At 62.4% G+C, this 228591-nt stretch carries 198 protein-coding genes, 4 tRNA genes, 1 pseudogene and 3 riboswitches; of the genes and pseudogenes, 102 read left to right on the top strand and 101 right to left on the bottom strand.

What is annotated here, in order from left to right; translation table 11 throughout:
• Positions 1-668: 668 nt before the first annotated feature.
• On the bottom strand, positions 669-3485 hold the full coding sequence (locus Q0P52_RS07005; protein WP_293813685.1) for a valine--tRNA ligase: 2817 nt from the start codon (positions 3483-3485) through the stop codon (positions 669-671).
• A gap of 228 nt (positions 3486-3713) precedes the next feature.
• Between Q0P52_RS07005 and Q0P52_RS07000 the strand changes: the two genes are divergently transcribed.
• Positions 3714-4982 carry a diguanylate cyclase gene (locus Q0P52_RS07000; protein ID WP_293759931.1) on the top strand — a complete coding sequence of 423 codons (1269 nt, stop codon included), beginning with the start codon at positions 3714-3716 and terminating at the stop codon, positions 4980-4982.
• A gap of 286 nt (positions 4983-5268) precedes the next feature.
• Here the strand turns inward: Q0P52_RS07000 and Q0P52_RS06995 are convergent, their stop codons facing one another.
• Together Q0P52_RS06995 and Q0P52_RS06990 are read right to left on the bottom strand one after the other, a co-directional pair.
• The gene (locus Q0P52_RS06995) at positions 5269-5601 is read right to left on the bottom strand and encodes an SMR family transporter (RefSeq protein WP_293759933.1); all 333 of its coding nucleotides are present in this window, start codon (positions 5599-5601) and stop codon (positions 5269-5271) included.
• Position 5602: 1 nt separating this feature from the next.
• On the bottom strand, positions 5603-6058 hold the full coding sequence (locus Q0P52_RS06990; protein WP_293759935.1) for a multidrug/biocide efflux PACE transporter: 456 nt from the start codon (positions 6056-6058) through the stop codon (positions 5603-5605).
• Between the two features lie 93 nt (positions 6059-6151).
• On the opposite strand from Q0P52_RS06990, the gene Q0P52_RS06985 reads away from it, so the two are divergent.
• Positions 6152-7030 (top strand): LysR family transcriptional regulator, encoded by an 879-nt coding sequence (locus Q0P52_RS06985; RefSeq protein WP_293759937.1) that lies wholly within the window; start codon positions 6152-6154, stop codon positions 7028-7030.
• Here the strand turns inward: Q0P52_RS06985 and Q0P52_RS06980 are convergent.
• Entirely contained in the window at positions 7015-7848 is an 834-nt protein-coding gene (locus tag Q0P52_RS06980) for an SDR family oxidoreductase (RefSeq protein WP_293759939.1), read from the bottom strand. The genes Q0P52_RS06985 and Q0P52_RS06980 overlap by 16 nt on opposite strands.
• Before the next feature lie 127 nt (positions 7849-7975).
• On the opposite strand from Q0P52_RS06980, the gene Q0P52_RS06975 reads away from it, so the two are divergent.
• The 5 genes from Q0P52_RS06975 to Q0P52_RS06955 all read left to right on the top strand — a co-directional run bounded on the left by Q0P52_RS06975 (position 7976) and on the right by Q0P52_RS06955 (position 13244).
• Positions 7976-8209, top strand: a complete 234-nt coding sequence (locus Q0P52_RS06975; RefSeq protein ID WP_293759941.1) for an exodeoxyribonuclease VII small subunit — start codon at positions 7976-7978, stop codon at positions 8207-8209.
• A gap of 16 nt (positions 8210-8225) precedes the next feature.
• A complete protein-coding gene (locus tag Q0P52_RS06970; RefSeq protein WP_293760355.1) occupies positions 8226-9095 on the top strand; it encodes a farnesyl diphosphate synthase in 870 nt (289 codons plus the stop codon).
• Between the two features lie 19 nt (positions 9096-9114).
• The gene (gene dxs / locus Q0P52_RS06965; protein ID WP_293759943.1) at positions 9115-10965 is read left to right on the top strand and encodes a 1-deoxy-D-xylulose-5-phosphate synthase; all 1851 of its coding nucleotides are present in this window, start codon (positions 9115-9117) and stop codon (positions 10963-10965) included.
• 70 nt (positions 10966-11035) lie between these two features.
• The gene (locus Q0P52_RS06960) at positions 11036-12337 is read left to right on the top strand and encodes an MgtC/SapB family protein (RefSeq protein ID WP_293759945.1); all 1302 of its coding nucleotides are present in this window, start codon (positions 11036-11038) and stop codon (positions 12335-12337) included.
• A 55-nt stretch (positions 12338-12392) separates the two neighbouring features.
• The gene (locus tag Q0P52_RS06955) at positions 12393-13244 is read left to right on the top strand and encodes a DUF817 domain-containing protein (RefSeq protein ID WP_366061968.1); all 852 of its coding nucleotides are present in this window, start codon (positions 12393-12395) and stop codon (positions 13242-13244) included.
• Positions 13245-13253: 9 nt separating this feature from the next.
• On the opposite strand, the gene Q0P52_RS06950 is transcribed toward Q0P52_RS06955, so the two are convergent.
• Entirely contained in the window at positions 13254-14051 is a 798-nt protein-coding gene (locus tag Q0P52_RS06950) for an alpha/beta hydrolase (RefSeq protein WP_293759949.1), read from the bottom strand.
• A gap of 199 nt (positions 14052-14250) precedes the next feature.
• Here Q0P52_RS06950 and dsbD point away from each other — a divergent pair, with 199 nt between their 5' ends.
• The gene (dsbD, locus tag Q0P52_RS06945; RefSeq protein ID WP_293759975.1) at positions 14251-16065 is read left to right on the top strand and encodes a protein-disulfide reductase DsbD; all 1815 of its coding nucleotides are present in this window, start codon (positions 14251-14253) and stop codon (positions 16063-16065) included.
• 257 nt (positions 16066-16322) lie between these two features.
• Entirely contained in the window at positions 16323-17411 is a 1089-nt protein-coding gene (locus tag Q0P52_RS06940) for an AI-2E family transporter (protein ID WP_293759977.1), read from the top strand.
• Between the two features lie 94 nt (positions 17412-17505).
• Here the strand turns inward: Q0P52_RS06940 and Q0P52_RS06935 are convergent, their stop codons facing one another.
• Entirely contained in the window at positions 17506-18690 is a 1185-nt protein-coding gene (locus tag Q0P52_RS06935; protein ID WP_293759979.1) for an acetyl-CoA C-acyltransferase, read from the bottom strand.
• Between the two features lie 62 nt (positions 18691-18752).
• On the bottom strand, positions 18753-19142 hold the full coding sequence (locus Q0P52_RS06930) for a MerR family DNA-binding transcriptional regulator (RefSeq protein ID WP_293759981.1): 390 nt from the start codon (positions 19140-19142) through the stop codon (positions 18753-18755).
• A gap of 122 nt (positions 19143-19264) precedes the next feature.
• Here Q0P52_RS06930 and Q0P52_RS06925 point away from each other — a divergent pair, with 122 nt between their 5' ends.
• The 7 genes from Q0P52_RS06925 to Q0P52_RS06895 all read left to right on the top strand — a co-directional run bounded on the left by Q0P52_RS06925 (position 19265) and on the right by Q0P52_RS06895 (position 26659).
• Entirely contained in the window at positions 19265-20122 is an 858-nt protein-coding gene (locus Q0P52_RS06925; protein WP_293759983.1) for a 3-hydroxybutyryl-CoA dehydrogenase, read from the top strand.
• Positions 20123-20154: 32 nt separating this feature from the next.
• Positions 20155-21657 (top strand): CoA-acylating methylmalonate-semialdehyde dehydrogenase, encoded by a 1503-nt coding sequence (locus tag Q0P52_RS06920; protein WP_293759985.1) that lies wholly within the window; start codon positions 20155-20157, stop codon positions 21655-21657.
• A 72-nt stretch (positions 21658-21729) separates the two neighbouring features.
• Positions 21730-22890, top strand: coding sequence for an acyl-CoA dehydrogenase family protein (locus tag Q0P52_RS06915; RefSeq protein WP_293759987.1), 1161 nt, complete (start codon positions 21730-21732; stop codon positions 22888-22890).
• A gap of 222 nt (positions 22891-23112) precedes the next feature.
• Positions 23113-23895, top strand: a complete 783-nt coding sequence (locus Q0P52_RS06910; protein ID WP_293759989.1) for an enoyl-CoA hydratase — start codon at positions 23113-23115, stop codon at positions 23893-23895.
• A gap of 20 nt (positions 23896-23915) precedes the next feature.
• The gene (locus Q0P52_RS06905) at positions 23916-25034 is read left to right on the top strand and encodes an enoyl-CoA hydratase/isomerase family protein (protein ID WP_293759991.1); all 1119 of its coding nucleotides are present in this window, start codon (positions 23916-23918) and stop codon (positions 25032-25034) included.
• A gap of 35 nt (positions 25035-25069) precedes the next feature.
• On the top strand, positions 25070-25957 hold the full coding sequence (gene mmsB / locus Q0P52_RS06900) for a 3-hydroxyisobutyrate dehydrogenase (RefSeq protein ID WP_293759993.1): 888 nt from the start codon (positions 25070-25072) through the stop codon (positions 25955-25957).
• Positions 25958-26197: 240 nt separating this feature from the next.
• Entirely contained in the window at positions 26198-26659 is a 462-nt protein-coding gene (locus tag Q0P52_RS06895) for a hypothetical protein (protein ID WP_293759995.1), read from the top strand.
• An 82-nt stretch (positions 26660-26741) separates the two neighbouring features.
• Here Q0P52_RS06895 and Q0P52_RS06890 read toward each other — a convergent pair whose 3' ends face one another.
• From Q0P52_RS06890 to Q0P52_RS06880, 3 genes are all read right to left on the bottom strand, one after another.
• On the bottom strand, positions 26742-27614 hold the full coding sequence (locus tag Q0P52_RS06890) for a carcinine hydrolase/isopenicillin-N N-acyltransferase family protein (protein ID WP_293759997.1): 873 nt from the start codon (positions 27612-27614) through the stop codon (positions 26742-26744).
• 91 nt (positions 27615-27705) lie between these two features.
• Positions 27706-30117: an EAL domain-containing protein gene (locus Q0P52_RS06885; RefSeq protein WP_293759999.1), complete on the bottom strand. Its 2412-nt coding sequence runs from the start codon at positions 30115-30117 to the stop codon at positions 27706-27708.
• A gap of 2 nt (positions 30118-30119) precedes the next feature.
• A complete protein-coding gene (locus Q0P52_RS06880; RefSeq protein ID WP_293760001.1) occupies positions 30120-31907 on the bottom strand; it encodes a PAS domain-containing protein in 1788 nt (595 codons plus the stop codon).
• Positions 31908-32353: 446 nt separating this feature from the next.
• Between Q0P52_RS06880 and Q0P52_RS06875 the strand changes: the two genes are divergently transcribed.
• The 6 genes from Q0P52_RS06875 (at position 32354) to Q0P52_RS06850 (ending at position 40544) form a co-directional block, all read left to right on the top strand.
• The gene (locus Q0P52_RS06875; RefSeq protein ID WP_293760003.1) at positions 32354-33682 is read left to right on the top strand and encodes a hypothetical protein; all 1329 of its coding nucleotides are present in this window, start codon (positions 32354-32356) and stop codon (positions 33680-33682) included.
• A gap of 10 nt (positions 33683-33692) precedes the next feature.
• A complete protein-coding gene (locus Q0P52_RS06870) occupies positions 33693-33989 on the top strand; it encodes a hypothetical protein (RefSeq protein WP_293760005.1) in 297 nt (98 codons plus the stop codon).
• 20 nt (positions 33990-34009) lie between these two features.
• Positions 34010-36298 carry a type VI secretion system Vgr family protein gene (gene vgrG / locus Q0P52_RS06865; RefSeq protein WP_293760007.1) on the top strand — a complete coding sequence of 763 codons (2289 nt, stop codon included), beginning with the start codon at positions 34010-34012 and terminating at the stop codon, positions 36296-36298.
• A gap of 16 nt (positions 36299-36314) precedes the next feature.
• A complete protein-coding gene (locus tag Q0P52_RS06860) occupies positions 36315-38693 on the top strand; it encodes a hypothetical protein (RefSeq protein ID WP_293760009.1) in 2379 nt (792 codons plus the stop codon).
• Positions 38694-38705: 12 nt separating this feature from the next.
• Positions 38706-39461, top strand: a complete 756-nt coding sequence (locus Q0P52_RS06855) for a hypothetical protein (RefSeq protein ID WP_293760011.1) — start codon at positions 38706-38708, stop codon at positions 39459-39461.
• A 150-nt stretch (positions 39462-39611) separates the two neighbouring features.
• A complete protein-coding gene (locus Q0P52_RS06850) occupies positions 39612-40544 on the top strand; it encodes an IS5 family transposase (RefSeq protein WP_293760013.1) in 933 nt (310 codons plus the stop codon).
• A 406-nt stretch (positions 40545-40950) separates the two neighbouring features.
• On the opposite strand, the gene katG is transcribed toward Q0P52_RS06850, so the two are convergent.
• The 16 genes from katG to Q0P52_RS06770 form a co-directional block, all read right to left on the bottom strand.
• Positions 40951-43161, bottom strand: coding sequence for a catalase/peroxidase HPI (gene katG, locus Q0P52_RS06845; RefSeq protein ID WP_293760014.1), 2211 nt, complete (start codon positions 43159-43161; stop codon positions 40951-40953).
• A 359-nt stretch (positions 43162-43520) separates the two neighbouring features.
• Complete coding sequence (locus Q0P52_RS06840) at positions 43521-45530, bottom strand: methyl-accepting chemotaxis protein (RefSeq protein ID WP_293760016.1); 2010 nt, start codon at positions 45528-45530, stop codon at positions 43521-43523.
• 381 nt (positions 45531-45911) lie between these two features.
• Positions 45912-46382 carry an Lrp/AsnC family transcriptional regulator gene (locus Q0P52_RS06835; RefSeq protein ID WP_293760018.1) on the bottom strand — a complete coding sequence of 157 codons (471 nt, stop codon included), beginning with the start codon at positions 46380-46382 and terminating at the stop codon, positions 45912-45914.
• Between the two features lie 344 nt (positions 46383-46726).
• Positions 46727-47470, bottom strand: coding sequence for a hypothetical protein (locus Q0P52_RS06830; RefSeq protein WP_293760020.1), 744 nt, complete (start codon positions 47468-47470; stop codon positions 46727-46729).
• Positions 47471-47690: 220 nt separating this feature from the next.
• Complete coding sequence (locus Q0P52_RS06825; RefSeq protein ID WP_293760022.1) at positions 47691-48440, bottom strand: competence/damage-inducible protein A; 750 nt, start codon at positions 48438-48440, stop codon at positions 47691-47693.
• A gap of 95 nt (positions 48441-48535) precedes the next feature.
• On the bottom strand, positions 48536-49315 hold the full coding sequence (locus Q0P52_RS06820) for a YdcF family protein (RefSeq protein ID WP_293760024.1): 780 nt from the start codon (positions 49313-49315) through the stop codon (positions 48536-48538).
• A 16-nt stretch (positions 49316-49331) separates the two neighbouring features.
• Positions 49332-50042 (bottom strand): ABC transporter ATP-binding protein, encoded by a 711-nt coding sequence (locus Q0P52_RS06815; protein WP_293760026.1) that lies wholly within the window; start codon positions 50040-50042, stop codon positions 49332-49334.
• The gene (locus Q0P52_RS06810; protein WP_293760028.1) at positions 50039-50809 is read right to left on the bottom strand and encodes an ABC transporter ATP-binding protein; all 771 of its coding nucleotides are present in this window, start codon (positions 50807-50809) and stop codon (positions 50039-50041) included. Before Q0P52_RS06810 ends, Q0P52_RS06815 begins: the two co-directional genes overlap by 4 nt.
• Before the next feature lie 3 nt (positions 50810-50812).
• Positions 50813-51895: an ABC transporter ATP-binding protein gene (locus tag Q0P52_RS06805; RefSeq protein ID WP_293760030.1), complete on the bottom strand. Its 1083-nt coding sequence runs from the start codon at positions 51893-51895 to the stop codon at positions 50813-50815.
• Between the two features lie 19 nt (positions 51896-51914).
• Positions 51915-52844 (bottom strand): branched-chain amino acid ABC transporter permease, encoded by a 930-nt coding sequence (locus tag Q0P52_RS06800; protein ID WP_293760032.1) that lies wholly within the window; start codon positions 52842-52844, stop codon positions 51915-51917.
• A 911-nt stretch (positions 52845-53755) separates the two neighbouring features.
• Positions 53756-55102, bottom strand: a complete 1347-nt coding sequence (gene astB / locus Q0P52_RS06795) for an N-succinylarginine dihydrolase (protein WP_293760034.1) — start codon at positions 55100-55102, stop codon at positions 53756-53758.
• Entirely contained in the window at positions 55099-56559 is a 1461-nt protein-coding gene (gene astD / locus Q0P52_RS06790) for a succinylglutamate-semialdehyde dehydrogenase (RefSeq protein ID WP_293760036.1), read from the bottom strand. The genes astB and astD overlap by 4 nt, the downstream gene beginning before the upstream one ends.
• Positions 56559-57593: an arginine N-succinyltransferase gene (gene astA / locus Q0P52_RS06785; protein ID WP_293760038.1), complete on the bottom strand. Its 1035-nt coding sequence runs from the start codon at positions 57591-57593 to the stop codon at positions 56559-56561. Before astA ends, astD begins: the two co-directional genes overlap by 1 nt.
• An 11-nt stretch (positions 57594-57604) precedes the next feature.
• Positions 57605-58624: an arginine/ornithine succinyltransferase subunit alpha gene (aruF, locus tag Q0P52_RS06780; RefSeq protein WP_293760040.1), complete on the bottom strand. Its 1020-nt coding sequence runs from the start codon at positions 58622-58624 to the stop codon at positions 57605-57607.
• Between the two features lie 111 nt (positions 58625-58735).
• Entirely contained in the window at positions 58736-59953 is a 1218-nt protein-coding gene (locus Q0P52_RS06775; RefSeq protein WP_293760042.1) for an aspartate aminotransferase family protein, read from the bottom strand.
• A gap of 187 nt (positions 59954-60140) precedes the next feature.
• A complete protein-coding gene (locus Q0P52_RS06770) occupies positions 60141-60821 on the bottom strand; it encodes a Crp/Fnr family transcriptional regulator (RefSeq protein ID WP_293760044.1) in 681 nt (226 codons plus the stop codon).
• Positions 60822-60910: 89 nt separating this feature from the next.
• Between Q0P52_RS06770 and Q0P52_RS06765 the strand changes: the two genes are divergently transcribed.
• The gene (locus Q0P52_RS06765; protein WP_293760046.1) at positions 60911-62122 is read left to right on the top strand and encodes an NnrS family protein; all 1212 of its coding nucleotides are present in this window, start codon (positions 60911-60913) and stop codon (positions 62120-62122) included.
• Positions 62123-62195: 73 nt separating this feature from the next.
• On the opposite strand, the gene Q0P52_RS06760 is transcribed toward Q0P52_RS06765, so the two are convergent.
• From Q0P52_RS06760 to rimP, 8 genes are all read right to left on the bottom strand, one after another.
• Positions 62196-62489: a hypothetical protein gene (locus tag Q0P52_RS06760; RefSeq protein WP_293760048.1), complete on the bottom strand. Its 294-nt coding sequence runs from the start codon at positions 62487-62489 to the stop codon at positions 62196-62198.
• Between the two features lie 150 nt (positions 62490-62639).
• Complete coding sequence (gene pnp / locus Q0P52_RS06755) at positions 62640-64787, bottom strand: polyribonucleotide nucleotidyltransferase (RefSeq protein WP_293760050.1); 2148 nt, start codon at positions 64785-64787, stop codon at positions 62640-62642.
• 200 nt (positions 64788-64987) lie between these two features.
• Complete coding sequence (gene rpsO, locus Q0P52_RS06750) at positions 64988-65257, bottom strand: 30S ribosomal protein S15 (protein ID WP_293760052.1); 270 nt, start codon at positions 65255-65257, stop codon at positions 64988-64990.
• A gap of 85 nt (positions 65258-65342) precedes the next feature.
• On the bottom strand, positions 65343-66266 hold the full coding sequence (gene truB, locus Q0P52_RS06745; protein WP_293760054.1) for a tRNA pseudouridine(55) synthase TruB: 924 nt from the start codon (positions 66264-66266) through the stop codon (positions 65343-65345).
• The gene (gene rbfA / locus Q0P52_RS06740; protein WP_293760056.1) at positions 66263-66679 is read right to left on the bottom strand and encodes a 30S ribosome-binding factor RbfA; all 417 of its coding nucleotides are present in this window, start codon (positions 66677-66679) and stop codon (positions 66263-66265) included. Before rbfA ends, truB begins: the two co-directional genes overlap by 4 nt.
• Positions 66680-66811: 132 nt before the next feature.
• Positions 66812-69736: a translation initiation factor IF-2 gene (gene infB / locus Q0P52_RS06735; RefSeq protein ID WP_293760058.1), complete on the bottom strand. Its 2925-nt coding sequence runs from the start codon at positions 69734-69736 to the stop codon at positions 66812-66814.
• Between the two features lie 39 nt (positions 69737-69775).
• Positions 69776-71254 carry a transcription termination factor NusA gene (gene nusA / locus Q0P52_RS06730; RefSeq protein WP_293760061.1) on the bottom strand — a complete coding sequence of 493 codons (1479 nt, stop codon included), beginning with the start codon at positions 71252-71254 and terminating at the stop codon, positions 69776-69778.
• A gap of 59 nt (positions 71255-71313) precedes the next feature.
• Positions 71314-71739 carry a ribosome maturation factor RimP gene (gene rimP / locus Q0P52_RS06725; protein ID WP_293760063.1) on the bottom strand — a complete coding sequence of 142 codons (426 nt, stop codon included), beginning with the start codon at positions 71737-71739 and terminating at the stop codon, positions 71314-71316.
• Positions 71740-72046: 307 nt separating this feature from the next.
• On the opposite strand from rimP, the gene Q0P52_RS06720 reads away from it, so the two are divergent.
• The 7 genes from Q0P52_RS06720 to Q0P52_RS06690 all read left to right on the top strand — a co-directional run bounded on the left by Q0P52_RS06720 (position 72047) and on the right by Q0P52_RS06690 (position 80372).
• The gene (locus Q0P52_RS06720) at positions 72047-73726 is read left to right on the top strand and encodes a long-chain-fatty-acid--CoA ligase (protein ID WP_293760358.1); all 1680 of its coding nucleotides are present in this window, start codon (positions 72047-72049) and stop codon (positions 73724-73726) included.
• Between the two features lie 178 nt (positions 73727-73904).
• Positions 73905-75062 carry a PilT/PilU family type 4a pilus ATPase gene (locus Q0P52_RS06715; protein WP_293760065.1) on the top strand — a complete coding sequence of 386 codons (1158 nt, stop codon included), beginning with the start codon at positions 73905-73907 and terminating at the stop codon, positions 75060-75062.
• A 15-nt stretch (positions 75063-75077) separates the two neighbouring features.
• On the top strand, positions 75078-75428 hold the full coding sequence (locus Q0P52_RS06710; protein ID WP_293760067.1) for an arsenate reductase: 351 nt from the start codon (positions 75078-75080) through the stop codon (positions 75426-75428).
• Positions 75425-76552, top strand: a complete 1128-nt coding sequence (dapE, locus tag Q0P52_RS06705) for a succinyl-diaminopimelate desuccinylase (protein WP_293760069.1) — start codon at positions 75425-75427, stop codon at positions 76550-76552. Before Q0P52_RS06710 ends, dapE begins: the two co-directional genes overlap by 4 nt.
• Before the next feature lie 183 nt (positions 76553-76735).
• Positions 76736-77365: a MarC family protein gene (locus Q0P52_RS06700; RefSeq protein ID WP_293760071.1), complete on the top strand. Its 630-nt coding sequence runs from the start codon at positions 76736-76738 to the stop codon at positions 77363-77365.
• Between the two features lie 270 nt (positions 77366-77635).
• Complete coding sequence (gene ccoG, locus Q0P52_RS06695) at positions 77636-78982, top strand: cytochrome c oxidase accessory protein CcoG (RefSeq protein WP_293760075.1); 1347 nt, start codon at positions 77636-77638, stop codon at positions 78980-78982.
• Between the two features lie 16 nt (positions 78983-78998).
• On the top strand, positions 78999-80372 hold the full coding sequence (locus Q0P52_RS06690) for a PLP-dependent aminotransferase family protein (RefSeq protein ID WP_293760077.1): 1374 nt from the start codon (positions 78999-79001) through the stop codon (positions 80370-80372).
• Positions 80373-80578: 206 nt separating this feature from the next.
• Here Q0P52_RS06690 and recR read toward each other — a convergent pair whose 3' ends face one another.
• The 6 genes from recR to hrcA all read right to left on the bottom strand — a co-directional run bounded on the left by recR (position 80579) and on the right by hrcA (position 86137).
• Entirely contained in the window at positions 80579-81178 is a 600-nt protein-coding gene (recR, locus tag Q0P52_RS06685) for a recombination mediator RecR (RefSeq protein ID WP_293760079.1), read from the bottom strand.
• Positions 81179-81212: 34 nt separating this feature from the next.
• Positions 81213-81617: a GFA family protein gene (locus Q0P52_RS06680; RefSeq protein WP_293760081.1), complete on the bottom strand. Its 405-nt coding sequence runs from the start codon at positions 81615-81617 to the stop codon at positions 81213-81215.
• Between the two features lie 37 nt (positions 81618-81654).
• Positions 81655-81993, bottom strand: coding sequence for a YbaB/EbfC family nucleoid-associated protein (locus Q0P52_RS06675; protein WP_293760083.1), 339 nt, complete (start codon positions 81991-81993; stop codon positions 81655-81657).
• Position 81994: 1 nt separating this feature from the next.
• Positions 81995-83926, bottom strand: a complete 1932-nt coding sequence (gene dnaX / locus Q0P52_RS06670; RefSeq protein WP_293760085.1) for a DNA polymerase III subunit gamma/tau — start codon at positions 83924-83926, stop codon at positions 81995-81997.
• A 108-nt stretch (positions 83927-84034) separates the two neighbouring features.
• Positions 84035-85072, bottom strand: coding sequence for a lytic murein transglycosylase B (gene mltB, locus Q0P52_RS06665; RefSeq protein WP_293760087.1), 1038 nt, complete (start codon positions 85070-85072; stop codon positions 84035-84037).
• A 48-nt stretch (positions 85073-85120) separates the two neighbouring features.
• Positions 85121-86137: a heat-inducible transcriptional repressor HrcA gene (gene hrcA, locus Q0P52_RS06660; protein WP_293760089.1), complete on the bottom strand. Its 1017-nt coding sequence runs from the start codon at positions 86135-86137 to the stop codon at positions 85121-85123.
• A 178-nt stretch (positions 86138-86315) separates the two neighbouring features.
• Between hrcA and recA the strand changes: the two genes are divergently transcribed.
• The 19 genes from recA to Q0P52_RS06565 all read left to right on the top strand — a co-directional run bounded on the left by recA (position 86316) and on the right by Q0P52_RS06565 (position 105105).
• Positions 86316-87368: a recombinase RecA gene (gene recA, locus Q0P52_RS06655; RefSeq protein ID WP_293760091.1), complete on the top strand. Its 1053-nt coding sequence runs from the start codon at positions 86316-86318 to the stop codon at positions 87366-87368.
• 14 nt (positions 87369-87382) lie between these two features.
• Positions 87383-87841 carry a recombination regulator RecX gene (gene recX, locus Q0P52_RS06650; RefSeq protein ID WP_293760093.1) on the top strand — a complete coding sequence of 153 codons (459 nt, stop codon included), beginning with the start codon at positions 87383-87385 and terminating at the stop codon, positions 87839-87841.
• 135 nt (positions 87842-87976) lie between these two features.
• Complete coding sequence (alaS, locus tag Q0P52_RS06645; RefSeq protein WP_293760095.1) at positions 87977-90610, top strand: alanine--tRNA ligase; 2634 nt, start codon at positions 87977-87979, stop codon at positions 90608-90610.
• A 115-nt stretch (positions 90611-90725) separates the two neighbouring features.
• Positions 90726-91490: a transporter substrate-binding domain-containing protein gene (locus Q0P52_RS06640; RefSeq protein ID WP_293760097.1), complete on the top strand. Its 765-nt coding sequence runs from the start codon at positions 90726-90728 to the stop codon at positions 91488-91490.
• 258 nt (positions 91491-91748) lie between these two features.
• The gene (locus tag Q0P52_RS06635) at positions 91749-92516 is read left to right on the top strand and encodes an MBL fold metallo-hydrolase (protein ID WP_293760100.1); all 768 of its coding nucleotides are present in this window, start codon (positions 91749-91751) and stop codon (positions 92514-92516) included.
• A gap of 13 nt (positions 92517-92529) precedes the next feature.
• Positions 92530-94044, top strand: a complete 1515-nt coding sequence (locus Q0P52_RS06630) for a hypothetical protein (RefSeq protein ID WP_293760102.1) — start codon at positions 92530-92532, stop codon at positions 94042-94044.
• Between the two features lie 8 nt (positions 94045-94052).
• Complete coding sequence (locus tag Q0P52_RS06625) at positions 94053-95348, top strand: hypothetical protein (protein ID WP_293760104.1); 1296 nt, start codon at positions 94053-94055, stop codon at positions 95346-95348.
• A gap of 20 nt (positions 95349-95368) precedes the next feature.
• Positions 95369-95911, top strand: coding sequence for an ATP/GTP-binding protein (locus Q0P52_RS06620; protein ID WP_293760106.1), 543 nt, complete (start codon positions 95369-95371; stop codon positions 95909-95911).
• Between the two features lie 2 nt (positions 95912-95913).
• Positions 95914-96546, top strand: coding sequence for a peptidase M23 (locus Q0P52_RS06615; protein ID WP_293760107.1), 633 nt, complete (start codon positions 95914-95916; stop codon positions 96544-96546).
• 52 nt (positions 96547-96598) lie between these two features.
• Positions 96599-96961: a roadblock/LC7 domain-containing protein gene (locus Q0P52_RS06610; RefSeq protein WP_293760109.1), complete on the top strand. Its 363-nt coding sequence runs from the start codon at positions 96599-96601 to the stop codon at positions 96959-96961.
• A 379-nt stretch (positions 96962-97340) separates the two neighbouring features.
• Entirely contained in the window at positions 97341-98744 is a 1404-nt protein-coding gene (locus tag Q0P52_RS06605) for a circularly permuted type 2 ATP-grasp protein (protein WP_366061966.1), read from the top strand.
• Positions 98738-99670 carry an alpha-E domain-containing protein gene (locus tag Q0P52_RS06600; RefSeq protein WP_293760113.1) on the top strand — a complete coding sequence of 311 codons (933 nt, stop codon included), beginning with the start codon at positions 98738-98740 and terminating at the stop codon, positions 99668-99670. Before Q0P52_RS06605 ends, Q0P52_RS06600 begins: the two co-directional genes overlap by 7 nt.
• Before the next feature lie 22 nt (positions 99671-99692).
• Complete coding sequence (locus Q0P52_RS06595) at positions 99693-100481, top strand: transglutaminase family protein (RefSeq protein ID WP_293760115.1); 789 nt, start codon at positions 99693-99695, stop codon at positions 100479-100481.
• 114 nt (positions 100482-100595) lie between these two features.
• Positions 100596-101330, top strand: coding sequence for a proteasome-type protease (locus Q0P52_RS06590; RefSeq protein ID WP_293760117.1), 735 nt, complete (start codon positions 100596-100598; stop codon positions 101328-101330).
• 101 nt (positions 101331-101431) lie between these two features.
• Entirely contained in the window at positions 101432-102064 is a 633-nt protein-coding gene (locus Q0P52_RS06585) for a YecA family protein (protein ID WP_293760119.1), read from the top strand.
• A 92-nt stretch (positions 102065-102156) separates the two neighbouring features.
• On the top strand, positions 102157-103197 hold the full coding sequence (locus Q0P52_RS06580) for an alginate lyase family protein (protein ID WP_293760121.1): 1041 nt from the start codon (positions 102157-102159) through the stop codon (positions 103195-103197).
• A gap of 68 nt (positions 103198-103265) precedes the next feature.
• Entirely contained in the window at positions 103266-104093 is an 828-nt protein-coding gene (locus tag Q0P52_RS06575; RefSeq protein ID WP_293760123.1) for an undecaprenyl-diphosphate phosphatase, read from the top strand.
• Positions 104094-104272: 179 nt separating this feature from the next.
• Positions 104273-104746, top strand: coding sequence for an NUDIX domain-containing protein (locus Q0P52_RS06570; protein ID WP_293760125.1), 474 nt, complete (start codon positions 104273-104275; stop codon positions 104744-104746).
• Positions 104747-104748: 2 nt separating this feature from the next.
• Positions 104749-105105, top strand: coding sequence for a thioredoxin family protein (locus tag Q0P52_RS06565; protein WP_293760127.1), 357 nt, complete (start codon positions 104749-104751; stop codon positions 105103-105105).
• A 109-nt stretch (positions 105106-105214) separates the two neighbouring features.
• Here the strand turns inward: Q0P52_RS06565 and Q0P52_RS06560 are convergent, their stop codons facing one another.
• From Q0P52_RS06560 to folD, 3 genes are all read right to left on the bottom strand, one after another.
• Positions 105215-105820, bottom strand: a complete 606-nt coding sequence (locus Q0P52_RS06560; RefSeq protein WP_293813684.1) for a hypothetical protein — start codon at positions 105818-105820, stop codon at positions 105215-105217.
• Positions 105821-105829: 9 nt separating this feature from the next.
• Positions 105830-106693: a formyltetrahydrofolate deformylase gene (gene purU, locus Q0P52_RS06555; protein WP_293760131.1), complete on the bottom strand. Its 864-nt coding sequence runs from the start codon at positions 106691-106693 to the stop codon at positions 105830-105832.
• Between the two features lie 125 nt (positions 106694-106818).
• Positions 106819-107670, bottom strand: a complete 852-nt coding sequence (gene folD, locus Q0P52_RS06550) for a bifunctional methylenetetrahydrofolate dehydrogenase/methenyltetrahydrofolate cyclohydrolase FolD (protein WP_293760133.1) — start codon at positions 107668-107670, stop codon at positions 106819-106821.
• Positions 107671-107932: 262 nt separating this feature from the next.
• Here folD and Q0P52_RS06545 point away from each other — a divergent pair.
• The 5 genes from Q0P52_RS06545 (at position 107933) to Q0P52_RS06525 (ending at position 109175) form a co-directional block, all read left to right on the top strand.
• Positions 107933-108009, top strand: a tRNA-Pro gene (locus Q0P52_RS06545).
• A gap of 24 nt (positions 108010-108033) precedes the next feature.
• A tRNA-Arg gene (locus Q0P52_RS06540) sits at positions 108034-108110 on the top strand.
• A gap of 53 nt (positions 108111-108163) precedes the next feature.
• Positions 108164-108239, top strand: a tRNA-His gene (locus Q0P52_RS06535).
• Between the two features lie 48 nt (positions 108240-108287).
• A tRNA-His gene (locus Q0P52_RS06530) sits at positions 108288-108363 on the top strand.
• A 140-nt stretch (positions 108364-108503) separates the two neighbouring features.
• The gene (locus Q0P52_RS06525) at positions 108504-109175 is read left to right on the top strand and encodes a GntR family transcriptional regulator (RefSeq protein ID WP_293760135.1); all 672 of its coding nucleotides are present in this window, start codon (positions 108504-108506) and stop codon (positions 109173-109175) included.
• A 97-nt stretch (positions 109176-109272) separates the two neighbouring features.
• Here Q0P52_RS06525 and Q0P52_RS06520 read toward each other — a convergent pair whose 3' ends face one another.
• Positions 109273-110181 (bottom strand): LysR family transcriptional regulator, encoded by a 909-nt coding sequence (locus Q0P52_RS06520; protein WP_293760137.1) that lies wholly within the window; start codon positions 110179-110181, stop codon positions 109273-109275.
• A gap of 116 nt (positions 110182-110297) precedes the next feature.
• Here Q0P52_RS06520 and Q0P52_RS06515 point away from each other — a divergent pair, with 116 nt between their 5' ends.
• The gene (locus tag Q0P52_RS06515; RefSeq protein ID WP_293760139.1) at positions 110298-111140 is read left to right on the top strand and encodes a pirin family protein; all 843 of its coding nucleotides are present in this window, start codon (positions 110298-110300) and stop codon (positions 111138-111140) included.
• Positions 111141-111197: 57 nt separating this feature from the next.
• Positions 111198-112073, top strand: coding sequence for a pirin family protein (locus Q0P52_RS06510; RefSeq protein WP_293760141.1), 876 nt, complete (start codon positions 111198-111200; stop codon positions 112071-112073).
• Here the strand turns inward: Q0P52_RS06510 and Q0P52_RS06505 are convergent, their stop codons facing one another.
• Entirely contained in the window at positions 112074-113249 is a 1176-nt protein-coding gene (locus Q0P52_RS06505; RefSeq protein ID WP_293760143.1) for an ABC transporter substrate-binding protein, read from the bottom strand.
• Between the two features lie 176 nt (positions 113250-113425).
• Between Q0P52_RS06505 and Q0P52_RS06500 the strand changes: the two genes are divergently transcribed.
• Positions 113426-116068 (top strand): PAS domain S-box protein, encoded by a 2643-nt coding sequence (locus tag Q0P52_RS06500; protein ID WP_293760145.1) that lies wholly within the window; start codon positions 113426-113428, stop codon positions 116066-116068.
• A complete protein-coding gene (locus Q0P52_RS06495; RefSeq protein WP_293760147.1) occupies positions 116065-116682 on the top strand; it encodes a response regulator transcription factor in 618 nt (205 codons plus the stop codon). The genes Q0P52_RS06500 and Q0P52_RS06495 overlap by 4 nt, the downstream gene beginning before the upstream one ends.
• Positions 116683-116942: 260 nt before the next feature.
• Here Q0P52_RS06495 and alr read toward each other — a convergent pair whose 3' ends face one another.
• Together alr and Q0P52_RS06485 are read right to left on the bottom strand one after the other, a co-directional pair.
• Positions 116943-118010, bottom strand: a complete 1068-nt coding sequence (gene alr, locus Q0P52_RS06490) for an alanine racemase (RefSeq protein ID WP_293760149.1) — start codon at positions 118008-118010, stop codon at positions 116943-116945.
• 5 nt (positions 118011-118015) lie between these two features.
• The gene (locus Q0P52_RS06485) at positions 118016-119323 is read right to left on the bottom strand and encodes a D-amino acid dehydrogenase (RefSeq protein ID WP_293760151.1); all 1308 of its coding nucleotides are present in this window, start codon (positions 119321-119323) and stop codon (positions 118016-118018) included.
• A gap of 247 nt (positions 119324-119570) precedes the next feature.
• On the opposite strand from Q0P52_RS06485, the gene Q0P52_RS06480 reads away from it, so the two are divergent.
• The 5 genes and pseudogenes from Q0P52_RS06480 (at position 119571) to Q0P52_RS06460 (ending at position 122592) form a co-directional block, all read left to right on the top strand.
• Positions 119571-120068 (top strand): Lrp/AsnC ligand binding domain-containing protein, encoded by a 498-nt coding sequence (locus tag Q0P52_RS06480; protein ID WP_293760153.1) that lies wholly within the window; start codon positions 119571-119573, stop codon positions 120066-120068.
• Between the two features lie 154 nt (positions 120069-120222).
• Positions 120223-120474 (top strand): methyl-accepting chemotaxis protein, encoded by a 252-nt coding sequence (locus Q0P52_RS06475; protein WP_293760155.1) that lies wholly within the window; start codon positions 120223-120225, stop codon positions 120472-120474.
• Between the two features lie 227 nt (positions 120475-120701).
• Positions 120702-121475, top strand: a pseudogene (locus Q0P52_RS06470) (PAS domain-containing protein); the annotation flags it as partial.
• A complete protein-coding gene (locus tag Q0P52_RS06465; RefSeq protein WP_293813686.1) occupies positions 121473-122021 on the top strand; it encodes a methyl-accepting chemotaxis protein in 549 nt (182 codons plus the stop codon). The pseudogene Q0P52_RS06470 and the gene Q0P52_RS06465, both read left to right, overlap by 3 nt.
• Before the next feature lie 82 nt (positions 122022-122103).
• Positions 122104-122592, top strand: a complete 489-nt coding sequence (locus Q0P52_RS06460; protein ID WP_293760157.1) for a YbaK/EbsC family protein — start codon at positions 122104-122106, stop codon at positions 122590-122592.
• A 35-nt stretch (positions 122593-122627) separates the two neighbouring features.
• Here the strand turns inward: Q0P52_RS06460 and Q0P52_RS06455 are convergent, their stop codons facing one another.
• Genes Q0P52_RS06455 through Q0P52_RS06440 form a run of 4 tightly spaced genes read right to left on the bottom strand, consistent with a single transcriptional unit; the run spans position 122628 to position 126709 of the window.
• Entirely contained in the window at positions 122628-123593 is a 966-nt protein-coding gene (locus Q0P52_RS06455) for an ABC transporter ATP-binding protein (RefSeq protein WP_293760159.1), read from the bottom strand.
• Positions 123587-125125, bottom strand: coding sequence for an ABC transporter permease subunit (locus tag Q0P52_RS06450; protein WP_293760161.1), 1539 nt, complete (start codon positions 125123-125125; stop codon positions 123587-123589). The genes Q0P52_RS06455 and Q0P52_RS06450 overlap by 7 nt, the downstream gene beginning before the upstream one ends.
• On the bottom strand, positions 125118-125705 hold the full coding sequence (locus Q0P52_RS06445) for a GNAT family N-acetyltransferase (RefSeq protein ID WP_293760163.1): 588 nt from the start codon (positions 125703-125705) through the stop codon (positions 125118-125120). Before Q0P52_RS06445 ends, Q0P52_RS06450 begins: the two co-directional genes overlap by 8 nt.
• Positions 125702-126709, bottom strand: coding sequence for a thiamine ABC transporter substrate-binding protein (locus Q0P52_RS06440; RefSeq protein ID WP_293760165.1), 1008 nt, complete (start codon positions 126707-126709; stop codon positions 125702-125704). Before Q0P52_RS06440 ends, Q0P52_RS06445 begins: the two co-directional genes overlap by 4 nt.
• Before the next feature lie 58 nt (positions 126710-126767).
• Positions 126768-126860: riboswitch (TPP riboswitch) on the bottom strand.
• Positions 126861-127042: 182 nt separating this feature from the next.
• Between Q0P52_RS06440 and Q0P52_RS06435 the strand changes: the two genes are divergently transcribed.
• The 10 genes from Q0P52_RS06435 (at position 127043) to Q0P52_RS06390 (ending at position 140806) form a co-directional block, all read left to right on the top strand.
• A complete protein-coding gene (locus tag Q0P52_RS06435; protein WP_293760167.1) occupies positions 127043-127378 on the top strand; it encodes a hypothetical protein in 336 nt (111 codons plus the stop codon).
• Between the two features lie 77 nt (positions 127379-127455).
• Positions 127456-128898: a DUF1800 domain-containing protein gene (locus tag Q0P52_RS06430; RefSeq protein WP_293760169.1), complete on the top strand. Its 1443-nt coding sequence runs from the start codon at positions 127456-127458 to the stop codon at positions 128896-128898.
• Positions 128899-128917: 19 nt separating this feature from the next.
• Positions 128918-130123, top strand: coding sequence for a DUF1501 domain-containing protein (locus tag Q0P52_RS06425; protein WP_293760171.1), 1206 nt, complete (start codon positions 128918-128920; stop codon positions 130121-130123).
• A gap of 356 nt (positions 130124-130479) precedes the next feature.
• A complete protein-coding gene (locus tag Q0P52_RS06420) occupies positions 130480-131301 on the top strand; it encodes a hypothetical protein (protein ID WP_293760173.1) in 822 nt (273 codons plus the stop codon).
• 179 nt (positions 131302-131480) lie between these two features.
• Positions 131481-133172 carry an ATP-binding protein gene (locus tag Q0P52_RS06415; protein ID WP_293813683.1) on the top strand — a complete coding sequence of 564 codons (1692 nt, stop codon included), beginning with the start codon at positions 131481-131483 and terminating at the stop codon, positions 133170-133172.
• Entirely contained in the window at positions 133169-133540 is a 372-nt protein-coding gene (locus tag Q0P52_RS06410; protein WP_293760176.1) for a response regulator, read from the top strand. Before Q0P52_RS06415 ends, Q0P52_RS06410 begins: the two co-directional genes overlap by 4 nt.
• A 55-nt stretch (positions 133541-133595) precedes the next feature.
• Positions 133596-136634, top strand: coding sequence for a PAS domain-containing hybrid sensor histidine kinase/response regulator (locus Q0P52_RS06405; protein WP_293760178.1), 3039 nt, complete (start codon positions 133596-133598; stop codon positions 136632-136634).
• Positions 136635-136637: 3 nt separating this feature from the next.
• Positions 136638-137726 (top strand): HD domain-containing phosphohydrolase, encoded by a 1089-nt coding sequence (locus Q0P52_RS06400; RefSeq protein WP_293760180.1) that lies wholly within the window; start codon positions 136638-136640, stop codon positions 137724-137726.
• On the top strand, positions 137719-139620 hold the full coding sequence (locus Q0P52_RS06395) for a diguanylate cyclase (protein WP_293760182.1): 1902 nt from the start codon (positions 137719-137721) through the stop codon (positions 139618-139620). The genes Q0P52_RS06400 and Q0P52_RS06395 overlap by 8 nt, the downstream gene beginning before the upstream one ends.
• Before the next feature lie 67 nt (positions 139621-139687).
• Positions 139688-140806: a YHYH protein gene (locus tag Q0P52_RS06390; RefSeq protein ID WP_293760184.1), complete on the top strand. Its 1119-nt coding sequence runs from the start codon at positions 139688-139690 to the stop codon at positions 140804-140806.
• Positions 140807-141023: 217 nt separating this feature from the next.
• Here the strand turns inward: Q0P52_RS06390 and phhA are convergent, their stop codons facing one another.
• Positions 141024-141917: a phenylalanine 4-monooxygenase gene (phhA, locus tag Q0P52_RS06385; RefSeq protein ID WP_293760186.1), complete on the bottom strand. Its 894-nt coding sequence runs from the start codon at positions 141915-141917 to the stop codon at positions 141024-141026.
• 138 nt (positions 141918-142055) lie between these two features.
• Here phhA and Q0P52_RS06380 point away from each other — a divergent pair, with 138 nt between their 5' ends.
• Positions 142056-142535 (top strand): Lrp/AsnC family transcriptional regulator, encoded by a 480-nt coding sequence (locus Q0P52_RS06380; RefSeq protein WP_293760188.1) that lies wholly within the window; start codon positions 142056-142058, stop codon positions 142533-142535.
• A 7-nt stretch (positions 142536-142542) separates the two neighbouring features.
• Here Q0P52_RS06380 and Q0P52_RS06375 read toward each other — a convergent pair whose 3' ends face one another.
• Positions 142543-143445, bottom strand: coding sequence for an ion channel (locus Q0P52_RS06375; RefSeq protein WP_293760190.1), 903 nt, complete (start codon positions 143443-143445; stop codon positions 142543-142545).
• A gap of 129 nt (positions 143446-143574) precedes the next feature.
• Here Q0P52_RS06375 and Q0P52_RS06370 point away from each other — a divergent pair, with 129 nt between their 5' ends.
• The gene (locus Q0P52_RS06370; RefSeq protein ID WP_293760192.1) at positions 143575-144546 is read left to right on the top strand and encodes a succinylglutamate desuccinylase/aspartoacylase family protein; all 972 of its coding nucleotides are present in this window, start codon (positions 143575-143577) and stop codon (positions 144544-144546) included.
• A gap of 22 nt (positions 144547-144568) precedes the next feature.
• Here the strand turns inward: Q0P52_RS06370 and Q0P52_RS06365 are convergent, their stop codons facing one another.
• The 4 genes from Q0P52_RS06365 to Q0P52_RS06350 all read right to left on the bottom strand — a co-directional run bounded on the left by Q0P52_RS06365 (position 144569) and on the right by Q0P52_RS06350 (position 148822).
• On the bottom strand, positions 144569-145270 hold the full coding sequence (locus Q0P52_RS06365; protein ID WP_293760194.1) for an amino acid racemase: 702 nt from the start codon (positions 145268-145270) through the stop codon (positions 144569-144571).
• Between the two features lie 49 nt (positions 145271-145319).
• Positions 145320-146546, bottom strand: a complete 1227-nt coding sequence (locus Q0P52_RS06360) for a hypothetical protein (protein WP_293760196.1) — start codon at positions 146544-146546, stop codon at positions 145320-145322.
• Positions 146547-146696: 150 nt separating this feature from the next.
• A complete protein-coding gene (locus Q0P52_RS06355) occupies positions 146697-147938 on the bottom strand; it encodes an MFS transporter (RefSeq protein ID WP_293760198.1) in 1242 nt (413 codons plus the stop codon).
• A complete protein-coding gene (locus Q0P52_RS06350; RefSeq protein WP_293760200.1) occupies positions 147935-148822 on the bottom strand; it encodes a LysR family transcriptional regulator in 888 nt (295 codons plus the stop codon). The genes Q0P52_RS06355 and Q0P52_RS06350 overlap by 4 nt, the downstream gene beginning before the upstream one ends.
• A gap of 111 nt (positions 148823-148933) precedes the next feature.
• On the opposite strand from Q0P52_RS06350, the gene Q0P52_RS06345 reads away from it, so the two are divergent.
• Complete coding sequence (locus Q0P52_RS06345; RefSeq protein ID WP_293760202.1) at positions 148934-149656, top strand: SDR family oxidoreductase; 723 nt, start codon at positions 148934-148936, stop codon at positions 149654-149656.
• 328 nt (positions 149657-149984) lie between these two features.
• On the top strand, positions 149985-150611 hold the full coding sequence (locus Q0P52_RS06340) for a response regulator transcription factor (RefSeq protein WP_293760204.1): 627 nt from the start codon (positions 149985-149987) through the stop codon (positions 150609-150611).
• A gap of 171 nt (positions 150612-150782) precedes the next feature.
• Here Q0P52_RS06340 and Q0P52_RS06335 read toward each other — a convergent pair whose 3' ends face one another.
• Entirely contained in the window at positions 150783-153647 is a 2865-nt protein-coding gene (locus Q0P52_RS06335; protein WP_293760206.1) for an adenosylcobalamin-dependent ribonucleoside-diphosphate reductase, read from the bottom strand.
• Between the two features lie 125 nt (positions 153648-153772).
• Positions 153773-157078, bottom strand: coding sequence for a DUF748 domain-containing protein (locus tag Q0P52_RS06330; RefSeq protein WP_293760208.1), 3306 nt, complete (start codon positions 157076-157078; stop codon positions 153773-153775).
• Between the two features lie 201 nt (positions 157079-157279).
• Between Q0P52_RS06330 and Q0P52_RS06325 the strand changes: the two genes are divergently transcribed.
• The 5 genes from Q0P52_RS06325 to Q0P52_RS06305 all read left to right on the top strand — a co-directional run bounded on the left by Q0P52_RS06325 (position 157280) and on the right by Q0P52_RS06305 (position 161298).
• Entirely contained in the window at positions 157280-157432 is a 153-nt protein-coding gene (locus tag Q0P52_RS06325) for a hypothetical protein (protein ID WP_293760210.1), read from the top strand.
• Positions 157433-157449: 17 nt separating this feature from the next.
• On the top strand, positions 157450-158790 hold the full coding sequence (locus tag Q0P52_RS06320) for a glutamine synthetase family protein (protein ID WP_293760212.1): 1341 nt from the start codon (positions 157450-157452) through the stop codon (positions 158788-158790).
• A gap of 98 nt (positions 158791-158888) precedes the next feature.
• Positions 158889-160031 (top strand): elongation factor P maturation arginine rhamnosyltransferase EarP, encoded by a 1143-nt coding sequence (gene earP, locus Q0P52_RS06315; RefSeq protein WP_293760215.1) that lies wholly within the window; start codon positions 158889-158891, stop codon positions 160029-160031.
• Between the two features lie 57 nt (positions 160032-160088).
• Positions 160089-160652 carry an elongation factor P gene (gene efp / locus Q0P52_RS06310; RefSeq protein WP_293760217.1) on the top strand — a complete coding sequence of 188 codons (564 nt, stop codon included), beginning with the start codon at positions 160089-160091 and terminating at the stop codon, positions 160650-160652.
• Between the two features lie 106 nt (positions 160653-160758).
• On the top strand, positions 160759-161298 hold the full coding sequence (locus Q0P52_RS06305) for a DinB family protein (RefSeq protein ID WP_293760219.1): 540 nt from the start codon (positions 160759-160761) through the stop codon (positions 161296-161298).
• A 192-nt stretch (positions 161299-161490) separates the two neighbouring features.
• On the opposite strand, the gene Q0P52_RS06300 is transcribed toward Q0P52_RS06305, so the two are convergent.
• The 13 genes from Q0P52_RS06300 to cmk all read right to left on the bottom strand — a co-directional run bounded on the left by Q0P52_RS06300 (position 161491) and on the right by cmk (position 174985).
• The gene (locus tag Q0P52_RS06300; protein WP_293760221.1) at positions 161491-163338 is read right to left on the bottom strand and encodes a DUF3857 domain-containing protein; all 1848 of its coding nucleotides are present in this window, start codon (positions 163336-163338) and stop codon (positions 161491-161493) included.
• A 106-nt stretch (positions 163339-163444) separates the two neighbouring features.
• Positions 163445-164608 (bottom strand): cell division protein ZapE, encoded by a 1164-nt coding sequence (gene zapE, locus Q0P52_RS06295; protein ID WP_293760223.1) that lies wholly within the window; start codon positions 164606-164608, stop codon positions 163445-163447.
• Positions 164609-164841: 233 nt separating this feature from the next.
• Positions 164842-165756: a cysteine synthase CysM gene (cysM, locus tag Q0P52_RS06290; protein ID WP_293813682.1), complete on the bottom strand. Its 915-nt coding sequence runs from the start codon at positions 165754-165756 to the stop codon at positions 164842-164844.
• A 137-nt stretch (positions 165757-165893) separates the two neighbouring features.
• Complete coding sequence (gene rfaD, locus Q0P52_RS06285; RefSeq protein ID WP_293760227.1) at positions 165894-166895, bottom strand: ADP-glyceromanno-heptose 6-epimerase; 1002 nt, start codon at positions 166893-166895, stop codon at positions 165894-165896.
• Between the two features lie 13 nt (positions 166896-166908).
• Positions 166909-167490, bottom strand: coding sequence for a DUF924 family protein (locus tag Q0P52_RS06280; protein WP_293760229.1), 582 nt, complete (start codon positions 167488-167490; stop codon positions 166909-166911).
• A gap of 1 nt (position 167491) precedes the next feature.
• Positions 167492-168454: a D-glycero-beta-D-manno-heptose-7-phosphate kinase gene (rfaE1, locus tag Q0P52_RS06275; RefSeq protein WP_293760231.1), complete on the bottom strand. Its 963-nt coding sequence runs from the start codon at positions 168452-168454 to the stop codon at positions 167492-167494.
• Between the two features lie 7 nt (positions 168455-168461).
• Complete coding sequence (locus Q0P52_RS06270; protein WP_293760233.1) at positions 168462-169781, bottom strand: UDP-glucose/GDP-mannose dehydrogenase family protein; 1320 nt, start codon at positions 169779-169781, stop codon at positions 168462-168464.
• Positions 169778-170524 carry an orotidine-5'-phosphate decarboxylase gene (gene pyrF / locus Q0P52_RS06265; RefSeq protein ID WP_293760235.1) on the bottom strand — a complete coding sequence of 249 codons (747 nt, stop codon included), beginning with the start codon at positions 170522-170524 and terminating at the stop codon, positions 169778-169780. The genes Q0P52_RS06270 and pyrF overlap by 4 nt, the downstream gene beginning before the upstream one ends.
• Before the next feature lie 19 nt (positions 170525-170543).
• Positions 170544-171704, bottom strand: coding sequence for a lipopolysaccharide assembly protein LapB (gene lapB / locus Q0P52_RS06260; protein ID WP_293760237.1), 1161 nt, complete (start codon positions 171702-171704; stop codon positions 170544-170546).
• A 70-nt stretch (positions 171705-171774) separates the two neighbouring features.
• Positions 171775-172065, bottom strand: coding sequence for a LapA family protein (locus tag Q0P52_RS06255; protein WP_293760239.1), 291 nt, complete (start codon positions 172063-172065; stop codon positions 171775-171777).
• A gap of 142 nt (positions 172066-172207) precedes the next feature.
• Positions 172208-172522 (bottom strand): integration host factor subunit beta, encoded by a 315-nt coding sequence (locus Q0P52_RS06250; protein WP_293760241.1) that lies wholly within the window; start codon positions 172520-172522, stop codon positions 172208-172210.
• Positions 172523-172529: 7 nt separating this feature from the next.
• Complete coding sequence (gene rpsA / locus Q0P52_RS06245) at positions 172530-174221, bottom strand: 30S ribosomal protein S1 (RefSeq protein ID WP_293760243.1); 1692 nt, start codon at positions 174219-174221, stop codon at positions 172530-172532.
• 95 nt (positions 174222-174316) lie between these two features.
• Positions 174317-174985 (bottom strand): (d)CMP kinase, encoded by a 669-nt coding sequence (gene cmk / locus Q0P52_RS06240; RefSeq protein ID WP_293760244.1) that lies wholly within the window; start codon positions 174983-174985, stop codon positions 174317-174319.
• Positions 174986-175376: 391 nt separating this feature from the next.
• Between cmk and aroA the strand changes: the two genes are divergently transcribed.
• The 4 genes from aroA to Q0P52_RS06220 all read left to right on the top strand — a co-directional run bounded on the left by aroA (position 175377) and on the right by Q0P52_RS06220 (position 178524).
• Positions 175377-176663 carry a 3-phosphoshikimate 1-carboxyvinyltransferase gene (gene aroA, locus Q0P52_RS06235; protein ID WP_293760246.1) on the top strand — a complete coding sequence of 429 codons (1287 nt, stop codon included), beginning with the start codon at positions 175377-175379 and terminating at the stop codon, positions 176661-176663.
• A gap of 133 nt (positions 176664-176796) precedes the next feature.
• Positions 176797-177216, top strand: coding sequence for a nucleoside triphosphate pyrophosphohydrolase family protein (locus Q0P52_RS06230; protein ID WP_293760248.1), 420 nt, complete (start codon positions 176797-176799; stop codon positions 177214-177216).
• 88 nt (positions 177217-177304) lie between these two features.
• Positions 177305-177850: a cytochrome b gene (locus Q0P52_RS06225; RefSeq protein WP_293760250.1), complete on the top strand. Its 546-nt coding sequence runs from the start codon at positions 177305-177307 to the stop codon at positions 177848-177850.
• A gap of 254 nt (positions 177851-178104) precedes the next feature.
• The gene (locus tag Q0P52_RS06220; RefSeq protein ID WP_293760252.1) at positions 178105-178524 is read left to right on the top strand and encodes a VOC family protein; all 420 of its coding nucleotides are present in this window, start codon (positions 178105-178107) and stop codon (positions 178522-178524) included.
• A 194-nt stretch (positions 178525-178718) separates the two neighbouring features.
• Here Q0P52_RS06220 and Q0P52_RS06215 read toward each other — a convergent pair whose 3' ends face one another.
• Positions 178719-179702: a LacI family DNA-binding transcriptional regulator gene (locus Q0P52_RS06215; RefSeq protein ID WP_293813681.1), complete on the bottom strand. Its 984-nt coding sequence runs from the start codon at positions 179700-179702 to the stop codon at positions 178719-178721.
• Between the two features lie 232 nt (positions 179703-179934).
• On the opposite strand from Q0P52_RS06215, the gene ptsP reads away from it, so the two are divergent.
• From ptsP to Q0P52_RS06200, 3 genes are all read left to right on the top strand, one after another.
• On the top strand, positions 179935-182436 hold the full coding sequence (gene ptsP / locus Q0P52_RS06210; protein ID WP_293760256.1) for a phosphoenolpyruvate--protein phosphotransferase: 2502 nt from the start codon (positions 179935-179937) through the stop codon (positions 182434-182436).
• Positions 182433-183386 carry a 1-phosphofructokinase gene (pfkB, locus tag Q0P52_RS06205; RefSeq protein ID WP_293760258.1) on the top strand — a complete coding sequence of 318 codons (954 nt, stop codon included), beginning with the start codon at positions 182433-182435 and terminating at the stop codon, positions 183384-183386. The genes ptsP and pfkB overlap by 4 nt, the downstream gene beginning before the upstream one ends.
• Positions 183387-183463: 77 nt before the next feature.
• On the top strand, positions 183464-185173 hold the full coding sequence (locus Q0P52_RS06200) for a fructose-specific PTS transporter subunit EIIC (protein ID WP_293760260.1): 1710 nt from the start codon (positions 183464-183466) through the stop codon (positions 185171-185173).
• A 180-nt stretch (positions 185174-185353) separates the two neighbouring features.
• On the opposite strand, the gene Q0P52_RS06195 is transcribed toward Q0P52_RS06200, so the two are convergent.
• A complete protein-coding gene (locus Q0P52_RS06195; protein WP_293760262.1) occupies positions 185354-185992 on the bottom strand; it encodes a nucleotidyltransferase domain-containing protein in 639 nt (212 codons plus the stop codon).
• A 150-nt stretch (positions 185993-186142) separates the two neighbouring features.
• Here Q0P52_RS06195 and Q0P52_RS06190 point away from each other — a divergent pair, with 150 nt between their 5' ends.
• The 3 genes from Q0P52_RS06190 (at position 186143) to Q0P52_RS06180 (ending at position 189387) form a co-directional block, all read left to right on the top strand.
• Positions 186143-186730, top strand: coding sequence for an XRE family transcriptional regulator (locus tag Q0P52_RS06190; protein WP_293760264.1), 588 nt, complete (start codon positions 186143-186145; stop codon positions 186728-186730).
• 180 nt (positions 186731-186910) lie between these two features.
• On the top strand, positions 186911-188218 hold the full coding sequence (locus tag Q0P52_RS06185; protein WP_293760266.1) for an FAD-binding oxidoreductase: 1308 nt from the start codon (positions 186911-186913) through the stop codon (positions 188216-188218).
• A gap of 11 nt (positions 188219-188229) precedes the next feature.
• Positions 188230-189387 (top strand): type III PLP-dependent enzyme, encoded by a 1158-nt coding sequence (locus Q0P52_RS06180; protein ID WP_293760268.1) that lies wholly within the window; start codon positions 188230-188232, stop codon positions 189385-189387.
• 42 nt (positions 189388-189429) lie between these two features.
• Here the strand turns inward: Q0P52_RS06180 and Q0P52_RS06175 are convergent, their stop codons facing one another.
• From Q0P52_RS06175 to Q0P52_RS06165, 3 genes are all read right to left on the bottom strand, one after another.
• On the bottom strand, positions 189430-190467 hold the full coding sequence (locus tag Q0P52_RS06175; protein WP_293760270.1) for a DUF2157 domain-containing protein: 1038 nt from the start codon (positions 190465-190467) through the stop codon (positions 189430-189432).
• A 223-nt stretch (positions 190468-190690) separates the two neighbouring features.
• Positions 190691-191437: an SDR family oxidoreductase gene (locus tag Q0P52_RS06170; RefSeq protein ID WP_293760272.1), complete on the bottom strand. Its 747-nt coding sequence runs from the start codon at positions 191435-191437 to the stop codon at positions 190691-190693.
• Positions 191434-192327 carry a prephenate dehydrogenase/arogenate dehydrogenase family protein gene (locus tag Q0P52_RS06165; protein ID WP_293760275.1) on the bottom strand — a complete coding sequence of 298 codons (894 nt, stop codon included), beginning with the start codon at positions 192325-192327 and terminating at the stop codon, positions 191434-191436. The genes Q0P52_RS06170 and Q0P52_RS06165 overlap by 4 nt, the downstream gene beginning before the upstream one ends.
• Before the next feature lie 102 nt (positions 192328-192429).
• Here Q0P52_RS06165 and Q0P52_RS06160 point away from each other — a divergent pair, with 102 nt between their 5' ends.
• Complete coding sequence (locus Q0P52_RS06160) at positions 192430-192699, top strand: DUF4936 family protein (RefSeq protein WP_293760276.1); 270 nt, start codon at positions 192430-192432, stop codon at positions 192697-192699.
• A gap of 648 nt (positions 192700-193347) precedes the next feature.
• On the opposite strand, the gene pabC is transcribed toward Q0P52_RS06160, so the two are convergent.
• The 11 genes from pabC to Q0P52_RS06105 form a co-directional block, all read right to left on the bottom strand.
• The gene (pabC, locus tag Q0P52_RS06155) at positions 193348-194166 is read right to left on the bottom strand and encodes an aminodeoxychorismate lyase (protein WP_293760279.1); all 819 of its coding nucleotides are present in this window, start codon (positions 194164-194166) and stop codon (positions 193348-193350) included.
• The gene (locus Q0P52_RS06150) at positions 194160-194615 is read right to left on the bottom strand and encodes a GNAT family N-acetyltransferase (protein ID WP_293760282.1); all 456 of its coding nucleotides are present in this window, start codon (positions 194613-194615) and stop codon (positions 194160-194162) included. Before Q0P52_RS06150 ends, pabC begins: the two co-directional genes overlap by 7 nt.
• 7 nt (positions 194616-194622) lie before the next feature.
• Complete coding sequence (locus Q0P52_RS06145) at positions 194623-195912, bottom strand: aminodeoxychorismate synthase component I (RefSeq protein WP_293760285.1); 1290 nt, start codon at positions 195910-195912, stop codon at positions 194623-194625.
• A 94-nt stretch (positions 195913-196006) separates the two neighbouring features.
• Entirely contained in the window at positions 196007-197248 is a 1242-nt protein-coding gene (fabF, locus tag Q0P52_RS06140; protein ID WP_293760287.1) for a beta-ketoacyl-ACP synthase II, read from the bottom strand.
• 163 nt (positions 197249-197411) lie between these two features.
• Positions 197412-197651, bottom strand: coding sequence for an acyl carrier protein (gene acpP / locus Q0P52_RS06135; RefSeq protein ID WP_293760289.1), 240 nt, complete (start codon positions 197649-197651; stop codon positions 197412-197414).
• Between the two features lie 251 nt (positions 197652-197902).
• A complete protein-coding gene (gene fabG, locus Q0P52_RS06130) occupies positions 197903-198640 on the bottom strand; it encodes a 3-oxoacyl-ACP reductase FabG (protein WP_293760291.1) in 738 nt (245 codons plus the stop codon).
• A 68-nt stretch (positions 198641-198708) separates the two neighbouring features.
• Positions 198709-199638: an ACP S-malonyltransferase gene (fabD, locus tag Q0P52_RS06125; protein ID WP_293760293.1), complete on the bottom strand. Its 930-nt coding sequence runs from the start codon at positions 199636-199638 to the stop codon at positions 198709-198711.
• Positions 199639-199705: 67 nt separating this feature from the next.
• Positions 199706-200665: a beta-ketoacyl-ACP synthase III gene (locus Q0P52_RS06120; protein ID WP_293760295.1), complete on the bottom strand. Its 960-nt coding sequence runs from the start codon at positions 200663-200665 to the stop codon at positions 199706-199708.
• A gap of 6 nt (positions 200666-200671) precedes the next feature.
• Positions 200672-201709 carry a phosphate acyltransferase PlsX gene (gene plsX, locus Q0P52_RS06115; protein ID WP_293760298.1) on the bottom strand — a complete coding sequence of 346 codons (1038 nt, stop codon included), beginning with the start codon at positions 201707-201709 and terminating at the stop codon, positions 200672-200674.
• Positions 201710-201777: 68 nt separating this feature from the next.
• A complete protein-coding gene (rpmF, locus tag Q0P52_RS06110; protein WP_293760301.1) occupies positions 201778-201957 on the bottom strand; it encodes a 50S ribosomal protein L32 in 180 nt (59 codons plus the stop codon).
• 32 nt (positions 201958-201989) lie between these two features.
• Complete coding sequence (locus tag Q0P52_RS06105) at positions 201990-202493, bottom strand: YceD family protein (RefSeq protein ID WP_293760303.1); 504 nt, start codon at positions 202491-202493, stop codon at positions 201990-201992.
• A gap of 60 nt (positions 202494-202553) precedes the next feature.
• Here Q0P52_RS06105 and Q0P52_RS06100 point away from each other — a divergent pair, with 60 nt between their 5' ends.
• The 3 genes from Q0P52_RS06100 to pncB are packed head-to-tail and all read left to right on the top strand — an operon-like array spanning position 202554 to position 205056.
• Positions 202554-203132: a Maf family nucleotide pyrophosphatase gene (locus tag Q0P52_RS06100; RefSeq protein ID WP_293760305.1), complete on the top strand. Its 579-nt coding sequence runs from the start codon at positions 202554-202556 to the stop codon at positions 203130-203132.
• Entirely contained in the window at positions 203132-203836 is a 705-nt protein-coding gene (locus Q0P52_RS06095; protein WP_293760307.1) for an SAM-dependent methyltransferase, read from the top strand. Before Q0P52_RS06100 ends, Q0P52_RS06095 begins: the two co-directional genes overlap by 1 nt.
• Positions 203837-203841: 5 nt before the next feature.
• Positions 203842-205056 carry a nicotinate phosphoribosyltransferase gene (gene pncB / locus Q0P52_RS06090; protein WP_293760310.1) on the top strand — a complete coding sequence of 405 codons (1215 nt, stop codon included), beginning with the start codon at positions 203842-203844 and terminating at the stop codon, positions 205054-205056.
• On the opposite strand, the gene Q0P52_RS06085 is transcribed toward pncB, so the two are convergent.
• On the bottom strand, positions 205057-205911 hold the full coding sequence (locus Q0P52_RS06085; protein WP_293760313.1) for a Rossmann-like and DUF2520 domain-containing protein: 855 nt from the start codon (positions 205909-205911) through the stop codon (positions 205057-205059).
• A 142-nt stretch (positions 205912-206053) separates the two neighbouring features.
• Here Q0P52_RS06085 and Q0P52_RS06080 point away from each other — a divergent pair, with 142 nt between their 5' ends.
• The 3 genes from Q0P52_RS06080 to Q0P52_RS06070 all read left to right on the top strand — a co-directional run bounded on the left by Q0P52_RS06080 (position 206054) and on the right by Q0P52_RS06070 (position 208074).
• Entirely contained in the window at positions 206054-206626 is a 573-nt protein-coding gene (locus Q0P52_RS06080) for a LemA family protein (RefSeq protein WP_293760316.1), read from the top strand.
• A gap of 3 nt (positions 206627-206629) precedes the next feature.
• A complete protein-coding gene (locus Q0P52_RS06075; protein ID WP_293760319.1) occupies positions 206630-207553 on the top strand; it encodes a hypothetical protein in 924 nt (307 codons plus the stop codon).
• 62 nt (positions 207554-207615) lie between these two features.
• Complete coding sequence (locus tag Q0P52_RS06070; protein WP_293760322.1) at positions 207616-208074, top strand: BLUF domain-containing protein; 459 nt, start codon at positions 207616-207618, stop codon at positions 208072-208074.
• A 57-nt stretch (positions 208075-208131) separates the two neighbouring features.
• Here the strand turns inward: Q0P52_RS06070 and Q0P52_RS06065 are convergent, their stop codons facing one another.
• Positions 208132-209406: an aminotransferase class V-fold PLP-dependent enzyme gene (locus Q0P52_RS06065; protein ID WP_293760325.1), complete on the bottom strand. Its 1275-nt coding sequence runs from the start codon at positions 209404-209406 to the stop codon at positions 208132-208134.
• 611 nt (positions 209407-210017) lie between these two features.
• On the opposite strand from Q0P52_RS06065, the gene Q0P52_RS06060 reads away from it, so the two are divergent.
• Positions 210018-211067, top strand: coding sequence for a porin (locus Q0P52_RS06060; protein WP_293760327.1), 1050 nt, complete (start codon positions 210018-210020; stop codon positions 211065-211067).
• Positions 211068-211127: 60 nt separating this feature from the next.
• Here Q0P52_RS06060 and Q0P52_RS06055 read toward each other — a convergent pair whose 3' ends face one another.
• From Q0P52_RS06055 to Q0P52_RS06045, 3 genes are all read right to left on the bottom strand, one after another.
• On the bottom strand, positions 211128-212195 hold the full coding sequence (locus Q0P52_RS06055) for an ABC transporter ATP-binding protein (protein ID WP_293760329.1): 1068 nt from the start codon (positions 212193-212195) through the stop codon (positions 211128-211130).
• Positions 212188-213861, bottom strand: a complete 1674-nt coding sequence (locus Q0P52_RS06050) for an iron ABC transporter permease (protein ID WP_293813680.1) — start codon at positions 213859-213861, stop codon at positions 212188-212190. Before Q0P52_RS06050 ends, Q0P52_RS06055 begins: the two co-directional genes overlap by 8 nt.
• A 232-nt stretch (positions 213862-214093) precedes the next feature.
• Positions 214094-215191, bottom strand: coding sequence for an ABC transporter substrate-binding protein (locus tag Q0P52_RS06045; protein WP_293760333.1), 1098 nt, complete (start codon positions 215189-215191; stop codon positions 214094-214096).
• 121 nt (positions 215192-215312) lie between these two features.
• On the opposite strand from Q0P52_RS06045, the gene Q0P52_RS06040 reads away from it, so the two are divergent.
• Positions 215313-215981, top strand: coding sequence for a response regulator (locus tag Q0P52_RS06040; protein WP_293760335.1), 669 nt, complete (start codon positions 215313-215315; stop codon positions 215979-215981).
• Positions 215978-217387: a sensor histidine kinase gene (locus tag Q0P52_RS06035; RefSeq protein ID WP_293760337.1), complete on the top strand. Its 1410-nt coding sequence runs from the start codon at positions 215978-215980 to the stop codon at positions 217385-217387. The genes Q0P52_RS06040 and Q0P52_RS06035 overlap by 4 nt, the downstream gene beginning before the upstream one ends.
• 52 nt (positions 217388-217439) lie before the next feature.
• Here the strand turns inward: Q0P52_RS06035 and Q0P52_RS06030 are convergent, their stop codons facing one another.
• The 8 genes from Q0P52_RS06030 to gcvT all read right to left on the bottom strand — a co-directional run bounded on the left by Q0P52_RS06030 (position 217440) and on the right by gcvT (position 227971).
• Positions 217440-218111, bottom strand: coding sequence for a TetR/AcrR family transcriptional regulator (locus Q0P52_RS06030; RefSeq protein ID WP_293760339.1), 672 nt, complete (start codon positions 218109-218111; stop codon positions 217440-217442).
• Positions 218112-218306: 195 nt separating this feature from the next.
• The gene (locus Q0P52_RS06025) at positions 218307-218699 is read right to left on the bottom strand and encodes a GFA family protein (protein WP_293760341.1); all 393 of its coding nucleotides are present in this window, start codon (positions 218697-218699) and stop codon (positions 218307-218309) included.
• Positions 218696-219352: a TetR/AcrR family transcriptional regulator gene (locus Q0P52_RS06020; RefSeq protein WP_293760343.1), complete on the bottom strand. Its 657-nt coding sequence runs from the start codon at positions 219350-219352 to the stop codon at positions 218696-218698. The genes Q0P52_RS06025 and Q0P52_RS06020 overlap by 4 nt, the downstream gene beginning before the upstream one ends.
• A 127-nt stretch (positions 219353-219479) precedes the next feature.
• Positions 219480-221066: an ABC transporter substrate-binding protein gene (locus Q0P52_RS06015; RefSeq protein WP_293760345.1), complete on the bottom strand. Its 1587-nt coding sequence runs from the start codon at positions 221064-221066 to the stop codon at positions 219480-219482.
• 127 nt (positions 221067-221193) lie between these two features.
• Positions 221194-223185, bottom strand: a complete 1992-nt coding sequence (locus Q0P52_RS06010; RefSeq protein WP_293760347.1) for an EAL domain-containing protein — start codon at positions 223183-223185, stop codon at positions 221194-221196.
• Between the two features lie 305 nt (positions 223186-223490).
• Positions 223491-226343 (bottom strand): aminomethyl-transferring glycine dehydrogenase, encoded by a 2853-nt coding sequence (gene gcvP, locus Q0P52_RS06005; protein ID WP_293760349.1) that lies wholly within the window; start codon positions 226341-226343, stop codon positions 223491-223493.
• Positions 226344-226428: 85 nt separating this feature from the next.
• Positions 226429-226812, bottom strand: a complete 384-nt coding sequence (gene gcvH, locus Q0P52_RS06000) for a glycine cleavage system protein GcvH (RefSeq protein WP_293760351.1) — start codon at positions 226810-226812, stop codon at positions 226429-226431.
• A 70-nt stretch (positions 226813-226882) separates the two neighbouring features.
• On the bottom strand, positions 226883-227971 hold the full coding sequence (gene gcvT / locus Q0P52_RS05995; RefSeq protein WP_293760353.1) for a glycine cleavage system aminomethyltransferase GcvT: 1089 nt from the start codon (positions 227969-227971) through the stop codon (positions 226883-226885).
• A gap of 39 nt (positions 227972-228010) precedes the next feature.
• Positions 228011-228117, bottom strand: a riboswitch (glycine riboswitch).
• A gap of 9 nt (positions 228118-228126) precedes the next feature.
• Positions 228127-228216: riboswitch (glycine riboswitch) on the bottom strand.
• Positions 228217-228591 lie beyond the last annotated feature (375 nt).

Genomic DNA, 228591 nt, shown 5'->3' with positions numbered 1-228591 from the left:
TTTGCCCCGCTTCATCCAACTACTTCCTAGGTGACAAATCAACCACCACCCCACACGATTTGTACCAAATCGCTCAAACAAGCAGGCGCTTTTACCCGCGCCAGCGCCACCCGTCGGCATGCTTGAAGGGGATCGGTGGCATCTTGGTAAGGTTGGCCGAAAGGAAAAGCCATCCACGGGAATGATTGAATCCGTCTGGCAAAGATTTACCGAAGCGGGGCAGTTTCAAACTTCCAGACAATTTCGACTCACCCCTATCCCTTCGACGCGCGCCGGGCAAAACTGGCGGCACAGGTATTAAGCGGCTGCCTGTTTGAGCGCCGTTACGCAAGAACGGCGTGAGTTCAGCCGCGCCTGTGGCGACGGATTTTGCCCGGGGTTTCGCGCGACGCTGGGTCGCCTTTTCTTTGGGTACTTTCTTTTCGGCGAAGCAAAAGAAAGTACCTCGCCAGCGGGGCGAGACCCGCAAACTTGGCGGGTAGAGAACAGATTCGGCGGACAACGCCTTGGCGTAAGGTTGGCCGAAGAGACATGCCTACCAAGCTGCCGGATTGGTTTTGACCGTTGTTTATGCAGGCTTGGAGGCAGCTTCGCCCCTTCCGCGCGTCGGACGGGAAACGCTGTTGCAACTTGCAATAAAAAAACCCGCCTGCGGCGGGTTTTTCTTATCAAGCCAGCTTCACCAGCTGCGCCTTGATCTTCTCCAACTTATCCGTAAACTCCGCCACCTGCGCCCGGTCGCGCTCCACCAGATGCGCTGGCGCCTTGTCCACATAGCCCGGCTTCTCCAGCTTGGCGGTCAGCTTGGCCAACTCCGCCTCCACCTTGCCCTGCTCCTTGGTCAGGCGGGCCGTCTCAGCAGCCTTGTCCACCTCCACCTTCAACATCAGGCGAGCATTGCCAGAGAGGGCTACCGGCGCATCGTCCGCCGGCAGCGCGGCCACGATGCTGCCTTCGGTCAGGCGGGCCAGCAGCTTCAGGTAAGGGATGAAGTCCGCTACCGAGGCATCGCTGGTTTCGATAAACAGCGGCGCCTTGACGGCCGGGCCGATGCCCATTTCGCCGCGCAGGTTGCGCACTGCGTTCACCAGATCCTTGAAGGCGTCCATGCGGGCATTGGCTTCCGCGCTGATCTTCTCCGGCGCGGCTACCGGCCAGGCAGCCAGCATGATGGAGTCGGTCTTCTTGGCGTTGGCCAGCGGGGCAACGGTTTGCCACAGTTCTTCAGTGATAAAGGGCATCAGCGGGTGGGTGAGGCGCAGCGCCACTTCCAAAACGCGCACTACGGTGCGGCGGGTGGCGCGCTGCTGGGCTTCGTTGCCGTTTTGCAGCTGCACCTTGGCCAGTTCCACATACCAGTCGCAGTACTCGTTCCAGATGAACTCGTAGATGACCTGGGCGGCGATGTCGAAGCGGTAGGTTTCCAGCGCGTTGGTGACGTCGGCTTCGGCCTGTTGCAGGCGGCCGATGATCCACTGGTCCACAAAGCTGTATTCCAGCGGCAGGCTTTCGTCCTGACCGCAGTCCTTGCCTTCCACGTTCATCATCACGAAGCGGGTGGCGTTCCACAGCTTATTGCAGAAGTTGCGGTAGCCTTCGGCGCGCTTGAAGTCGAAGTTGACGCTGCGGCCCAGCGTGGCGTAGCTGGCCATGGTGAAACGCAGGGCGTCGGTGCCGTAGGCGGGAATGCCTTCGGGGAACAGCTTTTCGGTGGCCTTGGCGATGGCCGGGGCTTTTTCCGGGCGGCGCAGGCCGGTGGTGCGCTTTTCCACCAGCGGGGCCAGCGCGATGCCGTCGATCAGGTCAACGGGGTCAATCACGTTGCCTTCCGACTTGGACATCTTCTTGCCTTCGTGGTCGCGCACCATGCCGTGGATGTACACGTCGCGGAACGGCACCTTGCCGGTGAAGTGCTTGGTCATCATGATCATCCGGGCCACCCAGAAGAAAATGATTTCGTAGCCGGTAACCAGCACGTTGGAGGTGAGGAAGGCGTTGAGTTCCGGCGTTTCTTCCGGCCAGCCCAGCGTGGAGAACGGCACCAGCGCGGAGCTGAACCAGGTGTCCAGCACGTCCTGTTCGCGACGCAGCGTCTTGCCCGGGGCCTTGGCCTGGGCTTCCGCTTCGGTGCGGGCGACGACGATGTTGCCGTCTTCGTCATACCAGGCCGGGATCTGGTGACCCCACCACAGTTGACGGGAAATGCACCAGTCCTGGATGTTTTTCATCCACTGGTTGTAGGTGTTGACCCAGTTTTCCGGGATGAAGCGCACTTCGCCGGATTCCACCGCGTCGATGGCTTTCTGCGCGATGGACTTGCCGGTGGCGTCGCCCTCACCCACCTTGCTCATGGCCACGAACCATTGGTCGGTAAGCAGCGGTTCGATGACGGTGCCGGTGCGGTCGCCGCGCGGCACCATCAGCTTGTGCGGTTTGGTGTCCAGCAGCAGGCCTTGCGCTTGCAGGTCGGCCAGCATGGTCTTGCGCGCTTCAACGGTGCTGAGGCCGGCGTAGGCGGCCGGCAGGTCAATGGCGCCCTGGGCGCTGCCGTCAAAACCGAACACCTGGGCGCGGGCCAGGATTTTGGCTTCCAGGCTCATCACGTTGATAAGCTGGGTGTTGTGGCGCTTGCCGACTTCGTAGTCGTTGAAATCGTGAGCCGGGGTAATCTTGACGAAGCCGGTGCCGAATTCCTTGTCGACGTAGTCGTCGGCGATGACGGGAATGGTACGGCCGGTCAGCGGCAGTTGCAGTTGCTGGCCCAGCAGGTGCTGGTAGCGTTCGTCTTCCGGATTAATGGCCACGGCCACGTCGCCCAGCAGGGTTTCCGGGCGGGTGGTGGCGACAGTGACGAATTCATCGCTGCCCACCACCGGGTATTTGATGTGCCACATGTGGCCGTCTTCTTCCTCGGAAACCACTTCGAGGTCGGAGATGGCGGTGCCCAGTTTGGCGTCCCAGTTGGAGAGACGCTTGCCGCGATAGATCAGGCCTTGCTCGTACAGGCGGACGAAGACTTCGGTCACCACGTCGGCGCGCACGTCGTCCATGGTGAAGTATTCACGGCTCCAGTCCACCGAGCAGCCGACACGGCGCATCTGGCTGGTGATGGTGCCGCCGGATTTTTCTTTCCACTCCCACACTTTGGCGGTGAAGGCTTCACGGCCCATGTCGTGGCGGTTGACGCCTTGTTCGGCCAACTGGCGCTCTACGACAATCTGAGTGGCGATGCCGGCGTGGTCGGTGCCCGGAATCCACACCGTGTTGTCGCCCTTCATGCGGTAGTAGCGCGTCAGACCGTCCATGATGGTCTGGTTGAAAGCGTGGCCCATGTGCAGCGTGCCGGTGACGTTGGGCGGCGGCAGCTGAATGGCGAAGGAAGGCTTGGCGGTGTCCATGCTCGGCTTGAAATAGCCGGCCTGTTCCCATTGATCGTACCAGCGGCGCTCGATGTCGCCCGGTTCAAAGCTCTTGGCAAGTTCCATGGTGTGAATCGTGATTCTTCAGAATGGCGAAAAAATGGGTTGATTATACCGCGTTTCGCCGCTTTCTCATCGCGCCGCGCCGAGAATCCCCAGCGCGCGGCGCGCGGCATTCCCAGAACAACGGTTTGCCATCCGCCCTTTTACTCTGTCATTCATGATTTACACTGTCAGTGAGACACTGGAATATATGCCAATTGCAGACAATCAGAATTTGAAAGCCTCCACTACATGAGTACGACCCCACGCGTACTGGTCATTGAAGACAGCCTGATGTTGATAAGGCCGCTCTGCCGCATGGTGGCCAAGCAGGATTACACGCCGGTGCCGGTCACCACGCTGGCCGAGGTCAAGGCAGCGCTAGCGGAAAACCCCTCCTTCATGGCAGCGGTGGCCGACTATTGCCTGCCGGACGCCATCAACGGCGAGGTGTTGCCGGTGCTGCTGGAAGCAGGCATCCCCACCGTTGTGCTCACCTCGCACAACGACATGACCACCCGCGAGAAGGTGCTGGCTATGCCAGTGGTGGACTACATCCCCAAGGAAAGCCCTTCCGCTTTCGAATACGTGATGAAGTTGCTGCGCCGCATCCGGTTGAACCCGGCCACCAAGGTGCTGGTGGTGGACGACTCGCCCGCCGTGCGCACCTATCTGCGCCAGCAGTTGGCGCGGCATTTGTATCAGGTGCTGGAGGCGGAGCACGCAGAGCAGGCCATGGCGGTGCTGCGCGAGAACAAGGACATCCGGCTGATTCTGACCGACCACGACATGCCCGGCATGGACGGGGTGCGCATGACCAGCACCATACGCCGCTTCATGGACCACACCAAACTGGCCATCATCGGCATTTCCGGCAGCCAGGACCCCACCATGACCGCCCGCTTCATCAAGGCCGGAGCGGACGATTACCTGCAGAAACCCTTCAACTTTGAAGAATTTTTCTGCCGGGTGACACGCAATATCGAATTTGTGGAAAACCTGCAGGCACTGAAGGATTCCGCCAACAAGGACCCCTTGTCCGGCTTGTCCAACCGCCGCCACTTTTTTGAAAAAGTACAACAGCTGAACAGCGGCTACAGCGTAGCCATGCTGGACATCGACCACTTCAAGCGCATCAACGACAACTACGGGCACGACATTGGCGACGCGGTGATCGTGCATACCGCCCGCCTGATGGAAGCACAATTTCCTTATGACCTGGTGGCACGTTTCGGCGGCGAGGAATTCGTGGTACTGAGCCGCACCACCGACGCCGCCGCCTGGCTGCGCAGGCTGGACCAGCTGCGCGAATCGCTGGCCCATCTGGTGGTGGACACGCCGCGCGGCGAGTTGAACTTTACCGTCAGCATCGGCCTGGCTGGCAGCGAAACGCCGGACATCGTTCAGCTGCTCAAGCAGGCGGACGAACGGCTGTACTACGCCAAGCAGCGCGGTCGCAATCAGGTGTGCCAGAAGCGGCCGGGCGAAAGCGGAGACTGGGATGTCTCGCCGCTGACATGAGCGCCGGCGCACGCAAAAAGGGGGCGGATTATCCGCCCCCTTTTTCTTCGGCCAACCTTAGCCTAGCGCCCGCGATTGAAACCGCCGCCCAACCACCTCGACAAACCGGGCCAGGCAGCCCCGACGCGGCGGCGCACAAAGCAGGCGCAAGGCCGGGTCAAGGGAGGTGTGTCTTAGCGCGGCAGACAAAAATCAGCACACGACAGAGGCAAGGCGGGCCGACCCAAGCAGTACTGGAGTACGGCACGCTGGCGCAACGCAACATCAGGCATTTTGTTGGCCGCTCTTAATGCGCCGAAGCCCTGGAAAACAGGTTGATCACCGCCACGCCGCCCATGATCATGGCCATGCCCAGCACGGCAGGGGTGTCCAGCTTCTGGCCATACAACTGCCAGGCCACAATGGACACCAGCACGATGCCCACACCGGACCAGATGGCGTAAGCCACCCCTACCGGCACGCTGCGCAGCGCCTGCGACAGCATGTAAAAGGCCAGTACATAACCCAGCGTGGTCACGGCAGACGGCCAGAACCGCGTGAAACCGTCGGTCATCTTCATGGCCGAGGTGGCCACCACTTCTGAAACGATGGCCACGGCGAGAAATCCCCAGGCGTTCACCTTACTCTCCATTCATGCAAAGCCTGTCAGCATGCCGACGCTTCATGACACGTTGACGAAGCAGGTCGTAAACGAGATTGAAAACGTAGGTATACGGCAGGAAGAAAACAAAGAAACCGACATCCAGCAGGAACGCCTCCCACCAGGACACGTTCAGCCACCAAGCCGCCAGCGGCACCAGCGCAAACACCAGACCGCCTTCAAACAACAAAGCGTGAGCCACCCGCAGCAAGGGCGTGCGGCGCAGACCCCAAGCCTTTTCCGCCTTATCGAACAGGGCGTTGAACACCATGTTCCACAGCATGGCACTGCAAGACATCATGAAGGCCAGCCAGCCCATCTCGCCCATCCCCTTACCCATCAGCCATGCCGCCAGCGGCACCAGCATGATCATGGCGCAAACCTCATAGAGCACGGCGTGAAACACTCGCTCCATTAGAGTTTTATCCTGTTGCATGTGGCCTCCTTGCCGTATCGCGAATGTGGAATGGCTGACATTTTGATGGGTTTATCGGATAGTTATAAGATAAAACTCATCGGAGAAACCGATATGTCAGCATCAATCGATGCGCTGCAGGCCTTCAGCACCGCCGTAGAAACCGGGTCGTTTTCCGCCGCCGCGCGGCGCTTGGGAAAAAGCCAGTCCACCATCAGCGAAGCCATCGCCAACCTGGAAATCGACCTTGGAGTAGAACTGTTCAACCGCGCTGGCCGCCAGCCGGCACTGACCTCTGCCGGCCAGCAACTGCTGGCGCAGGCGCGGCAAGTGCTGCAAGCCAGCGACGGCCTGAACCGTCTGGCCAGCCTGCTTGGCGGCGGGCTGGAACCACGCCTGACGCTGGCGCTGTCAGAAACCTTCCAGTCCGCGCCTTTCGAGGCGGTGATACGCCGCTTTGATGAACAGTTTCCCGAACTGGAGCTGGAGTGCCTGGTGGCGGAAAAAGAAGACGTGATCGACCTCATCCAGACCGACCGCGCCCAACTGGGCTTTGTCTCTGCGCTGCCGGCCTATCCGGCAGGCATCGGGCACCGCCGCCTGCGCGAGGCCAGCCGCAGCCTGGTGTATGTGGCGCGCCATCACCCGCTGGCCGCAGAAACCGCGCTCACGCCAGAGAGGTTGGCCGAACACCGCGAGCTGCGGCTCAACACTTATTACGGCCCGCCCGCTCCCACCATCGGCACCCGCTGCTGGTCGGCCCCGAGTTATCTGTTGCTGCTGGAAATGACGAAGCTGGGCTTTGGCTGGGCTGATCTGCCGGAGAGTCTGGCCAACAGTTTCGGCGGCGGGGAATTGCAGGCGCTGGCGGTAGCGGGCTGGCCACGCCGGCTGGAGATCGACCTGGTGTGGTCGCAACGGCGCGCGCCGGGACGCGCGGCCGCCTGGATGCTGGACAAGCTGTTGTCAGAAGAGGCTCACACCGCCTTGTAAAGCGCCTTGTCGAACCAGCGCGTGGGCAACAGCCGCTTGAGATACCAGAACACCTTGGTAGGAGTGGTAACGCGATAGCGCGCCGCCGGGCGGCGGCTGGTCAGCGCACGGTAAACATCCGCCGCCACCGCTGTGGCCGGCAAGGTGAAGGGCGCTGCATGGCCTTCTTTCTTCAGGCGCGCCAGCTGCTGCCGGTAAGCCTCGCAATGCACGCTGGCCTCGGCGTCGATATTGGCGAGGAATTTCTGCAGCGCATTGGGACGGAAGCGGCTTTCAATCGGCCCTGGCTCCACCAGCGACACATACACCCCGCTGCCGGTCAGCTCCTGGCGCAGCGTGTCGCACAGGCCCTCCATGGCAAACTTGCTGGCGTTGTAAGCGCCGCGCCAGCGCATTGCGGCAAAACCCAGAATGGAGCTGTTGAACACGATGCGGCCATGCCCCTGCCGCCGCATCAGCGGCAACACGGCGTTGGTGAGTTCCCACGCGCCAAACAGATTGGTCTCGAACTGCTGGCGCATGGCGCTGCGGGAAACATCCTCCACCGCGCCGGGCTGGCCAAAACCGGCATTGTTGAACAAGGCGTCCAGCCTGCCGCCGCTCAGAGCCAGCACCGCATCCAGCGCCGCGCGGATGGAAGCGCTGTCGTCCACATCCAGCGTCAGGCTGTCAAAGCCCTCTTCGGCCAACCTTGCCGCATCCTCCGCCTTGCGGCAGGTGGCGAATACCCGCCAGCCGCGCGCCTTCAGATAATGCGCCGTGTGGTAGCCGATGCCGCTGGAGCAGCCGGTGATGAGCACGCAGGGTGCCTGAGCCATGATCTCTCCCGTTGTGGATGGTTTGCCGGCACACTACACCAATCGCACGTCGCCGACAAAATTGCCGGGCCGGCGGCGAAATGCACTAAAATGGCCGACTACCGATTTGACGCGCAAGGAACCCGCCATGGCGAAACCCGCCAAAGCAGCCGCCACTTTCGAGACGGCGCTGGCCGAACTGGAAGACATCATCCAGTCGATGGAAAGCGGCGACATGCCGCTGGAGACCGCGCTGGCCTCGTACAAGCAGGGCATCGAGCTGATCAAGCTCTGCCAGGGCAAACTGGCCGACGCCGAGCAGCAGCTGAAGATTCTGGAAAACGACGAACTCAAACCGCTGGACCTGCCGAATGGCCAATGACTCCTTCATCGGCTGGATGACCCGCATCCAGCAACACATGGAAACCGCACTGGCGGCTTTCCTGCCGCACGCCGACACCCTGCCCCCCCGCCTGCATGAGGCCATGCGTTACGTGACGCTGGGCGGCGGCAAGCGCGTGCGACCGCTGCTGGCTTTCGCCGCTGGTGAAATCACCGGCGCCTCGGAAGACAATCTGGCGCGCGTGGCCGCCGCGCTGGAAATGGTGCATGTGTACTCGCTGGTGCACGACGACATGCCCTGCATGGACGACGACGTGCTGCGCCGCGGCAAGCCCACCTGTCATGTCGCCTACGACGAGGCCACCGCCCTGCTGGCCGGCGACGCCCTGCAAACGCTGGCCTTTGAAACCATCAGCGCCCCCATGGCGGGCGTGGAGCCGGCCAACCAGCTGGCCATGACCCACCTGCTGGCGCGCGCCTCCGGCCACGCCGGCATGGCGGGCGGACAAGGCATCGATCTGGCCAGCGTGGGCCAGGCCCTCAGCCTGCCCGAACTGGAATTCATGCACATGCTGAAAACCGGCGCGCTGATTCGCGCCGCCGTGCTGTTGGGCGCGCTGGCGGGCAAACCGCTGAGCGCCGAAGAAAAAGACCGCCTGGACATCTTCGCCAAGCGCATCGGCCTCGCCTTTCAGGTGGTGGACGACGTGCTGGACTGCGAAGCCGATACCGCCACGCTGGGCAAGACCGCCGGCAAGGACGCCGCGCACGACAAACCCACCTACGTCAGCCTGATGGGCCTCTCCGCAGCCAAACGCTTTGCGCGCGAACTGCGCGACGAAGCCTTCGCCGCGCTGGAAGGTTTCGGCGCATCCGCCGACCGGCTCAAGGCCATGGCCGATTACATCGTGGCACGCTCGTTCTAACCGCAAGAAGAACAACAATATGTATCCGCTGCTTGAAACCATCGACACCCCCGCCGACCTGCGCAAGCTGGGCCGCCAGCAACTGCCGCAACTGGCCGCCGAACTGCGCCAGTTTCTGGTGGATTCCGTCAGCAAGACCGGTGGCCACTTCGCTTCCAATCTCGGCAGCGTAGAACTGACCATCGCCCTGCACTACGTCTTCAACACCCCGGACGACCGCCTGGTGTGGGACGTGGGCCACCAGACCTACCCGCACAAGATTCTCACCGGCCGTCGCCTGCGCATGGACACCATGCGCCAGAAAGGCGGGCTGGCGGGCTTTCCCAAGCGCGAGGAATCGGAATACGACACCTTTGGCGTCGGCCATTCCTCCACCTCCATCGGCGCGGCGCTGGGCATGGCGGCCGCCAGCAAGATGCTGGGCGCGGATCGCAAATGCGTGGCCATCATCGGCGACGGCGCGATGACCGCCGGCCAGGCCTTCGAGGCGCTCAACAACGCCGGTGCGATGGATACCGATCTGCTGGTGATCCTCAACGACAACGATATGTCGATCTCGCCCAATGTCGGCGCGCTCAACAACTATCTCGCCAAGCTGATGTCCGGCCGCTTCTATGCCGCCATGCGCGAAGGCTCCAGCAAGGTGCTGGGCATTGCGCCGCCGCTGCGCGAGATCGCCAGCAAAATGGAAGAGCACGTCAAGGGCTTCTTCACCCCGGGCACCCTGTTCGAAGAATTCGGCTTCAACTACATCGGCCCGATCGACGGTCACGATGTGGATGTGCTGGTGGATACGCTGAAGAACATCCGCAGCCTGAAGGGCCCGCAGTTCCTGCACATCGTCACCAAGAAGGGCCACGGCTACAAGTTGGCCGAAAACGACCCGGTGAAATACCACGGCGTCACCAAGTTCGACCCGCTCAACGGCCTGGCCGGCTCCAAGAGCGGCGGCAAGCCGCAGTACACGCAGATTTTCGGCGACTGGATCTGCGACATGGCCAAACTGGACCCGCGCCTGGTGGGCATCACCCCCGCCATGCGCGAGGGCTCCGGGCTGGTGCGCTTTGAGAAAGAGCACCCGGACCGCTACTTCGATGTAGCCATCGCCGAACAGCACGCCGTCACTTTCGCCGGCGGTCTGGCTTGCGACGGCGCCAAGCCGGTGGTGGCCATCTACTCCACCTTCCTGCAACGCGCCTACGACCAGCTGATCCACGACGTGGCGCTGCAAAACCTGCCGGTGATGTTCGCCATCGACCGCGCCGGCCTGGTGGGCGCCGATGGTCCGACGCACGCAGGCGCTTTCGATCTGTCCTTCTTGCGCTGCATTCCCAACATGACGGTCATCGCACCGTCCGATGAAAACGAATGCCGTCAGTTGCTGTACACCGCCTTCCGCATGGACAGCCCCACCGCCGTGCGTTACCCGCGCGGCGTGGGTCCGGGCGTGGAAATCCAGCAGGACATGCAGGCGCTGCCCGTCGGCAAGGGCGTGGTGCGTCGCCGCGGCAAGAAAATCGCCATCCTCGCCTTTGGCAGCATGGTGAGCCCGGCGCTGGCCGCCGCCGAAGCGCTGGACGCCACCGTGGCCGACATGCGCTTCGTCAAACCGCTGGACGCCGCGCTGGTGCGCGAGCTGGCCGACAGCCACGACGTGGTGGTGACCGTGGAAGAAAACGTGGTGATGGGCGGCGCGGGCTCGGCCTGTCTGGAAGCCATGCAGGCGATGGGCATTGCCCGTCCCGCCCTGCTGCTGGGCCTGCCGGACGACTACGTCGAGCATGGCGATCCGGCCATTCTGCTGGCCGATTGCGGCCTGAACGCCGCCGGCATCCAGCGCAGCATCGACAACTGGTTGGCCGAAGCCTGACGCAGCCGCCCGGTCCGGGCTCATGACGTGATGTGACAGACAACCCGCAGCGCCATGGGAGGCAACAACAATGAGCGGCATGGACCCGGCCAGCTGGATCACCCTCAAAGGCAGCCCCTTCGAAACCCTGCCGCTGTTCGCCACCAGCCTTGCCATCGGCCTGCTGATGGGCGTGGAACGCGAACGCAAGCGCCATGTACTGGCCGGCATCCGCACCTTTCCGCTGGCCTGCCTGCTGGGCACCCTGGCCGCGATGCTGGACGGCGTCGGCAATCTGCCGCTGTTGCAAACCGCCGGCTTCATCGCCGTCAGCCTGTTCGGCTTCCTGCCGGAACACAACGGCCACAGCGAACCCAATGAACCGCGCGAGCCGCGCACCACCACCATCGTCGCCTTGCTGGTGGCCTATTGTCTGGGCGCGCTGGTATGGCGCGATATGGGCGGCCTGGCGGTCGCGCTGGGCATCGTTACCACCAGCCTGCTGTATCTGAAACCCGAACTCACCGGTTTCTCCCACAAGCTGGATCGCCGGGACCTGCTGTCCCTGCTGCAGTTTGCCGCGCTGTCCTCCATCGTGCTGCCGCTGCTGCCCAATCGCGCCTTCGGCCCCTATCAGGCGCTCAACCCGCACCATATCTGGCTGATGGTGACACTGATCGTCGGCATCGGGCTGGTGGGCTACCTGGCGGTGAAAATCCTTGGCGAACGCATCGGCGGCCCGCTGCTCGGCCTGATGGGCGGGCTGGTATCCTCCACTGCCACCACGCTGGTCTACGCGCGCGAAGCCCGCACCAACCCGGCTTCGGCCAACCTTGCCGCCTCCGTCATCTTGCTGGCCAATCTGGTGTTGTTTGCGCGGCTGACCCTGCTGGCGGCGGTCATCGACCTGGCGGCGCTACCCAGCGTGGCGGCCATCATGCTGCCGGCGCTGCTCGCCGGACTGGCGGCGTCACTGTGGCAAACGCGACAGGCCGGCGCCGGGCAAAACCAGCCGGAACTCACGCTGAGCAACCCTTCCGAGCTGAAAATCGCCATCGGTTTCGGCCTGATGTTCGGGCTGGTGATGTTCTGCGCCGCCTGGCTCAATGCCGAATTCGGCAGCAAGGGGGTATACGTGGTGGCGCTGATTTCCGGCATCAACGATGTGGACGCCATCACCCTCACCTCGCTCAACCTGTTTGCCGAAGGACGGCTTGACGGTCAGCAGGTGGCCACCGCAGTGGCGCTGGCGGTGCTGGCCAACAATATCTTCAAATTCAGCCTGATGGCGACGCTGGGCGGCAAAGCGCTGGCGCGCCGCTGCCTGCCCACCCTGCTGCTGGCCACGTCCGCCATGCTGATAGCGCTGGCGGCGCTGCTCGCCGGGCACTGACAAGCGGCTGCTTTTTGGCCATCATGGCGCATTGCCATGCCAAGGCCATGAGATGATCGCCCGCACCCTTTCCTTGCTGGATCGCCGACTGCTGAGCTTTGCCCCCCGCGGCGGGCTGACCGGCACGAGCCGTTTTCTGGCCGAGTTTTTGGCCTTCGGCCTGAAAAACGCCCGCGCCTGCCTGTTTGTCGGCCTGTTCTTCGCCAGTGTGTTTCTGACGCCGCGCGCCGGCTTGTTCGGCATGGCCCGCTACGATTTGCTGTTGCTGGCCGCGCTGCTGATACAGGCCGCCATGCTGGCGCTCCGGCTGGAGACGCTGGACGAACTGAAAGCCATCATGCTGTTTCACGCAGTGGGGTTTGCGCTGGAAGTATTCAAGACCTCCTCCGGCATCCAGTCCTGGAGCTACCCGGACCCGGCCTTGACCAAACTGTGGGGCGTGCCGCTGTTTTCCGGCTTCATGTATTCCGCCATCGGCAGCTACATCATCCAGGCTTGGCGCTTCTTTGATCTCAGGCTGGAACATCATCCGCCCTACTGGATGGCCACCTTGCTGGCCGTGCTGATCTACGCCAACTTTTTTACCCATCACTTCATCGGCGATTATCGCTGGTATCTGGCCTGCTGCACGCTGGGCCTCTATGCCCGCGCCACCGTGGTATTCACGCCGCTGGACAGGCCGCGCCGCATGCCGCTGCTGCTGTCCTTCGTGCTGATCGGTTTTTTCATCTGGCTGGCGGAAAACATCAGCACCTTCTTCGGTGTCTGGCGCTATCCCAACCAGTTGGGCGCCTGGTCGGCGGTGCACATCGGCAAATGGAGTTCATGGTCGCTGCTGGTGATCATGACCATCACCATCGTCATTCACCTCAAGCACATCAAGGCCAGCATCCACATCCCGCGCTAAACAGGGCCTTCAGACCCGGCCGGCCATCTCGCCGATGGCGGCGTGAATTGCCGCCGCCGTGGCCTGCGGATGCTCCAGTGGAAACAGATGGCTGCCGTCCTGATGACGCACTGCCATGCCAAAATGGCGGCGCATGAAGGCGATGTCCGCCTCGCGCATCACCGAGGACGCCGTCCCGGCGATGAAGGCCGCCGGCACCTTTAACTGCCCGCGATACCTCGGAAAGTCGTGCGGCAAGGTAGCGTAAATGGCGTGCTCTACAACCGGGCGAAACCGCAAGCGGCGGCCACCTTGCCCGTTGTCTTCCGTGCCGTACCGGGCGTAATCGGCCAATACATCGGGATCAAACCGCGCAAAGGCCGGCTTGCGGGCGAAATAGTCGCGCACCATGTCCACCGACGCCCAGTTGTCGCGACGGCGCAGCGTATTGCCGCCGGGCGTGACGCGATCGATGAAGCCGAGCCTCTTGGCCAGCCAGATGCCGAAGGAGCGGCGCGGCCCCATCAAGGGCGAATCCAGAATCACCAAACCCTTGAAGAGATCGGGTCGCCGCAGCGCGGCATAAGTCATGATGAAGCCGCCCAGCGAATGCCCGACGCCGATGATCGGCAAGCGGTAGTGTTGTTCGATATACTGTAGGGCTTCGTCCACCAGCCTTGGCCAGCAATCGGTGACAGGAAACGCCGGGTCGTGTCCAATGGCGTCCATGTAGCCCACCTGGTAGTGGTCGGACAGCGCAGCCAGCATCTTCCGGTACACAGGCGCCGGAAAACTGTTGGCATGCGCAAAGTGAATGGTGTCTCGCATGATGTGATGTCAGCCTTTTATCGTGGCGCCGTCGGCGCATCTCCCGGTTTGGGGATGTGGCTTGGCGCAATGGCCAGTCGCTCTTGACGCTTTCCTCGTCGGACGATGGTAACGCAAAACAGGCTGCCGTCATGCGTTTGTCCCGGAACCCCACAGCCCCGGGCCGGTCAACCCTGCTCTACAACGCAAGCTGGAAATCATGTCGCAGTCCTTGAAAACCGCCTTCGGCCAACTCCTGCGCGCCCGCCGCCTGCTGACGGCGGCGCTGTTCGCCACCTTGTGCGCGCTGTCCGGACTGGCTGCCGCCACCGTCAATCAGGAAGACCTGCTGCCGCCGGAAAAAGCCTTCCCGGCGCGCGTGGAGCGCGACGGCGACCGTCTCGCCATCCATCTGGACATCGCCGACGGCTACTACGTCTATCGTGATCGCATCGCCATCAGCACCGAGCCGGCCGGCCTTGCCGGCACGCCGGTTTTACCCGCAGGCAAGGAAAAGCAGGACCCCTTCTTCGGCAAACAGGTGATCTACCTCGGCAAGCAAACCATCGCGCTGCCGCTCAAGCCCGGCGCGCCGGAAAAATTCCGCCTCGATTTCCGCCTGCAAGGCTGCTCCACCGCCGGCGTCTGCTACCCGCCCTACACCCATCATCTGGACATCAGCGCTACCGGCACCGCCGACAAAGCCGGCGGCTGGCTGGCGGAGGCTCAACCGCGGGGAAAGCCTGCTGCCGGCGGCAGTGATCTGGGCAAACAGGGCTGGTTGACTACCCTGGGCGCCTTTCTGCTGGCCGGCATCGGCATGGCGTTCACCGCCTGCATGTACCCCTTGCTCCCCATTGTTTCCTCCTTGATCGCCGGAGAAGGCCAGCACCTCACCCGGGGGCGCGGGTTCATCCTGTCTTTCGCCTATGTGCAAGGCCTGTCGGTGAGCTACGTGGCCATTGGCGTCATCGCCGGCCTGACCGGCTCGCTGCTGACCGTCTGGCTGCAACAGCCGGCGGTGATTTTGTCCGCCAGCGCACTGATGGTGGTATTTGCGCTGTCGATGTTCGATCTCTACAGCATCCAGCTGCCCTCCGCCCTGCAGTCGCGACTGGCCGACAGCTCCAACCGCCTGAGCGGCGGCAAACTGGCCACCGTGTTCGGCATGGGCGTGTTGTCCGCGCTCATCATCGGTCCCTGCGTGGCGCCGCCGCTGGCGCTGGCGCTGGGCTACATCGGCAGCACCGGCGACGCCCTGCTGGGCGGCGCGGCCCTGTACGCCATGGCGCTGGGGCTGGGCTTGCCGCTGATCCTCATCGGCACCTTCGGCGGCCATGTGCTGCCGCGCGCCGGCGGCTGGATGAAGGCGGTGAAATCGGCCTTTGGCGTAGTGATGCTGGGCGTGGCGGTATGGATGGCCACCCCCTTCCTGCCGGCTTATCTGGTGATGTTGCTGTGGGGCTCGCTGCTGATCGGCTCCGCCGTTTTCCTCAAGGCATTCGACACTCTGCCGGTCAATGCGCACGCGCTGCACAAGTTGGGCAAGGCGGCGGGGCTGCTGCTGTTCCTTGCCGGCACAGCGCAACTGGCTGGCGCTTTTGCCGGCGAAACCGACCCGCGCTACCCCTTGCGCTGGCTCTCCGGCCGCCCAGCCCTGGCGGCCGAAGCCGGCGCGCTGCCCTTCCAGCCCGTCAGCAGCATCGGCGATCTGGATCGCCGGTTGGCCGAAGCAGGTGCCAAAGGCAAACCGGTGTTGCTGGATTTCTATGCCGACTGGTGCGTTTCCTGCAAGGAAATGGAAGCCGACACCTTCGCCGATGCCAAAGTGAACGGGCTGATGCGCGGCTACACCCTGCTGCGCGCCGACGTCACCGCCAACCTGCCGGCGCATCAGGCCTTGCTCAAACGCTTTGGCCTGTTCGGCCCGCCGGGCATCATCCTGTTCGACAAGAACGGCAAAGAAGCCGACCGTGTGATCGGCTTCACCGATGCAGCCCCCTTCGCCGAACATCTGCGCAAAGCGCTGCCCTGAGCCCGACAGCCGGCGATAGAGCGCGCACGCTACTCAGGCTACAATGCTGGGCGGGTCGCAAGGTCCGCCCAGCATGTTGACACGCCCCCGCTCGCACCCCTGCAAGGCAAGAGCGGGGGATCGGGATCATAAACAAAGCTGCGGACTGCGCCAGCGTCATGACAAGGCCCGGCGTTGCCGGTACTTTGCAGGCGAACCGCTTCGCCGTGTCGGCATCGCAAGCTCCGCCCTTTTTCATTCGCTTCGGGATCGCCACGATGAGTTCCAAGCCCTTTACCGGCTTCAGCATCATGACTGTGGCCAGAATCGCCTTGCTGGCGATGCTGGTCATTTCCTGCCTCAAGGTCATTCAACCCTTTCTCGGCGCATTGACCTGGGCCGCCATCATCGCCATCTCAGCCTGGCCGCTGCACACCAAGCTGCGGACGCGTTTCAATGGCCGCGCCAAGCTGTCGGCACTGCTCATCGTGCTGTTGCTGGCGCTGACCCTCGCCATTCCCATCGGCCTGATGGCAATGACCCTGGCCGATACCGTGCCGCAGGTCAGCAATATCAACCAGGACTTGAGCGCCTTTCACCTGCCGGACGCCCCGCAATGGCTGAGCAACCTGCCCCTGGTGGGCAGCGGCCTGACCAAGTTCTGGCAAAGCGTGCAGGCCGATTTGCCAGGCTTCTTCGAGAAGATCCGCCCCACCATGAACAAGGCGGCGGTGTGGATTCTGGAAAGCGGCGCCAGCGCCAGTCTCAGCATGCTGGAAATCGTACTGGCCATCATCATCGCAGGGGTCTTGCTGATCAACGGCGACGCGCTGTGGGACGGTGCGGAACGGATCATCGTCAAACTCGGCGGCGAAACCGCCGACAAGCTGCCGGAAGTGATCGCCCGCACCATCCGCAGCGTCACCACCGGCGTGGTGGGCACGGCGCTGGCGCAGACGGTGCTGTGCGTCATCGGCCTGTTGATTGCCGGCGTGCCCGGCGCCCTGGTACTGGGCTTCCTCTGCTTTGTGGTGGCAGTGGCGCAGATGCCCACGCTGATTGTCTGGCTGCCGGCTGCCGGCTGGGTGTTCTATCAGGGCCATACCGGCATGGGCGTGTTCCTGCTGCTGTGGGGTTTCCTGCTGGTGAACACCATCGACAACGTGCTCAAGCCGCTGCTGATCAGCCAGGGCGCGCAAATGCCGCTGTCCATCATCTTCATGGGCGTTATCGGCGGCCTGCTGGCCTGGGGGCTAGTGGGCCTGTTCATCGGCCCTACCCTGCTGGCTGTCGGTTTCACCCTGTTCAAGCACTGGCTGGAGCCGGAAGATCAGGCCTGCGAACACCAGCCCGCAGCCGATCAATAGCACCGCCGCAAACCTTGCGCGCAAGAAAAAGCCGTGCCCCGCAAAGGGACACGGCTTTTTTTCGGCTTCGGCCAACCTTGCCCTGTGCGAGCGACTACAGCAGCTCCAGCGCCACTGCGGTAGCCTCGCCGCCGCCGATGCACAAGCTGGCCACGCCGCGCTTGCCGCCGCGCTGACGCAAGGCATTGAGCAAGGTGATGATGATGCGCGCACCGGATGCGCCGATGGGATGGCCCAGCGCGCATGCGCCGCCGTGCACGTTTACCTTGCCATGGGGCAGATCCAGATCGCGCATGGCGGCCATGGTCACCACGGCGAAAGCTTCGTTCACTTCAAAAAGATCCACCTCGGCCGCGCTCCAGCCGGTTTTGGCGAACAGCTTTTGCATGGCACCCACCGGGGCGGTGGAAAACCAAGACGGCTCATGCGCATGCGTGCTGTGACCCGCGATGCGGGCAATGGGCTTCAGGCCGCGCCGCGCGGCTTCGCCCGCGGTCATCAATACCAGCGCGGCGGCGCCGTCGGAGATGGAGCTGGCGTTGGCGGCGGTAACGCTGCCGTCCTTGCGGAAGGCCGGCTTGAGAGTGGCGATTTTGTCCAGACTGGCCTTGAGCGGTTGCTCGTCGGTGTCCAGCACCTCGTCGCCCTTGCGGCTCTTTACCGTGACCGGTGCGATCTCATCGCGGAACAACCCTTCGCGTATGGCGTTTTGCGCACGCGTCAGCGAGGCGATGGCGAAGGCGTCCTGCTCCTCGCGGCCAAAGCCGTAACGATCAGCGCACATCTCGGCGAACACACCCATCAACTGGCCTTTCTCGTAAGCGTCCTCCAGGCCGTCCAGAAACATGTGATCCTTGATTTCGCCATGTCCCAAGCGAAACCCGCCGCGCGCCTTGGGAATGAGATAGGGTGAGTTGGTCATGCTTTCCATGCCGCCGGCCACCATCACCCTGGCCGAGCCAGCCAACAGCAGATCATGCGCCAGCATCAGCGCCTTCATTCCGGAACCGCACATCTTGTTGATGGTGGTGCAGCCCGCCGATACAGGCAGCCCGGCCCCCAACGCGGCCTGGCGCGCCGGCGCCTGTCCCTGGCCGGCCGGCAGGACGCAACCCATGATCACCTCTTCCACGTCGGCCGCCGGCACGCCGGAGCGCTCCAGCGCGGCGCGGACGGCCACCGCGCCCAGTTCGGCCGCTTTCAGCGACGAGAACATGCCCTGAAAACCGCCCATGGCGGTACGGGCCATGCCGACAATGACAATGCTGTCCTGTTGCATCTCTGCTCCTTAAAAGTGGCTGATGGCGGATGGACTCCGCCGGATGCCGGGCATCGCCCGCCTCAAGCGTCGGGCAGGCGTTTATCCAGTGTCTTTTCGCATTGCGCGCGCAGCTGGCCGATCTCGCCCAGCACCACGCGGATGTCTTCCATTTGTTCCTGCAACTGCTGCTCCTTGCGCGCCAGAATGCGTACGAACTCCTGCAGCTGCGGCGCGTCGTCGCGGGCGGCGTCGTACAAATCGAACAATTCTCGGATTTCCTGCAAGGACAGGCCAATGCGCTTGCCGCGCAGGATCAGCATCAAGCGCACCCTGTCGCGACGACGGTACAGCCGGCGCTGGCCATCGCGCTCCGGCTCGATCAGACCCTGATCCTCGTAAAAGCGGATGGTGCGCGTGGTGACGTCGAACTCGCGCGCCAGATCGGTAATGCTGAATATCTGCTGCTTCATCGCCCCGCTCCATCCACTGTCGTCCGGTGTGCAACAACGCACACCCCCTGTACGGCATTGTGTGTTGACGTTGACGTTAACGTCAAGCTAAGGTGAGAAAAACCAGCCACGAAAGAAACGCGATGAATGTGCAACAAGTAGGCGTAATCGGCGCAGGCACCATGGGCAACGGCATTGCCCAGGTTTTCGCCATGAAGGGCTTCGAAGTCATCCTGGTGGACGTCAGCGACGCCGCCTTGCAAAAAGGCCTGGCCGCCATCGGCAACAGCCTGGGACGGCTGGTGAAAAAAGGCGCGTTGGCCGAAGGCGCGGTAGCCGGCATCCTGGCCCGCATCCGCCCCGCCACCGCGCTGGCGTCCCTGGCCGCCTGCCAGCTGGTGGTGGAAGCCGCCACCGAAAACCCGTCCATCAAAGAAAGCATCTTCCGCGAGCTGGACAAGGCGGTGCCAGCCGACACCGTGCTGGCCTCCAACACTTCCTCCATTTCCCTCACCCGCATCGCCGCCTGGGTCAGCCAGCCGCAACGCGTGGTGGGCATGCACTTCATGAATCCGGTGCCGGTGATGCAGCTGGTGGAAATCATTCGCGCCGTGCAAACCAGCGACGACACTTGGGCACTGGTGTACCAGCTGTCCGAAGCGCTGGGCAAAACGCCGGTGACGGTGAAGGACGGCCCGGGCTTTGTGTCCAACCGCATCCTCATGCCGATGATCAACGAAGCCGCCTTCGCCCTGTACGAAAACTTGGCCACGCCGGAAGACATCGACACCGTGATGAAGCTGGGCATGAATCACCCCATCGGCCCGCTGGCGTTGGCCGACCTGATTGGCCTCGACACTTGCTTGTCCATCATGGACATCCTTTATCACGAATTCCGCGACAGCAAATACCGCGCCTGCCCGCTCTTGGCGCAACTGGTGTCCGCCGGCCACCTGGGCCGCAAGAGCGGACACGGCTTTTACCAATACGACGCGGCCTGATCCGGCCGCGCCGGCACCCTGGAGGCATGCAGATGACCCAAGCCGTACCCACCGTGAAGTTGCTGATCAACGGCGAATTCGTCGAGTCCCGCACCAGCGAATGGCGCGAGGTGATCAACCCCGCCACGCAGGAAGTGCTGGCGCGGGTGCCGATGGCCACCGAGGATGAAGTGGAAGCCGCCATTGCCGCCGGCCGCGCCGCGTTCAAAACCTGGCGCAAGACCCCCATCGGGGCCCGCGCCCGCATCTTTCTCAAATACCAGCAGCTGATTCGCGAGCACATGAAAGAGCTGGCCGCCCTGCTTACCGCCGAACAGGGCAAGACCCTGGCCGATGCCGAGGGCGACATCTTCCGGGGCCTGGAAGTGGTGGAGCACGCCGCCAGCATCGGCAATCTGCAACTGGGCGAATACGCTGAAAACGTCGCCGGCGGCGTGGACACCTACACCGTACAGCAGCCGCTGGGCGTGTGCGCCGGCATCACGCCATTCAACTTCCCGGCCATGATTCCGCTGTGGATGTTCCCGATGGCCATCGCCACCGGCAACACCTTTGTGCTCAAGCCCTCCGAGCAGGACCCGATGGTCACCATGCGACTGGTTGAGCTGGCGCTCCAGGCCGGCATCCCGGCCGGGGTGCTGAACGTGGTGCATGGCGGCGAAGCCGTGGTGAACGCGCTGTGCGACCACCCCCACATCAAGGCGGTGTCTTTCGTCGGCTCCAGCCGCGTCGGCACGCATGTCTACCAGCGCGCCAGCCTGGCCGGCAAACGCGTGCAATGCATGATGGGCGCGAAGAATCACGCCATCGTGATGCCGGATGCCAACAAAGAACAGGCGCTCAATCAACTGGCGGGCGCGGCTTTCGGCGCGGCCGGCCAGCGCTGCATGGCGCTGTCGGTGGCGGTGCTGGTGGGCGAAGCAAGGTCGTGGATTCCCGAGCTGGTAGCCAAGGCGCGCAGCCTGACAGTGGGCGCGGGCAAGGACAACCCGGATCTGGGCCCGCTGATTTCCTGCGCCGCCCGCGAACGCGTGGCCAGCCTGATCGCCAAGGGCGTGGAACAAGGGGCGACGCTGGAGCTGGATGGCCGCGAGGTGACGGTGCCGGGCTTTGAAAACGGCAACTTCGTCGGCCCCACCATCTTCTCCGGTGTGAAAACCGGCATGGCTGTCTACGAGCAGGAAATCTTCGGCCCGGTACTGTGCCTGATGGAGGCCGACAGCCTGGAAGCCGCCATCGACATCATCAACGACAACCCCAACGGCAACGGCACTGCCATCTTCACCCAGAGTGGCGCGGCCGCCCGCCGTTTTCAGGAAGACATCGACGTGGGGCAAGTGGGCATCAATGTCCCCATCCCGGTGCCAGTGCCGTTGTTCAGCTTTACCGGCTCGCGCGGCTCCAAGCTGGGCGATCTGGGCCCCTACGGCAAGCAGGTGATCCTGTTCTATACCCAGACCAAGACGGTGACCAGCCGCTGGTTTGACGATGAAGCCAGCAGCGGCAAGGTGCACACCACCATCAGCCTGCGCTGACCCACGGGCCGCCTGCCGGCGGCCGCACTCGCCGGCGACGCTGTGCTGCGCGCCGGCTTGCGAGGACGATTCATGGACTTTGCACTCAACGAAGAACAACAAGCTTTTCAGGACAGCGCGCGCGAATTCGCCGCCAGCCGCCTCGCCCCTTTCGCCGCAGAATGGGATGCGGAAGAAACCTTCCCGGTAGACATCATCCGCGAAGCCGGCGACATGGGCTTTCTGGGCCTCTACACCCCGGAAGCCTACGGCGGGCTGGGGCTGTCGCGGCTGGACGCCGCCATCGTATTTGAAGAACTGGCCGCCGGCTGCACCTCCACCGCCGCCTACCTCACCATCCACAATATGGTGAGCTGGATGATCGCCAGCTTCGGCAAACCCCAGCTGGCCGAAGCCTGGGTGCCGCGCATGGTCAGCGGCGAGCTGTTGGGCAGCTACTGTCTCACCGAGCCGGGTGCCGGCTCCGACGCTGCCTCCCTCAAGACCCGCGCCGAGAAAAAGGGCGAGGTTTACCTGCTTAACGGCAGCAAGATGTTCATCTCCGGCGCCGGCAGCACCGATGTGCTGGTGGTGATGGCCCGCACCGGCGGCCCCGGCCCCAAGGGGGTTTCCGCCTTTGTGGTGCCGGCCAATGCGCCGGGCGTCCAGTACGGCAAGAAAGAAAAGAAAATGGGCTGGAACAGCCAGCCCACCCGCGCCATCACGTTCGACAATGTCGAAGTGCCGGCGGAAAACCTGCTGGGCGAAGAAGGCATGGGCTTTGCCTACGCCATGAAAGGGCTGGACGGCGGGCGCATCAACATCGCCACCTGCGCTGTGGGCACCGCCCAGGCCGCACTGGCCGCCGCGCAGCGCTATGTGCAGGAACGCCAGCAGTTCGGCCAAGCCTTGGCCGAATTCCAGACCGTGCAGTTCCGCCTCGCCGACATGTTGACCGAATTGGTGGCCGCACGTCAGATGGTGCGACTGGCCGCATTCAAGCTGGACAGCGGCAGCCCGGACGCCGGCGCGTATTGCGCCATGGCCAAGCGCTTTGCCACCGATCAAAGCTTCAACGTAGCCAACAACGCGCTGCAACTGTTCGGCGGTTATGGTTATCTGCGAGACTTCCCGCTGGAGCGCCATGTGCGCGACGCCCGCGTGCACCAGATTCTGGAGGGCACTAATGAAGTGATGCGCATGATTGTCGCCCGGCAGCTGCTGAAGGACGGCGCGCTGGAAAACCTGCGTTAAGAGCGGTAAACAAACCCTGATGCTGCGTTGCGCCCCCTGCCGTACTCAAGCAGCCTGCGTCGGCGCGGCTCAGGGTCCGCATCAAGTTTTGTCAGCGGCTCCAAAACACCCGGCACGGGTTTATCGACGCAGCCTGCGCGCTTCTTTCACCCCGCGTTCAGAACACAAAACCCGGGTCGCGCCGCCCCCCGCGCAGACCCGGCTCCAAGACAAAGGAAAACCATGACCGCTTACGCCCATCTGCAAACCGAACGCCACGGCCACACCGTACTAGTGACCATGGACAACCCGCCGGCCAACACCTGGAATCGCGCCAGCCTGTCCGCGCTCAAGCGCTTGGTGACCGATCTCAACGCCGACCCGGAAGTTTACGCGCTGGTGCTGACCGGGCAGGGCGAGAAGTTCTTCTCCGCCGGCGCCGATCTCAACCTGTTTGCCAGCGGCGACAAACTGGTGGCCACGGAAATGACCATGCTGTTTGGCGAAGCGTTTGAAGCGCTGTCGTCTTTCCGCGGCGTCAGCATTGCCGCCATCAACGGCTTCGCCATGGGCGGCGGGCTGGAATGTGCGCTGGCCTGCGACATCCGCATCGCCGAAGTGCAGGCGCAAATGGCGCTGCCGGAAGCCGCGGTAGGCCTGCTGCCCTGCGCCGGCGGCACCCAGCACCTGCCTTGGCTGGTGGGCGAAGGCTGGGCCAAGCGCATGATTCTCTGCGGCGAACGGGTGGACGCCGACACCGCCGAGCGCATCGGCCTGGTGGAAGAAGTCGTCGGCAAGGGACAGGCGCGCGAAGCCGCCTTGAAGCTGGCCGAGAAGGTGGCGCGCCAATCGCCCTCTTCGGTCAGCGTGTGTAAATCGCTGGTGCAACGCGCCCGGCTGGAACCGCCGGGCTACAACCTGATCCACGAGCGCGAGCAGTTCATCAAACTGTTCGACACCGAAGACCAGCAAGAAGGCGTGCAAGCCTTCCTCGACAAGCGCCAGCCGGCATGGCGCAACCGCTGACCCGCGCGACAGGACCCGATATGGACGACGCCGTACTGTTTCACGAAGTGGCCGCCAGCGGCGGCAAGGCCATCGCCGTGGCCACCCTCAATGCAGAGAAATCGCTCAATGCGCTGACCCTGCCCATGATCCGCCTGCTGCATCCGCAACTGGCGCGCTGGGCGCAAGACGCGCGCATCGCCGTCGTGGTGTTGCGCGGCGCGGGCGACAAAGCCTTCTGCGCCGGCGGCGATGTGCGCGCTTTGCGCAGCGCGCTGCTGGAGGACGACAGCTACCCCAATCCGCAGGCCCAGGCCTTTTTTACCGAAGAATACGCGCTGGATTACGCCATCCACCGCTTCCCCAAGCCCATAGTGGCATGGGGTGCCGGCATTGTCATGGGCGGCGGCCTCGGCCTGATGGCCGGCGCCAGCCACCGCGTGGCCACCGCCGCCACCCGCATTGCCATGCCGGAAATCACCATCGGCTTGTATCCGGATGTGGCCGGCAGCTGGTTCCTGCAGCGCATGCCGGCGCGTGTGGGGCTGTTTCTCGGCCTGACCGGCGCGCCGCTCAACGCCCATGACGCGCTGATCTGCAATCTGGCCGACCACGTGCTGCCGCGCGACGGCTGGCAAGCCATGCTGAGCGCGCTGGCCTCCGCCGACTGGTCTTCGGCCAACCTGGCGCACGGGCAGGTCAGCGCCATTCTGGAGCGGCTGGAAGAAAACAATCCCGACCCGCTGCCCGACTCCCCGGTGCAGCGCAATCTGCTGGCCGTTCACCGGCTGATGAATCACGGCGACGTGGCCGCCGTGTGCCGCGCCATCGCCGCGGTGGACACCAGCGACGACTGGCTGGCCGCCGCCGCCGCCAGCCTGCGTCACGGCAGCCCGATGTCGGCCGCCGTCACCTGGGAAATCTTCCGCCGCGCCAAACACTTGTCGCTGGCCGAGGTATTGCGCATGGAGCTGGCCCTGTCGCTCAACTTCTGCGCCCAGCCGGAATTCCGCGAAGGCGTGCGCGCCTTGCTGGTGGACAAGGACCGCCAGCCCCGCTGGTGCACCGCCTCGTTGGAAGAGGTGGACGCCGATACGGTAGCGCGGCACTTCCACTCGCCGTGGCCGGAGGAACAACACCCACTGGCGCAGCTCGCCTGATACCGGATAGCTGACAAGACACAGGAGACAACAGCATGGACAACATCGCCTTCATCGGCCTGGGCAATATGGGCGGCCCAATGGCGCTCAATCTGGTCAACAAGGGTTTCAAGGTCAGCGCCTTCGACCTCTCCGCCGAGGCGCTGGCCAAGCTGGCCGCCGCCGGGGCGCGCCCGGCAGCCAGCGCACTGGACGCCGTGCACGGCGCCGGCGTGGTGATCTCCATGCTGCCGGCCGGCAAGCATGTGGACGCGCTCTATTGCGGCGAGCACGGCCTGTTCGGCAAACTGCCGGCCGGCACGCTGGTGATCGACTGCAGCACCATTGCCGCCAGCGACGCCCGGCGGGTGGCCAACGCCGCAAAAGCTGTCGGCCTGCGCATGCTGGACGCGCCGGTATCCGGCGGCACGGCGGGCGCAGCGGCCGGCACGCTGACCTTCATCGTGGGCGGCGAGGAGGCGGATCTGGAGCAAGCGCGCCCGCTGCTTGAAGCCATGGGCAAAAACATCTTCCATGCCGGCGGCAACGGCGCGGGCCAGACCGCCAAGATCTGCAACAACATGATGCTGGGCATTCTCATGGCCGGCACCGCCGAGGCGCTGGCGCTGGGGGTGAAAAACGGGCTGGACCCGAAAGTACTGTCCGACATCATGAGCAAGAGCTCTGGCCGCAACTGGGCGGTGGAGTTGTACAACCCCTGGCCGGGGGTGATGGAGAACGCGCCGGCCAGCCGGGCCTACAGCGGCGGCTTCATGTCGGAACTGATGCTGAAAGACCTGGGTTTGGCCGAAGCCACCGCGCTGGACAGTCATGCCGCCACGCCCATGGGCTCGCTGGCGCGCAACCTCTACGAAACCCATGTGGCCGACGGCAAGGGCAAGCTGGATTTTTCCAGCATCCTGCAGTACTTCACAGCGGAGTAAGCCGCCCACTCACGCAACAAGGCCCGGCTTTGCCGGGCCTTTTGCATTGGCGCCCAGCCGCCATGCTTCCCCTTCCTGCCCATTGCCGCGGCGGATTTACAACAATTTCGAATTTCTGTTGCTGACAGGCCCTGACCAACACTCCGCAACGTTTTGCCCGCATCGCCCGTGCGCCGCTGATTAGCATCGAATCATTAGCGGCTGGCATCCAACGGCCGCCCGCCCAGGGAGTGATACATCATGAGCAAGATCCTGCTAGCCGGCGCGCTCGCCCTATGCGCTGCCCAAACCTTCGCCGCCGATGTCGGCATCAGCATCCAGATTGGCGAACCCGGCTTTTACGGTCAGCTGGACCTCGGCGACATCGTGCCGCTGGTCATCAACCCGCATCCGGTCATCATCAGCCCGGTGGTCGTGCAACAGCCCCCACTCTACCTGCGCGTGCCGCCTGGCCATATCCATGACTGGCGGCGCTACTGCGGCCGCTATCACGCCTGCGACCGTCCAGTGTACTTTGTGCAGGACCAGTGGTATCGCAACGAATATGCGCCGCGTTACCGACAGGAACATGCCGAGCGCTTCGGCAAACATGAAGAACATCGGGATGATCAGCGCCACCACGAGCAAGACCATCATGGCGATCATCGCGACAACGGTGGCGAACAGCACGACCAGCCGCGTTGGCCGGATCAGCGCAACTGAGCAGCCCATCGCGCGCGCGCCTGCAAGCGGTCGCCTGGCGACCGCATTTTCATGGTGTACGACAGTCCACGTCCAGCCAGCATCAAGGCTTGGCGGCAGGCAACAACAAGGTGTCGGCTTGACGCCAGAAAGCCGGCGTCAGCGCGATATCCGTACTCAGCTCCGGCTGGCCGGGGTTGGCCAGAATCAGATGCAGCCTGGCCGGCCCCTGCTGCGGCAAGGCCATTTGCCAGCTGGCCAGCGTGTACTCCTTGCCATGCCGCCACAGGCTGTTGTCCGGCCCGGCGTTCTGGTCGCGGCTGATACGGGTGAAGTCGGCCAGACGCCATGGCGACGCCCCCTGCGCCAGCAAGCTCTGGATGCGCGCCAGCCGGGTGGCGCTACTGATGCCCACCTGCTGCGGCTGATCCAGCAGCGCCACATCTTCATACTGATTGGTATGCGCGGTGGTGCCCTCCGCCACGCGGCGCAACTGGTAACGCCCCTGTTGCCCCACCTCCACCTGCATCAGTCCGCTCTTGTCCGCCAGCAGCAAAAATACCGGTTTGGCGGTGGGAAACACTTCGTCGGCGTGCGCCGCCACCTCATCCAGCGAGGCGAAGCGCTGCAGTATCTGCGTCATCACGCCATGGCGCTCGCGATCCTCCTCGCGCACGGCGCGGGCAAGACTGCTGGCGGAGGCGCTCACCACCACCAGGCCCGGCTGGTTCACCCCGGCCTTGATGCCCTTGAAACGGCCGTCATCGGCAAACAGGCCCACATAGCGATAGCCGGTTTTGGGCGTGGTCAGCCGCAGGGACTGCTGGTGATTGGGTGCCCAATCGCGGTTTTTCACAATCAGCGTGCCCTCGGCGCTGGCATCGCCGGCCGCGCCCCACAAGGTGCAGGCAGGGATCGAGGGAGAGGCAAGACAGGCAAGGCACAGCAGGCCGGTCAGCAAAGGTTGGCGAATCATGGCGGCGCGGCGTCAAAGTGGTGATGGCAGAGCCTAGCACGGCGACCGCCTGGCGCGCGGCGCCGCTTGCAAACATTCGTGAAGCCGGCTTTCAGGCGTCGGCGAAATAACGCTGCAGATAGTCGTGTAACTGCGGGTAGGCCAGCGGGCGCGAGTAGTAATAGCCCTGAATGGTGTCGCAACCGTTTTCGCGCAGATAGTCCCGCTGCTCCACCTCCTCCACGCCCTCGGCGGTAATGCCCAGCATCAGGCTTTTCGCCAGCATGATGATAGCCTTGCAAACGGCGGAATCTTGCGACACCTGCGGGATGTTGGCGATGAAGGAACGGTCTATTTTCAGCCGGTCCACCGCCAGGTCTTTCAATACCGCCATGGAGGAATAGCCGGTGCCGAAATCATCAATGGCCACCGACAAGCCCAGCGATTTGAGCTCGCGCAGGATGCGCTTGCTGTTTTCCAGCGATTGCAACACGGTTTCCGTGATTTCCAGCTCCAGCAAATGCGGCGGCAGGCGGCTTTCGGCCAACACCCCGGCCACGGCGTCCTTGAAACTGGGCTCGACAAACTGCATTACCGATACATTGACCGCCACCTTGATGGGATAGGCGTAGATTTCATTCCACACCCGCGCCTCTTCGCAGGCGCGCTGCAATACCCACATGCCCAGTTCCTGTATCAGGCCGCACTCCTCTGCTACCGGAATGAACACGTCAGGCGGGATCAGCGCCCCGGCGTCGTTCCAGCGCAGCAAGGCCTCGAAGCCGATCAGCACCTCGTCTTCCACGCGCACCAGCGGCTGATAGTGCAGCTCGAAGCTGTGCTCCTTCACCGCCAGTCGCAGGCGCTGCTCCAGCCGCATGCGCTCGTGCACCTTGTCCGCCATCGATTGATCGAAAGTGCGATAGCGGCGCTTGCCGGCCTCCTTGGCCTGATACATGGCGCTGTCGGCCGCGCTCAGCAGTTTTTCCACCGTGTTGCCGTGCGCCGGATACATGGCGATGCCGATGCTGCTGGTTACCACAATGGTTTCTCCACCGGCGAGAATGGGTTGCTCCAACCTCTCCAGCAAACGTTCCGCCACCGCCACGCAGTTGGCTTCGTCGCTGTGCGGGCAAATGATGAAGAATTCGTCGCCGCCAAAGCGGATGGGGATATCGGCGCGCCGCACCGTGTCGCGAATGCGCTGGGCGATCACCCGCAACAGCTGGTCGCCGGTGGCGTGCCCCAGACTGTCGTTGATCAGCTTGAAACCATCCAGATCGATAAACAGCAGCCCCAGCGGCGCATGACTCATCTCCGCCCGTTGCAGCTCGATCACCAGTTGCTCGTTGAGCATGTGGCGATTGCCCAGATCAGTCAGCGCATCGTAGAACGCCATCCGGTTGAGCTCCACCTCTGCCCGCTTGATGGAACTGACATCCGTGCAGCCAAAAATGTAGTGCTCGCTTTGCTGCTTGTCGTAAGACACCTTGCAAACGTGCTCCCAAGCGGGAAATGGCTCGCCGCTCTTGCGGCGACACATTACTTCGCCATGCCAGCTGGCGTCCGGCGATTCATCAATCTGCCGGTAGAAGTCGGGCGGATTTTTCTTGACGTGCAGAATCTCGTCGATATCGCAGCCGATGATTTCGAGCAGGCTGTAGCCGCTCATGCGCAAGAAAGCCGGGTTCGCGGACTTCACCTTGAGCTCGCCATCAGCCACCACGATGCCTTCCGCGGTGGACTGGAACACCGCGCCCGCCTGCTGCAGCATCTGCTCGGCATGAATGCGCTCGCTGATATCGCGCAACACGCCGATCTGCTTGGCGCTCTGCTGCCATTGCGGTTCGTACTCCTGCACCGACATCTCCACCCACACTGGCAGGCCTTGGTCCGGCGTAATGGTGGTGATCATGTCCACCCGGCCGCGTTCTTTCAGCAGGACATTGAATTTGCGCTGGTCCACCAGCTCCAGCAGTCGCAAGAATGGCGGCGTACGCTGCTTGCTCTCCCCCATTTCCAGCCCGGTAATACGGCCAAAATGGCCCTGACTGACAAACAGGGACTGTTTGCGGTCCCACTCCCAGATCCCTAGCTGCGCGGTTTCCACCGCCAGCTCCAGCAAGCGCTGCTGCTTCTGGGCCTGCACCTCCGCCTGCCGACAGGCCAGCGCCATACGGATGGTGGCATTCAGCTCGCGCAGCTCAAAGGGCTTGAGCAAGTACCCATAGGGCGCGCTCCGCTCCGCATCCTGCAGCACGTTCTCTTCGGCAAACGCGGTGAGATAGACCACTGGCAGGTCAAAACGCTGGCGGATGTGCAGCGCCGCCTCCGTGCCCGGCATGTCGCCGTCCAGATGAATGTCCATCAACACCAGGTCCGGCAGCAATTCACCGGCCAGACGAATAGCCTCGCCGCCGGACGCCACGGTACCCACCACGTCGAAACCCAGTCCCAGCAGCGCCATTTTCAGATCCAGCGCTACGATGCGTTCGTCTTCAACAATAAGGATGCGGAAAGACATATTCACTCCCGGCTGCATTCAGGCACGCGCAGAACAAAACGACAGCCCTGCCCCGGTGCGGATTCCACGCTCAACTCGCCGCGCAGTTGTTCGGCCAACATGGGCAGCAACTGGAAGCCCAGCGTGCTGGACGCGCCCAGCGCCACACCAGGCGGCAGGCCCCGGCCGGCATCCCGCACGGTGATGACCAAGGCATCGTCAAAGCGCATGACGATTTCCACCTCGCCCGCCTCGCCCGGACCGAAGGCGTGCTTGCAGGCGTTGACCACCAGTTCGTTAAGAATCAGGCCAAAGGGGATGCTGGCCTGCAAATCGAGATAGGCCTCGTCGCCGTCGCGGCGGAAACTCAGCTGCAACCGGCTGTTGTAGCCCGCCCCCACATCACGCAGCAAATGGAGCAATCGTTCGACATATACCGACACCGGTATGCGGGAAAAATCGTTGCGCTCGTACAGCAACTGGTGGATCAGCGCCATCGAACGCACATGGTTCTGACTGTCCAGCAAGGCCTGATGCACTTCGGGCGTGGTATTGCGCGCCTGCAGATTCAGCAAGCTGGAAATCACCTGCAGATTGTTCTTCACCCGGTGGTGCACCTCCCCCAACAGCACCGTTTTCTCCTGCAGCGCTTTTTCCAGCATCTGCCGCGACTGGTAACGCTCCGACACATCGGTCACGCAGGCCAGCGTCAGCAGCTCGCGCTCGGGCCCCACTCGCATGGGATTGAGGCCGATTTCGCAGGGAAAGCGCGTCCCGTCCCGTCGCAGGGCAAACAGCGGCCGGCGATTGGCCATGTCGCGCGCGGCGGGCTCGCGAAAAAAACCACTCACCAACCCGGCATGCTGAGGACGGGACTCCTCCGGCAGCAACATGCTCACCGGCTGACCCACCAAGGCCTCGCGCGTCGAGGCGAACATCTGCTCCATGCGCGAGTTGATCAGACGGATCACCCCGTCCTCATCCACTATCATCAGTCCATCCGGCGTGGATTCCACCACTTGCCGGAAATAGGTTTCGCTGACCTGCAAAGCCTCTTCATTGCGCTTGCGCTCGGTGATGTCGATGCCGGAGGCAATGAGGTTGCCGATACGGCCATCCTCGTCGCGCAGGGGTTTGAGCATAAAATCGATGATCATCCGGCTGTCTTGCTTCATGCGCACGGTAACGTCGTAACGCACCGTTTCGCCCTGCGCAGCGCGGGCCACTGCCGCCCGCAAATCAGCCTGCACCAGAGGATCGTGGCTCCACCAGTAGCACTCCCAGAACGGCTTGCCCTGCACGTCGGCCAGGTCAATGCCGCCCTGCTCCAGAGGCGCGCGGTTGGCCTCCTGCAACACGCCGTCGGTATCCAGCACCCCGACAAACGTGAACAGGGTGTCCAGCACCCGACGCACCCGCTCGCCGCTCTCGCGGATGGCCTGTTCGGCATGCCGCCTCAAGGTGATGTCTTCCACCATGGCCACGATGCCGCAAATCTCGCCCTGAACATTGCGGCGCGGATGATAACTGGCCCGCCACCAAGTAGTGCGGCCGGACCCAGGCGGTATCTCAGCGCTGGCTTCGAAATCGCACTCGGCCTGGCCACTGGCCATCACCTTGCGCATAACCCTCTCCAGGCCGGCGCCGATATCCGGCAGCACATCCGAAGGGCGCAAGCCAATGTGCCCCGCCGCCGTCGCGCCGTTGGAATCGGCCAGCACCTGATTGATGTACTCGTAGCGCAAATCCGCATCCAGCACGGCAATGCCGATTGGCGAGAATTCCAGCAAATCCGATAGAAGTCTTTGCATAAGACGGCCCATCAGCAAGAAGCTTGCGCGATTATTCATTATGGATACGCAGACATCGAATGCAAATCAGCCGCATCGGCAATTTGCATGATCCCCACACAATCGTTCTGTGTCCGCGCTCAATCACAACAAACATCCTGCGCCGGCCTGTATCGCTTCCGCACGCGATGAATGCCAGATAGCACCGGCAGACCATGTCGCAGCAATGCCGGCACGTTCCCACCCTGCTATCAGAAAACATTTTTTCAACAGCATATTCATGCAAATAGCATTGAAGAATGCTGACATTCAGATACTTCGATCGGTTGCGGCACGCGCATCGCATTTCTACCATGCCGGTTTTACTCTCCTGCGCAGCGCCCTGCCTCCATGCCAAAACCGCCCCATCAACAGCCCTCGCGCCCCGCCCGCTCGGTGGGTAGCGCCGTAGCGCAAGCTCGCCGCGCATGAGAAACACACCCAATCAGCCGCGGCTGGCACCACCCGCCACACCGCCCATCCATCTGCGTTACCTGCTGTTCAACGCACTGGCCGCCGCGCTCAGCATCCTGCTGCTGACACCAGCCGCCCGCGGCGGCGCACTACCGGCCCTGCTCCCGCTGTGGCAGGCGGCCTGGCCTGGCTTGCTCATTGCCGGCGCAATCACTGCCATCCGTTACTGCTTCTGGCTGCTCGACTGCAAGCTGGTATCCAACTGCAACCAGGCTGCGCTTGCCCATTGCCAGCGCGAGGAGGACCGCCGGCAAGAGCGGCTGCGCGTCACGCATTCTTTCCTGCTGGGCCCGGCCTGCGTCAGCCCGGACGACCGGCAAGCGCTGCTGGCGGCCCGCCGGCAAGCGCCCACGCCCTTTGCCGGCGTGCTGCGCGTACCGCAAAACCCGCAGCAAGACCCCGGCTACCGCGAGCCGGAACCGGCAACGCCGGCGGACAGTGCAGAAGAGGAGGATGAGCGGGAATGGATGGACGAGGACGACGGCCTGATGTTGGCCGAAGAGGATGCAGAAGCCCTGTGCTTGGCCGAAGAGGAGGAGGAGGACGAAGAGGAAGAGGAAGACAACGACGCAGAAGCAAGACCGACCTTCGACCCTCCCGCGCCGCCGCCCGAGCCGGCGGCAGCCTTCCTCGCCAACCGGCTGGCCGAAGCCGTCGCCCCCTGGTTCCAGCAACTGGACAAACTGCCACGCCGCGTCTCCTGGGCTGGCGACATGGCCCACTGGCCGCTCTTTCGGCAAACCTTGTCCACGCTGGGGGTGCAACTGGATGAGCAGCCCTACCCGGTTGCCGATGCCGATGAAATCGACCAGATCCTGGACGACCTCTACCGCAAAGACCACCCCAAAAACCGCCACCTGCTGCTGGGCATGACCGTGCCTACGCCGGACATCGACGCCGACGTCGATGCGCCGCCCAAGGCAGAAGCCGCCTTCGCCATCGCCGTCACCTATCAGGGCATGCTGCCCAAAATCTGCCGCCCGGCCCAAACCGACGTCAGCGACGACGTTGCGCTGGCCGAACGCAATGGCCGCAACCCGCCGGCGCCCATCGCTTACGTGCAAATACAGCGCCAACCCGCCCCGCCGCTGGCAGAGCGCCACTGGCAACAAGACCCGCTGGATCTGACCCCCTACTGGGGCGATACCGGCCCGCTGGCGCCCTGGATCACCCTGTTGAGCGCGCTGGATCTGGCCGAACACAAACAGTGCCCCATCGGCTGGGCCGCCGAACAGCAAGGCCGGCTATGGACCGGCATCGTTCATCCCGCCAGCCAAAAATAAAGGAAACCGCATGATTCGCTACGTCATTCGCCAAGGCTGCCGCATCAGCAGCGGCGGCATCGTCACCGAAGGCCATTCGCAAGGGCCCTTCCTGGGCGGCGTGCCCGTGTCCTTCATCGGTGCCGCCGCCGCCTGCCACGCCTGCGGACACACCGGCGTCATCGCCGCCGACGGCCCGCGCGGCGCGCTGGGCGAAGGCAACTTCAATGGCCGCACCCTCGCCCTCAGCGGTGATCTGGTGCTCTGCCGCTGCCCCACGCCGCCCCGCGTTCAACACGATTGCGAAGACTGGCGCGTTGCCGTCTAAGCCCTAACCGATTGTCAACCATGCAAAACCCCTATCGCCTCGACTTCCCCGCCCGCTTGGGCTTGTCCCTCTCCGTGCTGGAATTCCAGCTGGACGAAGCGCTGGACACCCCCTACCGCCTCAGCGTCGCCGTCACCGCCGCCGATCCCGACCTGCCGCTGGCCAGCCTCATCGACCAAACCGTCACCTTCACCATCCAGCCCCCGTCCTTCGGCCCCAATCTCGCCATCCCCGGCCTCGGCAGCCTCAACCCGCCGCCGCCCTCCCGCAGCTGGCACGGCGTAGTACGCAAGGCCAGTCGCGGCCGCAGCCACCGCGAAGAAACCCTCTACCGCTTCGACATCGCCCCCCGCATCGCCCGCCTCGCCGACCACCGCGCCACCCGACTGTTCCAGAATCAAACCATCCCCGCCGTCATCGAAGCCGTCCTGCGCCGCCACCAACTCACCGGCAGCGACTTCCAGTTTGCCCTCACCGACGACCACCCCGCCCACGACCACCTCACCCAGTACCGCGAGACCGACCTGCAATTCATCCAGCGCCTGGCCGCCCAGGCCGGCATCTTCTACCAATTTCGCCAAAGCAAAGACGGGCAAGACGTACTGTGCTTCGGCAACAACCTGGAACACTACGCGCGCGGCCAGCTCAAAAACCTCCCCCTGCGCGATCAGGCCGGGCTGGAAAGCGCCGGCGAGGAAGCCGTCAGCCGGCTGGAAGTAGCACACCAGCCCATGCTCAAACAAGTGCGCCGCCGCGACTTCAACTACCGCAGCGCCGGCTCGCCGCAAGACCACAGCGCCGGCTTCGGCGGCGACACTCCCGCCGCTCAAGGTGTGGACTACGACTGGGGCGAAGGTCAGCGCGACGCCATCCAGGGCGAACGCATCGTCCAGCTGCGCCACCAGCTCTCCGTCAGCCGCCAATGCCAGGCCCACGGCGAAGGCAACGCCCTGGCCACCCGCCCCGGCGAAGTCCTGCGGCTGGACCACACGTTTGCCGAAGCCCCACACGGCTGGCTCATCACCGCCGCCCACCACAGCGGCCGCCGCGACCAGGCCTACAGCAACCACTTCAGCGCCATCCCCGCCGACCGCGTCTGGCGGCCCGCCCTGTGCGACAAACCGCTGATCAACGGCACTCTGCCGGCCATGGTGGTCAGCCCCGGCGACAACAGCTACCGCTACCCCTTCCTCGACGAAGAAGGCCGCTACCGCGTGCGCTACCTGTTTGACCTGGACAGCTGGAGCCCCGGCGGCGACTCCCGCCCGGTGCGGCTGGCCAAACCCTTCGCCGGCGGCCGCTTCGGCTTTCACCTGCCTCTCCATGCCGGCACCCGGGTCAACCTCGCCTTTACCGGCGGCGACCCGGAGCGGCCGTATATCGCCTCGGTCATGCACGACAGCGTCAACCGGGACCACATCAACACCCAATGGCACAGCCGCAACGTCCTCCTCACCAAAGCGCACAACAAACTGCGCCTGGAAGACTTGCAAGGCAAAGAACACATCAAGCTGGCCACCGAATACGGCAAAACCCAACTCAACCTCGGCCACCTGGTAAACGCCGGGCGCGAACAACGCGGCGAAGGCTTCGAACTACGCACCGACCACTGGGGTGCCCTGCGCGCCGGTAAAGGGCTGTTCCTCAGCGCGGAAGCCGCCAGCCCCGCCGCCAGCCCGCAACTGGACATGGACCAGGCCCGCCGCCAACTGGAAGAAGCCAACCGGCTGGCGCAAACCCTGGCCAACGCCGCCGCCACCGCCCACGCCCTGCCGCCGGACGTGCAGGCTCAGGTAGACCTGTTGCAACACTCCCTCAAACAACTGGCCCGAGCCGGCATTCTCATCAGCGCCCCCGCCGGCATCGGCGTTGCCACCACATCCAGCATCCAGCACGCCGCCGGCGCCGCCTACGCCGTCACCGCCGGGCAACAACTCAGCCTCAGCACCCTGGACAACCTGGCCGCCAACGCCAACGGCGCCGTCAGCCTGTTTGCCCGCACCGGCGGCATGAAGCTCTACGCCAACGGCGGCAGCGTAGACCTGCAAGCCCAAGGCGGCCCGCTGCAACTACTCAGCGCCAAAGAGATGCACCTGGGCAGCAACCGCACCCTCACCCTGCACGCGCACGACAGCATAGAACTGGCCGCCGGCGGCTTTGGCCTGCGCATCAGCGCCAAAGGGCTGGAAGTGTTTGGCGACCTGACGTTGAACGGCACCATGCACAACGGCGGCAAGGCGGGGTTGGCCGGAGAAAGCGCCACCTTCCCGCAAACCGAACTGGACATCGGGCGCGGCCTGTCTTTGTAAAATCGAAGGAAAAACAATGATTATCAGCCCACCGACCCTCCACTCCCCCCAAGGCAATAAAACCGACGAGGCATGGCTTGACGCCTTGCTGCCAGATCAAACCCTGGGCGGCTACCCCGTCACCAGCCACTTTGAATGGCACGGCGGCTTGCATCTCAAGCTGGCGGGCACGGGCGAGGCCAACACCATCCGCGCCATCGCCAACGGTAACGTCATGCATTACCGCGATTGCGGCCTAGGGGAACTCAGCCCCCCGGACGACTCCCCGCTCAAACACTTAGGGCTGGATACGCCCGGCTGCGTCGTGCTGCGCCACGAAACAGAAATCGGCGCCGGCAAAGACGGCTGTGTCGTGTTCTACTCGGTTTATCAAAACCTGGGCAAACTGGACCCCGCCGTCATCACCGCCTACCAAACCGGCAAAATCCTGCCGCGCAAACACCCGTTGGGCAAAGCTGGCTACGCCGGCGGCATCGGCGGCTGCCACTTTGAAATCTTCTGTACCACCGAAAACCTGCGCCGCCTGACAGGCCGCACCGGTGGCGACCTGCCGCTCAACAAAAACGGCAGAGAGCACGTCCTGTTTGGCGACCTGCACTTCCACCTGCCCAGCGGCACGCCGTACTACCAGTTCAGCAACGACAAACCCAACCAAGGCCCCAGCCACGCCACTCTACCGCCCAGCGGCAAAACCACCGAAGCCCTGTATGTCGCCCTGCACTTTGCCGGCGGCAATATCAGCCTGCAAACCCGCCGCCATCAAGACGAGCAATACCCGCTGCTGCCCATCGCCGCCGCGCCCGTCTACTGGCAAGGCTACGAAATCGGCATGGCCGCCCGGGCAGACCACATCGCCGACCTCCACCCCGGCGTCTCCGCCAGCGTCGTGTTCGAACTACTGCGCTTTGGCCGTCTCATTACCAAAGACAATCACCACCCGCTCCCAGCTAGCGTGCCGCACTGGCACAAAATAGCCACCCCCTCCGGCATGGCCTGGGTCAACCTCAACACCCCGGCCATCACCAAATACAGCGACGCCGACTTCCCCCACTGGCTAGGCTGGCGCTTCATCAACGACGACCCCAGCGACGACGGCCTGTGCCAATCCCCCACCCTGCACAATTGGCTGCTGCCAGGCAACACCCCCAAAACCAAAGCCGCCTTGCTGGCCGCCCTGCCCAAACAACAATCACGTCTTGCCCGCGCCATCTGCCGCTTCCCCAGCGAGTGGGACCTCAACAAACTGGACGCCCGCTATGGCTGGACGCAAAAAGAAAGCCCGCTCAATCCGGCAGCCGACGTCCTCACCCCAGCCAGCTACGCCAAACTCAAAACCAAAATCAGCCTGCTGACTTTCTGGGAAAAAATCCGCGACCGCACCCAAGCCTCGCCGGCCAAACAGTACTACCCGGAAGAAGAAGCCCAGTACGACCGGACATTGGAAGACGCGGTTTGGCACTTCCACCCGCGCGAATTTATCAAACTGTTTCGCAAATGCCGCTGGCTGAACAGCGTGGAAATGGAAATGGTGATGCTGCCGCCGATAAACAGAAAACTCCCGCGCCGACACAAAGAATTAATCAAGCGCTATAAAGATTCTTTGAATTTAACGGTGCGCAAGTACCTGTTTGATATAGGCCACCGTAGCAGCCATTTTTATGGGCAGGGGCGTGTTGAATCTGGTGGATTAACCAGCATGGTCGAAACAGCGCAGATTCAAATCCCCGCACACGAAGAAGGCGGCAAGATTGTTAAAGCGAAGGGCGGCGACCCTATTCCAAGGTCATTAATAGCATATGAAATACGAGAACGCACGTGGTGGGGCAGCGAACAGAAAGACAGAAGTGATGTTTTTGATAAAGTAAGGAAAAATTCAGCAGGTGGTGATGCAGGCCCCCCGTATAGCTGGCTCTATGGCAATATGGATGACGAGGATGCGCAAAAATTTAGAGGGCGTGGATTCAAGCAATTAACATTCCGTGGCAATTATGTCAATTACTGGGTTTATCGAGGCTGGCTAAAGAAAAACTCATTTGACGCCAGCTGGTGGGACGACCCCGCGTATGCACGGAAAGATAAAAAAGCGATGAAGCGCCGGCCTGCCATTATTGACAATCCAGCCGTACTGGCTTATGACGCCCATGCCGCCATCGATAGCGGCGGATTTTACATGGCAGGCGAGCGAGCGGGTATTCAGCTTAAAATGGCGGCTGTCACGGCAAGCAGCATCACTGAGGTCACCCAAGCAATCAATGGTGGCACAAGGGCCTTGCCAGAAAGAAAAGCACATACTTTCCGTGCAGATTACATACTGAATGATGCGCTCACCCCTGTGGAAATTGAAAAAAATGCTCACCCCACCAAACAGTACAAAACCCAGTTTAATCTTGCTTAACAGGAAGACACGATGAGAACGATACCTTTGCTCACCTTATGCAGCCTGCTTGTGTCATCTCATGCGCTGGCAGGACGCTACTCCATAGCTGATATTTACATAAACAACAAAAAAATAGACCGCATAACTTTAAAACATTTTGAAGAACAATCACGAGATGGAGAAGATAACAAGAGTCAAACCACATTGCACATTAATGGCAAGACTTGCAAGATAAAGTCAATGAGCACTCTCGAAAAAGAAGGAATTTTTTTGAGTTCAGATGCGAATTTTTTAATACTATATGACTATTTTGTTGACATCAGCGACACCAGCTCTTGCGAAAAATTAAAACCAGAAAGAAAAAGCCTAGGGGGTTTTTTAGAAGACATCAACAAAAAAAAGGGGATAATGGTTTACACCGGCCCGTATGATCTGGATTGGCAGTGTGATATAACCACCATCAAACGTTTATCAGACGGTAAATATATGGACATTGCCGCAAAGCCGTTCTACTCTTCACGCAAGAGCTCTAAAAACCTGCATAGAAGCTCTTATGCCGCCCAGCCCAAGCTGTCGCCAGATGGCAACTATCTCGCCCTTTCTACCCCCTCCTTCTCCTGTCGCAAAGGGGCTTACCCAGGTGTTTACAACACTAATACGTGGAAACAAGTCATCTTTACCACGCCGGATGTTGATGCCAAATGCGCGGCGCTGTTTCCCAATCTGCCGCCACCAGATTTGACAATAGACCCCACCTGCAAAAATGGCATGGCAGTGCAATATTAGTAGCGGTCTATTTATTATCGATGCCGTGCACATTGCCTCTTCGGCCAAGCTTTATTTGAGCTAAAGGGGAGCAGAAGCTCTTATTGCAAATAATTCATAAGGGCGTTGTTGCACAAATCCGCCCGTCCCGCGGCTTGGTAAGATAGTGGCATGACCAAGCCTGCTCCAAAACGCTATCGAACGACCAACTGGAACGCCTACAACCAAGCCCTGATCCAACGCGGCTCTCTGTCCGTCTGGCTGGATACGGGCATGTCATGGCAGGCCACTCCTCAGGGCAAGCGCGGACGGACGCAGACCTATAGCGATGTGGCTATTCAGTTCTGTTTGACTATCAAGAACCTGTTTGGACTGCCTTTGCGGCAGACCATCGGTTTCATCCAAAGTCTGCTCAAGCTGGCGGGCTTGGGCTGGGGCGTTCCCGACTACAGCACGCTGTCAAGACGGCAGCAGACGCTGCAGGTCAACATTCCCTATCAGAAAAGTGCTGGCGCGCTGCATCTGCTGGTCGATAGCACCGGCATCAAGATGCTGGGTGAAGGCGAGTGGAAAACCAAGAAGCATGGCGCGGAATATCGCCGGCAATGGCGCAAAGTGCATCTGGGCATCGATGCGGAAACCCTGCAAATCCCGGCCATTGAAGTCACGGACAACCGCCAGGCCGATGCGCAAATGCTGCCTTCGCTATTGGCGCAAATCCCGGCTGATGAGCCGATAGGCTGCGTGAGCGGCGACGGGGCTTTCGATACCAAAGCATGTCATGAGGCGATTGCCGCGCGAGGCGCAACGGGATGCATCCCGACCCGCAAGAATGCGAGAGCGTGGAAAGGAAGTTCGCTGGGTGTGCTGGCTCGCAACGAGATTCTGCGGGCGACCAAGCGACTAGGCCGGACGATCTGGAAACGCTGGAGCGGCTACCATCGCCGCAGCCTGGTGGAAACCAAGATGCATTGCTTCAAACGGCTGGGTGAAAGGGTGATGGCTCGCCGCTTCGAGGGTCAAGTGGCAGAGCTGCAAGTGCGCGTTGCCATCTTGAACCGCTTCAGCATGCTGGGCCGTCCATGCACGGTGGCGGTGGTATAAGTCCGCTTGGGGAAAGGGAAAACTCGTCCTGTTCAGGATTTATGCAACAGCGCCGTGGAAAAATAAAAAAATTCGTTTGAAAGCGCAATACACATAAAAAATAAACCCTTCTATTGGTATAGCAGGTCAGATAAAAACCTGGCTCGATCTTTATTTGCTGGCGATACAGATCGCGCCATCTTCTCACCAGACGGAAACTATCTGGCATTATTAACAAGTGATATATCTTGCAAAAAAGGTGCCTACCCGGGTGTTTATGAAACCACACACTGGAAGCAGGTGATTTTTACTGGTCCGGATAGCGATGCCAAATGCAAAGCGCTTTTCCCTCAGCAGGCTCAGTAAACACAGAACCGCCGCTATCGCTTGCGCGACGCGGCGGTTTTCAGTCTGCTGATGATGCGACTTACTTGAGATCGAAACGATCCAGGTTCATCACCTTGTTCCAGGCGGCGACAAAGTCGCGCACGAATTTGGCTTGAGCGCCGCTTTGGGCGTACACCTCGGCCAGGGCTCGCAGTTGCGAGTTGGAGCCGAATACCAGATCCGCGCGGGTGCCTGTCCACTTCAGCTGGCCGGTTTTACGGTCCTTGCCTTCGTAGAGGTCCCGCCCCTCGCCCGCCGGCTGCCAGGCCACATTCATATCCAGCAGATTGACGAAGAAGTCATTGCTCAACACTTGTGGCCGCTGGGTAAATACGCCGTGTTGCGCATTGCCCGTATTGGCGCCCAGTACGCGCAGGCCGCCAACCAGCACCGTCATTTCCGGGGCGCTAAGGGTGAGCAGTTGCGCCTTGTCCACCAACAGGGCCTCCGCCGGGATGCGGTACGCTTGTTGCTGGTAGTTGCGGAAGCCATCCGCCTGCGGCTCCAGCACGCTGAACGACTCAACATCGGTTTGCGCCTGGCTGGCGTCGGTACGGCCCGGCGTAAACGGTACGGTGATGTCATGGCCGCCGGCCTTGGCGGCGGCTTCCACGCCGGCAGCACCGGCCAATACGATCAGGTCGGCCAGCGAGATGCGCTTGCCATCGCCGCGACCGCTATTGAAGGCTTGCTGGATGCTTTCCAGTACGGAGAGCACACGGGCCAGCTGTTGCGGCTCGTTGACGGCCCAGTCCTTCATCGGCGCGAGGCGAATGCGCGCGCCATTGGCACCGCCGCGTTTGTCCGAGCCACGGAAGCTGGAGGCAGATGCCCAAGCGGTGGCGATCAGTTCGCGCACCGGCAGGCCGGAGGCCAGCACCTTGGCCTTGAGCGCGGCGATGTCAATCTCATCCACCAGCTTGTGATCGACTGCCGGCACCGGGTCTTGCCAGATGAGTTCTTCCGCCGGGACTTCCGGGCCCAGGTACAGGCTCTTCGGTCCCATGTCGCGATGGGTCAGTTTGAACCAGGCGCGGGCGAAAGCGTCGGCGAAGGCTTGGGGGTTTTGGTGGAAGCGACGGGAGATCGGCTCGTAGATCGGATCGAAGCGCAGCGAGAGATCCGCCGTGGTCATCATCGGCGCATGCTTTTTGGCCGGGTTGTGCGCGTCCGGAATCATGTGTTCCGGCTTCACGTCCTTGGCCACCCACTGGTGCGCGCCGGCCGGGCTCTTGGTGAGTTCCCACTCGTAGCCGAACAGCATGTCGAAGTAGCCGTTGTCCCACTGCGTGGGGTTGGGTTTCCATGCGCCTTCAATGCCGCTGGTGGTGGTGTATTCGCCCTTGCCGTCGCCAAAACGGTTGATCCAGCCCAGGCCTTGCGCTTCCAGCGGGGCTGCTTCCGGCTCCGGCCCCACCAGTGTCGGGTCGCCCGCGCCGTGCGCTTTGCCGAAGGTATGGCCGCCAGCTACCAGGGCAACGGTTTCTTCATCGTTCATGGCCATGCGGGCGAAAGTTTCGCGCACGTCGCGACCGGAGGCCACTGGGTCCGGGTTGCCGTCCGGGCCTTCCGGATTCACGTAGATCAGGCCCATCTGTACTGCCGCCAGCGGATTATCCAGTTGGCGATCGCCGGAATAACGGCTACCCGGTTTGTCGCTGGTGGCCAGCCATTCGCTTTCTGCGCCCCAGTAGATGTCTTCTTCCGGTTGCCAGATGTCCTTGCGGCCCCCGCCAAAGCCAAAGGTTTTGAAACCCATGGATTCCAGCGCCACGTTGCCCGCCAGAATCATCAAATCGGCCCAGGAAATGTGGTTGCCGTATTTTTGCTTGATCGGCCACAGCAGGCGGCGCGCCTTGTCGAGGTTGCCGTTGTCCGGCCAGCTGTTGAGGGGAGCAAAGCGCTGATTGCCGGTACCGGCGCCGCCGCGCCCATCGGCCGTGCGGTAGGTGCCGGCGCTGTGCCAGCTCATGCGGATGAACAGGCCACCGTAATGGCCCCAGTCGGCCGGCCACCAGTCTTGCGAGGTGGTCATCAGCGCTTTGAGATCATTTTTGAGAGCTTGGTAATCAAGTTGGCCGAAGGCTTCGGCGTAGTCGAAATCGGCATCCATCGGGCTGGAGGCCGGAGCGTGCTGATGCAGGATGTTGAGGTTGAGCTGGTTGGGCCACCAGTCGCGGTTGGAGCGGGCATTGACTACCACCGGGTTGCCGGCGGTCTGGTGAAACGGGCATTTGGATTCGTTGCTCATGATGTACTCCCTCATTCGTTAAGTGGTTGGGGCGTTGTTCATCGATAGATTAATAAAATCGCAAATCACAATCCATTGAGTAATTTTAATTATCATCATGCCTTACAACTATCACCGGCATCGCTTCGGCAAACCTAGACTCCCGACGTCTTGTCACTGTAGACGATCAGGCGCGGCTCGCCCGGTGGGCACGGCGGACACGAATAGTCTGCGACCAGTTTGGCGGGGTTTTGTTGCAGCCTGCCTGGTGATGTGGACTCTGAGTACATGCAGGGAGAGCACGCACCAAAGCAAAGCCCCGCCAACACGGGGTGGCGGGGCTTTGCTTTGGTAGCGGCATGGCCGCCTGCGGCAAGGCGCTATACGCGGAAGCGTGCCACCGATTGCTGCAGCTGATGCGCCATGGAGGTGATGTCGCAGGCTACCAGCGAGGCATCGCGCGCCTTGTGGTGGTTCTGGTCTGCCTGCTGCGCCACGCGCTCCACATTGTGCGCGATGTCCTGGCTGGCGGTGTTTTGCTCGCTGAGCGCCTCGGCGATACCCACCACGGCCTGCTCTACTTGCCGCGCGCCATCGCGGATGCTTTGCAGACTGTCGCCGGCCTCGCTGGCGGCTTTCACGCCGGCTTCCACCTGGCTGGCGGCAGTGTTCATGCTGTCCACCGCGTCGCGCGCTTCAGTCTGGATGCGGGCGACGGTGTCGCTGATTTCCAGAGTGGACTGGGTTGTGCGTTCGGCCAGTTTGCGTACTTCGTCGGCCACCACGGCAAAGCCGCGGCCCATTTCACCGGCCCGCGCCGCTTCGATGGCGGCATTCAGCGCCAGCAGATTGGTCTGATCGGCAATATCGCGGATCACGGTTACCACTCGGCTGATCTGCTCGGAACGCTCGCCCAATTGCGTGACGGTGCTGGCGGTGGCTGACGAGGCCGAGGCGATTTCGCGCATGGTGGCGACAGTGCGGCTGACAATCACCTCGCCGGTACGCGACACCTGATCCGACTGCACCGCAAGCTCGCGCGCGCTGCCGGCATGGCTGTTCACCAGGCTGATGCTGTGCGTCATTTCTTCCACGCAGGCCGCCATGGCTGCCACGGCGGCGCTTTGCTCTTGCGAGCTGCCGGACACATCCTCGGACACCTTAGCCAGATTGTCGGCATTGCGCGCCAACCCTTCTACGCTCTGGTTCACTTCGCTTACCAGCTGGCGCAGTTCGCGGCACATGTCATTGCTGGCCGACAATACTTCGCCGATCTCGTCGCCGCGATCCACCGCCACCTGCACGGTAAGATCGCCCGCCGCCACGCGGCGGGTGGTATCCACCAGCCAGGACAGCGGCTGGGTCACCCAGCGGCGCATGGCGATGAAGGTGATGACCACCAGCAACAGAATCACCAGCGCAGTGCCGATCAGCATGCGCAAACGCACTTCATGCGGCTCCTTGACCAGTTCATCTGCATAGGCGCTGGTAGCCACCAGCCAGCCCCAACGATCAAAGGTCTTGAAACTGGCCAGCTTCTCGCGCACGCGGCCGTCCGGGTCCTGCCAGCGGTAGGAAATATCGCCGTTTTTGCCGTCCATCATGCTGCGGATGAAATCCTGGCCGTCCGCATCCTTCACCGCCAGCAGGTTCTGCCCTGCTTTGGCGGGATGAATCAGCATATCGCCGGGATGGCCGCGCGCATCCATTACAAACACATAGCCGGTATCGCCGATCCTGATCGACATCACTTTGCTCTTCAGCGCCTGCAGCCCTTCGGTGTAATCCACACCAGTAAAAGCGGCGCCCACCACCTGGCCGGCAGCGTCCTTCAAGGGGCGATAGTGCGTCATGTAATCACGACCAAACAGGCGCGCCGGGCCGGTGTACTCCTGTCCCTGTTTCAGCAAGGCGTAAGCCGGGTGACTGCTGTCCAGACTAGTGCCCACCGCGCGGCTGCCGTCTTCTTTCTTCAGGGAAGAGGCAATGCGCACAAAGCGGTCGCCATCGCGCACAAAGAACGTGGCGGCCCCATGCGTGGCCTGGGAGAAACGATCAACAGTCGCTTCATTGCCGTTAAGCGCGGTATCGCCAGCCATCAGCACAGGCGCAGCGCCTGCGGCGACATGCCAATTGCCCGGCAGAGAAGACAACATCAACGAGGTGCTGTCGGCGGCTTCGCGCTCCAGTCGAGACGCATAGGCGTCCACCATGTCGATCACTTGCCGATTGATGCGGGACATATTTTCCACCGCGTGCTGCTCCATGCGGGTGGAAAGCCAGTTGCTGACCAGAAAGCCTGCCAGCCCCAGCACGGTCAGCAATGCAATGCTGATCAGCACCGACAGCTTTTGCGCCAGGGAGAGGGATTTTGTTTTCGAAAATGACATTTCAGATGGTGGGTGGTGGTGGGATTCAAAATGAATGGCCCGACACATTGGCCGGGCCATGACATGGGCGCCATGATATAGACGCCCCCACCACTGAAATTTGATCGTCATCAAAAGCTGACTGGCTCACACCACTACCGCATCTCGCCCTTCGCCAAAACTGACAGCCCCATCCCCACCGGTACCATTGACGCGTTATTCCCCCGCAAATTCAAACAATTGCTTGATTTGCAAGAAATGTCAAAAACGATAGAAACCGCGCAATTAATTCTCATTTCTTACTCACAAAACTCACCAGGAAAGCGATTCATGCCAGCTGGCGACGCGCAGGCTTCAATCCTGCAAAACAACGGCGCGCTCTGGGCAATAAATGTCGCGACATCAGGCTTGCACTGACGGTGTGTACTTCATGCAACGCAAGGCAAACAACGATCTACTGTGGCGGATGCCGGAGATGCGATACAGCTTCTCGCGCAAGAAACGCTCGTAGCCTGCCGTGCCGTCCACCGCCACCTTGATGAGGTAGTCGTACTCGCCGGACACCAGATGCGCCTCCAGCACTTCCGGCAGGGCCGCCAGCTCCTCGCCGAAGCGCGCCAGCGTGTCCTCCTCATGCGCATTGAGTGTTACCTCGATCAGCACCGTATCCGGCAGCCCCAGCTTGCGCTGGTCCACCAGGGCCACATAACCGGTAATGTAGCCGCCCTCCTCCAACCGCCGGGTATGGTTCCAGCAGGCCGAAGCCGACATGCCGACCCGTTCGGCCAACTCCGCATTGGACAGCCGGGCATTTTTTTGCAGCTCGCGCAGGATCTTCCTGTCCAGGCTGCTTAAGGGCTCTTGATTTTCCATTTGCACATACCAAAAGAAGATTCATCACAATAAAGACAATATTGAAGAATAATCTTCTCATCAAGACTAAGCGACGCCTTATTTGAAAAGCCTCTTCCCATCTACTGCCCGTAAGCTGTTTGCAAGGACAAAGACACCGGCAGACAGCAGGCCAACCCGCCCGCTGACCACCGGCCGGCACTCACCCGGCTGGGCTGAACAGGGGCCTACCCGGCCCCGCCCCCGCGGCCACCCGCCTCCACGCTCCGGACAATTCAAACGGCCATCGGCCCACAAAGACAAACAGGGCGACATCCGCATCCGCGGAAGTCGCCCTGTTTATGTCAGATACTATCTGGTTTAATCTACTTGAAAACAACAGCTGAAAATCGTGAGTATTTGAATTTTACTTCAGAAGACCCAGATAATTGGTAAGACAAGACCAAAAACCAACCATATTGCTTAAGATAAGCACGCATCATAGTTAACCCCTGCAACCCAGCACACCGATACAAAAAAGCTGAACCACTCAGTCCATATCCAATATCCGAAGCCTTTACTTCCTTAACTTGCCTACAAGTTTCCTCTCGATACTCCCTCTCCGATGAAGCATTATTTCTTAACGCTTGCCGGTAGGAGAAAACATTTCCTCTTGATGAAACATTCAAATAATCAGTCCCATACACCGAAAAATCATCACGCCCCACCCCTCTAAACTCCGCGATAGAAACCAGCCCCAAAAGCGAAACATCATGCTGACGATAAAATCTATCTCCATCAAGTCTTAGATACTCACCACCGCTCGACCAAACCATAACCGGTTTTGGATATGAGTACTCGCCACCAGGGTTGGTCACTTGGTACTGATATGTAAATATATCGAACTTAGGCTGCACCTTTACACCATGCACTGATAGGTTGTACTGCAGCTGAAGGGTTTTATTTACCTTCAGAAAAGCCCCATACCCCCGCCAGAAGCTGACCTCACTCGGATCAGGCATCCAATTATAAAAACGGCTCATAACCAGTGAAAAATTTTCCGCCTTGCCGCCACCATCTCTTTCCGCATCCTCAAGTTGCTCCGCTATTATTTTCTCCGTAAGAGCCATAGCCCTCTCCTGAACTTCTGGAGAAACAGCTTCCGCAAAAACATGACTAGCAGCAAAACATGATAACAGGCAGATATTTCTCACCAAAACCAACACCTCGACAAATTAAATAAATTTGAATTTTCCAGCCAATAAAATTACAAATCAAACAAAAAATCAAAAGCAAACATATTGAAATTAACTATATTTACCCATATCCAAGAAATAAGAGTTTAGCCTCTTACTTCTCGCGCAACTCGTAGCCCATCTCCTGCAAGGCTTTGCGGAATTCACTCATGGCCATTTGCACCAGTGCGGGCTGCCCGCTGAAACCAAACTCGATATGCATCTGCGGAATGGCGTCATTGCCAAAATTGGGCAGGCTGGACAAACGCAGCGCCGGGTAGCGTTCGGCAAACGTCTGCATCAGCGTGATCAGATCGCCCTCGCGTGCGTTGACGGCAATGATGTTGGCCTCGACATCAGGCTGATCATTGCGCAAATGCGGGTAGAAGGTGTCCAACACCCACTCCACCATCGGCCAGGCCATGGAGGGAAAACCCGGCACAAAATGGACATGACCGTGTGAAAACCCCGCCATCTGATTCACCGGATTGGGAATCAACCGACTACCGATAGGGAAATTACCCATATTGATACGGTGCGGATAAGCCTCGGCGCCAAAGCGGCCTTCAATCAGCGCCCGCGCTTCCGGATGCACCTCCAGCGGCAAACCCAAGGCCTCGGCGGCGCAAGCGCGGGTGTGATCGTCCGGCGTGGCGCCAATACCGCCGAAACTGAACACCAGATCGTCGCCGGCAAAAGCACGCGCGAGGCTGGCAGTAATGCGCGCCGGGTCGTCGCCCACATACTCGACCCAACCGAGTTTCATGCCACGCGCCGCCAACAGGCGGATCAGCGTAGCCATGTGCTTGTCCTGGCGTTTGCCGGACAAGAGTTCGTCACCGATGATGATGGCGCCCGTCTGCATGGCGGATTCCTTACAGGCCAGCGGCCAACCGTCGTTGAGACATGCTGACAGTCCGCGAGCCGGATATGCTGAAAAAACGAAGAGACTTGCTGCGGCTAGAAGACGGCGCGCAACTTGTCGCGCACGCCATAGAACAGGATGCCCACCCACTCCCGCAAGGCGGAATGGCATTCCTGCATGGCGCGCCCTTGTGGAATGTACCAGAGCAGGCCCTCACCGTCATAACGCACAAAACCGGTGGGCGCAGGTAACACCGTCAGTCCCGTCTGTTCGAAAAACGGCTCGGCACGGCGTAAATGCCAACCCTGACTCACCAGCGCGATGCGGCCTATACCGTCCGCCGCCAGCAGGCGGGAGCTGAAACGCGCATTCTCCAGCGTGGTGGCGGATTGGTCCTCCACCCAACGCGCTTTGATGCCGTAGTCTTCGGCCAACGTCCTCGCCATCACGCGGGCCTCAGCCTCGCCACCGATTGGCGCGCCGCCGCTTACCAGCAAGGGCAAGCCGGTGCGTCGCGCAAGATGGGCGGCATAACGCAAGCGGGACAGCGTGTCCGCGCTGGGCTCGCTGCGACCATATTCCGGTGCGGGCTTTTTACCGCCGCCCAGCACAACGATAGCCTGTACCTTCGCCATTTCCTCCATCTGCACAACGGGATAGCGCTCAAGACCGGCACTAAGCCACATCGCGGTCCGGGGAATGGACAAGACATAGGCCAGCAAGATGGCAGCGGCGATAAACATCGCGCCGACGCGAGGCCGCCGACGCTTCAGCCACAGGCCAAACAGCAGCGGCAGCAGGAAAACGAAGGGGGGCAATAAAAAGGCCCCGAAGAGCTGGTGAACCAGTACTTCGGGGCTAATCGTTGCTGTCATTCAAGACTCTTTTGGCTTACTCACCGAGGTAGGCGTTGCGCACGCGTTCGTCGTCGAGCAGTTCGCGAGCCGGACCACTCATGGTGATCTTGCCGCTTTCCATCACATAACCGCGCTGGGAAACTTCCAGCGCCAGCTTGGCGTTTTGCTCTACCAGCAGCATGGTCACGCCTTCCTTGGCAATCATCTGGATGATCTCGAAGATCTTTTCCACGATGATCGGCGCCAGGCCCATGGACGGTTCATCCAGCAAAAGCAGCTTGGGCTTGGACAGCATGGCGCGGCCCATGGCCACCATTTGCTGCTCGCCGCCGGACAGCGTGCCGGCCAGCTGCTTATAACGCTCTTTCAGGCGCGGGAACAGTTCGTATACGCGCTCGATTTCACTCTGGATGGCTGCCGGGTCGTTACGGTAGTACGCGCCCATTTGCAGGTTTTCTTCCACCGTCAGCTTGGCGAAAATGCCGCGACCTTCCGGCACCATCACCAGACCATGGCGCACGTAATCGTACGAAGGGATCGTGCCGTTGGCCTTGCCATCATAAGTAATGGAGCCGCCGGACGGCTTGACCATGCCCACCAGGGTTTTCAGGGTGGTGGTCTTGCCGGCGCCGTTGGCGCCGATCAGGGTGACCAACTCGCCCTGGTTGATGTGAAAATCCACCCCTTTGACGGCCTGAATGCCGCCATAGGCCACTTGCAGGTTTTTGACTTCCAAGAGACTCATGCGTGTGCCGCTCCCAAATACGCCTCGATGACCTTCGGATTACGACGCACTTCTTCCGGTACGCCTTCGGCAATCTTCTTGCCGTAGTCCAGTACCGCGATGCGGTCGCACAGGCCCATCATGAGCTTGACGTCGTGCTCGATCAGCAGGACGGTAACGCCGCCCTTAGCGATCTTGCTCATCAGTTCCTTAAGCTCTTCGGTTTCGCGCGGGTTCATGCCGGCGGCCGGCTCGTCCAGCGCCAGCAGCTTGGGCTCGGTGGCCAGCGCGCGGGCGATCTCCAGACGACGCTGATGGCCGTAGGACAGGTTGCGGGCGCGCTCTTCGGCCACATCGGTAATGCCGACGTATTCCAGCAGCTCCCAGGCCTTCGCCTCAATGGCGCGCTCTTCTTCGCGGGTGCGACGATCGCGCAGCACGGCGCCCAGCGCCCCCGCCTTGGAACGGATGTGGCGACCCACCATCACGTTTTCCAGCGCGGTCATTTCGGCAAACAGACGGATGTTCTGGAAGGTACGGGCGATGCCGGATTCCACCACGATGTGCGGCTTGGCCTGAAACAGGTTCTTGCCGTCAAAGGTGAAAGAGCCTTCATCCGGCACGTACAGACCGGTCAATACGTTGAACAAGGTCGTCTTGCCGGCGCCGTTGGGGCCGATCAAGCCGTAGATTTCACCCTTGTTGATGGTGAGGCCCACGTCGTTCAGGGCGTGCAGGCCGCCGAAGCGCTTGTGAATGCCTTCGATTTTCAGCAGTACTTCAGCCATGACTTAACCTTTCTGCGCTGCGGCGGCTTTGGCGTCGCGGAATTCAGCCTTGCGGCGCTTGGACGGCAGCATGCCTTCCGGACGCACCAGCATCATTGCCACCATGGCGAGACCGAACAGCAGCATACGAGCGTTTTCCGGGTCGATCAGCATGCGGCCCATGGTCTTCATCTGCAGCGGACCGATCACGTCGCGCAGGATTTCCGGCGCGATGGTCAGCACCACGGCGCCCAGAATCACGCCGGCGATATTGCCCATGCCGCCCAGCACGATCATGGCCAGGATCATGATGGACTCCAGCAAGCTGAAGGATTCCGGCGACACAAAGCCCTGGAAGGCGGAGAACAGACCGCCGGCCACACCACCGGACAGCGCGCCCAGCGCAAAGGCCAAGAGCTTGATGTTGCGGATATTGATACCCATGGCGGAAGCGGCAATCTGGTCTTCGCGCAGGGCGACCCAGGCGCGGCCGATGCGGGAATGTTGCAGACGCCAGGCCATGATCACCACGATCACGGTCAGCACCAGGAACAGGTAGTAGTACAGATAGACCGGGGGCAGATTCAGCCCAAACAGGCTGATTGGCGTGCCCAGGTCGACGCCGGCCACATGGATCGGATCGATCAGGTTGATACCTTGCGGCCCGTTGGTGATGTTCACCGGGGCGTTCAGGTTGTTCATGAAGATCCGGATGATTTCACCGAAACCCAGCGTCACGATGGCCAGGTAGTCGCCTTTAAGTCGCAGCACCGGCGTACCCAGCAGGATGCCGAAGAAGGCGGCGAACAAAGCGCCCAGCGGAATCGTGATGTAGAACGGCAGGTGCAGGCCGAAGTGCGGCGAACTCAGCAACGCGTAGGTGTAAGCGCCCACGGCGTAGAAGGCGATAAAGCCCAGGTCGAGCAGGCCAGCGAAGCCCACCACGATGTTCAGGCCCAGCGCCAGCATCACGTAAAGCAGCGCGAAGTCGACGATGCGCACCCAGGAATTGCCCAGCGAGCCGCCCACGATGAAGGGCAGTACGCACAGAGCGATGGCGGACGCGATGAACACGCCGACTTTTTTGGAATCTTGTGCCTTGGTCATGTCTAGTTTCTCCCCCTGATCAGGCACGGTCGGCGACTTTTTCGCCCAGCAGGCCGGACGGACGGAAAATCAGCACCAGGATCAGCACCATGAAGGCGAAGATGTCCTGATAGTTGGAACCGAGGAAACCGCCGGTCAGTTGGCCGATATAGCCAGCGCCGAGACTTTCGATGATGCCCAGCAGAATGCCGCCGGCCACTGCGCCGCCCAGGTTGCCGATACCGCCAAGCACCGCCGCGGTGAAGGCCTTGAGGCCGATCATGAAGCCCATGTAGTAGTGGGCCTGATCATAGTTGGTGGCAACCATCACGCCGGCAACTGCGCCCAGCGCGGAACCCAGAACAAAGGTAGCGGAGATGATGGTGTTGACGTTCACACCCATCAGACCGGCTACGGTGGGGTTCTGGCTGGTGGCGCGCATGGCGCGGCCCAGCTTGGTTTTTTCCACCATCACCAGCAAGCCGGCCATGATCACCAGGCACATGACGACGATCACCACCTGCAGTTTGGTGATGGTAGCGCCGAAGATGTCGATGGTGTCGTGGTTGAGCACTTGCGGGAAGGGGATGTAGTTGCGACCCCAGATCAGGATGGCCACTTGCTGCAGCACGATCGAAAGACCGATGGCTGTAATCAGCGGAGCCAGACGTTGCGCGCCGCGCAGCGGGCGGTAAGCCACGCGCTCGATCACGAAACCAAGCAACATACATGCGGGAATGGCGACCAGCATGCCGATCAGCACAAGTGCGGGACCGGGCAGATTGACGCCTGCGTTGGTGAGAGCGGAAACCACCGAGATGGTTACCATGGCGCCAAACATCACGACTTCGCCGTGAGCGAAGTTGATGAGCCCCATGATCCCGTACACCATGGTGTAGCCCAGCGCAATCAGCGCATAAATGCTACCCAGCACGAGTCCGTTGAGGATCTGTTGGATAAAAATGTCCACGTGGGAGATCTCCTTTGAATGAACGACCCAGCGGCTTGGGAGGCTTACGCCCTTTTTTTGCCACCTGTAGTTGTTGACTGCCATCCAGTTGCTTGTTGGCTTCTGTCTGACAGCCGCACGGATTATGCGTGTGGATTCAATCGACTGTCAATCTCAAAAACCGGCAAAAAACAGGCAAAAATTAAATCATTTAAAATAATCTCAACTTATTGATTTTTATGTATTTTTTTCAAACAAAGGCGAAGGCGCGCTGAAGATAAAATTGGATATCTTCACTAGGAGCCCAGCGCCATTCGCTTACCAGCATTTTCACATTTTTGACATGTTTCTTACTGATTTTTTTCACTTTCGAACAGAAATGCTGGCCTGAATTCCAATGCGAACATACTATGTTCGTAGTATTTCGAATGTATACAATCTTCGGGATACAATTACAGCCATTACACTGCCGCATGCGTCGACAAAAAAAAATCATGGCTGCCCGATCTTCTGCCGAACTTGCAGCAAGCCGCACTGCCGCCCTTCAGCAATAACCGGGCCAGCTTCGCGGCCAGCTCAAGCGGCTCAAACGCGATCTTCCGCACCAGATTGCGGCATAAACCACTTCCTCGCACAACAACAAGGCGGCAATGCCACACAACGGCACCGACCATCAGGCATGCTTCGCCGCACCCTCCGCGCCTTCGGCCAACATGCCAGAACAAGGCCCAGGCGCATCGGCGCGCACCAGAGCACGCTGGTAATCATCCACAGCAAAGGCCAGCGCGCAGACTCAGCACACGCTGAACGTGACGGCCAAATAAGACGACACCTCCGCTGCAAACAACAACACGCCAGCGCCCTGCCGGGCCTGGCGTGTTTTTACGCAAAAAAGCCCGCAGACGCGGGCTTTTGTCATGGCTGCTGGCGGTTTACGCCAGCTGGAAGGGGTATACCGAGCCCAGCCCCATGATGCTGGTCAATTCATCCAGCGCGCCGCGACATTCGTCCAGCAAACACGGGTCGGCCAGATCATCCGCTGTCAGGCGGTCACGGTAATGGCGATCCACCCAGTCGTTCAGCGTGACAAACAGCTGCTCGCTCATCATCACACCCGGATTCACCGCGGCTATTTCGCTCTCGGACAGTGCCACGCGCAAGCGCAGGCAGGCCGGACCGCCTCCGTTTTGCATGGACTGTTTCAGATCAAACACGCGGATCTCGTCGATCGGGCCGCCGCTGGTGCTCATTTTTTGCAGATAAGACCACACGCGTTCGACATTGCGGCACTCTTCCGGCACCACGATGATCATGCCGCCCTGCGGCTTGGACAGAAGCTGGCTGTTGAAGAGGTAGCTTTTCACCGCTTCTTCCACCGTCACTGCCGATTCCGGCACTTCCACCGCGACAAACTGGCCACCCACGGCGGCAAGCTTGCGCGACAGCTCATCCAGTACGCGATCTTGCTGCAGGAAGGAACGCTGATGATGGAACAACACATTGCGGTTGCCCACCGAGATCACATCATTGTGAAACACGCCGGCGTCGATGGTGGCTGGATCTTGCTGGGCATACACCACGCCGGACTCGGACAGACCGTGCAAACGCGCCACGGCCTGACAGGCCTCCAGCGTTTGCCGCGCCGGAAACCGCGCCGGCTTCGGATAACGCTCGTCGAACGCCGCCGCGCCAAACACGAAAAACTCCACGCCCGCGCCGTCGTACTCCGCACAAAAACGGGTATGGTTGGCCGCGCCTTCGTCGCCGAAGTGCATTTGCGCCGGCAAGGCCTCATGCACCATGAAGCGGTTTTCGTCGGCAAACATGGCTTGCAGCAGACGACGCGTGGTCGGGTGCTCGATGGAGCGGTGAAACTTGTTGTTAAGATTGGCCGGGGTGAAGTGCACGCGCTTGTCCGCCGTATCGCCGGACGGGCTGACGGTGGCGGCGTTAGCCGTCCACATGCAGGATGCCGACGAGGCGGCCGCCAGTATGGCCGGCGCTTCCTTCGCCGCGCGCGCCACTACTTCGCCGTCACTGCCGGAGAACCCCAGGCGACGCAAACTGGCCACGTCCGGGCGCTCATGCGGCGCCAGTACGCCTTGTTTGAAGCCCAAGTCGTGCAGGGCCTTCATCTTGGCCAGGCCTTGCTTGGCCGCCAGCCGGGGATTGGACGCGGCGCGACCGTTGTTGGTGGAGGCCACGTTGCCGAAGGACAGGCCGCTGTAGTTGTGCGTCGGGCCGACCAGCCCGTCGAAATTCACTTCATGAGCGTTCACAGTGTCATCCCTGGAGAAAGTTGGGCGGGCACGGTCAGGCTGTCGCATTCGAGCGAGGCCACCGGATAGGCGCAGTAATCGGCTGCGTAATAAGCGCTGGGGCGATGGTTGCCCGAAGCGCCGATGCCGCCAAAGGGCGCGGCGCTGGAAGCGCCGGTCAACGGCTTGTTCCAGTTCACCACGCCGGCGCGGCTTTCCAGCAGATAACGCTCGTACAGTGCCCGATCATCGGACAGCACGCCGCCGGCCAGACCAAAGCGGGTGTCGTTGGCGATGGCGATGGCTTCGTCGAAATCGGCGTAGCGGATTACCTGGAGCAAGGGGCCGAAGAATTCCTCATCCGGGCGCGCCACGCTGGTGGTGTCGATGATGCCCGGCGTCAGGATGGCGGCGTTGTCGTACACGCGGCGCATGGCCAGCAGCACTTTGCCGCCGGCGGCTTCCAACGCTGCCTGCGCTTTGAGCAGCGCGTCGGCGGCGGCCTGGGAAATCACCGCGCCCATGAAGGGAGCCGGCTCTTCGTCGCAACGGCCGACGCGCAGCTTCGCGGTCACCTCCACCAGACGCTCAAGCAGCGCGTCGCCCCAGGCGCCGGACGGCACCAACAGACGGCGAGCGCAGGTGCAACGCTGGCCGGCGGAAATGAAAGCGGACTGGATGATGTGGTGCACAGCGGCATCCACTTCACGCACACCTTCCACGATCAGCGGATTGTTGCCGCCCATTTCCAGCGCCAGGATCTTGTCCGGCTGGCCGGCGAAGTTCTTGTGCAGGATATTGCCGGTGGCCGAGCTGCCGGTGAAGAACAGGCCGTCGATGCTGTGATGGCCGGCCAGCGCCACTCCCGTGTCGCGCGCGCCCTGCAGCAGGGCGATGACGCCCTTCGGCAAACCTGCTTCCGCCCACAGGCGCACGGTTTCCTGCGCCGTCCACGGCGTCAGTTCGGACGGCTTGAAAATCACGGCATTACCGGCAATCAGCGCCGGCACGATGTGGCCGTTGGGCAGATGGCCAGGGAAATTGTAAGGGCCGAACACCGCCACCACGCCATGCGGCTTGTGACGCAACACCGCTTGCGCATCGCCCATGGCCGCAGCGCGCTCGCCGGTGCGCTCATTGTGCGATTTGATGGAGATTTCCACCTTGTTGACCATGGTGGTCACTTCCGTCTGCGCTTCCCACAGCGGCTTGCCGGTTTCGCGGGCAATGATGTCGGCCAGCGAGTTCTTGTTGGCGGTCAGCAGCTCGCCAAAGCGGCGGACAATGGCCAGCCGCTCGTCGAAGGCGGTGCGGGCCCAGCCGCGGAAAGCCGCGCGGGCGGCGGCAACAGCCGCATCCACTTGCGCGGGAGAGGCCGCCGCGCCTTGCCAGATGACGCTGCTGTCGGCGGGGTTGTGCTTCTGCAGGGCCTCGCCCTCGCCGTCCAGCCACTGGCCATTGATAAACAGGGTGCTCATTACACTTTCTCCTTCGGCGACAAGGCCACGCAACGCAGATGGCCGCCGTCTTCAACATTCAGCGCGCGCGCCTGCTCGGGCGTGAGATGGAACTCATGGGTGGGGGCGATCGACTCCACCAACACCACGCGGAAACTGGTCAGCGAATCATTGGACACCAGATAATGACCGCGCTCGCCTTCCGGCAGCGGATCAGCCACGCGCGCCGTCACCAGGCGGCTATCCTTCACGGCGCGTATCTCGCTGACATACGCCTGTACCGTCGGGCCAGCGTCGAAGATATCGACATAGCCTTCGTAGCGGAAGCCTTCCGACTCCAGCATGGCCACCGCCGGGCGGGTGTTTTCATGGGTCTTGCCGATCACGGCCTGCGCCTCGGGCGGCAGGAAGTCGACATAGACCGGATGCTTGGGCATCAGCTCGGCGACAAAGGCCTTCTGACCGACGCCGGTGAGATAGTCGGCCTGGGCAAAATCGATGGAGAAGAAATGGCGGCCCAGCGCTTCCCAGAACGGCGAGCGTCCTTCAACGTCGGACACGCCGCGCATTTCCGCCACCACAGTCTTGCCGAACAGATGCGGGAACTGCGCCAGGAAGAGGAAGCGGCTCTTGGACAACAGCCCGCCGTTGCGGTTGACGCGGAAGTCCGGGTGCAAAAACAGCGTGCACAGTTCGGAGTAGCCGGTGTGATCGTTGGAAAGAAACAGGGTTTCGTGACGCGAATACACGCCCAGCTCTTCCGATGCATGCACGATAGTGCCCACCCGGTAGTTGTACCAGGGCTCTTTCAGGCCCACGGCCGCTTCCAGCGCGCAGATACCGCCCACTTGGCCGGTTTCGCTGTCTTCCAGCACAAACACATAGCCCTGATCGGCACGGTCCAGCTCGCCGGCGAAGGACAGCACGGAACGGCTGATGCGACGCGACAGGCGGTCTTCGTTGACCGGCAGCGAGGTGAGGCCCACGCCGGCGCTGCGAGCCAGGTTCATCAGGCCATCCAGATCGCTATGGGCGATCGGTCGGATAATCATCATGACTGGGCTCCTTATGCTTGCTGCAGACCGACAACGCGCACCGCGTCGCCGCTATTAACCGACAACGCCTTCGCGGCGTCCGGATTGATAAAGGCCACGCCGTCCACCACCGCCACTCGCACTGCGGCGGCGGCGAAGCCGTCCACCCGGTGGTTGGCGACGAAATACAGGCTGGCTTGCGACGGCAGGCTGGCGGACACCTCCACCGGGTAGCTGCGGTTGTCTTCCACCGTTTTCAGCCGGTCCAGCTCGGCAGTCAGCACAGCACCGCCGTCAAAGATGTCCAGATAGTTGTCGGCCTCGAAGCCTTCGCGGGTCAGCAACTGGCAAGGGCGCTCGAAATTGGGATGAATCTGGCCGATGGCATTCTGTGCTTCGTCGTCCAAGAGCGGCACATAAATGGGGTAGCTCGGCATCAGCTCGGCGATGAAGGTCTTGCTGTGGCTGACAAAGGCCTGCTCCACCTGCACGAAATCCATATTGAAGAAGCGGCGGCCGATGGCGTTCCAGAACGGCGACTGGCCGGCATCGTCATGAATGCCCTGCATTTCCGCGATCACGCGGCGACCAAAACGCTCGCGAGCGCCGGCCATGAACAACAGGCGGGCGCGGGACAGCAGTTCGCCCGCCACCGGTTCCAGCGCGGGGTCCACATAAAAGCCGCACAGCTGCACCATGCCGGTGAGGTCGTGGCAGATATTCAGCACATGCACGCGGTTGTTCACCTTCAGGTTGCGCGAGGCATGCACGAAGGTTTCGCTGCGATAGCTGTAGAAGGGCTCGTCAAAACCGGCACTGGCGCTGATGGAGGCGGTGCCGACCACCTCGCCGTCGTTCTCCAGCACGAACATATAGTATTCGCTGCCTGCTTCGGCGGTGGCTTCGTGCTCGAAACCCTGGATGGATTGCTGGATGCGTTCGAACAGCTTTTCCCGATTATTGGGCAGGCTGGTAACGCCGATGCCGCTGGCTTCGGCCAACCTTTCAACGGCGGGCAAATCGGCGGTGCGAACCGGACGTACGGTAAACATGGGTAACCCCCTGTCTTGGGTGGGGCGCGCCCGAGCGGGGCGCAGCCGGGCGCGCCGTTCGCTCCTGGGAGCAAACGGCGGGCTCATCTCGATACGGGAATGCGTAAGCGCTTACTTGCCGGCGGCGATCAGCTCGGCAACAGCGGCCTCGAAGCGGGCCAGACCTTCGTCGATATCCTTGTCTTCAACCACCAGCGACGGCGCCAGACGCACCACGTTCAGGCCGGCCACCAGCAGCATCAGCTGGTGCTTTTCCGCCGCCTTGACGAAGTCCTTGGCGCGGCCAGCGTATTCATCGGTCAGCACGCAGCCCAGCAGCAGGCCCATGCCGCGTACGGTCTTGAATACCTTGTGGCGGGCATTGATCGCGTTCAGGCCGTCGATCAGACGCTGGCTCTTGGCGCGCACGCCGGCCAGCACCTCGGGGGTATTGATGGTTTCAACCACGGTCAGCGCAACGGCGGCGGCCAGCGGGTTGCCTCCATAGGTAGTGCCGTGAGTGCCGATGGCGAAGCTCTTGGCGATTTTCTCGGTGGTGAGCATGGCGCCGATCGGGAAGCCGCCGCCCAGCGATTTGGCGGTGGACAGCACGTCCGGCGTCACGCCGTACTCCTGATAGGCGTACAAGGAACCGGAACGGCCCACGCCGGTTTGCACTTCATCGAAAATCAGCAGGGCGTTGTGCTGGTCGCACAGCTCGCGCGCGGCTTGCAGGAAAGCCTTGTCGGCCGGCAGCACGCCGCCCTCGCCTTGCACAGGCTCGATGACCACGGCGCAGGTCTTGTCGCTGATCAGCGCCTTGAGGGAGTCGATGTTGTTGTATTCGAAATGGCCGATACCGGCCGGCACCGGCGCAAAGCCCTCGGTGTACTTGGGCTGGCCGCCCACGCTGACGGTAAACAGGGTGCGGCCATGGAAGGAGTTCTTGCAGGACAGGATTTCATGCTTTTCCGGGCCGAAATGATCAGCCGCGTACTTGCGCGCCAGCTTGAAGCAAGCTTCGTTGGCTTCCGCGCCGGAGTTACAGAAGAAGGCGCGTTCGGCAAACGTGGCATCGGTCAGCGCGCGAGCCAGTTTCAGCACCGGCTCGTTGGTGAACACATTGGACACGTGCCAGAGCTTGCCGGCCTGCTCGGTCAACGCGGCCACCAGCGCCGGATGACAGTGACCCAGCGAATTGACGGCGATGCCGCCAGCAAGGTCGATGTACTCGCGACCATCCTGATCCCACACGCGGGAGCCCAGACCTTTCACCGGAATGAAAGAAGCCGGACCGTAGTTGGGAACCATGACCTGATCGAAATCGGCGCGGGTAACGTTGGTGCTCATCTTGATAGTTTCCTTCCTGCAGGAGTCCTGCCGCGGCCGAAACGGTCTGCCGGGCCGCGGAACATTGTTATGGTTTAATACCGTTGAAATGATTCTAATCGAATCGCCGGACGCGCCCATATCCGGTTTGCGACATGGCCTTATAAAAAACCTTGACCTATCTCAAATGCGCGCCGACGGAAAAAAGTCATGCAGGATCAAGCAGATCCGCCAATTTTCGTCGATCCGTGACGACAATGTCGCGTCCATCCACCCGGATGCCGCCGTCTTCGGCCAACCTTTGCAGGATGCGCGAGAAGGTTTCCGGGGTGAGATTGAGGCGCGAGGCGATCACCTGCTTGCTTACCGGCAGCGTCACGGTGCCGGCTTCCGCCTCGCCCAGCGCATTAAACAGATAGATCACCACCCGCTCTGTCGCCGTAGTGAGACTGTAGGTTTCCACGTCCTTGAGCAAAGAATGCAAGCGCATGGACAAACCCGCCAGCAAGCGACGCGACAGCATGGGGTCGCGCGCGCAAGCATCAAACAAGGGGCCGGCGGGCAAGAACAGCAACAGGCTGTCTTCCAGTGCATCGCCGTTGACCGGATACGGCTGACCAAGAAACATCACCGCCTCGCCAAGGCTTTGCCCGGCCTGAATCAGCTCCACCACCTTTTCCGCCCCCTGCCGCGCCAGGATGGACAGTTTTACCTTGCCCACCACCACCACATGCATGCCGCCGCACGGGTCGCCGCGACGAAACAACGCCTCGCCCTTGGCCACGCGGATTTCCTGCGCCTGCGCCGCCAGCTGTCGTCGCTCTTCCTCGCCGCAAGCGGCAAACAGGGGAATGTGCTGTAAAAAGGCGGCGGGAGACAAAGACGACATGCTTACCTCGGCGATTTCTTGATTCGGGTCATTCAGCCCGACACAGGCGATGCGCGACACTGGCGCACCACCCTCCGGAATACCGCATTATGCCCGACATTACCTCCCCCCCCGCCCTGTTTCGCGCGCCGCACCGCATTGCCTTCCTGCCTGCCGCCGTACTCATGCTGTTGTCGCTGGCGGGCTGGAGCCTGCTGCTATGGCAACGCCAAGTGGGCCATGCCGCCCCGCTGGCCCTGCCGGCATCGCAGGCCCATGCCTTTCTGATGCTGTATGGCTTTTTCCCGCTCTTCATGACCGGTTTCATCCTGACCGCCGGCCCGCGCTGGCTGGGCGTCCCCTCGCCCGCTCGCTCTCATTACCTGCCCATTCCCTTGCTATACGCCGGTGGACTGGTGTTGTGGCTGGCCGGACTGCTCGGCGGCACCGGCGCGCTGTTGCAAGCAGGCTGGCTGGCCATTGCCGCGGCCTGGACGCTGCTATGCGTGCTCTTCGGCCAACTGGTGCGGCAAAGCCGCGCCAACGATCGCTGGCACGCGCTGGCCGTACTCACCGCCTTCTTGCTTGGACTTGCCGGCCTGCTGGCCGCCGGCTGCTGGCTGTTCAGCGGCAATGGCGTCTACTGGATGCTCATGCGCTATCTGGCGCTATGGGGTTTCCTGCTCCCGGTATTCATTACGGTGTCGCACCGGATGCTGCCGTTTTTCTCCTCTACCGTCATCACCCCCTATACGCCATGGAAACCCTGGTGGCTGCTGATCGCGCTGCTGACCGGCAGCCTGGGGCATGGCCTGCTGGCGGATCTGCAACTGCCGACGCTGGCGGTGGATTTGCCGATGGCCACCTTGTGTCTCTACACCAGTTGGCGCTGGCAATGGCGACGTTCTCTGTCCGTGCGCCTGCTGGCCATGCTGCATCTGGCCTTTCTCTGGCTCGGCGTGGGTTTCGCCCTCTATGCGCTGCAAAGCGCCCTGCTGCTCTTCGGCCAAGCTGCATTCGCCTTGGCACCGTTGCATGCCATCACGGTCGGCTTTTTCATCAATATGGTGCTGGCCTTTGTCTCGCGCGTCAGCCTGGGGCACACCGGCCTGCCGCTGGAAGCCCGGCCCTGGTTGTGGCGACTTTATCTGTCCAGCCAACTGATGGCGCTGCTGCGCGTTGCCAGCGACCTCGCCCCGCAACATGCCGCATCGGCGCTGTTGCCGATCACCGCCGGCGGGCTGGCGCTGGGCATGCTGGTCTGGTGCCGTCGCTTCCTACCGGTGTACTGGCTGCCCCGCGCCGACGGCAAAGACGGCTGACGCAGGCTGCAGCTCCACAAAAGAAAAAGCCCACTCTACGCGGGCTTTTTCACTGATCAGTCAGCGGCCTTGCTTACACCTGCTTGGCCACTTCCACACCCCAGGAGGGACCGGCGTAGTCCCAGCCCGGACCGTGCGGCAGGTAACCGTTTTCCAGATAGTACTTGGCGGTCATCTTGTTGCCGATAAAGGCCATGACCAGATTGCTGATGCCCCAGGTCAGCATGCCGGCGATGATGAAAGCCACGGCGTGCAAGGGCATGCCTCGGAAGAAGAAGGGGAAACCGCCAAAAAAGAAGATGGTCCAGGAGAAGCCGACTTTGGCTTCGCGGATTACGCCGGCCTGGTTCTTGAATTGTACTTTCATGTTGTCACCAATAATTTTTATGAAATTCGCATCGCTATTTTATGGGTTCGTCATTCGGAATGAAATAGCCCGCAGTGACATTTCTCAAATCAGCAAAAGAAAAAGCCCGCTCAACGCGGGCTTTTTCTGACTCCACCAAATGGCCGGAGCTTACTGCTGGGTCTTCAGACCGAAGGAGTCTGCGGTTTCGCGAGCCACTTTGGACTCGTCTTCCAGCAAGGCCTTAATGGACAGGCGGATGCGACCGCGATCGTCCATTTCAATGGCCTTGACCTTGACGACTTGGCCTTCCTTCAGGTGGTCGGACACATTCTTGATACGCTCGTTGGCGATCTGGGAGATGTGCACCAGGCCATCCTTGCCCGGCAGGATGGAAACGATCGCGCCAACGTTGTTGTCGAGAATCTTGACCACGGTGCCTTCGTAAACCTTGCCCACTTCCACTTCGACGGTGATTTCCTCAATGCGCTTCTTGGCCGCTTCAGCGCCTTCGCTGGAAACGGAAGCGATGGTGATGGTGCCGTCTTCCTGGATGTCGATCTCGGTGCCGGTATCCTTGGTGATGGAGCGAATGGTTTCACCGCCCTTGCCGATCACGTCGCGGATCTTGTCCGGATTGATCTTCATCACGTGCAGACGCGGAGCATGAGCCGACAGCTCTTGCGGACCGTCAACGGCATCGCGCATCAGACCCAGAATGTGCATACGGCCTTCCTTGGCCTGCTCCAGCGCCACCTGCATGATTTCCTTGGTGATACCCTGGATCTTGATGTCCATCTGCAGCGCGGTCACGCCTTCGGCGGTACCGGCTACCTTGAAGTCCATGTCGCCCAGATGATCTTCATCGCCCAGGATGTCTGTCAGCACGGCAAAGCGGTTGCCTTCCAAGATCAGACCCATGGCGATGCCAGCCACGTGCGCCTTCAGCGGAACGCCGGCGGACAGCAGAGACAAGCAGCCGCCGCAGACGGAAGCCATGGAGGAGGAACCGTTGGATTCGGTGATTTCCGACACCACGCGCATGGAGTAACCGAATTCGGTTTCCGGCGGCAGCACGGCTACCAGCGCGCGCTTGGCCAGACGACCGTGGCCGATTTCACGGCGCTTCGGGGGGCCCATGCGGCCGGCTTCGCCGGTGGAGTACGGCGGGAAATTGTAGTGCAGCATGAAGCGTTCGGTGTACTCGCCAGCCAGTGCGTCGATGATCTGCTCATCTTGCTTGGTGCCCAGCGTGGTGACCACCATGGCCTGGGTTTCGCCGCGGGTGAACAGCGCGGAACCGTGGGTACGCGGCAGGACGTTGCTGCGGATGCTGATCGGGCGCACGGTGCGGGTGTCGCGACCGTCGATGCGGGATTCGCCGGCCAGAATCTGACCACGCACGATTTCCGCTTCCAGACCCTTGAAGATGCCCTTGATTTCGTTGGCCTTCAGCGTGTCGGTTTCTTCATTGATCAGCGCGGCCTTGACGGCATCCCAGGCTTCGTTGATGGCAACGGTGCGAGCTTGCTTCTGACGCAGACGGAAGGCGGCAGCCAGCTTTTCGCCGGCCACTTCGCGAATTTGAGCGATCAGCGCTTCGTCCTTGGCCGGAGCGGACCAGTCGAACATCACCGGGTTTACTTCGTCGGCCAGTTCGTTGATGGCCTTGATGGCGGCTTGCATCTGGTCGTGACCAAACACCACGGCGCCCAGCATCACCGCTTCCGGCAGCTCCTTGGCTTCGGACTCCACCATCAGCACGGCGCGCTCGGTACCGGCAACCACCAGATCCATCTGGGAAGTTTGCAGTTCGGTCTTGGTCGGGTTCAGGATGTATTCGCCGTTGGCGTAACCCACGCGGGCCGCGCCGATCGGGCCGGCGAACGGCAGGCCGGAGATGGCCAGCGCAGCGGAAGCGCCGATCATTGCCGGGATGTCGGAGTCCACTTCCGGATTCAACGACAGCACGGTAGCGACGATCTGCACGTCATGGTAGAAGCCTTCGGGGAACAGCGGACGGATCGGGCGATCGATCAGGCGGCTGGTCAGCACTTCTTTTTCAGACTGTTTGCCTTCGCGCTTGAAGAAGCCGCCCGGGATCTTGCCGGCGGCGTAGGTGCGCTCGAGGTAGTCCACGGTCAGCGGGAAGAAGTCCTGGCCCGGCTTGACGGACTTGCCGCCGACCACGGTCACCAGAACAACGGTATCTTCAACGGAAACAACGATGGAACCGGAAGCCTGACGAGCGACTTCGCCGGTTTCCAGGGTGACGGTATGGCGGCCGTACTGGAAAGACTTGGTGATTTTATTGAACACAGGGTATCCCTTTTGCGAGAGAAACAGATCATCACGCTGAAAACACAACGGGAACCCCTAAAAATTCAGACCACGATTCAGATCGGAATTTCTAGAGGCTCCCCCCGTTGCTACAGTAGTACAGCAGATGCTTGAAAGGCTGGCGGCACGCCAGCGTGAAAAAGTCGCAGCAAGCTGCGACTTTTCCAAACCTGAACCAATTACTTGCGCAGACCCAGACGGGCAATCAGGGCGCGGTAGCTGTCGGCGTCGGTGCGCTTGAGGTAGTCAAGCAGGCGACGGCGGCGGCTCACCAGCTTCAGCAGGCCACGACGGCTGTGGTGGTCTTTGGTGTTGGCCTTGAAGTGCGGGGTCAGATCGTTGATACGAGCAGTCAGCAGTGCAACTTGCACTTCGGACGAACCGGTATCGCCTTCCGCGCGTTGGAAGTCTTTAACGATGTCTGCTTTTTGGGCGGCGGTCATTGCCATGTGGAATTACTCCGAAATCATCAGGTTAGGGCCTTGCGACCCGTCGAGTGCAGCGAGCAGGCAAGCCAACCCATCCGCACTTCATTCAAGCGGCCGCCGATTTGACGGCCAGGAGCCTTACGGGGTGCAACAGACCTTCGTCGCGCACCTCGGCCAACCCCAAGAATTCTCGCGTCACATCGCTGTAAACGCGAAAACGCAGCATTCTCTCACACTTTGAGGGAAAACGCACGGCTTGACCATGCATGAAACGCCCCGCGTCCGCCTCTGGCAGATAAACGGCTTCAAGGTGTCGCACCAGCACATCAGGCGGCAGCAGCAAAGCCTCGCGCTCGGGCATGGTCATAGCTTCCATATCCGCCAGTTGATGAGCCTCTTCCAGACGAAAGCCGCCAGTGGCGTTGCGACGCAAACCGGTCAGGTGCGCGCCAGCGTCCAACGCTTCGCCAATGTCTTCGGCCAGCGTGCGCACATACGTGCCCTTGCTGCACAACACATCCATCACCGCCTCCTGACCGTCAAAGCTGATCAGTTCAAGCGAACGGACGGTGATGGCGCGCGGCTCGCGCTCAATGACGATGCCCTCGCGCGCATATTCGTACAGCGGCTTGCCTTGATGCTTGAGCGCGGAATACATCGGCGGCACCTGCTGGATTTCGCCAACGAAACCGGCCATTACCTGGCGCAAGCGCGCTTCGTCAAACAGCACTGCGCGCTCGCGCAGTACGTCACCCTCGATATCGCCCGTCGTCGTGGTGCGACCAAAACGCACCGTCGCGCGATAGCCTTTGTCAGCATCCAGCAGGAAAGAGGAAAACTTGGTGGCTTCGCCGAAGCACATCGGCAGCAAGCCGGTGGCCAGCGGATCCAGCACGCCGGTATGCCCCGCCTTGGCAGCATTGAGCAACCAGCGCGCCTTTTGCAGCGCATTGTTGCTGGAGATGTCGTAGGGCTTGTCGATCAGCAGCACGCCATCTATCGGGCGCCGGTTGCTGCGCGGCTTGCTCATGCGTCCTCGCCCTGCTCCGGCGCATCGCCTTCCTGCAGATCGCCAAAGCGCTCAGCATCTTCGCGCGCCACCTGGCCCAGCAAGCTGGTCATGTGCATGCCGCGCTCGACGGATTCGTCATAAACGAAATGCAATTGGGGAATGCTGAAAATCTTGATCGCGCGACCCAGCTCGCTGCGCAGATAGCCCGCGGAATCGTCCAGCGCTTCCTGCGTCACGGCACGGGTCTTGTCGTCCATCACGGTGTAATACACCTTGGCGTGCGAGTAGTCGCGGGTTACATGCACGGCGGTAATGGTAATCCAGCCGGCGCGCGGATCTTTCAAACCCTTGCGGGTCATTTCGGCCAACTCGCGCTGAATCTGCTCAGCAATGCGGTCGGACCGGGAGAAACCTTTTCTGGCTTTGGCCATGGTTGCCTTCCTGTCGCTTGTGTCGGCAACCCGATCGCCGCCGTTTGTCGGCGTGGCGCATTGGGCCGCCCGCAAAATACAAAAAGGCGAGCAGGGACGGGGTGCCGTCGCTGCTCGCCCGGGAATGACCGCTTACAGAGAGCGAGCCACTTCCACCACTTCAAATGCTTCCAGCTGGTCGCCTTCCTGGATGTCGTTGAAGTTCTTCAGCATCAAGCCACATTCGTAGCCTTGCTTCACTTCCTTCACGTCGTCCTTGAAGCGCTTGAGGGACTCCAGTTCGCCAGTATGGACCACGACGTTGTTGCGGATCAGGCGGACAGACGCGCTGCGCTTGATCATGCCGTCCGTCACCATACAACCAGCGATGTTGCCCACCTTGGAAACACTGATCACCTGGCGGATTTCCACCGTGCCGATCACTTGTTCCTTCTTCTCCGGAGCCAGCATGCCGGACAGCGCCGCCTTCACCTCGTCCACGGCATCGTAAATGATGCTGTAGTAACGGATGTCCACGCCTTCGCTTTCGGCCAACTTGCGCGCAGCCGCGTCGGAGCGGGTGTTGAAACCGATAACGATGGCCTTGGAGGCGATGGCCAGGTTGATGTCCGATTCGGAGATGCCCCCCACGCCGGAGTGCAGGATGCTGACGCGCACTTCATCGGTGGAGAGCTTCTGCAGACTGGTAGCCAGGGCTTCGTAGGAGCCTTGCACGTCGGCCTTGATGATGATGGAGAGGGTTTGCACCTCGCCTTCGGCCATCTGGGCGAACATGTTTTCCAGCTTGGCGGCCTGCTGCTTGGCCAGGCGCACATCACGGAACTTGCCCGCGCGGAACAAGGCGATTTCACGCGCCTTCTTCTCGTCGGCCAGCACCATGGTGTCCTCACCAGCTTGCGGCACGTCGGACAGACCCAGAATTTCCACCGGGATAGCCGGGCCGGCTTCGTCGATCGGCTTGCCGTTTTCGTCCATCATGGCGCGAACACGGCCGAAAGCCGTGCCAGCCAATACGATGTCGCCCTTGCGCAGGGTGCCGGACTGCACCAGCAAGGTAGCCACCGGACCGCGACCCTTGTCGAGGCGCGCTTCCACGATAATGCCCTTGGCAGGCGTATCCACCGGAGCGTGCAGCTCCAGCACTTCGGCTTGCAGCAGGATGGCTTCCAGCAGACCGTCGATATTGATGCCCATCTTGGCGGACACCTCGATGAACTGCGTGTCGCCGCCCCAGTCTTCCGGCACCACCTCATGAGACACCAGTTCCTGACGGATGCGCTCTACGTTAGCACCCTGCTTGTCGATCTTGTTCACCGCCACCACCATCGGCACGCCTGCAGCCTTGGCATGGTGAATGGCTTCAATGGTTTGCGGCATCACGCCGTCGTCGGCAGCCACCACCAGCACCACGATGTCGGTCGCCTTGGCTCCGCGGGCACGCATGGCGGTAAACGCCTCGTGACCCGGGGTATCCAGGAAGGTGATCATGCCGCGCGGGGTTTCCACATGGTAAGCACCGATGTGCTGGGTAATGCCGCCAGCTTCGCCTGCCGCCACCTTGGCACGGCGAATGTAGTCCAGCAGCGAGGTCTTGCCGTGGTCAACGTGACCCATCACAGTCACCACCGGCGGACGCGGCAGCATGGCCACTTCGCTCTCGCCCTCGGTCTTATCCAGGTAGGCTTCCGGATCGTCCGCCTGCGCAGCCATCGGCTTGTGGCCCATTTCTTCCACCACGATCATGGCGGTTTCCTGGTCCAGCACCTGGTTGATGGTCACCATCATGCCCATCTTCATCAGAGTCTTGATCACCTCGACGGCCTTCACGGCCATCTTGTGAGCCAGATCGGCCACGGAGATGGTTTCCGGCACCAGCACCTCATGCACGATCGGCTCGGTCGGAGCCTGGAAGGCGTGCTGGTTATTGCCCTTGTGCTTACCCTTGCCGCCACGGGACTTCCAATCGTTGCCGGCATCGCCGCCCTTGGTCTTCAGACCACGGCCGCCCTTCTTGCCTTCTTCCCAACGATCGCCGCCCTTCTTGGCGCCGCCCTTCTTAGCATCCGGACGACCGGCAACGGTCGCTGGCACGGCAGGCGCGCCTGGCGCACCGGCAGCTGCCGGACGCGGACCACGGTCACCAGCGCCAGCCGGGCGCGGGCCACGATCACCGGCACCTGCTGGACGCGGGCCACGATCACCAGCCGGACGCGGGCCGCGATCGCCCGAACCGGCCGGGCGTGGGCCACGGCCATCGGCACTGCGCGGACCACGATCGTCCGGGCGACGCTCGTCGCGGCGACCATCGGCTGCGCGCGGTTCAGCCGCGGCAGGCTTCGGCGGTTCCGGCGGACGTACCGGGGCGGCAGCTTGCTGCTGAGCAGCCTGGCGCGCGGCCTGACGGCGCTCTTCGCGTTCGATCTTTTCGCGCATCAGCGCTTCCTGACGGGCACGGAAGGCAGCCTGACGCTTTTCTTCCGCCTCTCGAGCCGCCACTTCTTCCGGCGACAGGATGGAGGCAACCGTGCGCGCCGGCGGCTCTACCTTGGCAGGAGCGGCTTCCTTGACCGGCTCCGCCTTGACGGGCTCAGCCTTGGGCGCTTCCACCTTCGGCTCGGGCTTGGATTCCACCTTGGGCTCCTCGACCTTTTTCGGCTCGGGCTTCACTTCCGGCTTGACCTCCACCTTCGGCGCGGCTTGCGGCGCCGATTCCGGCTTGACCGCCTCTTTCACCTCGGGCGCGGCGACCGGCTCTGCGGCCACAGGCGCAGCCGGCATGTCTTCCGGACGGACCACGCGACGCTTGCGCGTCTCCACGGTCACCGTGCCACCCGCCGTGCGGATTTCGCTGGTGGACTTGCGAGTCACCGTGATGCGAGATTCGTCACGGGCGCCATGCGAACGCTTCAGGTAGTCAAGAAGCTGGGATTTATCCTGCTCGGAGAGTGTATCTTCCGGCGCGCGCTTGGCCACCCCCGCCGCACGAAGCTGTTCCAGCAATCGTTCAGGGGAGAGGTTAAGCTCACCGGCAAACTGTTTTACATTCGTCAATACCATGCGTCTTCCCAAATTCCGTAAATACTTCCCGAAGAAGCCTTACTGGTTAAACCAGTGTTCGCGCGCCTTCATGATGATGGCTCGTGCAGCTTCAGCTTCCATGCCGGTCATTTCCACCAGATCGTCCACAGCCAGGTCGGCCAGATCATCGCGAGTGGAAACACCGTTTTCGGCCAACTTGCGCACCAGCTCGGCATCCAGACCCTCGATATCCTTCAGGTCTTCGGAAACGCCTTCGACTTTCTCTTCGGACGCAATGGCCTGGGTCAGGATGGCGTCGCGAGCGCGACTGCGCAGCTCGTTGACCATACCTTCGTCAAAACCGTCGATCTCCAGCATTTCGGCGATCGGCACATAAGCAACCTCTTCCAGCGTAGCGAAACCTTCCTGCACCAGAAGGGCCGCAACGGTCTCGTCAACGCCCAGATGGGTCACGAACAGGTTGCGCAACGCTTCGTCTTCCGCCTGGTGCTTCTCTTCCGCTTCGCCAACGGTCATGATGTTGAGGTACCAGCCGGTCAGTTCGGCGGCCAGTTTCACGTTCTGACCACTGCGACCGATGGCAAGGGCCAGTTGGTCCTCTTCCACCACCACATCCATGCTGTGATTGTCTTCGTCGATCATGATGCGATTGACTTCAGCCGGCGACAGCGCGTTGATCACGAACTGGGCCGGTTCCGGCGCCCACAATACGATATCAACGCGTTCGCCAGCCAACTCCTGCGTTACAGCCTGAACGCGGGAGCCGCGCATGCCGATGCAGGTGCCTTGCGGATCGATGCGCGCATCGTTCGCTTTTACTGCAATCTTGGCGCGCAGGCCAGGGTCGCGGACAGCTTCCTTGATCTCCAGCATGCCCTCTTCGATTTCCGGCACTTCCATCTCGAACAGCTTGATCAGGAAGTCCGACGAAGTGCGGGACAGCACCAGCTGCGGGCCGCGACCCAGACGGTCGATGCGCAGCAGGAAGGCCTTGACGCGGTCTCCCACGCGCAGGTTTTCCTTCGGAATCATCTGATCGCGCGGCAGCACGGCTTCCAGCTTGCCGCATTCGATGATGGCGTTGCCCCGCTCGATGCGCTTGATGGTGCCGGTCACCAGATGTTCGCGACGCTGCAGGAATTCGTTGAGCAGCTGTTCGCGCTCTGCGTCGCGGATGCGCTGCAAAATCACCTGTTTGGCGGTCTGAGCGCCGATACGGCCAAATTCAACCGCTTCCATCGGCTCTTCGATTACGGAACCAACAACCAGATTCGGGTCCTGATCCTGCGCGTCGGTGACGGTCAGTTCGCGGCTTTCGTCCTCGATCAGTTCGTTCTGCACCACCGTCCAGCGGCGGAAAGTCTGATACTGGCCGGTATGGCGATCAATCTCGACGCGTACGTCCATGCCGTCATCGGCAAACTTCTTTTTAGTGGCAGAAGCAAGCGCCAATTCCAGAGCGGTAAACACCACATCCTTGCTGACATTCTTCTCGCTCGCCAGGGCATCAACCAGCAGCAAAATCTCGCGACTCATGCATTCCTCCGAATTTTTGTCCTTTTGCGTGGCACCAGGGCCGCGCCAACTTCAATGCGTCAAAACTCAGGCTCGAGCCTGGCTTTGTCGATGTTGGCGAACGGAATCACCACGATGCGGCCATCCACTTCCAGCTTCACGGAGCCTTCTTCGACCCCGGCGAGACGACCGGCAAACTTCTTTTGCTGCTCGATGGGCATGCGCGTCTTGATCTTGGCCAGCTTGCCGGCGAAACGCACGAAATCGGCCTCTTTCTTCAGAGGGCGATCAAGGCCGGGGGAAGAGACTTCCAGTCGCTCGTAGTCGACGTTTTCAACCATGAAGAGGCGCGTCAGGTGATTGCTCACCAGAACGCAGTCTTCCACGGTGATGCCACCGGGCTTGTCCAGAAACACACGAAAACCGCCACCCTGGGTCATTTCAAAATCGACCAGCTCATAGCCGAGACCCGGCAGGGTGTTTTCAAGCAGCAAACGAACATCCATTGCTTTTTCCACAAATAAAAAATGGGCGAAACGCCCATCCCTAAACGGCGAGATTGTAACCCATTCCGTTAAAAAAGAAAACCGGCACTGTCAAGCCCCCAAGCTGGTCGCGGCCACCTGTCCGCGCCGATTCTTTGCAGGAGCATTTCGCTTCCTGTACATTAAGCCCCACCCGGCGACAGACCGGCACAACATGGCGCGGCGCAAGGCCGCGGCAACCATAGATAGATACAAAACCGAAGACGCTCGCTGCAGCATGGAGTCAGCGCGGCACTCTCGAACCAGCACGATGGAGAAACCTTTATATATGGAAAAGGTGTGGCTTAAGAATTACCAGCCCGGGGTGGCTCACGAGATCGACATCAACCAGTTCCAGTCGATCGTTGAAGTGTTTGACCGCAGCGCCAAGAAATTCCGCGATCGCCCGGCGATGGCGAACATGGACAAGGTGCTCAGCTACGGGGAGCTGGATGAACTGGCCACCCGTTTCGCCTCCTACCTGCAAAACACCCTCAAGCTGAACAAGGGCGACCGCGTCGCGGTGATGATGCCCAATGTGCTGCAGTACCCCATCGCCGTATTCGGCGCGCTGCGCGCCGGCTGCACGGTGGTGAACGTGAATCCGCTCTATACCCCGCGCGAACTTGAGCACCAGCTCAACGATGCCGGCGCGGAAACCATCGTCATCCTCGAAAACTTCGCCAACGTACTGGAAGACGTACTGGCCCGCACCAAGGTGCGCAATGTCGTGATCGCCTCCATCGGCGACCTGCTGGGCTTCCCCAAGGGCATGCTGGTGAATTTCGTGGTGCGCAAGATCAAGAAGATGGTGCCGGCCTGGAATATCCCCGGCCACACCCGCTTCAACGACGCGCTTTCCGCCGGCGCGGGCCATACCTTCCGCCCGGTTGCGCTTGGCCATGACGATATCGCTTTCCTGCAATACACTGGCGGCACCACGGGCGTCTCCAAGGGCGCCATGCTACTGCATCGCAACATCCTCGCCAACATGCTGCAAGCCGGGGCCTGGGTGAAGCCGGTAGTGCGCGAGGGCCAGGAAGTGATCATCACCGCCCTGCCGCTTTACCATATCTTCTCGCTGACGGCCAACCTGATGGTGTTCACCGAGCTTGGTGCCTTGAATGTGCTGATCACCAACCCGCGCGACATCCCCGGCTTCATCAAGGAGATCAAGAAATACAAGATCACCGCGATGACCGGCGTCAACACCCTCTTCAACGCGCTGCTGAACAACCCCGAATTCGCTACGGTGGACTTTTCCACCTGGCGCCTGGCGCTGGGCGGCGGCATGGCGGTGCAAAAAGCGGTGGCGGACAAATGGAAGCAAGTCACCGGCGTCACCTTGGCCGAAGCCTACGGCCTGACTGAAACCAGCCCGGCCGCCTGCATCAACCCCCTGTCCATCACCGAATACAACGGCACCATCGGCGTACCGGTGCCTTCCACCGACATCGAAATCCGCGATGCGCAAGGCAATGCGTTGCCGCAAGGCGAACAGGGCGAGCTGTGCATCAAGGGCCCGCAGGTAATGAAGGGCTATTGGAACCGCCCCGATGAAACCGCCAAGGTGATCGACGACAAGGGCTTCCTCGCCACCGGCGACATGGCCATGGTGACGCCGGAAGGCTTCGTCAAGCTGGTGGACCGCAAGAAGGACATGATTCTGGTGTCCGGCTTCAACGTCTATCCCAACGAAGTGGAAGACGTGGTGGCCTCCATGCCCGGCATCCTGGAAGTGGCCTGCATCGGCATACCGGACGACAAGTCCGGCGAGGTGGTGAAAGTGTTCGTGGTGAAGAAAGACGCCGCCATTACCGAGAAGGACGTCATTCATCATTGTCGCGAGAATCTCACCGGCTACAAGGTGCCCAAGATGGTGGAGTTCCGTCAGGAGCTGCCCAAAACCAACGTCGGCAAGATTCTACGTCGCGCGCTGCGCGATCAGGAAGTCGGCAAGAGCGCCTGACGCGCCGCCTGAAAAAGCCCGCCTCGGCGGGCTTTTTTGTTTGCCTCGAACAAATCGGCGCTTCACCTGCGCCGCGTGCCCGCTTATGATTGCAGCAGAATAAAATTCAACAAAGATATGGCACGGCGGGGCGCCGTACACATTACAGCTAGCCAACTTACGATCCGGGAACGCAACCATGCTGATGCTGCCGTTTTTCAAACTGATGGCCGATAAGAAAGCCAGCGATATCTTCTTTACCGCTGACGCCCCGCCGCAAATCAAGATCGACGGCGCCACCCTGCCGGTGAATGACAAACCCCTGAGCGCCGACATCGTCAAGCAACTGGCCTACAGCCTGATGGACGAGCAGGAAATCGCCACCTTCGAACGCGAGCTGGAAATGAACTTCGGCCGCCTGGTGGAAGGGCTGGGCAACTATCGCGTCAACATTTTCCGCCAGCGCGGCACCGTGGCCATGGTAGTGCGTTTCATTCGGCCGAAGATTCCCACCTTGAGCGAACTCAATCTGCCGGACAGCCTGCGTCCGCTGGTCCAGCAAAAACGCGGGCTCATCATCGTGGTGGGCGCCACCGGCAGCGGCAAGAGCTCCACCGTCGCAGCCCTGCTCGAGCAACGCAACCAGACCCAGTCCGGGCATATTCTCACCGTGGAAGACCCAGTGGAGTTCATCTATCGGCACGGCAAGTCCATCGTCAACCAGCGCGAAATCGGCGTGGATACCTTTTCTTATGAAAACGCCCTGAAGAACGCCATGCGCGAAGCGCCGGATGTGCTGATGATTGGCGAAGTGCGCGACTCGGAAACCATGACGCACGCCATCAACTACGCTCAGTCTGGCCACTTGTGCGTCACTACCCTGCACGCCAACAACAGTTATCACATGCTCAACCGGGTGATCAGCTTCTTCCCCACCGAAAGCCGCAATGCCTTGCTGATGGATTTGTCGGTTTCCTTGCGCGCCGTGATTTCGCAACGCCTGGTGCCAACCAAGGACGGCAAGCAGATTCCGGCGCTGGAAATTCTCATCAACACGCCGCACATTGCCGAGCTGATCCGCAATGGCGACGTGGACCAGATCAAGGAAGCTATCGAGAACAGTATGAGCGAGGGTGCGCAAACCTTCGAACAATCGCTGTTCAGGCTTTACCAGGACGGCGTGGTGGAGCTGGACGACGCGCTGAAAAACGCCGACTCGCCCACCAACCTCTACTGGCTGATCAATCACGCCAACAGCAAGAGCAACGACGACAACAAACCCAAGACCGGACCGGCGGAAACCGCCAAACCGGCCAACCCTTCCGCCAGTTTCGACGGATTCACCCTGGACGTTTAACCCGCACACAACAGCATGACGACTCTTTACGGCATTCCCAATTGCAACACGGTCAAGAAGGCCCGCCAGTGGCTGGCCGACCACCACATCGAGCACGTTTTCCACGACTTCAAGAAAATGGGCATCGACGAGCAGCGCCTGCGCCAATGGGCCGCCGCCGTGCCCCTGGACAAGCTGGTCAACCGCCAGGGCACTACCTGGCGCGCGCTCAGCAATGAGCAAAAAGCCACCGCCGGCTCGCTGGACGGCGCCGTTGCGCTGATGCTGGAGAAGCCCTCCGTCATCAAGCGCCCGGTACTGGAGCACGCCGGCAAGGTATCGGTTGGGTTTGCCGAAGCCGCGTGGGCGGAGGCTTTTTCCGCATGAGCCGCACATTGGAACTGACGCGCGCACTGGTATCGCGCCACTCCGTCACGCCGCATGACGCCGGCTGCCAGGCCCTGCTGGCCGAACGCCTGGCCAAACTCGGCTTCACGCTGGAGCCGATGCGTTTTGGCGAGGTGGACAACCTCTGGGCGCGCCGCGGCAGCGGCAAGCCCCTGCTCTGCTTTGCCGGACACACCGATGTGGTGCCCAGCGGCCCGGTGGACGAGTGGCATACCCCGCCCTTTGAACCGCGCGAGCGCAACGGCCTGTTGTATGGCCGCGGCGCGGCGGACATGAAGGCATCGCTGGCCGCCTTTGTCACCGCCATCGAGGACTTTGTCGCCACCCACCCCGATCACCCGGGCAGCATATCGCTGCTGCTGACCTCGGACGAGGAAGGCGTGGCGGTGGATGGCTCGGTAAAAGTGGTGGACGTGCTGGAAGCGCGCGGCGAGGAAATCGACTACTGCATCGTGGGCGAACCCACCTCGGACGCCGAGCTGGGCGACACCATCAAGAACGGTCGTCGCGGCTCGCTGTCCGGTCACCTGTTCATCCACGGCATCCAGGGCCATATCGCCTACCCGCATCTGGCCAAAAACCCGGTGCACCTGATGGCGCCGGCGCTGGCCGAACTGGCCGCCACGGAATGGGACCGGGGCAATGACTTCTTCCCGCCCACCAGCTGGCAGGTGTCCAACATTCACGCCGGCACCGGCGCGGTTAATATCATTCCCGGCCTGTGCGAAATCCGCTTCAACTTCCGCTTCTGCCCAGAAAGCACGGTGGCGTCGCTCAAGGAGCGCGTGCACGCGATTCTGGACAAGCACGGTCTGGGCTACGAGCTGCACTGGGCGCTGTCCGGCATGCCTTTCATCACGGCGCCGGGGGCACTGACCGAGGCGCTGTCCGAGGCCATTCGCGAGCAATGCGGCGTCGCCGCCACGCTCTCTACCACCGGCGGCACCTCCGATGGCCGCTTCATCAAACGTATCGCGCGGGAGCTGGTGGAGTTCGGCCCGGTCAACGCCACCATTCACAAACTGAACGAGTGCGTGGAAATCGCCCATCTGGAACCTCTGGCGGCCATCTACCGCAAGACGCTAGAAAAGCTGCTGCGCTGACAGGCGGCGGCCGGCACATTCGGCTATGCTTGGAACCGGCGGTTTCCCGCCGGTTTTTTTGCGTCATTCGCCGGCCAACAGGCGCGATTTGGCGGCTTGCCGACCCGCCACGGCGCAAAGCTGGCGCTTCGCGTCACCGCCTTGAACGCCGCATGCCAACATCACAGGTAAGATGATCCGCTTATGGAATTGGAAATCGCCAAAATATTCGTCGCGCTGCTGGTTCTGGTGAACCCGCTGGGCGCCATCCCCATCTTCATCAGCCTGACGCCCACCTCCAGTCAGCTGGAGCGCAAACGCATTGCGCAGACCACCGCCATCGCCGTGGCCGTGGTGCTGTGCCTGTTTGCCGTGGTGGGCGAAACCTTGCTGCACTTTCTCGGCATCAGCATCGGCTCCTTCCAGGTGGGCGGCGGTCTGCTGGTCATGCTGATCGCCATCGCACTGATGAACGCCAAGCCGGCCCCCACCAAAACCACCAAGGTGGAACGCGAAGAAGCCGAAGCCAAAACCAATATCGCCGTGGTGCCGATGGCGATTCCGCTTCTCACGGGCCCTGGCACCATTTCCACCGTCATCATTTACGCCTCAACCGCCCACTCCTGGGTGCAGGTGGTGTACCTGCTGGTGAGCAGTCTGCTGGTGGCCATCACCTGTTACGGCGCACTGGTGATGGCCTCGCCCATCAGCCGCCTGCTGGGTCAGACCGGCATCAATATCGTCAACCGCGTCATGGGCATGCTGCTGGCGGCGGTATCGGTGGAAATCATCGTGGACGGCCTGTATCGCCTGTTCCCGCAATTGTCGCGTTAAAACCCGTCTCGTCTGATCATTATCTGACGCGCTTCTGCTTACCGCCTTCGGCCAACCCTGATGTTGGCCGAAGGCTTTTTTGCGGCCGCTGTGCCGTTTCTGTTGCCGCATCGCCGTCTGTACCGTCGCGAAAAATCGGACACAGACAGAAAATTCCTTTTATTTCAATATATTGACGATCTGTCATCTTCAAAAGCAGCTCATCTGTACATTGGCTGTACTGATTCCCGGCAGTACAAACACGGTTATTCCCGTTTTGCCGGAGTCGTCATGAGCACCGTCAGCACCATCAAGATCCACCCCCGCCTGACCAGCGGCCGTTTCAACACCGTGCGCGTGGCGCTGGTGATCCTTACCCAACTGGTTTATCTCAGCCTGCCCTGGCTGCGCTGGGATGGCCGGCAAGCCGTGCTGTTCGACGTGGACAACCACCGCTTCCATGTCTTCGGCGCACAGTTCCTGCCGCAGGATTTCGTCTATCTGGCGGCGCTGCTGATGGTGTGCGCGCTGGGATTGTTTCTCTGGACCGCGCTGGCCGGTCGGCTGTGGTGCGGCTACGCCTGTCCGCAAACCGTGTACACCGAAATCATGATCTGGATAGAACGGCTGACGCTGGGCGACCACAAGGCGCGTCGCCGCCTGCAACAAGCGCCGCTCAGCGCGGCCAAGGCTGCCCGCCTGGCGCTGTCCCACGGACTGATGCTGCTGTTTTCCTTGTGGACCGGTTTTACGCTGGCAGCCTATTTCAGCCCTGCTAATGATCTGGCCATCCGCGCCGCGCACCTGGCGCTGGGCCCCTGGGAAAGCTTCTGGATTCTGTTCTACGCCGGCTTTACCTATTTGCTGGCCACGCATCTGCGGGAAAAAGTCTGTACCCACATGTGCCCCTATGCCCGTTTTCAAGGGGCGATGTTCGATGCCGACACACTGATCATTTCCTATGACACCAAACGCGGAGAACCGCGCGGCAAGCAGGTGGACAAACAGGCTGGTCATTGCATCGACTGCGGCATTTGCGTGCAGGTCTGCCCCACCGGCATCGATATCCGCAACGGCCTGCAATACGAATGCATCGGCTGCGCCGCCTGCATCGATGCCTGCGATCAAGTAATGGAGCAGTTGCAAGCGCCGCGTGGGCTGATCCGTTACACCAGCGAAAACCAGCTGAACTCTGCTAGGCCCGGCAGTGGCTTCGGCCAACACTGGCTCCGGCCGCGCGTGCTGGTTTACAGCGCCCTGCTGCTGACCATTCTCGGCCTGTCCATCGGCAGCTTCCTTAATCGCAGCCCCTATCGGGTAGATGTGCTGCGCGATCGCGCAGCCCTTGTACGGGAAAACGCGGAAGGCTGGCTGGAAAACAGCTACAGTATGCGACTGATGAACAACAGTGATCGCACCCAGCAACTGCAAGTGAGCGTGGAAGGCCTGCCCGGCATCCGGCTCGCCAATGCCGGCCTGGTGCAACTGCCGCCCTCGCAGGTGCAGACCATCGGCCTGAGCGTGCAAGTACCGCCCGAGCATGCCGGCAAGGGCGCGCATGATATCCGCTTCCTGATTCGCGCGCTGGATGGCTCCGGCCATGTGCTCAGCGAGAGCAGCCGCTTCATCGGCGAATGATTTCACACGAGCAAGCATGAACAAGACGGAAAAACTGGTCAGCCTCTACCGCCACGCCATTCTGGAGAAACAGCTGGCGACAGGCGACCGGCTGCCCTCCCTGCGCAAACTGTGCGACAGCCATCAGGTCAGCCTCACCACCGCCCAGCACGCTTACGCCGAGCTGGAACGGCAGGGGCTGATAGAGTCCCTGCCCCGTTCCGGCTTTCGGGTGCGCCAGCGCCCAAGCGAAGCGCGCACCGCGCCGCCGCAAACGGAAGACTGGCGCATGGAGCACTTCACCACCGCGCTGCCCATGCCTTGGGGCTGCCCCTTCATGAACCCGGCGCTGATCAACACCACGCCGATGAACCGCGCGCTCAGCCGCGTACTGCAGGATTACCGCCATGCGCTGTCGGCCACCGACCTGGAAGGCTACGACGGCCTGCGACGCGAGCTGGCGCTGCACTATCTGGCCCAAGGTATTCCCTTGGACAGCCGGGAACTACTGATCACCTGCGGCGGCATGGAGGCGCTAACGCTGGCCATTCGCGCCGTCGCCAGCGTCAGCGGCAAAACCGACATGCTGGTGCTGACGCCGGCGTTCCCGGCCGCGCTGGAACAACTGCGCCAGCAGGGCATGCGCATTATCAGCGTGGAAGCCCGCCCTGATGGCTCGCTGGATATGAATCGAGTGGAGAGTCTGCTGGCAGCCAAACCGGCCGGCATGCTGCTGATGAGCAATTTTCAGCACCCCACCGGGCAGGTGATGCCCGATGGACAAAAACAGGCGCTGGTCAGCCTGGCCGCCGCTCACGGTGTTTATCTGATTGAAGACGACACTTATCGCGAACTTTACTTCGGCTCCGCCGCGCCCAAGCCCTTGAAATCCTGGGACGACAGCGGCTGCGTGCTGCACTGCTCTTCATTCAGCAAATCGCTGGCGCCCGGCTATCGCGTGGGCTGGATCGCCGCCGGCAGACTGGGAGACACCCTCCGCGGACTCAAGCTTTACAGTTCGCTGGGCACTCCACTGCCCAGCCAGATGGCGCTGGCGCGGCTATTGGCTTCCGGCCAGCACAGCGACATGCTGGAGCGGCTGCGGCACACCCTGAGTGAACGCATGCAGGCTGTGCGACAGCAAGTAGAGCGCCACTTCCCGGCCCAGAGCGGGCTGAGCCAACCGCTGGGGGGGTACTTTCAATGGGTGATGTTGCCCGAAGGCTTCGATACCGGCGCGCTGCTGCCGCTGGCTATCGAACAGGGCATCCATTACGCGCCGTCGCGCCTGTTTCGCCCGGAGAACAGTGCGGCCAACGGACTCAGACTAAATGTCAGCTTCTACGACCCGGTGCAGCAACAGCACGGCATGGCTCTGCTGGGCGAATTATTGCGCCATGGGCCGAATTAGGGTGAACACGGAAAGGAAGAAAGCGCGGCATGGTGCGGCATTAGGGCCTGTCGGCGTGAGAGCGCCGGACACAAAGACAGCGAAGTAAATTGCACTGGCGGATAACGCGCGGAGAAAAGGCCCGCGGGCCGCATTGACGCTCCTGGCGCCGCACGGCGGCTCAACAACGGCAAATCAATCAGGCCCGGTCTTCGGCCAAGCTTGGGCTAATCCAGCTCGCGACGCTCGTACACCGCCTGCGCCAGCGTCACCGGATCCACATACTCCAGCTCGCCGCCCACCGGCATGCCGCGCGCGATACGCGATACCTTCAGCCCCTTGTCCTTGAGCAGCTCGGCAATCATGTGCGCAGTCACCTCGCCCTCGGCGGTGAAATTGGTGGCGATCACCACCTCCTCCACCTTGCCGTCCAGCGCCCGCACCATTAGCTTATCCAGATTCACCTCTTTCGGCCCGACATTGTCCATCGGCGAAATACGGCCCATCAGCACGAAATACAGGCCTTCAAAACACTTGGCCTGCTCTAGCATGATCAGATCAGCCGGCATTTCCACCACGCACAACTGATGCTGTTTGCGCTCTTCATCGGCGCACAAGCTGCACAAAGGCGTCTCGCTGAAGGTGTTGCAGCGTTCGCAATGCGTCAGATGCGTCAGCGCCCGCTCCAGCGCGCGCACCAGTTTTTCCGCGCCGGCCTTGTCCCGCTGCAGTAGGTGAAAGGCCATGCGCTGGGCGGTTTTGGGGCCGACGCCGGGCAATACCTTGAGCGAGGAGATGAGCTGGTCAAGCGCGGGCGGGTTTTTCATTGCGATGGCAAATCCGGGAAGAAAAGGAAGTACGTCACAGTCCGGGCGCGCCTTCGGGGTGGCGCGGCAAGGCGTCGGCGATGTCGAAACCGGGAATGGCGCTGCGCGTCCATTCGTGACACTCCGCCGGCAAGGCCTCCGGATGTTCCAGCGTGGGCACGGTGATCTCCAGCTGACCGGAACCGTCCGTGCATTCGTAAAACAGGGTGGAGCCGCACACCGGGCAAAAATGGCGCAAGCCCAGCGGTGAAGAGCGATAAGCGGTGGTGGCGCCTTGCCAGCTCACCGCCTCCCGGGGGTAGAGCGCGCCCAGATACACCGGCGCGCCGCTAGCCAGTTGGCAAGCACGGCAATGGCAGTAAGTCACCGCCAGCGGCTTGCCCCGGCACTGGTAACTGAGCGCGCCACAAAGACAATGCCCGTGCAAGATGTCTGCCATAGCGGCCTCCTTGCGGCGCGTCCGGGTCAGTTGCCAATCAGAATGGCAGCTTCATGCCCGGCGGCAGGTTCAGACCGGAAGTGAAGCCGGACATGCGCTCCTGCGTGGTGGACTCCACCTTGCGCGAAGCGTCGTTGAGCGCGGCGGCGATCAGGTCTTCCAGCATTTCCTTGTCGTCCTTGGCGTCTTCCAGCAGGCTGTCGTCGATGGACACGCGCTTCACATCGTGAGCGCAAGTCATCACCACCTTGACGAGGCCGGCACCGGACTGGCCTTCCACTTCCACTTTGCCCAATTCCTCCTGGGCTTTCTTCATATTTTCCTGCATTTGCTGGGCCTGTTTCATCAGACCAGCCAGGCCATTTTTTCCGAACATCTCACAACTCCTGAACAGGTTGAATCGTTTCGGCGATCAGCGTGGCGCCAAGGTCCTGCACCAGTTGTCTGACCACCGGGTCGTTTTCCAGACATTCGCGCGCCTTGACCAGTTGCTCCTGGCGATGGCGTGCATCCTGCATGGCAGGGGTTTCCATCCCCAGCTCTTCGATGGTTACCGCCAGATCCACCGGGCCGCCAAACTGCTCGGCCAGCGCGCCGCGCAGCTTGTCCTGGTAGTCCCGCGCCGCCATATGGCGGAAGCTGGCGGGCACGGCCAGTTCGAGACGCTTGCCGTTCCAGTGTTTCAATACCGCGTTGTGCGCCAGCATGCGGGCTGCGCCAAGGCGGGTGCCCAGCAGGCTGACCAGCGCGTGCCAGTCGCCGTCGAACTGCCAGGGCTCGTCCTCCAGCGGCGGCGCTTCTTGCAGATAAGCCGGCAGATCATCCTGCGGCGCGGCTTGCCAGTCGGTGTCTTCGGGCAACACATCGCCGGATTTGTCGTCTTCCTCTTCCGGCAAGGCCTCTTCCACCGGCCCGACAGGGGCTGCGCGCGGTGCGGCTGGCGGAGGCTCGACCGCCCTGGCAGAGGCAACGGCAGGCTGTACAACAGGCTGCGGCGCCGGCTCAGGCTCGGGAACGTGCCTCGCGGGCTCCGGGTCCGGCTCTGCAGCCGGGGCGGACTCTTGCGCGGCGGGACGCGCCGCAGGCTTGCGATTGGCGAGACCGGCCAGCAAGGCGCGGGCGGCGGCGGAGCCTTCATGCGCGTCCGCCACCGGCGCGGCGGCATTGCCCGGCGCGGGTTGCGCGGCCGGGCGGGCCGGCCTGGCGCTCTCCTGCGCCGGCGCGTTGGCCGGATGGAAGGCCAACATGCGCAGCAGCGTCATGTTGAAGCCTGCGTGTTCGTCAGGCGCCAAGGCCAGCTCTTTGCGGCCATGCAGGGCGATCTGATAGTAAAGCTGCACGTCCGGCGGCGAAATCAGCGTAGCCAGCGCAAACACCGCCTCGCGCTCGGGCTCGTCAGCGGGAATGGCTTCCGGCACGGTTTGCGCCAGCGCCAGCTGCTGCAGCAGCACCGCCAGCTCAGACAGCACACTGTCAAAGCCGATGCCGCGTTCGGCCAATTGCGTGGCCTCGGCCATCAGGCGCGGGCCGTCGGCTTGTGCCAGCGCGTCAAGCAACAGGAACAGATAGCGCCGGTCCACCGCGCCCAGCATGGCGCGCACACCCTCTTCGCGCACATCGCCCATGCCGTAGGCGATGGCCTGATCCAGCAGCGACAGCGCGTCGCGCATGGAACCGGCTGCGGCGCGCCCCAGCAGGGACAGCGCGGCGGGCTCGTTCGGCACGCCCTCCACCTGCAGCACATGGGCGAGGTGCCCCGCCACTTGCTGCGGCGTCATGTTGCGCAGGGAAAACTGCAGACAGCGCGACAGCACCGTCACTGGCACTTTTTGCGGGTCGGTAGTGGCAAGGATGAATTTGACGTGCGCAGGCGGTTCTTCCAGCGTCTTCAGCATGGCGTTGAAGGCGCTTTTGGACAGCATGTGCACTTCGTCGATGATGTACACCTTGAAGCGGCCGGAGGTGGGTGCGTACTGCGCGTTTTCCAGCACTTCGCGAATGTTGTCGATGCCGGTGTTGGACGCGGCGTCGATTTCCAGCAGGTCGACAAAACGGCCGGCGTCAATCTGGCGGCAGGCGGCGCATTCGCCGCAAGGCTCGGCCGTGGTGCCGGTTTCGCAATTCAGGCTCTTGGCCAGAATCCGCGCGATGGTGGTCTTGCCCACGCCCCGGGTGCCGGTCAGCAGATAGGCGTGATGCAGCCGCTCTTCTTTCAGGGCGTTGGAGAGGGCGCGCACCACATGCTCCTGGCCGACCAGATCGGCAAAGCGCTTGGGACGCCACTTGCGGGCAAGGACTTGATAGCTCATGGGGGCGGATTTTAATGGCAATTCGATTTGCTGGCGACTCATTTCGCCAGCGCGGCGCAGCCCGGCGGCGCGCCGCCGGTTGCTTCGGCCAACCTTGTCCGGCGCGGCTTATGGCGCCGGGTCGGCGGCGGGAGCCGGGGGTTGCGCCTGGGCGCGCGACGTCATATAGCGCAAGCGCAGCTCATCGGCCAGCTCTTGCGCCACCTTGGCGTAAAGCGTGCTCTTGTTGTAGCGGGTGATGGTGTAGAAATTGTTCAGCCCCAGCCAGTACTGGGTAACACCGGGCCCGGTTTCCAGCGGCACCAGCACCGCCTGCACACTGTCGGCCACCTGCGCCTGCGGCAGCACGCCCATGGTTTTCAACTGCCCCACGGTGTAATGCAGATTGAATTTGTCGGCCACCAACTGATCCACATTCACCCCGGGCTGGATGGCGGCGGGAATCACCACATCGTCGCCGTGCCGCCAGCCGTGCAACTGGAAGTAGTAGGCCACACTGCCGATGGCGTCATCGACATTGCTCCAGATATTGCGATGGCCGTCGCCGCTGAAATCGACCGCCCATTTGCGGAAGCTGGACGGCATGAACTGCGGCAGGCCCATCGCGCCGGCATAGGAGCCTTTCAGGGCCAGGGGGTCAATGCCCTCTTCCTTGGACAGTTTGAGAAACTCCGTCAACTCGCCGCGAAAGTATTCGGCGCGGCGCGGATAATTGAAAGCGATGGTGGACAGCGCGTCCGCCAACCGGAAGCTGCCGGTATTGCGTCCGTAATTGGTTTCAATCCCCAGAATGGCCACCACCATTTCCGGCGGCACGCCATAGGTGCGCTCGGCGCGCTCCAGCGTGGCCTGGTTTTGCTCCCAGAACGCCAGGCCGCCCTTGATCAGGCGCTCGTTATAAAAGGTGGGACGGAACTCATACCAAGGGCGGGAGGTAGACGGCTTGTCCAGAATCTTGATGATGTTGGGCTTGATTTCCACATTGGCGAACACCGCCTCCAGTTCGGGACGGTTGAACTGTCCGGTCGCCACCTGTTCGTCGATATAACGTTGCACATCGGGACGGGCGAGAAATTCGGCATCGGCCTGCGCGCCGCCGGACAATGCAGCGGCGGCAAGGCCGGCCGCCAGCAAGAATCGTTTCATGGGAGTGTTCCGTTTATTAAGTTTTTGCGCCCGCGCCGCGGGCGACAATCAATATGAGAGCGCGCTGGACACCAGCCGCGCGGTGATGTCGACGATGGGGATGACGCGCTCGTAGGCCATGCGAGTGGGGCCTACCACGCCCAGCGTTCCCACCACCTGACCATTGATGCGATAGGGCGCGGTCACCACCGAGCACTCATCCAGCGTTACTACGCCAGACTCCTCGCCAATGAAAATGTTCACCCCTTGCGCCTCGCGCCCCTGCTGCAACAGCTTGAGCAGCTCGGTCTTGCGTTCAAACACAGCGAAAAGTTCGCGCAAGCGGGACAAATCTTCCGACAGGTCGCGCACATTGAGCAGGTTCATCCCGCCGGAAATCACCACTGCGTCGCCCGGGCTGCCCAGACCGTGTTGGCCGAAGCGCACCGCCGCCGACATCAGCTCGCTGATATCGCCCTGCAACTGGCGCAACTCCCCGGCCAGATTGGCGGCAATCACCGACAAGCCCTGCCCCGAGTAGTGCTGACTGATGAAGTTGCCGGCTTCCACCAGCTCCGACGGGGTGTAGTCGCGCTCGGTGGCCAGCAAGTGGTTTTGCACATCGCCGTCCAGCGTGACAAGAATCATCAGAATGCGGCGTTCGGACAAACGCAGGAATTCGATCTGGCGGAAAGCCACGTCGGAGCGCTGCGGCGTCACCACCACACCGGCGAAATGCGTGAGATCGGACAGCAAGCCCGACGCCGCCTGCGCGATGCGTTGCGGGCTGTCGGGCTGCAGCGAGCTCTCGATTTCCTTCATGGCCAACTCTTCCAGCGGCCGGATGGTCAGCAGCTGGTCGACAAACAAGCGGTAACCCCTGGCAGTGGGTATGCGGCCGGCCGAGGTGTGCGGCGAGGCGATCAGGCCCATGTCTTCCAGATCCGCCAGCGTATTGCGGATGGAGGCGGAGGAAAGCTCCAGCCCGGATAAGGCGGAGAGGGTTTTCGACCCTACCGGCTGACCGTCGGCGATATAGCGCTCGATCAGCGCTTTCAGCAGTCGTTGTGCGCGCTCGTTCATCATGCCCCCATTGTACACAGACCCCGCGCGCTGGCGAGCGGCGCCGGGTTTCCATACTGATGATGTGGGTTCCGACCCGGACATTTCAAGCGCCCGGCATCGCGCCTTCGCATTTGTGGCGGCTTGCCTTTGTGAGATAATCCCCCATCTATTGGTCCCACTACACGCAATTGGAGACAGCATGGCGTCAGAAGACAAGAGCCGCGCACTCGCGGCTGCCCTTGCCCAGATCGAAAAGCAGTTCGGCAAGGGTTCGATCATGCGGATGAGCGACAACCAGATCGCCGAAAACCTGCAAGTCATTTCCACCGGTTCGCTGGGCCTCGACCTGGCGCTGGGCGTGGGCGGCCTGCCGCGCGGCCGCGTCGTGGAAATCTACGGCCCGGAATCCTCCGGTAAAACCACCCTGTGTCTGCAGGTGGTGGCCGAAGCCCAGAAACTGGGCGGTACCTGCGCCTACATCGACGCGGAAAACGCGCTGGACCCGATCTACGCCCAGAAGCTGGGGGTCAAAGTGGAAGACCTGCTGGTTTCCCAGCCGGACACCGGCGAACAAGCGCTGGAAATCTGCGACATGCTGGTGCGCTCCAGCGGCGTGGACATCATCGTCATCGACTCCGTCGCGGCCTTGGTGCCCAAGGCTGAAATCGAAGGCGAGATGGGCGACAGCCATGTCGGCCTGCAAGCCCGCCTGATGAGCCAGGCGCTGCGCAAGCTGACCGCCAATATCAAGCGCACCAATACGCTGGTGATCTTCATCAACCAGATCCGCATGAAGATCGGCGTAATGTTCGGCAACCCGGAAACCACCACCGGCGGCAATGCGCTGAAGTTCTACGCCTCCGTGCGCCTGGACATCCGTCGCGTTGGTGGCATCAAGAAGCAGGACGAAGTCATCGGCAACGAAACCCGCGTCAAAGTGGTGAAAAACAAGGTGTCGCCGCCGTTCCGTCAGGCTGATTTCGACATCCTTTATGGCGAAGGCATCAGCCGCGAAGGCGAAATCATCGAACTGGGCGTCAAGCACGGCTTTGTTGAAAAGTCCGGCGCCTGGTACAGCTACGAAGGCCAGAAGATCGGCCAGGGCAAGGACAACACTCGCGAGTGGCTGAAGTCCAACCCGGCCGTAGCAGCCGAAATCGAGCGCAAGATCCGTGACGCCGTGGGCATCAAGGTGGAAATCACCGATGGCCAGGCGGACGAGGACTACGCCGAAGACGCGCTGGACGTGTAAACCGGATCACCCGCATGGAGAAAAGCCTGCGGGCGCGAGCCGTCGATCTCCTGTCCCGCCGCGAGTACACGCGGCGGGAGCTGGAGCGGCGGCTCGCTCCTTTTGCTGAAAGCGTCGAGCAACTGCAAAGCCTGCTGGACGAGCTAGCGGAACGCAGCTGGCAATCCGACAGCCGCTTCGCCAGACAGTTTGCCGAAGCGCGCGGCGCCCGATACGGCAGCCGCCGACTGGCGCAGGAAATGCGTCAGCGCGGCGTGTCCGGCGAGGAAATCAGCGCCGCGCTGGCCGGGCAGGACGATTTGGCCTCGGCCCGCCGTCAGTGGGAAAAGAAGTTCGGCAAACCGCCCGAATCGCCGGAGGAGCGCGCCAAACAAATGCGTTTTCTCGCCGCGCGCGGCTTTCCGATGTCCGTCATCCGTCAAGCCATGCAAGGCCTTGCCGATGAAGAGGATTTTCCGCTGGACGACGACTGAGCACCGCCCCGGCCGCGCGCCTTGTCGCATTGCAGCGCGAAACCCTTGCCAGCCCCGCCCCGGCTTGCCACAATCGATAGTTGACCCCGCAGTCTGCGCCAGACTGCCGCCGATTTCCAAATTGATGAAAACGACATGAAAACCTCCGAAATTCGCCAGAAATTCCTGGATTTCTTCGCCTCCAAGGGCCACCAGGTAGTGCCGTCCAGTTCGCTGGTGCCGTGGGACGATCCCACCCTGCTGTTCACCAACGCCGGCATGAACCAGTTCAAGGACGTCTTCCTCGGTTTCGACAAGCGTCCCTACAGCCGCGCCACCACCAGCCAGAAATGCGTACGCGCCGGCGGCAAGCACAACGACCTGGAAAACGTCGGCTATACCGCGCGTCACCATACTTTCTTCGAAATGCTGGGCAATTTCAGCTTTGGCGACTATTTCAAGCGCGACGCTATCCACTTCGCCTGGGAATTCCTCACCGGCCCGCAATGGCTGGCGCTGCCGAAGGAAAAACTGATGGTGACGGTGTATGCCACCGACGATGAAGCCTTCGATATCTGGAACAAGGAAATCGGCGTGCCGGCCGAGAAGATCGTCCGCATCGGCGACAACAAGGGCGCCCCCTACGCTTCGGACAACTTCTGGCAAATGGGCGACACCGGCCCCTGCGGCCCGTGTACTGAAATTTTCTACGACCACGGCGACCACATCTGGGGCGGCCCTCCGGGGAGCCCGGAAGAAGACGGCGATCGTTTCATCGAAATCTGGAATAACGTGTTCATGCAGTTCAACCGCGACGAAAACGGCGTGATGCATCCGCTGCCGAAGCCGTCCGTGGATACCGGCATGGGCCTAGAGCGCATCTCGGCCGTGCTGCAGCACGTGCACGCCAACTACGAGATCGACCTGTTCCAGAACCTGCTCAAGGCCGCCGCCCGCGAAACCGGCGTGGCCTTCAGCATGGACGTGCCGTCACTGAAAGTGATCGCCGACCACATCCGCGCCTGTTCCTTCCTAATCGCCGACGGCGTGATGCCGTCCAACGATGGTCGCGGCTATGTGCTGCGTCGCATCATCCGTCGGGCCATCCGCCACGGCTACAAGCTGGGTCAAAAGGGTCTGTTCTTCCACAAGCTGGTGGCGGACCTTGCGGCCGAAATGGGCGATGCCTACCCCGAACTGCGCGAGAAGCAGGCTCTGGTGGAAGACGCGCTGCGCGGCGAAGAAATCAAGTTTGCCGAAACCCTGGACAAGGGCATGGCCCTGCTGGAAGGCGCGCTGGAAGGCGGCAAAACCCAGCTGGACGGCGATACCGTCTTCAAGCTGTACGACACCTTTGGTTTCCCGGTGGACCTGACTGCCGACATCTGCCGCGAACGCAATGTGGAAGTGGATCTGGACGGTTTCGAGCGCGCCATGGAAGCCCAGCGCGAACGCGCCCGTGCCGCCTCCTCCTTCAAGATGACCGGCAACCTGGACTACAGCGGCGCCGACACCAGCTTCCACGGTTATGACAATGTAAGCACCGATGCCAAGGTGCTCGCCCTCTACAAGGGCACCGAAGCGGTCGATGCGCTGAACGAAGGCGACGAAGGCGTGGTAGTGCTGGACAACACCCCGTTCTACGCCGAAGGCGGCGGCCAGGTGGGCGACTTGGGCGAAATCTCCGCCGCTGGCGGCGTGGGCGCGCTCTTCGACGTGGCCGACACCCAAAAGGTGCAAGCCGCCGTGTTCGGTCATAAGGGCCGCCTGGCCCGCGGCGCGCTGAAGGTAGGCGACAGCGTGACCGCCACCATCGATCTGCACCGCCGCGCCGCTACCGCGCGCAATCACTCTGCTACCCACCTGCTGCATGCCGCCCTGCGTCATGTCCTGGGCGATCATGTGGCGCAAAAGGGTTCGCTGGTCAACGCCGAACGCACCCGTTTCGACTTTGCCCACAACGAACCGGTCACCGCCGAGCAAATTGCCGAGATTGAACGCGTGGTCAACCGCATCATCATCCACAACGTGGCCGTGAGCGTTGGCCACATGTCCTACGACGACGCCATCCGCGCCGGCGCGATCGCTCTGTTTGGCGAGAAGTACGGCGATACCGTGCGCGTGCTGAAGATGGGCGACTACTCCACCGAACTGTGCGGCGGCACCCACGTGCAACGGACCGGTGATATCGGCCTGTTCAAGGTGGTGGCCGAGTCCGGCGTCGCCGCAGGCGTGCGCCGCATTGAAGCCATGACCGGCGAAGGCGCCGTGGCGCTGGTGCAAGCACAGGAAGCCGAGCTGAAAGCCGCCGGCGCCATTGCCCAGGCCCAGCCCGGGGAATTGCTGGCCAAGCTGGAAAAACTGCAGGCCGAGTTGAAGTCCGCGCAAAAAACCGCCCAGCAATTGAAGAGCCAGTTGGCCTTCACCCAGCTGGACGATCTGGTGAGCGTCAACCTGCGCACCATCAACGGCGTCAAGTGCATCGCCAGCCGCCTGGACGATGTTGACGGCGCTGCGCTGCGCGAACTGTCGGACAAGATCATGGACCGCCTGGAAAGCGGCGTGGCCCTGCTGGCCGGCGTCAGCGACGGCAAGGTCAGCCTGATTGCCCGCGTCTCCAAAGACCTCACCGGCAAGGTGAAGGCCGGCGACCTGGTGAATCAGGTAGCCAGCCAAGTGGGCGGCAAGGGCGGCGGTCGTCCGGACATGGCCCAGGCCGGCGGCACCCAGCCGGAAAATCTGCCGGTAGCGCTGCAAAGCCTGCAAGGCTGGCTGGAAGCCAAGCTGTAACGCGATTCCGTCATGCTGAAGGCCGTCCGGCTTGCCGGGCGGCCTTTTTAATTTCCTGTCATTTTTGCCAGGCAACTGCTAGAGACAAATCATCACTTCCTCACTCGCCACCACCATGTCGCCCGCCGCCATCCTTCGCGTCTGCCTGCTCGCTATGCTGCTTGGCGTTTTGTGCGCCCTGCCGCCGGCTCAGGCTGCGCCATCCTTGCTGGTGGTGACAGAGGACAGTTCCTGGCTGGCCTATCTGGACGCCAACGGCAATCTGGCTGGCCGCAATGTCGAGACAGTGCGCGCGCTGCTGATCCGGGCCGGGCTGAAAAGCGATATTCAGGTCATGCCGTGGGCGCGAGCCTATGCGCTGGCGGAGAAGCGGCCCAATACGCTGATTTTTTCCATCGCCCGCACCCCGGAGCGTGAAAAACGCTTTGTCTGGCTGGGGGTGCTGGCGCGCATGCAGCGTACTTTCTTCCGCCTGCGCGACGACGGCTCCCTGCCCCCGCAATCGCTGGACGAGGTGAAAAGCTGTTGCAAGGTGTGCGTCGGCAATCGGGACGTCAACGAAGAGTTCCTGCGCAAAGCCGGCTTTGAAGAAAACATCAACTTCATCACCGCCGACCGCGTCGCCGACTGCCCTCGCCTGGTACAGTCCGGCGCGGCGCAATTGCTGCTGGGCGACCCGGAGCAGATTCACAGCCAGATGCGCCGCCAGCGTCTGCCGGCAGACCAACTGCAGAGCGTGCTGACGCTGCCTTCGGCCAACGATCTTTATCTGGCCGCCAACCCGAAAACCGACCCCGCCACCCTGCAAAGCCTGCAACAGGCCTATCGCAACCTCATCGATCCCGCCACCGGCAAGCCGCGCGCCCCCCGCAGCAACTGAGCCTCATCGCCAATGTAAAAGTCATTCTTTGTCACGACAAGACGCGTCGCGGACTACCACTAATGGCGCATTGACAAAAAATCCCGACATCATTGACTCATGTCAAAACCATTAACAGCCATTTCAAAATAATAACGGGATTATCAATAGTCATTTGATGCCGATAGCGTACTACCCGCCAGGGACGCGCGCGAAACCCGTCATGCAAGGCATTGGCGTCTCGTTTCATCGGCAACGGAAATCCAGCAAGGAATCGCCATGGCTCTGGTGCTTTACGATGACGGCAATCACAAATGCGTCGCTTTCACTGAACTGGTGCAAGGCGAAGGCATTCAATCCAATCAATTCGCCATTATCGACAAGGGTGACGGCATGCTGCTCGACCCGGGCGGCAACCTCACCTACAAACATCTGATCGCCGAACTCGCGGATTATTTCCTGCCCTCGCATACGCAATACATCTTCGCCTCCCATCAGGACCCGGACATCATCGCTTCGGCCAACGGTTGGCTGCTGATCACCGACGCAAAGATCATCATCGCACAGGAGTGGGTGCGGTTCTTGCCGCACTTCTGCATTCGCGGCGCCACCGAAGGGCGCCTGATCGCCATCCCGCCGCGCGGCATGGACATCACGCTGGGCGGCTCCACCTTGAAAATCGTGCCGGCCCACTATCTGCACACCGTTGGCTTCTTCCAGGTGTACGACCCCATCAGCAAGATTCTCTTCTCCGGCGACATCGGCGCTTCGCTGATGGACGGCCACGACGCAGGCAAGCCGGTGCAGGATTTCGACAAGCACCTGATCCAGAGCCACATGCTGGGTTTCCACAAGCGCTACATGACCAACAACAAGGCCTGCCGCTTGTGGGTGCAGATGATTCGCCAACTGGACGTGGAGTGGATCGTTCCCCAGCACGGCGGTTCGTTCAAGGGCAAGGAAATGGTCAACCGCTTCCTTGACTGGTTTGAAACCCTGGAGTGCGGCACAGACCTGATCACCGCCGCCGACTTCACTCTGGACTGAAGCGAACGCCATCATGAACGACTGGTTGTCCCTGCTGGAAAGCTCGCCGGAAGGCATCATCGCCGCCATCGCCATGCTGCTGGTGGCGGGACTGGCGCTGGGCGTGCTGCTGCGCCGACCCGCCGCCGCGCAAAAAACCGCCGAAACAGCCACCACGCCGACAGACAGCAAAGCGCCGCCCCGCGCAGTCGCATCGCCCGCGCAAGCGACGATGCCGGACGATGCGGACGCGGAGTTTCCCGCTACCGCGCCTCAGGCGTCCGGCTTGGCCGAAGCGCCCGCTCCGGAAATGGCGGCCGACGAGGAGTCGCTCTCCTACGAAGTGGACGATGTGGATGTAATGACGGAAATCGACGTCTTCATCCAGTTCGGCTACCTCGAACAGGCTGCCCGCTCGCTGCGCCAGCATGTCGATCACTCGGCACGCCACTCCAGCGCGCAGCTGGGTCGCCTGGCATCGCTCTATCTGCAGCTGGACGACATCGACAACTACGCCGAGATCGTCGAGCGTCTGCACGATTACAGCCTGCTGACGCGCGAGCAATTGCAGGACGCCGTACTGGAAGGTTTGCGCGTCGACCGCGCCAACCTTGGTCTGCGCGTGCTAGCCGACGAGCGCCTGGGCCTGGGCGTCAGGGAGATCGCCGACATCCTTGGCCCGGAAGAAACGCCGGCCGCCTTATCGCACTGGTTGCAACCGGAGGCGGGACAACGCGACGCCGCCGAGCCCCCCGACATCGACGCGCTGTCCGCGCGCCATCTGGAACGCCGGGCCCTGCTGGAAGGGCAAGCCGTGCTCAGTCGTCTGAGCTCGCGCGAGATGCACCTGATACGCCATTTGCTGCCGCCGGATCGCGAACTGCGCATCCTGCTCTCCAACCAGGAGCCGATGGCGGCAATGGACGCGCTGGAGCGCCTGCTGCAAGATGCGCCCGCCACGCCTTCGCGCCTGCTGGACGGCATCCGCGCCAGCTATATGGCGCGCCGCCTGCCGCAGTTCTGCCGCTATCTGTGGCAGTTTTACGTGGCGCTGGGGCAGTCCGGGCTCGAACTGAAACAGAAACTGCTAAGCATGGGCCACGAACTGGGCGAGCACCCGGCGCTGGAGGCGCTAGAGCGCATGCCGGATCGCGTGAAGCTGGAAGCCGTCGGCCGTCATCTGGGTTACATCAAGACGCCGTCGCTGCCGGAAAAACGCCTGACGCTGGTGGAAAGCCGTCGCAACGACAGCGACGCCGATCTTGCCGTCGACGCCTTGAGCGAGGCCGAGCAGTTCATTGAATACGGCCAGATCGACATGGCCGTGCATACGCTGGAAGCCGCCATTCTGGCCAATCCGGTCGACCTGCAGCTGTATCCGCCGCTGCTGTCCCTGTATGAACGCCTGAACGACATGACCCGCTTTACCTGGTTGACGCGCCAGATTCGCGACCGGCTGGACAATCCGCCGGAAGAAGTCACCCAGATGATGAGCCGCTTCGTGCAAAGCATGCAGCAACGACAGCACCAACAGAAAATGGCCGCCTGAGAACGCAGATGACCACCAGCAACCCAACGCCATCCAAGGTTGTCACCGTCATGCCGGTGGGCATGGACCCGCGCAAGCTGTCGGTATTCCGCATGGCTTTTCGCATGCATCATTCGCACCAGCATTTCCAGTTGATGGACGAAGCCCCCGGTTTTGCGCCGGATCTTGCCATTGTCGATGTCGACAGCGTGGAAGGCTGGGGCGCCTGGGACAGCTTTCGCGAGCGCCATCCCCAGCTGCCGGCCCTGATCGTCACTACCACGCCGCCAGCCGATGCGCCCGCCGCCGTCATCCGCAAGCCGGTGCGCGTGGAAACTCTGTTCCCGCAAATGCGCCAGCTGCTGAACAACGAGCGCGACGTTACGCCGCCGGTGCTGCGCCCGGCCGTGAAGGAAGCCATGCAGCAAGCCGCGGCTCTGGCCGCCGCGTCGGAGCGGCAAAGCGCTCCGCAGCCGGAAGAAGACGTTGCCGTACTGGAGCGCCCGGTAGCGCCGCCTCCCGCACCCAAGCCTGAGCCGGTTGCCCCACGCATGGAAGCGCAACGACAACAGGCGCAAGCGCCGGTCGCCGCGCCGGTGCGAGTCAACTTTGAGCGCTTTGACCCGCAAGCCGGGCTGTTCGGTTTGCTGGTGCGTCTGTATCGCCTGCGCGGCAATGCCGTCATCACGCTCAACGAGGAGCCGCTGCTGGTCATTCAGCCCGCACAAGACCGCGCTCTGCTGTTGCAGCCACTGACATCCTTGCAAGCACTGTGCGAACTGCCGTCGTCGGTCTTCGGCCAACAGCCCTGCGCCGAGCCGCCCGCCGTCTTCGACAGCGAAGTGAAACTGCAGAATCTGGTCTGGCAGATCGCCATCTGGAGCAGCAAGGGCCGGCTGATGCGCGGCATGAGCACGGAGACGCCGCTGCGTCTGCGTTACTGGCCCAATCTGACACGCTTGCCGCCAATACCGGACGCCATCCGCATCACCGCCTTCCTTACCAAGACGCCGGTCAACCTCAAGCTGATCACCCACATGCTCAAGGTACCTCCGGAAAGCCTGTTCAGCTTCCTTGCCGCCGCCTGGGGCGTGGGCATTCTGGACATGCCGCTGCGCAGCGGCACCCTGTCGGTGATTTCCACCGAACCGGTGCGGCCGGGCGCCCGGCCGCCTGCGGCGGAAGCACTGCCAGAAACGCCGAAAATCGTCGCTGCGGAACCCGTTGCCGCGCCGACGCCGGCGCCCTCCCCCATTGCCGCCCCGGCATCGCGTCCGCAAAGCGGTCTGCTGTCGCGGCTGCTGAAAAAAGTTATCGGTCTGTAAACAGCGAGACATATTTCGACATGCGAGCCTACGACAACAAAATCATCTTCGCCGGCCCGGTAGGCGCCGGCAAGACCACCGCCATCGGCGCCATCAGCGATATCGAGCCGGTTACCACCGACGCCAAGGCCTCGGACATGACGCTCAACCGCAAAGGCCATACCACGGTGGCGCTGGATTACGGCGTGCTGAAGCTGGATGAGGACACCAAGGTGCACCTGTACGGCACCCCGGGGCAGGAGCGCTTCGACTTCATGTGGGACATCCTCAGCCAGGGCGGCATCGGCCTGATCCTACTGCTGGACAACAGTCGCCCCAGCCCGGTGAAGGATTTGCAATTTTTCCTCAACGCGTTTCGCGACATGCTCAAGATCGCGCCGCTGGTGATCGGCATCACCAAGACCGACATCAAATCCAGCCCCAGCATCGAGACCTACGCCGGGCTGCTGGAGAAGTTCGACATGCGTCCGCCCATCTTTGAAATCGACGCCCGCTCTCGCGAAGACGTCAAGGAACTGGTGCTGGCGCTACTGTTTTCCATCGATCCAGGTCTGGAAGGCTGACCATGTCATCAACCCTTTCGCTCAAAGGGCCGCTGTACCCGATCACCAGCCCGGCAGGCGCCTACTACGCGGTGTCCAGCCGCGAGCAGGACGCCGCCCGTTCGCTGCTCACCCAGATACTCCGCCTGGGGCACACCGTGCCGCTGACCGAGGAGTTGCTGGCCGAGTGGTGCGACAACGATCTGGACAAGGCGCTGGAAACCCTCTATCGCCTGCAGCGGCTGGATTTCGTGCACGGCACGGCGGAACCGCGACCCGCGCTTTCGGCCAACCTTGAAACTCAGCTGCCGGCACTGCTGGCAGAACTGTCGGAAAACGGCCGCGCGCTACTGGCCGACGACAACGGTCTGTATTACGCCACGGCGGGCTTCCACCACGAGTCGGCCGAAGAGATCGCCGCGCTGGCGGGCGACATCATGTCGCTCAACCGACGCCACGCCCTGCTGTTGAAAAACAATCTCAACATCAGCAGCTCCTCCTGGGCGGTGTGCAATCCAGCCGGCACCAGCGAGCTGGGCTTTTATCCCCTGCACGTGGGGCAACAGTCTTTCGTACTGGTGATAGGCGGCACGCCGCGCCTGCAGGAACCGCATTTCGTGACGCTGGTAGAGCTGCTCAGCCGCCGTTACGCCTGAACAAGAACATGCCGGCCCGGGCCGGCAAAGACATGCATTTTTGGAGAAAACCATGCGTGAACAAATGCTCAAGTCCATCCTGAGTGACCTCAACGGCGCATCGGCGGACATCGAGGCTTCGGCCATCATTTCATCCGACGGCCTGACCATGGCCGCCTTGCTGCCGCAGGACGTGGACGAAGACCGCGTGGGCGCAATGGCTGCGGCCATGCTGTCGCTGGGCGAACGCACCGCCCGCGAACTGTCGCGCGGCGAGCTGGAGCAGGTGATGGTGAAAGGCGACAACGGCTACATCCTGATGAGCCATGCCGGCCGCGACGCGGTGCTGACCGTCATCGCCCGCCGCGAAGCCAAGCTGGGCCTGATCTTCCTCGACGCCAAACGCGCCGCCAAGAACATCGAAGAGATCCTCTGAGACCCGCTGCGCGCCGTGCCACGGCGCGCCCTGTCTCCTTGAGGACGCCGCCCAACCGGCGTCTTGCATCGCCGACGGCACCTCTTGGCGACAGTAAGCACCAATTCGGCGCATCCCCCGCACCACGCCCTGTCCAGCACAGGGCGTTTGTCGTCCTTGCCGGCAGCCGCTCGCGGCCTCGCCACAAAATACTTGATGCTGTTTAAACCACAAACCCAGCAACAAGCCCATCATCCTGCGGAAAACCCCGCCAGCTCCTGCCGCTGTTTCCTGTTTCACTGCCATGGGCATGTAATTTGCCTATACCCGACACAGGGACATCACGCAGGAGAAGCCCATGCACTCCATCAAGGCACTGGACCTGTCGCACTACGACGAAATGCTGGTCGACGGTCAATCCACCCGCGCATCCTACGCCCGCTTCGCCGACTGGCTGCACCAGGCGCCGCTGGACTGGCTGCGGCAAAAGCAGGACGAAGCCGACACCCTGTTCCGCAAGATCGGCATCACCTTCGCGGTATACGGCGATGAGAGCGGCGCAGAACGGCTGATCCCCTTCGACACCATTCCGCGCATCATCTCCGCCGCCGAATGGAAAACACTGGAAGCCGGCTGCGTACAGCGCGTCACTGCGCTCAACCGCTTTTTGCACGACATCTATCACGAGCAGGACATCCTCAAGGCCGGGCTGATTCCGCCCGAGCAAATCCTCACCAACGCCGGCTACCAGCTGGCCATGCAGGGCATAGATCTGCCGCGCCGCATTTACGCGCACATCGCCGGGGTGGACATCATCCGCCACCGAGACGGCGGCTTCTACGTGCTGGAAGACAATCTGCGCACCCCGTCCGGCGTCAGCTACATGCTGGAAAACCGCAAGATGATGATGCGCCTGTTTCCCGAGCTGTTCGCCCGCCACGACATCACGCCGGTGGAGCACTACCCCAATCTGCTGCTGGACACCCTGCGCGCCGTGGCGCCGGTCGAGGTGGACAACCCCACCGTCGTGGTACTGACGCCCGGGCAGTACAACAGCGCCTATTTCGAGCACGCCTTCCTCGCTAGCCAGATGGGAGTGGAGCTGGTCGAGGGGCAGGACCTGTTCGTCAAGAACGGTCACGTGCATATGCGCACCACTGCCGGTCCGCAGCGGGTGGACGTAATCTACCGTCGCATCGACGATGCCTACCTCGACCCGCTGGCCTTCCAGCCTGACTCCATGCTGGGCGTGCCAGGCCTGATGTCGGTGTACCGCGAAGGCCGCGTCACCGTTTGCAATGCGGTGGGCACCGGCGTGGCCGACGACAAATCCATCTACCCCTACGTACCGGACATGATCCGCTTTTACCTCGGCGAAGAACCCATCCTGCACAACGTGCCCACCTGGCAGCTGCGCAAGCCGGAGGATCTGGCCTACGTGCTGGCGCATTTGCCGGAACTGGTGGTGAAAGAAGTCCACGGCGCGGGCGGCTACGGCATGCTGGTGGGCCCGGCCGCCAGCCAGGCCGAAATCGAGGCCTACCGGCTGCGCATTCTGGACGACCCGGCCAACTTCATCGCCCAACCCACGTTGTCGCTGTCCACCTGCCCCACTTTCGTCGAAGCCGGCATCGCGCCGCGCCATATCGACTTGCGCCCCTTTGTGCTGTCGGGCGACAAAGTGCGGCTGGTGGCAGGCGGCCTCACCCGCGTTGCCCTGCGCGAAGGCTCGCTGGTGGTGAATTCCTCGCAGGGCGGCGGCACCAAGGACACCTGGATCCTGAAGGAGGACGCGACATGCTGAGCAGAATGGCGGATTGCCTGTACTGGATGGCCCGCAATATGGAAAGGGCTGAAAACACCGCACGCCTGCTGGACGTCAGCCTGCAGATGTCGCTGCTGCACGCATCCTCGCAGGATGATCTGCTGGTGCCGCTGGATGTCACCGGCGTCACCGCCGACTTCCTCTCGCGTTGGCCGAAGCCGGATGCCGGACGCGTGCTGGACTACCTGGCGCTGGACCCGTCCGTGCCCGGCAGCATCTACAACTGCATCCGTCTGGCGCGCGAGAACGCCCACGTGGTGAGGGTGAAAATCACCGGCGAAATGTGGGAGCAGATCAACGGCACCTGGCTGGAAATGCGCGACTGGCAAAAACGCGGGCTGGACGCACGCACCGCCTCCGCCTTCCTGGACTGGGTGAAAGAGCGTTCGCACCTGTTCCGCGGCGTCAGCTACGGCACCATGCTGCGCAACGATACCTTTCACTTCTCGCGGCTGGGCACCTTCATCGAGCGCGCCGACAACACGGCGCGCATCCTGAATGTGAAAACCCGCCAGATTCGCGATCACGAACCGCAGGCGGAAAACATCCTCGATTACTACCAGTGGGCCGCGCTGCTGCGCTCGGTTTCCTGCTTCGAGGCCTACCGCGACATCTACCGCGACCGCATCACCCCGGAACGGGTGGCGGAGCTGCTGATCCTGCGGCCGGACATGCCGCGCAGCCTGCGCGCCTGCTTCGAGGAAATCAGCCAGGTGCTGTCGCATGTGGAAGGCCAGGCCGGTCGCTCGGCGCGCCGCCTTGCCAGCGAAATACGCGCCAGGCTCACTTACTCGGACATCAGCGACATCTTCGCCGAGGGGCTGGAAGCCTCGCTGGACAGCCTGATCGCCGACATTCACCGCCTCGGCAGCGCCATTCACGACAGTTATCTGGAAGCAGCCTGACATCCACCAAGGGAGTTTCATCATGCGCCTCGCCATCAGCCACGAAACGCTCTACCGCTACGACAGCCCGGTGCGACACAGCACCCAATATTTGCGCCTTACGCCGCACAACGGTCGCGGCCAGCACATCCTCAACTGGCAACTGGACCTGCCGGCCAGCGCGCGCTGCAGCACCGATTCCTACGGCAACATCCTGCATGTGCTGACGCTGGACTACCCGCACCAGGAAATCCGCATCCGTGCGCACGGCGTGGTGGAAACCGACAATATCGACAGCGACGACGACAATTTGCCGCCGCTGTTCTTCCTGCGCCAGACGGCGCTCACCACCCCGGATGCGGCGCTCAGTACGTTTGCCGAAGACTTTCGCCGTGCGGAGCCCAGCCGCGCGCAACTGGCCGCGCTGATGGCCGCCATCCGCGAACGCATGCCCTTCCTGCCCGGCGAAACCCAAAGCCATACCCCGGCGGCGCAAGCCTTCGCCAAAGGCGCCGGCGTTTGCCAGGACCACACCCACGTCTTCCTCGCCTGCTCGCGTCAGCTCGGCATCCCCGCCCGCTATGTCAGCGGCTACGTCTACTCCCCCGGCCACGCCGACAACCATGTCTCCAGCCATGCCTGGGCGGAAGCCTGGGTGGACGGCGCCTGGTTCAGCTTTGATGTGGCCAACGGCACGCCCGCCAACGACCACCACCTCAAGCTGGCCATCGGCATGGACTATCTGGATGCCTGCCCGATTCGCGGCGTGCGCTTTGGCGGCGGCGGCGAAAACCTCAGCGCCCAGGCCCGGGTATGGCTGCAGGATCAATAACAAGCCGCCCCGAGGCCGCCGGCATGCATGGCTGCTCCCGAAACCCGACCGGGATTGTCCCGGCCGGGCTTTACGGCTAGATTGCCCTTATCACCCACCGAATCCGTTTGCGCCATGACTTACTGCGTCGCCATGAATCTCGCCTCCGGCATGTTGTTTGCGTCCGATTCGCGCACCAACGCCGGCGTTGATCACGTCTCCACCTTCCGCAAGATGCAGCTGTTCGAACGCCCCGGCGAGCGCCTGCTGGTGCTGCTGTCCGCCGGTAATCTGGCCACCACCCAGAGCGTGGTCAGCCTGCTGCGCCAGCGCGCGCGCGAAGAGCGGGAAAGCGGCCATATCCTCAATGTGCCCTCGCTGTACGAGGCCGCCTGTCTGGTAGGCGAAACCCTGCGCGAGATCGCCCATCGCGACGGCCCGGCGCTGAGCCAGTCGCATATCGAAGTGGGGTGTTCCTTCTTGCTGGGGGGGCAGATCAAGGGCGAAGCGCCGCGCCTGTTCAATATTTACCCGCAAGGCAACTTCATCGAATCCACCACCGATACGCCCTACTTCCAGATTGGCGAGGCCAAGTACGGCAAACCCATCATCGACCGCGTCATCCAGCACCACACCCCGGTGGAAGATGCCGCCAAATGCGCGCTGATCAGCTTTGACTCCACCATGAAGAGCAATCTGTCGGTGGGCCTGCCCATCGACATGCTGCTCTACGGCCGCGATGCGCTGGACGGCGGCACCCACAAGCGCATTACCGAACACGACGCCTACTTCCAGTCGCTGCACGAGGGCTGGGGCCGCGCGCTGCGAGAAGCCTTCGCCGAGCTGCCGCCCATGAGCTGGGACAAATAAAACCCGACCGCCCCCCCGACGCGCCGCCCGCGAAGGCGATATGGCATGTCACAAGCGCAAAAAACGGGGGATAATGCGGTTTTTCCCGCAAGGCCGCCGCCATGTCCCCCTCCTCTCCGCTGACCGACCGCGACTACCAGCGCCTGTCCGACACCCTGCAACGCTTTCAGTCCGCCGGCTGCATGAATCTGGAACAACTGGACGGCTTTTTCACCGCCCTGCAGGCCGGCCCCGACATCATCCGTCCGGAAGAGTGTCTGCCGCTGATTCTGGGCGAAGCTTTCGACGACGAGCGCGCCTTTCCCTCCGGCAAGGCTTTGGAGCACTTTGTCGGCCTGCTGCTGGGCCACTGGCAGGACATCGCCCGCTCACTGGCGCGTCAGGAAGGCTTCCAGCCCTGGCTGGAAGAAAACGAACTGGGGGAAGTGAAGGGCAATGACTGGGCGGAAGGGTTTGCCGAAGCCATGCAACTGATGCAGGACGACTGGAATCTGCTGTTCGACGACGAGGACAACGCCAGCCTGCTGGAGCCCATCATGCTGCTGGCCTTCGAACGCCACCCCGACCCGGACATGCGCCCCCGCTTCGACAATGGCCAACTGGAAGAGCGCGATCAGCTGCTAGCCGCCATCTCGCCCTCGGTACACGGCATTCACGCTTACTTCTCCCGCCTGCGCGCGGCGATGGAGGCCGAACTGGCCGCCGAAGAAGCGGATCAGACTCGTCCCGACTGAGAGACGACAGGCGCATGAGCCCGGCAGCTCCCACCATTGCGTTTGCGGCGGCAGCTGCCATGCTGAAAGGATTCACCAACCGGACAGGGGCCATGCGCCTACTCACCACACTCTCCGGCCTGCTCGCTTTGCTGGCGGGCAGCGCTTCCCCGTGCTACGGCGCCAGCCCCGTAGAGTGGTGCACGCTTGCGCCGGGCAAGCCCGACGCCGCCTGGCTGCGCAAGCTGGATACCCAACTGGTGCTGCCGCCCGCGCCGCTGCCGCGTCTGCATACGGAAGGCACGCTGCCGCATCAGGGTATTTACGACGCCAGCGTGGCGGCCAAGCGCGATCTGCCGCGCATGCGCCAATTCGCCCTGGCCTGGAGACAAACCGCCGACGGTCGCTATCTTGACGCCGCCAGCAGCTATCTGGATGCCTGGTCGCGCACCTACCAGCCCTCGCTCAACCCGATCGACGAAACCGACCTCGATGCGCTGATCGACACCTACGCCATTACCCGTCACGCACTGAACGACAAACTGCAAAACCAGCTCACGCGCTTTATCCGCGACTGGGGCGCCGCCTACATCGCAGACATCAAGAGCGCACGCAAGCCACTCAAAACCACCTACATCAACAACTGGAACAGCCACCGCATCAAGTTGCTCACCCTGTCCGCCGTAGCTTTGAACGACAAGGCCATGTTTGCCGAAGCCCGACGCCTGTACCGCCAGCAACTGGACAACAACATCGACGCAACCGGCATCACGCAGGACTTCCAAGAGCGCGATGCCCTGCATTACGTCACTTACGATCTGGAACCGCTGGCGCGCGCCGCCATCGCCGCCCGCGCCATGGGCGAAGACTGGCTGCCGCTGACCGGCGCGCGCGGCGGCAGTCTGGACAAAGCCTTGCGCTGGCTGCAACCGTTTGCCGAAGGCCGGGTGACGCACATGGAGTTCGTCAACTCTTCCGTCCGCTTCGACGCCGTGCGCCGCGAGGCCGGGCTGCCGGGCTTCTCCGGAGAATGGCAACCCGCCAATGCCCGCAATCTTTATTCGCTTGCCGCCGTGCTGTCCGCCAGCTGGCGTGAACTGGCCCTGCGGCTGGGCAATCCGCCGGATTGGGTCCGCCTGTGCTGGGCGCACTAAGGCCTTCATTTTTTCTTAAGATTCCAGCGGTATGCTGAGTCCTTTTTTCCTGCTCGAGAATCAGCTGCATGAATCCACTTGAATCCATCCTGTTCGCCATGATTCAAGGCGTCAGCGAACTGTTCCCGGTCAGCAGCCTTGGCCACGGCATCCTGATTCCGGACTGGTTCGGCTGGGCGCTCAATCGCACCAGCGAAAGCTTCCTCCCCTTCATGGTGATGCTGCACCTGGGCACCGCCGCGGCCCTGCTGCTGTACTTCCGCGCGGACTGGCTGTCCCTGCTGCGCGGCCTGATCCAGGCTGGAGGCAAGCCGGCCAACCCGGAGGCCCGGCTGATGTGGCTGCTAATGGTGGGCACCATTCCGGCCGGCCTGCTGGGTCTGCTGCTGGAAAAGCATTTGCGCGTGCTGTTCGCCAATCCCACCGCCGTGCTGGCTTTTCTCGCCATCAACGGCCTGCTGCTGCTCTGGGGCGACAAACTCAGCAAGAAAGCAGCGCACAAAACACTGGATGAACTGAGCTTTGCCGGCGCGTTCAAGATCGGCGCCGGCCAGGCCCTGGCCTTGCTGCCGGGCATTTCCCGCTCCGGCGTCACGCTGATCAGCGGCCTTGCGCACGGACTGGACTACGCATCTTCCGCCCGGCTTTCTTTCTTGCTGGCCACGCCCATCATCACCGCAGCCGGCATTCTGGAAGTGCCGAAACTGGCGCATACCCACGCCCCCACGCCGTGGGGGTTGATGCTGGCTTGCGGCGTGGTGGCCGGCGTCTGCGCCTACGCCAGCACCTGGTTCCTGATGCGCTATTTCAAGAAAACCGAAATCGAATCGCTCAAGCCCTTTGGCTATTACTGTCTGGCGCTGGGATTTGGCGGCTTGCTTTTTAAAACCATATGATTTTTATAGTTTTAATTAAAATAATAAACCAAAAAACCGATATGAATGACTTGTTGATTTGTATACAATGATCGTCATTTTCCAGTGCATCCGGTTTGTCGTCGGACAGCGCTTCGCCTAGAATGACCAGCTTGAAACGGGCCGCCGCTGCGGCCCGTGATCTTTGTATCCAGGGATAAATGAGAACTACGGATGACAAGAAGCCAGATCAGCGCCTGCCTGCGGATCTGGCCCGGCGTGCCACGGCCATCATCGAGATGCCGGACGGCGTACTGGTCACCGCCCCGCGCGGCGGTCGCTTCAACCTGCCCGGCGGCAAAGCCAACCGTGGCGAGTTGCGTTCGCAAGCCCTGATTCGCGAGATTCGCGAAGAAACCGGCTTGCGCATCAACTCGATGCTCTACCTGTTCGACCACATCACGCCGCACAACGCCCACAAGGTTTATCTCTGCATTGCGCAGGGCCAGCCCAAACCCATGGGCGAAATCGAGCGCATCACGCTGGTTTCCTCGCCGGAAACCGATGTCGACCTCTATGTTGAAGGTCGCGCCATCCTGCGTCGCTATGCCCGCCTGCGCAATGAGGAAACGCCCAAGGGGCAAGCGCTGCGCGCCATCCTCGGCCTGGCCCGTTACATCGCCAAGGTAGACTGAATATGCCCCCGCCGGCTGATCGCCGCTGGCGGCTGCTGGACGAGTTCGGCTTTCATCACGCACTGGACGCCCTGCCGGGCGTCACACTGGTGCTCTTCGGCCAACCTGGCTGCGGCGCCTGTCGCAGCTGGCAGCGCTTTCTCAGCGAATGGTCGCCCGCCCGCATCGATCACCTCTGCCAGGTGGATGTCCAGCAAAGCATGGCGCTGGCCCGCGCTTACGATATTTTTCACCTCCCCGCCCTGATCGTCTTCTGCGACGGCCGCTTTCACGGCTTCCTGCATTGCCCGCCAACGCGACAGGCGATGGCCACGGCACTGGACGCCCTGCTGGCTGCGCCGCCGGCGGAAGAGCCCTGACCCGGGCACCGGCCCCGCCGGCGGTACGCCGATGCAAGATCTTGCCGGCAGTGCATGATAAAAGGCGGGAGATCATCCCGCCTTTCTGGTCCGACCCGGCTTTCCAGCGCTACAGATCCGACTTATCCTCCGCCGCACTCGGCAAAGTCGCCGACTCCTGACTGGCGCTGGCTGCAGGATTCATGATGTCCTCCGGCACAGAAATCCATTTCATGCTCACACCCACCTGCAGCGACAGCACCATGGCGATCACCGCCAGCGGCGAAAACATGATCAGCCCCAAAGCCACCCGCAAACGCCCCACGCCGCTGACGGTCGCCAGCGCATGCACCAGTATCGCCGCCCACCACAAGGACATGAGCAACACCAGGCCCGCCTCGACATCGTCCGGCAACCAGCTGGCCAGCGGCTCGATGAACAGCACGCCCTTGGTCAGTACTATCAGGCCAAAAAGCGAGCCGTCCGGCTTCCAGTGCGCCATGCGCAACCAGACGCCCATGAATTGCACCAGCAGCAAAATGAACAGCCAGGTAAACAACAGGGTGAACAGAATACGCCCCACCACATTGCTGCCCATTTCGGCGGTGTTGGCGCTGTCGAACAAGGCCAGCACCGTCAGCAGCAAGGCGCAGGCCCAGCGCGGGTACTGATAGTGCGCCAGCGACGCCGGTCGAAAACGCGCCACTGCCAGCAAATCATCAATCACGCGATACACGGCGCGCACTCAGTCGAAAACAACGGTCTTGTTGCTGTAAGAGAGGATGCGGTCATCCACATGCCAGCGCACCGCGCGGGACAGTACTACCTTTTCCAGATCACGGCCCTTCTGGATCAGATCTTCCACATCGTCGCGATGGGAAATGCGGGTGACCTCCTGCTCGATGATCGGACCCTCGTCCAGATCTTCCGTCACGTAGTGACTGGTAGCGCCGATCAGCTTCACGCCGCGCGCAAAAGCGCGATGATACGGCTTGGCGCCGTCGAAGGCCGGCAGGAAGCTGTGATGGATGTTGATGACGCGATCAGGGTAACGTTTGACGAACTCGCCGGACAGCACCTGCATGTAACGGGCCAGCACGATGAAATCCACGCCCGCCTCTTCCAGCAGGCGAAACTGTTCCGCCTCCGCCTCGGCCTTGTTCTCGCGCGTCACGGGGACCACATGAAAAGGAATGCCGTTGAACTCCACCAGACGGCGGCAATCCTCATGATTGGAGATCACCAGCGGGATATCGCAATTGAGTTCGCCAATGCGGTAACGATGCAGCAGGTCCACCAGGCAGTGTTCATACTTGGATACAAAAATGGCCATGCGGGGCTTGCGGCTGGACAAGGATACTTTCCAGGTCATGCTGTGCTCGGCCGCGATGGGCTGAAAGGCGGCTGCGAAAGCGTCCATCGGCAGGGTGAAACCGTCCAATTCCCACTGGACGCGCATCAGAAACAGGTTTTCGCTCGTATCCTGATGCTGGTCGGCATGCATGATGTTGGCGTTGTAGGTCATCAGGAAGTTGGCGATGGCCGCCACCAGTCCTTTTTTGTCCGGCGCACTGATCAACAGCGTGGCCGATTGTTTGGCATGACTCATTGTTTTATCTCTTTATCCAGCGAAACCTTCGGCGACAGTTATCCGTCGCCGCAATAACAAACGCCACAGCCTGCGGGCTAACTGCTCCCGCCGGCTGTGGCGCCCCAATCCTGTCTTGCTCCGGGTCAGGCGTTGAGATTGGCCGAATCCAGCGTATTCTGCAAGAGGGTGGCCACCGTCATCGGACCGACGCCGCCCGGCACCGGGGTGATGAAACTGGCGCGCTCGGCGGCGGCGGCGAACTCCACGTCGCCGGCCAGCTTGCCGGTATCCAGGCGGTTGATGCCCACGTCGATCACCACCGCGCCCGGCTTGACCCACTCGCCCTTGATGAAGCCGGGAATGCCCACGGCAGCCACCACGATGTCCGCCTCGCCCACTTCGCGGGCCAGATCCTGCGTGGCGCTATGGCAAACAGTGACGGTGGCGCGCGCCAGCAACATCTCCAGCGCCTGCGGACGGCCAACAATATTGGACGCGCCGACAATCACCGCTTTCTTCCCCTTGGGGTCGATGCCGTACTCTTCCAGCAAGGTCATCACACCGCGCGGCGTGCACGGGCGCAACAGCGGCATCTTGATGGCCAGGCGGCCCATATTATAGGGATGGAAGCCGTCCACATCTTTTTTCGGGTCGATGCGCTCGATCACCGCTTGCGGGTCGATCTGACGCGGCAACGGCAGCTGCACCAGAATGCCGTCCACGCTGTCGTCGGCGTTGAGCTTGTCGATGATGGCCAGCAGCTCTTCCTGACTTGTGGCGGCCGGCAGGTCGTACGCCACCGAGCGGATACCCGCCTTTTCGCACGCGCGCTTCTTGCTGCCCACGTACACACCGGAGGCCGGGTCATCGCCCACCAGGATCACCGCCAGCGCCGGCGCGCGCTTGCCTGCGGCCAAGCGGGCCTGCACGCCCTCGCCTACGCGGGCGACCAGTTTTTCTGCTACTGCCTTACCATCAATGAGTTGCGCTGCCATGCCTGATTCCGTATGGAACTTGAAAAGAGGCGGCAATTTTCTCATTTTTCGGCTTTTTTAGAAACCATAAAAATACATTAAGAATAACTTCATGTGAAGCAAATTTTCAGCAATTAGCATCTATATATCATTGGCTTAGATCATGCCTGCATCAAGCTTGCCAGAAGATGCACCAAGCCCTTTCCGCGCTTGTCGCGAAAAACAATTGGCAACAGGTGTTGACAGGCAATGGCCCCATCCGTATAGTTGCGGACTCTGTCGTCGGGGCGTAGCGCAGCCTGGTAGCGCACCTGATTTGGGATCAGGGGGTCGCGAGTTCGAATCCCGCCGCCCCGACCAGATATAGCGCGATGCCCGATATGAGCGCCCGTAGCTCAACCGGATAGAGCACCGGCCTTCTAAGCCGGGGGTTACAGGTTCAAGTCCTGTCGGGCGCGCCAGTAACAAGCAGTTGAAGTAAATCGCGGCATTCTATAGAATGCGGCACCCTGTGGTGGATGTAGCTCAGTTGGTAGAGTCCAGGATTGTGATTCCTGTTGTCGTGGGTTCGAGCCCCATCATCCACCCCACAAAATTCAGGCCTTCGGCTTTACGCCGGAAGCCAACCCGCTTCGGCGGTGGATGTAGCTCAGTTGGTAGAGTCCAGGATTGTGATTCCTGTTGTCGTGGGTTCGAGCCCCATCATCCACCCCAGTTTTGCAAGAACCCGGCCAGTGGCCGGGTTTTTTCATTTTCGCGACAAATTCGTATGTATCCCGCTCTTGTCTGACAGTGTAACCTCCGTATAATCGAATACATTTGCATTTATCCGATTGACTGACAGACAAACAATCATGACTACCCTGCAGCCGATCAAGCGCCAGACGCTGACCAGTGCCGTAACCGAATCGCTTCGCCAGCGCATCCTCTCCGGAGAATTCGCCGATGGCCAGCAATTGCGCCAAGAAGCGCTATCCAACGAATACGGCGTCAGCCGCGTGCCGGTGCGTGAAGCCCTGCGCCAGCTGGAAGCCGAAGGCCTGATCCAGATCATCGACCACAAAGGAGCCGTGGTATCCAAGTTGTCCCTGGAGGACGTGCTGGAACTGCTGGAAATTCGCGCCATGCTGGAAAGCTCGGTGCTGAAGGCCTCCATTCCCTGTCAGACCGCGGCCGACCACGAGCTGGCCGCCGCCACGCTGAGCGAATTCGAACAGGCGCTGCACAAGAACGACGTGCGCCACTGGGGTGAGCTCAACTCCCGCTTTCACCTGGCGCTGTACCGCGCCGCCCGCCGTCCCAATACGCTGGCGCTGATCGAGCAGCTGCACAACAAGACGGACCGCTACACCCGCATGCAAATCCTCTTCACTCGCACCATGGAGCGGGCGCACGAGGAGCACACCCGCCTGCTGGAGCTGTGTAAGGCGGGCGCAGCCGACGAAGCGGCCGAGTTCATCCGCTTCCACATCCTGTCGGCCGGCCACGCGCTGGAGCACTATCTGCAAGGCCAGCAAAGCCACTGAGTCCGCTTCGGCCAACCCATACAAACAAAGACCCGGCGATGCCGGGTCTTTGTTTTGCCCGGACGCCGCAACACCGCACAGCCAGACCTGTCCGCCCTCAAGCCGGGCAGGCCGCGCGCCAGGCGGCCGCCTCTTCGGCAAGACACTGCGCCAGATGGCGTGTGGCCGGCCCGGCTGCCTGCGGGTCCGCCAGCACCAGATGCAGCGACGCCTTGCGCCGCTGCCCTTGCGCCAATGGCAAGGGCAGTAACTCCCCGCCATCCACCAGCGCCGCCACCCGGTGCCAGGCCAGCCAGCCAAAGGCATAGCCGGATCGCACGGCGGCAATGGCGGTTTCCGGCTGCGATACCGTCCAGCGCTGCCAGGCTCCCAGCCACCCCTCGTCTCGCGGCTGGCGGCTGCCCGAGTCGCGCAGCACTACCTGCACATGCTCGCGCAAGTCTTCCATGCCGAGCGGTCGGTGCAGACGATGCAGCGGGTGAGAGGGCGCGGCACAGGCGACAAACTCGGCATCCATCAGCCATTCGCCTAGAAAGCCCTGCGGCACCCGGCCGGCAATGGCCATTTCCACCCAGCCGCCGTGCAGCGCGTCGTCGGCCCCGGACATCACCACCTCGTGCATCTGCAACCGCGTTGCCGTGCAATGGGCGGCAAAACGCCCCAGTGCCGGCAGTAGGGCTTCCGCCGGAAACAGGCTGTCCACCGCCAACCTCACCTCAGGCTCCCAGCCTTGCTGCAAGGAGTGCGCCTTATCCTCCAGCCGCACCGAAGCCGACAACAAGGCCTCGGCGTCGCGCAGCAAAGCCTCCCCCGCGGGAGTCAGCGCCATGCGCCGCCCTTGCGGCTGCAATAGCGCCACGCCCAGCTGCTCCTGCAGGCGCGCCACGGTATAACTGATGGATGACTGACTGCGGTGCAAGCGCTCCGCCGCCTGGGCATAACCGCCTTCAGCAACAATGGCCTGCAGTACCAGCCACTGCTCCAGGGAAGTTCTAGGCTGTTTCATATATCTAATTTATTGATGTTTTAAAGCTATATTTTGCGCTTTTTTATCATATTTTTCATTGCAATAATGCTACTCATGACGGGCCGATGGCGGCCCACCCAGACAAGGAGCGCCAAATGGACAAAACTTTCATCAGCCGCGAAGTGGAACGCCTCGTGAACGGAGTGGCCGTATCGGACGGCGCGGGCGTTCGCCTGCTGCGGGTACTGACGCAAGACCTGCAACGCCGGCTCGATCCCTTCCTGATGCTGGACGAGTTCCGTTCGGACAACCAGGATGACTACATCGCAGGCTTCCCGGACCATCCGCATCGCGGCTTTGAAACCGTGACCTATATGCTGGATGGCCGTATGCGTCACCGCGACAGCACCGGTCAGGAAGGCTTGCTCGGCCCGGGCGGCGTGCAGTGGATGACCGCAGGACGCGGGGTGGTCCACTCCGAACTGCCGGAGCAGGAAGACGGCCTGATGCATGGCTTCCAGTTGTGGGTGAACCTGCCGGCGAAGCGCAAGATGATAGACGCCTGGTATCGCGATATTCCTGCCAGCGACATCCCGCAAAGCGTCACCGAGCAAGGCAGCACGCTGCGCCGCATTGCCGGCGAAGGCGGAGCCATCCGCCGCGAGGATACCGACCCGCTGTACCTGGACTTGCATTTGAAGGCGGGCGGCACGGAGGAAGTAACGATTCCGGCTGGCTACAATGCCTTCATCTATGTGTATGCCGGCGAAGTCAGCGTGGGAGAGCGCGCCCAAACCGTGACGCAGCGCCAGATGGCCGTACTGGCCAATCTGCCTTCGGCTAACGGTGTGCGCATCAGCGCCAGCGGCGAAGCGCGGCTGCTGGTGATTGCCGGCCAGCCGCTGAACGAGCCCATTGCCCAATGGGGGCCCTTCGTGATGAATTCTCGCGAAGAGCTGGAACAGGCTTTTGACGACTATCGCAGCGGCCGTTTCTGACCCGACCCACCGCAAGGCCGCCTCATCGGCGGCCTTGCCGCACCAAGGAGCAGCACCATGACCCAATGGGCTTTGACCGTTACTGGCAAGGAAAGCGACATCGGCTTCATCGTGCGCCGCCTGCTGCCCACCCGGGCAGCGCGGCACATCGGCCCTTTCATCTTCCTGGATCACATGGGGCCGGCGCATTTTGCCGACGCCGGCACCGAGGGCGATGTGCGCCCTCACCCGCATATCGGTCTCGCCACGCTAACCTATCTGTTCGACGGCGCATTCATGCACCGCGACAGCCTGGGTTCCGTGCAACGGATCGAACCCGGCGCGGCCAATCTGATGATTGCCGGCCGCGGCATCGTGCATTCCGAGCGGGTGCCGGCAGAGGTCCGCGCCACCGGCGGCAAAGTGGAAGGCATCCAGTTGTGGCTGGCATTGCCCGTCGCGCTGGAAGAATGCGAACCGGCCTTCCATCATGTGCCGGCGGCCGATTTGCCGCAGCTGGAAGCACCGGGCGCGCGCATTCGCGTGATTCTGGGCGAAGCCTGGGGTTTGCGTTCGCCGGTGCCGTTTCCCGCGCCGGCCTTGTACGCCGCGGCGGAACTGGAAGCCGGCGCGGCGCTGAGCGTGCCGGAAGGGTTTGCCGAACGCGGCGTTTATGTCGCCAGCGGCGCGGTGACGCTGGACGGCCACCCGCTGGCAGCCGGCGAACTGGGCTTGCTCTCGCCCTGCGACAACGCGCGACTGGTAGCCAGCGACAATACCCGGCTGCTGATTCTGGCCGGCCCGGAACCGGACGCGCCCCGTTATCTGGACTGGAACTTCGTCTCCAGCCGCCGCGAACGCATCGCCCAGGCGCGGGACGACTGGCAGGCCAACCGTTTTCCCGCCATCCCCGGCGAGACCGAGCGCATCCCGCTGCCCGGCAGCGTGGTCTGATCAGCGTTTCTTGTCGGCAGGGTAAGCAAACACCACACGGCCATGCTCCACCTTGCCGATCACCGGCATGTTCTGATCGATAGCTTCGTGATTACTGCGACTGAAGGGCTGGCGATATGTGGTGATCACGCCATCCACCGGCTGCTTCAGGCTCTCCAGTGCTTGCACGATGGCGCGCCCATCCAGCGAGCCGGCCTGGCGGATGGCGGCCGCCAGTAACTTCATGGCGTCATAGCCCTGTGCCGCCGACGGCGGCGACAGTATGCGGCGGGTATGGAACAACCACTGGTAGCCATCCAGAAAGGCGCGCCGGCGCGGCGAGGCATCCTCCGAGGGGATGAAGGACTGCACCATGCGCGCGCCCTCGCCATTGGGGCCGGCGTTATCAATGAAATTGGACATCGACAGCGTCCAACTGCCGATCATCGGGGCGCGCCAGTCCATGCGCGCCATCGAGTTGGCCATCTCCGCCAGCTCCGGCCCGATGGCGTAGGTCAGCACCGCCTGGCTGCCGGCATCGCGCGCCTGTGCCAGGTAAGTGGCCATGTCCCGCTCCTGCAGATTGAAGCGCGCCACATAGCTGGGCTTTATGCCGTACTGCGCCAGCGACTTTTCCAGCTCCATCAGGCCCTGGTAGCCGTAGTTGGTATTGTCGGCAAAGATGGCCAGCTTGCGATACCCGGAGCGTTCCACCGCCTCGCGCACGATCAGCGGCGCTTGCAGATCATCGGCGGCGGCCACGCGGAAGACGTAGTTCTCGGTATTGCCGCGCAGCGGGAACTGCCGGGTCAGGATGGCCGCGGTCGCCACCGCCAGCACCACCGGCACCTTGGCGTCCTGATAAGTTTTGCTGGCCGCCAGCGCCACCCCGGTATTGACGAAGCCCACTGCCGCAACCACCCGCTCCTGCCCCACCAATTGCTGCGCCAGCTTGACGCCCTTGGCGGGTATGCCGGCATCGTCGCGTTCCACCAGTTCCACTGGCCGGCCCAGAATGCCGCCAGCGCGATTGATCTCGTCGGCAGCCAGGCGAATGCCGTTGCGCATACTGATGCCCATCGGCGCGGAGCCGCCGGTAAAGGCACCGGGCACGCCAATGCGAATGGGCTGGGGCGAAGCCTTCGCCGTACAGGCAAACAGCAGGCAGACGGCAAGCAGAAAGGAAATCTTCATCATGGGAAACTTTGCGTTGATGCGGCAGGGTAAACCGCGAACCGCCGGCGCTCAAGCCTCGCGACCGCCCCGCTCCCGCCAAGGCCACACCGGGGAGTAACCCTTACTGCCAGCGCCGCCGCCATCGCGTAAACTGGCGCACATTCCCCTCGTCCGCCCTACCGGAGGGCATGCCGCCCATGCGCACGCCACGTTTCTACGACATCCGCAAACGCAGCAGCTGGTACCGACTGTTCCCCAACACCACCATCGTGCTGTTCTTCCTCACCATGGGGGTGATGCTGTGGACGCTGGACGCGCGCGAAGCCGAACAGCAAAAGAGCAATCTGGCGCGCGACGCGCAATGGGCGGAGCAAACCCTGCAACTGAAGCTGGAAGACAATCTGGGCCAGTTGGCTGACCTGGCGCGCGGCGTCGGCAGCGGCGAGCTGGATGAAACCGCCTTCCAGACCCAAGCATCCCAACTGCTGGCCAACACCCCGGAGATGCTCGCCATCGCCCGCGCCGACAGCCAGGGCACCTTGCGCTGGACCGCCCCCTACGAGGACGGCCCGCTGTCGCCCGGCGGCCGCATCCACAGCCAGGACGCCTTTCGGCAAACCCTGCTAAGCGGGCGCTTCGCCTACGGCAAGCCCTATCGACTGCCCAATGGCAGCTGGCGCTTCGAGCTGCACATACCGGTTTACGTCAACAGCCAGTTCAACGGCTCGGTTGTGGCGATGTTCGACGCCGATAACGTGGTGCGCCGCCTGCCACCGGCCTGGTTCTCGGAAAAATACCAACTGGAGCTGCAAACTCGCGACGGCGAATCGTTGGCGCGCAACGGCCAGAGCCGCTTGCACACCGGTGCCGGCGAAAAACTGGACATGCCCGGCACCGGCCTGCTGATCAGCGCCCGCCCGATAAAAGGCGCGCTGACCCAGGCGCGCCTGCTGCAGCTGGGCCTGATCGGCGGCATGGCACTGCTGACCCTGCTCAGCCTACTCAGCCTCAACCGCCATATCCGTCGCCGCGTGGACGCCGAGCAGGAACGTGATCGCGTCTATCGCCTGTCGCAGGAGCTGCTGGGCGTGATCCGCCGCGACACCACCATCCTGCAAGTGAATCCGGCGTTTGAAAAAGGGTTGGGGTACAGCGCAGACCAGCTGGAAGGCACCTCCTTCCTCAACTATCTGCCGCCCGCCGACCGCGAAAACGCGCGCGAAGGCTTCATCCGCCTGTTCGACAGCGGCGGGCCCGACCGCTATGTGGAAACCCGCATCGTGGGCCGCGACGGCGGCGTACGATGGATCGTCTGGGCGTTGAGCCCGCTGCCGGACAGCGGAGTGGCCCACGTCTCCGGCCGCGATATCACCGCCGAGAAACTGGCAGAGCAAGCACTGCGGCAAGAATCAGCCTTCCGCAAAGCGATGGAGGATTCGCTGACCGTAGGCATCCGCGCCATCGATCTGGAAGGTCGCATTAGCTACGTCAACCCGTCCTTCTGCCAACTCACCGGCTACAGCGAGGAAGAGCTGATCGGCCTCGCACCGCCCTACCCCTACTGGCGGGCCGGCGCGCTGGGCGAGCGCAACCGGCAAGACCTGAACGAAACATTGGCCGGCGAAGCGCCGCCGGAGGGCTTCGAATCGGTATTGCGCCGCAAGAACGGCGAGGAATTCGACGCCCACATCCTGGCTTCGCCGCTGATCGACGCACAAGGACGCCATACTGGCTGGATGGCGGTACTGACCGACGTCACCGAACGGCGCGAAGCGCAGCGCCGGCTGGAGGATTCGCACGACCGCTTCGTAACCGTGATAGAGGGGCTGGACGCCGCCGTGGCGGTGGTGGACCCGGTGACGCTGGAACTCTTGTTCAGCAACCACCGTTACCAGCAGTGGTTTTCGCTCAGCCAGCCGGAACAGGGCATGGCCTATTGCGATCTGCGGCTGGTGGAAATGATGCGCACCGCACGCGATGTGGACGTGGAAGTCTGGATGGACCCACCGGCGCGCTGGATCTCCATCCGCCGCCGCAGCATACGCTGGGTGAACGGCCACATCGTCGCCATGACCATCCTCACCGACACCACCCAGCAACACGAGGCGGAACAACGCTACCAGCAGCAGATGCAACAGCTGCAATCCACCTCGCGCCTGGTCACCATGGGGGAAATGGCGTCCACACTGGCGCATGAACTCAACCAGCCCTTGTCGGCCATCGCCAACTACCAGGCCGGCTGCATCGAGCGCATTCGCCAAGGCAAGGCCACGCCGGAAACCCTGCTGCCGGTGATGGAGAAAATCACCGCCCAGGCCGAGCGCGCCGGCACGGTGGTGCGCCGCATCCGCGAGTTCGTCAAACAGAGCGAGCCCAACCGCAAAACCTGCCAGCTGGCCGACATCATCGAGGCGGCGCTGGCCATTGCCGACATCGAAGCGCGCCGGCATGCTGCGCTGATCGACATCCGCATGGCGGACGGATTGCCGCCGCTGCACGTGGACCCCATCCTGATCGAACAGGTGCTGCTCAACCTAATCAAGAACGGCATCGAATCCATGATCGACGCCCCGGCCTCCAAACGCATCCTCAGTCTGGACGCCCGCCTGCTGAACCCGCGCCGGGTGGAGGTGGCCATCGCCGACCACGGCCACGGCGTGCCGGCCGACCTCAAGGAGCGTCTGTTCGATGCCTTCTTCACCACCAAGCAGGAAGGCATGGGCATGGGCCTGAACATCTGTCGCACCATCATCGAATTCCACGAGGGGCAACTCTGGGTGGAAGACAACCCCGGTGGTGGTAGTATTTTCCGATTCACCCTACCGGTGTCCGAAACATGAGCACAGCGCACATCCACATCGTCGACGACGACGAAGCCTTTCGCGACTCGCTGGCCTTCCTGCTGGAAAGCCATGACTACATGCTGGCCTGCCACGACAGCGCAGAAGCCCTGCTCGACAATTTCACGCCCCAGGGCGTCGGCTGTCTGATCGTGGATATCCGCATGCCCGGCATGAGCGGGCTGGAGCTGTTTGAAGAACTCAACAACCGCCAGAACCCATGGCCGGTCATCTTCATTACCGGCCATGGCGACGTGCCGATGGCGGTGCAGGCCGTTAAACGCGGCGCACACGACTTTCTGGAAAAACCCTTCAACCAGCAAAACCTGCTGGCGGCGGTGGAAAGCGCATTGGCCAGCAGCCGGCAACAGCAGGCCAGCGCAGCAGTGCGCGACCGCTTTGCCGAATGCCTGGCCTCGCTCACTGCCCGCGAGCGCGAGGTGCTGGACAAAGTGGTGGAAGGAAAGATGAACAAGGTGATCGCCGACGAACTGGGCATCAGCATCAAGACGGTGGAGGCCCATCGCGGCAAGATGATGGACAAGATGCGCGCCCGCTCGATTGCCGATCTGGTGCAGGCCGTGGTGGCCTGGCGCCAGGGAGAGAAACAGTAGGGCAATCCCCAATGTTGCAAGCGTCATTTTGGTTCTAACATCAAGCAATTGCTTCTATCGGCTGCCAGCAACCGCGACAGCCTTGCAACACGGTTAACCCTCCAGCGGAGACAACAGCCTCCGCTTCTGTATATCCCCGGCGTTCATCGCAACCGGGGATTTTTTTTGCCCGCCCTTCGGCCAACCTCCCCTCCGCCCGGCGAAAAAAAGGCCCGGTTCAAGACCGGGCCAATCAACACGATGCGATGTACAAGGGAAATCTATTCGTAAACGAAATGCGCCCGCTTGACGTTGCACAGCACCTCGTAAGAGATGGTGCCGGCCTGCGCCGCCACTTCGTTGATATGCACGGTATCGCCCCACAGCTCCACCTCGCTGCCGATGCCGGCCTCGGGCAAATCCGTCAGATCAATGGTGATCATGTCCATGGACACGCGGCCGATGATGCGGCTGCGCTTGCCGTCCACCGCCACCGGGCTGCCGGTGGAAGCCAGACGCGGATACCCATCGGCGTAACCGCAAGCAATCAGGCCCACGCGGGTAGGCCGCTCGGTAACGAAGCTGCCGCCATAGCCCACCGGCTGGCCAGCCGGCAACTCGCGCACGCCGAATACCTTGCTGGTGAGGCGCATCACCGGCTTCAGCGCCGCGCCCTGGTCAAAACCTGCCGGCAGCGGCGAGGCGCCGTACAGCATGATGCCGGCTCGGTTGATGTTGCGGCGCGCTTTGTCGTGACAGAGGATGCCGGCCGAATTGGCAATGCTCTCCTCGCCCGGCAAATAGCGGCAAACAGAATCGAATACTTCCAGCTGGGCATGCGTGGCGGACAGCTGCGGCTCGTCGGCGCGAGCGAAGTGGCTCATCTTGACGATGCGAGCCACCTTGTCGCTGGCCGCCAGCTTGCAATGGGCGGCAGCGAAGTCCTGCGGCGCAAAACCGGCACGGTGCATGCCGGAATCCATCTTCAGGAACACGGTATACGGCTTGGCCGGCTTGGCGGCTTCCAGCATGGTCAGCTGTTCCGGGCTCTGCACCACAAACCACAAATCGTGATGCTCCACCGCGGACAGTTCCTCCGCCTCAAACACACCTTCCAGCAAGAGGATGGGCAAGGCGACGCCGGCTGCGCGCAATTGCAGCGCCTCTTCCAGACAGGCCACGGCAAAGCCGTCGGCAAGGTCGGCCAGCGCCTGCGCGCAGCGCACCGCGCCGTGACCATAAGCATTGGCCTTCACTACCGCCAAGGTCAGGCCGGTGCCGGCCTGACGGGCCATCAGATAGTTGTGACGCAGATTGTCCAGACGCACGGTGGCGATCAGGGGGCGCATGGGGCTCAGGCTCCCACGGCGGCCGGACGACCTACCGGCACCACCAACACTTCGCCCTGACGGGCGTAACGCTGCATGGACAAACCATCCACGCTGATTTCCGGTTTGGCGCCGGTGATCAGGTCGGCCAGCACCTTGCCGGAGCCGGCGCACATGGTCCAGCCCAGGGTGCCGTGGCCGGTGTTGAGCGACAGATTGGAGAAGCGAGTGCCGCCGATGATGGGGGTGCCGTCCGGCGTCATCGGACGCAGACCGGTCCAGAAAGTGGCGGCGGGGATGTCGCCGCCTTCCGGATACAGATCGCCCACCACCATTTCCAGCGTTTCGCGACGGCGCGGATTGAGTTCCAGGTTATAACCGGACAATTCGGCCATGCCGCCCACGCGGATGCGGTCGTCAAAGCGGGTGATGGCCACCTTGTAGGTTTCGTCCAGGATGGTGGATACCGGCGCCATGGCGGCATTGGTAATCGGCACGGTCAGCGAGTAACCCTTCACCGGGTACACCGGGATATCGATGTCCAGCGCCTTGAGCATGTCGCGGGAATAGCTGCCCATGGCCACCACATAGTGGTCGGCCTTCAGCACTTCCTCGCCCACGCGGATGCCGGTAATGCGCTTGCCGTCGTGCTCGATGCCGGTGATATGTTGGCCGAAGCGGAAGTCCACGCCCTTCGCGCGGGCCATCTCCGCCAGACGGGAGGTAAACAGATTGCAGTCGCCGGTTTCATCGTTGGGCAGTTGCAGACCGCCGGTGAGCTTGTGCTTCACCTTGGCCAACGCCGGCTCAACGCGGGCGCAACCGTCCGGATCCAGCACATTGAAGTCCACGCCGCACTCTTTCAGCACCGCGATGTCCTTGCCCATGCCGTCAACCTGGGCCTGAGTGCGGAACAGCTGCAGCGTGCCGCCCTGACGACCTTCGTAGTTCAGGCCGGTTTCGGCGCGCAGTTCCTTGATCTTGTCGCGACTGTACTCGGCCAGCCGCATCATGCGGCTTTTGTTGACCGCGTAGGATTTTTCATTGCAGTTGGACAGCATCTTGCCGATCCACTGCAGCTGGTAGAGGGAACCGTCCGGCTGGATGGCCAAAGGCGCGTGGCGCTGGAACAGCCACTTGACCGCCTTCTGCGGAATGCCGGGCGCGGCCCAGGGGGCGGAGTAGCCAGGGGAAATCTGACCTGCGTTGCCAAAACTGGTTTCCAGCGCCACGCCATCCTGGCGCTCCAGCACGGTCACTTCACAGCCGGCCTTGGCCAGATACCAAGCCGTCGATACACCCAGAACGCCACCACCCAGTACGATTACCTTCATGTTCCTCTCTCCGTGTCACGCTTCGCGCCGCTTGCAGCCCCTCCGCGCTTGCCACGCGCCGCCTTGCCGTACTGTCCGTACTGTTCATGGCGACGCCTTTTGGCGCGGGTTCAGACGATGCTGTTTGCAGCGCTTACAGCGAATAGTGATTTTGCGTAGTATATTTATTTCATTGCAGTTTTATTCACTGTTGTATTGCTACTATTTAGCAAAAACATACACATAAAACAAATTTCATGGTGAAAACATGAAGAAAAAACATTTTCACGAACGCGAGCTCGACAAGATCGACCTTAAGATATTGAAATGGCTGCAAAAAAACGGCCGAATGGCCATGACGGAGCTGGCGGAAAAGGTGGGGCTGTCCACCACTCCCTGCACCGAGCGCGTGCGCCGGCTGGAACGCGAAGGCATCATCGAGGGCTACCACGCCAGCATCAATCCACACGCACTTGGCGCCTCGCTGCTGGTTTTCGTGGAAATCAAGCTGTCGGCCAAGTCCGGCGACATCTTCGACGCCTTCCGCCGCGAAGTGCGGAACATCCCGGAAATCCTGGAATGCCATCTGGTGTCCGGCGAGTACGACTACCTGATCAAGGCCCGCCTGCCGGACATGTCCATGTACCGCAAGCTGCTGGGGGAAATCCTGTTGCAACTGCCGCACGCCAATGAATCGCGCAGTTATGTCGTGATGGAGGAGGTAAAGGAAACCAGCATGCTGCCGCTGCCGGAGAGCCTGATCTGAAAACACCAGTAATCAATTGCGTCGCAGATCCCGCACGATATCACTCCGGCCTGAGCGTTTTGACTGTACCGAACATTGCTCTACAGTCAATCTATCAGCACTGCCGATGCTGTTAATAATCATAACCAATGAGCTTTGCTCGCAATGAGCCACGGTGGAAATCGGCGGCATGATTCGCGACATCCAGCAAGAAGTTCAGGTGAACATTACCTCGATGGGCGACGGGCGCGACAAGGTGCGCGACACCGAAGAGGATTTCCAGCGGGCGCAAAACGCCATCGCCGCCATTGTGGAAGAGGTAAATCACATGCGTGATTTCACTTTCGAGATTGCCCACGCCTCAGAAGAACAGGCCGCCACTGCACAAAACATCAGCGACCAACTTCAAGGCATCAGTCAGCGCTGAACCACCGCGCCGCTGCGCCCCGGCGCAACGGCCGCCTCCTCGTCCATGCTTCAGCCAAACTCCGCCTTGCTTTCACGCTGTACGGCAACCACTATCAAATAGTGGGATTTGCTCACAATAAACCGCCAACTGGCAAGACTGAACATCCCAAAACCGCCAAGGCCCGTTCAAGAGGCCATTGAAGCAAGCCAGAGAACAACAGGCTGTATCAGGAAGAGGAATCACTCATGTTCAACAAGGCCCTGAAGGCACGGCTGGAACAACAGTCGGGCGAGATCGCCGCATTGCAAGCCACGCTGGATGCCATTGACCAGTCCATGGCGCGCATCACCTTCAACGCAGACGGCGGCATCGTCAGCGCCAACGCCAATTTCCAGAAACTGATGGGCTACAGCGCCGAGGAAATCGCCGGCAAGAACCATCGCCTGTTTTGCGACAAGGACGAAAGCGGCAGCCAACAGTATCAGCAGTTCTGGGATCGACTGCGTCGCGGCGAGTCATTCAACGGCGTGGTGAAACGCCTCAAGCGCGACGGCAAGGGCGTGTGGCTGCGCGCGATTTACAGCCCGGTGCGCGATGCCAGCGGCAAGGTCACCGGCTGCATCAAGCTGGCCACCGACATCACCAGCAGCGTGCGCGAATCCGCCAACGACAAGGCCATTCTCGCGGCGGCCGACCGCTCCATGGCGGTGATCGGCTTCAAGCCGGACGGCACCATCCTCCAGGCCAACGACAACTTTCTCAACACCATGGGCTATACCGCCCGCGAACTGGTTGGCAAACACCACCGCATCTTTTGCGATCCCGCTTTTGCCAACAGCCCTGCCTATGAGCAACTCTGGCGAGACCTGCAGGCCGGTCGCTTTGTTTCCGGACGCGTCCGCCGCCTCGCCAAGAGCGGTGAGGAGCGCTGGCTGGAGGCCAGCTACAACCCGGTGCTGAACGACAAGGGCATGGTCACTTCCGTCGTCAAATTTGCAACCGACATCACCAGCAAGGTGCGCCAGCAGCAGAGCGAGCAGGAAAGCGCCCAGTTTGCCTTGCGCACTTCGGAAGAGGCGCAGGCCTTGTCCAACGGTGCGGTGACGGACATCCGCGTCAGCCAGCAGGCGCTGCGCGACATGGCCGGCAATATCAGCGCCGCAGGCGAGCAGGTCAAATCGTTGGGCGAGCATTCGCAGGAGATCAGCACCATCGTGCAAACCATCAAGGACATCGCCGACCAGACTAATCTGCTGGCGCTCAACGCCGCCATCGAAGCCGCGCGCGCCGGCGAAACCGGCCGCGGCTTTGCCGTGGTAGCCGACGAGGTGCGCAAGCTGGCCGAACGCACCGCCTCCTCGACCGCAGAAATCACCGGCATGGTAGGCAACATCCAGAAGCAGACGGATCTTGCCGTAGCCAGCATGGACACCATTCTTGAACAAACCCACACCAGCGTGTCGCTCTTCGACAAGGTCAGTCAGGTGATGGGGCAAATTCATCAGGGGGCCGACGCAGTGGTGACCGCCATTGAGCAAGTGGCGGTCAAGCGGCTGGACGATTAGCGCCAGGCCGTTGCGGCGTTGCCAAGCCGCCGGCAAATGCCTTAGTGTTGCAGGCTCTTTCCCGACTTTCGCCGGAGCGGACATGAGCCTGCAATCCGTGCGCGACTTCTTCGCCGCGCGCCAACTCGACATTCCCATCATCGAACTGGAAGTCAGCACCGCCACCGTGGCGCTGGCTGCGGAAGCCCACGGCGTGGAGCCGGGCCGCATCGCCAAAACCCTGTCTTTCCGCCTCAATGACGGCCGCGTGGTGATTCTGGTAGCCCGCGGCGATGCCCGCATCGACAACCGCAAGTTCAAGGATGCTTTCGGCAAGGGCAAGATGCTGCCGCTGGAGGAGGTGACCGAACTGACTGGTCACCCGGTGGGGGGCGTCTGCCCCTTCGGCCTGGCCAGCCCCTTGCCGGTGTATCTGGATGTATCGCTGAAGGATTTTGACGAGGTGCTGCCGGCTGCCGGCGCCGTGCACAGCGCGGTGCGCATCACCCCTGCCCTGATGGCGGAGGTGACAGCGGGCCAGTGGGTGGATGTGTGCCAGCCGGCGCAGGAGAGCCCGCCCGCCGAGGTCTGAATCCACAGCGCAAGGGGCTGGGTGCCCCTCGCGCTTTACAAGATTTTGTCCGGCGCGGCAAACCCACGCATGCGAGCCAGATCCACGCCCAGACCAATCTCGCCGCCCACCTCCGGCGGCACGGGCAAGGCCGCCGCTTCGCGCGCGGACAGGCGCAATACCAGCCGGCCCACTACCGCCTCCACCTCCAGACGCACGCCATCGGCCTGCCGGCTGAGAGACAAAATGCGCGCTGGCGGCTGACCCGACTCCACCCGCAAAGCCTCCTGCGGCAGAACGCCGTCATCCAGCACATTGTCAAAACCGATAAAACGCGCCAGCCAGGCCGAGGCCGGCGCGGCCTGCAGCGCCGCCGGCGCGGCACACTGCACAATGCGCCCCTGGTGCAGCACCGCCACCTTGTCAGCCATGGCGAAAGCTTCATCGCGGTCATGCGTCACCAGCAAGGCCGGGATGTTGGCCGAACGCAAGCGCTGGCGGAACTCCGCCTGCATTTGCTCGCGCAGATGCGCATCCAGACTGGAAAACGGTTCGTCGAGCAGCATCAAACGGGGCGAGGTCACCAGCGCGCGCGCCAGCGCCACCCGCTGCTGCTCGCCGCCGGACAAGGTCCATACCCGACGATGACCCTGCCCGGACAGGCCCACCTCAGCCAGCGCCTCTTCGGCCAACCCTCTGGCCTGTTTGCGCGCCATGCCCCGCTCCACCAGACCGAAGGCCGCGTTGTCGCGCGCATCCAGATGCGGAAACAGGGCAAAGTCCTGGAAAATCATCGCCACATGGCGCGCCTCCGGCGGCTGCGCCAGTAAGTCCTCCCCGTTCAGCGTCACCGTGCCGGCATCCGGCGAGGACAGGCCGGCAATCATGTTCAGCAAACTGCTCTTGCCGCTGCCTGACGGCCCCAGCAAGGCCACCATTTCGCCGGCCGCCACCTCCAGACTGAGCGCATCCGCCACCACACGTTGGCCGAAGCGCTTGCTGATGCCTTGCACTGTCAGCATGGCTTTCTCCTGTCTTGTCGGCTGCCGGGCCATTCAATCACGCAGAAAGCCAGCAACGACAGCATCATCAATACGCCGGACAGCACCACGGCCAGATCGGCGTTTTCCTGCCCCGGTCGCCCCAGCCGCTGGTACACCAGCGTGGTCAGCGTCAGCCATTCCGGGCGGGATAAAAACAGCGTCACGGCAAACTCCCCCAGCGCAGTGGCGGCGGCAAACGCCGCCCCGCGCCGCAGGGCCGGCAAGGCCAGCGGCCAGCTGACGCGCCAGAAGGCGCGCCACGGCGATGCGCCCAGCGTACGGGCGGCGGCGGGCAGGCTGACAGGCAGGCTCTCCAACGCCTGGGTCAGATTGCGCGCCACAAACGGCCAGGCCAGCAAGGCATAGGCCGCCAGCAACAACCCCAGGCTGGCGGTCAGCGCGGGATACAACAGCAGCAGACCGAAAGCGACGCACACCGGCGACACCAGCAGGGGCAGAAAAGCGGCGGCGCGCAAACCCAGAGAGCCCTTGGCCGCCACGCCCTGCAAGATGCCCAGCGCGGTGGCCAGTGCGGTGGCCGCCAGCGTAAAGCGGCAGGTGTTCCACAAGGCCAGCCGGGTATCTTCCTGCCAGACCACAGCCCAGTCCAACCGCCCCAGCGCCGCCAGCGCGCGCGCAGCCACCGCCAGAAGGGGCAGGCCGGCAAACACTAGCAGCAAGGCCAGACTGGCCAGCAACAAGGCGCGCTGCCGCCAGCCCGCCGGGGCTTGCGCCACGGCGCGCTCCACCTTCATCGGCGCTGCCATCCGCCGCTCCAGCCAGGCATAAAGCAGCATCAGCGCGCCGGTGGCCGCCAACATCAACAAGGCCAGCGCACCGGCGTCGGCCAGATTCAGCTCGTAGGCCACCAGTTGATAGATCTCCACCTCCACCGTGGCATAGCGCTGCCCGCCCAGCAGCAAGGCCAGACCAAAACCGGAAAAGCAATACAGGAAAATAAGGCAGCAGGCCGACCCCGCCCAAGGCCGGAGCGCAGGCCACTCCACGCGCCAGAACACGCGCCATGGCGACGCGCCCAGCGTGCGGGCCGCCAGCAAACGGCTGGGGGGCAGGCGCTCCAGCCCTTCCCCGACGGCGCGGATCATCAGCGGCAGATTGAAAAAGAGATTGCCGTACAACAGCAAGACCGGCGTGTCTTGTAGATTGAGACCGAAAACCCCTTGCGGACCGAACAGCGCCAGCACGCCCATGGCCGCCACCAGGGTCGGCATGACAAAGGGCAGCATCAGCAGCCGCCACAACCAGGGTTTGCCGAAGAAATCGAAACGGGCGAACGACCAGGCAATCGGCAGACCGATCAGCAGACACAGCAGACACGTCAGCGCGGCCTGCAGAAAAGACCAGCCGATGCGCCATTGCAGATAGGCGTCGGACAACAGGCCGGCGGACACCGCCCCCCGTCCTTCGGCCAACAGGCGGGCCAGCGGCGCCAGACTGAATACGATGAGAAACGCCAGCGGCAAGGCCGCCAGCAAAACACGCTTATTCACGGCCGGCTACCGGCCCTTCCGGGAAAGGCCAGTCGGCAATCAGTACATCTTCCGGTCCATCGTCCGGGTCGCTTACCTGATGCACTTTGCGGAAGCCCAAACGGGCCGCCAGCGCCTGCGACGGCAGATTGTCCGGCGCGATGGACAGCACAAAGCGCCGCACGCCGGCCTCTTCGTGCGCCCAGCGCGCTGCCAGCCGCACCGCCTCGCGGGCAATGCCCTGTCGGCGGAAAGCCGGCAGCACGGTATAGCCCAGCTCCACCTCGCCCCAGGCTTGCAGATAGGGATGACCGGGCTGGCTGTGGAAATTGAGATGGCCCGCCACTTCGCCGCTGTCGCGCAGAATGATGGCGCGCAAGGACCAGGGCGCATAAGCGGGGTCGCTCTCCATATCCTGCAGACGCAAGGCCAGAATGGCCGCCTCCTCTTGCCAGGCCGCCGGCAAGGCGGCCCCCAGCGCGGCGGCGGCTTCGGCAAACCGCTGCGCCAGCGCATCGCGCAGGGTTTGCGGCGACAAATGCCGCAGAATCAGCCGCTCGCCGACGATATCCGGCACCTCGAAGCTCATGGTCGTGTTCACTGAGCGGACTTCAATACCACGCGCGTCCAGCGGCCCACCCACTGCGCGCTCTTGTCGGCAATGCGCTTGCTGTCCGGCGTCGCGTGGCTGGACGGCTTTTCGGCAAACTTGTACACCGGGTCCAGCGCAACTCCCTCGCGCACCGGATACATCCACATACTGGTGGGGATGTCCTTCTGTACGGCTTCCGAGCGCAGGAACTCAATAAACTTGCGCGCCAGTTCCGGCTCTTTGCCGCCCTTTACCAAGGCTGCGCCTTCCACCTGACGGAACACGCTGCCCGGCAACAACAGATTGGCGGTCGGCGACTCGTTGAGTTTTTCCTTGCTGTAAAACACTTCCGCCGCCGGGCTGGTAGCGTAGCTCACCACGATGGGGCGGCTGCCGCCGTTGCGGCTGAAATCGGTGTAATAGGCTTCGGTCCAGCCCTTGGCCACTTTCACGCCGTTGGCGCGCAGCTTGCCCCAAAAGGCAAAAGCCTTGTCCTCGCCCTGCGACTGGATGGTCGCCAGCAGGAAAGCCAGGCCCGGGCTGGAGGTGGCCGGGTTTTCCACCACCAGCAAATCCTTGTAAGCCGGGCGAGTCAGATCGTCCAGCGTCTTGGGCAACGGCAGTTTGTTCTTGGCGAACCAGGCCTTGTCAATGTTGAGAGCCACATAGCCGTAGTCCACGCTGACCGCGCCCGGCAGCGCCGGATCGGCCTTCTCCTTGCCGGCGGCTTCCAGTACGCCAGCGGACTGGGCCTTGCCGATCAGCGTGTTGTCCACGCCGTACACCACATCGGCGATGGGCTGCGCGCGGGTCAGGATCAGCTTGTTGACCATTTCACCGGCATCGCCCGCCTTGACGATGCTGAGTTTGACGCCGTTCTGCTTTTCAAACTCGGCCAGCAGCGGCTTGGAGACGGCAAAGGAGCTGTGCGTCAGCACGCGCAATTCGGCGGCGCCGGCAAAAGCGGCAAACAGCGACAAAGACAGCATCAGGGTAGATGGAATCAACTTCATGACATTCTCCATGCGAATTCTTGCCAATCGCAGGAGCAAGCGGGACGACGGGCCGACGGGCCGTGCTGCATCACGCTCCCTCCGCTGGGATTAACCAGATCAGGTTCTTAGGGTATCTCTCAGCCCGACAAGGGCACCCCCGGTGATTGCGCCCTTCCCGCAGGCGGGAGGGGCAGCATCCGTTACACGACGTTACGCAATATTCATACAACTTAATAAAGGCCGCCGGACGGAAAACGGATTGTACACACATTCCCACCATGATGAAGCCACAACAACAGCACGCTTGCCGGACATCCGGTACACCCGAAACAAACGTCCAGGAGATTCATCATGAAAACCAATCGCGTCTTCACCCTCTTCAGCTTCGCCGCCATTGCGCTGGCAACCCTGTCCAGCACCGCATCCGCCGAAACCCAATGGCAGAAAGATCACCCGCGCCGCGCCGAAGTCAATCACCGGCTGGAGCGCCAGGACCACCGCATCAACCGCGAACGCCGCGAAGGCGAAATCAATCGCCAGCAAGCGCATGAACTGCACCAGCAAGATAACGCCCTGCGCCAGCAGGAACGCGCCGACGCCCGCCAGCACAAGGGTCACATCACCAAGAAAGAACAGCGCACGCTGAATCAGGAAGAAAACACGGTCAGCAAGGAAATCGGCAAGTAAACTGACGGCATACACCCCAAGGCTCCCCGGCCCAGCGCCCGGGAGCCTGATCTTCGTCCAACCGTAGAGGCGACATTGTGAAACCCCTGCTTCCCGCCCTGCTGTTATGCCTTGTTTCCACGCTGGCCCGGGCCGGCATCGGCGAAGACGGCGCACGCCATCTGCTATCCCGCACGGGCTTTGGCGCCAATCCGGCACAAATCGCCGTGTACGCCCCGCTCAGCAGGGAGGCCGCTGTAGACCGCTTGCTGTCGCATACGGTCAGCACCGCACTGACATCGCCGCCCGGCTGGGTCAACGAGCCCTTTGACCGCCCCAATCAGGGCAACCTCAGCGAAGAACAAAAAAAAGCGCTGCAGAAAGAGCGCAACGATCACGCGCAGGAACTGCGCGGCTGGTGGCTGGAGGAGATGCGCATCACCCCCAGCCCGATCACGGAAAAGATGACCCTGTTCTGGCATAACCACTTTGTTTCCGGGCTGGACAAAGTAGGCGTGCCGCAGCTGATGTACCAACAAAACATGCTGCTGCGCCGCTACGCCTTGGGCAATTTCGGCTCCATGTTGCACGCCGTGGCGCACGACCCGGCGATGATGCGTTACCTCGACACCGCCAACAACCGCGTTGGCCAACCCAATGAAAACTTCGCCCGCGAAGTGATGGAGCTGTTCACGCTGGGCGAAGGCCATTACACCGAGCAGGACATCCGCGAAGCCGCCCGCGCGTTTACCGGCTGGTCGCTGGACAAGGACTTCAGCTTCATCAACCGCCCGCGTCAACACGACAACGGCGACAAAACGATCTTCGGCCAACATGGCAATTTCGACGGCGACGACGTGCTGGACATGCTGCTGCAGAACCCGCAGACCGCGCGCTTTGTCACCGCCAAACTGTGGAAGAATTTCGTCTCCCCCACGCCGGACGAAGCCGCGCTCAAGCGCCTGTCCGACCTCTTCTACCGGGATCACTACGAACTCAAACCGCTGATGCGGGCCATGCTGTTGACGCCGCAGTTCTGGAAGAGCCAGGGGCAGTTGGTGAAATCTCCCGTCGAGCTTACCGTGGGCACACTGGTCACTTTCGACCTCACCCCGCCGGACTGGCGCGCCATCGCCGGCCTCAACCGCCAGCTGGGCCAGGATGTGTTCAACCCGCCCAATGTCAAAGGCTGGCCAGGGGGCGAGGCCTGGATCAACAGTTCCACCCTGCTGATCCGCAAACAGTTTCTCGACCGGCTGCAACACGACGCCGCCCCCATCCGCAACGCCTTCCAGCAAGCGGACGGCAGCATGGATGAAGCCAAGGGTCGCGAAGCCCGCATCAACCGTCTGGTGCAGCGCGGCCTCGCGCCCGTCAAACTGCAGCCGGACGAATGGAGCGCCATCTATCAAGTGCGCAGCGCACAGGACACCGCCCGCTTGCTGCTGGCCGTTCCCCCGGCGCAGCCGCTGCCGGCGGGCATGAGCGGCGCGCAAGCCATCGGCCCGCTGCTGCTTGATCCGGCCTATCAGGTTCACTGAATCCACTCGAAAGACCGCCATGTTCCAGCGACGCGAATTCCTCAAAGCCCTGGGCGCCGGCCTGATGGTGTCGGCTCTGCCCAATCTCAGCTACGCCCTCGCCCCGGCCGGCTATCAGCGCTTGCTGGTACTGATAGAGCTCAAGGGCGGCAACGACGGCCTCAATACCGTTGTCCCCTACGCCAGCGACGACTACTATCGCTTGCGCCCAGCCATCGGCATCCCCCGCGACAAGGTGTTGCAGCTGGATCAGCATGTCGGTCTCAACCCCGCCCTGTCCGGCCTGATGCCGCTATGGCAAAACCATGAGCTGGCCGTGCTGCAGGGGGTGGGCTATCCAGAACCCAACCTCTCGCACTTTCGTTCCATCGAAATTTGGGAAACCGCCTCGGCCAGCAACCAGTTTCTCAGCGATGGCTGGCTCAGCCGCCTATTCCGCCAGCAACCGCTGCCGGCCGGCTTCGCCGCCGACGGCGTCGTACTGGGCAGTCAGAACCTCGGTCCGCTGGACGGCGGCGCGCGCGCCGTGGTGCTGAGCAACCCGCAAGACTTCGCCCGGCAGGCTAAGCTGGCCGGCGATCAGCAAGCCGGCGGCCATAGCGACGCCCTGTCCCACATCCTGAAAGTGGAAGGCGACATCCGCCAGGCGGCCGACGCCCTGAGCCGCCCCGCCGCGCCTTCGGCCATCATGGCCAAGACCAACATGAACCCGGCCGATGCACCCACCGCGCCGCCCAAACCCAACGGCGCCTTCCAGCAGGCCATCATCACCCTCGCCACCCTGCTGCAAAACGGCGCCCGCATCGCCGTGGCGCGCATCACCCTCACCGGCTTCGACACTCACGGCAATCAGAACAACACGCAAAACCGCCTGCTAACCGAGCTGGGCGACGGCCTGGCCTTGCTGCGTCAGCAATTGCAGGCGCAAGGCCGCTGGGACGACACGCTGGTGATGACCTACGCGGAGTTCGGCCGCCGGCCGCGAGAAAACGGCAACAAGGGGACGGATCACGGCACGGCCAACAGCCATTTCGTGCTGGGCGGGCGCGTTAAGGGCGGCCTGTACGGGCAAACACCGCAACTGGCCGGACTGACCGACGGCAACTTGCAGCACGCCATTGATTTTCGTCAGCTGTACGCCACGGCAATAGAGGACTGGTGGGGCAAGGATGCGCGCAATGTGCTGGGCAGCCGCTACGTCAAACTGCCGATACTACGCGCCTGACGGAAAGCAACGCTGAAAGAGACTGACCGGCGGCAGGCAAAAAAAGGCCCGGGCACAATGCCCGGGCTGGCTTGATGCACGATTTAAGCCGCAGATTGCAACGGGACAGACTCACTCGCAAACCCGGCGCCACCGGGAGTGCGCTATCTCATATGCAACTACCGTGCCAGCACTGTGCACTGCAGCAAAACAAGCGCTGTGCAGGCCTGATACCGGGTCTCCAACAGGCTTTTGCGCCTGACAGGACGTCCATCTGTTGCAAACAGCATGTCGCAACGCACCAATCAAAAGCATTTTCGCACCGCAGCAAGGATTTCCTGCACAACACGGTGGCATGAGTAAGCTATCATGCAGCCATGAGCAGCCCGACCTCCTCCACCAGACCGGACGCTGAGCCGGAAGCCGCCTACAAAGCGCCGGAAAGCGAAACCACACTCACCACGCTGGCTATGCCGCTGGGTGAAACTGTCCTGACGCTCAGCGCCTTGGGCAATCCGGTATACGGCATCCTGCACCGCAGCCGCGCCATGACCGAGCAATCGGACTTTTTTCGCCTGCAGTTCCGCGGTTTCGCTCGCGCCGAAGGCACCCAGTGGGAGCACTTCGCCAATGACGACGCCCGCTTCCACGCCGCCTACAACTGCGCTTGGGTACGGGTGGACCATCCTAGCCGCTCCGTCACCTTTGGTCCCAAAACCGGCGTCAACTGCAACCCGGCGTTCCAGGGCCTGGGACTGGACGCCTTCCTGTTTGCGCAAACCATACAATGGGTCAAGGGCGCCTATCCCGATTACGCCATCAGCCCCGGCATGGTGAATGTACCCACCACCGCCACCGAAGAAGAAAAGATGCGCCGCAACGCTTTTTATGCGAGCCAGGGCTTCCAGTTTGACTGGCAGGACGCAGCGCAGCGCACCGGGCTGTTCTTCAAGGACAAGGTGAGCAAACTGCTGGGCGTTTGGGACAAGGAACACATTTCGGAAGTGGGCGGCGAGGAAATGCTGCAATCGCTGCTGCAGCAAGACGAATCCCGCCAGAATCTGGAACAGAAAGTTGCCCGACTGGAAGCCGCGCAGGCCAGCATGAAATCCGCCCTGCAAAAAGAGAAGAACACCTCGCAGATCCTGATGGGCGTGCTCATCATGGGCGGCATGCTCGCGCTATGGGCGGTGATTTAAGCAAACTTGCGTTTTGTCACGGTTTTTCTAAAGGCTGTCCTACAAAATGATAGGGGCATGCTGTACATTGAATCAGGGGTACCTCCCTTGACATCGCCTTGACGCAAGGTCGCGGCGAGCGGCAGTCATCACAATAAGTTCCGCCTCACGCAAGGCAGGAACAACATAGCGGGAAGCCAATGATGAAAAGCACCAGGATGAAAATCACCGGGCTGTTTGAGCACGCCCTCGCCAGGCTCAGCCTGGAATGGGTGATTCCCATGTTCAGCCTGTTTCTCATCGCGCTGGTCTGGGGCGCGGTGATCTGGCAAGTGAAAGAGGATTACCAGCGCAGCCAGCTGGAAAGCCAGCGCACCCGGGAAAGTATGGTGCGCGCCTTCGAAGAACACATCTCCCGCACGGTACGCGCCGTGGATCAGTCCGTCCTGTTCCTCAAGTACGAGTACGAACAGGAAGGCGACAAGATGAACATCCGCGACTACGTGGACAAGGGCATCATCCAGAGCGAACTGTTCGTGCAGATCGCCATCATCGGCCCCGATGGCATGCTGCGCATGTCCAGCGTGCCCAACTTCAAGAAAGTGGACCTCAGCGACCGCGAACACTTCAAGGTCCACATCAATCAGGACAACGGCAAACTGTTCATCAGCAAGCCGGTAAAGGGACGCGCCTCCAACAAATGGTCCTTGCAATTCACGCGTCGCATCAACAAGCCTGACGGCAGTTTCGGCGGCGTGGTCGTGGTATCGGTCGACCCCTTTTACTTCACCAGCCTCTACAAAGATGTCTATCTTGGCCGCACCGGCGTGGTGACGCTGGTGGGCGCCGACGGCATCGTGCGCGCCCGCAGCAGCGCCAGCGGCATGGGCATCGGCATGAGCATCAAGGACAGCAACCTGTTCAAACAGTGGCCGGCCAGCAATCAGGGCCGCTACGAGCAGGTCAGCGGCATCGACCACATCAGCCGCACCGTCAGCTATCGCGCGGTGGACGGCTATCCGCTGGCCGTGCTGATGGGCATGGGCAACGAAGAGGCAATGGCGGATTTTTACCAGCATCGAAACAGCTATTACCTGGCCGCCGCCTTGATGTCGCTGATGTTCGGTCTGGCCGGACTCCTCATGTACAGCATGGCCATGCGTCTGAAAAAGAGCATGGCGCAAGCCGAATCCGCCAGCCGTATGAAGTCCGAATTCCTCGCCCACATGTCGCACGAATTGCGCACCCCGCTCAACGGCATTCTGGGTTGCTCCGAATTCTTGCAGGCCACACTCACCGACCCGGGCGATCTGGACACGGTGGGCATGATCAACAAGAGCGGCAAACATCTGCTGAATCTGGTCAACTCGGTGCTGGACATGGCGCGCATTGAAGCCGGCCGCATGCCGCTGGAAGTCACCGACGTCAAGTTGCCCGAAGCCCTGCAGGATGTGGTGGAGTTGTTCCGCCCACAAGCTGACGGCAAGGGACTGACGTTGACGCTGAACTACTCGCAAGCCGACAACGACGACGGCAAGCGACGACTCGACCAGACCAAGCTGACGCAGATCATGAACAATCTGCTGCACAATGCCGTCAAGTTCACCGACAAGGGCGGCATCACGGTCGACGCCAGACTGACCGCCCACCATCTCAAGCTGGAGGTGCGCGACACCGGCTGCGGCATCCCGCCGGATCAGCAGGAGATGGTGTTTGAACAGTTCCGTCAGGCCGAGGCCTTCCTCACCCGCGCGCAGAGCGGCTCCGGCCTGGGGCTGGCGCTGGTGAAGGAACTGGTGCGGCTGATGGGCGGCAAAATCACCCTTGAATCGCAAACCGGCGTGGGCACCGTGTTCCACGTCGACATCCCGCTGGAAGGAAAACATCAATGAGCGCACAGGACACCATCCTGATCGTCGACGACGACGAGATCAATCGCAAGGTGGCCGCCCTGTTCCTGCAACGCATGGGTTGGCAGACAGGCCAGGCAGCCAGCGCCGCGGAAGCGTTGGAACAAATGGAAAAGCAGGCCTACGCCTGCCTGCTGCTGGATATCAGCATGCCGGGCATGAGCGGCATCGAACTGTGCCAGCAGCTACGACGCGACGAGCGCTGGAAAGGCCTGCGCCTGGTGGCCTACACCGCGCACGCGATGAGCGATGAACAAGCTGCCATCCTGCAAGCAGGCTTTGACGCCATCATCACCAAACCCCTGTCGCGCGATGCGCTGGAAGCGGCCCTGGGACGAACGGCCGGTTAAGCCAGGCCCCCGCCCTTTCCATCGATATCAAAAAACACACGGAGCTTCACCCTAGGTGCAGAAGCCTGACTCCCCCTCCCAGGCCGTCAACGTCGACAAACTGCGGAACCTGGCCATGCTGGCTGCCGGCCTCGTCCGGCTGCCTCATGCCATGCTGGCCGACAAGCAACAGCAAAACTGGCGTTTGCTGACCGCCTGGCAAGCGGACAACGCCCACTTGCGGGAAGCCCTTGCCCTGCTGGATCAGGCTGCTCCGGACAGCGAAGGGTTTGCCGAAAGCCTGCAGGCCGGCCGCTACGCCTGCCGCGTGCAAGCCGCCCAAACCGCCGCGCTGTTCTTGCTGGGCGATCGGACCACGCCGCTGGACATGGCGGAAAAAATCAACCTGCAATCCCTGCTGGCTATGGCGCCGGGGCACAACGTCGATGAGCGCCCCCTGTTGGCGCAACTAGAGCAACTGGATTACTTCCTGCTGAGTTGCGACGCGGACGGCCGCATCTTCGACGCCAACGACCGCTGGCTGCGCACGTTTGCCGGCAAAAGGCCGCCATCCGACTTGTTCGCCCTGCTGCCGGTAGAATTTCACCCGGTGTTTCGCCAAGAGTTCGGCATGGCGGCGCAAGGCGCGCATGGCAGGCCGTTCGAATTGGCCATGCCGGACAAGGACGGCCAACTGGTGCTGCTGGAAGCTCGTTTCGCCGCCGGCAAGACCGGCAGCCAGCGCTTGATCCTGCGCGACATCTCCGCCCAGAAAGAACAGGAGCTGTGGCTAAGCGCGCTGCTCAACAATATGGACGATGGCGTGCTGGCCATGGACATGCAGGGCCGGCTCACCTACATGAACCGCGAAGCCGAACACATGCTGGGCTGGCGTTTCATCGACATGCACGGCCAGAACGTGCATGAACTGATTCACCATCACCTGCCCAATGGCGACAAGCTGCCGCTGGAAGACTGCGTTATCTACCGCGCGCAACAGGAAAAACGCACCTACCGCTCGGAAGACGAGCTGTTCTTTCGCAAGGACGGCGCGCCGCTGCCGGTGCGTGTCTGCAATACGCCCTTGCTGCTCAACGGCAAGCTGGCGGGCAGCGTCACCACCTTCGCCGATGTCAGCGAGGCGCGCGAGCGCGAAGAGCAGATGCGACAGGCCAAACAGGCGGCGGAAAAGGCCGCGCGGGCCAAGAGCGAGTTTCTCGCCACCATGAGCCACGAAATCCGCACGCCGCTCAACGGCGTGATCGGCATGATCGAACTCCTCAACGATACGCCGCTGGACGCAGAGCAATCCGACTTCGTGCGCACCATCAAGATGTCGGCCGACACGCTGCTGTCCATCATCAACGACATCCTCGATTTCTCCAAAATCGAAGCCGACGGGCTGGAAATAGAAGCCATTGACTTCTCCTTGCGCCAGTTGCTGGAAGGCACGCTGGACATCGTCGCCAGCAAGGCCCACTCCAAAGGGCTGACGCTGGCCAGCTTCGCCACGCCGGACGTGCCGGACACCTTGTGCGGCGACCCCACGCGACTGCGCCAGATCCTGTTGAACCTGCTGTCCAACGCCATCAAGTTCACTGAAAACGGCATGGTGCTGGTTTCCGCCACGCTGGATCACCGCGAGGGCGGCACGGTGCAGCTGAGGCTGTGCGTGAAAGACACGGGCATCGGCCTGAGCCCCACCGCCAAGGAACGACTGTTCCAGCCCTTTGCCCAGGCAGACAGCTCCACCACGCGCAAATACGGCGGCACCGGTCTTGGCCTTGCCATTTGCAAGAGGTTGGCCGAAGCCATGGGCGGCGCCATCGGCGTGGAAAGCCTGCAGGGCGAAGGCTCGGAATTCTGGGTCAGCCTGCCGCTGCCGGCCACCGGCAACGACAGTTGCCTGACCGCGCGCGACGATCCGTCCCGGCATCTGGTGATGATCGCCGGCGACAGCCCGGACAACCGTGCGCTGTGGAGCCGGTATCTGGATAGCTGGAACGTGCCGCATCAAACCTGCGCCAGCCTCGCCGGCTTGCTGGAAGCCCTGCGCGACCAAGCCGCCGCCGGTCGCAGACCGGACACGCTGCTGCTGATAGAACCGCTGCCGGACGCCACGCTGGAACAGGCGGCGCAAATGCTGGCAGTGGAAAGCATTCCCATGGTGGCCTGCTTGCAGGAGCCGGACGGCAAACGCAAGAACCTGCTTGCGCATCAGGGCCTGGCCGTGCTCCACAAGCCGATGAAGCAATCGGCGCTATTGGACGCCCTGCTGGTGCAATGGGCGCCGAGCGGCATCCGCCTGCACACCCCGGACAAAAACGCGATACCACCCAGCCTGCGCGCCGACCGCCACTATCGCCTGCTGTTGGCCGAAGACAACCCGGTAAACCAGCGCGTGGCCGCCAGCATGCTGCACAAGATGGGCTTCATGGTGGATGTGGTCAGCCACGGCGGCGAAGCGCTGCAAGCCATCGGCCAACAGCATTACGACGCCATCCTGATGGATTGCCAGATGCCGGAAATGGACGGCTATGAAGCCACCCGCGCCATCCGCAAGCTGGAAAGCGAAAAGCCGGATCGCCGCCGCCTGCCCATCATCGCCATGACCGCCAACGCCATGGAGGGCGACCGCGCCCTCTGCCTGGAAGCCGGCATGGACGATTACCTCGCCAAGCCGATTGAATACAGCACGCTGGAAACCCGGCTGGCGCAGTGGCTGCCGCATCAACCCGGCGTCGAGCCGCCCGCCGTGGCCCCAGCGCCCAAGGCGGACCGGAACGGCTTCTCCGTCAAGCGGCTGACGGAATTCCTTGGCGACGACCCGGTAGCCATCGCCGAGATGCTGGAGATTTTCCGCGACTCGCTGGAACGCTGGCGGCAACGGCTGCGGCTGGACTTGCAAAGCGATGGCGGCCATATGGTCAAACTGGCCCACGAGCTCAAAGGCAGCGCCGCCAACGTCGGCGCGGACACGCTGGCTACCCTGGCCACCCAGCTGTATGCCGCCGCCAAGGACGAAAACCGGCAAGCCCTGCCCGATATCGCCGCCCGCATCGAAACCGAGATGGACGCCATCCTGGTTTTCATTGCGGGCTATGGAAAGGAATAAGCGATGTCGCACGTCATCGTGGTGGACGACAACGACACCAATCTGCTGCTGCTGCGCCACATCCTGCTAAAGCTGGACGACGTCACAGTGGACACGTTCTCCGATCCGCGCCAAGCACTGGACTGGTGCAGCCTGTACGAGCCGGATCTAGTGTTGCTGGACTACATGATGCCGGAAATGGACGGCATGGAATTCATGCGCCGCTTCCTCGCCCTCCCCCAGCGGCAAGACGTGCCCGTGGTGATGGTGACCGCCGACACCGAGCGCGACGTGCGCCATCTCGCCTTGCAAATGGGCGCGCGAGATTTTCTCACCAAGCCGGTGGACAAAGTGGAACTGACCGTGCGGGTACGCAACCTGCTAGCGCTGCGCAAAAGCAGCCAGCAACTGGCCAATCGCGCCGCCTGGCTGCTTGAAGAAGTGAAAAAGGCCACGGCGGAAATTCGCGCCCGCGAGAAAGAAGCCATTCTGCGACTGTCGCGTGCCGCGGAATACCGCGACCCGGAAACCGGCGCGCACTTGCTGCGCATGTCTTCCTACGCGCGCCTGATCGCCCGGGAACTGGGCCTGCCCCAGCAAGAACAGGAAATGCTGCAAGAAGCCGCGCCCATGCACGATATCGGCAAGGTCGGCATCCCGGACGCCATCTTGCTCAAGCCCGGCAAGCTCACCGATGACGAGATGGCCATCATGCGGCAGCACCCGGGCTTCGGCCACGAAATCCTCAACGACTCGGTATCGCCGCTGCTGCAATGCGCAGCGGTGGTCGCCCTGAGCCATCACGAAAAATTCGACGGCAGCGGTTACCCGTCCGGCCTGACCGGCGAGGCCATACCGCTATGGGGCCGCATCGTGGCGGTGGCCGACGTGTTCGACGCGCTCACCTCCGACCGGCCCTACAAGCGCGCCTGGCCGCTGGACGATGCCCGCCGCTATCTGGAAGACGAAAAAGGTCGTCACTTCGACCCGGTCTGCGTCGACGCCCTGTTCGCCGCCTGGGAAGACGTCCAGCGCATCCGCGAACAGTTTGCCGATGAGAAAGTTCCGCCTACCGTGCACAGCCCCTACAAAGAAGGCGGCCATCATGCTTGAGCCTGCCCGCTTCAACGAACTGAAAATCAGCGGCAACCTGCCCTCGCCCAAAGGCACGGTGTTGAAGGTGATGCAACTGAGCGAGCACAACAACGTGCCCTTGCCCGAACTCATCGCCGCGCTCAACACCGATCCGGTGATGATAGGACGCCTGCTCAAGGTGGCCAATTCGGCCGCCTTTGTGCGCAGCCGCCCGGCCGTGGCGCTGACGCCGGACGTGCTGATGTCCATCGGGCTGAACACCGTGCACCAGGTGGCGCTGACCTTTGCGCTGGTGGCGGAATACCGCCGAGGCCAGTGCAAGGCCTTTGACTACGACCGTCACTGGTCGCGCGCGCTGGCCTGCGGCGCCGCCATGCAACAACTGGGCATGCAGCTGCGACTGGCGCCGGCCGGCGAACTCTTCACGCTGGGCATCATGTCCACCATTGGCCAACTGTCCATGGCCACGCTGCACCCGGACGCCTACAGCGAGCTGATCCGCGAACACGGCCACCCCTACGACCCGCTCATGAGCGAGGCGGAAAGCCAGCTGTTCGGCTACACCCATCTTGAAGTCGCCGCGGCCTTGCTGCGCGACTGGGGCCTGCCGGCCATGTTCTGCGAGGCCGTCAGCCATCAGGAAGCGCCGGAAACCCTGCGCCAGCCCGAAAACTCCCGCACCGCCCGCCTTACCCGCTGCCTGCAACTGGCCAACCGCATGGCCGAGCTGTTCCTGCTCAGCGGCGAATTCCGCGTACAGCGCTATGCCGACCTGAAAAAACAGGCCATTCAGCTGGATATCGATATCGGCCACTTCGCCCGCCTGTGCGACGAAGCCCTGCGCGAATGGCGAGACTGGAACGCCCAGCTGGGCATCGCCAGCCCGGATGAAGAGCCCTTTGCCGTTCTGGAGCGCCGGCAGGCCATTGCACCGCGCCAGGAGAGCCCGGACAACGAACAAGAGGCGATGCACATCCTGGTGGTGGAAGACGAACCCAGCCAGCGTTTGCTGCTGCGCCGCTTACTGGAGCTGCTGGGACACCGCGTGGATGTGGCAGCCAACGGCCAAGAGGCGTTTGAACTGGTGGTGCAACAGCCGCCGCAGGTGGTCATTACCGATCTGGCCATGCCGGAAATGGACGGGCTGGAGTTGATCCGCAAGCTGCGCGCCACGCCGGCCGGGCGCCAGCTCTACATCATCGTGCTCACTGTGCTGGACGACGAAGACAGCCTCGAGGAAGTCTTCGGCAGCGGCGCGGACGACTTCATCAGCAAGCCCATTCCGCCGCGCATCCTGCAGGCGCGCCTGCTGGCCGGCCAACGCATCATTCAGGAACAACGCAACCTGCTCATGCAGCAAGAGCAGCTCAAACGCCATCTGGAAGCGCTGTCCATCGACAACCAGATGGCGCAGGAGGCCGCGCAAACCGACGGTCTCACCGGCCTCTACAACCGCCGCTACGCCATGCGCTACCTGCCGCAAGTGTGGGAAGAAGCCCGCCGCAGCCAGCAGCCGCTGACGGCGCTGATGCTGGACATCGATTACTTCAAACAGGTCAACGATGAACAGGGCCATGATGTGGGCGATGCCATCCTGCAAGAACTGGCCGGCATCCTGCGCATGCTCTGTCGTCGCAGCGACGTGATCTGCCGCTTTGGCGGCGAGGAGTTCCTCATCCTGCTGCCGGATACCCGGCTGAACACCGGCATCCAGGTGGCCGAACGCATCCGCACCACGGTAGCCGGCCACGCCATGGTGACGGCGCAGCAAACGCAGCGTATCACCGTCAGTATCGGCGTTGCCGAAATGCAGGGCGACCACGCCAATATCGAATCGCTGATCAAGGCCGCTGATCAGGCGCTGTACCGCGCCAAGCGCAGCGGGCGCAACCGGGTGGAGTCCGCGGACTGACCGCCGCGGCCCAGGTTGGCCGAAGAAGCGGGCCCCAACCCAAGGCCCGTTTTACAGGAGGATAGCCATGCCCCTTTCCATCCGCGCCCTGAGCCTGCTGGCCCTGCTGACTACCCTGCCCGCCAAGGCGCACGACTGGCAAGCCCCGGGCAAAACTCTGACCCTGAACGGCCGCGCCCTGCCGCTGGGCGATGGCCGCGTCAGCGCCGCTCCCCGCGCCGGCCATGTCTTTGCCTGTCAAACCCGCTTTCACGGCGGCGGCGCGCAACGCAAGGGCCCCTGGATCAAAGCCGACAACACCTGGGACGAAACCGCCAAGCTGCATGTGCTGGGGCAGGTGCTCTGGCCGCAAGCCAGCTTTCAGGCGCTGACCCAAAACGGCCAACGCCAAATCAGCGGCAACGGCCTGCCGGTGGCCGCGGCCACCGGCATCTTCCCCGTGGCCGTTTCAGACCCTGTCTACCAGATAGACCGCAACCCCAACGCCATCCACCAGCAGGACTTTGTCTGGAATCTGCCGCTGGAGCCGCAAGCCGCCGCAGACCCAGCCTGTCTACCGATGGGGCCGATAGGCGTCGCCCTGAACGGTGTGCCGATCTTCAACGCACTGGACGACGAGGGCCGCGACGCTGTGGCGCATGAGGTGCAGGACAGCTGCAACGGCCATCCCGAGCGAGCCGGACGCTACCACTACCACGGCCCCAGCCCCTGCATGCCCGGCATCAAGGAAAACCAGCGTCTGGTGGGCTATGCGTTGGACGGCTACGGCATCTACAGCCTGTTTGACGACAACGGCCGCGAACTGAAAAACAGCGATCTCGACGCCTGCCACGGCAGAGTCTCGCGGGTACTGTGGAATGGCCGGCTGGTCAGCATCTATCACTACGTGATGACGCGAGAGTTTCCCTACACGCTGGGCTGCTTCCGCGGATCGCCGGTCCGCGCCGGAGCCACGGCCAAGGCCGGCAAAGCCGATGATGCCGGTTCCAATCATCCTCCCCCCAGCGCGATGGACGCCCCGTCCGGCCGCCGCCACCCCCCGCCGGAGGCGATGCAGGCCTGCCGCGCTCGCACTGCCGGCTCGACTTGCAGCTTTACCGGTCGCCGGGGCGAAGCGCTGGAGGGCAGCTGCCAGCAGCTGGGTGAGGCGCTGGCCTGCGTGCCGGCCGGCACGCCGCGCCCCTGACTGGCGGACAAGTAGAAACGCCGTTCACTTGCCCCAGTGAACGGCGTTTGCAGAACGGCTGACAACACTCCCGCTGCCGCCTTGCCGTACCCGAGTACGGCCTGCCTCGGCGCACAGAGCCTCAACCGCGCCACTGAGTTTATCAGCCGCCCTTATTGGGGCTGGCGCTGGAAGGTTGGCCGAAGGCCGAGAGTTGACGGCATCCGGTCATTCAGGCTCACACATCCTCAGTATCGGCCCACCCCTCGCGATTGCCGGTCTGGTACACCAGATCCTCAGCCGCCACTTCGCCGGCGCCCAGCGTCGGCATGGCGTCCACCTGATGATAGATGGGCGTGAAATCCGGCGCGGTGGCGTCGAACAATTGTTGGAAGCTGTCGATGACGAAGTAGGTTTTCTGGAAGGTGTCGATGCGGTAGCGCGTGCGCATCAAACGCTGCAGACCAAAACCCACCCGGTTGGGGCTGGCGCTGTCCAGGCAGTATACCGATTCGGATTTACTGGACAGAATGCCCGCGCCGTAAATGCGCATGCCCTCTGCCGTGCGGATCAGGCCGAATTCCACCGTGTACCAGTAAAGACGGGCCAGCTGGGTAAGGTAGCCCAGGTCCTTGGCCTTCATGCCGCCCTTGCCGTAAGCCTGCAGGTAGTCGGCAAACACCGGATCAATCAGCAGCGGCACATGGCCGAACAGATCGTGAAACACGTCCGGCTCTTGCAGGTAATCCAGCTGATGCGGCTCGCGCAGCCACCAGGTCACCGGAAAACGGCGATTGGCCAGATGCTCGAAGAATACATCGTCGGGAATCAGCCCCGGCACCGCAACAATGCGCCAGCCGGTAGCCGCCCCCAAGCGCTGGTTGAGACGTTCGAAATCCGGCACGCGGTCGGCGTCCACGCCCAGCTTGTCCAGCCCGTCCATGAACTCGCGACAGGCACGGCCAGGCAGCAACTCGCTCTGGCGGCGGTACAGCGCGGCCCAGGTGGCGTGGTCTTCCGCCGTGTAACGGTCTAGCGGCTGCGGCAGGGTGAAGTCGCGCGGGTCATGGCTCAACCCTGCATTCTTGCGGGTGGTGATGTCCGGCACGACAAAATCGGTGCGGTCGTTCATGGCGGGATATCCGGTGGGGTTTGATGCTTTGAGTGTAGCCCGCGCCGCTTGCGGCAGGTCCGCAAGTTTTGCCTTTTCAGCGCCTTCTTTGCATACTTGATGCAAATCAAACCTTGTTCACGCACGGATGCCGCATCAATGGAATTAGACCGCTTCGACTACCAGATTCTGCAAGCCTTGCAGCAAGACGCCCGCAGCACTCATCAGAAACTGGCGCAAAGCGTGCCGCTGTCCGCCTCTCAAATTGGCCGGCGCATCCAGCGCATGGAGGAAAGCGGCGTGATCCAGGGCTACCAGGTGAACATCACGCCGGAAAGCATCGGCCTGTCGGTGATGGCTTTCGCTCATGTCAGTCTGGAGCGCCACAGCGAAAGCTCGCTGCGCGAATTCGCCCAGGCCATCGACAGCCTGCCCGAGGTGCTGGAATGCTACGCCGCCGCCGGCGAAGCAGACTATCTGCTGCGCATCGTGGTGGAAGACCTGCCGTCGTTGTCGCGCTTTGTCATGAACCGGCTGATGCAGTTGTCTCTCGTTCGCAGCGTGAAATCCACCATCATCCTCGACGCCATCAAGCAAACCAGCAAATTGCCGGTGCGCAGCGGCAAGGCGGCGGATTAAGGCGGGACTAGCCGGTAGGCGCCTCCCCCTCGTCCTCCGCCGACAACGGCATCACCTCCTGCAGTTTGCCGAAGTCCACGTGATCGAAACCGGCGTCATCGGTTTCCAGCAAATCGGCGTAACGGTGGTTCCAGCGGATATCGCCATGGCTGAACAGATGTCGGCCCATCGCGGTCTGGCGGGTAGTGTCGTCCATGCCGCTGATGGACAGGATGAACGAGCAGCCCTTCCGCGCCATCTCTTCGGCCGACATGCCGTACAGCGGGCTGTGCTCGTCGATCACATGCATCAGCGTCCAGCTCAGCACAAACAAGGGATGGTGCCGCCGCTGCAGCTTGAGGTCTTTCAGCTGGCGAATGCGCAGCCCTTCCGGCGTGACATGGTTGACCAGCAGATTGAGCTGGGCGTCGGCGTCCACGATATAGCTCTGCCTGGCGTTGGCGGCGCGCAGCATCAGGGTGGGCCGGCCATCCAGCCTGCGCACCACAGGGTTCTGCGAAAACACGATGCGCGAGCGCGGCAGCGAAAAACGCGAAAAGGTCACCCCGGTCACCAGCGCAATACTCATCATGCCAAGAAAGATTTCCAGCGTGCTGACCACATGGGCATACAGGGTCTGCGGGTGCATGTCGCCGTAGCCCACCGTGGCCAGCGTTTCCACGCTGAAGAAGAAACCGCCCCAGAAGCCGGTTGGAAACTGGTTGGCGATACTGCCCGGCTGCAAGGCGTACAAGGTGGCGAACACGGTATTGAGCAGCAGGAACAAGCCGCCGATGGCCAGGTAAAAACGCGGCCAGCTCAGTGTCATCGCATAGTGATAGAGGTCGTGCCCCAGGCCGCTGGGCAGCCGATGGATGAAAATGTCCCGGTCCCCCACATTCACCCGCCGGGCCTGATATCGCGTTTTCATGTTGTATCTCCCTGAGCGGACGATTGTGAAAAGCCCGTCCTGCTCCGTCAACCACCCGTGGCCGGCGCATTGCCCGCCAAGGTGGCCCACGGCACAATGGAAGCTTCCCCCACAGAGCCGGACCGCGCCATGAGCCTTCCTGAAACCTTCAAATCCGTCCATTACGCCGCCACGCAAAGCGGGCCCCGCCTGATCGTACTGGGGGCTGTGCACGGCAATGAAACCTGCGGCAGCCACGGCATCCGCCGCCTGATCGCAGAACTGGACCAAGGCGATGTCCGCCTTGCCAAAGGCAGCCTGACGCTGGTGCCAGTCACCAATACCCGTGCTTACAACCTTGGCCAGCGCGGCGCGGATCGCAACCTCAATCGCAACCTCAGCCCCACCGATGCGCCACAGGATTTCGAAGATCACGTGGCCAACTGGCTGTGTCCGCTGCTGGCCGCGCACGAGGTACTGCTGGACCTGCACTCCTTCCAGTCGCCCGGCGTGGCGTTCGCCTTCATGGGCCCGCAGAACAACGATGGCCCGCTGGAGCCCTTCCGCCACGCGGCCAAGGAGGAAGCGCTGGCGGCGCGCCTGGGCGTATCGCGGCTAATGGATGGATGGCTGTCCACTTACGCGCTGGGCGTGGAGCGCCGGGTGGCGCTGTTTGGCGACGGCGGCGGCCGCCAGGCCCAGCTCAACACCGACGCCCGCTACGGCGTGGGCACGACGGAATTCATGCGCGCGCAAGGCGGCTGGGCGCTGACGCTGGAGTGCGGCCAGCATCAGGACCCGCAAGCGCCGGACGTGGCCTATCAGGCCATCCGCAACACCCTGGCCCATCTGGGCATGGTGGATGAAACCGCACCCCCGCTGGTGGCGGATATCGAAACGCTGTCCTTGTACGAGGTGGTGGACAAGCTGCACGACGACGACAGTTTTGTGCGCGCCTTCGCCAGCTTCGACCCCATCCGCAAGGGGGAACAGATCGGCCTGCGCCACGACGGTACGCCAGTGCTGGCCATAGACGACGGCTGTATCGTGTTTCCCAACCCCAAGGCACAAACCGGGCAGGAATGGTTTTATCTGGCGCGACGCAGCGCGCGCCTGGCCTGACCCGCTGCCGGCTGCTGCAAGCTCAGCGGCCGGCGCGCCCCAGCGCAAAATCCACCGCCGCCTCGGCGTGCAGGCGCGTGGTGTCGAACACCGGCACGGCGATGTCCGCCGGCGACAACAGCAAGGGCAACTCGGTGCAGCCGAACACCACGCCTTGCGCGCCGCGCGCAAGCAGCTCGTCAATGATCTCGAGATAGGCCGTCCGGGTGGCCGGCAACGTCAGGCCCCGACCCAGCTCTTCTTTCAGCGTGTGCTGGATGAAATCACGTGTTTCTTGTCTTGCGGGGGTCAGGGCCCGGATGCCGTGGGCCTGCAACACCTCATGAAAAAAGGGCAGTTCCATGGTGTAGCGCGTGCCCAGCAAGGCCACCGTGCGCAAGCCCTGTTCCGCCACGCGCCGCGCGGTGGCTTCGGCAATGTGAATCACCGGCAGCGCCAAGGCCGCCTGCAGGCGCTCCGCGCACATATGGGCCGTGTTCGCGCACAGCACGATGGCTTCCGCGCCGCCGGCTTTCAGGCTTTGGCCGGCAGACAGCAAGACGGCGAAGGTATTGTCCCAGTCATCCCAGCCATGCCGCTGGATAGCGTTGAAATTGACCGAGTAGACCAGGCATTCGGCAAACTCCAAGCCGCCCAGCGCGGCGTTTACGCCTTCGTTCACATAGCGGTAGTAATCCAGCGTGGACACCCAGCTGAGCCCGCCCACCAATCCGATCTTCCTCATGTGTCCTTCCTCGAGTCGCCAGCACGCTGGTCCGCCGCCCCGCCCCTCCTCAACCATTCAGCCCCTGCGGGCTGAGCGACTGCCACAACAAGGCGGTGGCCAGACTGCGGCAGGGTGAAAACGGCTGCATGAGTCGCGCGGTTTCCCGCGCGTCCGGTCGCGCCGGCAAGTCGTAAAAACGCTGCAAGGCAGCAGACAGGCCGCTGTCGCCCACCGGCACACAATCGGCAAAACCCAGGCCGCGCATCATCAGGTAATGCGCCGTCCACGGCCCCACGCCGTGCAAGGCCAGCAAGGCCCGCTCCGCCGTTTCGGCAGAGCCTTCCGCCAGCGCATCCAGCGCCAGCCCACCGCTGGCCACCGCCTCGGCCGCCGACAACAGATACTTCACCTTGCTGCGGGAAAACTGCCGGCGCGTCAGCGCTTCGCCCTCCAGCGCCGCCACTTGCTGCGGCGTTGGGAAAGCGATCAGGCCGCTGTCTCCCGCCGGTTGTCCGGCTTCCTCGATCAGCACCGCCCGCAAGCGGGTGGCGAAAGCCAGATTGATCTGCTGCCCGATAATGGCCCAGCACAAGGCCTCCCACGGCGATGCGGCCAAGGGCAGCCACAGCGGCGGGCCCATCTCGTCCAGCCGCGCCGCCAATGGTTCGCGCCGAGCCAGCGCCCGCCAGGCGGCATGTCCCGCGCCCAGGCCCAGCATGCGACAGACTGTCCGATGCGCCTCCGGCATCACCTCGCCCCAGCGCGACGCCCCCGCGCCCTCCACCGCCACCACGGCCTCGCCTTCGGCCAAAGTCAACATCAGCACCAAGGGCTCGCCCGCCAGCCACAGGGCCTTGCGCAGGCTGCACCCCTCTCGCCGCTCGGCCGGGCCGGCCGGGTCGCGCCCGTGGTAATCCAGCGCCGGCTCCAGGCGATAGGCGGCAGGCAGGCGGAGGCGAAACTGCGGCCGCTCGCCAAGACGGGCCAGCTCGGCCGCAGTCATGCCGAAGGTAGCCATACAGTCGTCGTCCATACCGGGCTCGGCTGGCATGCTGCCACCGCACAAGCCTTGCCACAGCGCCGCCGTGCGGAGGCCGCGTCGCCAGCCGGCCTCATCCGCCTGAGCATGGCGCAACAAAAAGGCAGGCAGATCCGCCTCCGCCACGCCGGCCAGCGCGGCCAGCGCGTCTGTGCGTATGTCCGGATCGTCTGCCGCCGCGCGTCGCAAAATCACATAGCGCTCGGCTTCGGCCAGGGCGGCCGCGCTGGCGGGCTTTGACGAAGTGGCGGACATGGCGGGCTCCCGGGCAAAACCCACATCATGCCAGCCGGATACGCCGGCGTCTTGTTGCCGCTTGCGGGCAAAACAAAACCGCCGGGCCAAAGGCGACGGCGGCAGGACGACGGCATAGCGAGGATGCCAGCCTGTTAACGCGCATGCGCATCAGTCGGCAGGTACGGACAGTGCCGGCTCGGCGCCGGCGTCAAACGCCGCCACCCGCCCTATCCACCACATCGCCACCGCCACCAGCGCCACGGCAAACAGCCCGTTCTCGCCATAGCCCAGAATGCGGCCACCGCCGCCACTGCTCAGCAGCAAACCGCCCAGCCAGGCGCCGCAGCCATTGCAAATGGATTGCACCGCACTGTTGACACTGAGAAAAGCGCCGCGGTGACGCGGCTCCGGCACGGTGGTAATCAGGGCTTGCATGGGAATCATGCGGCCGGACACCGCCACCATGAAGCAGGGGAAAAACGCCACCAGCGCCCAGAACGGCCAATCCGGCAGATGGGTCACCAGCAGCACCGGCGCCATGGATACCAGCGCCATGACGCGGAACACCCGATGTTTGCCGAAGCGGTCCGCCATGCGGCCAATTGCGCGCGAGGTGAAAAAGGTGGCCGCGCCGCCCGCCATGTAAATCCAGGAAATTTGCTGCGGCTCGATGCCGTGATTGGCCACCAGCACCGGCGAGATGAAGGGGATCACCATCATGTGCGACACCATCACCAGCGCCGTCAGCAGGAAAGCCCGCTGATGGCCGGGCGTGCGAAACAGTTCCAGCAAATCCGGCAGCACGCGCGACAGCGGCGGCACGCCGCGCGACAAGTGCTCGGCCAGCGGCGGCACCAGCTTCGCGCCCAGTCCCCAGATCAACACCGACAGCACCACCAACAGGAAAAACGGCGTGGACCAGCCATAATGCGCGCCCAGCACGATGCCGGCGGGCACCCCGGCAATCGCCGCCAGCGAAAAGGCCGTCATGATCACGCCGGTGGCCGCCCCGCGTCGCTGCGGCGGCACCACATCGCTGACAATGGCCATGACGATGGAGCCCATCACCCCACCGGTGAGGCCGGCAAAAGCACGGGCAAACAACAGCAGGTGGAAGTTGGGCGCCAGCGCGCACAACAGATTGCTGGCGGCAAACAGGCCATAAATCACCAGCAGCAGCTTGCGACGATCAAAGCGGTCGATATAGGCGGTGGCAAACAGGCCGGACAGGCCGGAACACCAGGAATAAGCAGACACCGCCGTGGCGAAGGCGGCGGGAGAGATGCTGAAAGCGCGCATGATTTGCGGGCCCAGCGGCATCATCACCATGAAGTCCATGATGATGGTGAACTGCGTCAGCGCCAGCAGCCACAACAAGCGGCGCTCACGCGCGGGTGTCAGGGGATTCATGCCTTGCTCCGGGGGACGGAATCGTCAAGGTTGGCCGAAGACAGCGCGCCAGACAAGGCCTCGTCGGCCAACAGCGCGTGCAGGCGAGCCACCACGGGTTTGTCCAGCGCCTGCGCGGCGTAGCACAGCCCGATCCGCCGCGTCAGTTGCGGCCCGGCGGCAGGCACGCCGCAAACGCCGCCCAGCTCTTCCAGCAAAGTTGCGGGCAACAAGGCCACGCCCCAACCGGCCTCCACCATCCGCGCCGCCAGCGCCAGGCTGCCGGCTTTTGCCGCAAGCATCACGCCGCGACTGTTTTCACCATGCATGGCCAGCAGCCGCTGGTGCGACTCATGCCCCGGGCAGGTAATCCAGTCTTCCTGCCCCAGCGCGGCCAGGTCCACCTCCGCCAGCCCCGCCAGCGGGCTCTGCGCCGGCACGGCCAGCACGAAACGCTCCTCCCACAAGGGCAGGAACAAATCGTCCTCGCAGCGCAGGTCTTCCGGCGCCACGCGCGCGTCCCCCACGCAACCCGGCTCGGCACTCAACAACAAGCCGGGTATCCGCTGCCTCGCCAGCCGCAGGATGCGGCTCAAGCGCGACGGCGCGATGTCGCCATCCACGCCCAGCAGCATGGGTTCGCAGCTGCGCCGTTCGCGAAACAGGCTGCTGACGCTTTCCATCTGATCCAGCAGTTTGCGCGCCTGCGGGTAGAACAAGCGCGCCTCCTCCGTCACAGCCACGCCGCGCGGCTGCCGCACAAACAAGGGGGCGCCCAGCATGTCTTCCAGCTGACGGATGGTGACCGACAGCGTGGGCTGGGTAATGAACAAGCGCTGGGCGGCCTGGGTAATGTTGCGTTCCTCGAACACGGCGACAAAAGCCTTGAGCTGACGACTATCCATAGTTTTTTTCGATGCCTGCAACAGAAACAAAGCATTTTTCAGCGATAACTATCAAGAATACACTCGTGCCAAGCTCTCAGCCATCTGCAAACACTATTTCAGGAGTTAATCATGAACAAACCGCTGATCATCATTACCGGCGCCAGCTCCGGCATCGGCGAAGCCACCGCCCGTCTCTTGTCATCGCAAGGCCACCCGCTGCTGCTGCTGGCCCGCCGGCTGGAACGCCTGGAAGCCTTGAACCTGCCCAGCACCCTGTGCCGCGCCGTCGATGTAACCGACGCCGTCGCCATGCAGGCCGCCATCAAGGAAGCTGAACAGCGCTTCGGCCCGGCCGACGCCATCGTCAACAACGCCGGCGTGATGCTGCTGGGCGAGATGGCCAAGCAAAACCCTGACGAGTGGCAGCGCATGCTGGACGTCAACGTGAAGGGTCTGCTCAACGGCATCCACGCCGTGCTGGGCGGCATGGTGGCGCGCAAGAGCGGCACCATCATCAACATTAGCTCCATCGCGGGCCGCAAGACCTTCCCCAACCACGTGGCCTACTGCGGCACTAAGTTCGCCGTGCACGCCATCTCGGAAAACCTGCGCGAAGAAGTGGCCGGCCATAATGTGCGCGTCATCACCATCGCCCCGGGCGCGGTGGAAACCGAGTTGTTGAGCCACACCAGCGACGAGGGCATCAAGCAAGGCTACGAAGAATGGAAGGAAGGCATGGGCGGCGTGCTCAAGGCCACCGACATCGCCAGCGCCATCGCCTACGCCTACCAGCAACCGCAAAACGTCTGCGTGCGCGAAATCGTGCTGGCGGCTACCGGTCAGCCGGCCTGATGCACTGATTTTCCGCGTCGCTACAACGCAAAAAGGATGTCTTTCTCGGACATCCTTTTTTTGCACTGCGGCAAAAAATGAAAATAATCCTCTTCCTTCACAGCCTGCTGTAAGAATTTTGTTCAACAAAAATCAGAATTTACAACAGAGCTTGTATCAACATCGTTTTTTCCCACCCCATAAAATGAGCAACGCCAGACAGAAACAGCCGGCGCGCGTCAAGACGCCGGCCCTGCTGGCCCAACCCGGATACTGACTTGCAGTAGCGGCTATCCAGCCATCACCCCGTTCCGGGCAGGCTATTGTTCCGACATTTCTGGAGTGGAAAATGAAAAACGTCGTTATTGTCGATGATCACCCGGCGATCTGCCTGGCAGTGAAGTCAGTGCTCGAATCCTCGGGCAAGTACAAGGTGGTGGCCGATTGCGACAACGGCCAATCCGCCATCGAGACCATGCGCGAGAACCGGGTGGACCTGATGGTGGTGGACCTCAACATCCCGCGCATCGGCGGTCTGGACCTCATCAAGCGGCTGAAAACCCAGCAGCCGGACACCAAGATGCTGGTGCTGTCCGCTCACGATGAATCGGTTTACGCCTCGCGTTCCATGCAGGCGGGCGCGGACGGCTACGTCAGCAAGACCCGCGATCTGGGCTCGGTAGTGTCCGCCGCCGATGTGGTGATGGCCGGCTACAGCTTCTTCCCGCGCGGCGTGGTGGCCGGCATCAAGATGGAAGACGGCAAGACGCAAGACACGCGAATCAACAAGCTGTCCGACCGTGAACTCTCCGTGCTGCAGCACCTGGTGCAGGGCTTGTCCAACAAGGATATCGCCGAGCGGCTGTTCATCAGCAACAAGACGGTGAGCACCTACAAGGTGAACATCTTCGAAAAACTCGGCATCAGCAATGTGGTGGAGCTGACTGACTTCGCCCGCAGCAACAATCTGGTGTGAGCCGGTGCGGCCGGCATCCACCGGCCCCGCCTGAGAGGGCGCCAAAACGCCAGCCCCGCCACGCATGAACAAAAGCCCTGCCGGTTTGCTCCGACAGGGCTCTTCTGTTTGCAGCCGCGCATCAGACCGCCGCGGAGCGACAACCCGGACAGCCGGGTGGGCCGAAGGCGCTCAGCCGCAGGCGCCAACGTGACCGCAGGCGGTGCAGAATTCGCAACCATCCTTCTTGATCAGCGCGTGATTGCCGCACTCCGGACAAGGCTTGCCGGCCACTTGCTTCAGCGTGGCCACACCGGGCAGGTCGGCGCTGAACAGATCGCTCTGCTCCGGCACCATCACCCCCATCTCTTCTACCGGCACGCCCTCTTCCGTCAGCACGCCCAGCATGGCGTAGCGGTGGATCATGAGCTGCGCCATATAGGCGACAGTGGAGGGCCAGCTTTGCGACTTCTCAGAACCCGGCGTGCGAGCGAAGAAGTCGCCCTGCGGCTCGGCATAGCTCAAGAGCTTGCGCAGCTTCATGCCGATCCAGGCCGGATCGATCACGCGCATGTCCAGGCTCAGCATCTTGCACAGACCGTCCAGCTCGCGCGGGTAGCTGCCCGCCAGCCATACTGAATACGGGCGGCGCTTGCCGTTGGGCAACACCAGCTCTTTCAGGAACAGGACAAAATCATCGCCGGTTTGCGGATTACCCACATCCACCGACCAGCTCATGGTGCCGTCGGTGCCCGACTTGGGTTCCTTGCGGGCAAACAGCGCGTCCATCACCGGCGTAGGCGCATGTTCGTCCTTCTCCAGCGCGCCCAACTGGGCCACGCGATGGCGCACTACCTGCCCCAGCGCAGCGGCGGCCGAGGTGGCGTACACCGTCTTGTCGCCCAGCTCGAAGGCGTAGCGCTTGTCGCCGTTGGTGTGGGACAGCGCGTCCAGCTTGGCGGCAAGCCAGGCGTGATCGCGGCAGCGCATGTCCATGGACAGGGTCTTGGCGATGGCGCCCAGGCCGCGCTGTTCCTCTGTAGCGTTGACCCAGCACTCGAACGGGGTGAGATGGCCGTTTTCCACATGGCCCACCACCACGGCAAAGTCGCCGGCCGCGCCTTCCACCATATAGGTCCAGGACGGGTTGCCCTCTTTCAGTTTCGGCCGGTTGGGCCACTTGAGGCTGGCCAGCGCCGGACTGGGCGTGGTGTTCAGGGTGATGCGGCGGTCCGGGTCGCCATCCTGGCTGGCGGACAGATCCTGCGGCGCCTCCTTGGCTTCCTTGGCCGGCTCTACCGACAACACCGAACCCAATACGCTGTTGGGGCGATACGTGGTGATGCCCTTCAGGCCGTTGCGCCAGGCTTCCAGATACAGGGTTTCGAAATCGGCAAACGGATAATCGGCCGGCACGTTCACCGTCTTGGAGATGGCGGTGTCGATGAAAGGGGCTACCGCCGCCACCATGCGCATGTGATCCAGCGCGCTCATTTCCAGCGCGGAGACAAAGTACTCCGGCAAGGCCTGGGTATCGCCGCCCTGCATGCGATAGACGCGATAGGCGTGGTCTTCCACCAGGTATTCCTGGCTGCCGCCGTCCGCCATGCGCTTTTTGCGGGTGTAGAACCAGGAGAAAGGCGGTTCGATGCCATTGCTGGCGTTGTCGGCGAAGGCCAGCGAAATGGTGCCGGTGGGCGCGATGGACAGCAGGTGCGAATTGCGGATGCCATGCTTGCGGATGCGCTGCTTGATGCTCTCCGGCAAACGGCTGGCGCAATGCGGCTCGGCCAAGTATTTGTCCGCGTCGAATAGCGGAAACGCACCTTTTTCGATGGCCAGATCCACCGAGGCGTCGTAAGCGGCGTCGCGCATGCTTTCAGAGATGCGTGCGGCAAAGCGACGGCCTTCTTCGCTGTCGTAGCGAATCTTCAGCATGATCAGCGCGTCGCCAAGCCCGGTGAAGCCCAGGCCGACGCGGCGTTTGGATTGCGCTTCGTTTTCCTGTTCCTTCAAGGGCCAGACGGTCAGATCCAGCACGTTGTCCAGCATGCGCACCGACATGCGCACCACGCTTTCAAAAGCCTTGAAATCAAAGCTGGGCTTGGCGCCGAAAGGCTGACGCACGTACTTGGTGAGATTGACCGACCCCAGATCGCAGCAGCCGTAGTCCGGCAACGGCTGCTCGCCGCAAGGGTTGGTGGACTCGATCACCTCGCAGTAGGACAGATTGTTGTCCTGATTGATGCGGGTCATGAACAGCACGCCGGGCTCGGCGTGGTCGTAGGTGGAATCCATGATCTGCCGCCACAGATCGCGGGCGCGCACGGTGCGGTACACCCACAGGCCGTCGTCGCGCTGAAAGTGGCCGGGGAAAGCCTCGGTCGCCGGTTCCACCTCATGGGTCAGCTGCCAATCGCCATCCGCTTCCACCGCACGCATGAAATCGTCCGACACGCCCACCGAAATATTGAAATTGCGCAGATCGCCTTTGTCCTTGGCGTGGATGAAATCCTCCACGTCAGGATGGCTCACGTCCAGCACGCCCATCTGGGCGCCGCGCCGCGCGCCGGCGGATTCTACCGTTTCGCAGCTGCGGTCAAACACGCGCATGTAGGACACCGGGCCGGAGGCACGGCTATTGGTGCCTTTCACCCGCGCGCCCTTGGGACGGATGCGGGAAAAGTTGTAACCCACGCCGCCACCGCGGCGCATGGTTTCCGCCGCCTGCAGCAGCGCTTCGTAAATGCCCACCTTGCCGCGCGAGGGTTCGGACACCGAGTCGCCCACCGGCTGCACGAAACAATTGATCAGCGTGGCGCGCAGATCGGTGCCGGCAGCGGAGTTGATGCGGCCGCCGGGAATGAAGCCATTGTCCAGCGCTTCAAAAAACAGAGGCTCGAAACGGGCCGGGTCCTTTTCCAGCGCAGCCAGCGCCTTGGCCACGCGCTGGCGCACTTCGTCCACGCTTTGTTCGCCACCCTTGGCGTATTTCTCCAGCAGCACCTCGCGCGAGATGTCCTGCTCAAGCATGGCCGCGCCTTGTTCCCGTTTCATCTGCTTCCCCCATTGTTCTTCAAGATTGAACGCCAATTATCCACACAATATGTGCAATAGAAAACGGCGTATTACACTACATGTAGTTACGCCGTTCGTTGACACATATCAAGCGGGATTTTTGCCTACTTGCCGGAAAGCTTGATCCCCAAGGGTACGCCGTCCCGTTCCGCGCGGTTTTTCACCGGATCAGCCAGTTTGATGCGTTCGCCCAGAGTGTTGTCATTCCGCATCATCACTCGCCGCGCGTTTTCCGCCCGTTGCCGCGCCAGCGCCTGCAAAGCCGCCTCGTCTACTTTCTCGTTGGAGATCAGCTCCGCGCGCAGGATCTTGGCCAGCGCCGCGCCGCTCGGTCCGGTGGGGTTCAGCGTGTGGCTCATCAGCTTGATGCGGCCGATGCGCTCCGCATACACCGTCTTGAGCGCCGACAGCATGGCCGGATCGGCAAGATCCGGCACCGGCAGCGGTTCTCCCGGCAGCAGGCTGCGACCCGCCGACTTCAGTACCGCCGCATCGATGCGGGCGCGCGCCAGCTCCTTGCCGTCAACGCTCGCGTCGTAACCGCCGCTGAGCTCCAGCATCATCTTGGGGCGCTTGCTCATCACTCCGGCCACTTTCTCCAGCTTTTCGCGTTCCGGCGGGGTAACGCTGGCCTCGCCCGGCACGAAGTAGATGTTGTCGAAGCCGTCGCCGCCAATCAACGCGCCCAGCGCGCGGAAAGGCGCGGTGACGATCTTGGTGACCACATTCACTACCGCTTTCCACACGATTTGCCCGTAGCTGAACTGCGGGTCGTCTAGGCTGCCGCTGACCGGCAGATCCAGGTCAATGCGGCCGTCGCTGTCCTCCAGCAAGGCCACCGCCAGCCGCAAGGGCAGGCGGGTGCCCTTGTAGTCCGGCACCTCTTCGCCCAGTTGCAGGGTGTCCAGCACCACACGGTTCTCGCCCTTCAGCTGGCGATGCTCCAGCAGATAGCGCAGATCCACCGTCAGGCGACCGTCATTGATGCGCCAGCCGGCAAAAGTCGTGGAATAGGGGTTGAGCGTGCTGAGCGGAATATTGCGGAAAGACAGGGTAATGTCGGTATCGTCCGTGACGGCCAGCGGCGCCAGCGCCCCGCGCACGCGCACGTCGCCATACTGGTCCACATCGCCGTTCAGCGTCACCGTGCCCTTGCGGCCGGGCTGGGTCGACAAACCCTGCACCGAACCGCGCAAGTGGTGCATCAGGGCCCGGAAATTGGGGTTCATGCTTTGGTCGGCAAACTCCACCCGGCCGCGGTTCATGTGCACGCTGCGCACCTCTACCGGCGGCAGCGGCGCGGCGGCGGCCGGCTTGACCGGCGCAGCGGGCTTGCCGGCGGCGCGGGCGGCGAAGATTTTCTGGAAGTTGAGCTGACGCTGCTGATCCAGAATTACGCGCGCCACAGGCTCTTCCAGACGGATATCGCGAATCGCCACCTTCAGCGGGTTGGCCTGCAAGGCGAGGCCATCCACCTTCAGGCTGCGCCAGCCCAGCAAGGGCAGTTTCTGCCCGGGCTCCATCACGCTGAGTTGGGTGATGCCGACGTCGCCAGCCACTTTCCAGGCAGAGCGAGCGGAGTCGATATCAAGGTTGGCCGAAAGCAGTCCGCCCGCCATGCGCAGCGGGGTGCCGGACAAACCATAGGGTGCCAGCGGCGCCAGCGGCACCTGGTTGGTGGACAGTTTGCCTTTCACCGCGCCGGAGGCGGGATCAAGGCTGAAATGTCCTGACAGCTTGCCGGTTTCCAGCATGCCGTCCAGTTGCACGTCCAGCGGGCCCTGCTCCTTGGCCAGCAGCTTGCCGCCCAAGCCCTTCAGGGCAAACGTGACGGGGCGCGGCAATGTCTGGTCAGTCCAGCTGACGCCACTGTCCGCCAGCGTTACCAGCGGATATTTCAGTTTCCAGCCGGGTTTGGCGTCGCTTTGGCCGGCACCGCCCGCCGCCTTGGCCGGCGCGGCGTTCTGCTTGAACAGCTCGGCCAGATTCACCGCGCCGTTGCGTTCCCGCCGCACATCGGCTTGCAGCCCTGCCAGCGTCACCTCGCCCGGCGCAATCTCCACATCCTTCTGACTGATGCGCGACGGGCCCAACTTGAGGCTGGCCAGCCGCAAGGGCGCGTTCTGGCCGCTGCGGCCCAGTTGCAGGTTTTTCAGTTCGCCGGACAGCTTGTCCACACTGAAGCCGGCTTCAGGCGTCAGCGAGAAGCCCGCTTGCAACAACGGCAATTCGGTTTCTATGGCCAGGGGGCCGGCAAAATGCGCGTCCTCCAGCCGGTAATGCCAGTCGCTCAGGCGGATGGCATCCACCTTGACGCGCCAGGGAGAGGGCTTGCTATCAGCCTGCGACGGTGCCGACTTGCCGGCAGGCACGGCCGCCAGCCAGTCGATGACGCCATTTTCCATGCGCCGGGCGTCGAGCCGGCCGCCGTTGAGCGCGACGCTGGCGATATTGACGCTATGGCTGGCCAGATCGAACTTGCCGCCGCTCACCTGCAGGGTCGGCAACACCAGTTCATGACGGGTGCCGGGCGCGTGCGCTTCCAGCCCCTTGAGCTGGGCGCTGAAGGGGTCCAGCGTCAGTTGCAGCGCCTTGCCGCTCATGTCGAAACGGTAGCGCACGCTGGCGCTGAGCTCGCCCTTGGGGCTGTCCAGATTCAGACTGGGTTTGATGTAATCCCATACCGTGGCCAGCTTCAGGCCAACCATGCTGATATCGCCGGAAGAGCGCAGCGGCTGCAGCTCCAGGCTGCCCTTCCAGTCAAAGCGGGTGCCGTCCTGCAAGCCGGCGTGCAGTTTGACGCCGCCTGCCTCAGGCAAGGTGGACACGTCCGTCAGAGCGATATTGAGCGGCGACACGCGGAAGCTGCCATCCGGATCCGCCAGCTTGTCGTGCAGATAAACCGCCCCCTGTCGCAGCCGGAACGACTCCAGCAACAGGCGCGGCATGGCCTTGTCGTCAGCCTCTTTGGCCTTGGGCGAGCCGCTGGCGTCCTTGATGAAGCGCGCCCAGTTCCACTCGCCCTTATCGTCCCGCTCCACCCACAGCTGCGGCTTGTCGACGCTGAATTCCGCCGCTTGCCAGCGCCCGATCAGCAAGGCCCTCGGCGTAGCGTCGAGAAATACACGATCGGCGGAAAACAGCGGCTTGCCATCGCCTTCGGCCAACTTGAGCGCCTTCACTTCCACCGTCATGCTCCACGGGTGGATGCTCACCTCGCCCAGCGTCAGCTGCCGGCCGATGCCTCGCGCCCAGTCCGCCGCCGCCCGCTGCGCCATCCCCGGCGCAATGCCGGCCAGAAAAGCGAACAGCAGCGCGATGAAGATGGCGATGGCCGCCAGCCAGCGCTTCCAGCGGAAACTTGGCGTTTTCTTTGGAGATTCGGGATGTGGCGTGCTAACAGAATCCATAATGTCTTATAGCTATCTTTGAAACGCTATTTTAACTGTTTTACCAATGCCTGTTATAGACCTATCCGGGCGATGGCTGTTGTCTTCCATCAACACTCGCCGCCGCGCGGCGTATGAAGACATTGTCCAGCCATACGTCCCCCTCTAGGATGAAGTCACGGCTAGCTCGCCGTCTCAACCCGCATTTTCAAAGAGAAGCGCTTGCTCCCTGTTGCCCGGCTTATCCGTCAGCCCCGTCTCACCGAGCCCATCGCCGGCCTGGACGACCGCCCCGTCTTTCTGTTGCAGGCCCGGCGCCGCAACACCCTGCTCAACCACGCCCGCCGCGACACCAGCTCCGGCGCGCACCCGTAACGCAATACCGAGGATTTATGAACAGCGCTCAACAGATCAACCAGTGGCTGGACGACAATCGCATCACCGAAGTGGAATGCCTGATTCCGGACATGACCGGACTGGCGCGCGGCAAAATCGTGCCGCGCCACAAGTACAACCCGCAGGAAGGCCTGCGCCTGCCGGAAGCCGTGTTGTGCATGACCGTCACCGGCGACTACCCGGAAGAAGACTTCACAGCCGCCGCCGACCCGGACATGCGCCTGATTCCGGACCCCGCCACGGTACGCCCGGTGCCATGGAACAAGGAGCCCACCGCGCAGATCATCCACGACTGCGTGCACTTTGACGGCACCCCGGCCGATCTCTCGCCGCGCAACGTACTCAAGCGCATCATCAAGCTGTATGAAAACGAAGGTTGGGACGCGGTGGTCGCGCCGGAAATGGAGTTCTATCTGGTGCAGATGGAAGCCGATGAGGACATCCCGCTCAAACCACCGGTCGGCCGCACCAAGCGCACCGAGGCCGGCATGCAGAGCTTCTCCATCGACGCGGTCAACGAATACGACGATATTTTCGATGTGATGTACGACTGGTGCGAAGCCCAGGGTCTGGCGCTGGACACCCTGATCCACGAAATGGGCACCGCCCAGATGGAAATCAATCTGGACCATGGCGACCCACTGGCGCTGGCCGACCAGGTGTTCCTGTTCAAACGCACCGTGCGCGAAGTGGCCATCCGCAACGGCATGTACGCCACCTTCATGGCCAAACCCATGCAAGGCCAGCCCGGCAGCGCCATGCACCTGCACCAAAGTGTGGTGAACAAGGCCGATGGCCGCAATATTTTCAGCCTGGCCGACGGCCAGCCATCCAACGCCTTTTACCATTTCATCGGCGGCCTGCAAACCTATCTGCCGGCGGCGATGTCCTTCTTCGCACCCTTCGTGAATTCCTATCGCCGCCTGTCGCGCTATACATCGGCCCCCATCAATTTGTCCTGGGGCTTCGACAACCGCACCTGCGGCCTGCGCGTGCCCCACTCCGGCCCGGAGGCGCGCCGGGTGGAAAACCGCCTTGCCGGCGTGGACGTCAACCCCTACCTGGCCATTGCCGCCAGCCTGGCCTGCGGCTACCTCGGCATCAAACAGGGCCTGAAACCATCCGACCCGCTGACCGGCAGCGCCTACGAACAACCGCACCAGTTGCCGCGCCACCTCGACGACGCCATCGACATGCTGTTGCGTTGCCAACCGCTGGCCGACATCTTCGGCGAACATTTCATCCGCACCTACGGCGCCATCAAGGAAGCGGAATACCGCGAGTACTTTGATGTGATCAGCCCGTGGGAACGCCGCTTCCTGCTGCTCAACGTCTAAAGCCCACCGCCGCGCCGGCACCCGCCCACGGCGGTTTCCGGCCGGCACAAGCGCGGCGCGTGCTATGCTGCGCGCCACTCTCCCCGGCCAGGCTTGCCATGAAATCCATCGACATCTTCTGCACCGTCATCGACAACTACGGCGACATTGGCGTTGCCTGGCGGCTGGCGCGCCGGCTGGCGCACGACTTCGGCTATCCAGTGCGGCTATGGGTGGATGATCTGGCCAGCTTCGAGCGCATCGCACCGCTGCTGGAGGAGCATGCCGACCAGCAAACGCTGGACGACATCGCCGTGCGTCGCTGGCGCGCGGAAGACAGCTTTGCCGACTACCAGCCGGCGGATGTGGTGATTGAAGCCTTCGGCTGCCGCCTGCCGCATGCGGTGGAAGCCGCCATGGCGACGCAAAGCCCAGCCCCGCAGTGGATCAACCTGGAATACCTGTCGGCCGAAGACTGGGTCAGCGGCTGCCACCGCATGCCTTCCCCCCACCCACGGCTGCCGCTGGTCAAGCGCTTTTTCTTCCCGGGCTTCACCGCCGACACCGGCGGTCTGCTCTGCGAAGACGGCCTGATGGAAACACGCCGGCGCTGGCAGCAAGACCCGCTGGCGCAAAAAGCCTTCTGGCAGATGTTCGACATCCCGGAAAAACAAGCGGGTGAATGGCGTGTCAGCCTGTTTGCCTATGAAAACCCCGCCATCGGGGAACTGCTGTCGCTATGGGCTGCAGGCGAGCAGCCTGTCAGCTGCATGGTGCCGGAAGGCAAGGCACTGGCCGATGTATCGCGTTTCTTCGGCCAACCTTTGCAGGCAGGCCAGCACCTGAGGCGCGGCGCGCTCACCGCGCACGTGCTGCCCATGACCGACCAGGACGGCTACGATCTCACACTCTGGTCGTGCGATTTCAATTTTGTGCGCGGCGAAGACAGTTTCGTTCGCGCGCAATGGGCGGCGCGGCCGCTGGCCTGGCATATCTACAAGCAGGACGAAGATGCGCATCTGATCAAACTTGATGCCTTTTTGTCACACTACTGCGCCGGCATGCCCGCCGGCATGGCCGACGCTATCCGCGGTTTCAGCCACGCCTGGAACCTCGGCGCGGGCGCGGCGGACGCCTGGCGCAAGCTGGCGCCATGGCTGCCCGAGTGGCGGCGATACAGCACCGAATGGCCCGAAACGCTGCTGGAAGGCGGGGATTTGGGCGCGCGACTGGTGCAATTCATGGAATCCGGGCTAGAATAGCCCGTTTTTCGGAAACTGATTTCCGAGTTCAATCAAGAGTTTGGGACTTTACAAGCAATGAAAACCGCACAAGAACTCCGCGCTGGCAACGTATTCATGGTAGGCAACGACCCGATGGTCGTGCAGAAGGCTGAATTCAGCAAGTCCGGCCGCAATGCTTCCGTCGTGAAGATGAAGATGAAGAACCTGCTGACCGGCGCCGGCACTGAAACCGTATACCGCGCCGACGACAAGTTCGACGTCGTGGTTCTGGACCGCAAGGATTGCACCTACTCCTACTTCGCCGACCCGATGTACGTGTTCATGGACCAAGAGTTCAACCAGTACGAAGTGGAAGCCGACAACCTGGGCGACACCATCAACTACATCGTTGACGGCATGGAAGACGTTTGCCAGGTAACCTTCTACGACGGCAAGGCCATCTCCGTGGAACTGCCCACCACCGTGATCCGCGAAGTGGAATACACCGAACCGGCCGTGCGCGGCGACACCTCCGGCAAGGTACTGAAGCCGGCCAAGCTGGTAGGCACCACCTTCGAAGTGCAGGTTCCGGCCTTCGTCAACACCGGCGAAAAGATCGAAATCGATACCCGCACCGGCGAATTCAAGAAGCGCGCCTGATCGCCTCCTGATTCGAAAAAAGCGGCCCCAAGGGGCCGCTTTTTGTTTTACACGCCAGTCCGCGACATGGTTATGATGATGCGACCACCCTCCGGGACGCGCCGACATGAACCGACTGCAACACCTCCGCCTGCTGGCGGACTACAACCGCTGGATGAACGACAAGCTGTATGCCGCCGCCGCAAGGTTGGCCGAAGACGATCTCATGCGCGACACCGGCGCTTTCTTTGGCAGCCTGTTCGATACGCTGAACCACATTGTGGTGGGCGATACCCTGTGGCTGAAGCGCTTTGCCCGCCACCCGGACGGATTGCCGGCGCTGGCGGGACTGGACGGACTGCCTCAACCGCAAGCACTGAATGAGCGCCAATGCGCAACACTGCTTGAACTGCGCAAGCGCCGCGCCGAGCTGGACGCCCTGATCAGTGCCATGACGGCCCAACTGACCGAAGCGCATCTTGATCGCGCCCTCGCTTACCACAACACCCGCGGCCTGGCGCAATGCAAACCCTTCCATGGCCTGCTGGCGCATTTCTTCAATCACCAGACCCACCATCGCGGCCAGGCCAGTACCTTGCTGAGCCAGTTTGGCGAGGACCTTGGCGTGACCGACCTGATCGCGCTGATAGAAGATGTGCCGGGCTAAGATCCGCTCCCCCTGGCGCTGCGCGCTTGCCGCTTGCCGCTCGCCGTGCACGGCCGGCATCGGCGCGCTTGGCTCAGGCTCATTGCCAGGTTTTGTGATCGGCTCCATACGTCCTGCCGCCGAACCGGCGGCACAGCAAAGGCAAAGGCTATCTTCCGGATAGCCTTTGTTCTGCACGACAAGGGATAGCTCTTACAAGAGCTCGATCACATCCTTGCGCATCAAGGCCCGCGTCATCGGCTTCAGACTGTCCAGCAGTTTACTGGAGCAGGTATTGCCTTCCGGCTGGAACAATACGCTCCAGCTGGCGTGCAGCACATGATTCTTCTCATCCATGACAAAGCTGGAACTGAAGCGCGACTGTCCTGCCGTCACGTTTTCCGCGCGCGGCAAACGCCCTACCTGCCAGTCCGGCGGAAAACGCACCTCCATCTTCTCCTCGATCACCGCCGGCGTGCACAGCAAGGGCACCGATTGGGGCTTCTGAGTGATCAAACCACCCAACTGCTGCTGCAAATAACGGCTGATGCCCAAATGCGGCAAGGTCCAGAAGCTGTCCTGATCGGCTTTCTGATCCAGCGAAAAATCGATGCGAGTGGCAAAGTCGCCGTGATCCAGCCCCGGCGGCGACAGCGCGCTCCACTGCCCGCGCCCGGTGGCGCCAGCCTGCTCCAACACGCCTTGGACAATGCGGCTACGCGTTTCCAGCGTGGGCTGATCCGCAACCTGGCGCAGACCGGCGCTGGGAGATCCCCACATGCGCGTGGAAACCGACCCTTCAATGCCGCCGTCCGGCGCCACGGTCAGACGGGTTTCGGTGAGAAAACGGTTTTCCTCCGGACGCGTGGGCGGCAAGGTTTGCAGGCCCAGGCCATCGTCCACATGCAAAACCTGTTTGTCCTGACTGGCCACAGACAGTACGCCAAAGGGCAGGTAGCCTTCGGTGGCGTCGGCGTACAGTTTCCACTCCGGCAAATACAGGATGACGTGGTTGAAACTGTCTATCGCCGGCAACGGCCCGAGCGCATAGCGCTCGCCCAACTGCAACAGCACCAGCGAACTGTCGATGCCCTGCGCCGCCAGCAGCGCCTTGAGCAGTACCGCCTTGTCCTTGCAATCGCCGTAACGGTTGCGCATCACCTCGTCCGCGCTGTGCGGAATGTAATAGCCGTCCTCGATGTACACCTGCACATAGCGGATGTTCTGACTCACCCACTGATACAGCAGGCGCGCCTGCTCGCGACGGTCGGTGGTTTTGCCGACGATATCAGCTGCCAGTTGCCGCACCTCATCGGAAGGGCGGGACTTGTCCAGCGTGCGCTCATGGTAAAGACGCGCCAGCGTCGGCCAGTCACTCATGGAGCTGACGACGATCTGCCGACTGAAGTCGCGCGTATCCACCGTGTAGTCCGGGTTGAAGTCGAAAACATCGCTGTCCTGCGCCAGCGACCAGCTCCAGCTCTGTTCATTGCCCTTCACGCTGTGCGTCAGCGTCACACCCCGTGCCGCCACGCGCAGATTGATTCCTGCAGGCGCGCGCAAAATGCCGCTGCTCTCCTGCGTGCGGCGACGCGGGTCAAAATTCAGGGCGATGGAGTGCTGTCCGTCAAACAAGGGTTCCCGTACCTTGTAGCGGGTCTTCAGGTAAATGCTGGCGCCTTCGGCGAGCGCAGGAAACACCACGATGCGGGTGTGCATGTCGTTGAAGGCTGGTACGTTCTGCGCTTCGGCCTGCAGTTGCTCGTGGATATTGTCCGGACCGACCGGCACCTTGCGCCCATCAGGCAGCAAGGTATAAGCCTCCACCACATCGAATGTTTCCGTGCTGGCGTTGAAGTCCAGCGGCCACTGGCCGAAATCCAGCACATCCTGCCGGGTGGGCAGCTTCACTAGCCGTTCATGCTCCCACTCTTCCGTGCCGTCGGCGGCAAGGCGGATATCGTAATGATCCTTGAGGTACACCGGATGCGCGAATGCGGGAACAAGGCCGAAGCAGAAAGCCAGCGCGGCCAGACGACCGGACAAGGTGAACGCGGACATGGGTTTCCCCGCAATGCAAAGGTCATCATTGTGGCGCGAGGCCGGAAAAAAACAAAGCCCGCCTTGCGCGGGCCTTGTGTCGCATCGATACGGGCGAGCGCGTGAATTACAGCACCACGCCGGACGGTGGTTGATCGTGGGTTTCACCGGCGGACTGGTGCGGCAGCTCCAGATAACTGGTGGACTGCATTTCGGTCAGGCGGCTGGCTGTGCGGAAAAACTCGCTGGCCTGCACGCCGTCGGTATAGACCTCGTCGATGTCCACCGCCGCGGACGCCACCAGCTTGACGCGATTGTCGTAGAACACATCCACCAGCCAGGTGAGCCGCCGTGCGATGGATGCATCCTTGGCCGTGAGTCTGGGTATGTTGCTGATGAAAACGGTATGGAATTCGGTGGCGATTTCCAGATAGTCCGTCTGCGCGCGCGGGCCGTCGCAAATGGCGGCAAACTCGAACCAGATGACGCCTGGCGCCTGCCGCTTGACCGGTATCTTGCGCCCCAGCACCTCGATGTGGCCTGGTTCGCTACCCATATCGTGGCTCAGCCGGTTGAACATGCCCAGCATGCGCGCCTCGGTATCGGCGCTGGCCGGCACCATGAACAGGGGCTCGCGGGTAAGCTCGCGCAGACGATAATCCGTCCCACCGTCCACATTGAGAATGTTCAGCTCGCGCTTGATCAGTTCGATGGTGGGCAGGAAGTTTTGCCGCTGCAGGCCATTGGGGTAGAGGTTGTCCGGCGCGTAGTTGGAGGTGGTGACCAGCACCACGCCGCGCTCGAACAGCGCAGTCAGCAAACGTCCCAGCATCATGGCGTCGGCGATGTCGCTGACGTGGAATTCGTCAAAGCAGAGCAGGCGCGTCTCGCGGGCAATCTTGTCAGCATAGGCCAGCAACGGGTCTTTGCTGCCGGCCAGCGCGCGCAACTCGCGGTGCACCTCGGCCATGAAGTGATGGAAGTGGATGCGACGCTTGCGGCGATAAGGCACGCAGGCGTAGAAGGCATCCATGAGAAAACTCTTGCCGCGCCCCACGCCACCCCAGAAATACAGGCCGCGTGGCACCTCCGGGCTACGCAGGCTGCGGCCCAAAAAACGGTTGCGCTTGGATTTGAAGTCCACCAGTTGCAGCCACAGCTTGTCCAGCTGATCAATCGCCGCGGCTTGCGCCGCATCATGAATGAAACCGGGCTTTTCACTGGCCGCCCGGTACCACTCGCGGGGGCTGGTCATGCTGCCGTCTACCGGCGAAAAGGTATGTTGGGACATGATGTGCGAACTGTCTGTCAGGCCCGTCCCGGCCCGGCGCGGGGGAGACAAGGCGTTGTTATGATGGGCTGCCGGGCAGCCGTTTATCGCCTAATCATAACCTTTTTGCAGCGCGACATCAGGTTTGATGCGCGGAGAAAGCGCTTCGGCCAACCCTGAGGTTGGCCGAAGAAACCCTGCTTGCGCCTTGCCGGCGGCGTCGCGCCACCCGGCGCGCCGTCCCGGACAGACTGTTACAGGGGGAACAAACCGGTAGACAAATAGCGATCGCCCCGGTCGCAAACAATGGACACAATGACGGCGTTTTCCAGTTGCTGGTTCAGGCGCAATGCCACCGCCAACGCCCCGCCCGACGAGGGGCCGGCCAGAATGCCCTCCTCCCTCGCCAGCCGGCGCGCCGTTTCTTCCGCCTCGTCCTGACCCACGTATTGCAGATCGTCGATACGGGAGAAATCACAAATCTTCGGCAGGTAAGCGTCTTCCCATTTGCGGATGCCGGGAATCTGGCTGCCGGTTTCCGGCTGCACGCCAATGATCTGAATCGCCGGATTCATTTCCTTGAGGAAACGGCTGTTGCCCATGATGGTGCCGGTGGTCCCCATGCTGGAAACGAAGTGTGTGACCCGGCCCTGGGTGTCGGCCCAGATTTCCGGGCCGGTGGTTTCGTAATGCGCCAGCGGGTTGTCCGGGTTGGAAAACTGGTCGAGGATGACGCCGCGCCCCTGGTCGCGCAAGCGGTGCGCTTCATCGATGGCGCCCGGCATGGAGGTTTCCTTGGGGGTGAGCACCACTTCCGCGCCGTAGGCGCGCATGGTCTGCACCCGTTCGGCGCTAGAGTTTTCCGGCATGATCAGGATCAGCTTGTAACCCATCATGGCGGCGGCCATCGCCAGCGCGATGCCGGTATTGCCGCTGGTCGGTTCGATCAGCGTGTCGCCAGGGCGAATATCGCCGCGCGCCTCGGCGCGCCGGATCATGGACAGGGCCGGACGGTCTTTCACCGAGCCGGCGGGGTTGTTGCCTTCCAGCTTCACCAGCACGATATTGCTGGTCTGACCGGGCATGCGCTTCAGCTTCACCAGCGGGGTATGGCCGACAAAGTCTTCCAGATGCTTGAACACGGTATATTCTCCTGAACAGCCGGTCATTATACGAACTGTCCGAGCCGCCGTAGCGAACCGATTTATCTAATCAAATAACTCGAAATCCTTATCCGCAAAAAGCATAAACCCCGCTAGAAAGCGGGGTTTATGCTTTGACAGCCCGATAGCCGGGCCGGCAGGCATCAGCCCTGACGCGACATCAGCCAGTCCACATAGCGATCCACGCCCTGCTCCACCGTCAGCATGGCGTCGGTGTAGCCCGCCTCGCGCAGTCGACCAATATCGGCCTGGGTGAAGCTCTGGTATTTGCCCTTGAGCGCATCGGGGAAGTCGATGTACTCGATGACGCCCTGGGCCACCAGTTCGTCCAGCGACAGCGCCGGCTTGCCTTCATGGCGACGACAGGCGTTGACGGTGGACACCGCCACATCGTTGAAGGGCTGGGCGCGACCGGAGCCCAGATTGAAAATGCCGCTCTTGCCCGGATTGTCCAGGAAGTACAGGTTGACCTTGACCACATCTTCCACCGAGACAAAGTCGCGGCTCTGCATGCCGTTGCCCCAGCCGTCGTTGCTGCCGAACAGCTTTACCTTGCCATGCTCGCGGTACTGGTTGAAGTTGTGGAAAGCCACCGAGGCCATGCGGCCCTTGTGCTGCTCTTGCGGACCGTAGACATTGAAATAACGGAAACCCACTGCCTGGGCGCTCAGGCCTTCTTTCATGCGCTGGCGCAGCACCTGATCAAACAGGAACTTGGAGTAGCCATACACATTGAGCGGGCCTTCGTACTGGCGCTCCTCTTTGAACACCGTGCCCTTGCCGTAAGTGGCGGCGCTGGAAGCGAACAGAAACTGGATTTCTTCATGCTGGCAGTAATCGAACAAGGCCAGTGTGTACTGGTAGTTGTTGTCCATCATGTACTTGCCGTCATGATTCATGGTGTCCGAGCAGGCGCCCTGATGCAGGATGGCGGAAATCTCGCCCTCGAACTCGCCTTCCAGCAGCAGATTGAGGAAATCATGCTTGTCCAGATAGTGGGCGATTTCACAGTCCACCAGATTGCGGAACTTGTCGCCGCTGGTGAGATTGTCCACCGCGATAATGTCGGTGATGCCGCGCTGGTTCAGCGCCTTGACGATGTTGGAACCGATAAAGCCGGCTGCGCCGGTCACCACGATAGTCATAGCAAACCTCTACTCAGAAAGAAGAGCCCGGCGTTTGCAAAAACGCAGTCTCTTCAGGGGTATTGTCGCGCCCCAGCACGGCGTTGCGGTGCGGGAAGCGGCCGAACGTCACAATGATGTCCCGATGCCGGCGGGCATAATCCTGATAGCCGGCAGCCAGCTCGCCCTCGCCCAGCGCATCGAACAAGACGATGGCGCGATCCTGATCGGCCAGTTGTTCGCTGTGTTCGAACGGCAGGTAAACGAAGACCTTGGCGGGCAGCGGCAAAACCTGGTCCTGGCCGGCAGCGACCATGGCGTTGGCGGCGCGGAGCGCCAGCGCATCGGTCGCGAAGGAACGGGCATCGCCGCGAAACATATTGCGCGGCAACTGATCGGTCAGCACCACCCAGGCCAGCATCGACAAGGCATCATCGGCCTGCGGCGCGATCTTGCCGTCGCAGGCGTCCTGCCACAGACCGAGAAAACGTTGGCGCAGCATGTCGTCAAAGACCGGGTCCTTGCGAAACCAGCTCTGGCGCACGCGGCCCAGTTGCTCTTGGTCCGTGCCGCCAAACCATACCGTCAGCACATCAAGCAGCTCGGGGGGCGTCATGTCAGAGTGCAAACAGTTCATCCTGATGGCAAACAGCGGTGCCAAGCTTGGCCACCACGATACCAGCCGCCGCATTGGCCAGGCTCATCGCCACCGGCAAGGGCAGACCGGCCGCCATGGCCAGCCCCAGTGTGCCGATAACCGTATCGCCCGCGCCGGAAACGTCGTACACCTCGCGAGCCAGCGTAGGCTGGTGCAAAGCGCCGTCGGCGCGGAACAGGGTCATCCCCTCTTCGCTGCGCGTTACCAGCAAGGCGTCCAGCGCCAGCTCGCTGCGCAGGCTCTCGGCTTTTTCGGCCAGCTTCTCTTCGCTGCTCCAGCTGCCCGCCACTTGGCGGAATTCGCTGCGGTTGGGCGTCAGCAAGGTAGCACCGGCGTATTTGGCGTAATCGTCGCCTTTGGGATCGATCAGCACCGGTTTGCCGGCCGCGCGCGCCAGCTCGATCATGCGGCTGACGTGAGTCAGCCCGCCCTTGCCGTAATCGGACAGGATCACCACATCGTGATTGGCCAGCACGGCCTGATAGTCTTCCAGCTTGTCGGCCAGCACCTCTCGGCTGGGCGCGTCTTCAAAATCCAGCCGGATCAGCTGCTGCTGACGCGCCACCACGCGCAATTTTACCGTAGTGGCAATGTGCGGGTCGCGCTTGAGGGAAGCCGTAATGCCGTCCGCCTCCAGCAGGCGTTGCAAAGCGCCGGCCGCTTCATCGTCTCCCACCACCGACAGCAAGGTGGCTTTGCCGCCCAGGCTGGCGATGTTGCGCGCCACGTTGGCGGCGCCGCCGGCCCGCTCTTCCATACGGGCGATCCTGGCCACCGGCACCGGAGCCTCGGGCGAGATGCGGGACACATCGCCAAACCAGTAGCGGTCCAGCATCACGTCGCCCACCACCAATACACGGGCGCCGGCCAGCCTGGCCGCCAGTTCGGCGGGCTGCAGATTCAGTTTTTGCAGAAGGTTCATGCCTACCTCAGCGGCCGATGGCCAGATAATCGAAGCCTTGCTCGCGCATCCAGGCCGGGTCGTACATATTGCGGCCGTCTATCAGCAAGGGCTGCTTGAGCGCGGCCTTGATGGCGTCGACATCCGGAGCGCGGAACATCTTCCACTCCGTAACAATGATCAGCGCGTCGGCGCCCTGCACTGCTTGCATCATGTCTTCGGCAAACGTCAGGCGCGAATTGTCGCCCATCACCCGGGCGGCCTCTTCCATCGCCACCGGGTCATATGCCGCCACCTGCGCGCCGCGCCGGGTCAGTTCGTCCACCAGCACCCGACTGGGCGCTTCGCGCATATCGTCGGTATTGGGCTTGAAAGCCAGGCCCCACAGTGCGATGCGGCGGCCAGTCAGGTCCTCGCCCAGCCTTGCCACCAGCTTGTCCGCCAGGCGGCGTTTCTGGCTATCGTTGGCCTCTTCCACCGCCGTTAGCACGCGCATGGCGTGGCCGTTCTCACGGCCCGTCGCCACCAGCGCCTTGACGTCCTTGGGGAAGCAGGAGCCGCCGTAACCGGCGCCGGGATAGAGGAAGTGATAGCCGATGCGCGGATCCGAACCGATGCCCTTGCGCACCAGCTCGATATCCGCGCCCAGCGTCTCGGCCAGATTGGCCAGCTCGTTCATGAAGGAAATGCGCGTGGCCAGCATGGCGTTGGCGGCGTATTTGGTCAGCTCCGCGGAGCGCAGGTCCATGAACAGGATACGCTCGTGATTGCGCTGGAACGGCGCGTACAGACGGCGCATCAACTCCACCGAACGCTCATCCTCCACGCCCACCACGATGCGGTCCGGCTTCATGAAGTCTTCGATAGCCGCGCCTTCCTTGAGGAATTCCGGATTGGACACCACGCTGAAAGGCAGGTCTTCGCCGCGCTCGGCCAAGGTCTCTGCAATGGCGGCGCGCACCTTGTCGGCCGTACCCACCGGCACCGTGGACTTGTCCACCACCACCTTGTAGCCCTGCATATGGCGGCCGATATTGCGCGCGGCGGCCAGCACGTATTGCAGGTCTGCGGAGCCGTCCTCGTCCGGCGGCGTGCCGACGGCTATGAACTGGATGTCGCCAAAGGCGACCGACTCCGCCACGTCCGTGGTGAAGCTCAGACGACCTGCCGCCACATTGCGGCGCACCATATCGTCCAGACCGGGTTCGTAAATGGGAATGCCGCCCGCCTGCAAAGTAGCGATCTTGTCCGGATCCACGTCCAGACAGCAGACATGGTTGCCCACTTCGGCGAGGCAAGTGCCGGTGACAAGACCGACATAACCGGAGCCGATCACGGTGATTTTCATGATCTGGCCGCCCGGAACTGGGCGATGTCGCCGTTGATCTTGCGCAGCGCAGCCAGTGGATCATCGGCGCGGGTAATCGGACGACCAATCACCAGATAATCCGAGCCGGCTTCCAGCGCGGCCACAGGCGTCATCACGCGACGCTGGTCGTCCGCGGCGCTGTCCGCCAGGCGAATGCCCGGCGTCACCAGACTGAAGGCCTGACCCAGCGTGGCTTTCAAGGCCGGCGCTTCCTGAGCGGAGCACACCACGCCATCCAGCCCGCAATCGCGCGTCAAGGTAGCCAGACGCAGCACATGCTCTTGCGGCGATACGGTGATGCCCACCTCGGCCAAATCCGCCGCTTCCATGCTGGTGAGCACGGTTACCGCAATCAGCAGCGGGCGCTGGCTGTAGTGCGCCAGGCCTTCGCGCGCGGCTTCCATCATGCGGCGACCGCCGGAGGCGTGCACATTCACCATCCACACGCCGGCGTCGGCCGCCGTTTTGCAGGCGTGAGCAACCGTATTGGGGATGTCATGGAACTTGAGATCGAGAAAAACCTGAAAACCGCGAGCGGCAAGGCTTTCCACCAGCGAGCGGCCGCTGGCGGTAAACAGTTCCTTGCCGACTTTTACGCGGCACTCGGCGGGGTCGAGCCGGGCAGCGAAATCCAGCGCTGCAGGAGCATCGGCAAAGTCCAATGCCACGATGACGGGAGACGCCGGCGCCAGGTCAAGGCCGGCCGCAACCAGAGGATTCATAACACTATCCTGAAACGTTTCAATGGGTTTCCGAGCGGTTGGGCGTGAAGCTCTCCCACTCGCCGCAAGCCGGGCAGTGCCAGAAGAAGGCCCGGGAGCGGAAATTGCAGCATTTGCAGCGATGCACGGTCAGTCGCTGGGCATGCTTTTGCACCAGCGCGCGCGCCACTTCGGCATCCATGCGCCCTTCGGGCGACAGTTCGTCCATCTGCGCTTCGATCAGGCGGTACACGCCCATCAGGTTGGGGCGCGCATGCACCGCTTCGCGCGCCACTTCCAGCGCGCGTTCCTCGCCCTCGTAGGCGCAGAGCTTCTGATACAGCAGATCGGTCAATTCAAGCTGCGGAAAGGTTTTTTGATAACCACGCAGCAAGGCGATGCCTTCCATCGGCTTGTCCAGCTTCTCGTATGCATCGAACAAGCGTTCGGCAGCCATGGTGAGATAGTCGAAATTCTGTTTCTCGATGTTCTGCCAGGCGGCGATCGCTTCGTGAATGCGGCCTTCGGCAAACTCGATGTCGCCCAGGATCAGGCTGGCGCGCACGCATTTGCGATTGGCGGCGAAGGCTTCATCCACCAGCGCACGAGCGGCGGCATGATTGGAACGGTACAACTCGCCTTGCGCCAGTTCACAATAAAACTGCGCCACTTCATGCTGAAAGGAGTGCGCATCGCTGCGCAGTTCCTTGGCGGTTTCAATGGCTTTTTTCCAGTCGCGATCCTGCTGGTAGATATCCAGCAGCTGACGGCGGGCCGCCAGCGCCATATTGCCGGTCAACAATTTCAACAGAATTTCTTCGGCGCGATCCACCAGCCCGGCTTTGCGAAAATCCTGCGCCAGCTCGTTGCGCACAATATCGCGCTGATCGCCCGGCAGATCGGAAGACTCCAGCATGCGCTGGTGCAAGCGGATAGCGCGATCATTCTCGCCGCGTTTGCGATACAGCTTGCCCAGCGTCAGTTGCAACTCCACCGCAGAGCCCTGCTGACGGGACACTTCGGCCAACGCACCAGCCGCGACGTCGGTCTTGTCGTCCACCAGCGCATCCAGTCCGCGATAAAAACCAGTCGGCACCGCCTTGGCCTGCTTCAATACGGTGCGCATGTCTACGCGCGCGGCCAGCCAGCCCAGGCCGAAAAAGGCCGGAAACAGCAATAGCCACCACAGATCCAGTTCCAAATGGCTTTCCTTGTTCTTGATTTGATTGGAATCGGCAACAGCCCGCTCCCTTCAGAGGCGGGCCGGTCTATCAGTCAGCGATGGCGTCGCTCGGGTCCACCGCCACTTTGCTGGCGGGACGGGTGCGCAATTCTTTTTTCAATTGCGTCAGTTCCCTGCGCATGCGCAGGTAGTAGGTGAAGGTGGCCAATAGGCCGACGGCGGCGCCGGCAACGAAGAACACCAGCAGGAAGACGATCAGCGGCGCAGACCAGACCTGGCCGAAGAACAGCTTGAATTCCACCATGTGGCTGTTTTGCACGGTGACCGCGATCAGGAACACCAGCAGTGCCACTTCGATGATACGCACGATATAGCGCATGATCTTCCTCTGAGGCTTGATTTCGGAGTGCAAGTGTAAACGATAGTCCCCGCCAACCCAAGCCGGGCCGTGTCAAATAACGAAAAAGCGCCGCATGACGCGGCGCTTTTGATTTGGCTTAACGAGGCCGGCATCACTGCCGTTACGCCTGGAGCTGCTCCAGAAGAGACTGATCCACGCGTTCCCGCAGTTCCTTGCCCGCCTTGAAGTGCGGCACATATTTCTCAGGAACCGAGACACTGCTACCCGATTTCGGGTTCCGCCCAACTCGCGGCGGACGGTAGTTCAGATCGAAGCTACCAAAGCCGCGGATTTCAATGCGGCTACCCTGTGCCAGGTTGCTGGCCATCGCATCCAGAATGGTTTTGACGGCCAGCTCAGCATCTTTGTAGACCAACTGAGAATTGCGCTCGGCAAGTCGTTCTGCCAGCCTCGCGATCAGCTCAGATTTGGTCATGATGCAATTACTCGTTGGAGCCGGACAGCTTGGCCTTCAGCAGAGCGCCCAGATTGGTGGTGCCAGCGGAAGCGCTGTCAACAGCCAGGTTCTTCATGGCGGCGCTGTCGTCCTGAGCGTCCTTGGCCTTGATGGACAGGCTGATATTGCGGGACTTGCGATCCACGGCAATGATCACGGCTTCCACTTCTTCGCCATCCTTCAGGATGGTGCGAGCATCTTCCACGCGGTCGCGGGACAGTTCGGAAGCGCGCAGGTAGCCTTCAACGTCGCTGTCCAGAGCGACTACTGCGCCCTTGGCGTCAACTGCCTTCACGGTGCCCTTGACCAGAGCGCCCTTGTCGTTCATGGCAACGAAGTTGTTGAACGGATCGCCTTCCAGCTGCTTGATGCCCAGGGAGATGCGTTCTTTTTCAACGTCGATGGACAGAACAACGGCTTCAACCTCATCGCCCTTCTTGAACTTGCGCACGGCTTCTTCGCCAGCTTCGTTCCAGGACAGGTCGGACAGGTGAACCAGGCCGTCGATGCCGCCCGGCAGACCAACGAACACGCCGAAGTCGGTGATGGACTTGATGGCGCCCTTGATCTTGTCGCCCTTGTGGAAGTTGTCGGCAAACTCGTTCCACGGGTTGGCCAGGCACTGCTTCATGCCCAGGGAGATACGACGACGGTCTTCGTCGATTTCCAGGATCATGACTTCCACTTCGTCGCCAACCTGAACTACCTTGGACGGGTGTACGTTCTTGTTGGTCCAGTCCATTTCGGACACGTGTACCAGGCCTTCGATGCCTTGTTCGATTTCAACGAACGCGCCGTAGTCGGTCAGGTTGGTTACCTTGCCGAACAGACGGGTGCTGGCCGGGTAGCGGCGGGACAGGCCCACCCACGGATCTTCGCCCAGTTGCTTCAGGCCCAGGGATACGCGGTTCTTCTCTTGGTCGAACTTCAGTACCTTGGCTTCCACTTCGTCGCCCACGGCCAGAACTTCGGACGGGTGCTTCACGCGGCGCCATGCCAGGTCGGTGATGTGCAGCAGGCCATCGATGCCGCCCAGGTCAACGAACGCACCGTAGTCGGTGATGTTCTTGACGATACCCTTGACCACTGCGCCCTCTTTCAGGGTTTCCAGCAGAGCCTTGCGCTCTTCGCCCAGGGTTTCTTCCAGTACGGAACGGCGGGACACGACAACGTTGTTGCGCTTGCGGTCCAGCTTGATAACCTTGAATTCGATGTTCTTGTTTTCGTACGGGGTGGTGTCTTTCACCGGACGCACGTCAACCAGGGAACCCGGCAGGAAGGCGCGGATGCCGTTGACCATGACGGTCAGGCCGCCCTTGACCTTGCCGCTGATCAGGCCAGACAGGATCTTGCCGGTTTCCAGAGCTTCTTCCAGCTCAACCCAAGCAGCCAAGCGCTTGGCTTTTTCGCGGGACAGCTTGGTTTCGCCAAAGCCGTTTTCCAGAGCGTCGATCGCTACGGTCACGAAGTCGCCGATGGCAACTTCAACAACGCCTTGGTCGTTCTTGAATTCTTCGGCCGGAATCAGGGATTCGGACTTGAGGCCGGCATTAACAGTAACGAAGTTGGAGTCAACTGCCACGACTTCGGCAGTGATCACCTCGCCCACGCGCATGTCGTGAAGGGTCAGGCTTTCTTCGAACAGCTGGGCAAAGTTTTCCATGGAGAGGGTAGTCATCAAGCTTACTCTCGGTGCACACCTCACGGCGTGCGGGGTTAGGGTTGAACAACCGGTTCTTTTCGCATTGCAGCAAATCGAACCGCTACAAAAAATCAGAGGCCGGCGGCTTGTCGCTCGTCAAACCAGCCCATGACGGCATCGACAGCTTGGTCGATGGAGAGACGGGTGGTGTCAAGCAGCAAGGCGTCCGGCTCGTGCCTCAGCGGGGCTACTGATCGGGCGGCGTCGCGCTCGTCCCGTTCAATGATGTCCTGCTTAATCTGCGGGAGGTTAGCAGATTCTCCTTTGCCGATCAACTGCTTATAGCGCCGCTCGGCGCGCTCTTCCGCGCTGGCGGTGAGAAAAACCTTGAGCGCGGCGGCGGGAAACACCACTGAACCCATGTCCCGACCATCAGTCACCAGGCCCGGTCCGACGGCAAAATCGCGCTGACGCTGCAGCAAGGCGGCGCGCACGGCGGGCAGGGACGCCACGCGGGAAGCGCCGTTGCCAATGGCTTCGGCTCGAATCAGCGCGCCCGACTCGACGCCGTCCAGCCATACGCCCGCCTCGTTGAATACTACCGGCAGATGCAATGCTTCGGCCGCCAGCGCGGCTTCATCCGCCCAGTCGATGGCCTTGTTGCGCGCATGCAGCGCCAGCAGCCGGTAAAGCGAGCCGGAGTCGAGGTAATGGAAGCCCAATCGCTGGGCGACGAGCGCGGCGACGGTGCCCTTGCCGGAGGCGGAAGGGCCGTCGATGGTGATGACGGGTACGGTCATGATGGGGTTCGGAGTCCGGATTGCGGTATGTTGAGCTTGGCCAAAGGGCCAGCGGGGCCATCTTCGGCAAACTGTTGATTTTACCCCAGCGCCCGGCTGTGCGACACGATTAAGCGCGATGACTTTTGCTGCCTCGCAACAGAAAAAGCGCCGCAATGGTTGGCAGAAAGACCCCTAGGGCTTTACAGTGGCATGGCAACGCCGGGCCGGGTCGTCCGCGCGTGATGATATTAAAGAATCGCCCGCCCTCCTCCGCGTCATGCTTCACCCTCCAGCCGCGCCCGACAGCGCCGCAGCCGGGCTGACGCGGCGAGGCGACGTTGGCGATTCGCCAAAGACAAGCACACCGACGGACCATCCTGACACGCAACAGAGACACCGCCCAATCGCCATGGAACAGCTTCGCCTTACCCCGACTCCGCGCCTCTCCGGCACCATCAAACTTCCCGGCTCCAAGAGCATTTCCAACCGCACCCTGCTGCTGGCCGCGCTGTCCAGCGGTTCGACGCTGGTGCGCGATCTGCTGGATTCGGACGACATTCGTCACATGCTGGCCGCGCTGGGCCTGCTGGGCGTTGAAGTGGAGCAAATCGGCGACAGCCGCGATTTCCGCGTTCAGGGCGTGGGCGGTGAGTTTCCGGTAAAAAGCGCTGATCTTTTTCTGGGCAACGCCGGCACGGCTTTTCGCCCGCTGACCGCCGCGCTGGCGCTGATGCAGGGCCATTACCAGCTCTCCGGCGTGCCCCGCATGCACGAACGTCCGATCGGCGACCTGGTGGATGCGCTGCGCATTGCCGGCGCGGATATCCAGTACCGGGGCAACCCGGGCTACCCGCCGTTGAGCATCTCCCCGGCCAGCGTCACCGCCGGCCAGGTGATTCCGGTGAAGGGCAATGTATCCAGCCAGTTCCTCACCGCCCTGCTGATGGCTCTGCCACTGACTGGCGAGACCGTCACCATAGAAGTGGTGGGCGAGCTCATTTCCAAGCCGTATATCGAAATCACGCTCAATCTGATGGCGTGCTTCGGCGTGCAAGTGGAGCGCCAGGGCTGGCAACGCTTCATCATCCCGGGCGGTCAGCATTACATCTCCCCGGGCGAAGTCCATGTGGAAGGCGACGCCTCCAGCGCGTCCTACTTCCTGGCCGCCGGAGCGCTGGCCGGCGGACCGGTCCGCGTGGAAGGCGTAGGCCGCTCCAGCATTCAGGGCGATGTGAAGTTTGCCGAAGCGCTGGCATTGATGGGTGTGGAGATCACCATGGGCGACAACTGGATTGAAGCCCGCGCCAATGGCCCGTTGCGCGCCATCGACGCGGATCTCAACCACATCCCGGACGCCGCCATGACGCTGGCGGTGGCCGCGCTGGCCGCAGACGGCACCACCACGCTGCGCAATATCGAAAGCTGGCGCGTGAAGGAAACCGATCGCCTGGCCGCCATGGCCACCGAGTTGCGCAAAGTGGGCGCCACGGTAGAGGAAGGCCAGGACTACATCCGCATCACGCCGCCATCGGCGCTGACGCCGGATGCGCAAATCGATACTTACGATGATCACCGCATGGCGATGTGCTTCTCGCTGGTATCGCTGCTGGGCGTGCCGGTGGTGATCAACGATCCCAAGTGCGTGGCCAAGACCTTCCCGGACTACTTCGAGGTACTGGCCACCCTGCAGGCCTGACCTCAAGCTGAACCACCCCGAAAAAGCGCCGTGCTCAGACGGCGCTTTTTTCATGACTGAAACACAACCCTTGCCACAATAAACCCAATAAAACACAATATATAGACAATAAACATCATCAAAGGCCCACATCATGACCAACCTCTTCGCTATCCGCCGCGACTTCATGCAGCGCTTCGACATGGCCCCGCCCGCCAGCCCGCAGCGCAATGAACAGGCGCTGGACATGTGGGAGACCATGTTGGCCGAAGAGGTAGCGGAATTTCGCCAGGCGCTGGCCGACTACCATGCCTCAGCCAGCCTCGACACCGAGCAGCAGTTGGCCGCCATGGCCGAGTTGACAGCGGAAGGTGTGGACGTGCTCAACATTGTTTGCGGCCTGCTGCTATCGCAAGGCTTGCCGCTGGAGGCGATGACCCAGGCCATCCACGATGCCAATTTGCGCAAGATGGTGGATGGCAAAGTGGTGCGCCGCGCCGACGGCAAAGTACTGAAACCGGATGGTTGGCAAGCGGCGGACAAGCTGGGCGTCATCCGCGCCGCCTTGCCTTGATGCATGAAGTTTGGTCAGGATTAAGTCCGATTTAATAAAGCAGCGTTATGCTAGGCGCTGAAGAATCCACAAAAAGGACGCTGACACCATGCTTAAAAATTCCCAACACAGTTATGGCCGCCTCGCGCGCGCTTTTCACTGGCTGTCCGCGCTGGCGGTGATTGCCGCGCTAGCCTTTATCGAATTCAAGGGTATCGCCCCCAAGGGCACCCCGCTGCGCGACTTCATGAAATCCGGCCACTTTCAGGCCGGCCTGATCGTGCTGTTGCTGCTGTTGCCGCGCTTGCTGTGGCGCTTGGGCAATCGCGTGCCGGACATCTCCCCCGCGCCGCATCGCCACGCCATGCTACTGGCCCACGCCGCGCACTGGGCGCTGTACGCGCTGATGGCCGCGCTGCCGCTGCTGGGTATCGCCATTCTGCAAGGCAATGGCAAGGATGTTGTGCTGCTGGGCATGACGCTGCCGGTGATCTTCCATATCGACCCCGCCAGCGCCCGCGATCTGAAAGAGCTGCATGAAACGCTGGGCAATGTGATGTTGTGGCTGGTGATCCTGCATGCCGGCGCCGCCATCTGGCACCATCGCTTCGTCAAGGACGATACGCTGACCCGCCTGACCGGCCCGCTGCGCTGATCCCCTCGCGGTATCGTTCCATGCCGTTCACCCTGTTGGTGAACGGCATTTTTATTGTCTCACTCGGATGCAAACCCACCCACCACCGGGATGCAGCAGAACAGATAAGGCACAAACCGCTGTGAGACCGAACCGCGGCCGCGGTTCTGCTTGCATGCCCAATCAACCCGCCCAAGCAAAACCGTCTCGTGCAGTATTGCTTGCCGTAATTCACCCTTCCGCTCCGAACCAGTGGAAAGCGTCAAAGGAAAACCATGCGAACACAAAAAAAATGCTTGGGATATGTGGCCATCGTCGTTGATGACTATGACCGGGCCATCGCGTACTACACCCAGAAATTGGGATTTACGCTGCTTGAAGACACCCCCCAGCCAGGAAAACGCTGGGTTGTCGTGACGCCGGCGATTGATAGTGATTGCAGGCTGCTGCTCGCCCGTGCTTCAAACGAGCGGCAATCCGGATGCATTGGCAATCAGGCCGGGGGACGCGTTTTTCTGTTTTTGCAGACCGATGATTTTTGGCGCGACTACCAGACCATGAAGGCCAAGGGCGTCACGTTCTGCGAAGAGCCGCGAGAAGAAGAATACGGGACCGTCGTTGTATTCGAGGATTTGTATGGCAACCGATGGGATCTCTACCAAAGCGCTGAGTCAGCGCCTTTTTCCGCAGGGTAAAAAGACAAGGCGAAATAGCTGATGACGCCCCGCCTTTTCCGCAGCCAGAAGCGGCATCGCCAGGCCAGTCCGCCAACAAAGCCTGGTAGATATCCTGAACCAAGACGCGGCAAGGCGGGCAGTACACGGAGCACGACTAAAAGAAGCGCAAGCCAGCATCAGTTTTTTGTTAGCGGGGCCTCGCGCAAAAACGCTCAACGCGAGGCAGTAGAACCCCTCACCACCAGCCGTCCTGACAGCACCACTTTGCGCGCGCTGCGCCCGGTGTCGTCCAGTCGCTCCAGCAGCATGCGCATGGCCGTGCGGCCAATGTCGTATACCGGTTGTTCGATCACCGTCAGACCGGGGCCGGCCAGCTCGGTCCAGTTGTCGTTGTCGAAACCGGCGATGGCGATATCCTCCGGAATACGGATGCCCGCCCTTCTCGCGGCGCGCAACATGCCCAGCAGTATCAGGCCATTACTCGCCAGCAGCGCATCCGGCCGGTTCTCTTCGGCCAACCATGAAAGCAAGGCCAGCTCGGCCGCTTCCGGCGTGGGCAAGATAAAACGCGCGTCGCCGGGCAGATCATGCTTGCGCAGCGCCGCCTCCATGCCGGCGCAGCGCTCCGCGCCAGTAGTGCTGGTTTTGCCGAATAGCCCGCCAATGCGGCGATAACCCTGCTGCAACAAGTGTTCCACCAGCATGCTGGCGGCGTCGGCATTGTCCAGCACCACCGCATCCGCCTGACCAGGCAAGGCGGCTCTGTCGATCAGCACCACCGGAAAGCCCAGCGCCACCGGGTCCAGCTGCTGGGCCGTGGCGCCGGTAGGGGCGAGAATGACGCCGGTGACACGCTCTTCCTGCATCAACCGCAGATAGAGCGCTTCCTTGTCCGGATTTTCATCGGTATTGCAGAGAATGACGCGCATGCCCACTTCGTAGGCGGCGTCCTCCACGGCGCGGCTCACCGCGGTAAAGAAGGGGTTGCGGATGTCCGACACAATCAGCCCGATGGTGTGGCTGTGGCGGGAACGCAAACGGCGGGCGGACAGGTTGGGCAGATAGCCGGTGGCCTCCACCGCGGCCAGCACCTTGCGGCGCAGCTCCTCGCTCACCGGGCCGTTGCTCAATACGCGCGACACCGTGGCCACCGATACGCCGGCAGCCAAGGCGACATCCTTGATGCGTGCAGTCATTTTGCAATCGTTTTCATTGATGTTGCCCAGATGCTGCACCAAGCTCAAACCCATTGCAAGCCTTGTCTGGCTTTATCTTCATCAAAACAACCTCTTGGCTTTTCTTCGACCGTTGCTGACGATATTGACAGTGGTTATGTAATCGTTTTCAATGCAAATCGGAAAACACATAACAGCGCCGTCGCGGCCATGCCGGGCGGACGGAGACAACCACTGCGGAGCCCCTGCCATCATGACCCAAGCGCTCATTCATCCGGATCTCATCCGTCTGGCCAGCCAGCCGGCCAGCAAGGAAGAAGCCATTCGCGAAGCCGGCCGCCTGCTGGCGGACGCCGGCTGCATCGCCCCCGCCTACATTGACAGCCTGCTGGCCCGCGAAGCGGTGGCCAACACCTTCCTCGGACATGGCGTGGCCATTCCGCACGGCATGATTGAAGACCGTCACCTGATTCACCGCACCGGCATCGCCATCCTGCAGATTCCGCAGGGTTTGGAATGGAACCCTGGTCAGCGCATTCATCTGCTGTTTGCCATTGCCGCGCAATCCGACGAGCACATACGCCTGCTGCGCCGCCTCACCCGCCTGTTGCAGGACGAAAGCCAGTTGCAGGCGCTGTACAACACGCAAGACCCGCAGCAGCTGATCGCTGCGCTGGACGAAGGCGCTGCGCCGGTTGCACCGACGCAACCCAGCGAAGACCTGAGCGAGAAGTTCGAGTTGCAGGTGGACTACCCCAACGGCCTGCACGCCCGCCCGGCCACGCTGTGGGTGGAAACCGCCCGCCAGTTTGCCGCGCAGGTACAGATTCGCCACGGCCACCATGCCGCCGACGGCAAGAACATGATTTCCCTGTTGCAACTGGGCCTGCAACGCGGCGACCGCATCGTGGTGTCGGCCGAAGGCGCGGACGCGCGTTTGTTGCTGGAACAACTGCGCGGCGTGATGCTGCGCCTCACTTCTCAAGAACAGACCGACGCCGCGCTGGCTGCGCAAAAAGCGCAAGCCATGAAAGGCGAAAACCTGTGGCAGCCACCGGGCCATCCCTTGATGATGGCCGGCATCGCCGCCAGCCCCGGCCTCGCCATCGGCACGGTGCACGTGTTGACCCAGGGCGAGCCGGTGGTGCCGGATCACCCGCAGGGTCTCGCCGAAGGCGGAGACCGCCTGCATGCCGCGCTGGCCACCACCCGTGCCGAGCTGGCCGGCCTGGCCGAAGACACCGCCGCCCGCCTTGGCGCGGCGGAGGCCGCCATTTTCAAGGCCCAGGCCGAATTGTTGAGCGACACCGACTTGATCACCCTCACCTGCCAGCTGATGGTGGAAGGCCGCGGCGTGGCCTGGTCCTGGCACACTGCCGTCGCACGGTTGGCGGACCGTCTGGCGGCGCTGGGCAACCCCCTTCTGGCCGCCCGCGCCGCCGATTTGCGCGATGTGGGCCGCCGCGTGCTGGGCCATATCGACCCGGCGCTGCGCAGTAGCACCCTGGCCGATCTGCCGGACAACTGCATTCTATTGGCGGCGGATTTGTCGCCGTCCGACACCGCCAGCCTAGACACCAGCAAGGTGATCGGCCTGGCCACCGCCCAGGGCGGCCCCACCTCGCACACCGCCATCCTGGCGCGCACCCTCGGCCTGCCGGCCATGGTGGCAGGCGGCCCCGGCATCACCGGCGTAGACAACGGCACACTGGCGATTCTGGATGGTCAGGGCGGCCGCCTGTATCTCGCACCCAGCGACAGCGACCTGGCCTCGGCGCGCCGCTGGCAGGAAGAGCAGCATGCGCGCAAGGCGCGCGAGGAAGAACAGCGCAGCCTGCCGGCAGTCACCCGCGACGGCCACGCCGTGGAAATCGCCGCCAACGTCAACCGCCCGGACCAAGTGCCCGGCGCACTGTCCGCCGGCGCGGAAGGCGTGGGCCTGATGCGCACCGAATTCCTTTACCTGGAACGCGACACCGCGCCAGACGAAGAAGAACAATTCGCTACCTATCAGGGCATGCAACAGGCGCTGGACGGCAAGCCGCTGATCGTGCGCACGCTGGACATCGGCGGCGACAAGCAGGTGTCCTACCTCAACCTGCCACAAGAAGAAAACCCCTTCCTCGGCATGCGCGGCGCTCGTTTGCTGCTGCGCCGCCGCGATCTGCTGGAACCGCAACTGCGCGCGCTGTACCGCGCCGCCCGTTCCGGCCAGCCGCTGGCCATCATGTTTCCGATGATTACTTCGCTGAAGGAAATCACCCGCCTCAAGGGCCTGTGCGAAGGCATCCGCCGGGAGCTGCAAGCACCGGAGGTTCCGATCGGCATCATGGTGGAAGTGCCGGCCGCCGCCATGCTGGCGGACAAACTGGCCGAGTACGTGGATTTCTTTTCCATCGGCACCAACGACCTCACCCAGTACGCGCTGGCCATCGACCGCCAGCATCCCGAACTGGCCGCCGAGGCCGACAGCCTGCACCCGGCCGTACTGCGCCTGATTCATCAGACTGTTGAAGGCGCGGCGCGCTTCCAGCGCTGGGTGGGCGTGTGCGGCGGCATCGCCGGCGACCCCTTCGGCGCGGCGTTGCTGACGGGCCTCGGAGTGCAGGAGCTGTCCATGAGCCCGCGCGACATCGCCTCGGTGAAGGCGCGCCTGCGCAGCGCCGACTTGAGCCGCCTGCAAGAACTGGCGCGCCAGGCGCTGGACTGCGACAGCGCGGAGGAAGTGCGCGCCCTGCAAGGCCAGCTGTCATGAGCCAGCCCGTCATCACCGTTACCCTTAATCCGGCCATCGATTTCACCGTCACCCTGCCCGCGCTGCGGCCGGGCGAGGTGAATCTGGCCAGCGGCGGCGCCAGCAACGCCGGCGGCAAGGGCGTGAATGTAGCCAGCTGCCTGGCCGACTGGGGCGCACCGGTCATCGCCACCGGCCTCTTGGGCAAACACAACAGCGAAAGCTTTGAAGCGCTGTTTCGCGACAAGGGCATCGCCGACCGCTTCATCCGCGTGGGCGGCGATACCCGGGTAAATATCAAGCTGGCGGACAGCGCCGGCGGCGGCACCACCGACATCAACCTGCCCGGCCTCAGCATTGAAGAGCGCCACTGGGACAAGCTGCTGACCGTACTGGCCGCCGACACCAACCCGGACAGCCTGATCGTGCTGGCCGGCAGTTTGCCGAACGGCCTGCCGACCGACAGCTACGCCCGCCTGACCGGCAAGCTGCGCCAATGGGGCGCGCGCGTCGTCCTGGACACCAGCGGCCCGGCGTTGAGCGCCGCGCTGGCTGCGCCGCGCGAAGCGCTGCCGCATTGCATCAAGCCCAACCGCCAAGAGTTGGCGCAATGGGTCGGCAAGCCGCTGGCCGATACCGCGGAAGTACTGACCACCGCCCGTCAACTGCAGGCTGCAGGCGTGGCGCAAGTGGTGGTGTCGCTGGGCGAGGACGGCGCGCTGTTTGTGCTGGACACGGGCCCGGCGCTGCTGGCCAGGTTGCCGGTACAAAACCCGGTCAGCACGGTAGGCGCGGGCGACGCGCTGGTGGCCGGGTTGTGTGCCGGCCTACGGCAAAACCTGTCGCCCGAGCGCTGCTCGCGGCTGGCGGTGGCATTCGCCTCCGCCAAGCTGGCCGCCATCGGCCCGCATCTGCCCTCGCCCGATACCGTGCAAGCGCTGGCGGACAGCGTGCACATCGAAACGTTGTAAGCAACGGACCGCTTCGGCCAACACCACCCACAACACCCCGAAGCGGCCTCTACCACCCAGAGGAGAAGGAGACTCACATGGCCAATCTGCTGGCAGTCATTGCTGCCCCGGATCGCAGCACCCAATCATTGCTGGCTGGCGAAGCCCTGCGCCAGGCGGCTGCCCGCCTCAAGCATCATATCGAGGTAGAAATTCACACCGCCCAAGGCGTGCAACAGCCCTTGAGCGACAGCGACATCCAGCAAGCCGACGCGGTGCTGCTGGTGGGCAACGTGCCGCAGGACGGCCGTTTCGTCCGCCTTGCCACGCATGTCGCCTCGCTGGAGACGGTGCTGAACGCCACCGATGCCGCCATCGCCGCCGCGCTGGGCGGCAAGCCAGCGCCGGCCCAGGCCGCCGCAGCCGGCCTGCGCATCGTCGGCATCACCTCCTGCCCCACCGGCATTGCCCACACCTTCATGGCCGCCGAAGGGCTGAGCCAGGCCGCCCAACAACTGGGCCATCTGGCCCGGGTGGAAACCCAGGGCTCGGTGGGCGCGCAGGACACCCTCAGCGCCGAGGAAATCCGCGATGCGGACCTGGTGATCATCGCCGCCGACACGCAAGTGGATTTGTCGCGCTTTGTCGGCAAACGACTGTTCCAGAGCGGCACCAAGCCCGCCATCAACAATGGCCGCGCGCTGGTGGAGCAAGCCCTCCGCGAAGCCGCGCCCTATGCGCCGGCCGGTCAGAGCGCCGCCGCCGGCAGCGCGACTCCGACGGCCGAACAACGCAGCGGCGCCTACAAGCACCTGATGACCGGCGTGTCCTTCATGCTGCCGTTTGTCACTGCCGGCGGCATCCTGATTGCGCTGGCGTTCGCGCTGGGCGGCATCTACGCCTTTGACGACGCCCACAAAGGTACGCTCGCCTGGGCCTTGTTCCAGATCGGCGCCAAATCCGCCTTCGCGCTCATGGTGCCCATCCTGTCCGGCTATATTGCCTACTCCATCGCCAACCGCCCCGGCATCGCCCCGGGCATGGTGGGCGGCATGCTGGCCGGCAGCCTGGGCGCCGGCTTCCTCGGCGGCATCCTGGCCGGTTTCATCGCCGGTTACGGTACGGACTGGATGAACCGCAACATCCGCCTGGGCAAGCATCTGGACGGCCTCAAGCCGGTACTGATCCTGCCGGTGCTGGGTTCGCTGCTGGTGGGCCTACTGATGATTTATGTGATTGGCGACCCGGTAGCCCATCTGCTGGCCGCGCTCACCGGCGCGCTCAAGAGCATGCAAGGCGGCAGCGCGCTGCTGTTGGGCGCCATTCTCGGCGCGATGATGGCCTTCGACATGGGCGGCCCGGTCAACAAGGCGGCCTACGCCTTCGCCACCGGCCTGATCGCCAGTCAGGTATACACGCCGATGGCGGCCGTGATGGCGGCCGGCATGACGCCGCCGCTGGGCATTGCGCTGGCCACCAAGCTGTTTGCCGACCGCTTCACCACCGATGAACGCGAAGCCGGCAAGGCCGCCGGGGTGCTGGGCATATCCTTCATCAGCGAAGGCGCCATCCCCTTTGCCGCTCGCGATCCGCTGCGCGTGATCCCCTCGCTGATGCTGGGCTCCGCGGTTGCCGGCGCCATGTCCATGGCCATGGGCGTGGAACTGAAAGTGCCGCACGGCGGCGTGTTCGTGCTGCCCATCCCCAACGCTGTCAGCGGCCTGGGGGCCTACATTGCCGCGCTGGTGGTCGGCACCGTCATCACCGCCGTAGCGCTGCGCGTGCTGAAAAAACCGGTAACCGCCTGAGTCATGGCGCGACAGGACGCCCCGCCCCCTGTCGGGCGGGGTTTCACAAGACGGCAAGACAAGCGTCAAGAAGTCGTCATGCTGCACATGCACAATCCCGTCTGAACCGCCTGTTCGGCGCTTCTCTGATCTGTGTCCTCTCAGTTTCTCTCTCGGGCCAGCCTTGCGCTGGCTGTTTTTTTATCCATCGACCTCGGGCGACTCACCCGCCACCATCCTCACCAAGCGCTCCAAATCCTGTTCGTCCGCGCCCGGCTGCAAGGCTGTCAGATACGAGGCGAACACCTCAGGCTCCGCCAGCTCCAGACAGCGCAAGGCTTTCTTCGGGCCGGGATAGCGCATGCGCTTGAGCGTGAAATAGTCTTCCAGCAACGCCGTCAACAACCACACCCTCCTGTACAAGCCTTCCGCATCCTGACGACGGCTGCGAGCCAGCATCTTCCAGGCCCACGCTTTCATGGCCTGGACCTCATCCTCCGGCAAGACCGGCAAGGGTGCAGCCTGCATTGCCTGCAGCCGCGCCAATAACCCGTCCCCTTCGGCCAAGCGCTGAAACAGTACTTTGCCACCCACGGCGCGAATCAACTCTTCCGGTGGATCAGCCAGCATTGTCTCCGGGTAGATGAACACATCCAGAAACGCCCCTGCCACCACTCTGGCATCCCGCACCACGCGATCTTGATTAGCAAACGCAAGAATGTCGTAGTCGCTGTCCGGGCCCGCCGTATCGTTGGCGCGTGAACCATACAGCAAGGCCGTATGGACACCGATGGCGCGCAAATGCGCGCAAAGCTGTTTCAGCACATCGTCTTGCCCCATGTGATCTCCTTTTCTTTGATCGCGCATCTTGGCTACTTACCCTCCGGCAGCAGTCATGCCGGAGACCTCTCTATGAAAATACAACAGCCATATTCTGAAATGGTGAAAAAATAGTGATTTTTTTTCACAACAAACCCTAAACTAGCCGGCATGACTTTCGATCCCGACACGACGCCCCCCTCCGCCCTGCCCGACCCGCTCTGGCTGGGCGAGCAATTGCGCCACTTGCGTCGCATGCGACGCCTGTCCCTGCAACAGTTGGCCGAACGCGCCGAACGTTCCGTTGGCTTCCTGTCGCAGCTGGAACGCGGCAAAAGCCAGCCCACGGTGACCGATCTGATCCGGCTGGCCGGCATCCTCGGCGTACCCTACAGCGTGTTCTTCAGCCAGGCGCCGCAGCATGAACGCGGCGTGGTGGTGCGCAAGGCCCACCGGCCGCAACTGGCTTACGCCAACGGCGTGAGCGATGCCTTGCTGTCGCCGGGGTTTGCCGGCGGCCTGCAACTGATTCTCACCAGTTTTGCGCCCGGAGCGGATTCGGGCGGGCAGGATCTGGCGCACGGCGGCGATGAAAGCGGGCTGGTGCTCAGCGGTCAGCTGGAGCTGTGGGTGGACGAGCAGTGCCATGTGCTGCAAGCCGGCGACAGCTTCAGCTACCCCAGTCACCGCCCGCACCGCTACCGCAATCCCGGCGAGACGGAAACCCAGGTGGTGTGGGCCTATACGGTCAACCCGTAGCGCGCCGCGCCCGCCCGGCACGCCTGTTCTGGCGGCTGGATACAGTCATACCCAATACAGAAGCGGCACAAGCCGCTCTGGAGAAACCGGCCAGCCGCCGCACAACCGCCCCCGCCGGAGAAGGAGACAACTCCCCTCCGGCAAGAGCGGGAAACTGCGGCAAACCATCAAGGAGGAAGCATGTTCGACTCAGGCAAGCAATACCCCGATACCTGGTACGCCGCCACCAGCCGCGACCGGCAGACAGAACGCGCGCCGCTGCCCGGCGACCGCGACGTGGATGTGCTGGTGGTGGGTGCAGGCTTCAGCGGCCTCTACACCGCGCACAATCTGGCCGACAAGGGCCAATCGGTAGCGGTGATCGAAGCCAGCCGCGTGGGCTGGGCCGCCAGCGGTCGTTGCGGCGGCCAGATTATTCTCGGACTGTCCTGCGACATGGGGCCGATCGAGGCCGCGCTGGGCCGGGACGGCGCACGGGAAGTGTGGGACCTGCTGCGCTGGGCCGGCGGCGAAATCCGCCACAAGATCCAGCGCCACGCCATTGATTGCGAGCTGGCTGACGGTTTTTTGTGGACCTCCATTCTCTGGCAACGCATCAAGCTTTTGTGCGACTGGCAGGAAGAAGCCGCGCGCCACTACGGTTATGACAAGCTGCAGTTCCTCACCCGCCGCGAACTGCCCGACCATGTCGGCTCCGAGCGCTACGTGGCCGGCCTGATCGACCCGGAAGGCGGCCACCTGCACCCGCTCAAATACATTCTGGGCCTGGCTGCCGCGCTGGAAGCCAAGGGCGTGCCCATCTACGAAAACACCCGCGCCCTGTCCTATCGCGACCACGGCGACGGCTGCACGGTAGAGACCGAACACGGCGTGATCCGTTGCCGCAAGCTGGTGCTGGCGGCCAACGCCTATATCGACAAGCTCGATCCCACACTGCACCGTCGCGTCATGCCGGTGGGCACCTACATGATTGCCACCGAACCACTGCCGGTCTCGCTGGCCCGCCAGCTGCTGCCCAGCAATATGGCGGTATGCGACAACCAGTTCGTCCTCGACTACTTCCGCCTCACCGCCGACAACACCCTGCTGTTTGGCGGCAAATGCACCTACTCCGGCCGCACGCCGGCCAACCTCACCGAAAGCATGCGCGCCGACATGCTGCGTGTGTTTCCTCAACTGAAAGGAACGCGCATCAGTCACACCTGGGGCGGGCATATCGACATCACCGTCAACCGCACGCCGGATCTCGGTCAGCGCGGCAACGTGTATTGGGCGCAGGGGTTTTCCGGCCACGGCGTGGTGCCCACCTGCGCCGCCGGCAAGGTGCTGGCCGACGCCATCCTAGGCGAGGACCACTTGCTGCGACAATTCATGCGCCTCTCCAACCCGGCCTTTCCCGGCGGCGACTTGCTGCGCGTGCCGTTGCAAGCCGGCGGCATGTTCTATTACCGCCTGCGCGATTACGCCATTCCCGGCATCAGCTTTTGAGGAGCCTTGCCATGACCACCCACCCCATCGCCACGCTCCCCGCTTATCAGCGCCTTAAAGCGGCCGCCAAGGCCGCGCTGGCCGACAGCGACTACAACGGCCCGCTGTGGATCATCGACCCGGCCATCGCCGTGGCGCAGTATCAGGCCCTGCGCGCCGCCCTGCCGCGCGCCCGCGTGCATTACGCCGTCAAGGCCAATCCGCACCCGGCCATCCTGCGCGCGCTGCTGCGGCAAGGCAGTGATTTTGAAATCGCCTCGGAACAAGAGCTGGACCAGCTGCTGGCGCTGGGCGTGGACCCGGCGCGCATTCTCTATTCCAACCCCATCAAGGCCCGGCGCGCCATCCGCTATGCCTATGCGCGCGGCGTGCGCTGGTTTGCCAGCGACAGCGTGGAGGAAACGGTGAAGTTGGCCGAAGAGGCCCCGGATGCAGCGCAATACTTGCGGCTGGAGGTGGACAACGCCAGCAGCGACTATCCGCTGGGCGTCAAATTCGGCTTGGCTCGCGCCGCGCTGCCCGATGTTTTCGCCGCCGCCCGCCAGCACAAGGTGGATCTGGCCGGCGTGCATCTGCATGTGGGCAGCCAGTGCCGGGACGCGCAAGCGTGGAACCGGGCAGTGGACGAAGTGTGGCCGGTAATGACCCTGTTGGCCGAAGCCGGCTTCCGCCCGCGCCTGCTCAATCTGGGCGGCGGTTTTCCCATCACCTACGACAAAACCGCGCCGGACATCGCCCACATCGGCACGGCGCTGTCGCCCAGGCTGGCCTCGCTGCCCGAAACCTGCGAGGTGGTGGTGGAGCCCGGCCGTTATATGAGCGGACCGGCCGGCTTGTTCATCTGCGAAGTCATCAATGTGCAGCGCAAGCACGGCAAGCGCTGGGTGTACGCCGACGCCGGCATGTTCTCCGGCCTCTACGAACTGATGGACGGCTTTTTCTACCCGCTGGAACTCAACGGCGAAACACCCGGGCTGCCGGATGCCGCCATCCTGGCCGGCCCCACCTGCGACAGCTGCGATGTACTGTGCGAAGCCATGCCGCTGCCGCGCCATCTGCGCGAAGGCGACAAGCTGTGGTTCTATCACACCGGGGTCTACACCCAGAATCTGGTAACCGGTTTCAACGGCATGCCGGCACCGCGCGTGGTGGTATGCGAAGACAACTAGCGTTGCGCCACAATGCGGCGGAACCTCAGGCCCCGCCGTGCCTTATCCGGCGTCGCGCTGCAGCAACTCGCGCAGCGCCGCCGGCAATCTGGCCTGCCAGCGGCAACGAATCGCCTCCTCATGCCGCTGCCAGACAATGCCCAGCCAGACAATGCCGAGGCCAATCACCGTCAGGGCAAAGGGAAAGCCCAGGCTGTCGCGGAATACCGTCCACGCCAGGTGACCCAGATACCCTGCCACGCCCAGCGCGCCAAACACCGCAAACACTCGCCGCGACAACAAAGTACCCACCGCAATCAGCGCCAGGTTGATGCAGCAATAAAGCAATTTGTTGAGTTCGCTATCGGAAGACTGAAAGCTCAAACCGCCCCAGAACGCCGCCACACCAAACAGATAAAGCCAGAAAGCATAGTCGGGCGAACGACGGCTGCGCACATCCACCCAAAACGCCAGCAGCGTCATCGCCAGCCCGAAATACAGCGACACCAGCCGCGACAATTCCCAGCTCATGCCCTCCTCGCCGGCCAGCCACGGCGCCAGATCCATGCTCATGTACCACAGCGTCACCGCCACCGGCAGCATGATGAAAGGCAGGCGGTAACGCCACAAAGCCACGGCAGCGGCGACCAGCGTGGCCAATTCCATCAGCATCCAGCGCCAGTCGATAAAAACGTGGTAATCGCGATAGCTCATGCCCTCGGCCCACAAGCCCAGCGCCTGCTGCAGGCCGTACACCGCCAGCGGCGTCAGCGCCACGGCGAAAGTGATGAGGATGCCGGCCGGAATCGCCAGCCGTTTGCCGAACAGCAAGCGCTCCCCCAGCCACAAGCCCGCGCCGGCATAGAACAAAGCCAGGAAGAACAGCCCCCAACCGCCAAAACGCTCCCACCCCAGATTCATGAACAGCGTCATGGCCCCGATGGCCAGCAGGCCGCCAAAGTAATACAGCACATGGCTAGCGCGGAAAGTCGGTGTGTGCTGGCTGTCTTCGGCCAACATCGCCCACAGCGCCTCCGCCTGTGCGCCGCTGATCAGGCCGCGACTCACCGCCTGTTGTAGCTGCTGTTGACGGATTTGCATGCGCACTCCTTGGACAAGCTGTCGGGATAGAAAAGCCAGCCGGCAAGACCGGCTCAGACAGCTCCCGACCTTACTCTCGGCCGGACAGCGCGACAAGACGGCGCAACGGCGGACGAAAGCCCTGCGAGAAAGAAGACGATCAGCAAATGAGACGGCGATTCGTTACCCGGAAGGCGAAACAAGGCACAACCAGATCACAAACACAAAAGGAACAGCAGGCCGCTCAGCGACCGCCGGATACGTCCAGCACACTGCCGGTACAGAAGGAAGCCGCATCGGACAGCAGCCAGACGATGGCTGCCGCTACTTCGTCGGCGCGGCCGCCGCGCTGCATGGGCACGCTGGCCGACAGGCGCGCTACCCGGCCCGGTTCGCCGCTGAGGGCGTGAATTTCGGTGTCGATCAGGCCCGGACGCACGGCGTTGACGCGCACGCCTTCGGCCGCCACCTCGCGCGCCAAGCCCAGGGTCAGGCTGTCGATCGCGCCCTTGCAGGCGGCATAGTCTACGTATTCGCCGGCGGACCCAAGACGGGAGGCGGCGGATGAGACATTGACGATCACCCCGCCCTGCCCGCCATGCAGGGTGGACAGGCGGCGCACCGCCTCGCGGCAACACAGCATGGGGCCCAACACATTGAGCGAGAGCATGTGCTGCAAGCGTTCGGCGTCGAAGCTGTCAAAGCGCCCCATCGGAGCGGTGGCGCCGGCGTTGTTGACCAAGCCGTGCAGTTGGCCGAAGGCCGCAGCCACGGCCTGAAACAGGCGGACGATCTCTGCCTCTTGCGACACATCGGCCTGAAACAGCGCCGCCCGACCGCCATCGGCCAAGATGCGTTCGCGCACTGCCTCGGCGGCGGCGCGATCCTGCCGATAGTTGAGGGCGACGGTCCAGCCATCCCTGGCCGCCAGCAGCGCCGTGGCGGCGCCGATGCCGCGCGAAGCGCCGGTGATCAGCAGCACCCTGCTCATGTTTGTCCTTCGCGCAGGAATTTCTGATGCCAGGCCACGCGGGCGGCGCGAGCCTTGTCGAAACTGTCGGCGAGGCCGGCTTCGTTGCTGTCGCGCACCTGTTGGGTGATGGTGTCCAGTTGCTGGCGGAAGCGCTCCAGCTCTACCAGCAACGCCTCGCGGTTGGCCAGGCTGATATCGCGCCACATCTCCGGGTGACCGCCGGCAATGCGGGTGAAATCGCGAAAACCGGTGGCGGCAAAATCGAAACACCGCTGGGCGTCGTCCTTGCCGGCCACCATGCCCACATAGGCAAAAGCCAGCAGGTGCGGCAGGTGGCTGACCGTGGCGAACACGGCGTCGTGCTCGGCGGGGCTCATGCGGTGGATGACCGCGCCGCATGCGCGCCACAAGGCGGCAATGCCTTCGCAGGCGTCTTCTTCGGTTTCCGGCAGCGGGGTCAGCACTACCTTGCGTTTTTCGTAGAGGCCGTACTGGGCGGCGGCGGCGCCCGAGAGTTCGGAGCCGGCGATGGGGTGCGCCGGCACACAACGGGGAAGATGATCGGGCAGAAACTGGCGAAACAGCGCGGCGACATCGCTCTTGGTGCTGCCGGCATCGGTGACGATGGCGTGAGCCGGCAGTTTGCCGGCCATGGACTGCATCAGCCGCCCCATCTGGCCAACCGGCGAGGCCAGCAGGACAACGTCGGCGCGAGGGGCGACAGCGGCCAGGTCCTGGCTGATTTCATCCACCACGCCCAGTTCCAGCGCGCGCAACAGGTTGTCGCGGGTGCGGCCCACGCCGATGACATGGCCCACCAGCCCCGCCCGCTTCAAGGACAAGGCGAACGAACCGCCGATCAGCCCCACACCCACCACCACCAGAGTGGCAATTCCCTGCTGCACCACGCTCCCCTTTCCCTATGGCTGCGCTATTCCACGCCGTTTCGGCAAACGTCTATCATAAGCGATTTTGACGCTGCGCAACGCGCTTTGGCCGGAAAGGAAAACATGGCTTGCCATCTTTATGTTTATTACCGCTCGCAGGCCGACGGGGCTGCGCTGAAGGCGGCATTTGCGGCGCAACAGGCGCAGCTGGCGATCTGGGACGTACAAGCGGTCTTGCAGCGCCGTCGCGACGATCCGCATACCTGGATGGAAATCTACCGCGATGTGCCGACAGACAGCGGGTTTGCCGAAGCGCTGCGCGAGGCGGCCGGGTCGATGATGCCGCTACTGGAAGGGGAGCGGCACGAGGAGTGGTTTGTCGATACCGACTGAGTGCGGCTGCTTGCGTTTGCTGGCCGGACGCGCCACTAGGCCCGGAGCCCATTTATACCTACCGAGCCCAGTGAGTGAAAAGCTTCCAAATAGGTAAAATCATCAGCCCGCGCGACTTTACCCGTAGGCCTCAACACCTGTCGGCTTGGGCCTACCCCTTATCGCAGCGAAATCATCTGCCACAGGCCAATACCTCCCCAGATGAACGGGTAGAGACTGAGCGGCACCCAAATAAACGTATGTGGTACAGACCGCTTCGCTTTCAGAAAGCGGCCAATGCGCTCGGCAGTGGTCTCGACTTTGCCAAAGCTAGCCGATGAGGGGGCGCTCTTCGATTGGCCGCTTTGCAGCTCTCTCATACGCAGCTCAGGAAACCGGTTAATCAGCAATTACAAAATAAACGCGGAGCCCAGCAACGAGTCACTTGAGATGCGCTCGTCAGACAATCGTCTATGAAACACAAATTCATTGATGGCACACCCCACTGACGCTATCGCGACGGGAAGCGCCAGGGCCAAATAGCCCTTTCCGGTCCGGTGAATCAAAGCATCTCCTCACATCGAGACTTCATGCTCATATGCGCCCCATAAGCAAATGGGGGTGCCCCCTGCCGCAACCAGTCGTAACGGCTGCCAAGCCGGTTCAGTCCTACTTGAGCATAATCGCCAGCCGCCACTCGTCCTGCAGGTGACGGCACAGGGGATGCGGCGCAGCGCGCCATTCACTCCCGAGCGCCGCTACCGGCCAGATGCCAATCAGGCTGTTGCAAAGCATCAGCCCGTCCGCCGCCAGCAGTCGCTGCGGGGTGATATCCGCCTCGGCCGCAGGCACGCCCAAACGCGCCGCCGTATCCAGCAACCAGGCGCGCGCCATGCCGCTGACGCCGTTCTGATCCAGCCGGGGCGTCAGCAGCGACTCGCCCTCGATCAAAAACAGATTGCTCATGGTGCCTTCAATCACCAGGCCGCGCGTATCCCGCATCAGGCCTTCGCGGATGGCTTCGTCGCGCCACTCAGAGCGCGCCAGCACGTTTTCCAGCCGATTGAGATGCTTGATGCCCGCCAGCGCCGGCTGGCAGCCCAGCAGGGTGTCGCACCAGCGCACGCGCACACCCTCTTCGGCCAAGGCTGACGGATAACCCGCCCAAGGCGCAGCGCTGACGATGCGCGTCGGCAATGCTGCTTCCGGAATGGCGTAACCGCGCGCGCCCACGCCGCGCGTCAGCACAATCTTGGCCACCGCGCGCGGCAGCGCGCCGGCCTCCCGCGCCAGCTCGTCCAGCAGTTGCGCCTCGTCCGGCGCCGGCAAACGCAAGCGCGCCGCGTCTTCGGCCAACCTTGCCCACTGGTAAGACCACAGCAAGGGTTCGCCGAAGCGGCACTCCAGCGTGCGGTACACGCCATCGCCGTAAGCCAGCCCGCGATCCTGCGCGGCAATATGCTCGCCCGACTGTCCGTTGATCAGCATGACAACTCCTTCATGAAGCACACCGCCTCGGCGCGGCCGGCATAGCGGCCGAAATTGGCGGTCAGCCGATAGCCGTGCCGGCGATAAAAACGCACGGCTCGCTGATTGACGCGGCGCGTTTCCAGGTACAGGCAGCGATAGCCCATGCGCGCCGCCTCTGTTTCCAGTTGCGACAGCAGGGCCGATCCCAGCCCGGCCTGTCCGGGTGCGGCATACATGCGCTTGAGTTCCGCCATGCGGCCAGCCAGAGGGCGAATCGCGCCGCAACCCGCGGGTGCGCCGTTGGCATCGCGCGCCAGCAAGAACAATGCGCCTTCGCCGCGCATGTCCTCCGCCCGGAACGAGGCCTCGCCCCCGCTGCCGGTGATGGCGCGCAAAGCGGCGCTCAAATCGGTCAGCAGGGCTTGCGCCTCAGGCGCGGTCGGATCACAGGGGGCCATCGTCCACATGGCGGAGCTATTGCTGCACGCCCAGCGCGCGCAACAGGCCGCGCGCCTTGTGGCGGGTTTCCTGCAATTCGCGTTCCGGGTCGGAATCCGCCACGATGCCGCCACCGGCGCGGAAGCGCAGCTTGTCGCCTTCTTGCATGAAGGTGCGAATCAGGATGTTGAGGTCCATGCTGCCGTCGCGGTTGATGTAACCCAGACTGCCGGTATATGCGCGGCGGGCGCTGTTTTCCAGCTCGCGGATGATCTGCATGGTGCGCACCTTGGGGCAGCCGGTAATGGTGCCGCCGGGAAACAGTGCGCGAATGACGTCGGCCGGGCCAACCCCGTCCCGCAGGCGGCCGCGGATGTTGGATTCGATGTGATGGACAAAGGCGTAGCTTTCCACCGCCATCAGCTCATCCACTTCCACGCTGCCGGGCTGGCTGATGCGGCCCAGATCGTTGCGCTCCAGATCGATCAGCATCACATGCTCGGCGCGTTCCTTGACGCTGCTGATCAGCCGCTCTTTGAGCGCGGCGTCTTCCGCCGGGTCGGGTGAGCGCGGGTGGGTGCCGGCGATGGGACGGGTGTCGGCCACACCGTCGCGCACCCGCACCAGCCGTTCCGGCGAAGAGCTGACAATCTGCGCCTCGCCCAAATCGGCCAGCGCGGAAAACGGCGCCGGATTGGCGCGCCGCAGCGCGGCAAAGAGGTCGGTAGCGCGCAGGCCTTCGGCCAAGGTTGCGCGCCAACCACGCGAAATGTTCACCTGGAACACATCGCCTTCATAGATGTAGTTTTTCAGCCGCAGCACGGCGTCGGTATACCAGTGCGGCGGGTCTTCCTCCAGTGCGGCAATGGCGACCGGTTGTGCGCTGAAGGCCTCGGCGCGGTGAGTTTTGCGCAACAGCTCCTCACCGTCGGCTTCGGTTTCCGCCACCACCCAGGCCTGTTGCTCGCGCCGATCTATCAGCACCGCCGCCGGCACGCGAGAGAGGGCCGCCAGCGGAAAACTGTCGGGCAAAGCGGCAGGGACGGTGGTTTCGAAATGCGACAGCAAATCGTAAGCAAGATATACAAACCAGCCACCAATGAATGGCACATCTGCGCGCCTCGCCGCCGGCTGCAGCGGCAAGGCGCGCAGTGCGTCCAGAAAGGCTTCGCCCTCGCCTTCGCGGTAGACGGTGCGTTCGCTCTGGGCAAACAGCATGTCCCAGCCCTGGTCGCCCGAGGACATCAGGAGATAAGGCAGCGCTTCACGGTGGGCGGCGTGCAGCGCCAGCAGGTCGGGCAGGTAGTCGAGTCGGGTGGTGAACATGGCAGTAGGCGCAGCGGCAAGACAAAAGAAAACCGCCGCGAGTGTATCGCAGCGGTTCGTGGTGTCAATGACTTCAGGCGACCGCCTGTGGTCATCAAACGCGCTTGAAGACCAGCGTGCCGTTGGTGCCGCCAAATCCGAAGGAGTTGGAGATGGCGATGTCGATCTTCATGTCGCGCGCGGTGTTGGCCACGTAGTCCAGATCGCAACCGCTTTCCACATCCTGCTCGTGCAGGTTGATGGTGGGCGGAGATACCTGGTTGTACACGGCCAGGATGGAGTAGATGGCCTCCACGCCGCCCGCGCCGCCCAGCAAGTGGCCGGTCATCGACTTGGTCGAGTTCACAGCTACCTTTTTGGCGTGATCGCCCAGGGCGATTTTCAGCGCGTTGGTTTCGTTGGCGTCGCCCAGCGGGGTGGATGTGCCGTGCGCGTTCACATACTGCACCTGGTCGGCGTTGATGCCGGCATCGCGCAGCGCGTTGATGACGCCGCGAGCCGGACCTTCCGCGTTGGGCGCAGTGATGTGGTGCGCGTCGGAGCTCATACCAAAGCCGATCAGCTCCGCATAGATGCGCGCGCCGCGCTTCACGGCGTGCTCATACTCTTCCAGCACCAGCACGCCGGCGCCCTCGCCCATCACGAAGCCGTCGCGGCCCTTGTCCCACGGACGGGAGGCGGTAGCCGGATCGTCGTTGCGGGTGGACAGCGCCTTCATGGCGGCGAAACCGCCAATGCCCAGACGGGAGATCGCACCTTCCGCACCGCCCGCCACCATCACGTCGGCATCGCCATACTGGATGATGCGCGCGGCGTCGCCGATGCAGTGCGCGCCGGTGGTGCAGGCGGACACGATGCCGTACGACGGGCCTTGATATCCCTTGATGATGGATACATGACCGGCGATCAGGTTGATCAGCGAACCCGGAATGAAGAACGGGCCAATCTTGCGCGGACCGCCGTTGATCAGATCAACGCCGGTATCCTCGATCAGCGGCAGGCCGCCGATACCGGAACCGATATTCACGCCGACGCGGGTCTTGTCCAGACCCGGCATGTCATCCAGACCGGAATCGGTCACGGCCTGCAAGGCTGCGGCGATGCCGTAATGGATGAACACGTCGCTGCGACGCGCTTCTTTGGGCGAAATGTACTGGCTGATGTCGAAGTCTTTGACTTCGCCTGCAATCTGGCAGGCCAGGTCGCTGGCGTCGAATCGGGTAATTTTGCCGATGCCGCTCTTGCCGGCCAGCAAATTGGCCCAGCCGGTGGCGACATCATTGCCGACGGGAGCCACGTGGCCCAGGCCGGTTACTACAACTCTGCGTTTGGACACGAAGAATCTCCGTGAGAGGTGGGAGGGCAGTCTCCCGATGATTCCACGACTTGCGTTGGAGTTTGATGACAACTCAAACGCCCGTTTGGAATCCTCTTAACAAAAGAACCTCTGCCGGCGAGCCATGGCTGCACCACGCAGAGGTCCTGTGAACCTGAATGAATTACTTGTTCAGGTGAGCGCTGACGTAGTTCACGGCTTGCTGAACGGTAGTGATCTTTTCAGCTTCTTCGTCCGGGATTTCGCACTCGAACTCTTCTTCCAGAGCCATAACCAGCTCAACGGTGTCGAGGGAGTCAGCGCCCAGATCGTCAACGAAGGAAGATTCCAGTTTCACTTCGGCTTCGTTCACGCCCAGTTGTTCGGCAACGATCTTTTTAACGCGCGCTTCGATATTTTCCATTTGTTTTAACCCTTGACCTTTCTGATTCGGGATAACAAAACCCGACTATTCTACAAAAAAAAATTAGAGTAGCCCACCTAAATCTCGTCTTTATACACGAGAAGGGGCTTAAGAGCGTGTTCACGATCTTGCAAGCCAGGGCGATACAAGGCAAAAACGGCTGAGGAAGCGGAGTTTACACAGCACAAATAAACATTCCGAAGTCGTTTTCAACGCCGCATCGCCAACGCGCAGCAGATCGAGAACTGGCTTTAAGGCATCAACATCCCGCCGTTTACATGCAAGGTTTGACCGGTAATGTAGGCAGCGCGATCAGACGACAGGAAGGCCACGGCGTCGGCGATATCGCCGGCATCGCCCAGACGGCCCAGGGCGATCTGACCCACCAGCATCTCGCGTTGCGCTTCAGGCAGCGCGCGGGTCATGTCGGTATCGATAAAGCCCGGCGCCACGCAGTTGACGGTGATATTGCGGCTGCCCACTTCACGCGCCATGGACTTGGTGAAGCCCATGATGCCCGCCTTGGCGGCGGCGTAGTTGGCCTGACCGGCATTGCCCATCGCGCCCACCACGGAAGCGATGTTGACGATGCGGCCCCAGCGGGCCTTCATCATGCCGCGCATCACGGCCTTGGACGCCTTGAACACCGACTTGAGGTTGGTGTCCATGATGGCGTCCCAGTCGTCGTCCTTCATGCGCATCAGCAGACCGTCGCGGGTGATGCCGGCATTGTTCACCAGAATGGTGACCGCGCCGAATTCTTTCTCGATGGCGTCCACCAGCGCTTCGATCGCGCCGTCTTCGGTCACGTTCAGCACGCGGCCAGCGCCGCCCTTGGCGGACAGGCGCTCGTGAATGGCGGCCGCGCCGGATTCCGAAGTGGCGGTGCCGATCACCAGCGCGCCGTCGGCGGCCAGCGCGTCGGCGATGGCTGCGCCGATGCCGCGCGATGCGCCGGTCACCAGAGCCACTTTGCCTTGCAGACTCATATGTCTCACTCCTTGTAATGGGCCGGTCAAGCCGGCCGGTCGACCCGGCGCCGCCGGGTCGGCATAGATCAGTTCAGCTCTTCGCGAGCGGCCTGCAGGGCAGCCTCATCGGTCAGCGCGAGGCATTTGACGTTGCCGTCAATGCGCTTGGCCAGACCAGCCAGCACTTTGCCGGGGCCGCATTCGGCCATGGACACAATGCCGTCGCCGGCCAGCTTCTGAATGGTTTCCGTCCAGCGCACCGGGCTGTACAGCTGGCGCACCAGCGCGTCGCGAATAGCGTCTGCGCTGGCGTGGCTCACCACGTCGGCATTGTGCAACACCGGGATGGCCGGCAGGTTGATGTGCACCGACTGCAGCGCTTCGGCCAACTTGTCGGCGGCCGGCTTCATCAGAGAACAGTGCGACGGCACCGATACCGGCAGCGCCAACGCGCGTTTGGCGCCGCGCGCCTTGCAGGCTTCCATGGCGCGCTCGACGGCGGCCTTGTTGCCGGCAATGACAACCTGACCTGGGGAGTTGAAATTGACCGCCTCCACCACCTCGCCCTGCGCAGCTTCGGCGCAGGCGGCGCGGACATCGTCGTCCGCCAGGTTGAGAATGGCGGCCATTGCGCCCACACCGGCAGGCACGGCGCTCTGCATCGCTTCAGCGCGCAGGCGCACCAGCTTCACGGCTTCGGCAAACGGCAAGGCGCCGGCAGCCACCAGTGCGGTGTACTCACCCAGGCTGTGACCGGCCACGACGGCCGGCTGCACGCCGTTCAGCTCCTGCCAGGCCAAATAAGTGGCCACGCCGGCGGACAGCATGATGGGCTGGGTATTGACGGTGGCATTGATCTCGTCGGCGCTGTCGGCCTGCAGCATGGCCCACAGGTCCACGCCCAGCACGGCGGAAGCTTCATCGAAGGTATGCTTTACCACCGGCAGGTTGGCAAAGCCATCCATCATCTTCAGGCTTTGCGAGCCCTGACCGGGAAAGAGAAAGGCAAACGCCATAGACAGTCTCCGTGACAACAACGGAATGATAATCGGCGGGCCGCTGCAAGCGCCCCGCCGGGTGTGATCAGTAGCGCAACAGCACTGCGCCCCAGGCGAAACCACCGCCTATGCCTTCCAGCAGCACGGTCTGGCCGCGCCGGATGCGGCCATCGCGCACCGCGGCGTCCAGCGCCAGCGGGATGGAAGCGGCGGAGGTATTGCCTTGCTGCGGCAGGGTAACGATGACGCGCTCCATCGGCAAGCCCAGATGCTTGGCGGTGGATTCAATGATGCGCAAATTGGCCTGGTGCGGCACCAGCCAGTCCACATCGTCCTGCGGCACGCCGGCTTCGGCCAACGTTTTGCCGGCGATGTCGGACAGCGCCTTGACGGCGAACTTGAATACCGCCGGACCATCCATGTGCAGATAAGGCATGCCCTGAATCTTGCCGCCGGAAATCTGCGCAGGAGTATTCAGAATGTCCTTGTAGCGGCCATCGGCGGCCAGCTTGGCGTGCAGGATGCCAGGCTCGTCGGACTCGCCCAGCACCACGGCGCCGGCGCCATCGCCAAACAGCACGCAAGTGCGGCGATCTTCCCAGTCCAGCACGCGCGACATGATTTCCGCCCCCACGACCAAAGCCTTTTTGGCCATGCCGGTGCGGATGTAGTTGTGAGCGGTGGTCAGCGCAAACATGAAACCGGCGCACACCGCCTGCACGTCAAAGGCGGGACAGCCGGGAATGCCCAGTTTTTCCTGCAGCAGGCATGCCGTGCTGGGGAATACCATGTCGGGGGTAGTGGTGGCGACGATGATCAGGTCGATCTCGCCCTTGTCGATCCCGGCGTTGCTGATGGCGGCCTGAGCCGCTTTCAGCGCGAGGTCGCTGGTGGTTTCCTCATCGGAGGCGATGTGGCGGGCATGGATGCCAGTGCGCGAAACAATCCATTCGTCACTGGTTTCCACGCGCTCGGCCAGCATCGCATTCGTGAGCACATTGGCGGGCAGATAGCTGCCCGTGCCGAGAATGCGGGAGTGGGCCATGTATTATCAGTTAGCTTCCGACTCTGGCTGCCGCAGATTATTGATTTGTTCGGCAACCCGGTCGGTAATGTGACCAATCACGTTGGCGCCGACTTCCTCGCAAGCCTGCTCCAGCGCGTAACGGAACCCGACGGCATCGGTCCCACCATGACTCTTCACCACGATGCCGCGCAAACCCAGCAGACTGGCGCCGTTGTAGCGTCTCGGATCCACTCGCGCGCGGAAGTGCTTGAGAACGGGCATGGCGGCCAACGCGCACAGGCGCGTCCACCAGTTCCGGGTGAACTCTTGCCGCAGGAACACGGCAATCATGTGCGCCAGCCCCTCAGCTGATTTGAGCGCCACGTTGCCGGTAAAACCGTCGCAGACTACCACATCTACCGTGCCTTTGTAGACGTCGTTGCCTTCAACGTTGCCGTGGAAATTGAGGTCGGAATGACGCAGGAGCTCGCCGGCGCGCTTGACGCTTTCGTTGCCCTTGATGTCTTCCGAACCGATATTGAGCAAGCCGACGCGCGGATTGGCCTGACCGGTGACGGAAGCCACCAGCTCGGAGCCCATGATGCCGAACTGCACCAGCTGCTCCGGAGAACAGTCCACATTGGCGCCAAGATCAAGCATGCAGGTGCTGCCGGTTACCGACGGCATCATCTTGGCGATGGCCGGGCGCTCGATGCCGGGAATCATTTTAAGGACGAAGCGCGCAGTCGCCATCAACGCGCCGGTATTGCCGGCGGAAACGGCGGCCTGGGCTTCGCCAGCCTTGACCAGATCGATCGCCACCCGCATTGACGAGTCTTTCTTGTTTTTCAGGGCGAGCTGCGGCGACTCGTCCATGCCCACCACTTGCGTGGCGTGATGGATGCGAATGCGCGCGGACAGGCCTTCCTGATGGCTGGCAAGTTCTGCTTCGATAGCAGCCTTGTCGCCGACAAGAATCAGACTGGTTTGGGGATGGTCTTTAAGGAATTGGATCGACGCCGGGACGGTGACCTTGAGGCCAACGTCACCGCCCATTGCGTCAACCGCGACGGTGATAGTCATCAACGTGTACGGTAGTGAACCTACCTGTAGTTATAGAGGTAGTGTCTTGAGGAGGGAGGAGCGAAAAATTACTCGCCCTTGGCCTTTACGACCTTGCGACCACGGTAGAAGCCGTTCGGGCTGATGTGGTGACGCAGATGGGTTTCACCGGTGGTCGGCTCTTTGGCCAGGGACGGTGCGGTCAGAAAATCGTGGGCACGGTGCATGCCGCGCTTGGACGGGGACTTTTTGTTCTGTTGAACAGCCATGGTCGACTCCTAAGGAAAATCGCGTGTATCGGTTACTCGGGCCTGGATTTCTTCAGCGTCGCCAGCACCGCGAAAGGGTTAGGCTTGTCAGCCTTGGCGCGCGTCAGAGCTTCCGAGCCGCATTCGTCGTGTTTCGGCGAAAGCGGCAAGCCCATGATGATTTCGTCTTCGATCAGCGCCGAAACGTCCAGTTCGGGTTCGGCGAGAATGGCATCCAGTTCCTCGTCCTGCTCACAGGCGTCCTCCAGCTTTTCCTGCTGGGTGAACAAGGTGACGACCGAATCGGTCTCCACTTTGAACGGCATGGGCTCCAGACAACGCTGACAGCTTACCGTCACCTGAGCGCTCAGCTTCAGGCGAAGACTGAGACGGGACAGAGGGTCGCGGAATCCTTCGAGGTGGTATTCCACCTCGCCGGCGGTTCCGGACAGGTCTTCGTGCACACGCTCGTCGAGCTCGCTGACGGGCAATTTGCCGGACAGCGAACGGCCCTCCCGGGCGAACTTGAGCGGATCGATCAAAATCGGGTTAGACATAAACCTCGCATGATATAATCGCGGCCCCTGACTTGTCAAAACAATCCGCCATATTCCGCCATGCAGATCGTGCTCGCCTCCACTTCGCCGTACCGCAAGGAAATCATCAGCCGCCTCGGGCTTCCTTTTGAGGCGGTTCCGCCCGTCTGTGACGAAACGCCACACCCCGGCGAGAGCGCGCTGGACACTGCCGTGCGCCTGGCGCGCGCCAAGGCCCAATCGCTGGCGACGGCTTACCCGGGCGCGCTGATCATCGGTTCCGATCAGGTAGCGCTGCTGGACGGTCGGCAGATCGGCAAGCCCGGCTCGTTTGAAAACGGCGTAGCCATGCTCACATGGATGAGCGGCCGCACCGTGGTGTTCCACTCAGCGCTAGCACTGCTCAATACCGCCACCGGCTCCTTGCGCGAGACGGTGGGCATTACCCGCGTCACACTGCGCCAGCTCAGCGAGAACCAGATTCGTCATTATCTGGAACGCGAGCCCGATGCCCTGCATTGCGCCGGCAGCGCCAAGAGCGAAGGCCTGGGCGGCGCGCTGCTGGAGAAGGTGGAGTCCGACGACCCCAATTCCCTGATCGGCGTGCCGCTGTTCGCACTGGTGCGCATGTTGGCCGAAGAAGGCCTGGAGGTACTGTAATGGCCGGCACCCTGTTTCTGATTCCCGCGCCGCTGGGCGACGAAACCATCGCCTGGCTGCCCGACGCCGAAGCCGCCAAGGTGCTGCACATCCGCCATTTTGTGGTGGAGGCGGAGAAGACCGCGCGCAAACATCTGAAAGCGCTGGGCGTAAGTACGCCGATTCGCGAATTGGCGATGAGCACCCTCAACGAGCACACGCGCGCCGAAGACGTAGCCGCCCTGCTTGCACCCCTGACTGAGGGGGAGGATATCGGGCTGATTTCCGAAGCAGGCTGCCCGGCGGTGGCCGACCCTGGCGCGCAACTGGTCGCGCTGGCGCATGAGCGCGGCTATCGAGTGGAGCCGCTGATCGGCCCCTCTTCCATCCTGCTGGCCTTGATGGCCTCCGGCGCCAATGGCCAGTGCTTCGCCTTCCACGGCTATCTGCCGGTGGACGCAGCGGAAAAAGCCAAGGCGATCAAGGAGCTGGAACAGCGTTCGCGTCAGCGCAATGAAACCCAGGTGTTCATCGAAACGCCCTATCGCAACAACGCGCTGCTGCAACAATTGCGCGAAACACTGAACCCCGCCACCCGACTGGCCGTGGCCTGCGACCTGACGCTGCCGACGCAAACCATCGTCAGCCGCCGCGTGAAAGACTGGCCGCAAGACGCGCCGGACTTCCACAAACGCCCCGCCATCTTTATCGTCCACGCCGGATAACACTCATGCCCAAGACGCCGCCGCTGATTCACTCGCTGCTGGATACCGACCTGTACAAGTTCACCATGCTGCAGGCCATCCTGCATCAGTTTCCGGCGGCGCACGGGCAATACCGCTTCAAATGCCGCAATGCCACCAGCTACCCGCTGGCGCAGCTGAAACAAGAGCTGGAGGCCCAGCTGGATTTTCTCTGCCAGCTGCACTTCACCCAGCCTGAGCTGGCCTATCTGCGTAGCTTGCGCTTCATCAAGAGCGACTTTGTCGACTACCTGGAACTGTTCCACCTGCAACGGCGTTTCATCGAGGTGACCGCGGATGACGAGGGCCTGGACATCCGCATCGAAGGCCCGCTGGTGCAAGCGATGTTCTTTGAAATCTTCGTGCTGGCCATTGTCAACGAGCTGTATTTCCGCCGACTGGACAACGCTGAAGTGCGCGTCGAAGGCCAACGCCGGCTGGACGCCAAGATCGCCACCCTGCAAAGGTTTGCCGAGGAAGAAGCCGGCGGACAGCGCTTCCCGCTGTTGATTGCCGACTTCGGCACTCGCCGCCGCTACAGCCGCGAGTGGCAACAGCACGTCATCGAAACCCTCAACCGGCAACTGCCCACCATCTTTCGCGGCACCAGCAACGTCTGGCTGGCGCACAAGCTGGGCATCACCCCCATCGGCACCATGGCGCACGAGTTCTTCCAGGCTTTTCAGGCGCTGGGCGTGCGCCTGCGCGACTTCCAGACCGCCGCGCTGGAATCCTGGGTGCAGGAATACCGGGGCGATCTGGGCATTGCCTTGACCGACGTGGTGAACATGGACGCTTTCCTGGCGGACTTCGATCTGTACTTCGCCAAGCTGTTCGACGGCCTGCGCCACGACAGCGGCGACCCTTATCTCTGGGGCGACAAGGCCATCCAGCACTACCGCCGGCTGCGCATCGACCCGGCCAGCAAGATGCTCACTTTCAGCGACGGTCTCAGCGTGGACAGCGCGCTGGCGCTGCATCGCCACTTCAGTCCGCAGATTCAGGTAAGCTTCGGCATCGGCACCCACTTCACCAACGACATGGGCTTGGAGCCGCTGCAAATCGTGCTGAAACTGGTGAGCTGCAACGGCCAGCCGGTGGCCAAACTCTCGGACAGCGCCGGCAAGACCATGTGCAGCGACGAAACCTTCCTCGCTTACTTGCGCCAAGTGTTTCAGGTGCAGGCTGCGCCGTCCGCCTGATCAGTCTTCGGCCAACAGGGCGCACAGCCGCGCCGCCGCCAGGCCTGGCCGGCCACCAGCCAACGCCAGCGTTTGCCGCCCCAGCGCACGATAGGCCGCAGCCAGTTCGGCGTCCGGCATCGCCGCCAGATGTCGCGCCACCGTCTCAGCATCGCCGCGCACAATCGGCCCGGTCAGCGCGGCGGCCGGCCCCAGCGCCGCCGCATTCTCCAGCGTCTGCCTCATCAGCGCGTTCACCAGATCCCCCGCCAGCGCCTCCGGCACGCCAGCAGAATCCGCCAGCCGCAAGGCCATATCGTTGATTGCCACCAGATAATTGGAGGCTACCGACAAGGCAGCGTGATAACGCGCCTTGCCGCCGGCAGCCAGCACAAACGGCCGCCCGCCCAACAAGCGCGCAAACGACTCCAGCTCCCGCAAGGCCGCCGCATCGCCCTCCAGCGCGCACAAGGTGCCGGCGAAGTTTTGCGCAGCGCGCGTCGGCTCGGCGAAAGAAAACGCCGGATGCAAGCTGCCTACGCGGCAACCCGCCTCGGCCAGCGGCAACAGCAAGGACAACTCGCCCGCCCCGCTGGCATGAAACACCAGCGCGCCCTTCGGCAAACCTTGCGCAGCCAGCTCACTGGCCGCTGCGGCGATGGCCGCATCCGGCACCGACAGCAGATAAAGATCCGCTGCCGCCAAATCCCTCAAACCCGCCAGCGGACGGCCTGCGCCGATAAAGCCCGCAGCCTGCTCCGCCGATGCCGCGCTGCGCGCGACACAATCCACAATGCGGCACTGGCCCGACAACTGCGCCAGCCTCCCCAGCGTCTTGCCCAACCGCCCCGCGCCGATAATGCTTAATTTGTACATGTCATGATCTTTCTTGACACCCGCTCAGCCTTGTCTGACCATGCCGCAAAGCATGACAACAGCCCGGCCGGATACGAAAACTGGCCCACTATATCGCATACCAACAAGGCCGCTCCACAACGGCCCTTTCAGGGAGTCAGCAATGAAACTGGCGATCTTCTTCGGCGTCATCGCCGTCATCGGCCTCTATTTCGTCACGCTCTACAACGCGCTGGTGAGCCTGAAGCATGAAGTGAGCAAGAGCTGGTCCAATATCGACGTAGTGCTCAAGCAGCGTCATGACGAGCTGCCCAAACTGGTGGAGGTGTGCAAGCAATACGCGCAGTTTGAGCAGGCTACGCTGGCGCGGGTGATGGAAGCGCGCAGCGCCGTGGCGCAACACGCGCAAAACCGCAACATGGAAGGACTGGGCCGCGAGGAAAGCAAGCTCCGCGGCCTGCTTGGCCAAGTGTTCGCCGTGGCCGAGGCCTACCCGGAACTGAAAGCCGACGAGCAGTTTTCTCATCTGTCCAGCCGCATCAGCCAGCTGGAAGAAACCATCGCCGACCGCCGCGAGCTCTACAACGAAGCCGTCAACAACAACAATGTGCGCATCGAGCAATTTCCGGACGTACTGATTGCCCGCATGTTCGGCTTCCCCACCGCCCGAGCACTGCAATTCAGCACGGAAGAAAAGCGCGATGTGGACATGCAGGCGCTATTCCGCCAGAGCTGACGCATGAACTGGCTGACCTCACCCTGGCTGCGCAACGGCTGGGCCGGCTTTTCCATCTATCTCATCTTGGGCTGGATCAGCCTGCGACTGGGCCATCACGACTTCACCCGCTTCGCCCTGCCCGCCATGAGCGTGGCCGGCGTCATCGGCTGGTGGCTGGCTTACCGCCGCTACCGACTGGTGGCCGACACCCCCACCTCACGACTCGGCTCCGCCGCACTAGGACGGGTAGAGCTGTACGGCACCGCCCGTTGCCACGACAGCGCCCCCATCTACAGCCCACTGACAGGCAAGCGCTGCGTCTGGTATCGCTGCTGGCGTTATCGTAACGACAGTCGCAGCCAGCTAGACCCCGCCGACCTTGCGCTCAGCCGAGAAATGCAAAGCGAAGTCAGTGAGTGGTCGTTCCGCCTGATCGACGGCAAGCATGAAGTGATCGTGCAGCCGGACGGCGCGGAGGTGCAGGCGCCGCACCGGGAAAGCCAACGCGATGGCAACGATACCCTGGTGGAGGAGTGGATTGCCGAAGGCGACCCGTTATATGTGACCGGGCAACTGGAAAGCAGCGCCGGGCCGATACCGGACGCCTCGCAGTTTCGCCGCGATGTCGGCCAGAAACTGGCGGAATGGAAAGCAGACCCGGACTGGCTGAAACGCCGCTTCGACCTTGACGGCAACGGCAGCATCGACGAGCAGGAATGGCTGGCGGCGCGCGCCGCCGCCGAGCGCGAAGTGAGGCAAACCTACAAAGAGTTGGCCGAAGCGCCGCCGACGCTGCTGATGCGCCGCCCCGACGACGGCCGGCCCTACCTGATAGACACCCGCTCGCCGCGCGACACTGCACGCTGGTACCGCCTGCGCGCTTGGCTGCACGCAGCAGCAGGCGTGATTGCGTTCATCGCCTGGCTGAAGCTGGGTATATCCTGAGCCACTCGCTTCATCCAGACGGGATATACTGGTCTCATGACTTCAGGCCGGAGGAGACCATAATGATACGCCTGATCTATTCCAGCGCCGTCAATCCGACCTTCCACCAAGGCGAATTGCAGCGACTGCTGTCCCACTATCGCCAGCGCAATCAGCAGCTTGGCATCTGCAGCCTGCTTCTGTTCATGAACGGGGACTTCCTGCAGGTGCTGGAAGGCGAAGAAGAAGCCGTCGAGCGCATTTACCAGCTGATCCAGCAAGATCGCCACCATTTGCAGCTCACCTTGCTGTCTCGCGAGAACATCGACGCCCCGGCGTTTGCCGGCCACTCCTTGCTGTTCATCGACACAGAAGAATTGACGCGCAAGCTGGGCCACCCGGTGCATCTGTCCAATATCGCGCAACACGGCGAACTGGATCGCAGCGAGGCTGCGCGCCGCTTCGTGCAGGAGTTCATCAACGGCAAGTGGCACCATCACCTCGCCAACGGCACCAACCCGCAAGTGGTTCGCCGCCATTAAGCGGCGCCCCGCCATAAAAAAGGGCTGACCGCGGTCAGCCCTTTTCACATCACCCCATCAGGCGGCAGCCTGCAAGGCCTGATCGATATCGGCGAGGATATCGTCGATATGCTCGATGCCGATGGAGAGACGAATCAGCTCTGGACGTACGCCGGCTTTGAGTTGCTCTTCCGACGACAACTGACGGTGAGTGGTGGAGGCCGGATGGCAAGCCAGCGACTTGGCGTCGCCGATATTCACCAGACGCGTCACCAACTGCAGCGCGTCGATGAAACGACCGCCCGCCTCTACGCCGCCCTTGATGCCAAAGGACAAGATGCCGGAAGCGCGACCACCCAGGTATTTGTCCACCAGCGGACGGCTGGGGCTGTCGGCCAGGCCGGCGTACTCCACCCAGGCAACAGCAGCATTCTTCTTCAGATGCTCAGCCACCTTCAGCGCATTGTCGCTGATGCGATCCAGCCGCAAAGCCAGGGTTTCGATGCCCTGCAGGATCAGGAAGGCATTGAACGGCGAAATGGCCGCGCCCATATTGCGCAGCGGCACCACTCGCGCGCGGGCGATATAGGCTGCCGCGCCCAGCGCTTCCACATAGTTGACGCCGTGATAGCTCACATCCGGCGTATTCAGGCGCACAAAGCGGTCTTTGTGATCGCCCCAAGGGAATTTGCCGGAATCCACGATGATGCCGCCGATGCTGGTGCCGTGACCGCCCAAGTACTTGGTCAGGCTGTGCACCACGATGTCCGCACCGTGCTCGAAAGGCCGGCACAGGTAGGGCGACGGCACGGTATTGTCGACAATCAGCGGCAAGCCGTGCTTGTGCGCTTCCTCGGCAAAGGCGGCGAAATCCACCACATTGCCCAGCGGGTTGCCAATGGATTCGCAGAACACGGCGCGGGTCCGGCCATCCACCAGGCCGGCAATGGACGCTGGGTCCTTGTAATCAATGAAGCGCACTTCAATGCCCAGTTGCGGGAAAGTATGCGCAAACAGGTTGTAAGTGCCACCGTACAGCGTACTGGTGGCAATGATGTTGTCGCCCGCCTCGGCGATGGTCTGGATGGCGTAGGCAATCGCCGCCATGCCGGAAGCCACCGCCAGCGCGCCAATACCGCCCTCCAGCGCCGCCACGCGCTTTTCCAGCACATCCGTGGTGGGGTTCATGATGCGGGTGTAGATATTGCCCTGCACCTTGAGATCGAACAGGTCCGCACCATGCTGCGTGCTGTCGAAAGCGTAACTGGTGGTCTGGTACAGCGGCACCGCTACCGCCTTGGTGGTCGGGTCCGGACTGTAGCCGCCGTGCACCGCCAATGTTTCCAGCTTCATGTTTTCTCCTTTGTAGAGTTCTCGTCCCGAAACACCCCACCTTACCCGCCGTCAAAGACCCTGCCAAGCATGTTGTCATGGTTTGCTTATCGACGATTGCGATAAGACCCGCCAAGCGGATCCTCGATCCTGCGTTGCGCCACCTGGTCGCACTGCGCGCACCGCCTGCATCGGCGTGTCCTAACTCAAGGCCTCTCCGTGGTTTTGTTAATCGTTCCAAGCCCGAGCCTATCATTGGCCCACCAGGAGCGCCCAAGCCTGACGCCCCTCGGCCTAGCCGCAACACAATGCAACACTTCGCCCACCATTACAACTTTACATAGCTACCACTTTCTTTTAAATTGCAATTTGTACGTATTGCTGTTCATCGCTGCAGTACTGCACCTTCAAGTCACTCTCTTTACGCCCTCCCCGAGAGGGCGTTTTTTTTCATAAAAATTAAAAATTACGTGGAAACTTTCCAAAACAGATGTAGTCAGTGCTACAACAGTGTTGAAACTAAGCAACATTACTGATTGCTAAAATACAACACATAGTGCTTGCAGTTGCAAGAATGAAACATGTTAGATAGCATTTGTTTGCTTTCTAATAAACTCGCAAGGGAACGCAACATGAAAAAAACTCTGATCGCACTGGCCGTTGCAGGTCTGCCGGCTGTGTCCATGGCCGATGTCACCATCTACGGCACCCTCAAGGGCGGCATTGAAAACGTAGACAACGGCAACATCAACAAGACCAATGTCGACGACCTGGGCTCCCGTCTGGGCTTCAAGGGCACTGAAGACCTGGGCAACGGTCTGAAGGCCATCTGGCAGGTGGAAACCGGCTTCGCGCTCGACGGCACCGGCAAGGACGGCACCTCCTCCAGCGGCACTTTCGCCAACCGCGAAAGCTTCGTCGGTCTGGGTAGCGCGTACGGCTCCCTGCGCATGGGTAACCTGTCCAACTTCCAGGACAGCGACATGGCTCAGGTTGACTACTGGGAATACAACAGCAACGCACTGGGCCTGGGCGTCTTTACCCGTGACGACACCCGCATCAAGAATGCCGTGCGCATCGACACCGCCAACTTCGGCGGCTTCAAGGGCGCCTTCCTGTACGGCACCAAGGAAGACCTGAGCAACCAGTCCAAAGACCGTGAGACCTACAACCTGGGTCTGAGCTATGAAAACAGCGGCTTCTTCGGCAAGTACGCTTACACCCATGAAACCGCGCTGAGCAACGGCCCGTCCAACGACAAGCATCGTCTGGAAGCCGGCTACAACGCCAACAACCTGTACGTGGCGCTGGGCTATCAGCAGAACAAGGGCGACTACTCTGTTACCGCTCTGCCGATGCTGAGCAACATCGACACCGATCCGAACAGCGCCGCCTCCAACGACAAGTACAAGTCCAAGGAATACGCACTGACCGCCGGTTACAGCTTCGGCGCACTGACTCCGAAGATCACCTACGCACAAGGTGACGACGTGGAACGCAACGGCAACTCCATCGACGGCACTGGCTACAAGCAGTGGATCCTCGGCGTGGACTACGCCCTGTCCAAGCGCACCACGCTGGGCGCGCAGTACGGCGAACTGAAGTACGACGGCTACAACCTGGCCAACCCGGACGAAAACAAGATCAAGGCCTTCGGCGTGAACATGATTCACAGCTTCTAAGCCTTGCGCTGATTTCGCGCCAAGCAAAAGGGCCTGCTCACGCAGGCCCTTTTTCATGCTTTACGCCTCGGCGGCAAACGCCCAGGTGTCACCGGGCGGAAACGCCACCCAGTAATCTCCCGGCGCGCGCGCTTCTGCCCCGTAGGCGCGCAGGCGCAAATCCCCCTGGTGGAACAGATACTCCCAGCGGTCGCCCAGATACATGGACGTGACCAGTCGTGCGCGGATGGCGTTGTCGGCGGGCGCATCCAGCACGCGCAGTTTTTCCAGCCGCACCACCACATCGGCATGGCCGCCTTCGCTCAACGCCCCCCGGGCCTGGCCGGCCACCTGCCAGCCTTCGCCCTGCAGCAGCACCTTGTCGCCTTCTCTTCGGCCAACCCGGGCCTGCAGCCGGTTATTGGCGCCCATGAACTCGGCGGCGTACAGACTGACCGGAGAGCCATACAGCTCGGCCGGCGCGCCGGCCTGTTCGATGCGGCCGTTGCGCAGCAAAAGAATGCGATCGGACATGGCCATGGCTTCGCTCTGGTCATGCGTGACGCACAAGGCGGACAGGTTGAGCGACACAATCAGCTCGCGCAGCCAGGCGCGGGCCTCTTCCCGCAGCTTGGCGTCCAGATTGGACAGGGGCTCGTCCAGCAGGATCACCGGCGGGTTGTACACCAGCGCCCGCGCAATGGCGACCCGCTGCTGCTGGCCGCCAGACAGCTGATAGGGGTAGCGCTCGGCCAGCGCGCCCAGACCCAGCTGGTCCAACACCTGCTGCACTCGTTCGCGGATTTCAGCCTTGCCCGTCTTGCGCAACTGCAAGCCGTAGCCCACGTTTTGCGCCACAGTGCGATGCGGCCACAGCGCGTAAGACTGGAATACCAGGCCCAGCGAGCGGTGTTCCACGGGCAAATTGAAGTTGGCCGAAGCATCGTACAGCGGCTGTCCGTCCAGCAGGATGCGGCCGGCTGACGGCGATTCCAGCCCGGCGATGGCCCGCAGCAGCGTGGTCTTGCCACTGCCGGAGGCACCCAGCAAAGACACGACTTGCCCGGCGGCCAGTTCAAACGAAACGCCTTTGAGAATCGGCGTGCTGTCATAGCTCAATTGCAGTTGGTCGACGACAAGCTTAGTCATGCAGTTTCACTCCCAGACGCAAAGCCACGGCGAGACCGACGCCCACCATGAGGATATTGATGACGGACAGCGCGGCGACGGCATCCACCGCGCCGGTGGCCCACAGCGACACCAGCAGCGAACCGATCACCTCGGTGCCGGGCGACAGCAGGTACACCGCCGTCGAGTATTCGCGCTCGAAAATCATGAAGATCAGCAACCAGCTGGAGATCAGCCCGAAGCGGATCAGCGGCAGGGTCACATCCAGACTGGCGCGGGCGCGGCTGGCCCCCACGCTGCGCGCAGCCTCTTCCAGTTCCGGCCCCACTTGCAGCAGCGCGCTTTGCACCAGCCGCATGCCGTAGGCCAGCCACACCACGGTGTAGGCAATCCAGATTGAAAACATCGAGCTTTTTACGTCCTGCAGACCGGGCACAAACAGGAATACCCACAGAAAGGCGAGGCCCGCAAGGATGCCCGGCACCGCGCGCGGCAACAGCACCAGATAGTCGATCAGACGGCTGGCGAAATCATGCCGCCGATGGCCGGCAAACCCCACCAGCGTATAAAAGCCCACCGCCAGCGCACCGCCGATCACGCCCACTCCCAGGGTATTGAGAATGGCGCGCACCAGATTGTCCTCCTCCAGCACCATGCGGAAGTGATCCAGCGTCAGGCTGTCCGTCAGGGTCACTCCCTCGCCCCAGTGACTCACCACCGAGCGCAGCGCGATGCCGGAAATCGGCAAGGCCACGGTCAGCAACAGCCACAGACCAACGATGGCCAGCGCCAACCAGCGCCACGGCCCCAAGGACAGCGCATGCTGCCGGCCCGCCTTGCCCTTGACGGTGACAAAGCGGTTGGCGCGCTTGAGCAAGGCGCGCTGCGCCAGAACCAGCGGGAAAGTGATGGCGATCAGGCATACCGCCACCGCCGCCATCAGGTGATAAGACGGGATGCCCAGCTTGTTGGTGAGCTTGTACAGATAGGTAGCCAGCACCAGATGGCCTTCCGGATCGCCCAGCACCAGCGGCAGGCCGAAGATCTCGAAACCGAGAAACAGCACCAACACACCGGAAAACAGCATGGACGGCATTACCATCGGCAAGCTGACATCGCGCGCCACACGGAAAGGGCTGGCGCCTGCAATGCGGGCGGCCTCCTCCACGTCCGAACCCAGATTGCGCAAAGCGGCCGAGGCGTAAAGATAGATATGCGGCACATGCGTCAGGCCGGCAATGACAGCGATGCTGGTGAGCGAGTAGATATTCCACGGCACGGCATCCAGTCCGAACAAGGCCTTGAACCACTGCGAATAAAACCCTACCGGCCCGGCCGCCACCACATAGCCGAAAGCCAGCACCATCGGCGAGACGAACACCGGCGTCAGCAGCAGGGGCTCTATCCAGCGGCGACCCGGCAGGTCGGTGCGCACCATCAGGAAAGCCAGCACGCCGCCCAGCGGCACGGCGATCAGCACCATGCCGCCGGCAATGGCCAGCGAGTTGTACAACGACTGCCAGAAATCCGGGTCTTCGAAGACAAAACGATAGGCATCCAGTCCCAAGGCTTTGTCCTGCATGAAAAAAGGCGCTGAGAGCAAGCTTTGGTACAGCACCAGCGACAGCGGCGCCAGCACCACCACGCACACGACGGCAATCACCAGCCAACGCAAAGCTTGGCCCAAGCCAAGGCGCGGAGCGCATCTGGTTGCCGCATCGCGCGGCCGGGACGCCGACGAAGAAACGGCTGAATTGGACATGAGAACTCCTTGCCGGCGAGCAAGCGCGGGCCGGCGTCATGCGGGCGGCGCACCGCCCGGCAGGGGATTCAGGAAACGGCCCGACATGGCGGCAGGCTGCCGCCGGGGCTGAGACATGGCCCGACAACCGCCGCGCAAGGCGGCGGCGTCCGACTCATCAGTTGCGCAGGGACTTCTGCCAGTTGCGCATGAATTCCAGTCGCTTGGCCTGATCCAGATACACCAGCAGGCCGCTGCCCACCTGGATCGGACGGGCCGCATTGCCCAACTGGCGCGTCAGCCCGCTCATGGACGTTTCCCCGCTGACGTCGGCGCGGATGGAAAAGAGATCGGACTGATTGGCGAGAATGGTCTGTCCCCGCTTGGACAGCAGATAGTCCACCCACAAGCGAGCCGCGCCGGGACTGCGGGCCTTCTTGTTGATGATCACCAGCCGGCTGACGATCTGGGTGTAGTCCTTGGGGTAGACATAAGCGATGGACGGATCCTTCTTGGCCTTGGCGAAAGCGTAGGAGCCGAGAATGTTGTAGCCGATCAGATTCTCGCCCGAGGAAATCCGCTCCATCATCGCGCCGGTGGAGGTCTGCAACTTGGCGCCGGACTGGCCCAGCGTGCTGACCAGATCCCAGATGGCATTGCCGCTGACGCGGAAATCCTGAGTGAGATAGTTGAAGCCGACGCCGGATTTCTCGATATCGTAAGTGGTGACCTTGCCTTTGAAGCGGGCCGGATCGGACTTCAGCAGGCGGATTAGCTCGGCGCGGTTCTGCGGCACTTCCTTGGCATTGATCAGGCGCTTGTTGTAAACGATGGCCAGTGGTTCGTAAGTGGTGCCGTAAGCCTGCTGCTGGTAATGCGCCCAGGTGGGAATAGCCGGTACTTCGGGCGAAGCGTAACTGGCGGCGAAGCCGTCATTGACGAATTTCACCTGCAAATCCATCGCCGAGCTCCACACCACGTCGGCGCTGGTGCTGCCGGCGGCGTTTTCGCTGAGAAACCGGTTATAGATTTCGGTGCTGTTCATGTCGTTGTATTCCACCTTCACCCCGGGATACAAGGCCTCGAAGTCCTTGATCAACGGCCGGGCGGCCGCGCTGTCGGTAGTGGAATAGATCACCAGCTTGCCTTCCTTCACCGCGCCGTCCACCAGGCTTTGATAACCAGCGGGATAACCGGCCGGCGCGGACGCGGCCAAGGCGGCAGCCGAGGCGCTGAGAGTAAAAGCGGCGAACGCCAGTTTGCCGAATGCTTTCATTGCTGAATCTCCTCATATTTTCTCACGGCCGCCCGGACGGGCGGCCTCGCTCCGACGCTCTGTTGGCACCGGTATGCGAGGCATGGTAAAGAGTGAAGCTTTCAACTCGCTTTCAGTTACCATGCGCATCCTTCTGGTGGAAGACAATCCGGCCCTCGCCGACTCGCTGTCCCATGCCCTGCGTCAGGCCGGTTTCACCCCCGACGCGATGCTGGACGGCGCGGCCGCCGACCATGTGCTGCGCACCCAGGATTACGCGCTGGTGATTCTGGACCTGGCGCTGCCGCGGCTGGACGGCTGGGAAGTGCTGCGCCGCCTGCGCGCTCGCCGCAACCGGGTACCGGTGCTGATTCTCACCGCTCACGGTTCGGTGGAAGACCGTGTAAAGGGGCTGGATCTGGGCGCAGACGACTATCTGGCCAAGCCTTTCGAACTGGCGGAACTGGAAGCCCGCGTGCGCGCGCTGATCCGTCGCAGCCAAGGACAAGAACAGGCACAGGTACAGTGCGGCCAGCTCGCCTACGACTCTCTGGCCCGCCAGTTCACCCTGGCCGGCAAGACGCTGGCACTGACGCCGCGCGAACACGCCGTGCTGGAAATCCTCATCCTGCGCAGTGGTCGCGCCATCAGCAAGGACATGCTGATGGAGAAAATCATGGGCCTCAATGAAAGCGGCAGCGCTGACGCCATCGAAATCTACGTGCACCGGCTGCGCAAGAAACTGGCCGGCAGCCCGGTAGCCATCGTCACCCTTCGCGGGCTGGGCTATCTGCTGGAGGCCGGCGAGTGAGCGCACTGCGGTCCAGCAGCCTGCGACGCCGGCTGGTGATCTGGCTGCTGGCGCCACTGCTCAGTCTGCTGGCGCTGGATGCCTGGCTCACCTATCACCGGGCAAGACAGGCCGCAGACGCCGCCTTCGACCGCATGCTGGCCACCTCTGCGCGCGCCATCGCCGAGGGCGTCACACTGCGGCAGGGCGGCGTGGAGGTGGATATCCCTTACTTTGCCTTGGAGATGTTCGAGAGCAACGCCAATGGCCGAGTGTTTTACCGCGTGCTGCAGGCGGACGGCAAGCAACTGACCGGTTACGAAGACTTGCCGCTGCCAAACGCCGACTGGCCGGCCAAACCGCAAGCCCGCTTCTACGATATCCGCTACCGCGATGAAGCCCTGCGGCTGGTGGCCCTGCCCTGCCTGGCGCGCGACATTCTCACGCTGGGCTCGGCCCGCGTGTGGGTGCTGGTGGCGGAAACGCCGGAATCGCGTCATCAACTGGCCCAGGGCATCCTGCTGGGCGCCTTGCGGCAGGAGGGCTTGCTGGTGGCGTGCATGCTCGCCATCGTACTGGTCGGCATCACCTTCGCCCTGCGGCCGCTGCACGGCCTGTCGCAACGGATGGCGGAACGCGGCGAAGACGACCTCTCCCCACTGGACGCCGGCGCGCTGCCGCGCGAAATCCGTCCGCTGGTGGCGGGCTTCAATCAATACACCAGCCGCCTGCAGCGCATGCTGGCTGCGAGGCGGCGCTTCTTCGCCGACGCCGCGCATCAATTGAAAACACCGCTGGCGGTGATGCAGGCCCAACTGGAGCTGGCCCAGCGCGAAACCGACCCGGCACAGCGCCGCAAGCAGCAGTCGCTGGCACTAGCCACGCTGAAACAGGCCTCCCACGGCGTGGAACAATTACTGTCGCTTTCGCGACTGGAGCCGGACAGCGGGCACTCGGTCACGCTGGAAAGCGTCGACCTGCCGGCGCTGGCGCGCGACGGCGCACTGGAATGGGCGGTGGTGGCGCATCAACGGCAAGTGGATCTGGGTTTTGACGACAGTACCGCCGCCGCACCCTGCCTGATCGAAGGGCATCCCATGCTGCTGCAGGAGCTGGCGGGCAATCTTGTGGACAACGCCATCCGTTACGCCGGCGGGCGCGACGGCGCTCAAGTCACGGTGCGAGTGGGATGCGACGACTGCCCCTGGTTGGAGGTGGAAGACAACGGCCCGGGCATTCCGCCAGAAGAGCGGGAAAAAGTATTCCAGCGCTTCTACCGCTTACGCGGCAATACCGTGGCCGGCACCGGGCTGGGCTTAGCCATTGTGCGCGAGATTGCGCGGCTGCATGGCGCGGAAGTGTCGCTTCGGCCAACCCGAGGCGGCGGCCTGACAGTGCGGGTGATGTTCCCCCCTACCGGGGGCTAGCCCGCCGCCGGTCAGGCGGCGAGTACAAAGCAGGTTCGGGTTTGGAATCGTTTCAGAAAGGCAGGCGATACAGCGGATTGTCGGCGTCGCCACCCTGGGCGCGAATGGCCTCCAGCTCGCCGCGCAAGGCGCTCAGCAGCCACTGCTCGCGCATGGACTCACCTACTTCGTTCATGTGCACGCTGCGATACAACGCAATGCCGTGGAAGGTGGTCATCATGGTGAGCAAGGTGGCAAAGAAGCCGCTATGCACCGCGTAGCGCGGAAAGCAGCCGGCCATCATGGCCACGAAGCGGTCGCGGAAATAATTCTCCGAGGGCTTGCACAACAACAGCCGCAGGTCTTCCGTGGTTCGCGCGGCCATCAAGAGTTCCATCAACACCACATGGCGCGGCGCCAGCACCAGCGCCTTCATCAGCGCCACCATGCGCTCTGCGTCAGGCATGTCCTTCGGCAAACTGTCGGCCAGCGCCGCGCCGTCGGCAAAGATGTCGTCCACCACTTTGCGCGCTACCGGCATCATCAGTTCGTTTTTGGTGGCGAAATGCCGGAACAAGGCCCCCTGCGACATGCCGGCCCGGCTGCAAATGATTTGTACGCTGGTACCGTGGTAGCCGAACTCCATCAGGCATTCGATGGCGGCCTCCACCAGTTTGCCGATAGTGCTGTCTCGGCGGCTTTGCTGGGTTCTTCGTGCTGGTTTGGATTCAGTCTGGATTTGCATGTGCTTTTTATTCTCGGAGCGTGCAGCCACACCGGATGATACGCCAAGCCGCCATGCCGCGCGACTGGACGATAAAAAGCAAGTGCTGGATGTCGCTGCCCGGGTGATGGCGAGCCGAAGGCTTGGGACGGCTGACAAAAATCAGTACCACGGCAAGAAGGCGCAACACAGCAGCAAGGGGTTGCTTAGCCGTTCTTAGTCCAGATGCTGCATGTCGCCGCAGAGGCTGAGCCAGCCGGCCTTGCGGCACTCGTAGACGGACACATCGGGCGGCGGTAGCGCTTCGGCCAACATGCCGGCCGGCACGATGGCCAGCGTCGGCAAGGCGCTGTTGTAGTAACAGATGATGCCCGCGCAGCGGGAGCAGAATAGCTGGCGGATGGCGTTGCCGCTATCTGCCAGCCGGGTGTATTCGCGCGTTTCGCCTTGCAGCTGGAGATCGGCCGCAAGAAAACGCGCCTGCACGCTCATCACGCTGCCGGTGCGGCGCCGGCAAGCCAGACAGTGACAGACCGACACCCGCAAGGGCTGGCCGTGAATCGTCAGGCTGACGCCGCCGCATTCGCAGCGGACGTGGTATTGGCTCATGCCGGTTGCAGCTCCAGCGAAGCCAGCGTGCGCTGGAACGGCGCGCGAAAGCGCGGGCTGACATAGGGCGAGAGGAAATGCAGCAGGCTGCGGCAACCTTCGCGCACGATGCTGCGGTCTTCTTGCGGACAGTCGGTGATATCCGGACGGACGATCCAGCCCCACTGGATCAGCAAGAAGTGCTTGGCAAGGAAATTGATCTGCTCATCATCGCCCTCCAGCATTTCCTGCTCGCGCAGGCGCATGAACAGCTTCTGCACGCCGTTGGCCACCTGGAAATGGGTGAAGTCGCGGTGGTTTTCTTCCAAGGCCTTGTTCACCGGAAACATGCTGGGAATGCCCTGCTGCAGGAAGCGGAACTGCCACAGATGGCGCAGGGTTTTTTCCATCACCGCCACCATGCCGTCAATCGAGGCACTGAGCTCCCCAGCGGCATTCAGGCACTCCGCCATGCCCTTGGCATAGCGTCGGTGCAATTCGTTGATGATCTCTTCCTTGCTGCGGAAGTGGTAGTAGAGATTGCCCGTGCTGATGTTCATGTAACGGGCGATGTGGTTGGTGGTGATCACCCGCTCGCCCTGCTGGTTGAACAGGTTGAGGCTGGCTTCCACGATACGGTTGAAGGTCTGGCTTCTGCCTTCCTTGGCGCTCATCTCTTTTGACTCCTGATTGGCCAGTCGGCACTTTACCGCCATCGCCCGCCAGCGTCATCCACTCTGATCAAGACAAAGCAAAAAGGCAGCAAAACGCTGCCTTTTTTGCCGAATCCAGCGAGCTGCCTTACTGCACGGCGACGCTGTTGAAGTTGACCCGGCCAAACGGGTTGACGGCAAAACCGCTCACTTCCTTGCGCGTCAGAGCGTAAGCGGTGGGATGCGCCAGCGGCAGCCAGACCGCCTGGTCGCTGATCAGCTTCTGCGCTTGCAAGTACAGCTTGGTGCGCACGGCGAAATCGCTGGTTTTCTTGCCATCGGCAATCAGCTTGTCGAGTTTCGGATCGCAGTAGCGGGAGAAGTTGGTGCCGGACTGCACCGCCGCGCAGGAGAATTGCGGCGTAAGGAAGTTGTCCGGATCGCCGTTGTCGCCGGCCCAGCCCATGAACAGCAAGTCATGTTCGCCAGCCTTGCCGCGTTTGATCAACTCACCCCACTCCAGCACGCGGATTTGCGCGCGGATACCTACCTTGGCCAGATCGGCCTGCAGCAACTCCGCGCCCGCCTTGGGGTTGGGGTTCAGCGTGCTGCTGCTGGAACGCACCCAGACCGTGGTATCAAAACCATTGGGGTAGCCCGCTTGCGCCAGCAGTTTTTTCGCCTTGGCCACATCCAGCGAATAGGGCTTCACCGCTTTGTTGTAGCTCCAGGTGTTGGGCGGGTACGGCAGCGTAGCGGCGGTAGCGGTTCCGTCGAACACCGTTTTGAGATAAGTGGCGCGATCAAAGGCCAGATTGATTGCCTGGCGCACCAGGGCGTTGTCGAACGGCTTCTTCTGACTGTTGATGCCGACAAAGGCGGTCATGAAGGCCGGGGTTTCCAGCACTTTCACCGCGCTGTCGCCCTTCACCGCAAGCACGTCCTGCGGCTTGGCGGACAGGGCCAGCTGGCACTCGCCGGCCTTGAGTTTTTGCACCCGTACCGAGGCGTCCGGCGTGATGGCGTACACCAGCGCCGGCACCTTGGGCTTGGCGCCCCAGTAAGCGGGGTTGGCCACATAGCGCACCACGCTGTCCTTCTGGAAGCTCTTGAGCACGAAGGGGCCGGTACCCACCGGCTTGCTGTTGAGGTCGGCCTGTTTGCCGGCCGCTTGCAACTGCGCGGCGTACTCAGCGGAGTAAATGGAGGCGAAACCCATGCTCAACGAGGACAGGAAGGTGGCTTCCGGGTAGTTGAGCTCAAAGCGGACGGTCAGATCATCCACCTTGGACACCGCCTTGATCAACTTGGGAAACTGCATGGACTGCGCATGCGGATAGCCGTTGGGGGCAGTCTTGTACCAGGGGTGTTCCGGATCCAGCATGCGCTGGAAAGTGAACACTACGTCATCGGCGTTGAGCTTGCGGCCCGGCTTGAAATAATCGGTAGTGTGGAAAGTCACGCCGGGACGCAACTTGAAGGTGTAATTCAGGCCGTCGGCACTGACCTGCCAGCTGGCGGCCAGGCCCGGGACAAGTTTGTGCGCCTGGGCGTCATACTCCACCAGACGGTTCATCAGTACGTCGGCCGAAGCATTGGTGGTGACCAGCGAGTTGTATTGCACAACGTCGAAGCCTTCCGGATTGGCGTCGGTGCAAACAGTCAGGGGTTTGCCGGCGGCCAACGCCAGCGGGGAACAGACGAGCAGCGCCAGGGCGCCATATCGGGTCATCATGATCTTCTCCTCGGGGAGGGGCCGATGTCGTTTCGGGGCCCCGGATGCGAGACAGGGTAAGCGAACACGCCGGAAAATCAAATGATGAATTTCGCATATCCTTATTCAGGACGCCAGTCCCCTCGTCTCAGTCCAGCAGCTCCTCGAAGTGCTTCACCGGCAAGGCAGGGCTGCACAGAAAGCCCTGATACTGCTCACACTGCATGCCGCGCAACCAGTCCAGCTGGGCCTGCCGCTCCACCCCTTCGGCCACGATGCTGAGTTTGAGCAATCGGCACAAGGTGATCACCAATTCGGCGATGGCGGCATCTTCCGGCAAGCGGCTGATGAAGGAGCGGTCGATCTTGAGCGTGGTCAGCGGATATTGCTGCAAATAGCCCAAATTGCTGTAGCCGGTGCCGAAATCGTCGATGGCGATGGCAAAACCGGCTTCGCGCAGCGCGGTCAGGGTTTGCAAGGTAGCCTGATCGCGGCCCAGCAACAGGGATTCGGTGATTTCCAGCTCGATCCAGTCCGCCTTGCAGCCTGTTTGCCGAAGGATCTCGCACAAATCGGGCAGCAGGCTGGGATGGGTGAACTGGCGGGCAGACAAATTGACCGACACCGTCAGCGCCCAGCCGCGCGCGCGCCAGTCCGCCAGCTGATGAGCGGCCTCGCGGAAAATCCGCAAGTCCAGCTCGCGGATCAAGCCGCTTTCCTCGCACACGGAAATGAAAGCGCCGGGCAGCAACAAGCCGCGCTCCGGGTGCTGCCAGCGCACCAGCGCCTCCGCACCGACGATGCGGCCGCTGCCGCAATCCACCTGCGGCTGGTAATACGGCAGGAACTCACCGTTCTCCAGTCCACGACGGATTTCGTTCTCCAGCGACAGGCGCGCGCGGGCGCGCTCGCCCATTTCCGGGGTGTAGCACATCACGTCGTCGCGGCCGGCGTCCTTGGCGGCGTACATCGCCAGATCCGCATGGCGCATGCGCGTCTGGATATCCTGTTCGCCGTCGCGCCCCAGGCTGATGCCGACCGAGGCCGTCACCTGCACTTCCATGCCGCCCAGCCGTACCGGACGCGCCACCGCCTCGCGGATCGCCAGCGCCAATGCGCGGGCGGCGCTTTCAGCCTCGTCTTCGGCCAACAAGAGCAGAAACTCGTCGCCGCCCAAGCGCGCCAGATGGGCACGCGCGCCCACCAGCCCCTTGAGGCGCTCGCTCATTTGCACCAGCAACTGATCGCCGAAGGAGTGCCCCAGCGAATCATTCACGTACTTGAACCGGTCCAGATCGACAAACAACAAAGCTGTGGGCAAGCCCTGCGCAGCAGCCCTGGTCAGCAGCGCCTGAAACGCCTGCATCACGTAATGGCGGTTGGGCAGCCCGGTAAGCGTATCGTGGTTGGCTAGGTAATGCGCCCTCGCCTCCGCCTCCTTCAGCTCGCTGATATCCATCTCGCTGAACAGCAGGCTGGACTTGCCGGATACGGCGTCGCGGCAACGACGCGCCGCCAGTTCATGCCAGCGCTCGCCCTTGCGGGTGAGCACGCGGGCCACAAGACGTCCCTGCCCGTCCTGATCCAGTTGCGCTTCCAGCCGCGCCGCGTCCTGCGGGTCCAGCAGTCGCTCGCGCCAGCCGGCCGAAGGATCGAGCACTTTTTCCCGCGCCGCCGGATTGCGATACAAGGGCATGCCGTCTTCGCCGTACATGCTGATCATGGCGGAGGTATGCAGCAGCCCCTCCGCGCGCATCAGCGTGTCGGCGTCCAGCTGCAACTGCCCCTGACACTCGCACAGCATCATCATGCGCCCCGCCACCCGAATGCCGCTGAATTCCACCAGCATGGTACGGGGGCTGCCTTGCGGGTACAGGGTCCAGGATTCGGAAAAACGACTGTCGTAGCGCTCGAAGTCCGCCTGATACTGGCGCAAGCGCCGGGCGACCGACTCGGACATGTCGGTCGCCATATCCCGCTGCCGCAAATCCTCCAGCGACTCGGCCCGCCACAGCAGCAATGCCTCGCGATTGGCCCAGCGCACCCGACCGGCGTCTATGTCGAACACCCAGACAGCATGGCTCAAGCGTTCGAGAAGCGAAAAATCAGGTTCGGCGGTAGCCGACACGCTGCGTGGCATACAGTCTTTCAAGAATGAAGAAAACAGTGATTCCCCCTGACACGGCTGGAAACGCGCGGCTGGCGGCAGCGCATCGCCTCATCGCGGCCAGAGGCAAGCAGTCGCGAATTGTAACAAATAGCCACATAATTTATGCATTTTTTTAAACCAAATAAAGAACACATCCATTATATGAGTTGCATGGGCTCATAAGACAACATGCCAGGATTCATTACCATGACATAAAACAAAACCCCCTCGCCGCAATGGGCAAGGGGGTGGCGAAATACCACCGCCGCGCACTGTAGCACGGCAGCGCGGCTAGATTACAGATAGCTGTCGGTGCTGGGGCAGCTGCACACCAGATTGCGGTCGCCGTACACGTCGTCGATGCGGTTCACGCTGGGCCAGAACTTGTTTTCAAACACATAAGGCAGCGGGAACAGGCCTTCTTCGCGGCTGTATGGGCGATCCCAGTCGCCGGCGATGTCGGCCTTGCTGTGCGGCGCGTTGCGCAGCGGATTGTTGTCCGCCGGCCAGACGCCGTTCTGCACCTTGTCGATTTCCTGACGGATGGCGGTCATGGCGGCGATGAAACGATCCAGCTCGCCCTTGGGCTCGGACTCGGTCGGTTCGATCATCAGCGTGCCCGGCACCGGGAAGCTCATGGTCGGCGCGTGGAAGCCGTAGTCCATCAGGCGCTTGGCCACGTCCACCTCGGTCACGCCGCTGGCGGCCTTGAGCGGGCGCAAGTCAATGATGCACTCGTGAGCCACACGGCCATTGGCGCCGGTATACAGCACCGGGAAATGCTCGCCCAGCTTGCGCGCCATGTAGTTGGCCGAAAGCAGTGCGTTTTCAGTGGCCTGCTTCATGCCCTCCGCGCCCATCATGCGGATGTACATGTAGGAAATCGGCAGGATGGAGGCGGAACCGAACGGCGCGGCGGAAACGGCGGTCATGCCGTCTTGCGCGCCAGGCACCTCTGCCACCACATGGTTGGCGATGAAGGGCGCCAGATGCGCCTTCAGGCCGATCGGGCCCATGCCCGGGCCGCCGCCGCCGTGCGGGATGCAGAAGGTTTTGTGCAAGTTCATGTGCGACACGTCCGCGCCGATATCGGCCGGACGGCACAGGCCCACTTGGGCATTGAGGTTGGCGCCGTCCATGTACACCTGGCCGCCGTGGCTGTGAATGATCTCGCAGATTTCACGGATGGGCTGCTCGAACACGCCGTGGGTGGACGGATAGGTAATCATCAGCGCGGCGAGGTTGGCCGAATGCTGCTCGGCGCGGGCCTTGAGGTCGGCAACGTCAACATTGCCGGACTCGTCGCACTTCACCACCACCACCTGCATGTTCATCATCTGCGCCGTGGCGGGGTTGGTGCCGTGGGCGGATTGCGGAATCAGACAGATATTGCGATGGGCCTCACCACGCGACTCATGATAGCGGCTGATGGCCAGCAGGCCAGCGTACTCGCCCTGCGCGCCGGAGTTGGGCTGCATGGAGATGATGTCGAAGCCGGTGATGGCGCGCAGCTGCGCTTCCAGGCCGGCGATCAGTTCCAGATAACCGGCAGCCTGATCGCGCGGGGCGAAGGGGTGCATATTGGCGAATTCCGGCCAGGTGATGGGAATCATCTCGCTGGTGGCGTTCAGCTTCATGGTGCAGCTGCCCAGGCTGATCATGGAGTGATTCATCGCCAGATCGCGGTTTTCCAGCTTCTTCAGGTAGCGCAGCATCTCATGCTCGCTGTGGTGGCTGTTGAACACCGGATGGCTGAAGAACGCGGATTCGCGCTTGAGGCTGGCCGGAATGGCGTCGGCGGCAGCGGCGTCCAGCGCGGCCAGATCAGCATCCTTGCCGGTAAACAGCTTGATCAGCGCGGCGAGGTCGGCTTCGCTGGCTGCTTCGTGGAAAGCCACGCCCAATACGTTGGCCGAAGCGCGGCGCAGGTTGTAGCCGGCCTGCAGCGCGGCCGCATAAACAGCATCGGCGTTGGCCAGCTCCACTTGCACGGTATCGAAGAAACGGTCGAATACCAGCTTGCCGCCGGCGCTCTTGACAGCGTGGGCAAAGATGGCGGCCAAACGGTGGATGCGGGCAGCGATGCGCTTGACGCCTTCCGGGCCGTGATAAACAGCGTACATGCCGGCGATATTGGCCAGCAGCACTTGGCTGGTACAGATGTTGGAGTTGGCTTTCTCGCGACGGATATGCTGTTCGCGGGTCTGCAGCGCCATGCGCAGCGCGGTTTTGCCCTTGGCGTCCACCGACACGCCGATGATGCGGCCCGGCGCAGAGCGCTTCATGTCGTCCTTGAAGGCAAAGTAAGCGGCGTGCGGGCCGCCGTAGCCCATCGGCACGCCAAAGCGCTGGGTGTTGCCAATGGCCACGTCGGCGCCCATCTCCGCCGGCGACTTAAGCGCCACCAGCGACATGATGTCGGCGGCCACCACGGCCACGGTGCCCTTGGCCTTGACGGCGGCGATGTACGGCGTCAGGTCGATCAGGTCGCCCGCCTCGCCCGGGTACTGGAACAGCGCGCCAAAATAGTCGCCGTTGCCGGCCTCTTCCGGGTGGCCGGAGACCAGCTCGAAACCAAAGTACTTGGCGCGGGTTTTCATCACATCCAGCGTTTGCGGCAGTACGCGGCTGTCGACAAAGAACTGCTCGGACTTGCTCTTGGAAACGCGGCGCGCCATGGCCATGGCTTCGGCGGCGGCGGTGGCTTCGTCCAGCAGCGAGGCGTTGGCCAGCTCCAGACCGGTCAGGTCCATCACCATTTGCTGGTAGTTGAGCAAGGCTTCCAGGCGGCCCTGGGCAATTTCGGCCTGGTAAGGGGTGTAGGCGGTGTACCAGCCCGGGTTCTCCAGCACATTGCGCAGGATGACGGTGGGCGTCAGCACCGGGGCGTAACCCAGGCCGATGAAGGATTTGTTGACGACATTCTTGCCGGCGATGGCCTTGAGGGATGCCAGCGCCTCGGCTTCCGGCTCAGGGGCCGGCAGGTCCAGCGGGCGATTCAGGCGGATATTGGCCGGCAGGGTCTGGGCAACCAGATCGTCCAGAGAGGCGGCGCCGATGGCGGCCAGCATTTCCTGACGTTCTGCGTCGGACGGCCCGATATGGCGAGCCAGGAATTCATTGCGATTGAAAAGTGCGGAAAGCGTCATGTCTTGTGTCCGGTGGTGGGTGGCGGTCCTGAAAGAAAAAAAGCCCCGGATGGCGTCGCATCGCAGGGCTTTTCACTTGTCTGGCTCAGGCGCCGATTTCCTTGGCGTAAGCAGCGGCATCCATCAGGCTGTCCAGATCGGCAGCGTTGGCCGGCTTGATCTTGAAGAACCAGCCGGCGGCGTAGGGCTCGCTGTTGGCCAACTCGGGGGCGGCTTCCAGCTCGCTGTTCACTTCCAGCACTTCGCCGGCGATCGGCGAATACACGTCGGAAGCGGCCTTGACCGATTCCACCACGCCGGCCTGCTCGTCGGCGGCCAGTACGGCGCCCACTTTCGGCAGCTCAACAAACACGATGTCACCCAGCAGCTCTTGAGCGTGCTCGGTAATGCCCACGGTGACGCTGCCGTCGGCTTCCAGACGCAGCCATTCGTGGCTGGCAACATATTTCAGGTCTGCAGGAATGCTCATTGATGCTTCTCCAGTCGATTATTCAGATTCAGATAAGGAGGCCGACCGACGGCGCGATCCAGCCGTTTGATCAGTCGAATACTTTTTTGCCATTGCGGACGAACGGCATTTTCACCACGCGGACAGGCGTGAGCGTACCACGCAAATCCACTTGCGCGTTGTCGCCGGTCGAGGCCGGCACGCGGGCAATGGCGATGGAGTGTTTCAGGGTCGGCGAGAAGGTACCGCTGGTGATGATGCCTTCGCCGTGGCCTTCCACTACCACAGTCTGGCCTTCGCGCAGCACGCCGCGGCCTTCCAGCACCAGACCCACTTGCTTCATGGGCACGCCGGCGGCTTTTTGCGCTTCCAGCGCCTTGCGGCCGATGAAGTTGCGGTCGGCGGGTTCCCAGGCAATGGTCCAACCCATGCCGGCCTGCAGCGGCGACACGGTTTCGTCCATGTCGTGGCCGTACAGGTTCATGCCGGCTTCCAGGCGCAGGGTGTCGCGCGCGCCCAGGCCGATCGGCGCTACGCCGGCGTCCTTGAGCTGATTGAAAAAGGTAATGGCCTCGGCGGCGGGAATCATGATTTCCAAGCCGTCTTCGCCGGTGTAGCCGGTACGGGCGTAGAACCATTCGTCGTTCGGCAAACCCTGGAACACCTTGAGCGCGCGGATGGCGTCCGCCAGCGCGGGCTTCACGGCACAGACCTTGTCGATGGCGCTAGGACCTTGCACGGCCAGCATGGCCAGATCGCGACGCACGTTCAGGCTGACGTCAAAACCAGCCTTGTGCGCGTCCATCCAGGCCAGATCTTTATCGGTAGTGCCGGCGTTGACCACCATGCGGTAGCCCCAGGCGGTGAGGTAGACGATCAAGTCATCCACCACGGTGCCGTTTTCGGTCAGCATGCCGGAGTACAGCGCCTTGCCCTCGAAGCCCAGCTTGGCCACATCGTTGGCGATCAGCTGGCGCAACCAGGACTTGGCGTCGGCGCCGGTGATGTCGATGACGGTCATGTGGGACACGTCGAACATGCCGGCATCGCTGCGGACGATCTCGTGCTCTTTCAGTTGGGAGCCATAGTGGATAGGCATTTCCCAGCCGGCAAAGTCGACCATCTTGGCGCCGGAGGCGATATGGGCGTCGAACAGGGGGGTGCGTTTCGGGGCCGTCATCAGTGCGTCCTTGGATTTAAGGGTGGTTTACCGCTGGTACAACACCCCTCTGTCCTGACACCTGAGATTTTCCGGCGGGCACTGTTGGCCGCCGTTAGCCCCTTCGGTGGGCGCCTCACAGGGCGCCGCTCTCCAGAGTAAAGCAGATATGACTATCCGATGATGCAGTCCTTTTGCCTGAGCGATTGCGGGTGCGCTTGCGCCTTCGGCGGCGGCTCGGGGCCGCTCTCTCCTGCACGATGGGCGGATTATCGTAGTTGACCCCGGCAAAGGCAAGCCCAGAATATCTTCAAGCAAAGACAATCAGGCTTTTGTTTTCAAATGAAAAATTTCGCGCATTATTTTATTCGCATCGTCACCAATTTCTCACAATTTCAGCCAGTTTTATCAGCTTGCTTAAAACTGCTCTCCCGATAACGCCAGCCTTCGGCCAACATCCGACACGCAGTGACTGATCCACGCACTGGATAATTCTGACGCCGCAACTTGAATTCCGGTCGTTTTCAGACAGCACAAGGGCCGCCCTAGGGCGGCCCTTGCCATTCACACTGCGCAACCCGTCCCGCTGGACAGGTCGCTCACTACCGCATCAATACCACTCGATGCCGGTTTTCTCCGTG

This window comes from uncultured Aquitalea sp., from assembly GCF_945957525.1.
In the GTDB taxonomy this organism is placed as follows: domain Bacteria; phylum Pseudomonadota; class Gammaproteobacteria; order Burkholderiales; family Chromobacteriaceae; genus Aquitalea.
Note: the sequence above shows the minus strand (reverse complement) of the source record. Positions and strands in the feature narration are given on the sequence as shown.

Excerpts from the sequence above, each read along its gene's own strand:
- Q0P52_RS07005 (WP_293813685.1), bottom strand. The coding sequence starts at position 3,485 with ATGGAACTTGCCAAGAGCTTTGAACCGGGCGACATCGAGCGCCGCTGG.
- Q0P52_RS07000 (WP_293759931.1), top strand. The coding sequence starts at position 3,714 with ATGAGTACGACCCCACGCGTACTGGTCATTGAAGACAGCCTGATGTTG.
- Q0P52_RS06990 (WP_293759935.1), bottom strand. The coding sequence starts at position 6,058 with ATGCAACAGGATAAAACTCTAATGGAGCGAGTGTTTCACGCCGTGCTC.
- Q0P52_RS06985 (WP_293759937.1), top strand. The coding sequence starts at position 6,152 with ATGTCAGCATCAATCGATGCGCTGCAGGCCTTCAGCACCGCCGTAGAA.
- Q0P52_RS06980 (WP_293759939.1), bottom strand. The coding sequence starts at position 7,848 with ATGGCTCAGGCACCCTGCGTGCTCATCACCGGCTGCTCCAGCGGCATC.
- Q0P52_RS06975 (WP_293759941.1), top strand. The coding sequence starts at position 7,976 with ATGGCGAAACCCGCCAAAGCAGCCGCCACTTTCGAGACGGCGCTGGCC.
- Q0P52_RS06970 (WP_293760355.1), top strand. The coding sequence starts at position 8,226 with ATGACCCGCATCCAGCAACACATGGAAACCGCACTGGCGGCTTTCCTG.
- dxs (WP_293759943.1), top strand. The coding sequence starts at position 9,115 with ATGTATCCGCTGCTTGAAACCATCGACACCCCCGCCGACCTGCGCAAG.
- Q0P52_RS06960 (WP_293759945.1), top strand. The coding sequence starts at position 11,036 with ATGAGCGGCATGGACCCGGCCAGCTGGATCACCCTCAAAGGCAGCCCC.
- Q0P52_RS06950 (WP_293759949.1), bottom strand. The coding sequence starts at position 14,051 with ATGCGAGACACCATTCACTTTGCGCATGCCAACAGTTTTCCGGCGCCT.
- dsbD (WP_293759975.1), top strand. The coding sequence starts at position 14,251 with ATGTCGCAGTCCTTGAAAACCGCCTTCGGCCAACTCCTGCGCGCCCGC.
- Q0P52_RS06940 (WP_293759977.1), top strand. The coding sequence starts at position 16,323 with ATGAGTTCCAAGCCCTTTACCGGCTTCAGCATCATGACTGTGGCCAGA.
- Q0P52_RS06935 (WP_293759979.1), bottom strand. The coding sequence starts at position 18,690 with ATGCAACAGGACAGCATTGTCATTGTCGGCATGGCCCGTACCGCCATG.
- Q0P52_RS06930 (WP_293759981.1), bottom strand. The coding sequence starts at position 19,142 with ATGAAGCAGCAGATATTCAGCATTACCGATCTGGCGCGCGAGTTCGAC.
- Q0P52_RS06925 (WP_293759983.1), top strand. The coding sequence starts at position 19,265 with ATGAATGTGCAACAAGTAGGCGTAATCGGCGCAGGCACCATGGGCAAC.
- Q0P52_RS06920 (WP_293759985.1), top strand. The coding sequence starts at position 20,155 with ATGACCCAAGCCGTACCCACCGTGAAGTTGCTGATCAACGGCGAATTC.
- Q0P52_RS06915 (WP_293759987.1), top strand. The coding sequence starts at position 21,730 with ATGGACTTTGCACTCAACGAAGAACAACAAGCTTTTCAGGACAGCGCG.
- Q0P52_RS06910 (WP_293759989.1), top strand. The coding sequence starts at position 23,113 with ATGACCGCTTACGCCCATCTGCAAACCGAACGCCACGGCCACACCGTA.
- Q0P52_RS06905 (WP_293759991.1), top strand. The coding sequence starts at position 23,916 with ATGGACGACGCCGTACTGTTTCACGAAGTGGCCGCCAGCGGCGGCAAG.
- mmsB (WP_293759993.1), top strand. The coding sequence starts at position 25,070 with ATGGACAACATCGCCTTCATCGGCCTGGGCAATATGGGCGGCCCAATG.
- Q0P52_RS06895 (WP_293759995.1), top strand. The coding sequence starts at position 26,198 with ATGAGCAAGATCCTGCTAGCCGGCGCGCTCGCCCTATGCGCTGCCCAA.
- Q0P52_RS06890 (WP_293759997.1), bottom strand. The coding sequence starts at position 27,614 with ATGATTCGCCAACCTTTGCTGACCGGCCTGCTGTGCCTTGCCTGTCTT.
- Q0P52_RS06885 (WP_293759999.1), bottom strand. The coding sequence starts at position 30,117 with ATGTCTTTCCGCATCCTTATTGTTGAAGACGAACGCATCGTAGCGCTG.
- Q0P52_RS06880 (WP_293760001.1), bottom strand. The coding sequence starts at position 31,907 with ATGCAAAGACTTCTATCGGATTTGCTGGAATTCTCGCCAATCGGCATT.
- Q0P52_RS06875 (WP_293760003.1), top strand. The coding sequence starts at position 32,354 with ATGAGAAACACACCCAATCAGCCGCGGCTGGCACCACCCGCCACACCG.
- Q0P52_RS06870 (WP_293760005.1), top strand. The coding sequence starts at position 33,693 with ATGATTCGCTACGTCATTCGCCAAGGCTGCCGCATCAGCAGCGGCGGC.
- vgrG (WP_293760007.1), top strand. The coding sequence starts at position 34,010 with ATGCAAAACCCCTATCGCCTCGACTTCCCCGCCCGCTTGGGCTTGTCC.
- Q0P52_RS06860 (WP_293760009.1), top strand. The coding sequence starts at position 36,315 with ATGATTATCAGCCCACCGACCCTCCACTCCCCCCAAGGCAATAAAACC.
- Q0P52_RS06855 (WP_293760011.1), top strand. The coding sequence starts at position 38,706 with ATGAGAACGATACCTTTGCTCACCTTATGCAGCCTGCTTGTGTCATCT.
- Q0P52_RS06850 (WP_293760013.1), top strand. The coding sequence starts at position 39,612 with ATGACCAAGCCTGCTCCAAAACGCTATCGAACGACCAACTGGAACGCC.
- katG (WP_293760014.1), bottom strand. The coding sequence starts at position 43,161 with ATGAGCAACGAATCCAAATGCCCGTTTCACCAGACCGCCGGCAACCCG.
- Q0P52_RS06840 (WP_293760016.1), bottom strand. The coding sequence starts at position 45,530 with ATGTCATTTTCGAAAACAAAATCCCTCTCCCTGGCGCAAAAGCTGTCG.
- Q0P52_RS06835 (WP_293760018.1), bottom strand. The coding sequence starts at position 46,382 with ATGGAAAATCAAGAGCCCTTAAGCAGCCTGGACAGGAAGATCCTGCGC.
- Q0P52_RS06830 (WP_293760020.1), bottom strand. The coding sequence starts at position 47,470 with ATGGCTCTTACGGAGAAAATAATAGCGGAGCAACTTGAGGATGCGGAA.
- Q0P52_RS06825 (WP_293760022.1), bottom strand. The coding sequence starts at position 48,440 with ATGCAGACGGGCGCCATCATCATCGGTGACGAACTCTTGTCCGGCAAA.
- Q0P52_RS06820 (WP_293760024.1), bottom strand. The coding sequence starts at position 49,315 with ATGACAGCAACGATTAGCCCCGAAGTACTGGTTCACCAGCTCTTCGGG.
- Q0P52_RS06815 (WP_293760026.1), bottom strand. The coding sequence starts at position 50,042 with ATGAGTCTCTTGGAAGTCAAAAACCTGCAAGTGGCCTATGGCGGCATT.
- Q0P52_RS06810 (WP_293760028.1), bottom strand. The coding sequence starts at position 50,809 with ATGGCTGAAGTACTGCTGAAAATCGAAGGCATTCACAAGCGCTTCGGC.
- Q0P52_RS06805 (WP_293760030.1), bottom strand. The coding sequence starts at position 51,895 with ATGACCAAGGCACAAGATTCCAAAAAAGTCGGCGTGTTCATCGCGTCC.
- astD (WP_293760036.1), bottom strand. The coding sequence starts at position 56,559 with ATGAGCACCCTGTTTATCAATGGCCAGTGGCTGGACGGCGAGGGCGAG.
- astA (WP_293760038.1), bottom strand. The coding sequence starts at position 57,593 with ATGATGATTATCCGACCGATCGCCCATAGCGATCTGGATGGCCTGATG.
- aruF (WP_293760040.1), bottom strand. The coding sequence starts at position 58,624 with ATGTTTACCGTACGTCCGGTTCGCACCGCCGATTTGCCCGCCGTTGAA.
- Q0P52_RS06775 (WP_293760042.1), bottom strand. The coding sequence starts at position 59,953 with ATGAGCACCAACGTTACCCGCGCCGATTTCGATCAGGTCATGGTTCCC.
- Q0P52_RS06770 (WP_293760044.1), bottom strand. The coding sequence starts at position 60,821 with ATGTCGTCTTTGTCTCCCGCCGCCTTTTTACAGCACATTCCCCTGTTT.
- Q0P52_RS06765 (WP_293760046.1), top strand. The coding sequence starts at position 60,911 with ATGCCCGACATTACCTCCCCCCCCGCCCTGTTTCGCGCGCCGCACCGC.
- Q0P52_RS06760 (WP_293760048.1), bottom strand. The coding sequence starts at position 62,489 with ATGAAAGTACAATTCAAGAACCAGGCCGGCGTAATCCGCGAAGCCAAA.
- rpsO (WP_293760052.1), bottom strand. The coding sequence starts at position 65,257 with ATGGCAATGACCGCCGCCCAAAAAGCAGACATCGTTAAAGACTTCCAA.
- truB (WP_293760054.1), bottom strand. The coding sequence starts at position 66,266 with ATGAGCAAGCCGCGCAGCAACCGGCGCCCGATAGATGGCGTGCTGCTG.
- rbfA (WP_293760056.1), bottom strand. The coding sequence starts at position 66,679 with ATGGCCAAAGCCAGAAAAGGTTTCTCCCGGTCCGACCGCATTGCTGAG.
- infB (WP_293760058.1), bottom strand. The coding sequence starts at position 69,736 with ATGGTATTGACGAATGTAAAACAGTTTGCCGGTGAGCTTAACCTCTCC.
- nusA (WP_293760061.1), bottom strand. The coding sequence starts at position 71,254 with ATGAGTCGCGAGATTTTGCTGCTGGTTGATGCCCTGGCGAGCGAGAAG.
- rimP (WP_293760063.1), bottom strand. The coding sequence starts at position 71,739 with ATGGATGTTCGTTTGCTGCTTGAAAACACCCTGCCGGGTCTCGGCTAT.
- Q0P52_RS06720 (WP_293760358.1), top strand. The coding sequence starts at position 72,047 with ATGGAAAAGGTGTGGCTTAAGAATTACCAGCCCGGGGTGGCTCACGAG.
- Q0P52_RS06715 (WP_293760065.1), top strand. The coding sequence starts at position 73,905 with ATGCTGATGCTGCCGTTTTTCAAACTGATGGCCGATAAGAAAGCCAGC.
- Q0P52_RS06710 (WP_293760067.1), top strand. The coding sequence starts at position 75,078 with ATGACGACTCTTTACGGCATTCCCAATTGCAACACGGTCAAGAAGGCC.
- dapE (WP_293760069.1), top strand. The coding sequence starts at position 75,425 with ATGAGCCGCACATTGGAACTGACGCGCGCACTGGTATCGCGCCACTCC.
- Q0P52_RS06700 (WP_293760071.1), top strand. The coding sequence starts at position 76,736 with ATGGAATTGGAAATCGCCAAAATATTCGTCGCGCTGCTGGTTCTGGTG.
- ccoG (WP_293760075.1), top strand. The coding sequence starts at position 77,636 with ATGAGCACCGTCAGCACCATCAAGATCCACCCCCGCCTGACCAGCGGC.
- Q0P52_RS06690 (WP_293760077.1), top strand. The coding sequence starts at position 78,999 with ATGAACAAGACGGAAAAACTGGTCAGCCTCTACCGCCACGCCATTCTG.
- recR (WP_293760079.1), bottom strand. The coding sequence starts at position 81,178 with ATGAAAAACCCGCCCGCGCTTGACCAGCTCATCTCCTCGCTCAAGGTA.
- Q0P52_RS06680 (WP_293760081.1), bottom strand. The coding sequence starts at position 81,617 with ATGGCAGACATCTTGCACGGGCATTGTCTTTGTGGCGCGCTCAGTTAC.
- Q0P52_RS06675 (WP_293760083.1), bottom strand. The coding sequence starts at position 81,993 with ATGTTCGGAAAAAATGGCCTGGCTGGTCTGATGAAACAGGCCCAGCAA.
- dnaX (WP_293760085.1), bottom strand. The coding sequence starts at position 83,926 with ATGAGCTATCAAGTCCTTGCCCGCAAGTGGCGTCCCAAGCGCTTTGCC.
- mltB (WP_293760087.1), bottom strand. The coding sequence starts at position 85,072 with ATGAAACGATTCTTGCTGGCGGCCGGCCTTGCCGCCGCTGCATTGTCC.
- hrcA (WP_293760089.1), bottom strand. The coding sequence starts at position 86,137 with ATGATGAACGAGCGCGCACAACGACTGCTGAAAGCGCTGATCGAGCGC.
- recA (WP_293760091.1), top strand. The coding sequence starts at position 86,316 with ATGGCGTCAGAAGACAAGAGCCGCGCACTCGCGGCTGCCCTTGCCCAG.
- recX (WP_293760093.1), top strand. The coding sequence starts at position 87,383 with ATGGAGAAAAGCCTGCGGGCGCGAGCCGTCGATCTCCTGTCCCGCCGC.
- alaS (WP_293760095.1), top strand. The coding sequence starts at position 87,977 with ATGAAAACCTCCGAAATTCGCCAGAAATTCCTGGATTTCTTCGCCTCC.
- Q0P52_RS06640 (WP_293760097.1), top strand. The coding sequence starts at position 90,726 with ATGTCGCCCGCCGCCATCCTTCGCGTCTGCCTGCTCGCTATGCTGCTT.
- Q0P52_RS06635 (WP_293760100.1), top strand. The coding sequence starts at position 91,749 with ATGGCTCTGGTGCTTTACGATGACGGCAATCACAAATGCGTCGCTTTC.
- Q0P52_RS06630 (WP_293760102.1), top strand. The coding sequence starts at position 92,530 with ATGAACGACTGGTTGTCCCTGCTGGAAAGCTCGCCGGAAGGCATCATC.
- Q0P52_RS06625 (WP_293760104.1), top strand. The coding sequence starts at position 94,053 with ATGACCACCAGCAACCCAACGCCATCCAAGGTTGTCACCGTCATGCCG.
- Q0P52_RS06620 (WP_293760106.1), top strand. The coding sequence starts at position 95,369 with ATGCGAGCCTACGACAACAAAATCATCTTCGCCGGCCCGGTAGGCGCC.
- Q0P52_RS06615 (WP_293760107.1), top strand. The coding sequence starts at position 95,914 with ATGTCATCAACCCTTTCGCTCAAAGGGCCGCTGTACCCGATCACCAGC.
- Q0P52_RS06610 (WP_293760109.1), top strand. The coding sequence starts at position 96,599 with ATGCGTGAACAAATGCTCAAGTCCATCCTGAGTGACCTCAACGGCGCA.
- Q0P52_RS06605 (WP_366061966.1), top strand. The coding sequence starts at position 97,341 with ATGCTGGTCGACGGTCAATCCACCCGCGCATCCTACGCCCGCTTCGCC.
- Q0P52_RS06600 (WP_293760113.1), top strand. The coding sequence starts at position 98,738 with ATGCTGAGCAGAATGGCGGATTGCCTGTACTGGATGGCCCGCAATATG.
- Q0P52_RS06595 (WP_293760115.1), top strand. The coding sequence starts at position 99,693 with ATGCGCCTCGCCATCAGCCACGAAACGCTCTACCGCTACGACAGCCCG.
- Q0P52_RS06590 (WP_293760117.1), top strand. The coding sequence starts at position 100,596 with ATGACTTACTGCGTCGCCATGAATCTCGCCTCCGGCATGTTGTTTGCG.
- Q0P52_RS06585 (WP_293760119.1), top strand. The coding sequence starts at position 101,432 with ATGTCCCCCTCCTCTCCGCTGACCGACCGCGACTACCAGCGCCTGTCC.
- Q0P52_RS06580 (WP_293760121.1), top strand. The coding sequence starts at position 102,157 with ATGCGCCTACTCACCACACTCTCCGGCCTGCTCGCTTTGCTGGCGGGC.
- Q0P52_RS06575 (WP_293760123.1), top strand. The coding sequence starts at position 103,266 with ATGAATCCACTTGAATCCATCCTGTTCGCCATGATTCAAGGCGTCAGC.
- Q0P52_RS06570 (WP_293760125.1), top strand. The coding sequence starts at position 104,273 with ATGAGAACTACGGATGACAAGAAGCCAGATCAGCGCCTGCCTGCGGAT.
- Q0P52_RS06565 (WP_293760127.1), top strand. The coding sequence starts at position 104,749 with ATGCCCCCGCCGGCTGATCGCCGCTGGCGGCTGCTGGACGAGTTCGGC.
- purU (WP_293760131.1), bottom strand. The coding sequence starts at position 106,693 with ATGAGTCATGCCAAACAATCGGCCACGCTGTTGATCAGTGCGCCGGAC.
- folD (WP_293760133.1), bottom strand. The coding sequence starts at position 107,670 with ATGGCAGCGCAACTCATTGATGGTAAGGCAGTAGCAGAAAAACTGGTC.
- Q0P52_RS06525 (WP_293760135.1), top strand. The coding sequence starts at position 108,504 with ATGACTACCCTGCAGCCGATCAAGCGCCAGACGCTGACCAGTGCCGTA.
- Q0P52_RS06520 (WP_293760137.1), bottom strand. The coding sequence starts at position 110,181 with ATGAAACAGCCTAGAACTTCCCTGGAGCAGTGGCTGGTACTGCAGGCC.
- Q0P52_RS06515 (WP_293760139.1), top strand. The coding sequence starts at position 110,298 with ATGGACAAAACTTTCATCAGCCGCGAAGTGGAACGCCTCGTGAACGGA.
- Q0P52_RS06510 (WP_293760141.1), top strand. The coding sequence starts at position 111,198 with ATGACCCAATGGGCTTTGACCGTTACTGGCAAGGAAAGCGACATCGGC.
- Q0P52_RS06505 (WP_293760143.1), bottom strand. The coding sequence starts at position 113,249 with ATGATGAAGATTTCCTTTCTGCTTGCCGTCTGCCTGCTGTTTGCCTGT.
- Q0P52_RS06500 (WP_293760145.1), top strand. The coding sequence starts at position 113,426 with ATGCGCACGCCACGTTTCTACGACATCCGCAAACGCAGCAGCTGGTAC.
- Q0P52_RS06495 (WP_293760147.1), top strand. The coding sequence starts at position 116,065 with ATGAGCACAGCGCACATCCACATCGTCGACGACGACGAAGCCTTTCGC.
- alr (WP_293760149.1), bottom strand. The coding sequence starts at position 118,010 with ATGCGCCCCCTGATCGCCACCGTGCGTCTGGACAATCTGCGTCACAAC.
- Q0P52_RS06485 (WP_293760151.1), bottom strand. The coding sequence starts at position 119,323 with ATGAAGGTAATCGTACTGGGTGGTGGCGTTCTGGGTGTATCGACGGCT.
- Q0P52_RS06480 (WP_293760153.1), top strand. The coding sequence starts at position 119,571 with ATGAAGAAAAAACATTTTCACGAACGCGAGCTCGACAAGATCGACCTT.
- Q0P52_RS06460 (WP_293760157.1), top strand. The coding sequence starts at position 122,104 with ATGAGCCTGCAATCCGTGCGCGACTTCTTCGCCGCGCGCCAACTCGAC.
- Q0P52_RS06455 (WP_293760159.1), bottom strand. The coding sequence starts at position 123,593 with ATGCTGACAGTGCAAGGCATCAGCAAGCGCTTCGGCCAACGTGTGGTG.
- Q0P52_RS06440 (WP_293760165.1), bottom strand. The coding sequence starts at position 126,709 with ATGAAGTTGATTCCATCTACCCTGATGCTGTCTTTGTCGCTGTTTGCC.
- Q0P52_RS06435 (WP_293760167.1), top strand. The coding sequence starts at position 127,043 with ATGAAAACCAATCGCGTCTTCACCCTCTTCAGCTTCGCCGCCATTGCG.
- Q0P52_RS06425 (WP_293760171.1), top strand. The coding sequence starts at position 128,918 with ATGTTCCAGCGACGCGAATTCCTCAAAGCCCTGGGCGCCGGCCTGATG.
- Q0P52_RS06420 (WP_293760173.1), top strand. The coding sequence starts at position 130,480 with ATGAGCAGCCCGACCTCCTCCACCAGACCGGACGCTGAGCCGGAAGCC.
- Q0P52_RS06415 (WP_293813683.1), top strand. The coding sequence starts at position 131,481 with ATGATGAAAAGCACCAGGATGAAAATCACCGGGCTGTTTGAGCACGCC.
- Q0P52_RS06410 (WP_293760176.1), top strand. The coding sequence starts at position 133,169 with ATGAGCGCACAGGACACCATCCTGATCGTCGACGACGACGAGATCAAT.
- Q0P52_RS06400 (WP_293760180.1), top strand. The coding sequence starts at position 136,638 with ATGTCGCACGTCATCGTGGTGGACGACAACGACACCAATCTGCTGCTG.
- Q0P52_RS06395 (WP_293760182.1), top strand. The coding sequence starts at position 137,719 with ATGCTTGAGCCTGCCCGCTTCAACGAACTGAAAATCAGCGGCAACCTG.
- Q0P52_RS06390 (WP_293760184.1), top strand. The coding sequence starts at position 139,688 with ATGCCCCTTTCCATCCGCGCCCTGAGCCTGCTGGCCCTGCTGACTACC.
- phhA (WP_293760186.1), bottom strand. The coding sequence starts at position 141,917 with ATGAACGACCGCACCGATTTTGTCGTGCCGGACATCACCACCCGCAAG.
- Q0P52_RS06380 (WP_293760188.1), top strand. The coding sequence starts at position 142,056 with ATGGAATTAGACCGCTTCGACTACCAGATTCTGCAAGCCTTGCAGCAA.
- Q0P52_RS06375 (WP_293760190.1), bottom strand. The coding sequence starts at position 143,445 with ATGAAAACGCGATATCAGGCCCGGCGGGTGAATGTGGGGGACCGGGAC.
- Q0P52_RS06370 (WP_293760192.1), top strand. The coding sequence starts at position 143,575 with ATGAGCCTTCCTGAAACCTTCAAATCCGTCCATTACGCCGCCACGCAA.
- Q0P52_RS06365 (WP_293760194.1), bottom strand. The coding sequence starts at position 145,270 with ATGAGGAAGATCGGATTGGTGGGCGGGCTCAGCTGGGTGTCCACGCTG.
- Q0P52_RS06360 (WP_293760196.1), bottom strand. The coding sequence starts at position 146,546 with ATGTCCGCCACTTCGTCAAAGCCCGCCAGCGCGGCCGCCCTGGCCGAA.
- Q0P52_RS06355 (WP_293760198.1), bottom strand. The coding sequence starts at position 147,938 with ATGAATCCCCTGACACCCGCGCGTGAGCGCCGCTTGTTGTGGCTGCTG.
- Q0P52_RS06350 (WP_293760200.1), bottom strand. The coding sequence starts at position 148,822 with ATGGATAGTCGTCAGCTCAAGGCTTTTGTCGCCGTGTTCGAGGAACGC.
- Q0P52_RS06345 (WP_293760202.1), top strand. The coding sequence starts at position 148,934 with ATGAACAAACCGCTGATCATCATTACCGGCGCCAGCTCCGGCATCGGC.
- Q0P52_RS06340 (WP_293760204.1), top strand. The coding sequence starts at position 149,985 with ATGAAAAACGTCGTTATTGTCGATGATCACCCGGCGATCTGCCTGGCA.
- Q0P52_RS06335 (WP_293760206.1), bottom strand. The coding sequence starts at position 153,647 with ATGAAACGGGAACAAGGCGCGGCCATGCTTGAGCAGGACATCTCGCGC.
- Q0P52_RS06330 (WP_293760208.1), bottom strand. The coding sequence starts at position 157,078 with ATGGATTCTGTTAGCACGCCACATCCCGAATCTCCAAAGAAAACGCCA.
- Q0P52_RS06320 (WP_293760212.1), top strand. The coding sequence starts at position 157,450 with ATGAACAGCGCTCAACAGATCAACCAGTGGCTGGACGACAATCGCATC.
- earP (WP_293760215.1), top strand. The coding sequence starts at position 158,889 with ATGAAATCCATCGACATCTTCTGCACCGTCATCGACAACTACGGCGAC.
- efp (WP_293760217.1), top strand. The coding sequence starts at position 160,089 with ATGAAAACCGCACAAGAACTCCGCGCTGGCAACGTATTCATGGTAGGC.
- Q0P52_RS06305 (WP_293760219.1), top strand. The coding sequence starts at position 160,759 with ATGAACCGACTGCAACACCTCCGCCTGCTGGCGGACTACAACCGCTGG.
- Q0P52_RS06300 (WP_293760221.1), bottom strand. The coding sequence starts at position 163,338 with ATGTCCGCGTTCACCTTGTCCGGTCGTCTGGCCGCGCTGGCTTTCTGC.
- zapE (WP_293760223.1), bottom strand. The coding sequence starts at position 164,608 with ATGTCCCAACATACCTTTTCGCCGGTAGACGGCAGCATGACCAGCCCC.
- cysM (WP_293813682.1), bottom strand. The coding sequence starts at position 165,756 with ATGACCGGCTGTTCAGGAGAATATACCGTGTTCAAGCATCTGGAAGAC.
- rfaD (WP_293760227.1), bottom strand. The coding sequence starts at position 166,895 with ATGACTATCGTGGTGACCGGCGCAGCCGGCTTTATCGGTTCCAACATC.
- Q0P52_RS06280 (WP_293760229.1), bottom strand. The coding sequence starts at position 167,490 with ATGACGCCCCCCGAGCTGCTTGATGTGCTGACGGTATGGTTTGGCGGC.
- rfaE1 (WP_293760231.1), bottom strand. The coding sequence starts at position 168,454 with ATGAACCTTCTGCAAAAACTGAATCTGCAGCCCGCCGAACTGGCGGCC.
- Q0P52_RS06270 (WP_293760233.1), bottom strand. The coding sequence starts at position 169,781 with ATGAAAATCACCGTGATCGGCTCCGGTTATGTCGGTCTTGTCACCGGC.
- pyrF (WP_293760235.1), bottom strand. The coding sequence starts at position 170,524 with ATGAATCCTCTGGTTGCGGCCGGCCTTGACCTGGCGCCGGCGTCTCCC.
- Q0P52_RS06255 (WP_293760239.1), bottom strand. The coding sequence starts at position 172,065 with ATGCGCTATATCGTGCGTATCATCGAAGTGGCACTGCTGGTGTTCCTG.
- Q0P52_RS06250 (WP_293760241.1), bottom strand. The coding sequence starts at position 172,522 with ATGACCAAATCTGAGCTGATCGCGAGGCTGGCAGAACGACTTGCCGAG.
- rpsA (WP_293760243.1), bottom strand. The coding sequence starts at position 174,221 with ATGACTACCCTCTCCATGGAAAACTTTGCCCAGCTGTTCGAAGAAAGC.
- cmk (WP_293760244.1), bottom strand. The coding sequence starts at position 174,985 with ATGACCGTACCCGTCATCACCATCGACGGCCCTTCCGCCTCCGGCAAG.
- aroA (WP_293760246.1), top strand. The coding sequence starts at position 175,377 with ATGGAACAGCTTCGCCTTACCCCGACTCCGCGCCTCTCCGGCACCATC.
- Q0P52_RS06230 (WP_293760248.1), top strand. The coding sequence starts at position 176,797 with ATGACCAACCTCTTCGCTATCCGCCGCGACTTCATGCAGCGCTTCGAC.
- Q0P52_RS06225 (WP_293760250.1), top strand. The coding sequence starts at position 177,305 with ATGCTTAAAAATTCCCAACACAGTTATGGCCGCCTCGCGCGCGCTTTT.
- Q0P52_RS06220 (WP_293760252.1), top strand. The coding sequence starts at position 178,105 with ATGCGAACACAAAAAAAATGCTTGGGATATGTGGCCATCGTCGTTGAT.
- Q0P52_RS06215 (WP_293813681.1), bottom strand. The coding sequence starts at position 179,702 with ATGACTGCACGCATCAAGGATGTCGCCTTGGCTGCCGGCGTATCGGTG.
- ptsP (WP_293760256.1), top strand. The coding sequence starts at position 179,935 with ATGACCCAAGCGCTCATTCATCCGGATCTCATCCGTCTGGCCAGCCAG.
- pfkB (WP_293760258.1), top strand. The coding sequence starts at position 182,433 with ATGAGCCAGCCCGTCATCACCGTTACCCTTAATCCGGCCATCGATTTC.
- Q0P52_RS06200 (WP_293760260.1), top strand. The coding sequence starts at position 183,464 with ATGGCCAATCTGCTGGCAGTCATTGCTGCCCCGGATCGCAGCACCCAA.
- Q0P52_RS06195 (WP_293760262.1), bottom strand. The coding sequence starts at position 185,992 with ATGGGGCAAGACGATGTGCTGAAACAGCTTTGCGCGCATTTGCGCGCC.
- Q0P52_RS06190 (WP_293760264.1), top strand. The coding sequence starts at position 186,143 with ATGACTTTCGATCCCGACACGACGCCCCCCTCCGCCCTGCCCGACCCG.
- Q0P52_RS06185 (WP_293760266.1), top strand. The coding sequence starts at position 186,911 with ATGTTCGACTCAGGCAAGCAATACCCCGATACCTGGTACGCCGCCACC.
- Q0P52_RS06180 (WP_293760268.1), top strand. The coding sequence starts at position 188,230 with ATGACCACCCACCCCATCGCCACGCTCCCCGCTTATCAGCGCCTTAAA.
- Q0P52_RS06175 (WP_293760270.1), bottom strand. The coding sequence starts at position 190,467 with ATGCAAATCCGTCAACAGCAGCTACAACAGGCGGTGAGTCGCGGCCTG.
- Q0P52_RS06170 (WP_293760272.1), bottom strand. The coding sequence starts at position 191,437 with ATGAGCAGGGTGCTGCTGATCACCGGCGCTTCGCGCGGCATCGGCGCC.
- Q0P52_RS06160 (WP_293760276.1), top strand. The coding sequence starts at position 192,430 with ATGGCTTGCCATCTTTATGTTTATTACCGCTCGCAGGCCGACGGGGCT.
- pabC (WP_293760279.1), bottom strand. The coding sequence starts at position 194,166 with ATGCTGATCAACGGACAGTCGGGCGAGCATATTGCCGCGCAGGATCGC.
- Q0P52_RS06150 (WP_293760282.1), bottom strand. The coding sequence starts at position 194,615 with ATGTGGACGATGGCCCCCTGTGATCCGACCGCGCCTGAGGCGCAAGCC.
- Q0P52_RS06145 (WP_293760285.1), bottom strand. The coding sequence starts at position 195,912 with ATGTTCACCACCCGACTCGACTACCTGCCCGACCTGCTGGCGCTGCAC.
- acpP (WP_293760289.1), bottom strand. The coding sequence starts at position 197,651 with ATGGAAAATATCGAAGCGCGCGTTAAAAAGATCGTTGCCGAACAACTG.
- fabG (WP_293760291.1), bottom strand. The coding sequence starts at position 198,640 with ATGAGTCTGCAAGGCAAAGTGGCTCTGGTGACCGGCGCATCGCGCGGC.
- fabD (WP_293760293.1), bottom strand. The coding sequence starts at position 199,638 with ATGGCGTTTGCCTTTCTCTTTCCCGGTCAGGGCTCGCAAAGCCTGAAG.
- Q0P52_RS06120 (WP_293760295.1), bottom strand. The coding sequence starts at position 200,665 with ATGGCCCACTCCCGCATTCTCGGCACGGGCAGCTATCTGCCCGCCAAT.
- plsX (WP_293760298.1), bottom strand. The coding sequence starts at position 201,709 with ATGACTATCACCGTCGCGGTTGACGCAATGGGCGGTGACGTTGGCCTC.
- rpmF (WP_293760301.1), bottom strand. The coding sequence starts at position 201,957 with ATGGCTGTTCAACAGAACAAAAAGTCCCCGTCCAAGCGCGGCATGCAC.
- Q0P52_RS06105 (WP_293760303.1), bottom strand. The coding sequence starts at position 202,493 with ATGTCTAACCCGATTTTGATCGATCCGCTCAAGTTCGCCCGGGAGGGC.
- Q0P52_RS06100 (WP_293760305.1), top strand. The coding sequence starts at position 202,554 with ATGCAGATCGTGCTCGCCTCCACTTCGCCGTACCGCAAGGAAATCATC.
- Q0P52_RS06095 (WP_293760307.1), top strand. The coding sequence starts at position 203,132 with ATGGCCGGCACCCTGTTTCTGATTCCCGCGCCGCTGGGCGACGAAACC.
- pncB (WP_293760310.1), top strand. The coding sequence starts at position 203,842 with ATGCCCAAGACGCCGCCGCTGATTCACTCGCTGCTGGATACCGACCTG.
- Q0P52_RS06085 (WP_293760313.1), bottom strand. The coding sequence starts at position 205,911 with ATGTACAAATTAAGCATTATCGGCGCGGGGCGGTTGGGCAAGACGCTG.
- Q0P52_RS06080 (WP_293760316.1), top strand. The coding sequence starts at position 206,054 with ATGAAACTGGCGATCTTCTTCGGCGTCATCGCCGTCATCGGCCTCTAT.
- Q0P52_RS06075 (WP_293760319.1), top strand. The coding sequence starts at position 206,630 with ATGAACTGGCTGACCTCACCCTGGCTGCGCAACGGCTGGGCCGGCTTT.
- Q0P52_RS06070 (WP_293760322.1), top strand. The coding sequence starts at position 207,616 with ATGATACGCCTGATCTATTCCAGCGCCGTCAATCCGACCTTCCACCAA.
- Q0P52_RS06065 (WP_293760325.1), bottom strand. The coding sequence starts at position 209,406 with ATGAAGCTGGAAACATTGGCGGTGCACGGCGGCTACAGTCCGGACCCG.
- Q0P52_RS06060 (WP_293760327.1), top strand. The coding sequence starts at position 210,018 with ATGAAAAAAACTCTGATCGCACTGGCCGTTGCAGGTCTGCCGGCTGTG.
- Q0P52_RS06055 (WP_293760329.1), bottom strand. The coding sequence starts at position 212,195 with ATGACTAAGCTTGTCGTCGACCAACTGCAATTGAGCTATGACAGCACG.
- Q0P52_RS06045 (WP_293760333.1), bottom strand. The coding sequence starts at position 215,191 with ATGAAAGCATTCGGCAAACTGGCGTTCGCCGCTTTTACTCTCAGCGCC.
- Q0P52_RS06040 (WP_293760335.1), top strand. The coding sequence starts at position 215,313 with ATGCGCATCCTTCTGGTGGAAGACAATCCGGCCCTCGCCGACTCGCTG.
- Q0P52_RS06030 (WP_293760339.1), bottom strand. The coding sequence starts at position 218,111 with ATGCAAATCCAGACTGAATCCAAACCAGCACGAAGAACCCAGCAAAGC.
- Q0P52_RS06025 (WP_293760341.1), bottom strand. The coding sequence starts at position 218,699 with ATGAGCCAATACCACGTCCGCTGCGAATGCGGCGGCGTCAGCCTGACG.
- Q0P52_RS06020 (WP_293760343.1), bottom strand. The coding sequence starts at position 219,352 with ATGAGCGCCAAGGAAGGCAGAAGCCAGACCTTCAACCGTATCGTGGAA.
- Q0P52_RS06015 (WP_293760345.1), bottom strand. The coding sequence starts at position 221,066 with ATGATGACCCGATATGGCGCCCTGGCGCTGCTCGTCTGTTCCCCGCTG.
- Q0P52_RS06010 (WP_293760347.1), bottom strand. The coding sequence starts at position 223,185 with ATGCCACGCAGCGTGTCGGCTACCGCCGAACCTGATTTTTCGCTTCTC.
- gcvP (WP_293760349.1), bottom strand. The coding sequence starts at position 226,343 with ATGACGCTTTCCGCACTTTTCAATCGCAATGAATTCCTGGCTCGCCAT.
- gcvH (WP_293760351.1), bottom strand. The coding sequence starts at position 226,812 with ATGAGCATTCCTGCAGACCTGAAATATGTTGCCAGCCACGAATGGCTG.
- gcvT (WP_293760353.1), bottom strand. The coding sequence starts at position 227,971 with ATGACGGCCCCGAAACGCACCCCCCTGTTCGACGCCCATATCGCCTCC.